This is a genomic window from Kitasatospora sp. NPDC093550 (assembly GCF_044764985.1).
GTDB lineage: Bacteria > Actinomycetota > Actinomycetes > Streptomycetales > Streptomycetaceae > Kitasatospora.
In genome coordinates, this window is record NZ_JBIWJF010000003.1 from 1 (window position 1) to 225,172 (window position 225,172).

General features: G+C 74.5%; 202 protein-coding genes, 4 pseudogenes and 1 riboswitch (1 of these 207 cut by a window edge). Of the genes and pseudogenes, 96 read left to right on the forward strand and 110 right to left on the reverse strand.

The features are described 5' to 3' along the window. Together ACIRD3_RS05415 and ACIRD3_RS05420 are read right to left on the reverse strand one after the other, a co-directional pair. Positions 1–963: pseudogene (locus ACIRD3_RS05415) on the reverse strand (hypothetical protein); the annotation flags it as partial. Between the two features lie 424 nt (positions 964–1,387). Further along, positions 1,388–1,735, reverse strand: a complete 348-nt coding sequence (locus ACIRD3_RS05420) for a hypothetical protein (protein ID WP_402211969.1) — start codon at positions 1,733–1,735, stop codon at positions 1,388–1,390. Positions 1,736–2,169: 434 nt separating this feature from the next. Here ACIRD3_RS05420 and ACIRD3_RS05425 point away from each other — a divergent pair, with 434 nt between their 5' ends. Then, on the forward strand, positions 2,170–2,673 hold the full coding sequence (locus tag ACIRD3_RS05425) for a hypothetical protein (RefSeq protein WP_402211972.1): 504 nt from the start codon (positions 2,170–2,172) through the stop codon (positions 2,671–2,673). Positions 2,674–2,693: 20 nt separating this feature from the next. Here ACIRD3_RS05425 and ACIRD3_RS05430 read toward each other — a convergent pair whose 3' ends face one another. Beyond that, the gene (locus tag ACIRD3_RS05430; RefSeq protein WP_402211975.1) at positions 2,694–2,978 is read right to left on the reverse strand and encodes a hypothetical protein; all 285 of its coding nucleotides are present in this window, start codon (positions 2,976–2,978) and stop codon (positions 2,694–2,696) included. Positions 2,979–3,094: 116 nt separating this feature from the next. Then, on the reverse strand, positions 3,095–3,652 hold the full coding sequence (locus tag ACIRD3_RS05435; protein WP_402211982.1) for an SMI1/KNR4 family protein: 558 nt from the start codon (positions 3,650–3,652) through the stop codon (positions 3,095–3,097). An 83-nt stretch (positions 3,653–3,735) separates the two neighbouring features. On the opposite strand from ACIRD3_RS05435, the gene ACIRD3_RS05440 reads away from it, so the two are divergent. After that, the gene (locus ACIRD3_RS05440) at positions 3,736–3,900 is read left to right on the forward strand and encodes a hypothetical protein (RefSeq protein ID WP_402211985.1); all 165 of its coding nucleotides are present in this window, start codon (positions 3,736–3,738) and stop codon (positions 3,898–3,900) included. A 124-nt stretch (positions 3,901–4,024) separates the two neighbouring features. Here the strand turns inward: ACIRD3_RS05440 and ACIRD3_RS05445 are convergent, their stop codons facing one another. Beyond that, on the reverse strand, positions 4,025–4,549 hold the full coding sequence (locus tag ACIRD3_RS05445; RefSeq protein WP_402211988.1) for a MarR family transcriptional regulator: 525 nt from the start codon (positions 4,547–4,549) through the stop codon (positions 4,025–4,027). A 130-nt stretch (positions 4,550–4,679) separates the two neighbouring features. Here ACIRD3_RS05445 and ACIRD3_RS05450 point away from each other — a divergent pair, with 130 nt between their 5' ends. Continuing rightward, a complete protein-coding gene (locus tag ACIRD3_RS05450) occupies positions 4,680–5,549 on the forward strand; it encodes an alpha/beta fold hydrolase (RefSeq protein ID WP_402211991.1) in 870 nt (289 codons plus the stop codon). A 275-nt stretch (positions 5,550–5,824) separates the two neighbouring features. Then, positions 5,825–6,175, forward strand: coding sequence for a hypothetical protein (locus ACIRD3_RS05455; protein WP_402211993.1), 351 nt, complete (start codon positions 5,825–5,827; stop codon positions 6,173–6,175). 4 nt (positions 6,176–6,179) lie between these two features. On the opposite strand, the gene thpR is transcribed toward ACIRD3_RS05455, so the two are convergent. Continuing rightward, a complete protein-coding gene (gene thpR, locus ACIRD3_RS05460; protein WP_402211995.1) occupies positions 6,180–6,794 on the reverse strand; it encodes an RNA 2',3'-cyclic phosphodiesterase in 615 nt (204 codons plus the stop codon). Between the two features lie 249 nt (positions 6,795–7,043). On the opposite strand from thpR, the gene ACIRD3_RS05465 reads away from it, so the two are divergent. Beyond that, entirely contained in the window at positions 7,044–7,277 is a 234-nt protein-coding gene (locus ACIRD3_RS05465; protein WP_402211998.1) for a hypothetical protein, read from the forward strand. A gap of 73 nt (positions 7,278–7,350) precedes the next feature. On the opposite strand, the gene ACIRD3_RS05470 is transcribed toward ACIRD3_RS05465, so the two are convergent. From ACIRD3_RS05470 to ACIRD3_RS05480, 3 genes are all read right to left on the reverse strand, one after another. Further along, positions 7,351–8,004 carry a GPP34 family phosphoprotein gene (locus tag ACIRD3_RS05470; RefSeq protein WP_402212001.1) on the reverse strand — a complete coding sequence of 218 codons (654 nt, stop codon included), beginning with the start codon at positions 8,002–8,004 and terminating at the stop codon, positions 7,351–7,353. Between the two features lie 80 nt (positions 8,005–8,084). Next, a complete protein-coding gene (locus tag ACIRD3_RS05475) occupies positions 8,085–8,492 on the reverse strand; it encodes a tautomerase family protein (RefSeq protein WP_402212004.1) in 408 nt (135 codons plus the stop codon). A gap of 209 nt (positions 8,493–8,701) precedes the next feature. Beyond that, the gene (locus ACIRD3_RS05480; RefSeq protein ID WP_402212006.1) at positions 8,702–9,712 is read right to left on the reverse strand and encodes a LysR family transcriptional regulator; all 1,011 of its coding nucleotides are present in this window, start codon (positions 9,710–9,712) and stop codon (positions 8,702–8,704) included. A gap of 191 nt (positions 9,713–9,903) precedes the next feature. Between ACIRD3_RS05480 and ACIRD3_RS05485 the strand changes: the two genes are divergently transcribed. Continuing rightward, positions 9,904–10,935 carry a nitronate monooxygenase gene (locus ACIRD3_RS05485; RefSeq protein WP_402212009.1) on the forward strand — a complete coding sequence of 344 codons (1,032 nt, stop codon included), beginning with the start codon at positions 9,904–9,906 and terminating at the stop codon, positions 10,933–10,935. A gap of 103 nt (positions 10,936–11,038) precedes the next feature. Here ACIRD3_RS05485 and ACIRD3_RS05490 read toward each other — a convergent pair whose 3' ends face one another. From ACIRD3_RS05490 to ACIRD3_RS05500, 3 genes are all read right to left on the reverse strand, one after another. Next, positions 11,039–12,703, reverse strand: coding sequence for an alpha/beta fold hydrolase (locus ACIRD3_RS05490; protein WP_402212011.1), 1,665 nt, complete (start codon positions 12,701–12,703; stop codon positions 11,039–11,041). Then, a complete protein-coding gene (locus tag ACIRD3_RS05495; RefSeq protein ID WP_402212014.1) occupies positions 12,700–14,451 on the reverse strand; it encodes an alpha/beta fold hydrolase in 1,752 nt (583 codons plus the stop codon). The genes ACIRD3_RS05490 and ACIRD3_RS05495 overlap by 4 nt, the downstream gene beginning before the upstream one ends. Before the next feature lie 275 nt (positions 14,452–14,726). Next, positions 14,727–15,263: a hypothetical protein gene (locus ACIRD3_RS05500; RefSeq protein WP_402212017.1), complete on the reverse strand. Its 537-nt coding sequence runs from the start codon at positions 15,261–15,263 to the stop codon at positions 14,727–14,729. A 105-nt stretch (positions 15,264–15,368) separates the two neighbouring features. On the opposite strand from ACIRD3_RS05500, the gene ACIRD3_RS05505 reads away from it, so the two are divergent. After that, positions 15,369–15,806: a hypothetical protein gene (locus ACIRD3_RS05505; RefSeq protein WP_402212020.1), complete on the forward strand. Its 438-nt coding sequence runs from the start codon at positions 15,369–15,371 to the stop codon at positions 15,804–15,806. A gap of 130 nt (positions 15,807–15,936) precedes the next feature. Beyond that, complete coding sequence (locus ACIRD3_RS05510) at positions 15,937–16,710, forward strand: hypothetical protein (protein ID WP_402212023.1); 774 nt, start codon at positions 15,937–15,939, stop codon at positions 16,708–16,710. 78 nt (positions 16,711–16,788) lie between these two features. Here ACIRD3_RS05510 and ACIRD3_RS05515 read toward each other — a convergent pair whose 3' ends face one another. Further along, the gene (locus tag ACIRD3_RS05515) at positions 16,789–17,154 is read right to left on the reverse strand and encodes a hypothetical protein (RefSeq protein ID WP_402212025.1); all 366 of its coding nucleotides are present in this window, start codon (positions 17,152–17,154) and stop codon (positions 16,789–16,791) included. 153 nt (positions 17,155–17,307) lie between these two features. Beyond that, positions 17,308–17,664 carry a hypothetical protein gene (locus ACIRD3_RS05520; RefSeq protein WP_402212028.1) on the reverse strand — a complete coding sequence of 119 codons (357 nt, stop codon included), beginning with the start codon at positions 17,662–17,664 and terminating at the stop codon, positions 17,308–17,310. Between the two features lie 375 nt (positions 17,665–18,039). Between ACIRD3_RS05520 and ACIRD3_RS05525 the strand changes: the two genes are divergently transcribed. Beyond that, complete coding sequence (locus tag ACIRD3_RS05525; RefSeq protein WP_402212850.1) at positions 18,040–18,672, forward strand: hypothetical protein; 633 nt, start codon at positions 18,040–18,042, stop codon at positions 18,670–18,672. A 144-nt stretch (positions 18,673–18,816) separates the two neighbouring features. Here the strand turns inward: ACIRD3_RS05525 and ACIRD3_RS05530 are convergent, their stop codons facing one another. Further along, positions 18,817–19,773, reverse strand: coding sequence for an SDR family NAD(P)-dependent oxidoreductase (locus ACIRD3_RS05530; RefSeq protein ID WP_402212031.1), 957 nt, complete (start codon positions 19,771–19,773; stop codon positions 18,817–18,819). A gap of 374 nt (positions 19,774–20,147) precedes the next feature. Between ACIRD3_RS05530 and ACIRD3_RS05535 the strand changes: the two genes are divergently transcribed. Continuing rightward, the gene (locus ACIRD3_RS05535) at positions 20,148–20,801 is read left to right on the forward strand and encodes a hypothetical protein (protein ID WP_402212033.1); all 654 of its coding nucleotides are present in this window, start codon (positions 20,148–20,150) and stop codon (positions 20,799–20,801) included. Between the two features lie 43 nt (positions 20,802–20,844). Here ACIRD3_RS05535 and ACIRD3_RS05540 read toward each other — a convergent pair whose 3' ends face one another. Beyond that, entirely contained in the window at positions 20,845–21,477 is a 633-nt protein-coding gene (locus ACIRD3_RS05540; protein ID WP_402212035.1) for an AAA family ATPase, read from the reverse strand. Between the two features lie 81 nt (positions 21,478–21,558). Further along, positions 21,559–21,723 (reverse strand): hypothetical protein, encoded by a 165-nt coding sequence (locus tag ACIRD3_RS05545; RefSeq protein ID WP_402212038.1) that lies wholly within the window; start codon positions 21,721–21,723, stop codon positions 21,559–21,561. Here ACIRD3_RS05545 and ACIRD3_RS05550 point away from each other — a divergent pair. Next, positions 21,722–22,297, forward strand: coding sequence for a hypothetical protein (locus ACIRD3_RS05550; protein WP_402212040.1), 576 nt, complete (start codon positions 21,722–21,724; stop codon positions 22,295–22,297). The two genes, ACIRD3_RS05545 and ACIRD3_RS05550, sit on opposite strands and share 2 nt — an antisense overlap. 281 nt (positions 22,298–22,578) lie before the next feature. Here the strand turns inward: ACIRD3_RS05550 and ACIRD3_RS05555 are convergent, their stop codons facing one another. Next, the gene (locus ACIRD3_RS05555; protein WP_402212043.1) at positions 22,579–23,343 is read right to left on the reverse strand and encodes a maleylpyruvate isomerase family mycothiol-dependent enzyme; all 765 of its coding nucleotides are present in this window, start codon (positions 23,341–23,343) and stop codon (positions 22,579–22,581) included. A gap of 133 nt (positions 23,344–23,476) precedes the next feature. Here ACIRD3_RS05555 and ACIRD3_RS05560 point away from each other — a divergent pair, with 133 nt between their 5' ends. Further along, positions 23,477–24,034 (forward strand): hypothetical protein, encoded by a 558-nt coding sequence (locus ACIRD3_RS05560; protein ID WP_402212045.1) that lies wholly within the window; start codon positions 23,477–23,479, stop codon positions 24,032–24,034. Between the two features lie 64 nt (positions 24,035–24,098). On the opposite strand, the gene ACIRD3_RS05565 is transcribed toward ACIRD3_RS05560, so the two are convergent. Together ACIRD3_RS05565 and ACIRD3_RS05570 are read right to left on the reverse strand one after the other, a co-directional pair. Beyond that, on the reverse strand, positions 24,099–25,283 hold the full coding sequence (locus ACIRD3_RS05565; RefSeq protein WP_402212048.1) for a damage-control phosphatase ARMT1 family protein: 1,185 nt from the start codon (positions 25,281–25,283) through the stop codon (positions 24,099–24,101). A 260-nt stretch (positions 25,284–25,543) separates the two neighbouring features. Beyond that, positions 25,544–26,725 carry a serine hydrolase domain-containing protein gene (locus ACIRD3_RS05570; protein WP_402212050.1) on the reverse strand — a complete coding sequence of 394 codons (1,182 nt, stop codon included), beginning with the start codon at positions 26,723–26,725 and terminating at the stop codon, positions 25,544–25,546. Between the two features lie 234 nt (positions 26,726–26,959). Between ACIRD3_RS05570 and ACIRD3_RS05575 the strand changes: the two genes are divergently transcribed. Together ACIRD3_RS05575 and ACIRD3_RS05580 are read left to right on the forward strand one after the other, a co-directional pair. Next, positions 26,960–27,334 (forward strand): hypothetical protein, encoded by a 375-nt coding sequence (locus tag ACIRD3_RS05575; RefSeq protein ID WP_402212053.1) that lies wholly within the window; start codon positions 26,960–26,962, stop codon positions 27,332–27,334. Between the two features lie 91 nt (positions 27,335–27,425). Beyond that, positions 27,426–29,270, forward strand: a complete 1,845-nt coding sequence (locus ACIRD3_RS05580) for a PQQ-binding-like beta-propeller repeat protein (protein ID WP_402212056.1) — start codon at positions 27,426–27,428, stop codon at positions 29,268–29,270. Positions 29,271–29,372: 102 nt separating this feature from the next. Here the strand turns inward: ACIRD3_RS05580 and ACIRD3_RS05585 are convergent, their stop codons facing one another. From ACIRD3_RS05585 to ACIRD3_RS05595, 3 genes are all read right to left on the reverse strand, one after another. After that, entirely contained in the window at positions 29,373–30,689 is a 1,317-nt protein-coding gene (locus tag ACIRD3_RS05585) for a diaminopimelate decarboxylase (RefSeq protein ID WP_402212058.1), read from the reverse strand. Positions 30,690–30,819: 130 nt separating this feature from the next. Then, entirely contained in the window at positions 30,820–31,101 is a 282-nt protein-coding gene (locus ACIRD3_RS05590; RefSeq protein ID WP_402212061.1) for a WhiB family transcriptional regulator, read from the reverse strand. Positions 31,102–31,308: 207 nt separating this feature from the next. After that, positions 31,309–32,811, reverse strand: a complete 1,503-nt coding sequence (locus ACIRD3_RS05595) for an MFS transporter (RefSeq protein WP_402212063.1) — start codon at positions 32,809–32,811, stop codon at positions 31,309–31,311. Positions 32,812–33,147: 336 nt separating this feature from the next. On the opposite strand from ACIRD3_RS05595, the gene ACIRD3_RS05600 reads away from it, so the two are divergent. Further along, positions 33,148–33,399, forward strand: coding sequence for an amphi-Trp domain-containing protein (locus ACIRD3_RS05600; RefSeq protein WP_402212065.1), 252 nt, complete (start codon positions 33,148–33,150; stop codon positions 33,397–33,399). A 79-nt stretch (positions 33,400–33,478) separates the two neighbouring features. Here the strand turns inward: ACIRD3_RS05600 and ACIRD3_RS05605 are convergent, their stop codons facing one another. The 4 genes from ACIRD3_RS05605 to ACIRD3_RS05620 all read right to left on the reverse strand — a co-directional run bounded on the left by ACIRD3_RS05605 (position 33,479) and on the right by ACIRD3_RS05620 (position 38,477). Next, positions 33,479–34,810 (reverse strand): RNA polymerase sigma factor, encoded by a 1,332-nt coding sequence (locus tag ACIRD3_RS05605; protein ID WP_402212851.1) that lies wholly within the window; start codon positions 34,808–34,810, stop codon positions 33,479–33,481. Continuing rightward, positions 34,783–35,202 carry a YciI family protein gene (locus ACIRD3_RS05610; protein ID WP_402212068.1) on the reverse strand — a complete coding sequence of 140 codons (420 nt, stop codon included), beginning with the start codon at positions 35,200–35,202 and terminating at the stop codon, positions 34,783–34,785. Before ACIRD3_RS05610 ends, ACIRD3_RS05605 begins: the two co-directional genes overlap by 28 nt. A gap of 172 nt (positions 35,203–35,374) precedes the next feature. After that, on the reverse strand, positions 35,375–37,204 hold the full coding sequence (locus ACIRD3_RS05615) for a hypothetical protein (protein WP_402212070.1): 1,830 nt from the start codon (positions 37,202–37,204) through the stop codon (positions 35,375–35,377). Between the two features lie 697 nt (positions 37,205–37,901). After that, on the reverse strand, positions 37,902–38,477 hold the full coding sequence (locus ACIRD3_RS05620) for a TetR/AcrR family transcriptional regulator (RefSeq protein WP_402212073.1): 576 nt from the start codon (positions 38,475–38,477) through the stop codon (positions 37,902–37,904). A gap of 130 nt (positions 38,478–38,607) precedes the next feature. On the opposite strand from ACIRD3_RS05620, the gene ACIRD3_RS05625 reads away from it, so the two are divergent. Both ACIRD3_RS05625 and ACIRD3_RS05630 read left to right on the forward strand, forming a co-directional pair. Then, positions 38,608–39,345: an SDR family oxidoreductase gene (locus tag ACIRD3_RS05625; RefSeq protein WP_402212075.1), complete on the forward strand. Its 738-nt coding sequence runs from the start codon at positions 38,608–38,610 to the stop codon at positions 39,343–39,345. A 137-nt stretch (positions 39,346–39,482) separates the two neighbouring features. After that, positions 39,483–39,716, forward strand: a complete 234-nt coding sequence (locus ACIRD3_RS05630) for a hypothetical protein (RefSeq protein ID WP_402212077.1) — start codon at positions 39,483–39,485, stop codon at positions 39,714–39,716. Positions 39,717–39,800: 84 nt separating this feature from the next. Here ACIRD3_RS05630 and ACIRD3_RS05635 read toward each other — a convergent pair whose 3' ends face one another. The 9 genes from ACIRD3_RS05635 to ACIRD3_RS05675 all read right to left on the reverse strand — a co-directional run bounded on the left by ACIRD3_RS05635 (position 39,801) and on the right by ACIRD3_RS05675 (position 56,292). Further along, positions 39,801–42,662: a condensation domain-containing protein gene (locus tag ACIRD3_RS05635; protein ID WP_402212079.1), complete on the reverse strand. Its 2,862-nt coding sequence runs from the start codon at positions 42,660–42,662 to the stop codon at positions 39,801–39,803. Continuing rightward, positions 42,659–44,473 carry a non-ribosomal peptide synthetase gene (locus ACIRD3_RS05640; RefSeq protein ID WP_402212081.1) on the reverse strand — a complete coding sequence of 605 codons (1,815 nt, stop codon included), beginning with the start codon at positions 44,471–44,473 and terminating at the stop codon, positions 42,659–42,661. The genes ACIRD3_RS05635 and ACIRD3_RS05640 overlap by 4 nt, the downstream gene beginning before the upstream one ends. Before the next feature lie 65 nt (positions 44,474–44,538). After that, on the reverse strand, positions 44,539–46,398 hold the full coding sequence (locus tag ACIRD3_RS05645; protein ID WP_402212083.1) for an AMP-binding protein: 1,860 nt from the start codon (positions 46,396–46,398) through the stop codon (positions 44,539–44,541). A 35-nt stretch (positions 46,399–46,433) separates the two neighbouring features. Next, positions 46,434–47,609 (reverse strand): acyl-CoA dehydrogenase family protein, encoded by a 1,176-nt coding sequence (locus ACIRD3_RS05650; RefSeq protein ID WP_402212085.1) that lies wholly within the window; start codon positions 47,607–47,609, stop codon positions 46,434–46,436. Beyond that, positions 47,606–50,713: an amino acid adenylation domain-containing protein gene (locus ACIRD3_RS05655; RefSeq protein ID WP_402212087.1), complete on the reverse strand. Its 3,108-nt coding sequence runs from the start codon at positions 50,711–50,713 to the stop codon at positions 47,606–47,608. Before ACIRD3_RS05655 ends, ACIRD3_RS05650 begins: the two co-directional genes overlap by 4 nt. A 444-nt stretch (positions 50,714–51,157) precedes the next feature. Beyond that, entirely contained in the window at positions 51,158–52,468 is a 1,311-nt protein-coding gene (locus tag ACIRD3_RS05660) for a non-ribosomal peptide synthetase (RefSeq protein WP_402212089.1), read from the reverse strand. A 47-nt stretch (positions 52,469–52,515) separates the two neighbouring features. Beyond that, positions 52,516–53,916 carry an MFS transporter gene (locus ACIRD3_RS05665; RefSeq protein ID WP_402212092.1) on the reverse strand — a complete coding sequence of 467 codons (1,401 nt, stop codon included), beginning with the start codon at positions 53,914–53,916 and terminating at the stop codon, positions 52,516–52,518. Positions 53,917–54,314: 398 nt separating this feature from the next. After that, on the reverse strand, positions 54,315–55,496 hold the full coding sequence (locus ACIRD3_RS05670) for a PP2C family protein-serine/threonine phosphatase (RefSeq protein ID WP_402212095.1): 1,182 nt from the start codon (positions 55,494–55,496) through the stop codon (positions 54,315–54,317). A gap of 124 nt (positions 55,497–55,620) precedes the next feature. Beyond that, a complete protein-coding gene (locus ACIRD3_RS05675) occupies positions 55,621–56,292 on the reverse strand; it encodes a maleylpyruvate isomerase family mycothiol-dependent enzyme (protein ID WP_402212097.1) in 672 nt (223 codons plus the stop codon). Between the two features lie 71 nt (positions 56,293–56,363). Here ACIRD3_RS05675 and ACIRD3_RS05680 point away from each other — a divergent pair. Beyond that, positions 56,364–57,338: pseudogene (locus ACIRD3_RS05680) on the forward strand (LysR family transcriptional regulator); the annotation flags it as partial. A gap of 32 nt (positions 57,339–57,370) precedes the next feature. Here the strand turns inward: ACIRD3_RS05680 and ACIRD3_RS05685 are convergent. Beyond that, positions 57,371–58,645, reverse strand: coding sequence for an erythromycin esterase family protein (locus ACIRD3_RS05685; protein WP_402212100.1), 1,275 nt, complete (start codon positions 58,643–58,645; stop codon positions 57,371–57,373). Positions 58,646–58,752: 107 nt separating this feature from the next. Here ACIRD3_RS05685 and ACIRD3_RS05690 point away from each other — a divergent pair, with 107 nt between their 5' ends. The 3 genes from ACIRD3_RS05690 (at position 58,753) to ACIRD3_RS05700 (ending at position 61,327) form a co-directional block, all read left to right on the forward strand. Next, entirely contained in the window at positions 58,753–59,481 is a 729-nt protein-coding gene (locus tag ACIRD3_RS05690) for a TioE family transcriptional regulator (protein ID WP_402212103.1), read from the forward strand. A gap of 106 nt (positions 59,482–59,587) precedes the next feature. Further along, positions 59,588–60,025 carry an SgcJ/EcaC family oxidoreductase gene (locus ACIRD3_RS05695; protein ID WP_402212106.1) on the forward strand — a complete coding sequence of 146 codons (438 nt, stop codon included), beginning with the start codon at positions 59,588–59,590 and terminating at the stop codon, positions 60,023–60,025. Between the two features lie 195 nt (positions 60,026–60,220). Beyond that, positions 60,221–61,327 carry a hypothetical protein gene (locus ACIRD3_RS05700; RefSeq protein WP_402212109.1) on the forward strand — a complete coding sequence of 369 codons (1,107 nt, stop codon included), beginning with the start codon at positions 60,221–60,223 and terminating at the stop codon, positions 61,325–61,327. 59 nt (positions 61,328–61,386) lie between these two features. Here ACIRD3_RS05700 and ACIRD3_RS05705 read toward each other — a convergent pair whose 3' ends face one another. From ACIRD3_RS05705 to ACIRD3_RS05720, 4 genes are all read right to left on the reverse strand, one after another. Further along, complete coding sequence (locus tag ACIRD3_RS05705) at positions 61,387–61,797, reverse strand: SRPBCC domain-containing protein (protein ID WP_402212112.1); 411 nt, start codon at positions 61,795–61,797, stop codon at positions 61,387–61,389. Next, positions 61,794–62,108 (reverse strand): ArsR/SmtB family transcription factor, encoded by a 315-nt coding sequence (locus ACIRD3_RS05710; RefSeq protein WP_402212115.1) that lies wholly within the window; start codon positions 62,106–62,108, stop codon positions 61,794–61,796. The genes ACIRD3_RS05705 and ACIRD3_RS05710 overlap by 4 nt, the downstream gene beginning before the upstream one ends. Before the next feature lie 267 nt (positions 62,109–62,375). Further along, positions 62,376–63,230, reverse strand: coding sequence for a BTAD domain-containing putative transcriptional regulator (locus ACIRD3_RS05715; protein WP_402212853.1), 855 nt, complete (start codon positions 63,228–63,230; stop codon positions 62,376–62,378). A 256-nt stretch (positions 63,231–63,486) separates the two neighbouring features. Then, complete coding sequence (locus ACIRD3_RS05720; protein WP_402212118.1) at positions 63,487–64,257, reverse strand: ScbR family autoregulator-binding transcription factor; 771 nt, start codon at positions 64,255–64,257, stop codon at positions 63,487–63,489. Between the two features lie 463 nt (positions 64,258–64,720). Here ACIRD3_RS05720 and ACIRD3_RS05725 point away from each other — a divergent pair, with 463 nt between their 5' ends. After that, positions 64,721–65,719 carry a ScbA/BarX family gamma-butyrolactone biosynthesis protein gene (locus ACIRD3_RS05725; protein ID WP_402212121.1) on the forward strand — a complete coding sequence of 333 codons (999 nt, stop codon included), beginning with the start codon at positions 64,721–64,723 and terminating at the stop codon, positions 65,717–65,719. Between the two features lie 368 nt (positions 65,720–66,087). Continuing rightward, on the forward strand, positions 66,088–66,588 hold the full coding sequence (locus ACIRD3_RS05730) for a DUF5959 family protein (protein ID WP_402212124.1): 501 nt from the start codon (positions 66,088–66,090) through the stop codon (positions 66,586–66,588). Positions 66,589–66,595: 7 nt separating this feature from the next. Here ACIRD3_RS05730 and ACIRD3_RS05735 read toward each other — a convergent pair whose 3' ends face one another. Continuing rightward, on the reverse strand, positions 66,596–67,990 hold the full coding sequence (locus tag ACIRD3_RS05735; protein ID WP_402212126.1) for an MFS transporter: 1,395 nt from the start codon (positions 67,988–67,990) through the stop codon (positions 66,596–66,598). A gap of 212 nt (positions 67,991–68,202) precedes the next feature. After that, positions 68,203–68,613, reverse strand: coding sequence for a MarR family transcriptional regulator (locus ACIRD3_RS05740; RefSeq protein ID WP_402212855.1), 411 nt, complete (start codon positions 68,611–68,613; stop codon positions 68,203–68,205). Positions 68,614–68,802: 189 nt separating this feature from the next. Between ACIRD3_RS05740 and ACIRD3_RS05745 the strand changes: the two genes are divergently transcribed. Further along, a complete protein-coding gene (locus ACIRD3_RS05745; protein WP_402212129.1) occupies positions 68,803–69,471 on the forward strand; it encodes a response regulator in 669 nt (222 codons plus the stop codon). Positions 69,472–69,480: 9 nt separating this feature from the next. Here ACIRD3_RS05745 and ACIRD3_RS05750 read toward each other — a convergent pair whose 3' ends face one another. Further along, complete coding sequence (locus ACIRD3_RS05750; protein WP_402212131.1) at positions 69,481–70,197, reverse strand: SDR family NAD(P)-dependent oxidoreductase; 717 nt, start codon at positions 70,195–70,197, stop codon at positions 69,481–69,483. A gap of 75 nt (positions 70,198–70,272) precedes the next feature. On the opposite strand from ACIRD3_RS05750, the gene ACIRD3_RS05755 reads away from it, so the two are divergent. Continuing rightward, positions 70,273–70,824, forward strand: a complete 552-nt coding sequence (locus ACIRD3_RS05755; protein WP_402212134.1) for a MarR family winged helix-turn-helix transcriptional regulator — start codon at positions 70,273–70,275, stop codon at positions 70,822–70,824. A 109-nt stretch (positions 70,825–70,933) separates the two neighbouring features. Here the strand turns inward: ACIRD3_RS05755 and ACIRD3_RS05760 are convergent, their stop codons facing one another. The 3 genes from ACIRD3_RS05760 to ACIRD3_RS05770 form a co-directional block, all read right to left on the reverse strand. Continuing rightward, on the reverse strand, positions 70,934–72,157 hold the full coding sequence (locus tag ACIRD3_RS05760) for a sensor histidine kinase (protein ID WP_402212136.1): 1,224 nt from the start codon (positions 72,155–72,157) through the stop codon (positions 70,934–70,936). A gap of 248 nt (positions 72,158–72,405) precedes the next feature. Beyond that, on the reverse strand, positions 72,406–73,806 hold the full coding sequence (locus tag ACIRD3_RS05765; RefSeq protein WP_402212139.1) for an FtsX-like permease family protein: 1,401 nt from the start codon (positions 73,804–73,806) through the stop codon (positions 72,406–72,408). A gap of 50 nt (positions 73,807–73,856) precedes the next feature. Next, complete coding sequence (locus tag ACIRD3_RS05770) at positions 73,857–74,621, reverse strand: ABC transporter ATP-binding protein (protein WP_402212857.1); 765 nt, start codon at positions 74,619–74,621, stop codon at positions 73,857–73,859. Between the two features lie 285 nt (positions 74,622–74,906). Here ACIRD3_RS05770 and ACIRD3_RS05775 point away from each other — a divergent pair, with 285 nt between their 5' ends. From ACIRD3_RS05775 to ACIRD3_RS05795, 5 genes are all read left to right on the forward strand, one after another. After that, positions 74,907–75,452 (forward strand): hypothetical protein, encoded by a 546-nt coding sequence (locus ACIRD3_RS05775; protein ID WP_402212142.1) that lies wholly within the window; start codon positions 74,907–74,909, stop codon positions 75,450–75,452. Between the two features lie 425 nt (positions 75,453–75,877). Continuing rightward, positions 75,878–76,882 (forward strand): ketopantoate reductase family protein, encoded by a 1,005-nt coding sequence (locus ACIRD3_RS05780; RefSeq protein ID WP_402212145.1) that lies wholly within the window; start codon positions 75,878–75,880, stop codon positions 76,880–76,882. Positions 76,883–77,002: 120 nt separating this feature from the next. Continuing rightward, positions 77,003–77,566, forward strand: coding sequence for a DUF6817 domain-containing protein (locus ACIRD3_RS05785; RefSeq protein WP_402212147.1), 564 nt, complete (start codon positions 77,003–77,005; stop codon positions 77,564–77,566). A gap of 135 nt (positions 77,567–77,701) precedes the next feature. Further along, complete coding sequence (locus ACIRD3_RS05790) at positions 77,702–78,100, forward strand: hypothetical protein (RefSeq protein ID WP_402212150.1); 399 nt, start codon at positions 77,702–77,704, stop codon at positions 78,098–78,100. 236 nt (positions 78,101–78,336) lie between these two features. Further along, positions 78,337–79,179 (forward strand): SDR family NAD(P)-dependent oxidoreductase, encoded by an 843-nt coding sequence (locus ACIRD3_RS05795; protein WP_402212152.1) that lies wholly within the window; start codon positions 78,337–78,339, stop codon positions 79,177–79,179. A gap of 432 nt (positions 79,180–79,611) precedes the next feature. Here ACIRD3_RS05795 and ACIRD3_RS05800 read toward each other — a convergent pair whose 3' ends face one another. From ACIRD3_RS05800 to ACIRD3_RS05810, 3 genes are all read right to left on the reverse strand, one after another. Then, positions 79,612–80,940, reverse strand: coding sequence for a S28 family serine protease (locus ACIRD3_RS05800; protein WP_402212155.1), 1,329 nt, complete (start codon positions 80,938–80,940; stop codon positions 79,612–79,614). Between the two features lie 539 nt (positions 80,941–81,479). Continuing rightward, positions 81,480–82,517 carry a LuxR C-terminal-related transcriptional regulator gene (locus tag ACIRD3_RS05805; RefSeq protein ID WP_402212158.1) on the reverse strand — a complete coding sequence of 346 codons (1,038 nt, stop codon included), beginning with the start codon at positions 82,515–82,517 and terminating at the stop codon, positions 81,480–81,482. A 21-nt stretch (positions 82,518–82,538) separates the two neighbouring features. Further along, on the reverse strand, positions 82,539–82,979 hold the full coding sequence (locus ACIRD3_RS05810) for an ester cyclase (protein ID WP_402212161.1): 441 nt from the start codon (positions 82,977–82,979) through the stop codon (positions 82,539–82,541). A gap of 440 nt (positions 82,980–83,419) precedes the next feature. Here ACIRD3_RS05810 and ACIRD3_RS05815 point away from each other — a divergent pair, with 440 nt between their 5' ends. From ACIRD3_RS05815 to ACIRD3_RS05915, 21 genes are all read left to right on the forward strand, one after another. Then, positions 83,420–85,159, forward strand: a complete 1,740-nt coding sequence (locus ACIRD3_RS05815; RefSeq protein ID WP_402212164.1) for a peptidoglycan-binding protein — start codon at positions 83,420–83,422, stop codon at positions 85,157–85,159. A gap of 19 nt (positions 85,160–85,178) precedes the next feature. Further along, entirely contained in the window at positions 85,179–85,613 is a 435-nt protein-coding gene (locus tag ACIRD3_RS05820) for a hypothetical protein (RefSeq protein WP_402212167.1), read from the forward strand. Positions 85,614–85,800: 187 nt separating this feature from the next. Then, on the forward strand, positions 85,801–87,648 hold the full coding sequence (locus tag ACIRD3_RS05825; RefSeq protein WP_402212170.1) for a phage tail sheath family protein: 1,848 nt from the start codon (positions 85,801–85,803) through the stop codon (positions 87,646–87,648). A 7-nt stretch (positions 87,649–87,655) separates the two neighbouring features. Further along, positions 87,656–88,180 (forward strand): phage tail protein, encoded by a 525-nt coding sequence (locus tag ACIRD3_RS05830; protein WP_188297785.1) that lies wholly within the window; start codon positions 87,656–87,658, stop codon positions 88,178–88,180. Positions 88,181–88,191: 11 nt separating this feature from the next. After that, a complete protein-coding gene (locus ACIRD3_RS05835; protein ID WP_402212173.1) occupies positions 88,192–88,923 on the forward strand; it encodes a hypothetical protein in 732 nt (243 codons plus the stop codon). Next, the gene (locus ACIRD3_RS05840) at positions 88,916–89,614 is read left to right on the forward strand and encodes a hypothetical protein (protein WP_402212176.1); all 699 of its coding nucleotides are present in this window, start codon (positions 88,916–88,918) and stop codon (positions 89,612–89,614) included. The genes ACIRD3_RS05835 and ACIRD3_RS05840 overlap by 8 nt, the downstream gene beginning before the upstream one ends. 37 nt (positions 89,615–89,651) lie before the next feature. Further along, a complete protein-coding gene (locus ACIRD3_RS05845) occupies positions 89,652–90,920 on the forward strand; it encodes a DUF4255 domain-containing protein (RefSeq protein ID WP_402212178.1) in 1,269 nt (422 codons plus the stop codon). Positions 90,921–90,942: 22 nt separating this feature from the next. Then, positions 90,943–93,048: an ATP-binding protein gene (locus ACIRD3_RS05850; protein ID WP_402212181.1), complete on the forward strand. Its 2,106-nt coding sequence runs from the start codon at positions 90,943–90,945 to the stop codon at positions 93,046–93,048. After that, on the forward strand, positions 93,039–93,566 hold the full coding sequence (locus ACIRD3_RS05855; protein ID WP_402212184.1) for a hypothetical protein: 528 nt from the start codon (positions 93,039–93,041) through the stop codon (positions 93,564–93,566). Before ACIRD3_RS05850 ends, ACIRD3_RS05855 begins: the two co-directional genes overlap by 10 nt. Continuing rightward, a complete protein-coding gene (locus ACIRD3_RS05860; RefSeq protein ID WP_402212186.1) occupies positions 93,563–99,718 on the forward strand; it encodes a DUF4157 domain-containing protein in 6,156 nt (2,051 codons plus the stop codon). Before ACIRD3_RS05855 ends, ACIRD3_RS05860 begins: the two co-directional genes overlap by 4 nt. A 13-nt stretch (positions 99,719–99,731) precedes the next feature. After that, positions 99,732–100,304 (forward strand): HEAT repeat domain-containing protein, encoded by a 573-nt coding sequence (locus ACIRD3_RS05865; RefSeq protein ID WP_402212189.1) that lies wholly within the window; start codon positions 99,732–99,734, stop codon positions 100,302–100,304. After that, complete coding sequence (locus tag ACIRD3_RS05870; RefSeq protein ID WP_402212859.1) at positions 100,301–100,948, forward strand: hypothetical protein; 648 nt, start codon at positions 100,301–100,303, stop codon at positions 100,946–100,948. The genes ACIRD3_RS05865 and ACIRD3_RS05870 overlap by 4 nt, the downstream gene beginning before the upstream one ends. After that, positions 100,945–101,310 (forward strand): LysM peptidoglycan-binding domain-containing protein, encoded by a 366-nt coding sequence (locus ACIRD3_RS05875; RefSeq protein WP_402212192.1) that lies wholly within the window; start codon positions 100,945–100,947, stop codon positions 101,308–101,310. The genes ACIRD3_RS05870 and ACIRD3_RS05875 overlap by 4 nt, the downstream gene beginning before the upstream one ends. After that, positions 101,303–102,460 (forward strand): hypothetical protein, encoded by a 1,158-nt coding sequence (locus tag ACIRD3_RS05880; protein ID WP_402212195.1) that lies wholly within the window; start codon positions 101,303–101,305, stop codon positions 102,458–102,460. The genes ACIRD3_RS05875 and ACIRD3_RS05880 overlap by 8 nt, the downstream gene beginning before the upstream one ends. Before the next feature lie 32 nt (positions 102,461–102,492). Then, positions 102,493–103,002, forward strand: a complete 510-nt coding sequence (locus ACIRD3_RS05885) for a phage baseplate assembly protein V (protein ID WP_402212198.1) — start codon at positions 102,493–102,495, stop codon at positions 103,000–103,002. Between the two features lie 14 nt (positions 103,003–103,016). Then, a complete protein-coding gene (locus ACIRD3_RS05890) occupies positions 103,017–103,349 on the forward strand; it encodes a hypothetical protein (protein WP_402212201.1) in 333 nt (110 codons plus the stop codon). 119 nt (positions 103,350–103,468) lie between these two features. Then, positions 103,469–103,849 (forward strand): GPW/gp25 family protein, encoded by a 381-nt coding sequence (locus ACIRD3_RS05895; RefSeq protein WP_402212861.1) that lies wholly within the window; start codon positions 103,469–103,471, stop codon positions 103,847–103,849. Further along, the gene (locus ACIRD3_RS05900) at positions 103,846–107,061 is read left to right on the forward strand and encodes a putative baseplate assembly protein (protein WP_402212204.1); all 3,216 of its coding nucleotides are present in this window, start codon (positions 103,846–103,848) and stop codon (positions 107,059–107,061) included. Before ACIRD3_RS05895 ends, ACIRD3_RS05900 begins: the two co-directional genes overlap by 4 nt. Further along, positions 107,058–110,846 (forward strand): putative baseplate assembly protein, encoded by a 3,789-nt coding sequence (locus ACIRD3_RS05905; RefSeq protein WP_402212206.1) that lies wholly within the window; start codon positions 107,058–107,060, stop codon positions 110,844–110,846. The genes ACIRD3_RS05900 and ACIRD3_RS05905 overlap by 4 nt, the downstream gene beginning before the upstream one ends. After that, complete coding sequence (locus tag ACIRD3_RS05910) at positions 110,843–113,062, forward strand: hypothetical protein (RefSeq protein WP_402212209.1); 2,220 nt, start codon at positions 110,843–110,845, stop codon at positions 113,060–113,062. Before ACIRD3_RS05905 ends, ACIRD3_RS05910 begins: the two co-directional genes overlap by 4 nt. 80 nt (positions 113,063–113,142) lie before the next feature. Continuing rightward, positions 113,143–114,591, forward strand: coding sequence for a DUF6519 domain-containing protein (locus tag ACIRD3_RS05915; protein WP_402212211.1), 1,449 nt, complete (start codon positions 113,143–113,145; stop codon positions 114,589–114,591). Positions 114,592–114,637: 46 nt separating this feature from the next. On the opposite strand, the gene ACIRD3_RS05920 is transcribed toward ACIRD3_RS05915, so the two are convergent. The 4 genes from ACIRD3_RS05920 to ACIRD3_RS05935 all read right to left on the reverse strand — a co-directional run bounded on the left by ACIRD3_RS05920 (position 114,638) and on the right by ACIRD3_RS05935 (position 119,243). Continuing rightward, the gene (locus tag ACIRD3_RS05920; RefSeq protein ID WP_402212213.1) at positions 114,638–115,162 is read right to left on the reverse strand and encodes a hypothetical protein; all 525 of its coding nucleotides are present in this window, start codon (positions 115,160–115,162) and stop codon (positions 114,638–114,640) included. A gap of 206 nt (positions 115,163–115,368) precedes the next feature. Continuing rightward, positions 115,369–116,592, reverse strand: a complete 1,224-nt coding sequence (locus tag ACIRD3_RS05925) for an ROK family protein (protein WP_402212216.1) — start codon at positions 116,590–116,592, stop codon at positions 115,369–115,371. 181 nt (positions 116,593–116,773) lie between these two features. After that, positions 116,774–118,840 (reverse strand): hypothetical protein, encoded by a 2,067-nt coding sequence (locus ACIRD3_RS05930; RefSeq protein ID WP_402212219.1) that lies wholly within the window; start codon positions 118,838–118,840, stop codon positions 116,774–116,776. 172 nt (positions 118,841–119,012) lie between these two features. Then, positions 119,013–119,243, reverse strand: a complete 231-nt coding sequence (locus ACIRD3_RS05935; protein WP_402212222.1) for a hypothetical protein — start codon at positions 119,241–119,243, stop codon at positions 119,013–119,015. Between the two features lie 185 nt (positions 119,244–119,428). Between ACIRD3_RS05935 and ACIRD3_RS05940 the strand changes: the two genes are divergently transcribed. Then, positions 119,429–121,918 (forward strand): helix-turn-helix domain-containing protein, encoded by a 2,490-nt coding sequence (locus ACIRD3_RS05940; RefSeq protein WP_402212224.1) that lies wholly within the window; start codon positions 119,429–119,431, stop codon positions 121,916–121,918. A 69-nt stretch (positions 121,919–121,987) separates the two neighbouring features. On the opposite strand, the gene ACIRD3_RS05945 is transcribed toward ACIRD3_RS05940, so the two are convergent. Continuing rightward, positions 121,988–122,362: a hypothetical protein gene (locus tag ACIRD3_RS05945; protein WP_402212227.1), complete on the reverse strand. Its 375-nt coding sequence runs from the start codon at positions 122,360–122,362 to the stop codon at positions 121,988–121,990. Between the two features lie 328 nt (positions 122,363–122,690). On the opposite strand from ACIRD3_RS05945, the gene ACIRD3_RS05950 reads away from it, so the two are divergent. Next, the gene (locus tag ACIRD3_RS05950; RefSeq protein ID WP_402212230.1) at positions 122,691–124,265 is read left to right on the forward strand and encodes an LCP family protein; all 1,575 of its coding nucleotides are present in this window, start codon (positions 122,691–122,693) and stop codon (positions 124,263–124,265) included. A 157-nt stretch (positions 124,266–124,422) separates the two neighbouring features. On the opposite strand, the gene ACIRD3_RS05955 is transcribed toward ACIRD3_RS05950, so the two are convergent. From ACIRD3_RS05955 to ACIRD3_RS05975, 5 genes are all read right to left on the reverse strand, one after another. Beyond that, positions 124,423–125,082, reverse strand: a complete 660-nt coding sequence (locus tag ACIRD3_RS05955) for a zinc ribbon domain-containing protein (RefSeq protein ID WP_402212233.1) — start codon at positions 125,080–125,082, stop codon at positions 124,423–124,425. A gap of 95 nt (positions 125,083–125,177) precedes the next feature. After that, positions 125,178–125,423, reverse strand: a complete 246-nt coding sequence (locus ACIRD3_RS05960; protein WP_402212235.1) for a hypothetical protein — start codon at positions 125,421–125,423, stop codon at positions 125,178–125,180. Between the two features lie 245 nt (positions 125,424–125,668). Continuing rightward, positions 125,669–126,631: a signal peptidase I gene (lepB, locus tag ACIRD3_RS05965; RefSeq protein WP_402212238.1), complete on the reverse strand. Its 963-nt coding sequence runs from the start codon at positions 126,629–126,631 to the stop codon at positions 125,669–125,671. Between the two features lie 63 nt (positions 126,632–126,694). After that, a complete protein-coding gene (locus ACIRD3_RS05970) occupies positions 126,695–127,291 on the reverse strand; it encodes an XRE family transcriptional regulator (protein ID WP_350522648.1) in 597 nt (198 codons plus the stop codon). 69 nt (positions 127,292–127,360) lie between these two features. Then, positions 127,361–128,914, reverse strand: a complete 1,554-nt coding sequence (locus ACIRD3_RS05975; protein WP_402212241.1) for a hypothetical protein — start codon at positions 128,912–128,914, stop codon at positions 127,361–127,363. A 319-nt stretch (positions 128,915–129,233) separates the two neighbouring features. On the opposite strand from ACIRD3_RS05975, the gene ACIRD3_RS05980 reads away from it, so the two are divergent. After that, complete coding sequence (locus ACIRD3_RS05980; protein WP_402212243.1) at positions 129,234–130,568, forward strand: NAD(P)/FAD-dependent oxidoreductase; 1,335 nt, start codon at positions 129,234–129,236, stop codon at positions 130,566–130,568. A 153-nt stretch (positions 130,569–130,721) separates the two neighbouring features. Here the strand turns inward: ACIRD3_RS05980 and ACIRD3_RS05985 are convergent, their stop codons facing one another. Both ACIRD3_RS05985 and ACIRD3_RS05990 read right to left on the reverse strand, forming a co-directional pair. Then, entirely contained in the window at positions 130,722–131,468 is a 747-nt protein-coding gene (locus tag ACIRD3_RS05985) for a response regulator (RefSeq protein ID WP_402212246.1), read from the reverse strand. Continuing rightward, complete coding sequence (locus ACIRD3_RS05990) at positions 131,465–132,286, reverse strand: sensor histidine kinase (RefSeq protein ID WP_402212249.1); 822 nt, start codon at positions 132,284–132,286, stop codon at positions 131,465–131,467. Before ACIRD3_RS05990 ends, ACIRD3_RS05985 begins: the two co-directional genes overlap by 4 nt. 139 nt (positions 132,287–132,425) lie before the next feature. On the opposite strand from ACIRD3_RS05990, the gene ACIRD3_RS05995 reads away from it, so the two are divergent. The 3 genes from ACIRD3_RS05995 to ACIRD3_RS06005 all read left to right on the forward strand — a co-directional run bounded on the left by ACIRD3_RS05995 (position 132,426) and on the right by ACIRD3_RS06005 (position 135,696). Beyond that, entirely contained in the window at positions 132,426–133,160 is a 735-nt protein-coding gene (locus ACIRD3_RS05995) for an ABC transporter ATP-binding protein (protein ID WP_402212251.1), read from the forward strand. Beyond that, positions 133,157–135,469 carry an FtsX-like permease family protein gene (locus tag ACIRD3_RS06000; RefSeq protein WP_402212254.1) on the forward strand — a complete coding sequence of 771 codons (2,313 nt, stop codon included), beginning with the start codon at positions 133,157–133,159 and terminating at the stop codon, positions 135,467–135,469. The genes ACIRD3_RS05995 and ACIRD3_RS06000 overlap by 4 nt, the downstream gene beginning before the upstream one ends. Positions 135,470–135,570: 101 nt before the next feature. Continuing rightward, the gene (locus ACIRD3_RS06005; protein WP_402212257.1) at positions 135,571–135,696 is read left to right on the forward strand and encodes a hypothetical protein; all 126 of its coding nucleotides are present in this window, start codon (positions 135,571–135,573) and stop codon (positions 135,694–135,696) included. 421 nt (positions 135,697–136,117) lie between these two features. Continuing rightward, a riboswitch (M-box (ykoK) riboswitch) is annotated at positions 136,118–136,292 on the reverse strand. 50 nt (positions 136,293–136,342) lie between these two features. Here the strand turns inward: ACIRD3_RS06005 and ACIRD3_RS06010 are convergent. The 3 genes from ACIRD3_RS06010 to ACIRD3_RS06020 form a co-directional block, all read right to left on the reverse strand. Continuing rightward, positions 136,343–137,347: a magnesium and cobalt transport protein CorA gene (locus ACIRD3_RS06010; protein ID WP_402212260.1), complete on the reverse strand. Its 1,005-nt coding sequence runs from the start codon at positions 137,345–137,347 to the stop codon at positions 136,343–136,345. A gap of 96 nt (positions 137,348–137,443) precedes the next feature. Continuing rightward, a complete protein-coding gene (locus ACIRD3_RS06015; protein ID WP_402212263.1) occupies positions 137,444–138,217 on the reverse strand; it encodes a class I SAM-dependent methyltransferase in 774 nt (257 codons plus the stop codon). A gap of 7 nt (positions 138,218–138,224) precedes the next feature. Next, the gene (locus tag ACIRD3_RS06020; RefSeq protein WP_402212266.1) at positions 138,225–138,647 is read right to left on the reverse strand and encodes a hypothetical protein; all 423 of its coding nucleotides are present in this window, start codon (positions 138,645–138,647) and stop codon (positions 138,225–138,227) included. 92 nt (positions 138,648–138,739) lie between these two features. Here ACIRD3_RS06020 and ACIRD3_RS06025 point away from each other — a divergent pair, with 92 nt between their 5' ends. Then, complete coding sequence (locus ACIRD3_RS06025; RefSeq protein WP_402212269.1) at positions 138,740–139,525, forward strand: class I SAM-dependent methyltransferase; 786 nt, start codon at positions 138,740–138,742, stop codon at positions 139,523–139,525. Positions 139,526–139,730: 205 nt separating this feature from the next. Here ACIRD3_RS06025 and ACIRD3_RS06030 read toward each other — a convergent pair. The 3 genes and pseudogenes from ACIRD3_RS06030 to ACIRD3_RS06040 all read right to left on the reverse strand — a co-directional run bounded on the left by ACIRD3_RS06030 (position 139,731) and on the right by ACIRD3_RS06040 (position 142,240). Continuing rightward, positions 139,731–140,526: pseudogene (locus ACIRD3_RS06030) on the reverse strand (MerR family transcriptional regulator). 138 nt (positions 140,527–140,664) lie between these two features. Then, entirely contained in the window at positions 140,665–141,801 is a 1,137-nt protein-coding gene (locus ACIRD3_RS06035; protein ID WP_402212272.1) for a DUF6745 domain-containing protein, read from the reverse strand. A 112-nt stretch (positions 141,802–141,913) separates the two neighbouring features. Then, on the reverse strand, positions 141,914–142,240 hold the full coding sequence (locus tag ACIRD3_RS06040; RefSeq protein WP_402212274.1) for a hypothetical protein: 327 nt from the start codon (positions 142,238–142,240) through the stop codon (positions 141,914–141,916). A gap of 201 nt (positions 142,241–142,441) precedes the next feature. On the opposite strand from ACIRD3_RS06040, the gene ACIRD3_RS06045 reads away from it, so the two are divergent. From ACIRD3_RS06045 to ACIRD3_RS06080, 8 genes are all read left to right on the forward strand, one after another. Further along, positions 142,442–143,419, forward strand: a complete 978-nt coding sequence (locus ACIRD3_RS06045) for an STM4015 family protein (RefSeq protein WP_402212277.1) — start codon at positions 142,442–142,444, stop codon at positions 143,417–143,419. Positions 143,420–143,552: 133 nt separating this feature from the next. Further along, complete coding sequence (locus ACIRD3_RS06050) at positions 143,553–144,488, forward strand: STM4015 family protein (protein WP_402212280.1); 936 nt, start codon at positions 143,553–143,555, stop codon at positions 144,486–144,488. A gap of 15 nt (positions 144,489–144,503) precedes the next feature. Further along, complete coding sequence (locus ACIRD3_RS06055) at positions 144,504–145,628, forward strand: STM4014 family protein (RefSeq protein WP_402212283.1); 1,125 nt, start codon at positions 144,504–144,506, stop codon at positions 145,626–145,628. A 95-nt stretch (positions 145,629–145,723) separates the two neighbouring features. Then, the gene (locus tag ACIRD3_RS06060) at positions 145,724–146,566 is read left to right on the forward strand and encodes an STM4013/SEN3800 family hydrolase (RefSeq protein WP_402212863.1); all 843 of its coding nucleotides are present in this window, start codon (positions 145,724–145,726) and stop codon (positions 146,564–146,566) included. Then, on the forward strand, positions 146,563–147,897 hold the full coding sequence (locus tag ACIRD3_RS06065; RefSeq protein ID WP_402212286.1) for an STM4012 family radical SAM protein: 1,335 nt from the start codon (positions 146,563–146,565) through the stop codon (positions 147,895–147,897). Before ACIRD3_RS06060 ends, ACIRD3_RS06065 begins: the two co-directional genes overlap by 4 nt. A gap of 11 nt (positions 147,898–147,908) precedes the next feature. Then, positions 147,909–148,952: an STM4011 family radical SAM protein gene (locus ACIRD3_RS06070; protein WP_402212288.1), complete on the forward strand. Its 1,044-nt coding sequence runs from the start codon at positions 147,909–147,911 to the stop codon at positions 148,950–148,952. 114 nt (positions 148,953–149,066) lie between these two features. Beyond that, the gene (locus ACIRD3_RS06075) at positions 149,067–149,450 is read left to right on the forward strand and encodes a VOC family protein (protein ID WP_402212291.1); all 384 of its coding nucleotides are present in this window, start codon (positions 149,067–149,069) and stop codon (positions 149,448–149,450) included. Positions 149,451–149,555: 105 nt separating this feature from the next. Then, the gene (locus tag ACIRD3_RS06080; protein ID WP_402212293.1) at positions 149,556–150,620 is read left to right on the forward strand and encodes a YihY/virulence factor BrkB family protein; all 1,065 of its coding nucleotides are present in this window, start codon (positions 149,556–149,558) and stop codon (positions 150,618–150,620) included. A gap of 31 nt (positions 150,621–150,651) precedes the next feature. On the opposite strand, the pseudogene ACIRD3_RS06085 reads toward ACIRD3_RS06080, so the two are convergent. Both ACIRD3_RS06085 and ACIRD3_RS06090 read right to left on the reverse strand, forming a co-directional pair. After that, positions 150,652–151,363, reverse strand: a pseudogene (locus ACIRD3_RS06085) (GAF domain-containing protein); the annotation flags it as partial. A 204-nt stretch (positions 151,364–151,567) separates the two neighbouring features. Further along, positions 151,568–152,497 (reverse strand): helix-turn-helix domain-containing protein, encoded by a 930-nt coding sequence (locus ACIRD3_RS06090; protein ID WP_402212295.1) that lies wholly within the window; start codon positions 152,495–152,497, stop codon positions 151,568–151,570. A gap of 136 nt (positions 152,498–152,633) precedes the next feature. On the opposite strand from ACIRD3_RS06090, the gene ACIRD3_RS06095 reads away from it, so the two are divergent. Both ACIRD3_RS06095 and ACIRD3_RS06100 read left to right on the forward strand, forming a co-directional pair. Beyond that, positions 152,634–153,014, forward strand: coding sequence for a YybH family protein (locus ACIRD3_RS06095; protein WP_402212297.1), 381 nt, complete (start codon positions 152,634–152,636; stop codon positions 153,012–153,014). Positions 153,015–153,271: 257 nt separating this feature from the next. Further along, positions 153,272–153,697, forward strand: a complete 426-nt coding sequence (locus tag ACIRD3_RS06100) for a DUF3592 domain-containing protein (protein WP_402212299.1) — start codon at positions 153,272–153,274, stop codon at positions 153,695–153,697. On the opposite strand, the gene ACIRD3_RS06105 is transcribed toward ACIRD3_RS06100, so the two are convergent. Further along, entirely contained in the window at positions 153,677–154,684 is a 1,008-nt protein-coding gene (locus tag ACIRD3_RS06105; RefSeq protein ID WP_402212302.1) for an alpha/beta hydrolase fold domain-containing protein, read from the reverse strand. The two genes, ACIRD3_RS06100 and ACIRD3_RS06105, sit on opposite strands and share 21 nt — an antisense overlap. A gap of 129 nt (positions 154,685–154,813) precedes the next feature. Then, the gene (locus ACIRD3_RS06110) at positions 154,814–156,010 is read right to left on the reverse strand and encodes a glycoside hydrolase family 1 protein (RefSeq protein WP_402212305.1); all 1,197 of its coding nucleotides are present in this window, start codon (positions 156,008–156,010) and stop codon (positions 154,814–154,816) included. Between the two features lie 379 nt (positions 156,011–156,389). Between ACIRD3_RS06110 and ACIRD3_RS06115 the strand changes: the two genes are divergently transcribed. Together ACIRD3_RS06115 and ACIRD3_RS06120 are read left to right on the forward strand one after the other, a co-directional pair. Beyond that, positions 156,390–157,022: a TetR family transcriptional regulator gene (locus ACIRD3_RS06115; RefSeq protein ID WP_402212307.1), complete on the forward strand. Its 633-nt coding sequence runs from the start codon at positions 156,390–156,392 to the stop codon at positions 157,020–157,022. Between the two features lie 159 nt (positions 157,023–157,181). Beyond that, positions 157,182–157,967, forward strand: a complete 786-nt coding sequence (locus tag ACIRD3_RS06120) for a DeoR/GlpR family DNA-binding transcription regulator (RefSeq protein WP_402212310.1) — start codon at positions 157,182–157,184, stop codon at positions 157,965–157,967. A gap of 49 nt (positions 157,968–158,016) precedes the next feature. On the opposite strand, the gene ACIRD3_RS06125 is transcribed toward ACIRD3_RS06120, so the two are convergent. From ACIRD3_RS06125 to ACIRD3_RS06145, 5 genes are all read right to left on the reverse strand, one after another. Continuing rightward, entirely contained in the window at positions 158,017–158,880 is an 864-nt protein-coding gene (locus ACIRD3_RS06125) for a ketose-bisphosphate aldolase (RefSeq protein WP_402212313.1), read from the reverse strand. Continuing rightward, positions 158,871–159,815, reverse strand: a complete 945-nt coding sequence (locus ACIRD3_RS06130) for a 1-phosphofructokinase family hexose kinase (protein WP_402212315.1) — start codon at positions 159,813–159,815, stop codon at positions 158,871–158,873. Before ACIRD3_RS06130 ends, ACIRD3_RS06125 begins: the two co-directional genes overlap by 10 nt. Continuing rightward, positions 159,812–160,810 carry an ROK family protein gene (locus tag ACIRD3_RS06135; RefSeq protein WP_402212317.1) on the reverse strand — a complete coding sequence of 333 codons (999 nt, stop codon included), beginning with the start codon at positions 160,808–160,810 and terminating at the stop codon, positions 159,812–159,814. Before ACIRD3_RS06135 ends, ACIRD3_RS06130 begins: the two co-directional genes overlap by 4 nt. 34 nt (positions 160,811–160,844) lie before the next feature. Further along, positions 160,845–161,717, reverse strand: coding sequence for an SIS domain-containing protein (locus ACIRD3_RS06140; protein ID WP_402212320.1), 873 nt, complete (start codon positions 161,715–161,717; stop codon positions 160,845–160,847). Positions 161,718–161,997: 280 nt separating this feature from the next. After that, complete coding sequence (locus ACIRD3_RS06145) at positions 161,998–163,995, reverse strand: ricin-type beta-trefoil lectin domain protein (protein ID WP_402212323.1); 1,998 nt, start codon at positions 163,993–163,995, stop codon at positions 161,998–162,000. Positions 163,996–164,410: 415 nt separating this feature from the next. Between ACIRD3_RS06145 and ACIRD3_RS06150 the strand changes: the two genes are divergently transcribed. Genes ACIRD3_RS06150 through nagA form a run of 4 tightly spaced genes read left to right on the forward strand, consistent with a single transcriptional unit; the run spans position 164,411 to position 168,690 of the window. Then, positions 164,411–165,667, forward strand: a complete 1,257-nt coding sequence (locus tag ACIRD3_RS06150; protein ID WP_402212325.1) for an extracellular solute-binding protein — start codon at positions 164,411–164,413, stop codon at positions 165,665–165,667. Positions 165,668–165,698: 31 nt separating this feature from the next. Next, a complete protein-coding gene (locus tag ACIRD3_RS06155) occupies positions 165,699–166,628 on the forward strand; it encodes a carbohydrate ABC transporter permease (protein WP_402212328.1) in 930 nt (309 codons plus the stop codon). Then, complete coding sequence (locus tag ACIRD3_RS06160; RefSeq protein WP_402212330.1) at positions 166,628–167,458, forward strand: carbohydrate ABC transporter permease; 831 nt, start codon at positions 166,628–166,630, stop codon at positions 167,456–167,458. The genes ACIRD3_RS06155 and ACIRD3_RS06160 overlap by 1 nt, the downstream gene beginning before the upstream one ends. A 14-nt stretch (positions 167,459–167,472) precedes the next feature. Further along, a complete protein-coding gene (nagA, locus tag ACIRD3_RS06165; RefSeq protein ID WP_402212333.1) occupies positions 167,473–168,690 on the forward strand; it encodes an N-acetylglucosamine-6-phosphate deacetylase in 1,218 nt (405 codons plus the stop codon). Between the two features lie 138 nt (positions 168,691–168,828). Here nagA and ACIRD3_RS06170 read toward each other — a convergent pair whose 3' ends face one another. Both ACIRD3_RS06170 and ACIRD3_RS06175 read right to left on the reverse strand, forming a co-directional pair. Then, positions 168,829–171,549 carry a glycosyl hydrolase gene (locus tag ACIRD3_RS06170; protein ID WP_402212335.1) on the reverse strand — a complete coding sequence of 907 codons (2,721 nt, stop codon included), beginning with the start codon at positions 171,547–171,549 and terminating at the stop codon, positions 168,829–168,831. A gap of 164 nt (positions 171,550–171,713) precedes the next feature. Next, positions 171,714–172,436, reverse strand: a complete 723-nt coding sequence (locus ACIRD3_RS06175) for a rhomboid-like protein (RefSeq protein WP_402212338.1) — start codon at positions 172,434–172,436, stop codon at positions 171,714–171,716. Positions 172,437–172,639: 203 nt separating this feature from the next. On the opposite strand from ACIRD3_RS06175, the gene ACIRD3_RS06180 reads away from it, so the two are divergent. Beyond that, positions 172,640–173,299, forward strand: a complete 660-nt coding sequence (locus tag ACIRD3_RS06180; protein ID WP_402212340.1) for a rhomboid-like protein — start codon at positions 172,640–172,642, stop codon at positions 173,297–173,299. Between the two features lie 291 nt (positions 173,300–173,590). Next, the gene (gene argG, locus ACIRD3_RS06185) at positions 173,591–175,003 is read left to right on the forward strand and encodes an argininosuccinate synthase (protein WP_402212343.1); all 1,413 of its coding nucleotides are present in this window, start codon (positions 173,591–173,593) and stop codon (positions 175,001–175,003) included. A 69-nt stretch (positions 175,004–175,072) separates the two neighbouring features. Here argG and ACIRD3_RS06190 read toward each other — a convergent pair whose 3' ends face one another. From ACIRD3_RS06190 to ACIRD3_RS06200, 3 genes are all read right to left on the reverse strand, one after another. Then, entirely contained in the window at positions 175,073–175,837 is a 765-nt protein-coding gene (locus ACIRD3_RS06190) for a hypothetical protein (RefSeq protein ID WP_402212346.1), read from the reverse strand. Between the two features lie 61 nt (positions 175,838–175,898). Continuing rightward, entirely contained in the window at positions 175,899–176,471 is a 573-nt protein-coding gene (locus tag ACIRD3_RS06195; RefSeq protein ID WP_402212349.1) for an RNA polymerase sigma factor, read from the reverse strand. A 285-nt stretch (positions 176,472–176,756) separates the two neighbouring features. Then, the gene (locus ACIRD3_RS06200) at positions 176,757–177,230 is read right to left on the reverse strand and encodes a MarR family winged helix-turn-helix transcriptional regulator (RefSeq protein WP_402212352.1); all 474 of its coding nucleotides are present in this window, start codon (positions 177,228–177,230) and stop codon (positions 176,757–176,759) included. Between the two features lie 177 nt (positions 177,231–177,407). Here ACIRD3_RS06200 and ACIRD3_RS06205 point away from each other — a divergent pair, with 177 nt between their 5' ends. Continuing rightward, entirely contained in the window at positions 177,408–177,818 is a 411-nt protein-coding gene (locus ACIRD3_RS06205; protein WP_402212355.1) for an organic hydroperoxide resistance protein, read from the forward strand. Positions 177,819–177,922: 104 nt separating this feature from the next. Here the strand turns inward: ACIRD3_RS06205 and ACIRD3_RS06210 are convergent, their stop codons facing one another. Then, complete coding sequence (locus ACIRD3_RS06210) at positions 177,923–178,342, reverse strand: SHOCT domain-containing protein (protein ID WP_402212358.1); 420 nt, start codon at positions 178,340–178,342, stop codon at positions 177,923–177,925. A 166-nt stretch (positions 178,343–178,508) separates the two neighbouring features. On the opposite strand from ACIRD3_RS06210, the gene ACIRD3_RS06215 reads away from it, so the two are divergent. Then, positions 178,509–178,916, forward strand: a complete 408-nt coding sequence (locus ACIRD3_RS06215; protein ID WP_402212361.1) for a hypothetical protein — start codon at positions 178,509–178,511, stop codon at positions 178,914–178,916. A 57-nt stretch (positions 178,917–178,973) separates the two neighbouring features. Here ACIRD3_RS06215 and ACIRD3_RS06220 read toward each other — a convergent pair whose 3' ends face one another. Together ACIRD3_RS06220 and ACIRD3_RS06225 are read right to left on the reverse strand one after the other, a co-directional pair. After that, positions 178,974–179,624 (reverse strand): beta-glucanase, encoded by a 651-nt coding sequence (locus ACIRD3_RS06220; protein WP_402212364.1) that lies wholly within the window; start codon positions 179,622–179,624, stop codon positions 178,974–178,976. Positions 179,625–179,772: 148 nt separating this feature from the next. Then, complete coding sequence (locus tag ACIRD3_RS06225) at positions 179,773–180,399, reverse strand: CBS domain-containing protein (protein WP_402212865.1); 627 nt, start codon at positions 180,397–180,399, stop codon at positions 179,773–179,775. A 408-nt stretch (positions 180,400–180,807) separates the two neighbouring features. Between ACIRD3_RS06225 and ACIRD3_RS06230 the strand changes: the two genes are divergently transcribed. Beyond that, positions 180,808–182,706 (forward strand): hypothetical protein, encoded by a 1,899-nt coding sequence (locus ACIRD3_RS06230; protein WP_402212366.1) that lies wholly within the window; start codon positions 180,808–180,810, stop codon positions 182,704–182,706. A gap of 43 nt (positions 182,707–182,749) precedes the next feature. On the opposite strand, the gene ACIRD3_RS06235 is transcribed toward ACIRD3_RS06230, so the two are convergent. Continuing rightward, positions 182,750–183,949, reverse strand: a complete 1,200-nt coding sequence (locus ACIRD3_RS06235; RefSeq protein ID WP_402212369.1) for an FAD-dependent monooxygenase — start codon at positions 183,947–183,949, stop codon at positions 182,750–182,752. Between the two features lie 146 nt (positions 183,950–184,095). Between ACIRD3_RS06235 and ACIRD3_RS06240 the strand changes: the two genes are divergently transcribed. Continuing rightward, positions 184,096–184,815, forward strand: coding sequence for a TetR/AcrR family transcriptional regulator (locus tag ACIRD3_RS06240; protein WP_402212372.1), 720 nt, complete (start codon positions 184,096–184,098; stop codon positions 184,813–184,815). Positions 184,816–184,928: 113 nt separating this feature from the next. Then, on the forward strand, positions 184,929–185,729 hold the full coding sequence (locus ACIRD3_RS06245) for a HEAT repeat domain-containing protein (protein WP_402212375.1): 801 nt from the start codon (positions 184,929–184,931) through the stop codon (positions 185,727–185,729). A 54-nt stretch (positions 185,730–185,783) separates the two neighbouring features. On the opposite strand, the gene ACIRD3_RS06250 is transcribed toward ACIRD3_RS06245, so the two are convergent. Further along, on the reverse strand, positions 185,784–186,149 hold the full coding sequence (locus ACIRD3_RS06250) for a hypothetical protein (protein WP_402212377.1): 366 nt from the start codon (positions 186,147–186,149) through the stop codon (positions 185,784–185,786). A gap of 268 nt (positions 186,150–186,417) precedes the next feature. On the opposite strand from ACIRD3_RS06250, the gene ACIRD3_RS06255 reads away from it, so the two are divergent. Beyond that, complete coding sequence (locus ACIRD3_RS06255; protein WP_402212380.1) at positions 186,418–186,687, forward strand: GlsB/YeaQ/YmgE family stress response membrane protein; 270 nt, start codon at positions 186,418–186,420, stop codon at positions 186,685–186,687. Positions 186,688–186,702: 15 nt separating this feature from the next. Here ACIRD3_RS06255 and ACIRD3_RS06260 read toward each other — a convergent pair whose 3' ends face one another. Continuing rightward, positions 186,703–188,604, reverse strand: coding sequence for an amino acid transporter (locus ACIRD3_RS06260; RefSeq protein WP_402212382.1), 1,902 nt, complete (start codon positions 188,602–188,604; stop codon positions 186,703–186,705). A gap of 425 nt (positions 188,605–189,029) precedes the next feature. Here ACIRD3_RS06260 and ACIRD3_RS06265 point away from each other — a divergent pair, with 425 nt between their 5' ends. The 3 genes from ACIRD3_RS06265 (at position 189,030) to ACIRD3_RS06275 (ending at position 192,882) form a co-directional block, all read left to right on the forward strand. After that, complete coding sequence (locus ACIRD3_RS06265) at positions 189,030–190,583, forward strand: N,N-dimethylformamidase beta subunit family domain-containing protein (RefSeq protein WP_402212867.1); 1,554 nt, start codon at positions 189,030–189,032, stop codon at positions 190,581–190,583. A 192-nt stretch (positions 190,584–190,775) separates the two neighbouring features. Further along, positions 190,776–191,516, forward strand: a complete 741-nt coding sequence (locus tag ACIRD3_RS06270; protein ID WP_402212384.1) for a polyprenol monophosphomannose synthase — start codon at positions 190,776–190,778, stop codon at positions 191,514–191,516. A 103-nt stretch (positions 191,517–191,619) separates the two neighbouring features. Beyond that, the gene (locus tag ACIRD3_RS06275; RefSeq protein ID WP_402212387.1) at positions 191,620–192,882 is read left to right on the forward strand and encodes an aromatic acid exporter family protein; all 1,263 of its coding nucleotides are present in this window, start codon (positions 191,620–191,622) and stop codon (positions 192,880–192,882) included. Between the two features lie 137 nt (positions 192,883–193,019). Here ACIRD3_RS06275 and ACIRD3_RS06280 read toward each other — a convergent pair whose 3' ends face one another. From ACIRD3_RS06280 to ACIRD3_RS06305, 6 genes are all read right to left on the reverse strand, one after another. After that, positions 193,020–193,469: an SRPBCC domain-containing protein gene (locus tag ACIRD3_RS06280; protein ID WP_402212388.1), complete on the reverse strand. Its 450-nt coding sequence runs from the start codon at positions 193,467–193,469 to the stop codon at positions 193,020–193,022. 4 nt (positions 193,470–193,473) lie between these two features. Next, positions 193,474–193,947, reverse strand: a complete 474-nt coding sequence (locus ACIRD3_RS06285) for a VOC family protein (protein WP_402212391.1) — start codon at positions 193,945–193,947, stop codon at positions 193,474–193,476. Positions 193,948–194,051: 104 nt separating this feature from the next. Next, positions 194,052–196,043: a phosphocholine-specific phospholipase C gene (locus tag ACIRD3_RS06290; RefSeq protein ID WP_402212393.1), complete on the reverse strand. Its 1,992-nt coding sequence runs from the start codon at positions 196,041–196,043 to the stop codon at positions 194,052–194,054. Then, on the reverse strand, positions 196,043–197,494 hold the full coding sequence (locus ACIRD3_RS06295) for an endonuclease/exonuclease/phosphatase family protein (RefSeq protein WP_402212395.1): 1,452 nt from the start codon (positions 197,492–197,494) through the stop codon (positions 196,043–196,045). The genes ACIRD3_RS06290 and ACIRD3_RS06295 overlap by 1 nt, the downstream gene beginning before the upstream one ends. 410 nt (positions 197,495–197,904) lie before the next feature. Next, positions 197,905–198,171, reverse strand: a complete 267-nt coding sequence (locus ACIRD3_RS06300; RefSeq protein ID WP_402212398.1) for a metal-sensitive transcriptional regulator — start codon at positions 198,169–198,171, stop codon at positions 197,905–197,907. Positions 198,172–198,275: 104 nt separating this feature from the next. Next, positions 198,276–198,623 carry a PRC-barrel domain-containing protein gene (locus ACIRD3_RS06305; protein ID WP_402212401.1) on the reverse strand — a complete coding sequence of 116 codons (348 nt, stop codon included), beginning with the start codon at positions 198,621–198,623 and terminating at the stop codon, positions 198,276–198,278. Positions 198,624–198,909: 286 nt separating this feature from the next. On the opposite strand from ACIRD3_RS06305, the gene ACIRD3_RS06310 reads away from it, so the two are divergent. Both ACIRD3_RS06310 and ACIRD3_RS06315 read left to right on the forward strand, forming a co-directional pair. Continuing rightward, the gene (locus tag ACIRD3_RS06310) at positions 198,910–199,725 is read left to right on the forward strand and encodes an SAM-dependent methyltransferase (RefSeq protein ID WP_402212869.1); all 816 of its coding nucleotides are present in this window, start codon (positions 198,910–198,912) and stop codon (positions 199,723–199,725) included. A 191-nt stretch (positions 199,726–199,916) separates the two neighbouring features. Continuing rightward, complete coding sequence (locus ACIRD3_RS06315) at positions 199,917–200,087, forward strand: hypothetical protein (RefSeq protein WP_402212403.1); 171 nt, start codon at positions 199,917–199,919, stop codon at positions 200,085–200,087. A 136-nt stretch (positions 200,088–200,223) separates the two neighbouring features. On the opposite strand, the gene ACIRD3_RS06320 is transcribed toward ACIRD3_RS06315, so the two are convergent. The 5 genes from ACIRD3_RS06320 to ACIRD3_RS06340 all read right to left on the reverse strand — a co-directional run bounded on the left by ACIRD3_RS06320 (position 200,224) and on the right by ACIRD3_RS06340 (position 206,532). Beyond that, complete coding sequence (locus tag ACIRD3_RS06320) at positions 200,224–200,991, reverse strand: NUDIX hydrolase (protein ID WP_402212406.1); 768 nt, start codon at positions 200,989–200,991, stop codon at positions 200,224–200,226. 201 nt (positions 200,992–201,192) lie between these two features. Continuing rightward, positions 201,193–201,849: a hypothetical protein gene (locus ACIRD3_RS06325; RefSeq protein WP_402212408.1), complete on the reverse strand. Its 657-nt coding sequence runs from the start codon at positions 201,847–201,849 to the stop codon at positions 201,193–201,195. A 196-nt stretch (positions 201,850–202,045) separates the two neighbouring features. Then, complete coding sequence (locus tag ACIRD3_RS06330) at positions 202,046–202,723, reverse strand: response regulator (protein ID WP_402212411.1); 678 nt, start codon at positions 202,721–202,723, stop codon at positions 202,046–202,048. Continuing rightward, positions 202,720–204,096: a sensor histidine kinase gene (locus ACIRD3_RS06335; protein WP_402212414.1), complete on the reverse strand. Its 1,377-nt coding sequence runs from the start codon at positions 204,094–204,096 to the stop codon at positions 202,720–202,722. Before ACIRD3_RS06335 ends, ACIRD3_RS06330 begins: the two co-directional genes overlap by 4 nt. A 234-nt stretch (positions 204,097–204,330) precedes the next feature. Beyond that, on the reverse strand, positions 204,331–206,532 hold the full coding sequence (locus ACIRD3_RS06340) for an MMPL family transporter (protein ID WP_402212417.1): 2,202 nt from the start codon (positions 206,530–206,532) through the stop codon (positions 204,331–204,333). Between the two features lie 380 nt (positions 206,533–206,912). Here ACIRD3_RS06340 and ACIRD3_RS06345 point away from each other — a divergent pair, with 380 nt between their 5' ends. Genes ACIRD3_RS06345 through ACIRD3_RS06355 form a run of 3 tightly spaced genes read left to right on the forward strand, consistent with a single transcriptional unit; the run spans position 206,913 to position 210,114 of the window. Then, a complete protein-coding gene (locus tag ACIRD3_RS06345; RefSeq protein WP_402212420.1) occupies positions 206,913–208,037 on the forward strand; it encodes a DegT/DnrJ/EryC1/StrS family aminotransferase in 1,125 nt (374 codons plus the stop codon). A gap of 30 nt (positions 208,038–208,067) precedes the next feature. After that, positions 208,068–209,009, forward strand: coding sequence for an NAD-dependent epimerase/dehydratase family protein (locus ACIRD3_RS06350; RefSeq protein ID WP_402212422.1), 942 nt, complete (start codon positions 208,068–208,070; stop codon positions 209,007–209,009). Between the two features lie 13 nt (positions 209,010–209,022). After that, positions 209,023–210,114 carry a hypothetical protein gene (locus tag ACIRD3_RS06355; protein WP_402212425.1) on the forward strand — a complete coding sequence of 364 codons (1,092 nt, stop codon included), beginning with the start codon at positions 209,023–209,025 and terminating at the stop codon, positions 210,112–210,114. A 157-nt stretch (positions 210,115–210,271) separates the two neighbouring features. On the opposite strand, the gene ACIRD3_RS06360 is transcribed toward ACIRD3_RS06355, so the two are convergent. The 5 genes from ACIRD3_RS06360 to ACIRD3_RS06380 all read right to left on the reverse strand — a co-directional run bounded on the left by ACIRD3_RS06360 (position 210,272) and on the right by ACIRD3_RS06380 (position 214,869). Next, on the reverse strand, positions 210,272–210,997 hold the full coding sequence (locus ACIRD3_RS06360; protein ID WP_402212426.1) for a polysaccharide deacetylase family protein: 726 nt from the start codon (positions 210,995–210,997) through the stop codon (positions 210,272–210,274). Between the two features lie 7 nt (positions 210,998–211,004). Next, positions 211,005–211,805: an SDR family NAD(P)-dependent oxidoreductase gene (locus ACIRD3_RS06365; protein ID WP_402212429.1), complete on the reverse strand. Its 801-nt coding sequence runs from the start codon at positions 211,803–211,805 to the stop codon at positions 211,005–211,007. A gap of 66 nt (positions 211,806–211,871) precedes the next feature. Then, the gene (locus ACIRD3_RS06370) at positions 211,872–212,807 is read right to left on the reverse strand and encodes a DMT family transporter (protein WP_402212432.1); all 936 of its coding nucleotides are present in this window, start codon (positions 212,805–212,807) and stop codon (positions 211,872–211,874) included. A gap of 221 nt (positions 212,808–213,028) precedes the next feature. Further along, a complete protein-coding gene (bla, locus tag ACIRD3_RS06375) occupies positions 213,029–213,949 on the reverse strand; it encodes a class A beta-lactamase (RefSeq protein WP_402212435.1) in 921 nt (306 codons plus the stop codon). A gap of 116 nt (positions 213,950–214,065) precedes the next feature. Further along, positions 214,066–214,869 (reverse strand): SAM-dependent methyltransferase, encoded by an 804-nt coding sequence (locus tag ACIRD3_RS06380; RefSeq protein ID WP_402212437.1) that lies wholly within the window; start codon positions 214,867–214,869, stop codon positions 214,066–214,068. Positions 214,870–215,093: 224 nt separating this feature from the next. Between ACIRD3_RS06380 and ACIRD3_RS06385 the strand changes: the two genes are divergently transcribed. Both ACIRD3_RS06385 and ACIRD3_RS06390 read left to right on the forward strand, forming a co-directional pair. Continuing rightward, on the forward strand, positions 215,094–215,726 hold the full coding sequence (locus tag ACIRD3_RS06385) for an RNA polymerase sigma factor (protein ID WP_402212440.1): 633 nt from the start codon (positions 215,094–215,096) through the stop codon (positions 215,724–215,726). 62 nt (positions 215,727–215,788) lie between these two features. Beyond that, the gene (locus ACIRD3_RS06390) at positions 215,789–216,454 is read left to right on the forward strand and encodes a hypothetical protein (protein ID WP_402212442.1); all 666 of its coding nucleotides are present in this window, start codon (positions 215,789–215,791) and stop codon (positions 216,452–216,454) included. Between the two features lie 208 nt (positions 216,455–216,662). Here ACIRD3_RS06390 and ACIRD3_RS06395 read toward each other — a convergent pair whose 3' ends face one another. From ACIRD3_RS06395 to ACIRD3_RS06415, 5 genes are all read right to left on the reverse strand, one after another. Beyond that, positions 216,663–218,450, reverse strand: a complete 1,788-nt coding sequence (locus ACIRD3_RS06395) for a condensation domain-containing protein (RefSeq protein WP_402212444.1) — start codon at positions 218,448–218,450, stop codon at positions 216,663–216,665. A gap of 125 nt (positions 218,451–218,575) precedes the next feature. Further along, the gene (locus ACIRD3_RS06400; protein ID WP_402212447.1) at positions 218,576–219,253 is read right to left on the reverse strand and encodes a 4'-phosphopantetheinyl transferase family protein; all 678 of its coding nucleotides are present in this window, start codon (positions 219,251–219,253) and stop codon (positions 218,576–218,578) included. After that, positions 219,250–220,089 (reverse strand): hypothetical protein, encoded by an 840-nt coding sequence (locus tag ACIRD3_RS06405; RefSeq protein ID WP_402212449.1) that lies wholly within the window; start codon positions 220,087–220,089, stop codon positions 219,250–219,252. Before ACIRD3_RS06405 ends, ACIRD3_RS06400 begins: the two co-directional genes overlap by 4 nt. Positions 220,090–220,093: 4 nt before the next feature. Then, positions 220,094–220,384 carry a phosphopantetheine-binding protein gene (locus ACIRD3_RS06410; RefSeq protein WP_402212451.1) on the reverse strand — a complete coding sequence of 97 codons (291 nt, stop codon included), beginning with the start codon at positions 220,382–220,384 and terminating at the stop codon, positions 220,094–220,096. An 83-nt stretch (positions 220,385–220,467) separates the two neighbouring features. Next, complete coding sequence (locus ACIRD3_RS06415; RefSeq protein ID WP_402212454.1) at positions 220,468–221,400, reverse strand: 3-oxoacyl-[acyl-carrier-protein] synthase III C-terminal domain-containing protein; 933 nt, start codon at positions 221,398–221,400, stop codon at positions 220,468–220,470. Between the two features lie 165 nt (positions 221,401–221,565). Here ACIRD3_RS06415 and ACIRD3_RS06420 point away from each other — a divergent pair, with 165 nt between their 5' ends. From ACIRD3_RS06420 to ACIRD3_RS06435, 4 genes are all read left to right on the forward strand, one after another. After that, a complete protein-coding gene (locus ACIRD3_RS06420; RefSeq protein WP_402212456.1) occupies positions 221,566–221,865 on the forward strand; it encodes a hypothetical protein in 300 nt (99 codons plus the stop codon). After that, complete coding sequence (locus ACIRD3_RS06425; protein ID WP_402212459.1) at positions 221,862–223,037, forward strand: glycosyltransferase; 1,176 nt, start codon at positions 221,862–221,864, stop codon at positions 223,035–223,037. Before ACIRD3_RS06420 ends, ACIRD3_RS06425 begins: the two co-directional genes overlap by 4 nt. Positions 223,038–223,186: 149 nt before the next feature. Next, a complete protein-coding gene (locus tag ACIRD3_RS06430; protein WP_402212462.1) occupies positions 223,187–224,161 on the forward strand; it encodes an ATP-binding cassette domain-containing protein in 975 nt (324 codons plus the stop codon). Positions 224,162–224,219: 58 nt separating this feature from the next. Further along, a complete protein-coding gene (locus ACIRD3_RS06435; protein ID WP_402212463.1) occupies positions 224,220–224,984 on the forward strand; it encodes an ABC transporter permease in 765 nt (254 codons plus the stop codon). 69 nt (positions 224,985–225,053) lie between these two features. On the opposite strand, the gene ACIRD3_RS06440 is transcribed toward ACIRD3_RS06435, so the two are convergent. Beyond that, positions 225,054–225,172, reverse strand: partial view of a PLP-dependent aminotransferase family protein gene (locus ACIRD3_RS06440; protein WP_402212466.1) — the 3' portion only. 1,168 nt of this gene lie beyond the right edge of the window; 119 of the gene's 1,287 nt are visible here — the last part of the coding sequence; its start codon lies beyond the right edge, outside the window — the gene reads right to left on this strand; its stop codon occupies positions 225,054–225,056.

Here is a 225,172-nt window from a genome sequence, read left to right on the forward strand (position 1 = left end):
GGGGTTGTAGTTGCCGAAGGAGGTGGGGTCGCCGGGGTCGGTCAGGGCGTAGGCGGCGGGGATGAAGTCGCAGCCCAGCCCGGGCGGGCACTCGGGGGTCTGGGCCGACGTCGAGGGAGCCGGGCGCGCGGGGAGCGGAGGCGGTCCGGGGAGGGCGAGGTCCGGTACGCCGGGCAGGGTGAGCCACTGGCCCTCGGAGGTGGTGCGCGAAAGGCCCTGGCGCCAGGTGGCGTAGACACGGTCGGCGAAGGCGCGGCCGGCTTCCTCTCCGGCCTCTCCCGTCCGCCCGGCCTGGCCGAACCGGGCGACGGCGGGGTACCAGTGGGCGGGGTCGGCGGGGTCCGCGGCGGCGGGGTGGGCGGCACCGCTCTGCTGCCGGTAGCGCGCCAGCAGGGCGGCGCCGCCGCGAAGGTTCTGCGCGCTGTCGGTGCGCAGCTGGGCCGCCGGGCGGTGGATCAGGTCGGCGGCGGCCTGGAGGGTGTGCAGGGCCGGGGAGTCGACGATCCGGGGCCGGGCGGGCCGGGCCGGACGGGGTCGGTCCTCGCCGCGTCGTGCGGTGGCCGTCCCGCCGGGGGCGGCGGCGTTCTCGGCGGCGACGTCGACCTGGGTCAGCCCGAGGACGCCGTAGTTGCCGGTGGTGCTGGGCGCGCCCTGGTGGGACTCCCAGCGGCTCTCCTGGTACGCCAGCGCCAGCAGCAGGCCGGGCGGGACGCCGAACTCCTCGGCTGCCGCGGTGAACTGGCGTTGCAGGACCAGCGCGCTGGCCGGAACGACGCTCGCGGCGGTGCCGTCGTCGGATCGGGCGTGGGCTGCCGGCGCGGCGCCGACGGCGGCCAGGGCGAGCAGGCCGGCCACCAGGGGCCGTGCCCGGCGGGCCGTACGTGCCGCGCGGGGCTGCGGGGCGGGCGCGGGCGGCGGGGCCACGCGGGAGGGGGCGGGAGCGGGGGCGGGGAATCGGACCATTCCACGGTTGTAACCCGTCTGACGACGAATCACCCGGCGTGACATTCGCGCAGCCGGGGCACGTGTAGCCCGGCCGTGGCCCCGGCGCGCGGCAGGCACACGCCGTCCCACGCCAGCAGGTCGCCCGCCCGGCCGGTCCTCGGAGCCTGGGCGCGCACGACGCCCGCGTCAGGCCGGGCAGGCGGTGGCGGCGTCGATCGGCTGACACGAACCGGAGGAACGGCGCACGGGTGTGTGCACGGCGGCCGGCGCGGCTCCGGTCGCGATCGGCCCGCCGGAACTGCTGCGGCTCCTCCTGGTGGCGCCCTGGTGGCGCGACCGCCCGGCTCGCACCGGCTCCTCCGCGGTGCGGGGCCGCCGCGCGAAGCACCGGAACGGTCCTACCGGGCGTCGCGCCGCGCTCGTCCGCACGCCTCCCTGGCCCTCAACCCACGTCCTGGATCACCACGCTGCACGCCAGGCCGCACAGCACGCTCACAGCGGACGCGACGAAGCGCCACGGAGCCCACCGCGTGCGGCGCGGCAGCATCCAGGCGGCCGCGATGAGCACGACCTGTACACCCGCCAGGCCGTGGGCGGCGTCGTACTGCGGGCCCCAGTCCCGCCCGCAGGCTCCCCGCGGCACGCACTGGTCGACCGTGACCGCGCGCACGAGGGCGAAGTAGCAGTAGAGAACCTGGGAGATCGGCAGCAGAACCGTCGCGACGAGCGGGAACTTCCACGCGTCGCGGTCATGGGACCGCGACGCGGATCCGGTGGGAAGGGTGTCCATGGCCCGATTCCACCGCCCGAACCGGAGTCGCACATCGGCGCGACTACTCAGTCGGGACGCACCGAACACCCGGGTTCCCCCTACCGGGCGCAGAGTGACGCCGGCCCCCGGTCCACTGCTCCTCACCCCCTACGCCGGCCAGCGCCACCGCGTCTGCAAACTCGCCTTCCTCGCCGGGGTCCGAGCCCCCCGGTTCCGCCCCCCGGCTCGCCCCCAACGACCACCGGAGCAGGTGAGCGCCACCCGCATGCCGTCCCGAGACCCCGCCCGGGCGCAGCGTCAGGAGGCGTTCCCGAGGTTGGCGGGTAGGCGGCCGACGACGGTCAGGTCCTGCGGCCGTGCCTGCGGGGGGACGCCTGGCTGGAGTACCAGTAGCCGGAGCACGGTCAGAGCACCGGTGGAGCCGGCGCGAGGATTCTGATGAGGAGCAGGGTGTGGGGAGTCTGTTGAGGAGTGTCTCCGGGGTTCACTGGGCGGCCCTTCGTGACGCGACAGGGGCTCCGGCCGGCGGCATTCCTCCGCTCCTCTCCCGGATCGCCTACGGGGACGAGGACACGGCCCGCGCCGCGATCGGGGAACTGGGCGATGCCGTCTGTGCGCTCGGGTTCGTCGTCAGCGAGGCCACAGCCCCCGCCGTACCGTTCCTTGTAGAGCTGGCAGGAGCTCCGCACGTGGCGTGCAAGGCCGAACTGCTGGACCTGCTGGAAGCCATCTGCCAGACCGACCAGTGGCACTCCGCCGCTGCGGCGGCCGCGGGCACCAAGCGCGACACGAGCTACCGGCAGCAACCCGGCTGGGAGGCGGCCGCAAGGACAGCCGTCTTCGCGGGCCGCTCAGTCATCGAAGGCGTAGCGTCCTCCGCACGGCCGGAGGATGCCGCAGCCGCAAGAAGGTTGCTGCAGGTGATGGACCACATCCCGCCGTTTCCGGAGCTGTGACGGTCATTGCGGCGCAGCCCTTACGCCCCGGGCTTGAGGCTGAGGATCGTCAACAGGACTGCTGCCGTTGCCGCCGCCGGGACAAGCGAGATCACCACCCGCGCCTTGGGCAGAAGGTAGGCGGCGGGCCATTGCAGGACGATCAAAACCACGACCGCGCGCAGCGTGTAGTCCGCGAAGTGCAACTGCGCAAAGGTGGTGGGGCAGTCATGCGGTCCATTGCACGGGTCGGTCGCCATCTCGGCGAAGCCTCGAATACCGGTGACCAGCGGCAGAAGGAGCCCGTTCACCAGGCTGGAGATCATCGGGGCCTTCCACCAGTTCCCGCGGGCGGACCTGGTCGGGCGGTTCACGACGGCCATAGATTCGCTCATGCAGCCATGCTCCCGGCTCGGTCCCCAGCTCGGCAGCGAACGGATACTCATGTCCGCTGGGAGTAGGTACCCAAGTACGTGCCGCAAGGCCGACTGACCACCGCCGTGGAGCCGCCGCCACTGTGGCCGGGGCCGCCGCAGGTGGGCCCGGCCCGGGCAGCCCGACGTCCCGGCCGACGCCCCAGCCGGTCCGGACGCGGGCACGACGGCGGACCGGAACCTGCCAACGGCGAAGCGCCACCCCCGTGCCGTCCCGAGACCCCGCCCGGGCGCAGCGTCAGGAGGCTTTCCGTGTTCGGCGGTTCGGCGTCGAAGACCACCCGCTTCCAGCCGAGCTGCCAGCCGAACCAGGTCGGGACGCCGATGCAGTCGTCGCGCGTGGCCTGGGCCGCGTCGAGCGGCATCCAGCTGTACCGGCCGAGCACCGCCTGGCTGCCGCCGTCCCCGTCGGCCTCCAGGTAGAGCGCCCGCAGGTCCGCTGGCAGCGGCCGGCCGAGGTGGCGCTCGGCGACGGCGAGCTGCTCCTCGGTGACGGGCGCCGACATCTGCGGGTCCGCGATGCTGTGCCACTGATCCTTGACCGATTGCCATGGAAGTTGGACCACCGCACGGTTCGTGCCATCGAACCTTGTCCGCCCTGCTCAGGGCCTCACCCAACGGTGTCAGCCCGTTGCTGGATGATCGGGCCATGTTGATTGCGACCAACGAGCGCCGCCACGTGGTGAAGCGCGCCACCAAGCCCATCACCGGGACCATGCTGGCCAACCTGCGGCGTGGCAACTCCTACATGATCGTGGAGCGAGTGGACGCGGAGCGGCCGGGCAGCTGGTACATCCAGGTCTGGCTCCGCTAGAACAACACCTACCAGCTCGAATAGCGGGACGGCGTGCCCGATCAGCACTTCCAGACCTTGACGATCTCCCAGGAGAAGGTCCTCGGGGCGTTCCTCGGCTGGGCCGGCGCCAAGCCGAGTTGCTTCAGCGGGGGCGGGCGGCGGCGGGGGTGAGGTGCCGGGCCAGGGTGTCGAGGGCGGTGGCCACCTCGTGGAGCACCTGCGGGTCCGGGGCGGTCCCGTCGGCGGTGGTGAGGGCGGCGGCGAGGGCGGCGTCGATGGTGGTGGCGCGGACCTCGGCGACCCGGGCGGACGGGTTCGCGGCCGGGCGGACGAGCCGGCGACGGCGGTCGGCCGGGTCGGGCTCGGTGTCGACGGAGCCCGCCTCGACCAGGCGGGCGACGGCGGTGGAGACCTGACTCTGCGGCAGGCCGGTGCGGGCGGCGATCTCCCCCACGGTCGTCCCGGGGTGAGCGACGACGTCGCCCAGGGTGACCAGGACCGAGCGGACCGAGCCGCGCACGCCGCCCGTCTCCGGCCGGTCGGACCGGTCCGACGGGCCCGACGGGTCCGACAGGGCCGACGAGTTCGACGAGGCCGGCTGGGGCATCGCCTGTTCGCCGATCTTCATGAGGGTGCGGCCCAGGAGGAACAGCTCTACTCCGTTCATGCCCGTCAGGGTACATCGCAATAGATGCATTGAATGAGATGCATCTATCTTGATGTATCTATTCCGATGCGATACCGTCGCAGGGCCGGGAGGGAAGCGCCACCGGCAACCGACCGAGGGGGAACACGCCATGACCACCGACCCGACCACCGACCGGACCGCCGCCACCGTCCGCACGCTCGGCGTCCCGGGCGCCACGCTCCACTACCGGGTCGAGGGCCGCGGGCCCGTGCTGCTGCTCGCGCAGAGCGGCGAGGGCGACGCGGACCGCACCGTCGACCTCGTCCCGCACCTCGCCGACGCCTTCACCGTGGTCACCTACGACCGCAGGGGCCTGTCCCGCAGCGTCCTCGACGACCCGGCCGCCCCCGTCAGCATGGCCGACCACGCCGACGACGTCGCCCGGCTGCTCGCCGAGGTGAGCGGCGAACCGGCCCTGATGGCCGGGTTCAGCATGGGCGCAGCGATCGGTCTGCAGGTCGCCGCCCGCCACCCGGGCGCGTTGGACACGCTCATCGCCCACGAGCCCGTCACACCGAACCTGCTGCCCGCCGACGTACGGGCCGAGCACACCGGCGAACTGCTGGCCATCCAGCGGGCCCACGCCGAGGGCGGCATGGCGGCCGCCTTCCCGGCGATCGCCCGGCACCTCGGGATCGACCCGGCCCACGATCCGGCCGAGGACGGCCTCACCCCGCAGCCCATGACGCCCCGCCGGCTGGCCAACTTCGACTTCTTCATCGCCACCGAGTTCACCGCCGTCACCACGGACGGCTTCGGACCCGCGGAGATCGCCCGGGCCGCGAAGGCCGCCGGCGCCACCCGGATCGTCCCGGCCACCGGCGCCACCACCCGCCCGACGGTGCACACCTACCGCTGCGCGCTGGCGCTCGCGGAACTGCTCGGCACGGAGCCAGCCGTCCTCCCCGGCGGCCACAACGGGAACACCGCCTTCCCGCGCGCCACCGCCCGGGCCCTGAAGGCCGTCCTCGGGCGCTGACCGCCGCTCGGCCCGGACAGCGCGACGCTCGGCGCAACACTCGGCGCGGCGCCGCGAGTTCGACCCCCACGGCGCGGTGGTCACTGCGCGGCAGCACGTGCTCGGAGACGCCGACGACGGTCAGCCCGGACCCGTGCAGGACCTGGTCGATCCGGATCACGGCGGCGAGCGGAACGTCAACGCGCGGCGCGGTCGGGCCCGTTGACGCCGTCCGCCGGAGCGGGGCGGCGGGGGCGGCGCTCCGGCCGGGCGGGGCTGCGGTTAGGGTGCGGAGCATGCCGCTCGTCGAAGTGACCTACGCGCCCACCGTGCCCGAGCCGCTCCTGCGCGAGGTGGGCGCCGCGCTGCCGCACCTGGTGTCCCTGGCCGTGGAGTGCCCCGAGGAGCCGTACGACGGTGACCTGCGACCCGGGGACGTCGAGATCCGCTTCCGCCCGCTGGGGCCGCTGGACCGCAGCGGCCTGCCGGTGGTGATCGAGATCAGGTCGAAGTGGACCGCCAGCAGGGAGGCCGACCGCCAGGAACGGGTGGACAGGCTCCACGCGGACCTCCACGCCGCCACCGGGCTCGTCGACTTCGGCGTCTACCTGTCCCTGCCGTGCGCCGCGTGGTCCCAGGGGGACTGACCGCTCATGCGGGAGCGCCGCCGTCGTCCCCGGCCCGGACGGCCCCGCCGAGCGGCCAGGCCTCGATGTCCCGGTAGCGGATCGGCCCGGGGCCGCGGCCGATGTTGCTGCCGACCAGGTGGAGGCGTTCGGTCCGCCACGGCCGGCCCGCGAACCCGGTCAGCCCGGCCGCGGCCAGCGGCACGCTGACCGCGTCGTCGCGGCGGGACCGCGCCAGCGTCAGGTGGGGGTACAGCGGGCGCTCCCGGAACGCGATCCCGCGGGACCTGACCAGCTCCCGGACGTCGGTGGCGAGCAGGTGCAGCCCGTCCAGGTCCCCGTCGATCCCGCTCCACAACAGCCGCTCGTCGAAGTGGCCGCCGCCGCGCAGGCGCAGCCGCAGCGCGGGGCGCGACGCGGCCAGGGCGGCCAGCGCCGACCGCAGCGGCGGCACCGCCGTGACCGGCAGTTCGCCGAGGAAGGCCAGGGTGATGTGCCAGTCCTCGATCCGGTTCCACCGCAGCCGCGGGTACCCGGCGTAGGCGGGCCGCAGGGCGCGGGCCAGTTCGTCCTTGGCGTCGTCGGGCGGCGCGAGTGCCACGAAGACACGCAGGGTCGGGGGCTCGGGGGGAAGGTCCACGAGGGGGGAGGCTAGCCGAAGCGCGGAGCAGGACGTCACCGGCCACCTCCGCCACCGCGGCGGCCACGTCCTCGGCGGTGATCGGCCGGATCGGGGTGGCGGGCAGGCGAACGTGTCCGCGTCGGCGGTCCGGGCGGCGGCCGGCAGGTTGTCCGTCGAGGCGCGGACGAAGCCGGGGAAGGCTACTCAGCCGCTCGTTGAGTACCCGGGCTCATGAATCCGGGCCCGGACGCTTCCTATCGTGGCCACATGGACAAGGACCCGGCTCCCACCGACCCCCCGGCCTACGTGAACGAGCGGCTGGCCAGGGGCTGCGGAATCGCTACGGTCGTTCTGGCCGTCCTGGCGGTCCTGGCGGCCATGGCGCTGGCCGGGTTCGAGAAGAACCTCGGCGACCACGGGTACCCCGAAGGCCGCTCCGGGGGCGTGGGCGGCCCGCTCCGGCCCGGCACGGGAGCGGCCACCCCGGGGGCCGATGGCTGACCCGGGAGCGCGCACCGGCGACTCGACCTCGGCCGGGGCCCGCCCGCGACGGTGGCCGAACCGGCCGGCCCGCTCAGCCGCCGCCCAGGCCGCCCTGGGCGGCGATCATGGTCAGGTTCAGGCCGCCGACCGCCTTGGCCAGGCCGGGGGCCTGGTCGGCGAGCCGGTGGGTGAGCGCGGAGATCCGGTCGGCGTGGGCCCGGCGGTCGTCCCGGGAGAGCACCAGCCGCAGGTGCCCGTGGGCGGCCAGCGCCGCGAGGACGGCGTCGGCGAACGGCGCCCGGGTGACCGGGGTGGCGCCGCGGACCAGTTCGGCCACCCGGACCTGGAGGTCCAGGGCCTCGCGCGGGTCGACCATCGTCACCGGGCGGTGCGGCACGACCGGGCCGTAGGGGTCGCGGTCCGCCACCGTCACCACGCCGAGCACCGCGAGGCGCTCCTCGACGGCCTCCAAGGTGACGTCGCGGCCGCGCCGGATCCAGACCTTCCAGCTGCGCGCCGCCCCGCCCAGCTCGGCGAGCAGCTCGTCCAGGACCGGGTCCGCGGTGGCCGCCCCGGAGACGACCCGGACCCGGCCCGCCCCGTCCTCCTCGACGGCGCCCCGGTGGGCGAGCTCGGCCAGGGCGGCGGCGCGCACCAGGTAGCCGGCGCGGGTGCGGTCCTGCAGGGCCCCGGCCCCGGTGTCGAAGGCCAGCAGGTAGGTGTCCAGGTGCAGTCCTCGGCTCATGGCACCGACGATACGGCGCGCCCGGCCGTACGCCGTCGACCCACAGGACGGGCCGCCCTCCACCTGTGGGAGTAGCCGGGTCAGCGGCCGCCGGGGAGGGGGAGGTCGCCCTCGAGGTACTGGGCGCGGCCGTCGGCGAAGGACCAGTCCGCGGGCCCGTTCTCGGAGTAGCCGATGAAGAGGTCCTTGCCGTCGACGCCGGCCCGGGCGAGCCGCTCGGCGAGCGTCTTGTACAGCTGCTGCTTGTCCCCGGTGCTGCGGCCGCGCTGGGTGAACACGTGGACGATGACGACGCCGGCCGAGCGCCGGAAGCCGAGCCCGACGTCCTCGGCGATGATCTCCTCCGGGTCGTGCTGGGTGACGATCTGGAAGCGGTCGCGCTCGGGAAGCCTCAGGACCTCGATGACGGCCCGGTGGGCGGCGTCGGCGATGGCCCGGACCTTCTCGGGGCTGCGGCCCCGGACCAGGTCGATGCGGACGAGGGGCATGCTCGGACTCCTTCGGACGGCTTCGCGGCCCCGGTGACGGAGGCCCGGCCGGTGGCACGGGCCCGGCCGGTTCGGTGCGGCGCGGAGGCTGACGGGGCGTCGGGGCATCGGGGCGCCGGAGGCCCCGACCCACGGAGTCGACCGTACGGAGACCGCGGAGGTGGGCGGTAATGCCGTTCAGGCTGCGTCCATGCCGGACGCGCATGGCCTCAGCTCGCCGACCTCCCCCGCGCGGCGTCCGGGCCCGCCTCGCCTGCCTGGCCCGCCCGGCCCCTCGCATCGCGGGCCGCGTGACCGGCCGCGTCGAGGAAGCGGCGGAGCAGGGCGGAGGGGGCACTGGTGCCCGGGTCCGGGCGGTACGCGAGGCGGACCGGTGTGGGCGGCGCCCCGGTCAGTGGGAGGAAGCGCAGCGCGGGGTGGTGGATGCGGCGTTCGGCGACGTCGGGGACGACGCCGACGCCGCGCCCCGCGGCCACCGATTCGAGCCACTCGTCGAAGTTCGCGGTCTCCACGAACCGCCGCGGGCCGCCGCCGTGCGGCCAGGACCAGGGACCGGTGGTGCCGCTGGCGGTGTTGACGACCAGGGTCCACGCGGCGGCGTCCTGCCAGTGCAGGGCTTCGGCCTCCTCACCGGGGGCTTCCGTCCCTCGCGCGCGGACGGCGACGCGCCGCTCGTCGTACAGGTGCACGATCCGCACGGCGGCACCGACCGGCCGGTTGCCGCGAACCAGGGCGACGTCGACGCTCCGGCGGTCGAGGGCGTCCAACGGGTCGTCGCAGCGGACCAGTTCGACGCGGGCGCCGGTGTCCCGTTCGAAGCGGGCGATGGCGTGCTGGGCCCAGGGGTCGGGCAGCAGCCAGCTGAAGCCGAGCCGCACGGAGGACTCGCGGCGCGCGGCGGCGACCGCCGCCTCGAACGCGGCGAGGGTGCGCTCGGCGTGGACGAGGAACTCGGCGCCGGCGTCGGTGAGCGCGACGCCCCGGGAGGAGCGCTCGAGCAGGCGCAGCCCGAGGCCCGCCTCCAGCTGGGCCACGGTACGGCTGAGGGCGGGCTGCGTGATCAGCAGCTCGGTGGCGGCCCGGGTGAAGGAGCCGTGCCGGGCGACCGCGGCGAAGGCCCGCAGGTGCCGCAGCTCGATGCCCGACACTCCGGTCTGCTCGGACGAACCCGCGCGCTCGGACACATGCGCGCGTTCGGGCGCATCCGGGTGCTCGGGCATGCCCGCACGCTTCGAGGGGCCCGGGGGCTCGGGAGCCGTCATCGCCGCCTCGCGCCATGCCTGGTACGCATGACCGCAGCGTAACCGGCATTTCGGGGATCGGTGCCGACGGTCTAGCGTCGACGGCGAAGCCCCGCTCCGCTCCCCGCCGTCCCCCCGTCCTCGCCCGTCCGCTCCCCCGGAGTTCCGTGATGCCCCGCGATCTGACCGCCCTCCCCACCGCACTGCCCGTCTGGGCCGCCCCGATGGCGGGCGGCCCCAGCACCCCGGCGCTGGTCCGGGCCGCGGCCCTGGCCGGGGGGCTCGGCTTCCTGGCGGGCGGCTACCGGACCCCCGCCGACCTCTCGGCGCAGGTCGCCGAGGTCCGGTCCTCGGGCGTGGTGTTCGGCGTCAACCTGTTCGCCCCGAATCCCATCCCCGTCGCCCCGGACGCCTACCGTGCCTACGCCCGCGCCCTGCGGCCGGAGGCCGACCGCCACCACGTCGCCCTCGCCGCCGACACCGTGACGGAGGACGACGACGCCTGGGCGGACAAGCTCGACCTGCTCCTGCGGGATCCCGTCCCGCTGGTCTCCTTCACCTTCGGCCTGCCGCACCCCGACACCGTCCGGGCCCTCCAGGACGCGGGCAGCCTGGTCGCCCCATCCGTCACCACCCCCGCCGAGGCCCTCGCCGCCGCCGAGAATGGCGCCGACCTGCTGGTCGTTCAGGCCCCGGCGGCCGGCGGACACTCCGCGACCCTCACCCCCGCCCGGCCCCTCGCCCCGATCCCCCTGCCCGACCTGGTGAGCGACGTCCGGCACACCGTCCCGCTGCCCCTGATCGCCACCGGCGGCATCGCCACCCCCGCCGACACCGCCGACGCCCTGCGGGCCGGCGCGCACGCCGTGATGGCCGGCACCGCCTTGCTCCGCACCCACGAGAGCGGCGCCTCCGCACCCCACAAGGCCGCCCTGGCCGACCCCGCGTTCACCGGCACGGTGCTGACCCGCGCCTTCACCGGCCGCCCCGCCCGCGCCCTGCGCAACCGCTTCACCGACACCTACGAACCGCTCGCCCCGCTCGGCTACCCGGCGGTCCACCACCTCACCGGACCGCTGCGCAGGGCCGCCACCGCCGCCGGCGACACCGACCTGATCCACCTGTGGGCCGGCACCGGCCATCGCCTGGCCCGCGTCGAACCCGCCGCCGACGCCCTCACCCGCCTCGCCGCCTTCCGGTGACCGACCCGGGCGCGGTGCCGGCGCCCTGCGGGCCCCCGATCCCCTCCGACGAAGACGAGCCCACCGATCGCGGCGATCCCGCCGCGATCGGTGGGTACTTCGGCTACGGCGCGATCTCGAACACCGGCGGCTGGAGGCCCGCCAGGCAGCCCGTGTCCGGGGCGGTCGGGGTGTCGAAGAACGAGCCGGTGATCGACTGCGCGCACGCCGAGTCGGCGTACACCACGTGGGCGACGTACGGGACGGTGACCTCGGTGGAGCGGCTCAGCGTGCGGGCGGCGTACGGTCCGCTGCTGGGCGCGGTCTGGGCGTCGAAGCCGCCGGACAGGACGAGGGTCGGGATGTCACTGACCGTCACGTCACGGACGGAGGGCGGTGCCGGGGGAACGTCCCAGGCCTCGCAGTCCGCGTGCAGCCAGGGGAGCAGCGGGGCGTTGGCCAGCACCGAGTCGGGGAACGACGGGAACTCGCGCCGCCCGCCCTCGGTGATGTCCGCCTGACTCTCGTACGGTGTCCACTCGCGGCAGAAGACGCCGTAGGCGAGCCCGTGGGAGACCCGTCCGACGGCCTGCGGGCTGAGCTTGCCGCCCGCCCACTGCTCGGCGATCCGCTGCGGGTTGCCGTGGGCCAGCTCGTCGAGGGAACGGGGCACGCCGGCCGCCAGGTGGGTGGCGGAGACCAGCCAGTTCACCAGGACCCCGCCGTCCAGGACGACCTCGACCGGGCCCGGCCGGCCCGGGACGCTGACGGTGGTACGGACGGGGTTGGCTTCGAGCTCACCGACGAGGCGGTCGAAGGTGACCTTCAGGTCGGGGTAGCGGGCGTTGCAGGCGGGCTGGTCCGCGCAGGCCTTGAACAGGCCGTCGGTGCCCTCCCGGGTGGCCTTCCAGGTCACGGCCCCGCCGGCCAGGGACGGCGGTAGGACGCCGTCGATGCCGACCGACCGGATGCCCTCGGGGCGCAGGCGCATGTACAGCAGCGCCAGGTCGGTGCCGTAGGAGATGCCGAACACGTTCCACTGCTCGATGCACAGCGCCTCGCGCAGGTCGGCGTAGTCGGCGGCGCTCTCGGTGCCGTTGTAGGCGCTGAGGTCGACCCCGCGGTCCGCCAGTCCGTCGCGGCAGGCCCGTGTCGCCTGGACGTGCAGCCGCCCGGTGGACGGCGCGCCGAAGACGAGGTCGAGGGCGTCGGCGTTGAACCGGTCGATGTTCGGGCAGGTGAGCTGCGGGTCCGCGGAGTACGTCCCCCGCTGGGACATGAAGATCACGTCCCGGTTGCGGTTCAGGCCGCCGTTGAGAGCCAGCTGGATCTCGGAGACCGCGTCGTCGCCGGGCCCGCCGGCGAGCCACACGATCGGGTCGGGCTCCGGCGTGCCGTTGGCCGCGGGCACGATCTCGACGCCGAGCTTGATCCTGGGCCCGTGGGGCCGGGAGCGGTTCTCGGGCACGGTGAGCGTTCCGCAGCGGGGCCGCTCGACCGGCGGGGCCGGGTCGGCGGTCCGCGGGCAGGGGCCCGGCTCGAAGCGGGCGTGGCCCACCGTCCGGGCGACCGTGCCGAGGCGTGCCGAGGCACGGGCGTCGGCCCTCCCGGCGGCGTGCGAACCGGCGTGCGAACCGGCGCGGATGTCGGTGCGGATGTCGGTGCGGCCGGCGGCCTGGGCGGGCACGGCGGCGAGGCCGACGACGAGGACGCCGGCGGTGGCCCCGGCCAGGGCGGCCAGGAACCGTCGCGCGGTGCGCCGGTGGTGGGGCGGGCGGACGGACATCATGCGTTCTCCGGGACGGGGGTGATGGTGAAGGGCTTGGGTACGAGTCCCGCCACGCAGCCGGTGTCGGGCGCGGTCGGGTTCGCGAGGAAGGAGGCCAGGACGCTCTGCGCGCAGGGCGACTGGGGAACCACCCAGTGACCGATGCCGGGGATCCGTACGGTCGTCGAGCGGGACAGCGTGCGGGCCGTGAACGGCCCCCAGCCGGCCCCGGTCTTCGCGTCGAACGTCCCGGAGATGACGAGCGTCGGCACGTCGCTGACGGTGGCCACCCGCTGGACCGCGGTGCGGTCCGGAACGTTCCAGACCCGGCAGAGCCGGTTCTCGAAGGGCAGCTGCGGCGCCTGGGCCAGGACCGTGTCAGGCCAGCCGGGGAAGGCCCGGCGCCCGGCCGCCAGCAGGTCGGCCTCCGAGAAGCCCGGGACCCACTCGCTGCAGGCGACCGAATGCGTCAGGCCGTGGCCGAACCGGCCGATGGCGGACACCGCGTCGGCGGCCCGGGCCCGCGCGAACCGCTCCGGATTCCCGCGGGCGAGCTCGTCGAGCGCCGCGGGGACGTCCACGGCCTTGACGGTGTTGGCGACCAGCAGGTTCACCATCGCGCCGCCGTCGAGGACGACGTCCACCGGGTCTCCCCCACCCGGCGGCCGCGCCCTCAGCTCCAGGGGATGCGCCTCCAACCGCCGCACCTGCTCCGTCAGCGTGTCCGGGAGGTCCGGGTAGCGGCCGGCGCACGCGGGCTGGGCCGCGCACGCCGCGAGGATCGCGCCGATCCCCTCCCGGGCGCTGTCCCAGGTCCACGGCAGGCTCACGATCTGCGGGGGCACCACCGAGTCGATCGCCACCGAGCGGATCCCCTCGGGGTGCAGGCGCAGGTAGGTGAGGGCCAGCTCGGTGCCGTAGGAGTAGCCGTAGACGTTCCACCGGTCGATGCGCAGCGCCTTGCGCAGCTCGGCGAAGTCGGCGGCGTTCTCGGTGGTGTTGTACGCGCTGAGGTCGACGCCGTCGGCGGTCAGCCGGTCCCGGCACGCCTTCGCCGCGCCCACCAGGCGCCGTCCGGTCGACGGGGCGTCGTAGCGCAGGGCGACGGCGGCCTCGGAGAACCGGTCGATCTCCGGGCAGGTGAGGGCGGGTTGCGCGTGGAGCGTCCCGCGCTGGGCCATGACGATCAGGTCGCGGTCCCGGTTCACCCCGGCGTCGATCAGGAACGGGATGCTGTCGAAGGCGTCACCGCCCGGCCCGCCTTCCATGAACACCACGGGCTCCGGGGCCGGCGTCGCCGACGCGGCCGGGATGATCGCCACGGACAACCGGATGGTCGTGCCGTGGTGACCGTCGCGCCCGTGGCGGTGGGCACGGCTCTCGGGCACCTCCAGCACCCCGCACTCCCCGGGGACCGGCTCGGCCGTCTCCGGGCAGGGGCCGGGCTCGAAGTGCGCCGGGTGTCCTGACCAGGGCTCACCGCCGGCCTCCGGCGCGGCGCCCGTCGCCGCCGGCGCGTCAGCACTCGGTGTCGGGACCGCGCCGCCCGCCGCCGGCGCGGCGACCACGCCCAGGAAGGCCAGGCCGGCGGCGAGCAGCGCCGAGCCGGTGCGGGCGGGCCGGGAGCGGCGCCGCGCGCACCGGTGGCGCGTCCGCCTTCGTACGAACCCGCCGAACCCACTCATCCCGCCGAGCCCGTCGATGCCACCGATCCTGCCGATCCCGTGCGCGGGCGGCGGGGACCCCGGACAGGTGTCCTGTCGCGTCATGTGATCCCGTCTCCTGAGGTACCGGCCGTCCCGCCCGGGACGGCGCCGCGTGAACCGTCCGTCACCCTTGGTGACGACGGGCACTGCGTGGCCAGCCTGCGTTCGTGGGAACAGGGCCACCACTCGTCGGCGCCAGTCGGAGCAGCCCGGCATCACCCGGGTGGCCGGACGACGGATGACGCCGGCCACGTCCGAGCGGGACAGGGTGGCGGGTACGGGTCTCGCCACCCCGGTACCGCCGTACGGGCCTCCGGTCCGAGAGTCCGGGGGGACGCCTACCGCACCGGGCCGGCCAGGGTCTCGATCGGGCCCAGACTCCCCCGGACATCGGGGTCGCGGGTGAGGGCCGCCAGTTCCTCGGGCGGTTCGCTCCCGTCCCGGACGCTCTCCACGTACGCCTTCGCCTCCCGCAGGCTCATCCGCCCCGCCTCCTTGCGCAGGTGCTGCATGGCGGCGGCGGTGCCGAGGGACTCCGCGAGGTCACGGACGGCCGCGGCGAGCGGGTCGGGCGCCCGGACGCCCTTGACCTGCCAGAGGTAGAACTCCTCCCAGTCATCCGTCCAGCGGCAGCCCGGAACGAAATGGATGCTCCCGTCCTCCCGGTCCACCAGGTACGGCCCCCCGAGGAGGTTCCCGCGCCGCTCCGGGGCCCGGGCCCCCTCCCCCGAGGTCCAGTAGCAGAGCCACCCCACCGACCGCTCCTCGACGGCATGGACGACCAGCTCCGGAATCAACCGCGCCCAGGCCCAGTTCGGCCGCTCGCGCGCCAACAGGGCATCGACGAGCTCGACCGCTCGCTCCTTGGTGATCACGCCCCCATCCTTCCCTGCCGGTCAACGGGGTTTCCCGCGCGCCCGGGCGTCGTCCGGCCGGCCTCGGGGCCCGGCGTGTCAGAGGCGCCGTCTAGCATCGGGCCCATGGCAGAAGAGAGTTCGACCACGGAGGTGGGCGTGACGGAGTCCGAGGGTTTCGGGTGCGCGGCGTGCTGTGCCGAGGACGCCCGGGTGGCCCGGGCGCACCACCAGAGCCACACGGGAGTCCGGGTCGAGAAGACGATCCGGGACGACTCGCACTTCATCGTCACCGTCCAGCGCTGCGGCCTCTGTTCACAGGCCTTCGTGAGCGTCTTCACCGAGTACGTCGACTGGATCGCCTCCCGGGACGCGCAGTACCGGACCGTCCTGCCGATCACGGACGCGGAGGCGGACGACCTGATGGCGGGGCGGTTGAGTCCGCACCGGGCCGGGGCCCTCGGGCACGGTCGCCGCCACTTGCAGAGCGACTGGCCGAGCGAGGCCGACGAGCCGTCCGTCTACTGGGCCAGCGGTGCGTTCGAGGTGCGCGAGGGGCACTGACCCGGCCGACCACGACGGCGGCCGACGGGGCGAGCAGGAACCGATCACCGGTCCCACCCGTCATCCTCACGGGAGTTGACACCGGTTCGACGCCCGTATCGCGCTGCACCGCCGAGGTCCGAGGAGATCCATGGTCGACACCGTCAACTCGCTGGTCGCCCGACTGCACGACGTACTCGTGGAGATGCTGACCAAGGGAGCCGCCGCCGCGGGGACCATCGGGAGCCTCCACGACGTCGTCGCGCGTGCCGCCGCGCTCGGCCCCGACGGTGCGTGGCTCGCCGCCGCGGGCCACGTGGGCCTCGGCGACCTCGCCTACGCGCACGGGCAGACGGACCAGGCCGTCCTGCACCTCGAAGCCGCGGTGGCGGCCGGCTACAACGACTGCGTGGCCCTCCACGTCGCCCCGATGCGCCCGCTGCACCAACACCCGCGCTTCCGGGCCGCGTACCAGCGGATGCGCATCACCCAGGCCGACCTGGACGAGCTCCACTGGCTGCACCGGGAGATGCAGATCACGATGAGGGAGGCGCAGCAGGCGACCGTCGACAACCTCGGCCGCCTCGACACCGGGGTGTCGCAGCTCCCGCAGGCCCCCCTGCCCACCCGCGAACCGCACACCGCCGGCGTCCTGATCACCCGCGTCGATCTCGCCGCGGCCCAGAGCGCCGTCCAACAGGCCTTCCTCAAGGCCGAGTTCCAGCGCAGCGCCGGCAACGTCAGCCTGGACCTGGTCTCCGACACGTGGGACTACCCGCGCGCCAGGCACGACGCCTGGCGCGCCGACGACCTCGACACCCAGCGCCTGCGGGCCGCCGAGGCCCGGGCCTTCGTCGAACGCCCCGGCCTCGGCAGCATGCTCATCCCCTGCCCGCCGCTGGGCTCGATCACCTACCCGGCCTGAGGCGCCCCGCGGGCCGCCGTGCCCCGCCCGAGAGGCGGCGGCACGGCGGGCGCACGGCGGGGGCACGGCGGCGGGTGTTCAGGCCGAGGCCAGCCGGGCCTCCTCGAGGCCGCCGAGCACGAACCCGTTCTCGAAGCGCACCTTGTACGTGAACCGTGTGCCGACTCCGGTGCCGGCCCCGACCGCCCCGATGAGCTTCTGGCGGAGGTCCTCGACGAGGCTCGCCGCGAAGGCGTCCAGGTGGCCGCCGCGGACCTGCTGGTCGAAGCTCGCGAGGTGGTCCTGGGCCGGACCGCCGGCCTCCTGCGCCACGCCCGTGACGATGCCCCCCAGTCCCTCCGACAGGAACAGCGGACCGGGAAGGCCGGACCGGCCCGCCGGGTCGTCCGGGGTGACCTGCACGTCCCCGGTGAGCTTCACCTTCGCGCCGATCTCGTACGGCATGGGTGTACCCCCTCGTTCGATCTTGGCTCTACCCAGGGCGAGCGTAGTCGAACTGCCGTGCACGGAACCGGCATCCGGCGAGACCAGGGGCCTGCCGGGCCCGGCCGGGAGACCGCCGGGGCAGAGCGACCGAGGCGACCGCGTCGGGCGGAGTCAGCCGGCGAGGTCGTGCAGTTCGTCGTCGCACGACCCTGTCCGGCAGCACACGGGCAACCAGTCGGCCGCGATCTCCCGGACACCCTGCAGCCGAGCCCGGTCGGGCTCCACCACCGTGAGAACCTCGAACGCGGTGCCCGCCCGGAGGGACCGGTTGGAGAGCACCTCCTCGTAGAGCAGCCAGAGTCCCTGCCCGACGACCTGCCGGCACAGCTCCGGGAGGTCGAGTCCCCGTCGGGCGGACTCGTGGTCTGTGCCCTCGCCCGCCACCGTGCACTGGAGGAGATCGAGGAACCACCCGCGCGCCGTCGGCGCGATGTCGTCCGCGAGCGCCGCCAGCGCGACGGACGTCACGGCAGGGGCCGGCTCCCACAGGACCGGCGGGGACCAGACATGTCCGTCGAGGCTGACATGACTCGGCGCCGGAAGGGGCCCCCGGCCGGCGAGTTGCAGCAGGTACCCGGCCAGGTGCGCTGCCGAGCCCCCGCACCCGCACAGCATGCTCCCCCAGTCCTGCCGGGCTATCTCCCTCTCGACCAGTCGCACAGCCCATACCCTAGACGCCGCGCGAACGGGGAGCTCAACGCCATCAAGCCGGGCGCACCCGCGCGCGGGGGTTCGATCCCTCGACGCCGACGTGTGAACCGGTGGTGCTCGGGGACCGGGGGCGGGCGGAAATCGGGAGGCGAGCGGGGAGGGGGATGCGCGACACTCTGTCAGGTGATCGTGATGCAGCCCGTGGTGGAGGTGCGCGCCTCCGACGGCTTCGACCTCTGGCCCGTCGCCCAGGTCGAGCGCTTCGACTTCCTGCCCCTCAGTGGTGACCTGTCCCCCGCCGAGGTGGGGACGGCGGTGATGGGCATCGTCGCCTGGAACGACGCCGACCCCGGCGAGGACCGCCCGCCGCGGCCGGCCGACCCGCTCGGCTCCTTCCTGCACGGACTGCTGACCCTCGACCCCCTCCTCGCCTCCGGCGGCCTGCGGGTCATCGACGAATCCACCGGCGTCACCTTTCTGCCCGGCTGCTGCGACGGCCTGGAGGACTGGCGCGACTGGCTGCGCTTCCTCGACGAGGGCAACGCCCTCTGGTTCGGCCACGATCCCGTGTCGCCGGTTGCCGAGCGCTTCGGAGAAACGGTCAGGCTCACCGTCGACGCGTGCCGGAGCGACAGCCCCACGATCGAGCTGCCCGTGACGGAGCTCCGCCGTCTGCTCGCCGACGCCGAACGCGATCTCACCGACTTCCTCGCGCTGGCGGCCGACTGGTCCGCCACGCGGCTGCCCGACCACGCCGCCGCCGTCACCGCCGCCCTCGCCCGCCTCTTCGGCTTGCCGCTGCCCGCCGTACCGTCGACGTCGTAGCACGACGCCCGGCTTCGGCTGCGCCCCGTAGCGCCCGTTCGGCCTGCGGCCTCGGCACGCGACGGCGACCCGGCCCGTTCGCTCCGGGTCGCCGGTGGGGCCCCGTCCACCGTATGCGGCAGCGTCGAGCCGTCGGCGCGGCCCCTACCGGAAGCCGAGGTGGGCGTCGGCGCCGGTCAGTTCAGCGCTGGCGGCCCACAGGCGGGCGGCGACGGCCGGGTCGGTCATGTGAGGGAGTGCGGGCTCAGGCCGTGGGGCGCCGCGCAGCCCGAAGATCCTCGGGCCCCACAGCTGTCCTCCCCGTACCCCGGGGTCGAGGACGGCACGGACGATCGGCCATGCCCCGGCGTCCTTGCCCTGCACCAGGATCCCCGCGGGCAGCGCCCGCAGCCGCTCGCCGGGGGTCGTCCTGGGCAGCGTCGGGCGGGACGGGGTGAGGGAGTCCAGTGCGCCGCCGGGGTGGGCCACCACGCTGAGGACCGTGCTGCCACCGGCGCGCAGACGGCGATCGAGTTCGAAGCCGAAGCTCATCTGCGCCAGCTTCGACCGGCCGTAGGTGCGTTTGGGCCGGTAGTCCCGGGTGGACTGCAGATCGTCCAGGTCCAGTCGCTCGGAGCGTGCCGCGAAGCTCCCCACCGTGACGACCCGGCCGCTCGGCGCCGCGGACAGGAGCGGGGCCAGCCACCGGGTGAGCGCGAAGTGGCCCAGGTGGTTGGTGCCGAACATCAGCTCGTGGCCGTCCGCGGTCTCCCGACGCGGCGGGTCGTCGAGCGCGACCCCCGCGTTGTGCACCACCGCGTCGAGATGACCGAGGTTCAGCCCGTCCACGGCGGACTCCAGGGACGACAGGTCCGCGAGGTCCAGCCGGAGGTGCCGCACCCGTGCCCCGGGGACGCGCGCGCGGATCGACGCGCCGGCGGCCTCGGCCTTGGCGGAGTCCCGGCTGCCGAGCAGGACGACGGCGCCGGTGGCGGCGAGTTGCTCCGCGACGAAGTAGCCGATCCCGGCGTTGCCGCCGGTGACCAGGACGGTCCTGTCCTCGGCGGACGGTAGCCGGTGGACGTCCCAGGGACGGCTCCGGGAGGGCGGGGTGGAGGACACGATGACCGGCTCCTTGCGCTCGGGGGCGGTGTGCTCACGGGGAGCACTGACCCGCCCAAGCTCGCAGCCCCTACCGGCATCTCACCGACAGATCACGGTCGCGCACCCGCCGACCGCCGTCAGCGCGCCCGCACCTCAGGGGTCCGACGACAGCGGCGACAGGGGCGACGGGGGCCGACCTTCCCCGCGGTGGTGACGATCACTAAGGTGTTGAGGCTGTGAGCATGCGTGAATCCGGTGAAGAGCTGTGGCAAGAGTTCGTCAGGGAGTTTGAGAAGAACAACGCGGTGGAAAAGCCGGGTTCCGCCGAGGGTGCGCGCCGGCCGGAGGGACAGCCGGAGCGGCCGTCGCCGTGGCGTCGGCTGCTCCCCGCGGTGACCGCTGTTCTGGTGGTGGCCGCGGGCGCGGGGGCGTACCTGCTCCAGACGTCGGACCCGGACCCGGCACCGGTCGCCGCGCCTCCCGTGCCGGTCACCCCCGCGCCGACCGCGCCCTCGCCGCGCACGGTTCCGCCCCCGCTCGACACTCCGGCGGCGGCACCGAACGATCCGGCCTCGCCGATCCCGCTGTCCGTCTTCCCGGCGCAGGTCCAGGGGTACTCACTGGTGTCGAACGTGGCGTTCCCGGCCTGCACCGGCGCGAACACCGTGGCGCCGTCCCTCGCCGGGATGATCACGCAGGGCCACGGCTGTCTCGGCGCCGGCCTGGCGCTGTACCGGGACGCCGAGGGCAACCAGTACAACCTGGCGCTGTTCACCATGAAGGACCAGGGCGACATCCCGCACCTGATCACCTTCCTGGCCTCCAACCCCGAGTCCTTCCAGGTCGCCGTCCAACTCCCGTCCAAGGACTCGGGCCTGTCCCGGCTGGCCGCCGCCGGCAACCGCGTGCAGGCGTTCTCGGGGCTGGGGCGCGCGCTGCTGGTCGGCCAGGCCCAGTGGTCCGACGGTCGGGTCGCGGACTTCGACGAACTGTCCGCACAGCTCTCGCCGCTGACGGACGCGATCATCCGCAACGTCCCCGCCTGACGGTGTGACGTCCCGCCCCCGGTCCCGCGCGGTGGCCGGGGGCTCAGTCGAAGCGGATGTGCCGGGCCCCCGTCCAGGCCCGGCGCAGGCGTCCCCGGATCGCGCTGTCGGTGTTCGGGGCGAGGCTCAGTCCGGACGTCGTGGCGATGTGGTCGGCGACCTGCGGGACGGTGAGCCGGTCGGTCCACAGCTGCCGGGCGAACTCCTCCCCGCGCAGGCGCTCCAGGCACAGGTCGAGCTTCGACAGGGCGAAGCTCTCGCGGCGCAGCGGGGCGTCCTTCCCGGCCACCCAGCGCACCGCGTGCCCGAAGCCGCGCTCGCTCAACCGCCGCACCACCGTCGCGCGTTCGGCCAGCAGCGCGAAGTGCCGGACGTCGTGGCCGCGTTCGCGCAGCCGGCCGACGGTCTCGCGGAAGTACGCCGGTTCGACGACCGTCATCGGCACGATCACCACGCCGTCGTGATCGGTGAGCGCACGGTCCAGTACCTCGAACACGCCGTGCCGCCAGGCGGGCAGGTCCTGGAAGTCCCCGCGCAGTGCCGGCGGCAGCATCCGGTGCAGACCGAAGCCCACGTGCTCGGGGTCGCAGATGACGCTGCCGGCGAGGCGTCGCCGGATCTCGTGCGCGGTCTGCGTCTTGCCACCGCCGAACGGGCCGTTGATCCACAGGAGCATGCACCAGACCCTACGCGGGGCGGGTACGGCGCGGCACCCGGGCCGCCGGCCTTCAGGTGGTGGCCGACCGCCCGTCGGCGGTCAGACGTCGACAGGCCAGACGGCGGCGCGGCCGCGCTCGACACGGACCTCGACCCACGACCCGTCGACCCCGTCCGGCAGGGGTGGCAGCGGAGGCCCGGCGAGGTCGAGGAGGATCAGCGGGCGGGCCGGGGTGTCGGAGGGCGTGGCTACGATCCGGCGCATGGGGTACACCACGGAATTCACCGGGCGGGTCGCCGTCGAGCCGCCGCTCAACGGGCGGGAGATCGCCTACCTTCGGAAGTTCGCCGGCACCAGGCGCATGGACCGTGACAACGGCCCCTACTTCGTCGACGGCACCGGCTGGGCGGGGCAGGGCCGCGACGCGGACATCCGCGCGTACAACGCGCCACCGGCGGGCCAACCCGGTCTGTGGTGCCACTGGGAGCCCACGGACGACGGGGCCGCGATCGTCTGGAACCAGCACGAGAAGTTCTACCACTCGCCCGAGTGGATGGCCTACCTGATCGACCACTTCCTCAAGGCCGGCGCACATGCCCAAGGTGAGCCCGGGTTCGAGGACTTCTCCTTCGACCACGTCCTCGACGGCGTGATCGACGCGCAGGGCGAGGAGTCCTGGGACTCCTGGCAGTTGATGGTGCGTGACAACGAGGTGTCCGTGTCCGGACCCGAGGAGCCCGAGACGGCATGGCTCTGCGGCGGCTGCTTCACGGTGGTCGCCGATGAGCACACCGTCTGCTGCCCGGGGGCGGGGCTGATGACCACGTACGTCGAGTAGACCGGCGGGCCGGCCGCCTTCCACAACGAGATGCACGAGCGCCGCACCGATGTCGGGCGTCCGGCTCTGCTCCGCGGATAGATCGAGTATCCCAACCACCGGACGTGCTTGTCACCGTCCTCCGGGAGGAGATTGTGCCGTGATTCGCACCCTTAAGGTTGCGGATGACCAGCGAGGACTTCGATCGGCTCCACCGCCGCTACGAACGCGAGGCCGACCCCGTCGCCGGCCTCGCCGCAGCCATCATCCGACCCCGCGGACTCTCCGAAACGAGTGTCCTCTCAGCCCCAGTCCTGCAGCTGCCGGAGCAGGTCGGCATCGCCCTCCGTCCGCAGGGAGTCGGCCGGGATGCGCATGTACATGAGCAGGGCGATCTCGCTCGCCGTGCCGTAGACGGCGGCAGTGGGCTTGCTCTCGGCGGCCTCCGCCGCGGTGAGGCGGGTGAAGCGGGAACCGGCGGCGTCCACCGTCTGGCGCCAGGAGCCGGCCTCGGCTGCGTGGTAGTCCATGGTGGCGGGCTCGCCCGGCCACGGGACCGTGACGGTGCAGACGGTGGCGAGGAACTCCTCGATGGCGTCGACCGCCTCGGTCGTCGGCAGCTCCTGCGGGGCACCGGCGGCCAGCTGGGCGTCGTAGGTGTGGATCAACGACTCCGGGACGCGGCGGCGGGCCGCGGCGGCCACGGTGTGCGGCGAGGCCAGCGGCTCCCACCAGGCCCAGCAGCCCCGGTCCGGGCCGGCCTCGCGCAGAGCGGTCAGCAGCTGCTCCGTCGAGTCGGCCAGCCAGGTGATGAGGGCCTCACGCTCCTTGGGCGCCGCCAGCCCGTCCTTGCTCGGCCGCTCGTCGCCCGGCGCGGTGTTCCGCACGATGTGGGCCCAGAAGCGGTCACCCTCACTGAGGTGGTTCGCCAGGTCGTACAGCGTCCAGCCCGGGCAGGACGGGACGTCGGCGTCGAGGCTGGGGGCCGTGGCGACGGCGGCGCGGAACGCGGCCGACCGCTCGTCAATCATCTGCAGCAGGGTGGGGAAGGAGAGAGGTTCAGTCACGCAGACCTTGTATCACCGGGACCGGAACGCTCGCACTCGATTTAGCCCCCGCGGCGGTCCCTACCGCGGTCCGGACCGCGGAGGGGACCGGGCGTAGGCTCTCGCCTGATCACCGCCGCCATGAGAGGTAGAGATGGGCCAGAAGATCATCCGGTTCTCGGACCTGACCGGTACGCACGTGGAGAACGACGACGACCTGGTGCGCATCGTCGTCCGCCAGCACCCCGACCTGGAGGACGGGCCGGTCGAGATCGAGGCGCTCGGCAGCGAGCTGACGGCGGTGGAGGAGCTGGCGCTCGACCTGGTGACGGTCGAGCTGCACTACCCCGACGCCGACGGGCCGGAGACGGTCGTGATGGAGGCCGAGGCGTTCGACCGGCTGGCTTCGGCCACCCCGATGGCCGAGGTCCTGCGCACGGCCAAGCGGGTCACCCCGGCGATCCCCGGCCAGGCCGCGGCGCCGGCCGGCGCCAAGGAGCGGGTCAACTACGCGAGCCTCGAACACGCCGGGAAGCCGCACAAGGGCCGCACCACCGACGCCGAGAAGCAGCTCGTCCAGCAGCACCTCGACGAGATCAACGAACGGCTGGCCGCCGCGGGCATCCGCACGATCGACCTCGACAGCCCGGAGCACGTGGCCCGGTACGGCCTGGAAGCCCTGGCCCGCGAGCGCGGCACCCTGCTCGGCTGACCGGCCGGGTCCCCGGACCACGGGGCCGGCGCCGCGTTGACGGGCGCCGGCCCTCGGGGCGCGGCTACGACCGTGCGTCGACCTGGACGACCGCGTGGCGGCCGCTGGTGCGCCACGGGGCACCGGTGCCGTCGAGCCGGGCGAGGGTGGCGGCGTCGGCGCCGACGACCACGTCCGACTTCAGTGTCCGCAGCGCGGCGACGGCCGTCGGGAAATGCCCCGTCACCTCGGTGAACGGGGTGGTCGGCGGCCAGAGTCGATCGCCGACCAGGCGGCGGTAGTTGAGGTCGCCCTTGACGACCGTCAGGGCCGCGCCCGCGAACTCGGCCCGGAGGTCGGCGGGCAGCTCGTGGAACGGCAGCGGCGCGCAGAAGAACGGGTGGGTGCGGACCACCAGCGCGCCGTCGCCCATGGCTCGCCACAGCCGCTCGCCGACCGCTGCCGCGGCGGGCGAGGGCGCGCTGCGGAGGCGTACGAGCGCGGCGAGGACGTCGGCCATCGTCGCGTCCGAGACGAAGTACGGCTGCGGTTTCACGTACAGGACGACCTGCGCCGCCAGGCCACGGGCGAGCAGGTGGTCGATCAGCACCAGGTCCGGCAGCAGCTCCCGGCCGGCGTTGTCCGCGACGACGCACACCCGCCCGCCCGCCGCCCGCTCCAGCACGGCCCACAGCAGCGCCCTGTCGTCGGCGACCAGGTCGGACGCGGCCGGCCCGCCCGGCTCGGCCGTCATCCCGAAGCTGAGGTCCGCGCGGTTGCCCCACAGCGCGGAGGACAGCAGCGCGTCCGCCTGCCGGGCCGGCGGCAGCCCGTCGAGTTCGCCCAGCACCGCCAGTTCCTCGTCCACCGCCGCCCCCGCCAGCTCGGCCGCCTTGAACGGCGCGAACGGGTCGACACCCTGCCAGGCGCCGGGCCGGAAGTACCCGGTGGCCTCCAGCAGCCGGCGGTAGAAGTAGCTCTCCGCCCAGAGGAACGGTGCCTCGCCCCACGGCCTGCCCCACAGGCCCTCGCCCCAGGCCAGCCACTGCTCCGCGTCCTGCGCGGCCTGCTCGTTCCGCGCGTCCGCGCCCAGCGGTTCCAGCACGCCGACGGTGCTCTCGACGAGCAGCCGCTCGACCGCGTCCCGCTCGGCGGGACCGTACGGCAGGGCGGCGAGGACCCGCCGGACCAGCTCGGGGTGGCGTTCGTGGAAGACCCCCCAGGCGAAGGACCCGGGGACGTCGCTGCGGATCACGGGCGCGTTCGGCACGGTGGGGGCTCGGCTCTCTCTCGTCGTCCTCGGGCACGGCCCGCGGGCGGCGGCGGGCCGCCGCCGAGCCGACCCTACGCGGGAGCGTGCGGACGGAGGGCACCGCCGACCCCGGAGTCCCCCGCCCGTGGGATCCGGCACGTACCGCTCGACCAGGCGGCCGCACGGACGCACGGCTTCGCCGTGGGCGGGCTGTCGACCACCGCCGCGCCCTGACTCGCCTGACACCCGTCGGGGGACCACCGGGAAGGCGCCGGGCCTCACCCGGCTCCGGGTCGCTCCGCGGGGTCCGGCGCGACCGGGCCCGGTGCCGGGAGGCCCAGAGCCGTGCGGATCCCGGCGACCAGTCGGGCGTCCAGGCCGGGCAGGGTCATCCGGGTCTTGACCAGGGCGAAGGAGAACCGGGTCGCCGGGTCCGCGAAGGCCGTGCTGCCGCCCGACCCGCTGTGGCCGAAGCCGCCCGGCGGGCGCACCGGGGGTGACGAGCTGTCACCGACCACGAACCCGCGGCCCATCGTCCAGGGGATGCCCAGCGATCGGTCCGTTCCGCTCGCACAGCCGGTGGTCGCCGCCCGCAGCGTGGCCGCCGAGAGCAGCCGGACGCCGTCCAGCTCTCCGCCGCGGGCCAGTGCCGCGTACAGCCGGGCGGCGGCGCGGGCGGTCATCGTCCCGTTGGCGGGGAGCGGTGTGCGCCGGACGTCGGCGCGGGCGGCCAGCTCGGCCACGGGCAGGACCCCGCGCGGGACGCAGTCGAAGAACGGCGAACCGGCGGGCATCCGCCGCAGCCGCGCCGCCCAGCCGCCGTCCTGGCAGGTGGCCAGGCGCGGCAGCAGGTGCTCGGGGGTGTGGAAGAGCAGGTCGTCGGCGATGCCGAGCGGGCCGGCCAGTTCGTCGCGCAGGAGTCGGTCGCAGGTGCGCCCGGTGGCGCGGCGCAGGATCTCGGCCAGCAGCAGGCCGTACGTCCAGGCGTGGTAGCCGATGGCGCTGCCGGGCTCCCAGCGCGGGCGCTGACCGGCGAGCCAGTCGGCCATGGCGGGCAGGTCGAGCAGCCGCTCGGGGGTGGTGTCCGCCGGGAGGTGCGGGAGCCCGGCCGTGTGGGTGAGCACGTGCCCGAGCGTGACCCCTTCCTTCCCCGCCGCGCCGAACTCCGGCCAGTACCGCGCCACCGGCGCCTCGTACGCCAGCACCCCCCGGTCCACCAGCACGGCGACCAGGGCCGCCGCCACGCCCTTGCCGGTCGACCAGGCCGGCACCAGGGTGTCCGGCCCCATCGGCCTCCCGTCGGCCGGGTCGGCCGTCCCCGCCCAGGCGTCCACGACCAGCTCGCCGTCCAGCCGGGCGGCCACCTGCACGCCGGTCTCCGCGCCGGAGGCGGTCAGTTCGGCCAGGACCGCCTCGACGCGCCGCTGCGCCGGGTTGTCCGGTGCTGTACCGGTCTCCATCGGACGCCCCCACTTCGCTTCCCGGCGCGCGACTGCGGCCGCCACGGGGTTCAACTCGACGACCGGTCCCCATGGTTCCCGGCCCGGGACGGAACCGTACCGAGGGGTGGGGTGGGCCATCGGGCGCGCGGGTGGTGGCGGCGCCCGCTCGACCGGGAGGGGCCCGGCGGATAATGGCCGGGACCGCGGGCCGAGGGCGCCGGCGGTGTCGATCGACGGAGAGGCAGCGGACGGATGACCCTGGAGGAAGGCCGACGAGTCAGGTTGGCCGAGGACCTCGGGATCGGCGAGGCGGTCGCCGGGGAGCACCGGGCCGTCGTCGGGCTCCTCTCGCTCGGCGCCGGGATCGAGGGCACCGTCGAGCGGGTGGACGGGGAACTGCCGGAGAGCCACGAGGTCCGCGAGTACCAGCGGCTCAAGGCGCTCTTCGAGGACTACGGGCACACCATGCCGACGGCCAGCCGGGAACGCCTGGAGGCGGAGATCGCCGCGCTGGAACCGGCGTGGGCGGCGTACCGGGAGCGCGGGAAGCGGGTGACGGTCCGGGTCCGCTGGGACAACGGCTTCGTCCTGGACGAGGTGCACCAGGACGTCCTCGCCCCGCTGTGAGGGAGGCCGTCCCGGCGTGACGACCCTCCGGGGCCACCGGGGTGTCCGCCGCGCGCGGTACGGTTCGTAGCCTCACAACTGGAGGCAGTGCATGAGTCGTTGGGGATTCGGGGCGGGACGGACCGGGCTGCGGCGGCGCCGTACGGAACGGCAGCGCCTGGCGGCCGACCAGGGCTGGGACTTCTCCGAGGAGAGCCCGGAACTGGCCGAGCGCTGGCGCGACGCGGTGCCCTCCGGCGACCGGGACGCCGGGGCCCGGGGCCGGTTCGCGGCCACCGGGATGCTCGACGGACACCGGGTCACCGTGTTCGACTGGGTCGGCGGCCGACCGGACGGCGAGATACGCACCGTCCACCTGGTCGAGCTGCCCGGCCCGCTCCCGCTGGTGGCCGTCTCCCGGCACACGCTGGCCGTCGACACGCTGTTACCGCTGCTGCGGCGCCAGGTCGAGCGGACACCCGGCCGCCACCTGTACGAGAGCGGCGAGGCCGAGTACGACGCCGTCCACCTGGTGGAGACCACCGACCCGGGCGCGGCCGCACGCCTGCTGACCCCCGCCGTCCGGGAGTACGCCGACGACCGGCGCTGGCTGGAGTGGCGCGTGGACGACCGCTGGCTCTGCCACGTCGGCGATCCGGAACCGGCGGCGACGCGCGAACAGGCGTTGCCCGTCCTGCGTTCCCTGGTCCGGCTCGTCGAGCTGGCCGACCCGGCCCTGTGGGGCGAGCGGCTCCCCGCGCCGACGGACACGGCCGCCGCTGCCGGGGCGCCGGGCCGGGACGAGCCCGGCGAGGAGCCCGGCGAGGAGCCCGGCGCCGACGAGCCCGTGGTGAGCGGCCCGAGCGCCATGTACCGCGGTGGGCCCGCCCACACCGGCGTCTACCCGGAGGCCCCCGCACCCGCCGGCTTCCTGCCGTGGAGCGTCCGGCTGCCCGTCCTCCCGCGCTCGGCCCCCACCGTCTGCGGCGGCACCGTCTACCAGACCGCCGGTCAGCGCTGCTACGCCCTGGACGCGCGGACCGGAGAACCGCGCTGGATCCACGAGGCCCAGGCCGAGCTGACGCTCACCCCCGCCGTCGAGGGCGACACCGTCGTCGTGATGGGCAAGGACGGCGTCCTGCGCGCGCTCGGCGCCGCCGACGGCGTCGAGCGCTGGAACACCCGCGTGGGCACCTCCTCCGCCCCGACCGTCGCCGACGGCGTGGTCTACACGGTGACCACGTCGATGTTCACGCTGCGCCACACCCCCTCCAGCACCCTGATCGCGACCGACGCCCGCACCGGCCGGCGGCGATGGCAGGAGCACCTCCGGGACGGCTCCTGCTCCGCGGCCACGGTGGCCGGGGACCTGGTCTACGTGACCGGCGTCAAGGGGCAGTTGGGCGCCTACCGGACCGAGGACGGCCGGCGGGTCTGGTACGACGACAACGCCGAGCGCTACCTCGCCCTCTGCTCACCGAGCGTCGCCGACGGCACCGTCTACCTCGGCACCGGCGGCGGCCTGGCCCACGCCTTCGACGCGGCCACCGGCCGGCAGCACTGGGGCGCCGAGGTCGGTGGCACCGCGATCGACCACAGCCCGGCCATCGCCGACGACCTGCTCCTCATCGGCGACTTCCAGACCGGCGTCCACGCCCTCGACCGGGCCACCGGAGCCCGGCGCTGGTACCTGCGCGGCCCGAACGGGGCCACGGCCCTCACGGTCAGCGGCAGCAACGCCTGGGTGGCCACCGGCGCCCGCAACCGCGTGCTGCTGCGGATCGCCCCCGCCACCGGCCGGGTGCACTGGCGGCGGGTCCTGGACGCCCCGGCCGCCATCCCGGTCTACGCGGACGGCGTGGTGTACGTGACCACCTCCCGGGGCACGGTGCTGGCGGTCGACGCCCTGACCGGCCGCCGCCCCGCCCGGCGGCAGCGCGGGCAGCGGATCGCCTGACGGCTGACGACTGACGACGGAGTGGCGGTCGCCGACGGTTCGGTCTTCCTGATGCCGCATCAGTCGACGTGGGCGGAGGGGGCGTCGGCACGGCGGACGGGCTCAGCCGCCGGTGCGGCGCAGCAGGTCCTCGACGGTCTGCGCGCGGCGCAGCGTCTCGAAGCGCACCCGCCCGTCGCCCGTGACGGTGGCCCCGTGCACGGCGGGCTCCAGCAGGCTGTTGTAGGAGAACGGGGTCGAGGTGTAGTAGGCCCCGGTGTCCAGCAGCGCGACCAGGTCCCCCGGTGCCAGTGGCGGCAGCGGCCGGGCCTCGGCGACCAGGTCCCCGGCGAAGCAGGCCGGGCCGGCCACGTCCTGCTCGACCGGGTCCCCGTGCTTGGCCGCTCCGGCGGCGTCGTGCGCGGTGATCCGCAGCGGCCAGGAGTAGGGCGCGAAGACCGTCCGGGTGGCCACCTGCACCCCGGCGGAGGTGATCGCGATCGCCCGCCCGCCGGCGGTCTTGGTGTACTCCACGTACGCGGCGGTGAAGCCGCTCTTGGCCAGCACGGAGCGGCCGAACTCGGTCACCAGCCCGAACTCGCCGGAGAACAGGGCCGGCGCGTGCGCCCGCAGCCGCTCGACGTACTCCCGGTAGTCCGGGGTCATCCGGTCGCCGGTGAAGTCGACCGGCAGGCCGCCGCCGATGTCCAGGCCCACCACCTGGCGGCGGCCCAGCTCCCGGTTGATCCTCCGGGCGAGCGCGACGGTCGCGGCGACCCCCTCCGCCATCAGGTCCACCGAGCAGCCCTGACTGCCGACGTGGCAGTGCAGCCGGCCGAGCCAGGGCCGGTCCCGGAAGGCGGCGACCAGTCGCCCGGCGTTGTCGTCGTCGGACAGCGCGATGCCGAACTTGGAGGTCGCGGTGGCCGTGCTCATCGGCCCGATGGCGCCGACGCCGATCTGCGGGTTGACCCGCACCCCGATCGTGGCGCCGGTCCGCCTCGCCGTCACCAGCTCGTCGACCCGGGCCAGCTCCTGCCAGTTGTCGACGTTGACCGCCACCCCGAGCTCCAGCGCCCGGGCCAGTTCGCGGCGGGTCCTGGCCGGGGAGTCGAAGACGATCCGACCCGGCTCGAACCCCGCCGCGAGCGCCTGGGCGAGCTCCCCCGGGCTCGCCACCTCGCAGCCCATGCCCAGGGCGCGCAGCCGCGCCAGCACCGGGACCAGGCAGTTGGCCTTGGCCGCGAAGGCGTGCAGCACCGCGGCCGGGCCGGCGAACGCGCGGTGCAGCGAGTCGACGGTCGCCGCCACGGCGTCCAGGTCGAGGAAGCCCGCGAGCCGCGCCTCCTCCGGGTCCAGCAGCCCCTCGCGGACCGCCGCGCGGAGGATCAGCTCACGGCGCTCGGGGCCGTACAGGGCGGTCGGCTGGGGGTTCGCCATGGTGACACGCTCCGTGTGGTCGTCCCGGTGGTGCTCGTCTCGGCCGTACCTCCAGACTGCCCGTCCGCCGGTGGGCCCGCCTTCCTCCCGCACGCGGATGTCCGAGGGGCGCCCCCGGGTCAGGCGGCCGTCACGGAGTGGCGGCGGCGATCAGGCGGCGGCGTTCGTCCTCCGTGAGGCCGCCCCACACGCCGTACGGCTCGCCGACGTCGAGGGCGTACTGGCGGCAGCGGGCGAGGACCGGGCAACGGGCGCACACCTCCTTCGCCAGCCGCTCCCGCTGCTGGGCCGCGGCACCGCGCTCATTGGCCGGGTGGAAGAAGACGCTGCTGTCGACGGTGCGGCAGGCACCCTCGAACTGCCAGGACCAGCGGTGCTCGAAGGCTCCGGGGAGGCGGGTCGGGTCGGACACGATGTGCTCCTTCCGAGTGAGCGGTCGATTCCGCCCGCTCGTCTATCCCGAATCGCCGGACGCATGCGGCTCCACCCCCAGCGGTTCCACCCCGACCGGTTCCACCCCGACCGGTGTCAACCTCCGCCGACAGCACGGGACATGGCGAACGCACGGTCCGGCGGGGCACGCCCGTTCCGTGCCCGGGGGCCGGGCCTGCGGAGCCCGCTACCCCTTCGACGGTGCCGCCGGGACGGCGCTGAGCGGTGCGGCCAGCGACTCCAGGCTGCGCCGCTCCGCCTTGACCCCGAGGACGGCCTCCACCAGCCCGGCCAGGGTCATCAGCGCCGCGCCGATGCAGAAGGCGAGCGTGGTGTCCGAGACCTCCCCGCTGCTCACCAGCCCGTTGAACAGCAGCGGCCCGGTGATGCCGCCGACGGCCGTGCCCACCGCGTAGAAGAAGGCGATCGACAGGCCCCGGGTCTCCAGCGGGAAGATCTCACTCACCGTGAGGTACGCCGAACTGGCCCCGGCCGAGGCCAGGAAGAGCACACCGGTCCAGCAGGCCGTCATCGTGGTGGCGGAGAGGTCGCCGTGCTGGAAGAGGGCGGCGGTGGCGAACAGCAGCACGCCGGAGCCGATGTAGGTGCCCGCGATCATCGGTTTGCGGCCGACGGAGTCGAAGAAGTGGCCGAGCAGCAGCGGACCGAGGAAGTTGCCGACCGCGATCACCGCGAAGTAGAAGCCGGTGTCGCCCTCCGCCACACCGAAGAAGGTGGTCAGGATGACGGCGTAGCCGAAGGTGATCGCGTTGTAGAGGAACGCCTGGCCGATGAAGAGCGCCAGGCCGAGCACGGTGCGCCGCGGATAGCGGACGACGACGGTACGCGCGATGGTGACGAAGCCGAGGGCCGCACGCTCGCGGATCCGGATCGGCTCACCGGTGACCGGCGGCAGGGGCTCCCCGGTCGAGTCCTCCACGGCCCGCTCGGCCTCGGCCACCACCTCCTCGGCCTCCCGCGCCCGGCCGTGGGTGAACAGCCAGCGCGGACTCTCGGGGACGTGCCGGCGCACCAGCAGGATCACCAGGCCCAGCACCACCCCGATCCCGAAGGCGAGCCGCCAGCCGACGTCCGTGGCGAACAGCGAGGTGTTCAGCAGCGCGATGGAGGCGAAGGCGCCGATCGCGGCGCCGACCCAGAAGCTGCCGTTGACGACCAGGTCGATCCGTCCGCGCACCCGAGCCGGGATCAGCTCGTCGATCGCCGAGTTGATGGCCGCGTACTCGCCGCCGATGCCGAAGCCGGTGAAGAAGCGGCAGAGGAAGAAGAACCACGCCGTCCAGGACAGCGCCGTCAGCGCGGTCGCGGCGAGGTAGACGGCGAGGGTGATCATGAAGAGCTTCTTGCGCCCCAGCCGGTCGGTCAGCCAGCCGAAGAACAGGGCTCCGGAGCAGGCTCCCGCCACGTAGACGGCGGCCGCGACGGTGGTCACCTGGCTGGTGGAGACGGCGATGCCGCTGCCGTGCTCGGCCAGGCGGGCCGCCATGTTGCCGACGATCGTCACCTCCAGGCCGTCCAGGATCCAGACGGTGCCCAGACCGATCACGATCCGCCAGTGCCACGAGGACCAGGGCAGCCGGTCGAGCCTGGCGGGCACGTCGGTCTCGACCACCCCCGGTTCCGGCCGGTGCTCGTGCCGGTGCGCGGATGCCTTCGCCGGATCGCCCATGACATCGTCTCCTCCCGTTCGTCCTGTCCCGCCCTCGGTCGGGCCGGGACCGGTCGTCCGCCTCCTGTCCGTGACGTTCGGCGACGGGCCGCTCCGGTGTGTCATCGCCGTCGCGCGCCCGTCGACCGTCCGCGGAGCGGGACCGCGCGGCGTCCGGACCCCGCCCGGCCTGCCGTCTGCCCGGACCCGGCGCGTCCATTCCCCGCGGCCGCGGACCCGCGATGACGGCAGTCGGAACGGGGCCGCGGCGGCCGTCGCTCCGCGTCACCGGGACGGCGGCCGGAAGCGGCGCGACAATGGGAGGCGGCCCTCGTTCCCACCGGCTCTGGAGGCGTCGTGAAGGACCTTGAGTTCGAGCAGAAGCGCACGCTGTCGCGCGCCGAGGCCGCCGACCAGCTCGAAGCCCTGGCAGCCGCCCTCAGGCGTGGCGGCCAGGCCGAACTGGACCTCGGACCGGGGAAGTTGACCCTGCGGATCCCGGACGAACTGCACACCGAGATCGAGGTGGAGCTGGAGGACGGGAAGTTGGAGCTGGAGGTCGAACTGTCCTGGCACACGGGGCAGTCGGACCGGACCGCGGACGACTGACGGCCGACGGCTCACGGCTCACGGCTCACGGCTGACGGCTGACGGCTCACGGCGGTGACCGGAGTCCCGGCCACCGCCGTCACCCCAGGGCCGCCGCCTTGCGCAGCAGCACCGACCGCTCGCGGGTGTTGCGGCACAGGCGGGCGGCGAGTTCCAGTTCGGCCCGGGCCTCGGTGGTACGGCCGAGGCGGGTCAGGAGTTCGCCGCGCACCGTCGGGAGCAGGTGTGAGCCCGACAGGCGGCCCGAGGCGACCAGGTCGTCGACCAGGGACAGCGCCTCCTGCGGGCCGTTCGCCATCGCGACGGCCACGGCCCGGTTGAGTTCGACGACGGGCGACGGGGCCACCCGGCCGAGCGCCTCGTAGAGGAGCACGATGCGCTCCCAGTCGGTCTCCCCCACCGAGGGCGCGGTGGCGTGGCAGGCGGCGATCGAGGCCTGCAGACCGTACGGGCCGAGACCCCGCCCGAGGGTCGCCGAGCGGCCGAGCGCGGCCAGGCCGCGACGGATCGCCGAGCGGTCCCAGCGGCGGCGGTCCTGGTCCTCCAGGAGCACCGTCTCGCCGTCGGGCCCGGTGCGGGCCGGGAAGCGCGCCGCGGTGAGCTCGAACAGCGCGAGCTGGCCGTGCACCTCCGGCTCGGCGGGCAGCAGGGCGGCGAGCGTCCGGGCCAGCCGGACGGCCTCGTAGGCGAGGTCGGGGCGCAGCAGGTCGTCACCGGCCGTCGCCGTCGAACCCTCCGTGAAGATCACGTACAGCACGCTCAGGACGGCGCCGAGCCGTTCGCGACGCTGCTCGGGCGGCGGCAGCTCGAAGGGCACGTGGGCGGCCGCGATCGTCTTCTTCGCCCGGGTGATCCGGGCCTGGACGGTCGGGGTGGGCACGAGGAAGGCGCGGGCGATCTCCTCGCTGGACAGGCCGCCGACGACGCGCAGCGTGAGTGCGACCCGCGCCTCGGGCGGGAGCACGGGGTGGCAGGCGGTGAACATCAGCGCGAGGACGTCGTCGTCGACCCGGTCCGGGTCCCAGGGCAGGTCGTCGGTCCGTTCCGGCACGGCCGACGCGCCCGAGCTGAGCTCGCCGTCGGCGAGGGGGCCCGCGAGCACGGCGTACCGCTCGTCCAGCGCCGACCTGCGGCGGAAGGCGTCGATGGCCCGCCGCCGGGCGGTGGCCAGCAGCCAGCCCACCGGGCTGGCCGGCTCCCCGTCGCGCGACCAGGCCACGAGGGCCTCCGCCAGGGCCTCCTGCGCGACGTCCTCGGCGAGCGCGAAGTCCCCGGTGTAGCGGGCCAGCGCACCGACGATCCGGGCCGACTCGATCCGCCAGACGGCCTCGACGGCCCGCCGCGCCGATTCGGCGATCGGCGGGCCGTCGGCGGCTCCGGCTGTCACAGCTGGCCGGTCCGCTCGCGCCAGGCGCGCTCCTTGACGATCCACTCGTTGTCCTGCGGGAACTCCTCGATGCCCGGCACCCGGCGGACCTCGCACTTCGAGCCCGGGAACGCCGGGAGCCGCTTGGCCCACTCGACCGCCTCCTCCTTGGAGGCGACGTCGATCAGGTAGAAGCCGCCGAACAGCTCCTTCGTCTCCCCGTACGGCCCGTCGGTGACCACCGGGGTCTCCCCGGCGAAGTCGACCACCACGCCCTGGGACGGGTCGTCCAGGCCCTCGGCGGCGACGAGCACGCCCGCCCGGATCAGCTCCTCGTTGAAGCGGCCCACCGTTTCGAGCATCTCCTCGAAGGGCGTCTCCATCATCTTCGCGACGGACTCGTCCGTGCCCCGCATGATCAGCATGTACTTCGCCATCGTCTGTCTCCTTGTTCGGGGAGGTCGTCTTCCGACCCTCTCAGTCCCAGGTCGAACGGCGCGGCCGCGGATCGACACGGGGGACGGATTCCGGGCCATTTTCTTTCCGATTTCTTCCGGCGTCCTTCCGGCGCACCGCATCGGGGCAGGTCAACGGCGGGCAGGACTCTTCCTAGCCCTGGACGCGTCCCTGCAGCTGCCGGGACAGCTCCGCGACACAGGCCGCGAGCTGCCCGGTGGTCAGTCGGCCGGGGTCCCCGCCGCAGTCGGCCGCCGGAGCGGGCGGCGGCGCGGAGGACGGCTGGCCGGACGGCGGAGCGGACGGCTGGCCGGTCGGTGCCGGTGTGCCGGGCGCGGGGGCCGGCTGGCCGCCGCCCGGTGCGGTGATGTTGCCGTTCAGCGACACCAGGTTGGGCGTCACCGTGGCATCGCCCGACAGGTCGATGTAGTCCTGGGTCTGCCCGTTGAAGTCCACGAAGCCGCGCCACATGTCCCGGCCGAACGGGACGATCTCCTGCAGCGCGCCGCCCTGCCCGGCGCTGATGGTGATCGAGGTCTGCTGCGCCATGTACGACACCATCCGGCTGGCCAGCACGTCCAGGTTCACCGACGGGCCGTCGTCGCCGCGCACGTACACGTGCAGGTCGTTGAGGCCGCCGCCGGCCCGGTCGGCCTGCACGACGGCGAACGCCACCACCAGCTGCGAGGAGCTCTCCCGCGGCACCAGCGGCGTCACGTAGTACAGGTGGCCGTCCGCCTTCGAGCGCAGCAGGAACTCGCCCGGGTTGCCGGCGTTGGTGGACGCCGAGGTGTGGGAGTAGCCGAAGCCGCGGTCGTCCTTGGCACCGCGCCCGCCGAGCCACTGCACCTCGTGGATCTGGTCCCGGACGACCGAGGCCGGGTACACCCCGCCGGGGAGGTCACCCGGTGCCACCTCGGCCCGGTAGGTCGCGTTCGGGCGGCCGTCCGGCGAGCCGCGCAGGACCAGCACCCCGGCGGGCTCCGACACCGTGCGCTGCCGCCAGCCGATCTGCCGCGCCACCGAGATCACCACCACCGGCTGGGCGGTCCGGGGGTCGTCGCCGTCGCAGTAGCCCCAGATGTCCTGGTCGCTGTAGACGAGGCCCGGGAACCGCTCGGCGAGCAGGTTGCGCAGGCTCACCGCCCCCGTGCCGGCGAAGGCCCGGTCGAACGCGTGGTCGCCGCGGAACGCGCAGGTGGCCACGGAGTTGGAGCGGCCGTCCCAGACGGCGATGCCCTCCATCGGCTGCTCGCCCGAGCCGTCCAGGACGGCCGTCCACACCCCGCCGCCCTGGGAGGCGTCGGGCAGGTAGTGCAGGCTGTGCCCCATCAGGTGGACCCCTGAGGTCAGGCCGGCACTGTCGGTGAGCGCCTTGGTCGCCGCCGCGTAGGAGGCGGTGCGCGCCTCGAAGTCGAAGGCCGGCATCGGCGCGGTCTTCACACAGGCCGGCACGTCCGCGCCGCCCACCAGGTCGCAGCGGTCGCCGTCGCCCGGGCGGGCGTGCTCGGTCACCGGCAGCACCGAACGCGGCGTAGCCGCCCCGCCGGCCGGGACGTCCAGCACGGTCGCCGCCGCGTAGAAGCGGCCCGCGTCCTTGTCGTCGTCCCAGAGCCCGGTGCCCACCCGCACCAGCGAGCCGACCACCGCCAGCACCGTCACCACCAGCGCCAGGCGCACCCGCCACCCACGGAACCCCGCGTCGGACTCCTCGGCGACGTAGGCGACCGCGCCCACCGTGCCGCACAGCCCGATCGCGACCCAGATCCAGAACAGCGGCGTCGCGTCGAACGGACCGCCGTGCGGGAACAACTCCTGCCGGACCAGCAGCACGTAGGTCTGCGCCTGCTGCCCGAACCCGCCGAACGCGACGTCGGACACCAGCCACCCCAGCACTCCGACCAGTGGCATCCACAGCCACCACACGGCCAGCGCCACCACCCCGCGCCGCACCGCACCCCGCCGGACATCACGCTCCGTCACACGCCCCCCTCTCCACTCCCCCGCCCCGGCCCGAAGCCGGGCTCCGATGCTACGCGCCACCCCACCCCGCCCGCTGGGGAAGACGCACCAACCCCCCGCGCCCGGCGGGCGGTTGGTGTACCGCTGCCGCCGGTCCCGGAGCGGCAGCACCAGGGCCAGGGGCGGGAGCACCGGGGCACGAACCGATGCGGGCAGTGGCCTGGTGCCGCCGCCGGAACGACGGGCCGCCCCGCGGACGGGCTGAGGACACCGCCAGCTTCGGGCCCGTCTGCCTCCTCCCGGTCGCCGCCGGCGCCCTGTGGGCCGCCGTCCCCGCCCCGGACGGCCCCCCGCCGACCACCTGGCCCGGCCGCCTCTCCGCCGCCCGTACCACCCTCCTCGTCGCCGGAGCGGTGCTCGGTCGGTGAGCGTGCCGGTTCCGGTGCCCGCCGCGGCGAGGGCGAGTGCCGTGCCGGTGCCGCGCAGGGCGGCGCGTTCGAGGCGGGCGGACCGGTCGGTGCGGCGGGCCGGACGGGAGCCGTCCGCCGTACGGGCCGGGCGGGCCGGTTCGGCGCCGGGCCTTCCCCCCGCCCGTGAGGGCGCGTGAGCTGCAGGGTCGCACACCGACCGTCGCGGTGTCACCTCGTGTCCCGGACGGCCCCGGTGCCCCGGGCGTCAGGGTCGTCCCGGGGCTTCCGGGAGCGGTCCCGGGCGGGGGTCACGAACGTGCCGTCAGGCCGTCCAGGGTGAGGTCCAGCAGGCGTTCGGCCCGTTCCCGCTGGTCGGGTCGGGCCGAGGTGACGGCGATGCCTTCGAGGGCGGCCAGCATGTCGGCGGGGCTGATGTCGGTGCGGATCGCGCCGGCGGCCGCGCAGGCGTCCATCAGTTCGGTGAGGGCCTGTCCGATCATGTCCCGGCTCCGGCCGTGCGGATTGGCGCCGGTCGCGGCGATGGCGCGCAGCGCGTCGGCCATCCCGGACTTGGCGGCGACGTAGTCGAGGAAGAGCCGCGTCCAGGCGAACAGGGCCTGGTAGGGCGGCTGGGCGGCGAGCAGGCCGGGGACGGCGTCGCACAGCTGCGCCACCTCCTGGCGGTAGACCGCCTCGATCAGGGCCTCCCGGGTGGGGAAGTTGCGGTAGAGCGTGGCGCTGCCGACGCCCGCCGCCTTCGCGATGTGCTCCATCCGGGCGTCGAGCCCGTCCTCGGCGTACACCCGCACCGCGGCCGCGAGGATCTTGTCCCTGTTGCGGCGCGCGTCGGCCCGCAGCGGGCGCTCTGAGCTGCCGTCGGTCACCTGTCGTCCCTTTCCCGTTCCGCTGTCCGGTTGCCAAACGGGGAGTTCCCCACTTAGCGTAAGCGGAGAGTTCCCCACTTGCATCGTAGGTCAGCGTTCGACCTGCGCACCCACCGAGAGGACGCCTACCGTGCCAGGAATCGAGGGCAAGGTCGTGGCCATCACCGGCGCCAGCAGCGGCATCGGAGCCGAGACGGCGCTCCATCTCGCCGGGAAGGGCGCCCGGCTCGTGCTCGGGGCGCGCCGCCGGGAGCGGCTGGACGAGGTGGTGGCGCGGATCACCGCCCAGGGCGGCAGCGCCGTCGGGACCACCGTCGACGTGACGCGCCGCGAGGACCTGCGGCACCTCACCGCGACCGCGCTCGACCGGTTCGGCCGCCTGGACGTGCTGGTCTCCAACGCCGGCACCATGGCGGTCTCGCCCTTCGACGAGCTGCGCCAGGACGACTGGGACGCCATGGTCGCCACCCACATCACCGGCCTGCTCAACGGCATCGCCGCGGCCCTGCCCGTCTTCCGGCAGCAGCGCTCCGGCCACTTCGTCAACGTCGCCTCCACCGCCGCCTACGTCGTGAAGTCCCCCCAGGCCGTCTACGCGGCGACCAAGACGGCGGTCAAGGTGCTCACCGAGGGACTGCGCCAGGAGTCGGGGCCCGACCTGCGCGTCACCCTCGTCTCCCCGGGCTTCACCGACACCGAGGGCGTGGGCAAGGGGGCGAGCCCCGAGGTGGCGGCCGCGCTCAGCCGGCAGCGCGAGGAGATCGCCATGCCGCCCTCCGCCGTCGCCGCCGCGATCGGCTACGCCATCGACCAACCCGAGGGTGTCGACGTCAGCGAGATCGTCGTCCGCCCCACCGCCCAGGCCTGACGGCCGGAGCCGGTCACGGACGCGCAGGCTCAAGATTCGCTCAGAGGACGACCGGGAGCGTGCGGTTCGTGCCAGGATCTGCGCATCCGCGGTCGGGAGGTACGGCGGCGGGCGGGTTCCGGAGAAGGAGGGGCGCGATGGTCGAGATCGTCGTGCTGCTGGCAGGGCTGGTGAGCGCCGTCGTGTGCGCCGTCGTCTTCCTGGTCCGCCGGGACGGGGCGCGCAGCTCCGACGTGAGCGACCCGGCCGGAGCCCTGATCGAGCGGCGGCGCACCACCCAGACCTCCCACCTGCGCGGGACCTACTCCAGCGCGGCGGTCCACCACGGGACCGGAATGGCCTCCGACGACCTGCACAGGTACTACTCGTAGCGGGCGGTGCGTGTGACCGGCCGGCAGCCGGGCGGAGGAGTCCGCTGCCCGGGGACTCCTCCGCCCGTGGTGGGACGGGCCGGCTCAGCCGACCATGGCGGCCAGGACGGTGCGCCAGTCCTCGCCCGGCTCGGGGGTGAGCGCGGCGGCCAGGATGTCGGCCCGGTAGTGCCAGGGGCGGCGCAGCTCGTCGTCCGCGTCGGGGCCGACGAGCAGCGGGCTGTCGGAGCCGAGGAGGCGGACCAGCTCGGCCGTGAAGTCCGCCCAGGAGACGTGTCCGGTGACCGCGTTGACGACCCGCCCGGCGGCCGGGTGGTCGGGCACCGCGCAGGCGGTGAGCGCGCGGGCCAGGGCGGCGGCGTGCACCCAGGACGCGCCGTACCAGCCGTTCGCGGCGTCGGCCGTTTCCGGCAGGCGGATCGGACGGCCGGCCAGGGCGGCCTGGTAGAGGTCGCCGGTGGAGCCCCAGCGGAGCTGGTCGCGCAGGCGGTGGTGCGGGCCCCAGACGATCGGGGCGCGCACGGCGGTGACCGGGCCCCGGCCGTCGGCGGCGGCCTCGAAGAGGATCCGCTCGCAGTCCAGCTTGGCCTGCCCGTACGCGGTGACGGCCGCGCCGCTCGGCGCCCCCTCGGGGACCTCGGTGCCCTCCGGGCGGCCGTAGGCGTCGATGCTGCTGACGAAGACGAACGGGCCGCCGCGCCAGCCGTCCACCAGCGCGCGCATGGCGGCGACGTCGGTGGCGTGGTCGGTGAACGTGCAGGCGGAGTGGATCACCGCGTCCGCGCCCTCGACCGCGCGCCGCAGGCCGTCCGGGTCCGCGAGGTCGCCCTCCACCACCTCGGCGCCGTTCAGGGCGGGCAGGTGCGCGGATTCGGGGCGGACCAGCACCCGGACCGGCCGGCCCTGGGCCATCAGCTCCTGCAGGACGGCGGCGCCGACCCCGCCGGTGGCGCCGGTGAGCAGGACGGTGCCGGTGCGGGGGCGGGTGTGCGGGCGGGCGCCGGTACGGGCCAGGGCGGCGCGGCGCTCGTCCTCGCGGGTGGCCAGCAGTGCGGCGAGGGCGCGCGGGGTGCGCTGCTCCAGGATGTCGAGGCCGGTGAGCGGCAACCCGGTGCGGGTGCGCAGCCGTTCGGCGAGTTGGACGGCGACCAGGGAGTGGCCGCCGAGGGCGAAGAAGTCGCCGTCGACGGGCGGGGTGGTGCCGAGCAGCTCTCCGAAGGCCGTCCGGACGGCGTCCAGCGGGCCGTCCGCCGACGGGCCGTCCTGCTGCGGGCCGTCCTGCTGCGGGCCGTCCGCCAGGGGGGCGTGGACGCCGGGCAGCCGGCCGTGGTCGACCGTGCCGTCCGGGTGCCGGGGGATGCGGTCCACCAGCGTGACGGCGAGCGGGAGTCCGGCCGACCCGAGGCGTCCGCGCAGGGCGGCGCGCAGCTGGGAGCCGGACGGGGCGACCGGTCCGCGGACCACCGCGAAGGCGAGCGGCGGGCCGTCGGCGCGCTCGGCCACGGCGGCCTCGACCACCCCCGGATCGGCCAACAGGCCTGCCACCACAGGGTGTTCGGGGGCGGTCAGCAGCTTGCCGGGAAGCTCGGACAGCCGCGGGTCCGCCTCCCCCGCCACGGCGGCGAGCACGGCGGCGAAGGCGTCGAGCAGGTGCCCGGCGGTGGCCTCGTCCATCGCGTCCCGGTCGTGCTGGACCAGGCAGCGCGGCGACGGGCCGTCCTCGACCAGCATGGCCAGCCCGAACTTGGCCAGCCCGAGGTCGAGTTCCACGTTCTCGGAGTCGAGGCCGGGCAGCGTCAGCGGTGCGACCGGCTGGACGAGGTCGCAGGTGACCGAGAGCAGCGGAGTGCCGTCCGCGCTGCGGGCCGCCGCGCCGAGCCGCTCGACCACGAGGTCGAAGGGCACGTCGTGGTGCCGCTGGGCGTCGAGGAGTGCGCCGCGCACCGCGGTCAGCAGCTCGGCGAAGGACTCCCCGCCGGACGGATCGACCCGCACCGCAAGGGTGTTGACCGCCAGGCCGACGGTGTTCCGCAGCTCGGGCCGGGCCCGGTGGCCGCTCGCGCAGCCGAGGACGAGGGCGCCCTGCCCGGTGGCCGTCCGCAAGGTGGCGAACGCGGCTGCCAGCACGACGGTGAACAGCGTGGCGCCGTGCCGGGCGCCGAGCCTGCGCAGGCCGTCCACGACGGCCGGGTCCAGCGGCGCGGCGTGCAGCGCGGCGCGGCGCTCGCGGGCGCCGGGCGGGACGGGCCGCAGCAGCGCCGGCGGGCGTGCCCCGGCCAGCCGGAGCGCGAGGGCGTCGGCGGCGGCCGTGAGCTCGGCGTCCCGGGCCCGCTCCTGGCGGGCGTACTCGGCGTACGAGGGTCCGGGCGGCGGGAGTTGCGGCGCCACGCCGTCGCGCGCGGCGGCGTAGAGCGCGGCGAGGTCGGCGGCCAGAACGGGCAGCGAGCCGCCGTCCACCGCGATGTGGTGGATCGTCAGGGCGAGCGTGTGGTCCTCCGGGCCGTGCCGCAGCAGCAGGGCGCGCAGCACCGGGCCGGCGCCGAGCTCGAAGGGGCGGGCGGCCTCGGCGGCGAGCTGTTCCGCGGCGGCCCGCTCGGTCTTGGTGTCGACCACCGGCAGCGGCACCGGGACGACCGGGTCGACCTGCTGGTACGGCTGTCCGGCCCGGCGCGGGTAGCGGGTGCGCAGGACGGCGTGCCGCTCGGTGAGGCCGGTGATCGCGGTGGCGAGGGCGACCCGGTCGAGCGGGCCGCGCAGCCGGGCGGCGATCGGGACGTTGTAGAGGGCGCCGCCCTGGCCGAGGTGGTCCATCAGCCACATCCGCTGCTGGGCGTGCGAGAGCGGGGCGGGGCCGTCGGCCGCTGCGGGGGGCTGGGGTGCGGGGGCGGTGACGCTCCGGCGGCTGCGGGCCCGGCGCAGCAGTTCGGCCTGGTCCACGGCGCTCATCGGGCCGCTCCCCGGGTCGCTTCGGCGCCGCTCGCCCCGTCGGCGGCCAGCAGCGCCCGTTCGAGCAGCTCCGCCTGACCGGCGATGGTGGGGTGGTCGAGGAAGTCGGCGAGCGAGAGCTCGACCCCGAGGTCCTCGCGCAGGTCGTCGACGACCCACATGGCGAGCAGCGAGTGGCCGCCCTCGGCGAGGAAGTCGGCGGCCGGATCGGTGATCGGGCGCTCCAGGGCCCGGCTCCAGGCCTCGGCGACCACCTGCTGGATCGGGGTGAGCTCGCCGCCCCCGGAGGGGCGCTTCCCGACCGCGTCGTCGGCGGCCAGGGCGCGCCGGTCGACCTTGCCGGAGCCGGTCAGCGGCAGCGCGTCGAGCACCGTCCAGACGGTGGGCACCAGGTGGGCGGGCAGCCGCTCGGCGAGGCGGGCGCGCAGCGGCTCGACGGCCTGGCCGGCGCCCTCGGCGAGGACCAGGCAGGCGGTGAGGGCGGCGTCGTGCTGCCCGGCCCGCCGGACCACGACCGCGGCCTCGGCGACCTCGGGGAGCTGCAGCAGCGCGTGCTCGATCTCGCCCGGTTCGATCCGGAAGCCGCGCAGCTTGACCTGCTCGTCCGTCCGGCCGTGGAACTCCAGGGTGCCGTCCGGCCGTTGGCGCACCAGGTCGCCGCTGCGGTAGGCCCGCCCGACCTCGGGCAGCTCGCGGAAGCGCTCGGCGGTCAGCTCGGGCCGGTTGAGGTAGCCGTGGGCGAGGCGGTCGCCGGCGATCCAGAGTTCGCCGACGGTGCCGGTCGGCACCGGGGCGAGCCGCTCGTCCAGGACCAGGGCGCGGGCGCCGCCGAAGGGCCGGCCGATCGGGACGGCTCCGGCGCAGTCGGCCGGGGTCACCCGGTGCAGGGTGGTGAAGGTGGTGGCCTCGGTCGGCCCGTACACGTTGACCAGTTCGAGCCAGGGGAAGGCGCGCAGCACGGCGCCGGCGTGCTCGGGCGAGAGCACCTCGCCGCCGACCGCCAGGGTGCGCAGGACCCCGAAGATCCGGGACTGGCGGGCGGCCAGGTGGTGGAAGAGGGCGCTGGTGAGCAGCAGGGTGGTGACGCCGAACCGCTCGACGTCACGGCCGAGTTCCTCGGCGGTGGGCCGGTCGGCCGGGGAGACCGCGACGGCGGCGCCCCGGGCCAGCGGGGCCCACAGCTCGAAGGTGGAGGCGTCGAAGGTGACGGCGGAGTGGAACAGCACCCGGTCGCGCGGGCCGACGGCGATCGCGTCCGGGGCGGTGACCAGGTCGGCGACGGCCCGGTGCGGGACGAGCACGCCCTTGGCCCGGCCGGTGGAGCCGGAGGTGTAGAAGACCAGGGCGGGGGCGGCCGGTTCGGCGGCGTCGGGCGCCTGCGGACCGGCGGCGCCGGGCGCGTCGGACGCGTCGGGCGCGTCGGTGCCGTGCTCGGTCAGGACGAGGGTCCGTTCCTCGGCCAGTCCGGCCTCGGCGAGCATCGCCTTGTCGCCGAGGACGAGCTCGGCTCCGGCGTCGGCGGTCATCTCGGCGATGCGCGGGCGCGGATAGGCCGGGTCCAGCGGGAGGACGTGGCCGCCGGCGCGCCAGATCGCGAGCTGGGCGACGACCAGGCGGGTGGAGCGGGCGCAGAGCAGGCCGACGGCGCTGCCGGGTCCGATCCCGCGCGCGGTCAGCACGGCGGCCAGGCGGCCTGCGGCGTCGAGGAGTTCGCGGTAGGTGAGGACGGTGGAGCCGTCGGTCACGGCGAGCGCGTCGGGCTGCCGTTCGGCCTGCCGGGCGATCAGCGCGGGCAGGGTCGCGGTGGTCATGGTGGTCCCTTCCGGGCGCCCCGGCGGTACGGGCCGGGGCACCCTGCTGAGATGGTTCGGGAGGGTCAGGCGGTCGCGGCCGGGGCGGCCAGCCGCTCCTCGACCAGTCGGGCGACGGCCCGCAGGTCCGGCTGGCGCAGCACCAGGGGCGCGCGCAGCCGTATCCCGTACTCGCTGTCCAGGGCCTCCAGGAGCCGGGCGGCGGCGAGTGAATTGCCGCCCGAGGCCAGGAAGTTGTCGGTGGGCCCGAGGTCGGCGCGGCCGATCAGCTCGCGGCAGAGCTTGAGCACGGTGCGCTCGACCGGGGTGTCGCCGTCCTCGGCGGCGGGCTCCGGCGGCACCCCGGCCAGCAGGGCCTGGCGGTCGACCTTGCCGTTGGCGTCCAGCGGGTAGCGCTCGACCAGGCGGACGGCCGAGGGCACCGCCTGCTCGGGCAGCCAGGGCCGGACGGCGTCGAGCAGCCGCGCCGCGGTGTCGCCGGCCGCGGTCCGGTCCGTGACGCCGTCCGCGAGCCCGCCCGTGACGCCGTTCGCGACACCGTCCGCGGGGCCGTCCGTGACGCCGTCCGCGAGCTGGACGAAGGCGAGCAGCCGGACGCCGCCGGTCGGCGCCTGCTCGGCCGCGACCACCGCCCGGCGCACCGCCGGGTCGCGTTCGAACGCGGCCTCGACCTCGGCGGGTTCGATCCGGACGCCGCTGACCTTGACCTGGTCGTCCAGCCGGCCGTGGAACTCCAGCACCCCGTCCGTCCGCATGACCACCCGGTCGCCGGTGCGGTAGACCCGGTCGGTGCCGTCCACGCCCTCGGGCGCGGCGACGAAGCGGCGGGCGGTCAGCTCGGGGTCGAGGTACCCGGCGGCCAGGACCCGGCCGCCGATCCGCAGTTCACCGGCGGTGCCGCGTGGTACCGGCCGGCCGTCCTCGTCGGTGACCAGCACGACCGCGCCCGGGATCGGCAGCCCGATCGGCGGGGCGCCGGCGCCGTGGTCGCCGCCGGCGGCCATGGTGTGCACGGTGGTGGTGACGGTGGCCTCGGCGGGGCCGTAGGCGTTGTGGACGCTCGCCGTGACGTCCGGCCCGGGGGCGCGGCGCAGCCGGTCGCCGCCGATCGTGAGGTGGCGCAGCGCCAGCCCGGCGGGCCACGGGCGGCCGAGGACGGGCTCGGCGAGCGGGGTGGGCAGGATGGTCGCGGTGATGCCGGCCTCGTGCCACCAGTCGGTGAGCGCGCCGGAGTCCCAGCGGACGGCCTCGGGGGCGACGACCAGGGCGGCGCCGGAGGTGAGACCGGCCCACAGCTCCATCACGTGCGGGTCGAAGGCGACGCCGATCAGCAGGCTGTGCCGGGCGCCGGGGCCGAGTCCGGCCAGCTCGCGGTACCACTGCAGCAGCGCGCCGAGTGCGGGCTCGGTGACCGCGACGGCCTTCGGGGTGCCGGTGGAGCCGGAGGTGAGCACCGCGTACTGGGTGCCGACCGGGACGGGCACCTGCTCGCCGGGGGTCAGCGCGGCCACCACGCCGCCGGTGGGCAGGTCCAGCGGCAGCCGTTCGCCGCCGGGCGGCAGCAGGGCCGGCTCGCCGACCAGGCAGGCCGGACGCAGCTGCTCGGCGACGGCGCGCAGCCGGCGCTCGCCCGGGCGGGGGCCGAGCGGCAGGTGCACGGCGCCGAGCTTGGCGGCGGCCAGGGTGACGGCCACCAGTGACACCGAGTGGCCGAGGCAGACGCCGAGCAGGTCGCCCGGGCCGACCTTGCCGCGCAGGGCCTCGGCCGTTCTGTCGGCGAGGCGGTCGAGTTCGGCGTAGCTGTACGTCCGCTCGCCGTCGATCAGGGCCGGGGCGTCCGGGGTGCGGTGCGCCCAGGTGGTGAACAGGTCGAGGACCGCGCCGTCCTGGTGCGGACGGCCGTACCCGATGCTCAGGGGTTCCATCGGGGTCTCCTTCGCTCTAGATGTGTGACGGACCGTCAGTTCAGGCCCATGGAACGGGCGATGATCACCTTCTGCACCTCGGAGGTGCCCTCGATGATCGTCGTCATCCGCACGTAGCGGTACAGGAACTCCAGCGGGTGGCCGCGCACCCAGCCGGTGGCGCCGTGCACCTGGAGCGAGCGGTCGACCGCGCGCACGGCGGTCTCGGAGGCGGTGAGCTTGGCGAGCGCCGCGTTCTCGGGCGACTCGGTGCCCTCGTCGACCAGCCGGGCGCAGGCGAGGGTGAGCAGCTTGGAGGCCTCGACCTCGGCCCGGGTGGCGACCAGGTGCTCCTGGACGTGCTGGTACTCGCCGATCACCCGGCCGAAGGCGCGCCGGTCCTTGGCGTAGTCGACGCCGATGCGCAGGGCGTACTCGGCGATACCGTTGCACATCGCGGCGACCACCAGGCGGCCGCGGGAGAGGCTGTCGATGGCGAGGGCGGTGGCCGCGCCGACGCCCTCCTCGCCGCCGATCACGGCCTCCGGGCCGACGGTGACGCCGTCGAGCAGCAGCTCGAACAGCGGCTCGCCGGACATGCCCTCGTAGCGCTGGCCGATCCGCAGCCCGGGCTGGTCCATCGGCAGCACGAACGCGGTGGCGCCGCCGGTGGGACCGGCGCCGTCACCGAGGTCGGTGGCGGCGACGACCAGGGCGATCCCGGCGTGCTCGGCGTTGCTGACGAAGGTCTTGCGCCCGTTGATCACCCAGCGCTCGCCCTCGCGGACGGCGGTGGTGGTGAGCCGGAAGGCGTCGGAGCCGGCGTGCGGCTCGGTGAGGGCGAGGCAGCGGGTCTGCTCGCCGCGCACCAGCGGGACCAGATGGCGCTCGACCTGCTCGGGGGTGCCGTTGCGCAGCAGCGGGCTGGGACCGTCGGAGCCGGCCAGCGCGTACGGCGCGAGGACGCAGCCGCTGCGCCCGGCGGCGTGGTGCAGCAGGACGACGGCGGTGAAGGGCATGTCGGAGCCGCCGAGCTCCTCGGGGTAGTCGCCCGCGTAGAAGCCGAGCGCGGCGGAGCGCTTGCGGACGTAGCGGCGCAGGTCGCCCGGCACCTGGTCGGCGGTCTCGGGCAACTCGGCGGCCAGCGGGACGAGTTCGCGGCGGATGAAGCTCTCGAAGGCGTCCACGAGTTCGTGGTGGCCGTCTTCCAGGACGGCGGAGGGGGCGCTCACTTGACGTCTCCGGTGAGGGCGCGGGCCTGGTCGGCCAGCACGGCGTGGCGGAACAGGGTGCGCAGCGGCGGGCGGCTGCCGAGGTGGGGTTCCAGGTAGGCGGCGAGCTGGGCGGCGAGCAGCGAGTGGCCGCCGACCTCGAAGAAGTGCGAGTCCGCGGAGAAGCGGTCGTGGCCGAGCACCTCGCGCCAGGCGGCGGCGATCAGCTCCTGGCCGGGGTCGGCGAAGGCGCTCGGCGGGCCCTGCTCCTCGGCGGGCTCGGCCGCGGACTCGTCCACCAGGCGGGCGAGGGCTGCGCGGTCGGGCTTGCCGCCGGGCAGGGTCGGCATCTTCGGCACGGCGGTCCAGCTCGCCGGCACGAGACCGGCGGGCAGCCGGCGGGCGAGCGCCTCGTGCATGGCGGCCTGGTCGACGCGGCCGCCGCCCTCCAGGAAGCCGAGCAGGCGGGGGCCGGCCTGCGGATCGGTGTGCAGTACCACCGCGCAGGGGCGACCGCCGAGTTCGGCGGAGGCCGCGGCCTCGATCTCCTCCAGCTCGATCCGGTGGCCGCGCAGCTTGACCTGGTTGTCGGCGCGGCCGAGGAACCACAGCCGGCCGTCCAGGTCGCGGTAGCCGCGGTCGCCGGTGCGGTAGACCCGGGCGCCGCCGAGCGCGGGGACGGTGACGAAGCGGGCGGCGGTCGGTTCGGGCAGGCCGACGTAACCGTCGGCCAGCATCGGTCCGGCGACGACGAGTTCGCCGACGCAGCCGGCCGGCAGCGGGCGCAGCGTGTCGTCCAGGACGTGCATCCGCACGCCGTCCAGTTCGGTGCCGAGCGGGATCTCGCCGTCCTCGGCGACGTCGGCGGCGGTCACCCGGTGCACGGTGGAGGTGACGGTGGCCTCGGTGACGCCGTAGGCGTTCAGCACGGTGGTGGCGTCGGTGAGGTCGGCGAGGGCCCGGGCGGGCAGGCGCTCACCGCCGAGCACGAGCAGCCGGGGCGTCCACCGGCCGTCGCGCAGCGCCTCGCGCAGGTCCTCGCGGACGGCGAGCAGGTAGCTGGTCGGCAGGTTGGCGACGGTGACGCCGCGGGCGGCCAGCACGGCGACCAGCTCCGGCCCGGTGGGCACCTCCCGCTGCGGCACGACCAGGGCGGCGCCGACCGCGAGGGCGGGCAGCACCTCCTCCAGGGCCACGTCGAAGGAGGGCCGGGCGAACAGCAGCACCCGGTCCGCGGAGGTGAGTTCGTAGCGGGCGGTGATCGCGGCGACGTACCCGGCGAGCGCCTCCCGGCCGACCTGCACGGGCTTGGGCACGCCGGTGGATCCGGAGGTGTGGATCAGGTAGGCGGCGCCGTCCAGCACGGCGGCGGGCTCGGCCTTCGGGAAGGCCGGGCCGTCCAGCAGCGCCGGGGTGACGCCCTCGGCGGGCAGCGCGAGCGCGCTCTGCCGGGTGGCCAGCACCAGCGCCGGGCTCAGCCGCTCCAGCAGCAGGCCGAGCCGGGCCGCCGGGTCCTCGGTGGACAGCGGCGCGTAGACGGCGCCGTGGCGCAGACAGGCGAGCAGGGCGACGACGCTGTCGGCGCCGCGCGGCAGCACGGTGGCCACCGGCTGGCCCGGGGCGACCCCGGCGGCGCGCAGCCGCTCGACCAACTCGGTGACCCGGCGGTCGAGTTCGCCGTAGCTGATCCGCTCGGTGCCGGCCAGCAGGGCGAGCGCGGTGGGGTCGTGGGCGGCGGCCGGGTCGAGCGCGTCCAGGGTCGCGCCGGCGGCCACGGCAGTCGGCTCGGCGTCGGCCTCGGGGGCCGGGGCCAGCTCGGCGATCGGCGCCTGCGGGTGGTCGAGGTAGCAGCGCAGCAGCTCCAGCAGCCGCTCGGACAGCAGCACCGCGTCGGACTCGCGGAACAGGTCCGCGTCGTAGTCCCAGACCAGGGTCATCCCGGCGGCGCCGTGCTTCTCGCCGACCACCCGGCGGTCGTCCGGCAGCAGCACCAGGTCGAGGTCGAAGCGGGTGGTGCCGGTGTTGAAGCCCTCGTACAGCGAGACCTCGAGCCCGGGCGCCTGGACGTCCGGCAGCGCCGCGTCGTGCGCGCTGAACATCACGTTCCACAGCGGGTTGTCGGCGCCACTGGTGTGCAGGCCGAGCCGGCGGGTCAGCTCCTGGACCGGCAGGTCCTGGTACGGCAGCGCGCGCATCAGCACGTCGGTGGCCTCGTCCACGGCGTCGGTGCCGGTCGCGTCGGGGTCGAGCCGCAGGCGCAGCGGCACGGTGTTCACGAACATGCCGACGGTGCCCTCGAAGCCCTCCGGCCGGTTGCCGACGGCGGTGCCGATCACCATCTCGCGGTGCCCGCTGTGCCGGCGCAGCAGCTCGGCGAGCAGGGCCAGCAGGGTGCTGAACGGGGTGTGGCCGTCCGCCGTGCTGCGCTCGCGCAGCCGCTCGGCCAGGTCGGCGCCGATCGCCTGGCGCAGCTGGCCGCCGCGGTGGCGCCGCTCGGCGCCCGGCCGGGCCAGTCCGGGCAGCGTGACCTCGCGCGGGGCGCCGGTCAGCTCCTTGGTCCAGAAGTCGAGTCCGCGGTCGCGGGGGAGGTCGGCGGCGGCGCGCGCGTGCTCCTCGTACGAGGGCGCGGCGGGCAGCTCGTACGGCTCGCCGAGGACCTGGGCGCGGTAGACGGTGAACAGGTCGCGCAGCAGGATCGCGAAGGAGTGGCCGTCGTGCACGAGGTGGTGCTCGACGTGGATCAGCCGGTGGTGGTCCTCGGCGATCCGGACCAGGTGCCAGCGCAGCACCGGCGCGCGCTCGGTGTCCACCGGTTCCTCGGCCTCGGCGGCGAGCAGCCGCCGGAACGCGGCCTCCGGGTCGGCCTCGGCGGCGAAGTCGCTGTGGCGCAGCTCCGGGCGGCACCCCTCGGCGACCCGCTGGCCGGGCAGGCCCTCCGCCCGCGGCACCAACTCCAGCCGCAGGCCGGGGTGGTGGTCCAGGACGGCGGCCAGACCGGTGTGCAGCGCGTCCCGGTCGAGGGTGCCCCACAGGTCGAGGACGGCGGTGAAGTTGTAGGCGCGGCTTCCCGGCAGCATCTGCTCGTGCAGCCAGACGATCTCCTGGGACGGAGAGAGTGCGAACATGGGCGGCTCCCTTGTGTGGTGGGCTTGTCGGCACTGCGGTGGCCGGGGGCGGGTGTGGGGTGGTCCCGCTCCGGCCGGTGGGCCGGGTCGCGCCGGGGTGGGAGCGCGGCCCGGGATCGGTGGTCCGGGCGTCCGCACGGGCGGGCCCGTCGGGGCACGCGTGCGCGGGCACGGTGGATCCGGCGAGGCGGATCCGGTGTGGGGGTGGGGAGTTCGGGCCCGCCGGAGGGGGTGCGGGTGATCCGGCCCGCGCTACCGGGAGAGGGCGCGGGAGGTCTGGGCCGCGCCACGGGGGCGCGCTGGTCGGGCCCGCGGCGAGCTGCGGGGCTGTGGCGCTGAGGTGCTCGGGCCCCGGTCGGGGCGGGGGTGTTCAGGCCCCGGTCGGGGCTGTGGCGCCGAGGTGTTCAGGCCCCGGTCGGGGCGGGGGTGCTGAGGTGTTCGAGCTCAGGCGTGGGAGGCCAGGCGGGCCCGGCCGTGCAGGTGCTGCCGCAGGACGGCGAGCAGGTCGTCGAAGGCGGCCCGGGCGTCGGCCTCGGGGAAGCGGTCGCTGTCCCAGGCGAGCCGGATCAGCAGGTCGTCTCCGTGCGAGGCGGAGACGGCCATCGGGGCGGCGAGCGGCCGGCCGGCCAGGTGGGTCTCCCGGCCGGGCGTGCCGCCGAGCACCAGCGGCGGGCGGCGGTGCAGGTCCTCCAGGGTGAGCATGGCGTCCAGGGCTCCCGACCAGGGCGCCCCGGCGGTCCGGGCGGCGCGGACCACCTCGTCGAACGGGGTGCCGGCGTGGTCGAGGTCGTCCCACCAGGCGTCGGCGAGCTCGTCCGGCTCGCCCGTGGCGGCCGGACCGGCCGGGTGCACCAGGGTGTTGAGGAAGCAGCCGAGCGCGGCGGGTGCGCCGGGCGGGCGGCCGCCCCACGGGTAGCCGAGCGCGAGCAGCCCTCCCCCGCCCCCGGGGAGCGGCCCCGACGCCCGGTGCAGCCGGTGCGCGGCGACTCCGACCGCGTCCAGCAGGGCCGGGAAGACGACGGTGCGGGCGGCCCCCTCGGCGGCGGGCAGCCGCTCGACGAGCATGCCGGTGGCGGCGGCCGCGCCGCCGCCCGCGCCGGTCAGACCGCCGAGCCGGCGGCCCCAGTGGGCCTGCGCGGCGGGACCGCCGGCGGCGTCCTCGGCCGCGAGCTGGAGTTCGACGGCCCGCCGGTAGTCGGCGAGGGTCTGCGGGGCGGGACCGTCCGCCGACGCTTCGTCCTGCTCGTACGCCCGGCTCAGCTCGGCGGTGAGCACCCCGAGCGACTGCTCGTCGCAGGCGGCGTGGTCCAGCGCGAGGGCGAGCAACTCCTCTTCGCCGTCCGGCTCCCGGGCGATCAGCAGGCGTAGCGCGGGCCCGTCGACGGGCCAGTCCAGCAGGGCGCGGCGCAGCGCCTCGCGGGCCGTGCCGCCGGCGGTGACGGCGATCCGGGCGGCCTCGACCGACGGACCCCCGACCCGCAGGACGGGAGTGCCGCGTACGGTCGCGAAGCCGCCGCACAGGGCGGGGTGACGGGCGGCGACCGCGGCGGCGGCGCGGCCCAGCCGGTCCGGGTCGAGGGTGCCCCCCGGGTAGGCGAAGAACAGCGGGACGACGTCGGAACGGGTCTCCGGCGCGAGGCGGCGGGTGATCAGGAAGCGCCGCTGGGCGCCGGTCAGCGGGAGCAGCTCCACCGGGGATTCGGCGGCGGCGGCGCGGTACCGGGCGAGGTAGGCGGCGGTGATGCTGGCGTGCACGGAACGGTCTCCGGTTTCCGGTCGCGGCTCGGCAGGTCTGGGGTGGGTCAGGGGGTGCTGGGGCTCATGGCGGGCTCCTCGGTGGCGGTCGCGTCGGCGGCCGCTTCCCGGGCGGATCCGGCCGTTTCGGTCCCGGGCTGGTCGCCGGCCGGCTCGTCGCCGCTCGGCTCGTCACCGGCCGGCTCGTCACCGCCCGGCAGGTCGCCGCTCGGCAGGTCGCGCATCCGTCGCAGCGGCGACAGCAGCAGCGGCAGCGGGACGAGCAGGAAGCCGGCCGCGCAGAGCCAGAGCGCGGTGCGCGGCCCGGCCGTGTCGGCGACGATCCCGCCGCCCAGCGCGCCGAGCGGCAGCGTGCCCCACACCAGGAAGCGCATGGTGGCGTTCATCCGGCCGAGCAGCGCGGGCGGGCAGACGCTCTGCCGGAAGCTGACCTGGGCGACGTTGTAGGCGACCGCGCCGAACAGCACCACCCCGGAGGCGATGCCGAACAGCACCACGCCCGCACCGCCGCCGGACAGCGGCCAGAGCACCGCGAACGGCGCCGTCACCAGCGTCGACAGCCAGATCAGCCGGGCCTGCCCGACCCACCGCGCCAGGTGGCCGGCGCACAGCGCGCCCGCCAGCCCGCCGACGGCGGAGGTCGACAGCAGGACGCCGATGACGCCCGGCGACAGGTCGAGCACCCGTACCCAGAAGACCGTCTGCACGGCCATCAGCACGGCGGCGAACAGGTTGGACACCGCGGTGGCGGTCGCGATCGCCCGCAGCAGCGGGTGTCCGAGCACGAACCGGACGCCCTCCCCCACCTCGGCGCGCAGCGAGCGCCCGGGCTCCGGCTCCGGCCGCGGCTCCTCGACCCGGATCCGGGCGAGCAGCAGCGCGGAGGCCAGGTACCCGCAGGCGTCGGCCACGATGGCGAGCGGCGCGCCGAGCAGCTGGACCAGTCCGCCGCCGAGGCCCGGCCCGGCGATCTGCGCCGAGGAGCGGACCGTCTCCAGTGCCCCGTTGCCGCCGACCAGTTGCTCGCGCGGCAGGACGGCGGGCAGGAAGGACTGGTGGGCGACGTCGAAGAACACCGTGGCCACCCCGGTGACCAGGGCAACCAGGTAGAGCTGCGGCATGGTCAGCACCCCGAGCGCCGCGGCCGGCGGGATCGACCCCACGGCCAGGCAGCGCACGAGGTCGGCGCGGATCAGCACCGGGAGCTTGCGCATCCGGTCCAGCCAGGCGCCGGCCGGCAGCCCGACCAGCAGGAAGGCGGCGGTCTCGGCGGCGGTCAGCAGACCGACCTCGAACGGGGTGGCGTCCAGCACCATCACCGCCACCAAGGGCAGGGCGACCAGGGTGACCTGACTGCCCGTCTGGGCCGCCGCGGCTCCGGTCAGCAGGAGCCGGAAGTCGCGGTGGCCGAGCAGACGGGCCTGACGGGGCTGAGGCTTCTCGTTCATCGGTTCGACTCTCGGTCACCACTTCGACACGGGGCAAGCACCGGGTCCGTTTCCGGACGAACCGCAGCTCGCCCGGAACCCGCCACTCCCTCAGCCGCGCCTTGCGGGCCTCTTAGGTCCCCTTATGGACCGGCCGGGACCGGCCTCGACCGCCGCGCCGCCGGTCGGCCAAGGCGCCGTGGTCCGGGCGCCACCCGGGGCACCGTCCGGTCGTCCGTCCATTTCGGCGTCCGGTATGCGGACGTCGTCTTTCCGGCCAGCGGACGGTGTCACTCAACTTGGCCGGATTCCGTGTAGTGCCGCACGCCCTTCACCTCATCGTGATATCCGCGTGACCCTCGGCAACCGTCGAACCGGCCACCATCCACCGCCACGGTCGGGCCAGGGACCCGCCTTTCTCAGCCGTCCGCCCGGTGGGTGATCGCCAGCACCGCCATGTCGTCGTCCCGCGGCCCGCCGACCCACCGCTCCACGTCCGCCACCAGCGCGTCCAGCACCCCGTCCGGCCCGGCGAACGGCCCCAGCGGGCCCAGCCCGCGCACCGGGTCGTAGAACTCCCCCGTCGCGTCCCGGGCCTCGGTCACCCCGTCGGTCACCAGCAGTAGCGTGCACCCGGACGGGAACGGCCGACACTCCGGTGCGGACCGCCCGGCCCCCAGCGCACCCATCCCCAGCGGCAGCCCGGGGTCGGCCGCGTCCCACCGGTGCACCTCCGGCCCGCCGGCCCGCGCGACCGTGGAGGCGGGGGCGGGCGGGTAGGGGCCGGGGGCGGGCGCGGAGGGGTAGGGGCCGGGGGCGGGCGGGTACGGCCCGGGGCTCAGCAGGTACGGGCCGGGGTGCCCGCAGTCCAGGGTGCGCACCGCGGCCTCCCCCGGCGGGAACTCCACCAGCAGCGCGGTGATGAACCCCTCCATCCGCTGCTCCTCGCTCAGCTGCTCGGGCTCCCGGAGCAGCGAGTCCTCCAGCGCGTCCGCGAGCGCCACCAGGTCCGGCACCCGGTGCGAGGCCTCCCGGAAGGCCCCCAGCAGCACCGAGACCGCCCCCACCGCGTGCAGCCCCTTGCCCCGCACGTCCGCGATCAGCGCCCGCACGCCGTAGGGGGTGACCTGCAGCGCGTACGCGTCACCGCCGATCAGCGCCTCGTCGGCCGCGGCCCGGTAACAGGCCGCGACCGACAACGCGCCCACCCGCCCCGGCGGCTCCGGCAACACCGCCCGCTGCGCCGCCTCCGCCACCGACCGCACCCGTTCCAGCCGCCGCCCGTGCCGGGCCACCACCCGGTTCACCCCGATGCCGAGCAGCGCGGCGAACGCCGTGTTCGCCAGTTCCAGGTAGCCGTCCCCGGTCCCGATGGACCCGTCCTGGGTGGACAGCACCAGGATCCCGGTCAGATTGGCCGCCCCCACCGCGAGGGTGTCCCGCAGCCCCAGCAGCGCGCCCGCCAGCACGGCGGCCGCCGCCAGCATCGGATCGCCCCAGTAGTCGGCCGGATCCTGCGAGTTCCACACCAGCCCGCCGATGATCAGCAACCACGGCGCGACCCGCACGTACGGCGGCCACTGCACGGACCTCGGGGGCATCGGTGACCTGGCTTCCGTCTCACCACCATCCGGAAGGACTTCTTCCGATCGTAGGCACCGGCCTCCGGAACGCGCATGACGGCCGCCGGCGGCCGCCGGGGCGGCCCTTCCCGCCCGCCGCGGGTCACCCGCCCCGGACGTAGCGCCCGGCGCCCGGTCCCGACAGCAGCCCCTCCGGCACCCGGCGCCCGTACGCCACCAGCAGCAGGTGCTCGGCCCGGCCGGCCACGACCAGCGGGCCGTCCCCGTACGACCAGTCGGCGTCCGCCGCCTCCAGCCGGACGCCGTCGAGCCGCGCCCCGAAGAAACGCAGGGAGAAGGGGGAGACGCCGGCCAGCAGGGCCGTCGCCCGCGCCACCGGCAGTCGCGCGGGCAGTCCGAGCGCCACGGTGATGTCGAGGCCGTGGACGGCGTCGTGCGCCAGGGCGGCGATCGGGCCGCCGACGGGCGGGCGCCAGGGGTGGTCGGCGTGCTCGGCCATGGCGGCGGCGAGTTCGCGGTCGGTCATGGTGGCGGCGTCGCGGCGAGCGATCCGGTCGGCCATGCGGTGGACGTTGCCGCCGGAGCGGGCGAGTTCCAGGAGGGTGCGCGCGGTCGAGTGCCGGAAGCCGGTGCTCATGTGCGCAGCCACCTCGCGGGCCCGCCAACCCCCGCACAGCGAGGGCGCGTTCCACTGCTCGGGGGTGAGGTCGGCGAACAACGCGGCGAGTTCACGGCGCTCGGCCGCGATCTCCTCACGGATGCCCGGGGTCCGGTGGGACTGCCCGGTGTCCTGGTCCTGCGGCGCGGTTTCCATGCGTCCAGCCTGCGGCCGGATCCGTACGCCCGTCCAAGACCGGGACGTTCTGCCGCCTATGATCAGCGGTTATGGAACTGCGGCAGCTCCAGTACTTCGTCACCGTCGCCCAGCACGGCAGCTTCACCCGGGCCGCGCAGCTGCTGCACCTGAGCCAACCCGGGGTCAGTGCCCAGATCCGGCAGCTGGAACGCGAGCTCGGCCACCCGCTGCTCGACCGCTCGGGCCGCACCGTGCGCCTCACCCCGGCCGGCGAGGCGGTGCTGCCGCACGCCCGGGCCGCGCTCGCCTCCGCCGCGGCGGCCCGGCGGACGGCGCAGGAGTTCGGCGGTCTGCAGCGCGGACACGTACGGCTGGGCATGATCTCCGGAGCGGCGCTGGCCCCACCGGCCGAGCTTGGCACCTTCCCGGGGCTGGCCACCACCCTCGCCGCGTTCCGCCAGGAGCACCCCGGCATCGACTTCTCGCTGGCCGAGGACACCACCGCGGGCATGCTCGCCGCACTGCGCGACGGACGGCTGGACCTCGCTCTGATCGCCCTGCCCGCCGCCGCGAGCGGGAGCGAGGACGACGACGGCTGGACGACACTGGCCGGGCTCGCCCTGCACACCGTGCTGGAGGTCCCGCTGGTCGCGGCCTGCCCCGAGCACCACCCGCTCGCGACCGCCCGGGCCGGCGCCGCGCACCCGGGTGCCCCGGAGGGCCCCGCGCTGCGCGAGGCCGGCCCGGACGACCGGCTCCCGGTCGCCGCGCTGGCCGGACACCCCCTGGTGAGCACCCCGCGCGGCACCGGCATGCGCACCGCGCTGGAACGCGCCCTGGCCGAGGTCGGGGCGTGCCCGACCGTCGGCGTCGAGGCCGCCGCACCACCGCAGTTGGCGGAACTCGCGGCGCACGGGCTGGGCGTCGCCGTCCTGCCGGACCCGGGCCCCGTCCCCGGACTGCGGATCCGCCCGCTGGCCGGCCCCGTCCCGCGCGTGCGGCTCGCCCTGGCCTGGCCGGGCGGACGGCCCGCCGCGCCGCCGACCGCCGCCCTGGTGTCCCACCTGCGGGCGGCCTACCCGGGGCCGGACGCTGCTCAGCCCTCGGGTTCTGCCGCAGGTGCCTCCAGCAGCTCCGCGGCTGCCGCCAGTGCCTCCGCAGGTGCCTCCGGCGCTTCGGCGGCTGCCGCCACCGCCGCGCCGTCCGCGACGTGCAGGAGCGCGGCCGCGCCGTCGAGCACCTCCCGGTCGAGCGGGAAGTAGCCTTGTCGCGGCGTGGTGTCGGTGCGCGCACGGCCTCCGGCGGACAGCTTGGCCTCCGTCAACTCCCAGTGGCTGACGCGCTGTTGTAGCTGCGCCTCGTAGGTGCCCGGGGCCGGTTCGCCCAGCCCGATGGCCTCGCTGCGACCCAGGCTCGCGGCGATGAAGGCGTACCGTTCGCCCAGCAGCGCGCCGACGATGCGACCCGCGCCGTTCCAGCCGCAGTCCAGTTCGCCCAGCGCCCAGGTGCTCGGGTTCCGCCGCAGGTGCTGGTTGTGCGAGAAGACCAGGGTCGGCCCGCGCCGCGCCTCGAGCTCGCGGATGTCGAGGAGGTTCTGCGCCATGAGCGCGTCCCGCACACCGAGCAGGCCGCTCAGGCGGTCGCTGGGGGTGAGACCCCGGATCGCCGACTGCGCGTGGTAGCGCAGCAGGTCGATGCCCGCGGTCAGCTGCGTCCTGGCCCTGGACCACCGCGCCGGGGAGGTCGCGGCGATCAACTCCGGCGCCCGCGCGTGGAGTCGGACGAGCAGGTCGTCGGCCAGGCAGCGCAGCCGCCCGGCCTCGGCGGTGGCACCGGGCGACTGCGCCGGGTCCAGCACCGCCTCGGCTCGGCTCCAGCGCTCGTCCTCGCCGGCCGGACCGGCGATGTCGACGTCGGCGCCGGGGCCTGCGCCCGGGCCTACGGCCACGCCTGCGCCGAGTCGCAGGTAGTCGCGGGCGTGTTCGAGGTAGCGGCGCGGGCTGGGGGCGCTGTAGTTCTCGGTCGGGAGGTCGAAGCCGTGGAAGGACAGCCGGTCCGCCGGCCGCCGGTTCCGGTTGAACTCCCGCATCCAGGCGACGAGTCGGCGGTTGGCGGCGTGCTCGCCGAAGCCGTGCGAGAAGCCCTCGCGCATCACCGCGTCGAGGGTGCCCACCCCCTCGCGGACGAAGTCGTCCACGGTGAACGCGGCCACCCGGTCGGTTTCCAGGGCGATCGACCGGAAGCCCCGGTCGACCAGCCGGGCGAACAGTTCGTTGCGGATCCACCCGAAGGCCGGCTCCTGGTGCGTCGGCTCACCGAGCCCCAGCAGCTCGCACGACGGGATGACGGAGTCGTGAATGTCCTGGCTCATGAACCTCAAGCGTATCCTTGAAGGAACGGTTGAGACTTTTCCGGTGTCAGCCCGAGGAATCCCGAGAAAAGTCTCAAACCACCGCGTACTGAGGACGACCGACGACCATGCGCCCCTGCGACCTCGCCCGCGAGCACGGCATCTCCACCCAGGCGGTCCGCAACTACGAGCGCGACGGCTGTCTCCCGCCCGCCGACCGCACCCCCACCGGTTACCGGATCTACACCGAGCTGCACGCGGCCGCGTTGCGCGCCTTCCTCGCCCTCGTCACCGCGTACGGGCACGCGACCGCCGGGCCGGTCATGACCGCCGTCCACGCCGACCGGCTCGACGAGGCCCTCACCGCCCTCGACCGCGGCCACGCCCAACTACTGCGCGACCGGGAGACCTTGGCCGCCGTCCGGGAGGCGGTGGGCCATCTCACCTCCGCGCCCGCGAGCGGGCCGTCCGCCCCCGTCGACCGGCCCGACCGGCCGCTGCCCCCCGGCCCGCTCAGCATCGGCGAGGTCGCGCACCGGCTCGGTGTCACCCCCGCGACCCTGCGCGCCTGGGAGGCCGCCGGCATCCTGACCCCGGTCCGCGAGCACGGAACCGGCCACCGCGGCTACCTCCCCGCCGACGTCCGGGACGCCGAACTCGCCCACCTGCTCCGACGCGGCGGCTACTTGCTGGGCCACATCGCCACCGTGGTCCGGCAGATCCGCTCGGCGGGCGGCACCGACGAACTGGCTTCCGCCCTGGACGGCTGGCAGCGGCGCCTCACCGCCCGCGGCCTCGCCATGCTCACCGCGGGGGCCCGCCTCGACGACTACCTGACGCTGCGGTCCGCGCCCTGACCGACCTGAGGGGCGTTTCCCGCCTGACGGGCGTGACCGTCCCGACGGGACCTCACCCGCCTGACGGGCTTGACCTCAAGTGGACTTGAGAGGCGAGGGTGGTCCCATGGACACCGAAACCACGGACCCCACCGCCGCCGTCGCCGTCCGCACCGCGGACCTCGAAGCGATCGAGCAGGTGGTCGCCACCGTCGAGCGCACCCAGCGCGCCAAGGACGCCGAGGGCTTCCTCGCCCTGTTCCACCCCGAGGCCCTCTGGACCACCGCCCACGGCAAGGTCCTCCTCGGCCTCGACGCGATCGCCGAGTTCACCCGCGCCGTCCTGCCCGCCGCCGACTGGGACGGCCAGGTCACCTACCGGGTGGCGCACGTCGGGTTCCTGCGACCCGACGTGGCGGCGGTCAAGGTGCGGCAGGTGTACCACTCCGCCGCGGGCGACTCCGAAGGCGCCCCGCTGTACGTCATGACCAGGCAGGACGACGGACGGTGGCTGCTGCACGCCGGCCAGAACACCGAGGTGAGGGCCGATCGGCCCGCCCGATGAGCGGATCCGGCCGGACCGCGAGAGGGCTTCCGCGAGAGCGGGCGGGTGGCGGCGAACCCGCGGAGTCCACCAATTGTCCTCACTCGGCACACATCGCCTCCACAATGTGCCTGATTGTCGCCCCAGGCGCCGGCATCTCGGGCTAGCGTTTCCTCCGACGCCGTACCGGGCGGCGCCAGGGAGGGGAGCGTGGACATGAAGTCTCTTGCCGCAATGGCCCGTTGGGGGATATCGGCGGTTGCCGCAGGAGCCCTGCTCGCACTGGCGAGCGGGGCCGCCGAGGCCGCCGGGCCGATGGCCGGCAGCGAAGCGACCATCGCCGTGGGACAAGCGCGGGCCGTGCCGATCGTCAGCCCGGACGGCACCAGGGCCTACGTCGCGACCGCCGACGGACAGAAGCGCCTCTACGTCAAGGCGGTCGACACCCGGACGGACGAGATCGTCGGACAGGTCGCGGTGGGCTACGACGACTGGCTCAAGGGCCTGGCGCTCAGCCCGGACGGCTCACAGCTCTACCTGCTGAACGCGTCCACCCTGACCGTGGTCGACACCGCCTCGCTCACCGTGCTCCACACGACCACCGTGCCCGACCAGCCGAGGCCGGACTCCTGGACCGCGGGCGAGACCGAGCGCCTCGCGCTGAGCCCCGACGGGGCGACCCTCTACATCTCCCAGGACGGACCGCACGGCTTCCGTGCCGTGGGGAACGGCCGGATCCTGACCTTCGCCACCGCGCAACGGGGGTTCACCGGCTCGGTCGAGGTCCCGACCGTCTGGGCGCGAGGGCTGGCCGTCCGACCGGACGGCCGCGGCCTCTACGTCGGCGGCAGCTCGGGCGTGGTGCGCCTGGACACCGCCGGCGCCGTCCCGACCGTCGTCCGGACCATCCCCGACACGGCGACGGCGCTGGGGACGGGTCACGATCTGGCGCTCACGCCGGACGGCCGTCGGCTGCTCGCGGTGAACGCGACCGGCAGCGGCCAGGGCGAGCTCATCGACACCGCCACCGACACCCCCACCGCGCACCTCACCCTGACCGGCAGCTGGGCCGGTCTCGGCAACCCGCGGCCCGGCGTGGACGGTACCCGCTTCTACGTCACCACCGGCGACACCGACAGCGGCGCCTCCGTCCTGGCCCTCGACGCCGCGACGGGTGCGGTCGTCCCCGCCGAGACGGTGACCGGGCTGGACGAGGTGTGGGTGAACGGCCTGGCCGTCGGCCCGGACGGCCACACCTTCTACGCCGGCGGGTACGTCAAGGACGTCGACAGCGTCGCCAACCTGCAGATCATCCCCTTCTGAGCGGCGCGGTCCAGACCCTCGAACACCACCCACGAACCAACGGTGGCCCGGGGCCGGCCTCAGACGGTTTCGGCCAGGGTGGAGTCGAGCCGGTCCAGGACGAGGGGCCAGCCCTCGGCCATGCCGTCGTACGCCTGCCGACCCATCGGTGAGTCGAGGTCGAAGCCCGCATGGGTGAGGACGAGGCGGGTGCCCTCGCCCTCCGGGTGCAGCGTCCAGGTGATGGTGGTGTCGAGCGAGCCCTCGGCGAACCGATAGGCCAGCAGCCGCTGGTCGTCCACCTCGGTGACCTCACAGGGCTGGCTGCCGAAGGCGCCCATGTCGAGGGTGAAGCGGTGTCCGGCGACGGGCTTGATGTCGCCGGCGGCCCACCAGCGGGCGTGGAGGTCAGGGTCGGTCAGGGCCCTCCACACCGCGGCCGGCGGGTGGGGCAGGAACTTCTCGCAGGTGATCGTGTTGTTCTCGGTCATGCCTCGTCGTCCTCGTCCAGGAGATCGGACAGCGCGTCCAGGCGCTGCTTCCAGTAGTGCTCGAACGGATGCAGCCAGTCGCTCACCTCGGCCAGTCGCGCCGGTTCGAGGTGGTGGAAGCGGTACCGGCCGCGCGGCTCCTCACGCACCAGTCCGGCGGCGCGGAGCACCGCCAGGTGCTCGGAGACCGCGGGCCTGCCGAGCTCGAACATCCCGGCCAGCTCCCCTGTGGAGCGGGGGCCGTCCCGCAGGCTTTCGAGCAGTCTGCGGCGGACTGGATTGGCCAGCGCGCCGAACACGTCGGTGGGCATGGCGCCATTATGCGTCGGATAATTCCGACGCGTCAACAATCTCCGACGCATCCACGGGCGGCCCGGTCACTCCCCGAGCAGATCGGCGACCTCCGAGCCCGGGCCGGCGAGGACCCGAGACCACTGAGCCGATGGCGCCACGCCCGGGCCGACCGCTCCCGCAGGGACGCGCCCCGTGAGCGCCGTTCGGCAGGACCCCGGCGAGGCGGCTCGCCGGGGTCAGGCTTCGCGGTACCGGGACCTGGAACCCGGTCTCCGCCCTCCGGGTCAGCCGACCCGGGTGAGGCGCGCGGGGCGGGCGGCGGGGCCGTCGGCGAGGGCGGACGGCTGGTCCTGCTCGGGCCGTTCGGGGCCGGCGAGCAGGATGGAGCGCTGCAGCCGGCGCAGCGCGCCGGACGGCTCCATGCCCAACTCCCGTACCAGGGTGTTCCGCAGGCGCTGGTAGGCCTCCAGGGCCTCGCCGCGACGACCGGAGCGGTGCAGGGCGATCATGTACTGGCCGTGCAGGCTCTCATGGGTGCGGTAGCGGTCGACCAGGACGGTCAGTTCGGCGAGCAGCACCCGGTGGCGCCCGAGCCGCAGGTCCGCCTCGATCCGCTGGTCCAGCGCGCAGAGCCGGGTCTCCTCCAAGCGCTTGGCCTCGACGGCGAGTTGGCCGCCGACCGGGACGTCCGCGAAGGCCGGTCCGCGCCACAGCGCCAGCGCCTCGCCCAACTGGCGGGCGGCGAGCGGAAAGTCACCGGCGTCCATGGCGCGGTAGCCGTGCCCGGCGAGGCGGTCGAACTCCTGGAGGTCGACGAGTCCGCCGCCGCTGTTCAGCATGTAGCCGCCGGCCGAGGTGACCAGGACGTCCTTGGCGCAGGACGCTCCCGGACCGCCCTCCCCCTGGGCGAGCGCACGGTCGATGAGGTCGCGCAGCTGCAGGACGTAGGTCTGCACGGTGGTGCGCGCGCTGCGCGGCGGGCGGCCGCACCAGAGTTCCTCGGCGAGGCCGCCGGCCGGGACGACCTGGTCGGCCCGTAACGCGAGCAGGGCGAGCACCTGCCGAGGCTTCGGGGCCGTCGGCACCACCGACACCCCGCACAGTTGGACCCCCAAGGCCCCCAGCACCCGGATTTCCACGACGACCACCCCAAATCCAGACGGATCGGCGACCCCGACGGCCACCGGCCGGGCGGGCGCTCCTCTGCTCGACGCTTCCGCGAGGCTCCGCGGAGGATCGTTTGAGCACCCGACGCCTATCCAAAAACAGGACGGACGGTTTGTCAATACAAAACCGAACGCGCTGTTTGTTTCTGGGCGGAGGAATCGCCCCTGGAACGGGACAGCGGGTGGAGCGGTGCTCCCCGCAGGACTCGGGGAGGGTCTCGGACGGGCCTCAGCGCGACGCGGCCCCGCCCAGGCGGGCCCCCTCGGCGGCCTCCCCCTCACCGACGCGCCCCTCACCGACGCGACCTTCGCCCTCGCCGCCCCCGCCGCCCCCTCCGCCCTCGCCGCCCCCGGCCGCGGCCCGGGCCGCCTGCAGTTCCGCCACCACCCGGCCGCCCCGGTCCACGCCGAGGTCGAGCGTGGCGAGCACCCCGGGCACGGCGATGCTCGGCATCAGATGCTGGTAGAGCACGGCGACCCGGCGCTCCAGGTCCGCCCGGCCGGACATCTTCTGGGACTGGATCTGCACGCCCGTCCAGGCACCGGTGACCAGCCACGCGGTTTCGGCGGGCACCACCTGCGGAAGCAGTTCGCCGCGTTCGCCGGCCGCCGTCAGCACGCTCTCGGCCCGCTGGATCCACCCGGGCGCGGCGCCGCCGCTGAACTCGCCGAAGACGTCCTGGCCGAGGGAGAGCCGCGCACCCGCGCTCAACAGCGGGTCCCTCGGCATGAGGTGGGCGACCACCATGCCGAGGTCCACGAACTCCTGGAGCTTGCAGTGCCGTTCGGGGATCTCGTCGCGGCCGAACTGCTCCTCGACGACCCCCTGGGCGAGCTCCCGCTTCGAGGCGAAGTGGAAGTACACCGCGCCGCGGGTCACTCCCGCGCGGGCGACGACCTCGCCGATCGTCGCGCCCTCGTACCCGTACTCGTCGAAGACCGATGCCGCCGCCTCAAGGATCTGCCGACGCGTCCGGACCGCCCGTTCCTGCCGCACCACCGCAACCACCCCACCCGAAACGCTCGGCAAACAAAACCAAACACCCCGTATCTTACCCGGCGCGCGTTCGGCCGATCCCTGAGCGCCAGGTCACCTAGGGCCGTCTTTGAGTGAGCGAAAACCGCATGGACGGTATCGGTCGCGCAGGTGTCCGAACCCCCGACCGGAGCCCCTGGAACCGGAGGAACCCCTGCTACTTGCAGCGGCCCCTCGCCCACCGGAGCACCCGCGTGATAATGAACCCGTCAAGTCAGGGTCATGAAATCACCGCAGGTCAATCAAGCTTGACCCATCCAGCACCGTCCGCCGAGGGGCCCCGATACCCACGGGGAGTACCCGAACGATCGCGCTCGGCCGCCGACGAACCTTCGCCCAGGCGCCTTGAAAAGCAAACCGGTAGGTACGTATCTTACGAGCCCTGAGCAGCCCACCCCGCCCGTCACGGCCTTTCGGAGCGCTCCCCATGACTCTGCTTGCCTTCCGCACGCCTGCCTCCGCCCCCGCCACCGCCGAGGACCCCGGGGCCTTCCCCGGGCCGGCCCTGGCAGCCGGCCCGGAACCTCGCCTGACCAGCACCGTCGCCAAGGAGTACGTCCACCGGGCCTGCCACGCCGAGGTCTTCCTCACCGGCAGCGAGCAGCTGAACGAGACCACTTTCGCGGTCTCCGCGCAATGGCCCCGGGCGCACACGTTCTTCAGCACCCCGGACGGCACCCGGCACGACCCGATCCAAGCTGCTGAAACGATCCGCCAGGCCGGGCTCTACCTCGCCCACACCCGGTTCGGCGTCCCGCTCGACCACAAGTTCATGATGTGGAACCTCGACTACACCACCCGCCCGCGCCAGCTCCTGATCGGCGCGACGCCCACCGACCTCACGATCGAGGCCAAGCTCGTCGCCCAGCCGCGCCGCACCCGCACCACGGTCGACTTCACGCTCAGCACGATCGTCCGACGCGGGACGCAGCTGGCCGCCACCGGGCACGCCCGCTTCACCACCGTGCCGAACGCGACCTACCAGCGGCTCCGCCGGGGCCGCCACGAGGTCGACGCGCTCCCGGCACCCGGCGTGACCGCCGAGCCGCTGCCGCCGGCCCGGGTCGGCCGGCTCCGCCCCTGCGACGTCGTCCTCAGCCCCGCCGACGCGCCGGGCACCTGGCACCTCACCCCCGACTTCTGGCACCCGATCCTCTTCGACCACGCCAACGACCACATCCCCGGCATGGTCCTGCTGGAGGCCGCCCGCCAGGCCACCAACGCGCTGACCAGCCCGGTCGCCGTCACGCCGACCTCCGCGGCCACCACCTTCCACCGCTACGCCGAGTACGACGCGGCCACCACCATCACCGCCCGGCACACCCCCGGCGAGGACGAGGACACCCTGACCACCACCGTCACCGGCCATCAGCACGGCGAGCCGATCTTCACCACCGTCCTCACCGGCCACCCGGACCACCGCTGACCCGCGGGCCCGTCTGACCCGCAGGCCCGTCACCGCACCGAGCGGGCAGCCGGTGCGGCAGGACCATCGACACGGCGGAGCACCCGCCCCGCCCCGACCCGCCCGAGCGGCCCGCCCGACCTCCCCGGTCCGGCGGGCCGTCGGCCTTCCCGCCCCCTGCGTCCCCCGGCGAGCCACCCGGCGCCCGCCATGCGGCCCGCCGTTCGTCGCCGCCCGGCCCGCCACGGCGGCCCGGGGACGAATCCTGGGAGGAACCCACGACCCCCCGGTCTGGCCCCGGAACGAACACCTGCGCGAGGATGTCAGCCCTTGGATCCGCTGCCGACGGGGAGTACGCAGTGAGTGAAGTCGCTTCGCACCCATATGAGTTGATCAGACTGACGGACCGTCCGGGAACGGACGACGCACCCGGTCGCGATGGACGGACCGGTGGCCGCAACGTCCGGGTCCGGGTCCTGGGGCGGCACGCTCCGGGGTCCCCGCTCGGGCACGACTGGCTGGACTGCGAGATCACCGTCACCGCCGACTCGGTGCGCGGGCAGTTCGTCACCCTGGTCACCGATCGCCAGCTGCGGCAGTGGGACGCCGCCCTGGACCGCCTCGGCCAGGGTTGCGCGGTCCGCTGGCTGGACGAGGAGCACGGCCCCGAGCTGCGGATCGAGCCCGGACGTCCGGGCGGGCTCTGGGTGACGGTGTCGGACGCGGAGGACTCGGGCGTCACCCTCCGGGTCGTCCTCTCCCCCGCCCCCGGCTGGCTGGACGAGCAGCGGGCCCTGCTCAAGCTCGTCCGGGACGCCTATCCGCCCGGGACGCTCGCGGTCGAGCCGGGTGCCCACGACTGGCCCGGCACTACGACCGAGGAGCACTGACGGACCGTCAATGTCCTGATGCCCCAGCACTTCCCCATCGGCCGAGCGAGCGGTCGGGCAGGGCGAGGAGGAACAGCAGGGCCGCGCCGCCGAGCATGAACAGCGCGAGGTGGTGCAGCCCTCCCGTGGTGGCGCCCCGCGGGAAGAAGGCGGCGTTCGCGGCGGAGGCGGCCATCGCGCCCAGATACATGAAGGTGCGCAGCAGCCCCGCCGCGGACGCGATGGCGGCCGGGTCGGCCTGGTGGTAGAGGGCGGTCTGATTGCCGAGCCCGATCAGGCCCTGCGGCACGCCGGCCACCACGCCGACCGCGATCAGCAGCACCACCGGACTGTCCGCGCGCACCAGCGACAGGCCGGCGCAGGCGGCCATCTGGCAGACCGCCCCGATCAGCAGCTTTCCGCGCACCGCCGAACTGCGGCCGGTGAGGCCGGAGACCGCGAGGGCGGTGAGCGACAGCGGCAGGAAGATCAGCCCGGCGGTGGCGGCGGACAGGCCCCGCCCCTCCTCCAGCCACTGGGTGTAGCCGTAGAGGAAGGCGTAGACCGTGGTGTAGCCGAGGAGTTGGCGCAGGTACGTGGCGACCAGCGGACGGTTTCCGGCGAGCGCCCGCAGGTCGATGAACGGGGTACGGGCCCGGGCCTCGCGCACCGCGAAACCGACGGCCGCCAGCAGGGACAGCACCGGCAGGTACCAGAGCGCGGCGCCGGGCTTCATCAGGAACAGCATCAAGGAGAGCAGCAGGACGGCGAACAGCGCGATCCCGGCGTGGTCGAGGCGCTCGGGCCGGTGCGGCCGCCCGTGGTGCAGCTGCTCGTGGTGCAGCCGCTCGCGTTTCGGCCGCCCGTGGTGCAGCTGCTCGCGGTGCGCGGCGGCGATCGGCAGTCGGGCCGCCCCGAGCAGCAGACAGGCCAGTGAGAGCGGGACGTTGACGGCGAGGACCGTCCGCCAGCCGCCCACCCCGATCAGCAGTCCGCCGAGGGTCGGGCCGACCACGGCGACGGTCTGGTTGGCGACGGCGAGCACGGTCAACACCCCGGTGGGGCTGGACTCCCCGGTCCGCTCGGCCTCACTGCGGGTGAGGTGCATCGCGGCCGGATACGCCGCCGAGGTGCCCAGCCCGAGCAGCACCCGGGCGACGATCAGCAGCCCGAGCGACGGGGCGAGCGCACCGAGCAGGCCGGCCACGCCGACCAGGGCCGTCCCGGCGAGGTACAGGCGCCGCGGCCCGTAGGTGTCCACCAGGCGCCCGATCACCGGCTGGCCGACGGCGGTGGCGAGGTAGAGCCCGGTGACCAGCCAGGCGGTCTCGCCGGGCGGTGCACCGAAGGCGGCGCCCACCGGCACCAGGGCCACCGCGATCATCGAGGAGTTGATCGGGTTGAGCACCGAGCCCAGCACCATCGGGGCGATCAGCCGTCGGTCGAACCCGCCTCCGCCCGGGGCGAGTTGACACCGGTCCGGCCGGAGACGATGGGACCACGGACGACCGGACCACGCATGACCTGACGGCGGACGACCGGCCCACGGACGACCGGACCACGCACGACCTGACGGCGGACGACCGGCCCGGAAGCGGTCGCCCCGGAGCCGGGGAGACCGGCCTGCCGAGCCGGTCATCGCCGGTTCAACCGGTCGAGCAGGGCCAGCGCGGCCAGCACGGTGCCGCGTTCGGCCTCGGTGTACCGCTCCTCCATCGCCCGGGCCAGCCACTCCTCGCGCGCCCGGCGACTGTCCGCGATCAGCTCCACGCCGGCCCCGGTGAGGCTGATCAGCTGCCGACGGCCGTCCTCCGGGTCGGGTCGGCGCTCGATCAGGCCGCGCTGTTCCAGCGCGGCGAGGGTGGCCGCCATGGACTGCGGCCGGACCCGTTCGGCGACGGCCAGCTCACTGGCGGAGCTCAGGCCGTCATTGATCAGCCGACTGAGCACGGCGGCCTGCGAGGGGGTGAGGTCACTGGTCCCGCTCGCCTCCCGGAGGGTGCGGCGCAGCCGGCTGAAGACGGCGCGCAGCTCGCGGGCCGCCAGGGCCGCGGAGTCAGCGGGCGCGGCATCGGCGGGCGCGGCATCGGCGGAGGAGGCGCCAGCGGCGGTTCGCTTCTCGGTCACGCTTCCACGGTAATTTCATCAGTCTGGACTGTCCAGTCTGGACTGAAGATCTTCCCGGGGCGCCGAGGTCCGGCGACCGCCACCCCGAGCGCCCGGGATAATGACGGCATGACCGACAAGCAGCTCCGTGTCGTCCTCGCCGAGGACTCGGTGATCCTCCGCGACGGGATGGTCGAACTCCTCACCGCGCGCGGCTGCGCGGTGGTCGCCACCGCCGGCACGGGGCCCGAGCTGGTCGCCGCCGTCACCGAACACCGGCCCGACGTGGCCGTGGTGGACATCCGGATGCCACCGACCCACACCGACGAGGGCATCCGGGCGGCCGTCGAGATCCGCGCCGCGCTGCCCGAGGTCGGCATCCTCGTCTTCTCCCAGCACGTCGAAACCGCCTGGGCGGCCCGCCTGTTGGACGGCGGGGCCGCCGGCATCGGCTATCTGCTCAAGGAGCGGGTGGCCCGTACCTCCCAGTTCGTGGACGCCCTGCAGCGGGTCGCCGCGGGCGGCACGGCGCTCGACCCGGAGATCGTCAACGGGCTGATCCGCGGCCGACGCCGCAGCCTGGTGGACACGCTCACCCCGCGCGAGCGGGAGGTGCTGGAGCTGATGGCCCAGGGCCACTCCAACCGCTCGATCGCCACCCGGCTCGTGGTGTCCGAGCGGGCCGTCGAGAAGCACGTGGCCGCCGTGTTCGCCAAGTTCGACCTGCCCGCGACCGACGCCGACAACCGCCGCGTCAAGGCCGTGCTCGCCTACCTCGCGGAGCACGGCGCTTCCTGAACCGCCGTGCTACCGCGTGGTGAAGGCGCCCCCGTTGACGTGGATGGTCTGTCCGGTGATGTGCCGGGCCCCCGGGGAGGCGAGGAAGCACGCGGTCTGGGCGATGTCGTCGGCCGTTCCCGGCCGCTTGTCGTGCGTCTCCTCCACCAGCGCACGGTGGCGTTCGTCGCTCAGCCCGCCGGCGAAGAAGTTGGTGCCCTCGACGTAGCCCGCGGATATGACGTTGCAGGTCACGCCACCGGGGGCGAGTTCCGCAGACAACCCGGCGTTCCACGCGGCCAGAGCCGCCTTGGCCGCGCCGTAAGAGCCACCGCGACGTTCGGCGCCGATCGACCCGATGCTGATGACGGAGCCGCCGCGGACGAATCGGTCCTGCAGCGCGGCCGTGGTCAGCACCGCGGTGAGCAGGTTCTGCGCCAGGTTGGCCTGCCACTGGGCGAGCAGCGCCTCCAGCGGTGCGGCGCCCCCCGGCACCGCCGGGGCCAGGCCGCCGGCGGCGTTGACCAGGACGTCCAGCTGCCCGACGCGATCGGCCAGCGAGGCCACCTGGTCCGGGTCGGTCGCGTCGCAGACGACCCCGTGCACCCCCGACTCCTCGGCCGCCGACCCGACGGTGTCGGCGTGACGTCCGGTGATGAAGACCTTCGCCCGCTCGGCGGCGAACATCCGGGCGATCGCCCGGCCGATGCCGCTGGTTCCTCCGGTGACGAGCACGGTGCGGGTCATGGGCTCCCCCTGTCCATTGATACGTTTAGACCTAAACATAACCCGAACCGCATCGGACTGACAGGGGATCACACCGTGGACGACCTGGCCCAAGCTGAGGAACCACCGCCGCCCGCCCACTCCGCCGCGGAGATCGCCGCGGCCTGGCAACGGGAGCGACCGGGCACCCCGACCGGGTCGATCGAGATCGTCACCCCCCTCTGGTGGCTGGCCAAGCTCTTCACCGACGACCGCGCCCGGGCCCTGCGAGCAGCGGGGATCGACGCGGCCACCCTCGACCTGCTCTCCGTCATCCGCCGGTCCGGTCCGCCCTACCGCCTCAGCACCCGCGAGATCGCCCGCCGGACCATGGTCACCGCCGGAGCCGTCTCCCAGCGCATCGCACGAGCCGAGCGGGACGGCCTCGTCGAGCGGACAGCCGCGAGCACGGGCCGCCGGACCGTCCTGGTGGAACTCACCGCCAGGGGCCACACGCTGATCGAGCGGTCCGTCGACACCGTCCTCGGTCGGGAAGCCTCGCTCGTCAGCGGGCTGACCGACGAGGAGCGCACCGCGCTCATCGCACTCCTGGGCAAACTGATGGCCGACGTCCGACGGCGCACCACCTCCAGCGACGAACCCGCTTGACGGCTGCTCATGAGCGACTCTCGTGAGAGGGGAGAGGTCATGAGACCTCCTCATGCCCCCGGGCCCATGAGCTCCTCCCATGGGCGCGCCGCCGCCCTCCCCTCGCCCGTCACAGCCTGACGGGCAGCTCGGCGCTGATCAGGGTCGGGCCGCCCGGCGGGCTGTCCACCCGCAGCGCGCCGTCCACCGCCGCGAGGCGCTCGGCCAGGCCGGCGAGTCCGGTGCCCGCGCCGATCGCGGCGCCGCCGCGTCCGTCGTCGCGGACGGTCAGCCGGACCCTCCCGTCGGCGGCGGTCGCGGTCAGCTCGGCCGAGCGCGCGTCGCTGTGCTTGGCCATGTTGGTGAGCAGTTCGGCCGCGCAGAAGTAGACGGCCTGCTCGATCACCTCCTCCGGCCGCTCCCGCAGGTCCAGCCGGACCGTGACCGGCACCGGCGAGGTGGCGGTCAGCGAGGGCAGCGCTTCGGCCAACCCGCCGTCCAGGGCCACCGGGTGGATACCCCTGGTCAGCCGGCGCAGGCCGGTGATGGTGTCGTCGGTCTGCCCGCGGGCCCGGTCGACCAGCGTGCGCAGCCGCCCGAGGTCGGGCTCGGCCGGATCGGCGAGGGCGTCGTCGGCCAGCGAGAGGGTGATGGCGATCGCGACCAGCTGGGCCTGGGTGCCGTCGTGCAGGTCGCGCTCCAGGCGCCGTAGTCGGCCGCTGTTCTCGGCCAGCAGGGTGGCCCGGGCGCTCTCCAGCTCGCGCACCCGCTGCTGCGAGCGCACCGGGCCGAGCAGCATTCGGGCGAGAGCCCGGTTCGCCCGGCTCAGCGCCCGCAGCACCGCCGGGACGACGGCCAGCAGGGCGAGGCCGAACGGGATCGCGCCCACGTCCGCCCAGCCGAACGGCCTCGGGCCCGGCTCCAGCAGCCGTACCCAGAGCGGGAAGCCGGGCAGCCAGAGGGCGCCGAGCGGCAGCCCGACCGCGGCCACGAAGCCGACCACCCCCAGCGGCAGCCGCAGGACGAGGTAGAGCAGCACCCGCCAGGCCACCGGGTCGGTGAGCACCGCCCGGCCCCGGGCGAACACCCCGGGCGGACGCGGCAGCGCCGCCGGTTCCGGCACCGTCTCGTCGAGCAGCCACCCCACCAGCCACCGGTGCAGCCGGCCGATCCGCCGGGCCCCGAGCAACGCGGCCACCACGAACGGCAGGCCCAGGACGGTGAGGGAGAGCAGCGCCCCGGCGTAGAGGACGGCGACGGCGTAGACGCCGCCGAGCACCCCCAGCGGCAGCCCGAGGACGGCGAACGCCACCTCGTCCCCGCGCACCGCCAGGAACCGCCGCCGCTCGGCCATCGCTCGCCGCACCTCCGTCCGCCGCACCGACGCCCACCTCACCGTGCCCACCTCACCGCCGCCCGCCGCACCGCCGACCACCTCACCGCTCACCCGCCGACCGGCCCCCAGCATCCACCAGGCGCCGCCGGAACACCGCATCCACCCGCCCGTCCCCGTTCCTCCACCGCGTGCCTCCGCCTCGAGCCGCCGTCCGGAACAGCCGCCCGAAGCAGCCGCCCCGCGCCCGTCACCTCACGCCCTTCACCTCACCCCCGGTCCGCGCCCACCGACCGCACCGCCGACCCGCCGCCGGCCCACAGCCCGGTGCCGACGATCCCCGGCACGGTCAGGACCACCGCGCCCAGCACCACCCAGGCACACCCGGCGCCCGGCACCACCGGTACGACCGTCCCGCGCACCGCCCAGCTGAAGGCCCCCGTGGCCGCGACCGCCACCGCCGCGCCCAGCAGCACGCCGAGCGCCGTGGTCAGGACCGCCTCGACGGTGAGCATCCGCAGCAGCTGCCGACGGGTCGCCCCGATCAGGCGCAGCAGTGCGAACTCGCGGCGCCGGTCGGCGGTCAGCGCGACCAGGGTGTTGACGGTGGAGACCGCCGCGAAGCAGACCAGCAGACCGAGTTCCGCCTGGCGCAGCCAGATGTCGCTCGCCTTGGTGACGCTGGTCGCGACGCCGCTCGCCCGGGCGACGCGCTCGGCGGTGCTGGTCATGATCAACATCGTGCCGGAGAGCCCGACCAGCAGCGCCACCGGGACCACCGCGGAGGAGAGCCGGGCCGCGTAGCCGCGCAGATTGGCGTCGGCCAGCCACCCGGCCCGCGGAGCGACCAGCCGGACCGGCGCGCCGAGCACGGCGGCCAGCACCCGCGCCGCCACGGGCCCGAGCAGCGCGACCGCGATCAGCAGCACCAGCGAACCCAGCAGGGAGGCCTGCCCGGCCTTGTCCAGCTCACCGGCCGGCCTGGTCGCGGCCAGCCGCAGCAGCAGCCCGCCGCCCACCAGCACGGCCACCCCGGCCAGCAGCCGCGGGAGGCCCGTCGTTCGCGGCCCGCCCGTCCCCTCGGCCAGGGCGACGGCCGGCGCGGGCCGGGTGATCCGCCACGCCGCGGCGGCGGTGGCCGCCAGGCCGACCAGCAGCGCGCCCCCGAGCGCGACCAGGGCCGGCACCGGTGTCCCGGGTATCCGCAGACCGGGAGGGGCCATCCCGCGCTCCCGCAGGGCGGTGAGGAAGGCACGGGCGGCGACCTCACCCACCGCGCACCCGGGCACCGCCGCCAGCAGGACCGTCGCCACGACCTGGGCGCGCACCACTCGCCGCACCTGACGGGGCGTCGCCGCGACGGTGCGCAGCAGAGCGAGGTCACGGTGCTGCTGACGCAGCGTGAAGCCCAGTGCGTTGACCACGACGAACAGCGCGACCAGCACGGCGATCTCACCGAAGGCCGCGGCGATCACCAGCACGCCCGGCCCGGACACCGGCGCCTTCGCCACCGCCCGGGGGGCGGTGGCCTGCGCGGCGACCAGCGAGCCGAACAGCGTCACCGCCGCCATCGCGAGGACCAGCGCCGCCGCCAGGCCGGCGAAGGCCGCCGGCCGGCGCCGGATCTGCCCGACGGACAGCGCCAGGACGGGGCTGCTCGGCAGGCTCATCCGGCTCCTCCCACGCGCCGCACTCCTCCCCCGCATCGCGCTCATCGTCCTCACCCGCCCAGCCGGCTCAGCCGCTCGCCGACCTGCGCGGCGGTCGGCCTGACCAACTCGTCCACCAGCAGCCCGTCCGCCAGCAGCAGCACCCGGTCCGCGTACCCGGCCGCCACCGGGTCGTGGGTGACCATCACACAGGTCTGCCCGTCGGTGTCGACGCCCGCGCGCAGCAGGTCGAGGATGTCGTGCCCGGTCGCCCGGTCGAGGGCGCCGGTCGGCTCGTCGGCGAACAGCACCTCCGGCCGGGAGACCAGCGCCCTGGCGATCGCCACCCGCTGCTGCTGACCGCCGGACAGCTGCCCCGGCCGGTGCCGCTCGCGCCCGGCCAGCCCGACCCGGGCCAGCGCCTCCCGCACCTCGGCCCGCCCCGGCGGCCGCCCCGCCAGCCGACCGGGCAGTTCGACGTTCTGGGCGACGGTCATCGCCGGCATCAGGTTGAAGGCCTGGAACACGAAGCCCATCCGGGTGCGGCGCAGCTCCGCCAGCCGCCGCTCGGGCAGCCCCGACACCACCGTGTCGCCCCAGCGCACGGTGCCCCGGCTCGGCCGGTCCATCCCGGCCAGGCAGTGCAGCAGGGTCGTCTTGCCCGAACCCGAGGGCCCCATCACCGCCGTGAACGTGCCCGGCGCGAAGGCCACGGACACGCCTTGCAGGGCCCGGACGGCCGCCCCGCCGCGCCCGTACTCCCGGTGCAGCCCGTCCCCGCTCAGGGCCGCACCCCTCACCCCGTCATGCGCCGCCGGAGTCGCGGCCGTCGTCATCCCGTTCATGCCCTCCATCGTGGGCGCCCGGGGCCGGGAGATCGATTGTGCTGGCCCCCGAATCCGGGGTTCGGAAAACCGAACCCCGCAGGTGGTGCTACACCCCCCGGGGGCTCGTCCGACGCCGCCGGAACCGGTCCGGCCGAGACCTCGCCCCGATCGGAGACGACCGCATCCGGTCGCAAGCCGACTGGCTATCATGCGAGCTGTGACCATTCACGGGGAGCGGGCAGCCGAGCCGCCGCACGCGTTCGGCGCCACGACGTCGACGACGCCGCAGACCGGGTGACCGTCGACCTGCTGCCCGGCCACGGCGTCCGGCTGCCCGCTCCGCTGCCCGAACTCCGCTTCGGCCTCGGCGAAGCGGAGGTGCGCGCCCTGCTGGCCCCGCACGGCGAGCTGCTGCCCGAGGGCCTGCGGAGCACCTTCGTCTGCGGGTGCCGCTGGGCGCTGTCCTTCCCCCTCCCCGGCGTGACCGTCACGCTGTGCTCGGACGAGCTGGACCGCCTGCGGAGCGTCGCGGTCTGCCGCAACCCGAGCGACGGCCGGCCCGCCTGCCCGGTCGGCTACCTCGGGATCGACCTGCTCGGCTGGCCGGCGCACGAACTCGTCGCGGCGCTGCGCGCCGAGGGTCTGCCGGTGCCCGATCCCGTCCGCGGCACCCTCCACCACGACCCGCTCCACCTCTACCGCCACCCCGCCCCGCGCCGCCCCACGGCGCCGGGCCGGAAGCCGCGCCGGGAGGGGCCGTTCAGCTTCGACGCCGTCTCCTTCCACGAGGGCGCCGACCCCGCCACCGGGGCCATCGACCCCGCCGGAGGCGCCGCATGACCCCCTCGACGCACGCCGCCACCGCCACCACCGCCACGGGCCCGCACGACGCGCCGGCCCGACCCGCCGCCGCTGCCGGGCGAGCTCGACCGTTCGACGGACGAACGGGCGCCCTTCCAGGTGTACTTGCGCGGAAAGGGCCTCGACGTCCGGCTCCCGGACGGGGCGGCCACGCGTACGACCACGTCGGCGGTCTCCCGTCCTCCCCGACCGGCCGGGCCGAAGTGGCCGCGCCGCGGCGGTTCCTGTTCACCCTCGCGGACGCTCCACCGGAGGACCCGTACGTCCTCGACGTCGGTCACGGCGAAGACGTCGGCTTCCTCAGCCCCGGACGGCCTGGCCACCCCGGAGGGCCCGAAGTGCCGCTTCTCCGGGGGACGACCCGTGACCGCCGCGCCAACCCCTTCTCACCACCGGGAGCCAGCATGACCACCACCCCCCTGACCGTCGCGATCCTCGGGCCGGGCGGCGTCGGCGGGCTGATCGGCGGGCTGATCGCCCGCGACGGCCACCGCGTCATCTGCCTGGCCGGCGAGGAGACCGCCGCCGCCATCGGCCGGGACGGACTGCACGTCCGCAGCGCGCAGTTCGGCGAGTTCAGCGCCCACGTCGAGGCCGCGACCGAGCTGCGCGAGCCGGTCGACGCCGTGTTCGTGACCGTCAAGGAGACCGCCCTCGGGGCCGCGCTCGACCGGCTGCCACCGCACCTGCTCGGCACCGCCGTCGTGGTGCCGCTGCTCAACGGCCTGGACCACATGGCGGTGCTGCGCGAGCGCTACCCCGCCGCCCGGGTCGTGGCCGGCACGATCCGGGTCGAGGCCACCCGGACGGCGCCCGGGCGGATCGAGCACGGCAGCCCGTTCACCACGGTCGAACTCGCCTCCCCCGCCCGGCCCTCCGAGCCCGCCGGAGCTGCGGAACCCGTCGGGCCCGCCGAGCCCGTCGGGGCCACCGAACCCGTCGGGCCCACCGAACCCACCGTGCCCGTGGAATCCGCCACCGATGTCGCGGAGTTCGCCGAGCGGCTGCGGCACGCCGGCCTGAGCGTGACGCTGCGCGAGGACGAGACCGCGATGCTGTGGAGCAAGTTCTCCTTCCTCGCCCCGCTGGCCCTGCTCACCACCCGCCACGCGAGCGACGTCGGCACCGTGCGCACCGCGCACCGGCCCGAACTCCTCGCCACGCTGGACGAGATCGCCGCCGTCGCCCGGGCGGTCGGCGCGCCCGGCGACGCGCGGGACCTGCTCGCACTGGTCGACCGCGTCCCCGGGACGATGAAGTCCTCGATGCAGCGCGACGTGGAGGCCGGCCGCCCGACCGAGCTCGACGCCATCGGAGGCGCCGTCCTGCGGGCGGCCGACGCCCACGGGGTCACCGTCCCGACCCTCACCCGCCTCGTGGCCGAGCTGACGGAGTCCGCGGAGCGCTGACGGCGGCGGCCCGGGTCACAGCGGCCGGGCGGCCCGGGTCGCGGCGCCCGGGCGGCCGGCCCACGAGCCGAAGCGGCCCGGAGCGGGCTGAAGCGTGCGGAAGCGGGTAGGACCGGCGACGTGACACCTTCCGACCACCGAAGCGTTCCCGCGCAGGACCGTATCGAGGACTTCCTCCGCGCCCGCGGGGCCGACCGGATCCCCCACCCGGGCGGCACCCTGCTCGCCCATCTGGTCCGGGTGGCGGGCCTGTTGGCCGACTGGGGCTGCGACCCGGCCGTCCGCACCGCCGGGCTCTGCCACGCCGCGTACGGGACCGACGGGTTCGACCACGCCCTGCTGGGGCTCGACCAGCGCGCGGCCCTGGTCGAACTCGTCGGTCATCGCGCCGAAGCGCTCGTCCACCTCTACGCGAGCTGCGACCGGGCCGCCGTCTACCCGCGCCTGGGCGTGGTCGAACAGCCGCTGTTCCGCGACCGGTTCACCGGGCGGGAGCACACCCCGCCGGAGGACGACCTGCGCGCCTTCCTCGCCCTCACGGCCGCCAACGAGCTCGACGTCCTGGCCCACAACGCCGACCTGGCCGCCCGCTACGGCCCCGGCCTGCGCCTGCTCTTCACCCGCACCCGCCCCCTGCTGCCACCCGCCGCCCGGCAGGCCTGCGCCGACCTGCTCGGAGCATGAACCTCTAGCCGAGACAAGCACATTGACGATCCGTCATGTACCTCGAACGAGGCATGAGCTTTGCCGACCGTTCACCCACTCCTCCGGAACTGCCGTACGGCACAGCGGCGTTGTCATGGCGGGAGGGATACTGACATGACAAGGAAGCCGTACCGCCTGGCCGCCGCCGCACTCGCGGTGCTCCTCGCGGCCCCGCTGGTCACCGCGTGCAACAACGCCGACCAGGCCATCGACTGCGGAAAGCGCGCGATCACTCTCGCCGGCGACGTCCAGGACCTCACGGACTCGGCGAGCAACGTCGGCCAGATCGCCGACGAGAGCCGCCGCAAGAACACCGCCGACGCGCTGAAGAAGATCGTCGACGACACCAAGAAGCTCCGACAGGACGGCGGGGGCAAACTCGACGCGGCCGCCGACAAACTCTCCAAGACCGTCGGCGACGCCATCGACCGGGTCTCCAAGAACAAGGAGCCCGACTTCGGCGCGATCGCCAGCGCCGCCGGCGACGTGACCAAGGCCTGCGCCGGGGCCTGACCGACCCGCGCTCCGCCGCCACCCCCAAGCACCGACCGCTCCCGGCCCGACCCGGCCACCAGCACCGACACCGACTGGGCCGGGCCGGGCCTGGCCTGGCCTGGCCTGGCCGAGTGCGATCCCGTCGCTGGACGGCGTGACTTGTTCAGGGGCCCCTGATGACCAATGATAATGATCAACCTTTGCCGTACCCGGTCCTATCGCATGTGCCTCGGACCCGACACCGGAGTTGCGCTATGAAGAGTCTGCACCGCAAGGTCGCCGTCGTCACCGGGGCGACAAGCGGCATCGGAGCCCGCATTGCGGAGGTGTTCGCCGCCGAGGGCGCCCACGTCGTCCTCGCCGGCCGCCGCGAGCAGGAAGGACACCAGCGGGCCGCGGCACTGGGCGAGTCAGCGACTTTCGTGCGCTGCGACGTGTCGGTCGAGGCGGACGTCGAGGCGCTGGTCGGCCACGCCGTCGAGCGCTACGGCCGACTCGACATCATGGTCAACAACGCGGGCGGGCCAGGGAACATGGCGTCGGTGACCGACTTCGACTCGGCCGTGTTCACACGGACCCTGGCGGTCCACGTCGCGGGCGTCATGCACGGCATCAAGCACGCCGGACGGCAGATGGTGGCCCAGCGCTCGGGAAGCATCATCAACGTGGCGAGCCTGGCGGGAAAGATCGCCGGCTGGTCCGGCCTGGACTATTCGACCGCCAAGGCCGCGGCACTCCACCTCACCCGGTGCGCGGCAGTGGACCTGGCTGAGCACGAGGTCCGCGTGAACAGCGTGTCCCCCGGCTTCGTGCCGACGGGCATCTTCGCCAAGGGTTCCGGAGCCGACGCATCGGCTGCTGACGCCACGGCCTCGTCAGTGGCCGAAGCGTTCAAGCCGCTGCTGGACTCCAGCCAACCGCTCCCCGGCACCGTCCGGACCGACGACATCGCCGCCGCAGTACTGTGGCTCGCCGGCGACGCCAGCCGCCTGGTGACCGGGCAGGACCTCGCAGTCGACGGTGGTATGACGGCCGGACGCCCCGCCGCGGCTTCCCGGGCCGAACGGACCCGCATGCGCGAGCTCCTCTCCCCCTGACCTTGAGGGAGCGCGTCCGACCAACCCCGGCCTTCCGTCGCACGCCACCGGCATTGGCACCACGATCTGCCTCGGCCGGGTTGCCGATACCCGCTCGGCGTCGCCCAGGAGCAGGAGGCGGAGGTCCACCCTGGCGCCGAGGTCGATCAGGCCGCCGACGCCGGGCGGTGGCCGGTCCTCGGCCGGGGAGTCCGCGAGACCCTGGTGGCCGAGGCGGTCCGGGGCGGCCGGGTTGAAGCCCGTCAGCGCCGAGAAGCGCTTGAACAATCGGCAGTCAGTATCGAGGAGTTGGCGCTACGTGTGGGAGTAGTACTGGTCGCGCGGGCCGCCGGGGCTGCTGACCAGCCTGCTGGAGTCTTACGGCGACACCTCGCCACCGGCACGAGCCGGCACGTCGCTTCCCGGACCGAGCACACCGCCCGCGGCCGCCGGTCACGCCCGCGCCCAGCGGCGCAGGGTGGCGGTGGCCGCTGCGGCGTCGGCGGTGGACAGTTGGGCGATGCGGGTGGAGTGCGTGCCGTCCGGTGCCTGGTAGAGGTACGAGTCCCGGGAGCCGGGGCCCAGGCGGAACGGTTCGGCGACGGAGGGGTCGGCGGCGCCGTTGACGAACATCAGGTGCTCGCCGCGGGTGCGGACCCAGCGGTCGACGTCCCGCATGGCTTGCGGCCGGTAGCGCATCGGGATGTCGCGGGGGACGAAGGTGCGGGGCTCGGCGGCACCGGGGTAGCGGGTCAGGTCGGCCAGGTGGTCGGTCTCGACCGGGAAGTAGCCGAGCTGGGTGCCGAGTTGGTAGAAGTACGGGATGAACTGGTTCGCCACCGAGTCGGCGTAGACGGGCAACTGTGCGACGTCGGAGAGCCACTCGTACAGCGCGTCGTCGGAGGCGTCGGCGGCCGGCACCGCCGGGCATGCGGCCTGGCCCCGGCCCTGCCAGAACATGAACGGCGCGCGCAGGACGGCGATCTCGAACGCCTTGTCGGCGCTGCCGACGAGGGCGAAGCCGTCGCCGCGCGCGTCCGCCCAGGCCTGGTAGCGGTCGACCAGGGCCGTGCGACGCTCCAGCAGGGCGCGCTGGACGGCCGCCAGGGCGCTGCGGCATTCGGGGGTGCCGACCGTGCGCAGGAAGTCGAGGTAGGCGGAGTCGTCGCGGTCGTCCACGTTGTTCGGTGCCGAGTAGGCGACCGAGCCGGCCACGTCCTGTGGGTAGAACCGGCGGTGGTAGACGGTGGTCATGCCGCCCTTGCTGCCGCCGGTGGAGATCCAGGGCGCCCGGTAGACCGCCTTCAGGGCCTCGATGACGTGGTGGTGGTCGGCGGCGGCCTGCTCGATGTCGAGGTCGTTCCACTCGGCGGGCTCGGGGCGGGAGGCGCCGAAGAACCGCTGCTCGGTACTCACCTGGTTGGCGTCCAGCAGCTCGGCGGGCTCCGAGCGGTACTGACTGGTGGAGACGGCGTAGCCGCTGGTGTAGAGCACGGTGGGGCGGTCGGCGCCGCGGTGCAGGAGGGTGAGCCGTTGCTCGAACCCGCCGCGCTCGGGGTGGTGGTGGTCGGCGGGCTGGCGCAGCGTCAGGACGAAGAAGCGGAACCCGGGCGCGGCCGGCTTCTCCTCCACGATCCGCAGGCCCGGCACCGCCTCGATGGCCGTACGGATGTCGGCCGGTGCGGTCTCGGCGGCCGCTGCGGGCACCGCCCCCGCGCCGGCGAGCAGCACCACCACCGCCGCGGCCCGGGCCACCAGCCGTCCGATTCGCCTGCGCCCCATGGGTCTTCCTCCCGGTCGTCGTCGATCACCAGTCAACCCTGGCCGACACGTGCGCGGATCCCGCTGATAGGGGGCGCGCTCCTCCCTCCCGGGAGGGAGGAGCGCGCCCCTCCTCGGGGCGCCGGTTCACCCTCCCGACGCCTTCGTCCTCGCTCACCAGCACCGACACCGAGGTCCTGCCCGGCATCACCTCGACCAGCACGGCATCACGCCCCTACGTTCCTGGCGATCCATCAGAAGACGCGACACGAACAAGATCCCCGACACGGGACGCCCACCGGGCCTGTACGTCTGGAATCCTGGCGGTGAACCGTCTGCCGGGCCCGGCGCTCCGCGCGGCCCGCGAGGACGCTCCCGACTTCGGCCGACGGATCAAGGCCGCGTTCGAACGGTCCTGACCGCGCGCACTGGGCACCCGGCCCCGCTTTCCTACGGAGCCCGGCGTCCGGCCGGTGCGGCAGATCGCCGCCGTCGAGGTGTGGTCGGCCCTGGGGGTCCGCCCGGCCAGGGGCGCCGCGGAGGGCTCCGGCGCCTCCTCGCTACGCGGACCCTGACAGGTCCGCGAGCACGACGGCGACGAGTTCGCGGCGGCTTCGGACACCGAACTTGTCGAAGACGGCGCTCAGGTGCTCCTGCACGGTGTTGGCGGAGATGTGGAGCTCGTCGACCAGTTGGCGGGTGGAGAGCCCGCGGATGACCAGGGCGGCGACCCGGGTTTGGGCGTCGGTGAGTCCGTGGGCGCTGAGCAGGACCGCGCCGAGTTCGGCCGGTCGGGCCGGTTCCACCACCACGCCGATCTGCGGGCCCAGGCGGCTGGTGTGCAGGGCGAGCCACCGGCCCGAGCGACCGCGGACGCGCACGGTGGAGGGCACCGGGCCGGAAGCGGCCGCGAGCACGCTGACCGGGAGCCGGCCCGCGTCCTGCCGGTCGCCGTCGGGGAAGTCGGTCAGCCACTGCTCGGCCTCGGGGCTCATGGAGACGGTCCGGAGACCGGAGTCCAGCAGGATCACACCCACTCCGTCCGGGCCGCCCGTGGTGGCTCCGGGAGGGGGTGCTGCGGTGACCGCCGTGCGCAGACCGGTGGCCAGGACCGGGGCGATGCGCCGGACCAGGGCGAGCTCCTCGCCGGTGAAGCCCGAGGAGGACGCTTCCCGGTGCAGGCAGAGCACGCCCCAGCAGCGGTGCCCGGTGACCAGTGCGGCACGCATTTCGTCGCCGAGCCCGAGGGGGGCCATGATCTCGCGGTAGCGGGCGCTGTACCCCCGGTTGCCGCCGGTGGCCCGGTCCAGGGAACCGACCGGATCCGTGGACCGGGCGAGGCCGGCGAACTTGTTGACGTCCGTCCGCCCGAACTCGTTGTCCAGGAACAGCGCCGTCGCGGGGCCCAGCGGGTCCTCGGCGATGGCGGAGGTGAACAGCAGCGTCACCGGGTCGACGGTCGCGGAGAAGGCCGCCTCCGCCGGGACGACCCGGCGCAGCCGGCCGAGGATCTCCGTGCTCAGCGCGGTGGTGTCCAGCCCGCCGCGGCACCGTCGTTCGATGTCGGCGAGTCGGCGTTCCACGGCCGCACCTGCCACGCCCACCAGGCTACTCCCGGGCTATCCCGGGCCCTGGACGAGCCCGAGCTGGCGCAGCAGGCCCAGCTCGTCGAGCCGGCCCCAGCGCTCGACGATGCGGCCCTCACGGAGCCGGAAGATGTTGATGCCGCGCAGCGTGACGGTGCGGCCGGTGGCCGGCGCGCCGAAGATCTCGCCGCGCTGGGTGCCGGTGGCGCTGAAGTGTTCCACGACCAGGTCGTCCTCGGCGACGAGGAGGTCGGGCGTGGACTGCCAGTCCGGGAAGGCGCCGCGGAACAGGGCGCCGGCCCTGCGCATGCCCTCCCGGCTGGTGTCGGAGTCGACGGTCGGGTCGTGGTCGAGGAAGTCCTCGGCGAGGTATTCGTCGACGGCCGCGAGGTCGCCCCTGGTGAACAGCGCGTCGATGAAGGCGCGCACGGTCTCTCGGTTCTCTGCGGTTCGGGTCTGCTCGATGGTGTCCATGGCCACAGTCTTGGACGGCACCCCGGCCGCCGGTACCCCAGAAAGCTGGGGTTTCCTCCGGCCCGCACCCGAGGTCGTCCTTCCGTCCGGCCTCCTCCGGCAGACGCGCGGAGCGGGAAGTCGCTCTGCCTGACTTCCCACTCCGCGCGTGCCGAGCCACTTCTGCCGTTCTGCCGACGCGCACGCCCCCGACCACCGGACCGCCCCTCGTGCACCCCCGCACGGCGTGTCGTCGGGTGGATGTGCCACTGGCACAGGTCTGCGGAACGGGGCCGCCGCAGGGGACTCGCGGAACTCACAGAACCCCTGCAAAACAAGGGAGTTGATGTTGCATCAGCTGTACTGTGGAGTGAGCATGACGCCTTGGCCGACGTCGCGCGCCCCGGGGGATGGGGCCGGTTCGGCCGTGGCTGCCATCGGCGCGAAGGGGGAGCATCCTGATGGCATACGCGAAGGGTTATGACGTGTCCGACTTCCAGTCGGGCATTCCGGGGGACGCGGAGTTCGTGTTCATCAAGGCCACCGAAGGGGGCCACACCGGCCAGTCGGGGTACACCGACAAGCTCGCGGACGCCCGGGGGCGCGGGCTGGTGGTCGGGCACTACCACTTCCTGCACGCGGAGAACCCGGTCGAGGGCGAGGTCGAGCACTTCTGCCGGGTGGTGGGGCAGGTACCCGCGGGCGAGCTGCTGGTGCTGGACTTCGAGCCGTACGGGCAGTCGGTCGGCGACGGCGACGCGACCGCGGCGAAGAACCGGTGGCTGGCGGCCGTCAAGCAGCGCTACCCGGACCGCCTGGTCGGGCTCTACACCAACCGGGACTACTGGTTCCGGACGGACGACAACGCCGGTGACTTCCTGTGGATCGCGGACTACGTGTCCGCGGGTTCGCCGCGCATCCAGGCGTCCTGGCGCTTCCACCAGTACAGCGACGACCCGCTCGACGCGGACGTGTTCAACGGCTCGCTGGACGAGCTGCGGGCGTGGGCCGGCGCCGGCCGGGCCCCGGACCCCGGGCCGCCCACGCCGGCCCCGGGGCCGCAGTCGCCCGACTGGCCGGGGCTGCAGCTGGTGAACCGGGACCAGTGGGGCGCGCGGCCCTGGCGCGAGCCCAACGGTTCGATCCCGTACGCCGGTCCGCGCGCCGGAGTGAAGGTGCACTACCTCGGCACGGCGTACACCTTCGACACCCACGACACCTGCCCGGCCTACGTACGCCGCCTCCAGGCCTCGCACATGGACGACGACGGCTGGTCGGACATCGGCTACAGCTTCGTGGTCTGCGAGCACGGCCACGTGTTCGAGGGCCGCGGACTGAACCGGCGCAACAGCGCCAACGGCGACGTCCCGCTCAACGAGGCGCACTACGCGGTGTGCGGGCTGGTCGGCTCCTCCGGCTCGACCGTGCCCACCCCGGAACAGCTCAACGGCCTGCGGGACGCGATCGAGTACTGCGAGCAGCAGGGCCCGGCCGGCCCGGAGATCAAGGGGCACCAGGACGGCTACTCGACCGACTGCCCCGGCCCGGCGCTGTACGCCTGGGTCACGTCGGGCGCCCCGCGCCCCTCCGGCACGGTGGTCACCCCGCCCCAACAGCCCGCGCCCCAGCCGGACCCGGCTCCGGACCCCGCCCCGGCCCGGTACCAGGCGGAGGTCGGCGGCCTGTCGTACGGCTACGGCGCACACGGTCCGCAGGTCACCATCGTCGGCGAGGCGCTGGTGGCGGCGGGCTTCGGCTCGCACTACGCCCAGGGCCCGGGACCGGACTGGACCGACGCCGACACCCTCAACTACGCCGACTACCAGCGCAGTCTGGGCTACTCCGGCGGGGACGCGGACGGCGTACCCGGCGAGTCCTCGCTGCGCCGGCTGCTCGGCGGGCCGATCCCGCTGGCCGTCGTGTCGAAGTCGCGGGTGGTCGCGGCGGCCCGCCAGGACCCGGACGCACCCCAGGGCGCCACCACGCACGCCGACGACGTGTACACGGTGGAACGCGCCCTCGTCGCCGAGGGGCTGCTCGAACAGCAGTGGGCCGACGGCTCGTTCGGCACCCGGACCATCGACGCCTACTCCGAGCTGCAGCGCCGGTACGGGTACAGCGGGCAGCAGGCGGACGGCATACCCGGCATCAACTCGCTGACCCGGCTCGGCCAGGCGCACGGCTTCACCGTCGTCGGCTGACGTCGGCCGAGGAGGACAGATGTACCAACTCGCCCTGTCCCTGTGGCGCACGTGCGTGCCCTACATCGTCGCGTTCCTCGTGGTGCAGGCCGCCCGGCTCGGCATCCACCTGGACAACGCCTCCGTCACCGCCGCCCTGGTCACCGGCTTCGGCACGGTCTACTACGCCGCGTTCCGGTTCCTGGAGCACCGGCTGGACGCGGGCTGGGGCTGGTTCCTGGGGGCCGCCCGGCCGCCGTCCTACCAGCCGCCGACCCCCGCGCCCACCCCCACGCCCACGCCGGCCGCCCCCGCACCCACGCCGACCGAGCCCACGCCGACCGAGCCCGCACCCACGCCCACCCCCACGCCGGCACCGGCCCCCGACCCCGCACCCGCACCCGCACCCGCACCGACGCCGACGGACCCCACGCCGGCCCGACCCGACTACCGGAACCTGCCCGAAGGCGGCTGACCGGCACCGGCACAGGGGTTTCGGAATCCCACGTTCCGAAACCCCCAGAAAAAGGCGAAGTAATACAATTAGCCTTTCCCATTCAGGCCTTGACGAATTGGGACCTGAATCCGAGACTGAGCCTGCCACCAATGCATCCGGACCCCATTCACCGGTCCCTTGATGCACGAAGTGAACGGAGGGGGAATTGCCGACGACACCGACCTACCCGGGCGTCTACATCGAGGAGCTTCCCAGCGGCGTCCGCACCATCACCGCGGTGAGCACCTCGGTGACCGCCTTCGTCGGGGCCACCCGGCGCGGTCCGCTCAACCAGCCGGTCACCATCACCAGTTTCGCGGACTTCGAACGCCGCTTCGGCGGACTCGCGAGTCAGAGCCCGGTCAGCTACGCCGTCCAGCAGTTCTTCCTCAACGGGGGTTCGGTCGGGATCGTGGTCCGGGTCGCGGCGGCCGGCACCGGCGCCGCCGCGGGCGTCACGCTCAACTCGACGCAGACCTCCACCGCCACCCCCGCCCTGCAGGTCACGGCCGTCGAACCGGGGCTCTGGGGCGGGGGGCTGCGGGTCGCCGTGGACTACCGGACGACGACCCCGGCCGAGACCTTCAACCTCCAGGTCTTCGACACCTCCGGCGCCGTCCGGGAGTCCTTCACGGACCTGTCGGCGCAGGCCACCAGCCCCCGGTTCGCCGAGACGGCGGTGAACAGCGGCTCGGGCGTCGTCCGGGTCAAGGTGCTGGCGGAGAGCCGGCCGGACCCGGTCGGCACCGTCTCCAAGCCCTTCGCCGCCGCCCTGCCGGACCTCACCCACGAGATCCAGGTGAAGATCGCCGACGTCTCGCGGACCGTCAAGATCTACGACCCGGCCGCGGACGGCACCGCGCCGACCACCGTCCCCGAACTCGCCCTGCTGCTGGAGCGCAAGCTGCGGGCCCTGCCCGACGCCCCCGGCAAGCGCGCCTTCGCGGGCACCCGCGTGAGCGTGTTCGGTCGGCAGCTCCAGGTCGTCGCCGGTTCCACCGACCCGGCCGACGTGGTGCGCTTCCTCGGGGAGGCCGCCAACAACCTCGGACTGGAGGGCTCGGTCAACCCGCCGGTCCTCGCCCTGGCCGGCGGCCAGGACGGCGGAGCCCCCGGCATGACGGACCTGATCGGCAGCGAGGCCGCCAAGACCGGCATCCAGGCCCTGCGCGACGTGCCGGACGTCAACCTGCTGGTGCTGCCGGAACTGGCCGGCTACGCCAGCGTGGACGACGCCGTCACGGTCGTCTCGGCCGCCCAGGCGCTCTGCGTGGAGCAGCGGATGTTCCTGATCGTCGACGCGCCGCAGGCGTGGACGACGCTGGACGCCGCCCGGGCGGGCCTGTCCGCCTTCGACTCGGTGCGCAGCGACCACGCCGCGCTCTACTTCCCGCACCTGGAGCTGGTCGACCCGCTCACGGGCCGGCTGCGCAGCTTCCCGCCGTCGGGCACCATCGCCGGCGTGATGGCGCGCACCGACGGCCAGCGGGGCGTGTGGAAGGCGCCCGCGGGCACCGAGGCCGGGCTGCCAGGGGTGCGCGCGCTGACCGTCCCGCTGACGGACCGGGAGAACGGCCTGCTGAACCCGCTGGCGGTGAACTGCCTGCGGACCTTCCCGGTGGTGGGCCCCGTGGCGTGGGGCGCGCGGACCATGGCGGGCGCCGACGCGCTCAGCTCGCAGTGGAAGTACGTCCCGGTGCGGCGCCTGGCGCTGATGCTGGAGGAGAGTCTCTACCGCGGCACCAAGTGGGTCGTGTTCGAGCCCAACGACGAGCGGTTGTGGGCGCAGATCCGGCTGAACGTGGGCGCGTTCCTGCACTCGCTGTTCCAGCAGGGCGCGTTCCAGGGCACGTCGGCGCGCTCGGCCTATTTCGTCAAGTGCGACAAGGACACCACCACGCAGGACGACGTCAATCGCGGTGTGGTGAACGTCGTGGTCGGATTCGCGCCCCTCAAACCCGCGGAATTCGTGATCGTCAAGATCGAGCAGCTCGCCGGACAGTTCGAGGTTTAGGATCTCCATGGTCGAGTTCACCGTCAATCCGCACCGGTTCGATCCGTACAAGAACTTCAAGTTCCTGGTCGTCTGGGACGGTCGGGTCGTCGCCGGAATCAGCAAGATCAGCCCGCTCAAGCGCACCACCGAGGTGGTGAAGCACCGCAGCGGGGGCGATCCGAGCGCGCCGCGCAAGTCGCCGGGGCGCACCGACTTCGAGGCGGTCACCCTGGAGCGCGGGGTCACCCACGACCCGGAGTTCGACCGCTGGGCCAACAAGGTCTGGATGGTCGGCGCGGGCCGCGGGGCGGAGGTCTCCCTGCGGGACTTCCGCAAGGACCTGGTGATCCAGGTGCTCAACGAGTCCGGTCAGGTGGCGGTCGCCCACAAGCTGTACCGCGCCTGGCCGAGTGAGTACCAGGTGCTCGGCGAACTGGACGCCAACGCCAACGCGGTGGCGATCCAGAGCCTCAAGCTGGAGGTGGAGGGCTGGGAGCGGGACGAGGAGACGCCCGAGCCCGAAGAGCCCTCGTTCCAGCAGCCGGCCTGAGCGGCCGTCCGGTGGAACTCGCGGGGGAGGCCGCCCTGTTGGCCGCGTGGGAGGCCGGGCTGGCGGCCGGTCGCACCGGGCGGGCCCTGCTGCTGCACACCGTCGCCCGCCCGGGCGCCGGGGCGGAGGAGCTGCTGGCCGTGCCGCTCGGCCGACGGGACGCCGAACTGTTCGGCCTGCGCGCCGAGTTGTTCGGCGAACGGCTCAACGTGCGGGTCGGTTGCCCGAGTTGCTCGGAGGAGATGGAGTTCGCCTTCGACTCCGGGCAGGTGGTCGGCGCCGCACGGCCGGCGGACGGCCCGCTGCGGGTGGAGCTGGACGGCTGGCAGGTCGGCTTCCGGCTGCCCACCGCCGGCGATCTGGCCGCCGCCGAACAGGCCCCCGCGGGCCAGGCCAGGGCCGTCGTGCTGGAGCGGTGCGTGCTGACCGCCGAGCACGGCGGGGAGCCGGTCGCCGCCCGGCAGCTCCCCGACACGGTCCAGCGGCGCGTGGCCGAGGCCGCCGCCGAGGCCGACCCCTGCGCGGACGTCCGGCTGAACCTCAGCTGCCCCGCGTGCGGCGAACAGGCCCTCGCCGAGCTGGACATCGCCTCCTACCTCTGGGAGGAGCTGGACGACTGGGCCCGGGCGACCCTGCTCGACGTCCACCTCCTGGCCACCGCCTACGGCTGGAGCGAGGCGGAGATCCTGGCGCTCAGCCCGCTGCGGCGCCGCTACTACCTGGAGCTGTGTGCAGATGCCTGACCACTTCGACCGCCTGGTCGCCAAGGGCGGCCCGGGCGGGGACCGGGCCGGGGTACGGGTGCGCCCGCGCCTGCCGGGGCCGTTCGAACGGCTCGACGCGCTCGCTCCGGCGCTGCCGGTCGTGGGCGAGGAGTCGTTCGGGCCCGGCCGCCCGGTCGGGCGCCCCGCCCCCGTACCACTCCCCCGGCCACCGGCGGCACCGCCCGCACGGGTCGAGAGGGCGCTGCGGGCGGCGGAGGACGGGGAGCGGACGACCGTCGCGCCCGTCCTCCCGCTGCCGCGCACGCCGCTGCTGATCGCGCCGCCGGCCACCCCCGTGGTCGCGCCGGCCGTCGAACCGGCGGTGCGGAGGGAGGCCGCCCGCCCGGCAGCCGCACCCGCGCCCGTCACCGCACCGCACCGGGCGGCCGCCCGCGAGCTGCCGAACGCGGCACCGCCCGCACCGGCGCGGCCGGCCGTCGCCGCACGGGCCGCCGGACGCCGGGCCGCCGGGGCGGTCGCCCCGGGCCAGGCGCACCCGGCCGGAGCCCGACGCCAGCAGCGGCCGGTCGAGCGGGTGGTGCGGGTCCAGATCGGGCGGGTCGAGGTCAGGGCCGCCGAGCGCGCCGCGGCCGGGGAGCGCAAGCCCGCCGCCGCCCGCCCGGGCCCGGCCCTCGACCTGGACACGTACCTCAACCGGGGGACCGCATGAGCGAGCGGGTGGGGCACGTGACCGAGGGGGTGGGCCCATGAGCAACCACCTGGCGATCGCCACCGTGAGCGAGGCGCTGCGGCTGCTCATCACCCGGGCGCTCTCGCCCGACATCCCGTTCGCGGTGGAGGTCAGCACCCGCAGGCCGCCGACCGAGCCGCCCACCGACCCGACCATCACCGTCTTCCTCTACCAGGTCACGCCCAACGCCTCGCTGCGCAACCGCGACGCGCCCACCCGCGCGACCGACGGCACCGTGCTGACCCGGCCGGCCGCCGCCCTGGACCTGCACTACCTGATCAGCTGCTACGGCGAGGAGACCCAGCTGGTCGGCCAGCGGCTGCTCGGCTGCGTGGTCCGGGAGCTGACCGAACAGCCCCTGCTGTCACGCCAGTTGATCGAGGAGGCGGCCGGCCAGCCGTACCTGGTGGGGACGGATCTGGCCGCCTCGCCGCAGCGGGTGCGCTTCACGCCCACGCCGATGGACCTGGACGAGCTGTCCAAGCTGTGGATGACACTGCTCCAGACGCCGTACACGCTGTCCGTGGCCTACCAGGCCACCGCCGTCTTCGTGGAGGGCAAGGCCGATCCGGTGGCCGGCAAGCCGGTGCTGCGCCGTTCCGTACGGGCCGTGCCGTCCCGCGGACCGGTCGTGGAGCGGGTGCTCTCCCGGCCCGCCGGGTCCCGGGGCGCCCCCGCGGAAGGGCCGGTGACCAAGGACCGGGAGCTGGTGGTGGACGGCTCCGGCCTGCGCGCGGACCTGGTGGTCGCCCAGCTGGGCGAGCGCCGGGTGACGGTCGACCCGGGCGCCGTCCGGGACGACCGGCTGGTGGTCGCCGTACCGGAGGACCTGCCGCCCGGTGTGTTCCGGGTGCAGGTGCTGCACGGGCTGGCACTCGACGGCCGACCTGCCGCCGAGCACCTCGCCGTGGAGTCCAACGTGCAGACCTTCGCCCGGCAGCCGCGGATCGTCGCGCCGATCGGCACCGCGGACCGCAGCGACGGACCGGCCGGCGTCTCGGCCCGGCTGGACGTCCGGGTGGACCTGCCGCTCCGGGACGACCAGCAGGTCCTGCTGCTCCTGGACGAGTTGCACCCGCCCGCCGGGCGGCCCGGGGCGAGCCACCAGTTCCGCGCACCCGCGCCGCCGGTGCCGCGCACCGATCCGTTCGAGGTCCGGGTGCCGGTCGTCGGCGTCCGCCCGACGGCGTACCTGGCCCGGATCCAGGTGGACGGCGTGCCGAGCGAGTTGACGGTGTCCGGCGAGGGGGCCTTCACCGGCCCCGTCGTGGACCTGACGCACTGACCGCAGGACGGGGGGTTCGGAGATGAGCACGCGCCGCAGGCAGGGCCGCGACGGCTCGGCGGACGACTCGCACCGGGAGTCGCTGTCCGCCGCGGTCGCCGCCGTGCTCGACCGGGTCGACGCGCACGCGGCCGGCCGCACCGCCGGGCCCGCCGCACCGTCGGCATCGTCGGCACCCGGCGCCCGGCGCGGCGGGCGCCGGCAGCCCGCCACCGCCCTGGACGCGCTCACCGCCTCCTTCGGCCTCACCCCCTTCGAGCGCGACGTCCTGGTGCTGGCCGCCGCCCCCGCGATCGACCCCACCGCCGCCGCCCGGTGCGCCGCGGCGGGCGGCGACCCGGCGCGCGGGTACCCGACCTTCTCCCTCGCCCTCGCCGCCCTGGACCAGCCGCACTGGAGCGCGCTCACCCCGGTGGGCCCGCTGCGCCGCTTCCGGCTGGTCGAACTCGACGACGAGACGGCGCTCACCGCCTCCCGGCTGCGGATCGACGAGCGGGTGCTGCACTTCCTGGTCGGCGTGCCGTACCTGGACGTGCGGCTGCACGGCCTGCTCACCCGGGTGGGACCGCCCGGCGAGCTGCCCGGCCCGCACGAGCGGTGCGCCGCCGAGCTGGCACGGGCGTGGACCTCGGCCGGGCTGTCCGGCCCGCCGCACACCGAGCTGACCGGCGCCGACCGCCGCACCCGCTGGGAGATCGCGGCGGAGGCGGCCCACCGCGCCGGACTCGGCCTCTACGCCGCCCACCGCGAGGACCTGCCCACCGAACCCGCCGAGCGCGAGCAACTCGCCCGGCTGTGGCAGCGCGAGGCGATCCTGATCCCGGCCGCGCTGCTGGTGGAGAGCGGGGAACCGGGCCGGGAGCGTCCGCACGCCCCGAACGGCGCGGAGTCCTTCCTGGCCCGCCTCGCGGTGCCGCTGGTCGTGTCCGGCGACGAGCCCCCGCCCGCCGGGACCTCGGACCGCACCAGGCTGACCGTGCCCCCGCTCGGCCCCGAGGAGCAGCTGGGGATCTGGGCCGAGGCGCTGGACGGCGCGCCGGGGGTCACCGAGGGCGGACTCCGCGCGCTGGCCGCCCAGTTCTCGCTGCCCGGCCATGTGATCCGCTCGGCCGCGGCGACCGCCCGGCGGGCCGCCGAGGCCGGCGGCAAGGGCGGCGGCAAGGGCGGCGACAGCCACGTCGGTGCGGACGGCGTGAGGGGTGCGGACGGCGGGAACGGCGGGGACGGCGCGGAGGGCGGGGCGGGCGGGGAGGGCGGACACGGTGCGGACGTCAGCCGACTGGCCTGGCTCGCCGGACTGGTGGAAGCCCGGATGTCCCTGGACGAGCTGGGCCGGCGGGTCGAGCCGCGCGCCGGCTGGGACGACCTGGTCCTGGAGGAGCGCCAGCTCGCGACGCTGCGCGAGATCGTCGCCCACGTCCGCCGGCGCGGCACCGTCTACCAGGAGTGGGGCTTCGAGTCGGTGCTGCGCCGAGGCCTCGGCGTGACCGCGCTGTTCGCCGGCGGCTCGGGCACCGGGAAGACGCTGGCGGCCGAGGTCGTCGCCGGACAGCTCGGCGTGGACCTGTTCGTCATCGACCTCTCCCAGGTCGTCAGCAAGTACATCGGGGAGACCGAGAAGAACCTCCGACGGGTCTTCGACGCGGCCGAACGCGGCGGCGCGCTGCTGCTGTTCGACGAGGCCGACGCGCTGTTCGGCAAGCGCAGCGAGATCAAGGACAGCCACGACCGCTACGCCAACCTGGAGGTCAGCTACCTGCTGATGCGGATGGAGGCCTACCGGGGCCTGGCCGTGCTCACCACCAACATGAAGAAGGCGCTGGACCCGGCGTTCATGCGGCGGATCAGGTTCGTGGCCGACTTCCCGTTCCCCGGAGTACCGGAGCGCGCCGAGATCTGGCGCCGGGTCATCCCCGCGCAGACCCCCAGCCAGGGTGTCGATCCGGAGCGGCTCGCCCAGCTGACCGTGGCGGGCGGCTCCATCCGCAACATCGCGCTGTCCGCCGCCTTCCTGGCCGCCGACGAGGACTGCCCGATGCAGATGCGGCACCTGCTGGCCGCCGCGCGCACCGAGTACCTCAAGCTGGAGCGCTCGCTGACGCCTTCGGAGGTCTCCGGATGGATCTGACCGAGACCGAGGGGCCCGGGACCGCACCCGGGCCGGGCAGCGCGGCAGCGGGCCGTGCGGGAACGGGAAGGGCGGGAACGGGAAGCGCGGGAACGGGAAGCGCGGGGACCGGCGGTGCGACAGCGGGCCCGGCGGGAACGGGCAGCCTGGGAACGGGCAGCGCGGGGACCGGCGGTGCGACAGCGGGCCCGGCGGGAACGGGCAGCCTGGGAACGGGCAGCGCGGGGACCGGCGGTGCCGGGCGGATCGAGGTCGAGATCGGCGAGCTGGTCCTCGACGGCTTCCCGCGGATCGACCACGACCGGCTGACGGCGGCGTTCCGGAGCGAGCTGACCCGCCTGGTCGCGGAACGCGGGGTACCGCTCGCGGCCGACGGCGACCGCGCGCTGGACCTGCTCGCCGGACTGCCGCCCCTGCCCGCGGGCGCCTCGGCGCAGCGGCTCGGCCAGGCACTCGCCCGCGCCGTGCACACCGGGCTGTCCGGCGGTGGCCGGGCGCCGGAACGGGGGCGGACATGAGCCGGCTCAACGCGCCCGCCCGGGATTCCGGGCCGGACGCCCAGCAAGGCGCGGCCCGGCGCAAGCCACGGGCGCCGAAGGCCCGTACGCCCGAGCCGAAGGAGATCGTCTCCGGCGCGGGCCAGCCGCTGGACCCGGGCGTGCGGCGGGAGCTGGAGGCGCGGCTCGGGCACGACCTCAGCCGGGTCCGGGTGCACACCGACCGGGACTCCGCCGCGCTGACCGAGCTGATCGGCGCGGACGCCGTCGCCGTCGGTCCGGACCTCTTCTTCGGCGAGGGCAAGTACCGCCCGGCCGGCGAGGACGGCCGGCGGCTGCTCGCCCACGAGCTGCTGCACACCGTCCAGGCCCCGAACCCGCTCGGCGCGCTGCGGGCCGGCCGCGATCTGGGCGCGGTCAGCCTGCCGCAGGACGCGATCGAACGGGAGGCGGAACACGGGGCGCGCGAGGACCGGCCGGCGGCGGCGACGCCGGGTGCCACGCCGGGCTGGCTCCGCTACGCGACCGTCGACGCCGACCGGTTCCGCACCGAGCGGCTCGACCCGGCCACGCTGGTCGACCGGCTGGCCGCCGGCATCCTGCGCTCGCTGCGCGGGGACCCGACCGACTCCTCCGGCCGGGTTCGTCTGCAACTCGCCCGCTTCGCACCGGAGTTGCAGGCCTCCGTGCTCGCCCGGCTGGCGGACCGGCTGCCTTCGTCGGACTACACCCGGGTGCTGGAACTGGTCGAGGCCGCCGAGCACCGCCCGGCCGACGTGGACGGCGCGCAGACACCCGAGCCCGTCACCGACCGGGCCACCGAGCAGGCCGCCGAGCGGGCCACCGACGGGAACAAGCCGACGGACGAGCTCGGGCAGACGGAGGAGCAGAACCGGAACCGTCGACTCGACGAAGAGGCCCGGCAGTCAGACGATCCGAAGCATCGGCGCAAGCGCCGCAAGGCGAACGGCGACAAGGCGGACGCGGCGGACGAGGACGGCAAGAACGAGGAGCAGGACGGCCGGCAGGCCCAGCCCTCGGAGGGCGAGGCCGCGCAGACTCCGCCGGACGCGCAGCCGGCTCCGCAGCCGGAGACCGGTCAGGCCCAGGACCAGGCTCAGGCCCAAACCCAGCCCGCCGCCGACGCACAGCCGACCACCGTCGAGGAGGCGCCCGCCCCGGCCCCCGGCACGGGGCCCGAGCAGGCCGCCGCGACGGAGGGGGGCGCCCAGCCGGCAGCCGTCTCCGTACCCGGCTCGCCCGGAGCCGAACGGGCGAACGCCGCCACCCAGCCCTCGGCCGGCACCAAGCCCCAGGAGCCCGCCGCCGCGCCGCTGCCGCAGTCGGCCCCCGTCAAGCCCGAGCGCCTGGACGCCATCGCGCAGGCCGAGGACAGCCCGCTCGCCCGGCACGGGATGCTGGAGGGAGACCACCGGCAGCGTGAAACGCCGGACGAGGAAAGGCCGTTGGGCCTGGAGCCGGGCGCGGACGCGGAGGTCCACGACGCGCCCGCCCCGGGCGAGGACAGGCAGCCGCAGTCGGCCGCCCCCGGGCCGGAGCTCAATCCGGGGGACTTCCTGCCCTCCTCCGACCTCGACGTGTCCGCCGTCCCGACGGCCGATCAGATCACGCCGTCGGCGGACGGCGCGCCCGCCGCCAACGCCGGGGCACCGGAGTTCCCCGAGCCGCCGGCGACCAAGGCCGACCGGGTGCAGGCCGAGCGGGAGAGCCGGCCGGAGGACGAGGCGGAGCCGCCGGCGGCGCCCGAGCAGGCCCAGCCCGGGGGGGCTGCCACCGAGCCGGCCCCCGCCACCGCCGAGCCCGAGGACGGGAGCGCCCGCGACCTCCAGCCGGAGCAGCCGGTCGAGCAGGAGATCGGCCCCGACCCGACCACGAACCCGGCCGCGCACCCGGCGCCGGCTGCTGCCGCCGGGCCCGACCCGACGGAGCCGCGGCAGTCGGAAGCCCCCGCCGAGGAGGCCCGCGCGACCGGGCCCGCAGCTGCACCCGAGCCGAGCGCCGCGGGCCCGGAGCACACCGCCGCCGGACCCGCCGCGGCAGGTCCGGTCGGCGGGGACGGCCCGGGCGGTCCTGGCGCGGCTCCCGAAACCGACCCCGACGCCGGTCCCGACGCCGGTCCCGGCCCGGCCGCCGAACAGGCCGACGTACCCGCCGGGCTCGCCACCCGGCCCGCCCCCGACGCCTCCCTGGAGTCCGGCGGCGGTGCCTGCGCGGGCCCGCAGCAGCCCACCACCGAGGCGGAGCCGGACGGCGCCGGTGGCAACGCCGGCAACGGCGCAGGCACGGGCGGCGGCTGCGCGGCGGGCGGCGCGGCCGAGAGCGCCCCGTCCAAGCAGCGCAAGCAGGCCCCGCCCGACGTCTCCGCCCAGGACCCGCAGGGCGCCCTCGCGACGGCCGCGAGCCTCCCGCCCGACCAGATGGCCACCGCCCTGGACGGCGTGGACGGCTCGGTGGACCGTACGGTCGGCGAGCAGCACGCCCGGCTGCAGGCCGCCCCGCCGGCCGTCCAGCGCCCGTCCGGTGCCCCGCAGACCCAGTCCGGCCCGCCCGAGGCCGCGCCGCCCGCCGAGGCGGTGACGGAGCGGCTGGAGCGGGTCGGTCCGCAGGGCGCGGACGGCCGGCAGAAGGACGGCCAGCAGCAGGCCGAGCAGAAGAAGGTCGAGGGCCGGAACCCCGGCGACCGGGTCGCCGCGCCCCACGTCGCCGACGACGCGAGCAACCAGGTCTCGCCGCAGGAAGTACAGCAGCTGCAGGGCGCGGTCGGCGACGTGCCCACGACCGATCCGGCGTTGAACACCACCGTCGGCGTCGCGCCGACGGTCGAACTGACCGGGGAGAGCGACCCGGCCCGCACCGACCAGCAGGCGGCGAAGCTCAAGGAGAGTTCCACCAGGATCCTCGGCGTCGGCCGGGAGGACGCCGCCAAGCCGATGGGCGAGGACCGGATCTACCCGGACGTGCCGAAGGAGACCCTCACCGCCTCCGTCCCGGGCGGCGGCCGGACCGGGGGTGCCCGGGCGGGCGGCGCCGTCGACACCGAGCCGGGCATCGGCGTGGTCACCCAGCAGGAGCGCGGCCCGCAGATCCAGGCCGCGGTCGGCCAGGGGCAGAGCCGGATGGGCTCCGAACGGGCGCAGCAGAAGCAGGGCGAGGCCGAGGCGCGCCGGCGGAACCAGGCCGAGGTCGACCAGGCGGTGGCGGACAACGCCCAGGCCCAGGCCGGGGAGCGGGGCGAGGCCGCCGAGAAGGTCAAGGCCGAGCGCGAGCAGTGGCGCACCGAGCAGGACCGGAAGGTCACCACCGCGGACCAGGACTCCGACGCGGAGCACCGGGACAAGACGGGGCAGATCGGCAAGAAGCGCACCGACGCCGACAAGGACGTCCAGGACCGTCAGCAGCAGGACAACCAGAAGATCCAGGACAAGCGGAAGGAGGCCGAGGAGAAGGCGCAGAAGGAGAAGGACCGCAAGAAGGAGGAGTCCGAGGGCTGGTGGGGCTGGGTCAAGTCCAAGGTCAAGGCCGCCTTCGACGCGTTGGTCGAGGCGGTCACCAAGGTCTTCGACTACTTCCGCGGTCTGGTCAACGACATCATCGACGGCTTCCGGAAGTTCGCGAACTGGGCGATCGACCAGGCGCGGAAGTTCGCCGTCGAGCTGATCGACAAGCTCGCCGACGCGCTGATCAAGATCTGCGACGTGCTGCTGGCGGCCTTCCCCGAACTGCGGGACAAGTTCCGCAAGAAGATCGAGGAGTGGCGGGACAAGGCCGTCGCCAAGGTCAACGAGTGGGCGGACAGGCTCAAGAACGCCGTCAACAAACTGCTCGACCTGCTGGCGGCCGGGCTGAACGCGCTGCTGAACGTGCTGGAGGCCGGGCTCAAGGCCGCGGTCGAGGCGGTCCGCAAGGCCGTCATGGACGCGATCGACTTCGTCCAGAAGGCGATCGCGGTCTTCGGCGAGTTCGCGGTCCTGATCGGCGACATCGCCTCCGACCCGGGCGGGTGGCTGAAGAAGCTCGGCACCGCCGCGATCGACGGCATCCGGCACTACCTGTGGGGTGCGATCAAGAGCGCCGTCAAGCAGTGGTTCAACGAGAAGGTCGAGTCGGTGGTCGGCCTGACCTCCACCATCGTCAACGTCCTGGTCAAGGGCTGCATCTCGATGGCGCAGATCGGACGGATGGCCTGGCAGGCGATCGTCGCCGCACTGCCGGGGATGATCGTCTCGATCGTCGTCGAGAAGCTGGTGTCGCTGATCGTGCCGGCGGCGGGCGCCATCATGGCGATCATCGAGGGCCTGGTGGCGGCGTGGAACACCATCAGCAAGATCGTCGCCGCGATCGGGAAGTTCGTCACCTTCCTCAAGGCGGTCAAGTCCGGTTCGGCCGCCTGCCTGTTCGCCGACGTGGTCGCGGCGGGCGTGGTCGCGCTGCTCGACTTCATCTCCAACTTCCTGCTCAGCAAGCTCAAGGGCGCCGGGAAGGCGGTCGGCAGCAAACTCAAGGCGATCGCCCAGAAGATCCTCAAGGGGCTGGCCAAGGCCGGCAAGGGCGCCCGCAAGGCCGCCGGGAACGCCGTCAACAAGGCCCGCGCGGGGCTGCGCCGGGCCACCCGGTCGCTGCGCAAGCCGCCCTCCCCCGGCCGCGCCCGCCCCGCCCGGCCGGCCCGCACCGGCCCCGCCCGGCACACCGTCCGGCACGCGGAGCGCCACCCCTCGGCCACCCCCGGACGCCCGCGCCGCGAGGTCACCCGCCCCAAGTCCACCGCACCCCGCCGACCCGCCTCCCCCGTCGGCCGCGCCCTCAACGCCTCCCGCCAGACCGTCAAGTCCGCCCTCAACCGCGTCCGCGTCGCCGCCCGCACCCTCGGCCGCAAACTCCTCGACAGCAAGCTCGGCCGCGCCCTCACCAACGGCGCCCACAAGCTCCGCGACGCCTACCGCACACAACGCGACCGCCTGCGCGCCTGGCACCAGAAACGCCAACAGCAACGCGCCCAACGCCGCGCCCACGAGAACTCCCCGGACGCCAAGAAGCAGCGCCTGGAGCTGATCGTCGCCCGCATCCGCCCGCGGATCGAACGCCTGCTGGCCCGCGGGGTACGGCAGGTGGTGCTCCGGCCGCTCCTGGCCGGGCTGCGGGCCTGGTACCGGCTCACCGGGCTCACGGAGGTCGGCAGTCCGGCCTTCACCATCGAGGCCCAGCTCAACCCGACGGCCAGGGCCGCAGGCGGCTTCGAGCTGACGGCCGAGGAGATCCGCGTGATCATCCGCAAGCAGGCGGAGGGCCTCTTGGACCGGGCCGACGTCATCGCGGTCGCGAGGCACATGCGGCTGCTCAAGCACCGGGCCGGTGCCGACGCCGTGAACCAGCCCCTCCGGGTGGAAGGGGGAAAGGACATACCCGGCTCCGTCCTGTACCTGAGGGAGCGTGGCACGGACCTCGACGTCTCGACCGCGCAGGGCAGCCCGCTCATCGTCCCGCCCTACAAGGTCGGTTGGGGGAAGATGGAGCACTACACGGTCGGCCCGGAGGGTGGAGCGGTCAAGGAGCAGAACCGGGGCGGCCTCACCAATGCCCTCACCAAGGGGGTCGGCACGTACCCGGAGATCGCAGCCGACCTGTCCCGGGTCGGGCTGACCGACATGAACTTCGCCATGGCGCTGAGGGCCTACAGCACGAACAGCCACCTGCCCCCGTCGTTCACGCCGGAGCAGCAGCAGCTGGTGCGCAACGCGCACTGGCTGATGTTCGTCCGGGAGTCCGTCCGGAGCCCCGCGAACCTCGGCTACGCGGCCATGACGACCGATCTGTTGGCCCGCGGATCGCAGGCCCGCGGGCTGGACCGGAACCACGCGTTCGCCCAGTACGAGAACAACCGCCGGGGTGACCGGGGGCAGTTCCCGATGTCGATGAGGGGCGCCGCGGCGGCGGCCCGCGGTCTCAAGCAGGAGGAGGCGGGCCTGCTCACCAACCTGGAGGGCACCGCGGCCGACCGCAACGAGCTGAAGTTCCGCGAGCTGCAGCTCGGCGAAACCTGGGCACTCGCCAGGACCGGTGGCGTGGGGATCGTCGCCACGACGGCGGCTGACACCGTCAAGAAGGGCGAGAACCTCGTCCAACAGTTCCTACTGCACTTCTACGGCCTGACATAAGAGGAAGACTCGCATGACCCGATCGTTCACCCGCCTGGTCCTCAAGCCCGAGTTCAGCGAGCACGACTTCAAGCTGGTCGTCTGGGACCTCTTCTGGGACGTCGTCGACCTCGGACGGAAGGAGGACGGCGCCGTCGTCGACAGCTGGCTCACCCCGGGCGGCGAAGCCGAGGTGCACTACGTCGACGACCGGAACATCGGCGTGCGGTACGTCACGATCCGGGGCGACGGCGCGGCCGACGCCGAGGCGGAACTCCGGCCGCGCTGCCGGGTGTGGGCCCTGGACGAGGCCTTGGCCGCCCTGCACCGGGCCGCTGACCGGAACGACAAGCTCATCGCCCTCTACGCCACCGCGCTGACCGCCGACGACCCCGAGGACCGGTCGGTGGTCGAGGCCCTTGCCGACGCCGCCCGGGACGACGATCCGGCGGTCCGACAGGCGGTCGTACTCGCCACCGGTTACCTGCCCTGGCCCGGCTTGGTGGCCGTGGTGGAGGAGCTGAGCCGGACGGACCCGGTGGAGCACGTCCGGCACAACGCCCGGGTCCTGCTGGAGGGTATGGCCCGAACGGAAGGCGATTCCTGATGCCCTACGCAGACATCCCCAGGCCCATAAGGGCCGGGCTGGTGATCGTGGATCCGCAGCGGGGAACGCCGCAGCGGGTGATCGTGCTGCAGTTCAATCCGGACAGTCTGGAGCGGTCGTTGGCGCCGCAGACGGCGGGGGCGGAGGGGAGTGGGGACCGGACGGAGGCGTTGCGGCTGAAGGGGCCGGCCGTGGAGACGTGGAAGTTCACCGCGGAGCTGGACGCGACGGACCAGCTGGACGTGCCGTCGCCGAACGGGATCCATCCGCAGCTGGCGACGCTGGAGCTGCTGGTGCAGCCGGCCAGCGCGCAGCTGAGGACCAATCAGGCGCTCGCCGCGGCGGGGACCCTGGAGATCACGCCGGTCGAGGCGCCGCTGACGCTGTTCACCTGGGGCGGCAAGCGGATCCTGCCGGTGCGGCTGACCGAACTCACCATCACCGAAGAGGCGTTCGACATCGATCTGAATCCGATCAGGGCCGCCGTCGCGATCGGCCTGCGCGTGCTGACCGTGACCGATCTGCCGACCGGCCACCGCGGGGCCGAGCTGTACCTGGCGCACCTGGCGCAGAAGGAACGGCTGGTCGGCGCCGCGGCCGACGGCCGGTTGAGCGTGCTGGGCCTGGGAGGGGGACTCCGATGACCGTCGACCACACGTCCGGCGCGCTGCCCGCGCCCTCGCCGTACCCGCTGACCAGCCGGTACCACGGCGTCCCGGTGGCCCTGCACACGACGCCGGACGGGCGGCAGGTGCCGTACCTGCGGCGGAGGCTGCTGCCGAGCACGGACGGGCTGACCCCGCTCGCCGAGCACACCGTGAGCGCCGGGGACCGCCTCGACCTGCTCGCGAACCGCTACCTCGGCAGCGCCGACCAGTGGTGGCGGATCGCGGACGCCAACCCCGTGGTCGATCCGCGGGAGTTGACCGCGACGCCGGGCCGGCGGATCACCGTCGCGCTGCCGGGTGCGGTGCCGGGTGCGGTGCCGGGGGTGCGCAATGCCTGACCTCTCGGCCGTCACGGGGGGCGGGCCGGTCGGGGCGATCCACCTCAGCCTGCTGATGGGTCCGCAGATCCCGGTGCCGGTGCCGCAGCCGGTGACGGACGCCCTGCTGTCGGCGCAGGTCACGGTGGCGTCCGGGCAGCGCAGCGGGTTCCAGCTCGCCTTCGACCTGTCGAAGCGGGGTCTGATCGACACCGCGCTGCTGCCGGGCGGCTTCTTCGACCCGAAGATCAGGGTCGTGCTGATGGTGACCGTCACGGGCACCCCGACCGTGCTGATGGACGGTGTGATCATCCGCCAGGAGGTGGGCATCAGCAACCAGCCCGGCCAGTCCACGCTCACCGTCACCGGCGAGGACCTGACGGTGCTGATGGACCTGGAGGAGCAGGCCGGGGTGCCCTTCCCGGCGATGTCCCCGGCGGCCCGGGTCGCCGCGATCATCGGCAAGTACGGGCAGTACGGCATCCTGCCGCTGGTCGTCCCGGAGCTGGTGCCGCAGACGCCGATGCCCACCCGGCGGATCGACTTCCAGAAGGGCACCGACCTCGGGTACGTCAGCGAGCTGGCGAAGGCCAACGGCTACGTGTTCTACCTCGACCCGGGCCCGGTCCCCGGGATGAGCCGCGCCTACTGGGGGCCGGAGAACCGGCTCGGCGTCCCGCAGCACGCACTGAACGTGAACATGGACGCGCTGTCCAACGTCGACCAGCTGACCTTCGCGTTCGACGGCACGGCCCGCGAGGAGCCGGAGGCCCGCATCCAGCTCCCGGCGACCAAGGTGTCCTCCGTCCTGCCGGTGCCGGAGGTCAGCATCCTGCGCCCGCCGCTGGCGCTCAGGCCCGCGCCGGCGCTGAAGAAGAAGGTCATCGCCGACACCGCCAAGAAGGACACCACCCAGGCCGTCGCCGAGACCATCGCCAAGGCGATGCAGTCGGCGGACGCCGTCTCCGGCTCCGGCCAGCTCGACGTCGTCCGGTACGGGCACGTGCTGCGGCCGCGCGAGCTGGTCGGCGTCCGCGGCGCCGGGCTCACCTACGACGGCCTCTACTTCGTCAAGAGCGTCACCCACAACCTCAAGCGCGGCTCGTACACCCAGAACTTCACGCTGACCCGCGAGGGCCTGATCGCCCTCCAGCCGGCCGTCGTCCCGTAACCGCCCAGCACCGAGCAGCAGGAGTTGCCCGCATGGCCGAACCGACCCGCTACCTCGGCAAGTTCCGGGGGACGGTGGTGAACAACGCCGACCCGCTCGGGATCGGCCGCATCCAGACCCAGGTGCCCGACGTGCTGGGCGAGGCCGTGTCGACCTGGGCGATGCCCTGCTTCCCGGTGGCCGGTCCGGGCATGGGGCACTACGCGGTCCCGCCGGTCGGGGCGGGCGTGTGGGTGGAGTTCGAGCAGGGCGACCAGAGCTACCCGATCTGGACGGGCTGCTGGTACGGCTCCGCCTCGGAGGTCCCGGTGGAGGCGACGACCGGCCCGCCGGGGGCGCCGAACGCCGTGCTGGAGACCACCGGGCGGCGGGTGATCGTGCTGTCCGACGACCCGACCACGGGGATCACGCTCCGCACCCCGAGCGGGGCCTCGATCGTGATCAACGACTCGGGCATCCGGATCAGCAACGGCCAGGGCGCCGAGATCTCGCTCGTCGGCGCCACCGTTTCCATCAACCAGGACGCCCTGAGCGTGACCTGACGGGGGAGAACCACATGACCGGAAATCTGCTGCACGTCAATGCGACGGTGACCTGCCCGCACGGCGGCCAGGCGACGGCCCGGCCCGCCCAGGCGCGGGTGCTGGTCGCCGGCCAGGCCGTCACCAGTACGGCCGACCCGTACACCGTGACCGGCTGCCCGTTCAACGTGGCGGGCAAGCCGCAGCCCTGTGTGACGGTCCGCTGGGTGGTGCCGTCCGCCCGGATCCGGGTGAACGGCTCCCCCGCACTGCCCCAGTCCGCCGTCGGGCTGTGCCAGAGCGCCGAGCAGGTCCCGCAGGGGCCGCCGATCGTGACCGTCGTCCAGCAGCGGGCGGAGGGCGTATGAACACCGGGCCCGTGATCATCGGGGGTGCGCTCGCCGGGGGTGCGCACACCGGGGGCATCCACACCGGGGGTGCGTACGCCGCACCGCAGGCCGGGCCCGGCGCCGGGCCGACGGCCCCGCTGCCCGGGCCGGCCCGGACGGACCTCGCGTTCCCGTTCCGGATCGACAGCCGCGGGCGCACCGCCGAGGCGGCGTACGACGACCACGTGCGCGACCTGATCGAACAGTTGCTGTTCACCAGCCCCGGCGAGCGGGTCATGCACCCGGACTTCGGCTGCGGGCTGCTGGACCTGGTGTTCGCGCCGAACAGTCCGGAGCTGGCGGCCACCCTGCAGCTGTCCGTCCAGGCGGCGCTGCAGCGGTGGCTCGGCGACGTCATCGAGGTCGCCGCGCTCGACGTGGAGAGCGAGGAGAACGTGGTGCGGGTCGAGCTGGCCTACGTCGTCCGCCGGACCGGCACCCAGCGGCAGGACGTTTTCGAGGGCGGGGTGGCGGCATGACCGGGCGATCCGAAACCGGAACTCCGGCGGCCCGGTGCGGGACGGAACTGCGGCGCACCGACGTGCGCGCGGCGCACCTGCTGGGGCTGGACGGCGCAGAGCCGGAGGGCGACGGGCGCACGCTCACCGTGACCTTCCTCGGCCGGGCGCCGGACGAGCTCGGCCCGGAGAACATCCGCGTCGACGGCGGCCGCCGGATCACCGGGCTGCGCGCCCTCGCGGTCGAGATCGAGCGCGCGGACGACCCGGAGCTGGACGACCGGATGCACGTCACCCTCGACCGGGTCGGCGACACCTCCCGCTACCGGCTGACCGTGGTCGAGGCGGACGCCTACGGCCGACCGGGCACCCGGCCGTACCCGGGCTTCGACCCGAGGTACGCGAGCGCCGGGTTCTCCTTCGGCGCCGACTGCCCCTCCCCCTACGACTGCCGCACCGAGGAGAGCTGCCCGCCCTCCGCCCCGGCGTCCGCGGTCATCGACTACACCGCCCGCGACTACGAGAGCCTGCGCCGGCTGGTGCTGGACCGGATGAGCCTGACCGCCCCCGGCTGGACCGAGCGGCACCTGCCCGACCTCGGCATCACCCTGGTCGAGCTGCTCGCCTACACCGCCGACCGACTCTCCTACCAGCAGGACGCGGTGGCCACCGAGGCGTACCTCGACACCGCCCGCCGCCGGGTGTCGGTGCGCCGACACGTCCGGCTGATCGACTACGCCGTGCACGAGGGCTGCAACGCCCGGGCGTTCGTCACCCTGACGACGGACCGCCCGCTCACCCTCCGCCCCGGCGGCTTCCGCTTCGCCGCCGTCGACGTCAGCCGGCTCGGCCCGCAGGAACGCCCGGAGCTGTCCACGGTGATCCCCGACGAGCAGCTGGACGCCCTCACCCGGACCGCGGCGGTCGAGGTGTTCGAGCCGCTCGGCGGGACGGACCTGGTGCTGCACCCCGAGCACAACACCATCCGGTTCTGGACCTGGGGCGACCAGGACTGCGTCCTGCCGAAGGGCGCGACCTCCGCCACCCTGCGCGACGACTGGCACCACGCCGACCGGCCCGAGGACCGCTCCCGGCACCTGGCGCTGCGCCCCGGCGACCTGCTGGTCGTCGAGGAGGTGCTCGGTCCGCGCACCGGCGCCGCCGCCGACGCCGACCCGGCGCACCGCCAGGCCGTCCGGCTCACCTCGGTCACCCACCTGGTCGACGAGCTGTACCGGCAGCCCGTGGTCGAGGTCGAGTGGGCGCCGGAGGACGCGCTCTCCTTCCCGCTCTGCCTGTCCGCGCGCGGCGGGAGCGACTGCGGCCCGATCCCCGACGTGAGCGTCGCCCGCGGCAACGTCGTCCTGGTCGACCACGGCCGCTCGCTCACCTTCTGCGGCGCAGCCCCGGAGACCTTCGCGGTGCCGCCGGAGCCGGTCCGGGTGGCGCCCTGCGAGCCGGACGGATGCGGCTGCGCGGACCGCACCGGGGGCAGCCCCGCGGCGGAGGCGATCCACGAACTGCTCGACCGGACCAGGACCGGCCGCCAGCTCGGCCCCCACCAGGTCCGCGAACTGGACGCGCTGCTCGGCGAGGCGGCGGTCCGCCGGGCCGGGCTGAGCATCCAGCTCGCCCCGGGCGCGAACGCGGAAGGCCAGGACGGCCAGGGGGCCGTGGTCGAGCCGCCCACCGCCGACGCCCAGGCGGCGGCCCTGGAGACGCTGCTCGACCAGACCCGCTACCCCGTCCTGCCGCAGCCCTTCCGCCCGGTGCTGCGCTACGCGCCGGTCACCCAGGCGGCCGCCTACCCGGACCGGGCCCACGTCAGCGCCCGGCAGGCCGTCCTGCTCGCCGGCATCCCCGAACGGGTCCGGCAGCGGCTGGAGGAGCTGTGGCACCGGGCGGACCGCGGCCACCCCCTCTCCCGCGCCGAACTCGCCGAACTGACCCTGCTGTTCGGGGCCCGGGTGGTGCAGGAGCTGCGCCTCGCGGACCGGCCCGCCGCCGGACTGCGCGACCTGCTGGCCCGCCGCACCCGCCTGCTCGCCGCCAAGCTTCGCCGCCTCGAGGTGCTCACCGCCAGGGCCCGCTCCGGCGGGGTGCTCCGGCGCCCCGGCGTCTGGGAGGTGGCGCAGAACTGGGGCGGGCGGTACGCCGCCGGGCTCGACCCGGACTCCCCCGCGCTGGCCGGCCCGGCCTCCGGGATCGCCGTCCAGGACCCCCGGGCCGCCCTGCCCGCCGTCCGGGCCACCGCCGGGGACCAGGAGTGGACACCCCGCCGGGACCTGCTCTCCGACGGCCCCCGCGACCGGCACTTCGTCGGCGAGCCGGCGGACGACGGCCGCCTCGCGCTGCGCTTCGGCGACGGGCGGCACGGTCAACCGCCGCGGCCCGGCGCGGAGTTGCGGGTCGCCTACCGGATCGGCAACGGCACGGCCGGCAACGTCGGCGCGGAGGCCATCAACCACCTGGTGGTCTGCCGGGACCAGCCGCCCCACCCCGGGGGGCGCAGCACGGTCACCCCGCCGCAGGACGCGCTGCTCCGGGTCCGCAACCCGATGCCCGCGACCGGCGGCACCGATCCCGAACCGCTCGACCAGGTACGGCAGGCGGCCCCGCTCGCGCTGAGCCGCACCCGGCTGCGCGCCGTGACCGCCGCCGACTACGCGGAGCTGGCCGCGGCCCTGCCGGGCGTCCGGCGGGCCGCCGCCGAACTCCGCTGGACCGGCAGCGTCCAGGAGGTCCACGTCGCCGTCGAGCCGTACGGGCACGCCACCGCGGACACCACCCTGCTCGAGGCGGTCGGACACGGCCTGGAGGCGTACCGCCGGATCGGCCACGACCTGGTCGTCCGCCCCGCCCTGGTGGTGCCGATCGACCTCGAACTGCAGGTCTGCGCCGCCCCCGGCCACCAACGCGGCCACGTGCTCGCCGAGTTGCGGCGGGTCCTGGGCAACCGCGCGCTGCCGGACGGCCGCCTCGGCTTCTTCCACCCGGACGCGCTGGGCTTCGGCGAGCCGGTACGGGTCTCCCGGCTGGTGGCCGCGGCCGCCGCCGTCCCGGGCGTGGTCAGTGCCCGGGTCACCCGGCTGCGGCGGCAGTTCGGGCGGGACGACGGCGAGTCGGCCGACGGGCTGCTGCGGCTCGGCGCGCTGGAGATCGCCGGCTGTGACAACGACCCCGACTGGCCGGAGAACGGCCGGCTCTCGATCGTGATCGGAGGTGGCCGATGAGCGGCCAGTGCACCTGCGGCTGCGCGGGCACCGCCACCGCGACGCCGGTCCCGCTGTTCAACCCGCCCGGGCTGGACGCCATCGGCTACCGGGTCGGGAGCTACGGGGAGTTCCTCGACAGCCTGCTCGCCCGGCTGTCCGGACCCGCCTACCCGGCGCTGCGCGACCTGACCGTCCGCACCCCGGACGACCCGGCGATCGCGCTGCTGGACTCCTGGGCCGTGCTCGCCGACGTGCTCACCTTCTACTCGGAGCGGATCGCCAACGAGGGCTACCTGCGCACCGCCGTCGAGGAGGGCTCGCTCACCCTGCTCGGCCGGCTGGTCGGGCACCGGCCCCGGCCCGGCGTCGCCGCCGACACCTACCTCGCCTACACGCTCGACCACGACCCGCGGGCCGTCGAGGACCCGACCGTGACCATCCCGCGCGGCGCCCGCAGCCAGAGCGTCCCCGGCCCCGGCGAGGACCCGCAGTCCTTCGAGACCGCCGAGGACCTCGCCGCCCGCTCCGCCTGGAACGAACTGGCGGTGCTGCGCCGCCGCCCGTACCAGCTGACGCCCGGACAGCTGAACCCCGGCGGCCGGGCCGAGCTGTTCGCCGCCGGCACCGCCAACAACATCAAGCCCGGCGACCGGCTGCTGTTCGTGTTCAGCGCCGACAAGGCCGCCGACCCGGTCCACCGGGTGCTGCGGCTGGTGCCCGAGGTACGGCTCGACCGCGAGAACGACGTCACGGTGATCGGGCTGCCCCGGGACCTGCGCACCCTCAAGGACCTGCGCGCCGAGCTGGCGGACTGGATCACCGTCTCCGAGAACGCGCCCAACCCCCGTCCCGGGCACAGCCGGGTCCTGTGGGACTTCGACGACCAGGTGCTGGCCCCGCTGCGCGCCGACCTCGACCTGCCGTCCGGCCCGCTGGGCACCCCCGCGGACTTCGCCGACCGGCTCGCCCCGGTGCTCGCCCGCGCTGCCGAGGCCGCCGAACTGGCGCGCTCCCGGAAGCCGGTGGCCGACTGGTTCACCGCCCTCGGGGAGAAGCTGTCCGGCCTGCGCGACCGCGCCCACCAGCTGGAGCCGAAGCAGGCCCCCGACAAGCCCGGGCCGATCCCGCCCGGCACCGGGAGCGGCACCGCCGACCCGGCCGTCCGCGGACTCGGCTCGGTGCTGGCGGCCCTGCGCACCGCCCCCACCCGGCCCCCGCTGAGCGCCCGGGACCTCGCCCGCGACCCGCAGCGCCTGTTCGCGCCCGGCTCGGACCTCGGCGTGCAGCTGCTGTCCGCACTCGACCCCCGGCTGCGCGACGGCCTCTACCCCGCCTGGCAGCGGGTCGACCTGACGGCGCCGCTCGCCGTCCACGAGATCCAGGCGATGCGGGTGGTCGCCACCCCGTTCGGCGCCACCGCGCCGCTCAAGCCCGTCTTCGGCAACGACGGCCGGATCGACCGCTACGTGGACTGGCCGCTCTCCGGCAGCACGCTGATCGGCGTCCGGATCAACTTCGACACCGCCGGCACCGTCCCGAAGACCGCCGACTTCACGTACGTCGAGGCCGGCAGCCTGACGCACAACGGCTTCTCACTGCCGTGGGACCACACCTTCACCCTCGGCCCCGGGCAGGTCAAGGTGGTCACCACCGAGCCGCCCACCCCGACGCCGAACCCGCACGCCGCCGCGGTGCGCGCCGCCGTGCCCGCGCCCGACCAGGAGGCCGGCGTCAGCGCCAAGCTCCTGGCCAAGCTGCCCGAGCGCACCGTCTTCGTGTCCCGCCCGCAGGCCGACGGGCACGTCCACGTGAGGGTCGAGGGCGGGCCCGGCGGCGCCGTGCTCGACTACCAGCTCGAACCGGGCCAGGAGAAGACCGCCGACTCCGGTGAGCTGAACGTCCGGATCAACCGCTACACCGCCACCGAACAGTCGCCGCCCGCGGTCGAGGTGGTGTTCACCACCAAGCGGCAGCCGGTCTCCGGCACGGTCCTCACCCTCGACGCGGTGTACGACCAGATCGCGCCCGGCAGCTGGGTGGTCATCCAGCGCCCGCGCAAGGGCATCGACGGCGGCATCCCGGGCAGCCGCGACCTCGCCGAGGTCATCACCCGGGTGACCGACGTCCGGGTGATCTCCCGCGCCGACTTCGGCATCACCGGCAAGGTGACCGAACTGTCCCTGCAGCAGCCGTGGTTGGACGACAAGGACAGCCAGCTCTCGGACATCCGGGACGCCACCGTCTACGCCCGCGGCGAGGCCCTGCGGCTCGCCGACGAGCCCGTCACCGAGGAGGTCCGCGGCAACCGGATCGAACTCGCCCGGCTCTACGACGGGCTGACCCCCGGCCGGTGGATCGCGGTCAGCGGCGAGCGGACCGACATCCCGAACACCACCGGGGTCCGGGGCACCGAACTCGCCATGATCGCCGGCGTCGAGCAGAGCGTCGACCCGCGCCTGCCCGGGGACACCGTCCGCACCGCCCTCACGCTCAGCGCCGACCTCGCCTTCCGCTACCGCCGCGACACCGTCCAGGTGCTCGGCAACGTGGTCCGCGCCACCCAGGGCGCCAGCCGCGACGAGGCCATCGGCAGCGGCGACGCCGGCGTCCCCGGCCAGCGCTTCACGCTGTGGCAGTCGCCACTCACCTGGCTCGCCGCCGACACCCCCCGGGGCGCGAGCAGCACCCTGGAGGTCCGGGTCGACGGGGTGCGCTGGCACGAGGTCGACAGCCTCGCCGGACGCGGCCCGGACGAACAGGTCTACGTCACCGCGACCACGACCGACGGCCGCACCACCGTCACCTTCGGCGACGGCGTGCACGGTTCACGCCTGCCCACCGGCCGGGAGAACGTCCGCGCCCGCTACCGGATCGGCATCGGCGAGAGCGGCAACGTCGGCGCCGGACGGATCACCCAGCTCACCACCCGCCCGCTCGGCGTCTCCGCCGTCGTCAACCCGCTGCCCGCCACCGGCGGCGCCGGACCGGACGGCCCGAGCCTGGCCCGGCGCACCATCCCGCTCGCCGTCACCGCCCTGGACCGGCTGGTCTCGGTGCCCGACTACGAGGACTTCACCCGCTCCCGGGCCGGCATCGGACGTGCGAGCGCCACCCGGCTCTCGGACGGCAGGCGGGAGCTGGTCCACGTCACGGTGGCCGGGGTGGACGACATCCCGCTCACCACCGACTCCGACCTGATCCGCACCCTGCGCTCCTCGCTCACCGCCTACGGCGACCCCAAGCTGCCGGTCGAGGTCGCGCTGCGCGAACTCGTCCTGCTGGTCCTCGCCCTGAGCGTCAAGGTCGACCCGGACCACTCCTGGGACCTGGTCGAACCGGCCCTGCGCCGCGCCCTGCTCGACCGGCTCGGCTACGCCGGGCGCCAACTCGGCCAGAGCGCCCACCTGTCCGAGGTCCTCGCCGCCGCCCAAGCCGTCCCCGGCGTGGACTGGGTCGAGGCCGACGCCTTCACCGGCGTGCCCGGCAGCCTCACCCCGGAGGGCCTGGAGCACCTGTCCGAGCAGCTCGCCCGGCCGCAGCCGAGCGTCCCGGCCCGGCTCGCCCGCTTCGACGAACAGCGGTACCGGGTGCGGGGCCCCGACCCGGAGACCCTCACCGAGGTCGCCGCCCGCAACGGCATCTCGGTCGCCGAGCTGCTGCGCCTCAACCCGTCCGTCACCGACACCCGCCCGCTGCCGCCCGGCCGCGTGGTGACGGTGTTCCGCGGCATCCGCCCGGCCCAACTCGTCCTGCTGTCACCGAACCTGCCCGACACGTTGATCCTCAAGGAGGTGCTCCGATGACCCGTGAACCGGACGGGCTGGTGGAGCTGCTGCCGCAGTGGCACCGGCTGCGGGACGCCGAGGCGGGCGAGCCGCTGCGCGCCCTGCTGGCCGTCATCGCCGAACAGGTCGACGTCGTCCGCTGCGGCATCGAACAGGGCTACCAGGACTGGTTCGTGGAGACCGCCGCCGACTGGGCCGTCGCCTACCTCGGCGACCTGGTCGGCTACCGGATCCTGCCCGGCTACGAGGAGGTGCTCGCCACCGGCCTGCACGGCGGAGTCTCCCCGGAGCGGGCCGCGGCCCGCGACCGGCTCGCCGCCCGGCTGGCGCCGCGGCACGACGTCGCGAACACCGTCGCCAACCGCCGGCGCAAGGGCACGCTCGCCCTGCTGGAGGAGCTGTCCGCCTCGGTCGCCGACTGGCCGGCCCGGGCGGTGGAGCTCTCCCGGCTGCTCGGCGGCACCCAGCCGGTGCGGCTGCTGCGACCGGACGAGGAGCCCGCCGACCGGCAGCGGCTGAGCCGGGGCCGGCTGCTCGACGTACGGCGCGGCGCCGAACTCGACCTGCTCGGCGGGCCCTTCGACGGGCAGGCGCACACCGTCGACGTCCGCCGGGCCGCCTCCGCCCGCCGCCAGGGCGGCTACACGCCGGCCGGGGTCGCCCTGTACGTGTGGCGGCTGAAGCCGTACCCGGTCACCCGGGCGCCGGCGTACTGCATCGACCGGGCCAGGAACCTCTTCACCTTCTCGGTCCTCGGCAACGACGCCCAGCTGGTCACCAAACCCGAGCCGGAGCCGTCGACCACCCACCTCGCGACGATCGACGACGTGCCCGCCCCGATCCGGCGCCGACAGCTCGCCGAGCGCCTGGCCGACTACTACGGGCCGGGCAAGAGCTTCGCCGTCTGGCGCGACGGCGCCCAGGAGCCCGTCCCGCCCGCCGAGATCACGGTGGCCGACCTGAGCGACTGGACGTACCGGCCCAAGCGCGGCCAGGTCGCCGTCGACCCGCTGCTCGGCCGGATCGCCTTCGGCGCCCGCTCCGCCCCGCGCCGCGGCGTCTGGGTCGACTACCACTACGCCTTCGGCGACGACACCGGCGGCGGGGAGTACCCGCGCGAGCGCCCGGAGGCCCGGCACCGGTCGGTCTACCGGGTCGGCCCCGGCGAGCCGTACGAGCGGATCAACGACGCCTACCGGCAGTGGCGCGCCGACCAGGAGTCGGGCAGCGCGGGCGGCGCCGCCGTCATCGAGATCACCCACAGCGGCGCCTACCAGGAGCAGCTGGACTTCGACCTGGACGCCGACGACCGCCTCGAACTGCGCGCCGCCGAGGGCACCCGGCCGGTGATCCGACTGCTCGACTGGTACAGCAACCGGCCGGACGCGCTCAACGTCCGGGGCGTCCGCCCGGGCGGACGGCTGGTCCTGGACGGGCTGCTGATCACCGGTCGCGGGGTCAACGTCACCGGACCGCTGGCCTCCGTCGCCCTGCGGCACTGCACCCTGGTGCCGGGCTGGTCGCTGGAGCCGCACTGCGAACCGCACTCGCCGCAGGAGCCCAGCCTGGTGCTGGACCACACCACCGCCTGCGTGACGATCGAGCGCAGCATCCTGGGCACGATCCAGGTCGTCGGCGACGAGGTGGACACCGACCCGCTGGAGATCCACCTCGCCGACAGCATCCTGGACGCCACCGGGTCCGACCGCCCGGCGCTCTCCGGGCCCGACTGCGAGCACGCCCACGCGCTGCTGCACGCCCACCGCTCCACGGTGGTCGGCGAGGTGCACACCCACGCGGTGCCGATCGCCGAGGACTGCGTGTTCACCGGGCGGCTGCGGGTGGCCCGCCGCTCGCTCGGCTGCCTGCGGTTCTGCTACGTCCCGCCGTGCTCGCGCACCCCGCGCCGGTACGAGTGCCAGCCGGACCGGGTGCGCTCGGCGGTGACCGAGCTGGTCGAGCGCGGCGAACTGGACCCGGCGCAGGCCGCCCGGCTGCGCGAGCTGGAGGCGGAGCGGGTCCGCCCGCTGTTCACCAGCCTGCGGTACGGCACGCCCGACTACGGACGGCTGGCCGCCGGGTGCGCGCCGGAGATCACCCGCGGCGCCGAGGACCGCTCCGAACTCGGCGCCTTCCACGACCTGTTCCAGCCCCAGCGCGAGGACAACCTGCGGGCGCGGCTGGCCGAGTACACCCCGGCCGGCACCGACGCCGGAATCTTCCACGCCTCCTGACCCGCGCCTCGACCCAGGCCTCCTGACCCGCGCCCCATGACCCGCTCCGGGTGAATCCGGGCGAATCCGAAAGGGAAACCGTGCACGCAGACTTCTCGCGCCTGACCTTCCGGCCCGGCAAGCACTACTCCGCGGTGCTGACCCAGCAGGGCCGGGTCCAGCTCGACGCCGACGCCAACGAGCAGGCCGCGATCGAGCGGTACCAGCTGCGCACGCTCGCCGCCGACCTGATCGGCCGCCGCGGCGGACCGGCCGGGGCGGCCGGATTCGCGATCGGCTACGTACCGGGCAACCACGACGTGGACGACCTCACCATCGGCGGCGGCCGCTACTACGTGGACGGCATCCTGTGCGAGGCCGACCGGCCCGAGCCCGGCATCGCCGCGCCCGACGACCCCGGCCAGGGCGGCGACGTCCGGGCCGACGGCGGCGACGCCCGGGAGGCGCCCGCCGGCTGGACGTACTGGGACCAGCCGGACGCCTACCGGGACCAGGAACGCGAGAGCGACCGGCTGCCCGGCGCATTCCCGTTCCTGGTCTACCTGAAGGTGTGGGAGCGCAGCGTCACCGCCGTCGAGGACCCGGAGATCCGCGAGGTCGCGCTCGGTGCGGCGATGCCCGACACGGCGGCCCGGGCCAAGCTCGTCTGGCAGGTGCTGGCCCTGCCCGCTTCGGAGTTGAGCGTTCCGGACGGCGGGGTGTCCCGGGTGCGGGAGGCCTTCGACGCGTGGGCCGAGGCGCACGAGCGGCCGGGCGGGCTGCTGGCCGCGCGCGCCCGCCGGCCGGAACGGGCGAGCGAGGACCCGTGCCTGGCCCACCCGGAGGCCGGCTACCGGGGGCCGGAGAACCAGCTGTACCGGGTGGAGGTCCACCACGGCGGCTCGGCGGACGGCTGCGCCACGTTCAAGTGGTCCCGGGAGAACGGCTCGGTCGTCCTGCCGATCGCCTCGATCGAGGGCGTCTGGGTCGACCTCACCTCGCTGGGCGACGACGACAAGCTCAGCCTCTCGGTCGGCGACTGGGTCGAGGTCGCGGACAGCGCGTCCGTCAGCCGGGGCGAGCCGGCGGACCTGCTCCAGGTGGAGGAGACCGACCTGCCGGGGCGCCGGGTGCGGCTGTCCGCCGAACCGGTGCCGGAGGTCGGGCGGCTGGCCGAGCGGCACCCGTTCCTGCGCCGCTGGGACCACCGGGCGCCCCGCGGCCGGGACGCCCTGCCGCTGGCCGGCGGCGCCCTCCAGCTCCAGGAGGGCGCCTGGCTCGACCTGGAGGACGGCGTCCAGGTGTACTTCAGGCCGTGCGGCGAGTACACCCGGGGCGACTACTGGCTGATCCCGGCGCGGACCGCCACCGGCTCGGTGGAGTGGCCGCAGAACGCGGCCGGCGAGGCGCTGCTCCGGGAACCGGCCGGGGTGCGGGTGCACCACGCCCCGCTCGCCTGGGTCAAGGGCCCGACCACGGTCGTCGACCTCCGGCAGACCTTCCCCCCGCTGACCGCCCCCGCCCCGCAGGAGGGCGCGCGCCACTCCTGACCGCCGACGGCCGACCGGCGGGACGGGGCACGGCCGCACCGCCGGATCAGGCCTGCCAGTGCGGCTTGCCGCTGACCACCCGACAGGTGATCACCCGGCCGCTCGCGTCGTGCGTGCTCTTCCCGAGGTCGGCGTTGCGGCAGAACTGCCCGGCCTCGTAGCAGTTGCCGGCGGCCGAGCGGAGCTCGCACCCGCCGCCCGCGGCCGCCGCGGTGTGCTGCGGTTCCGGGTCGGCCGGCGGCTGCGCGGTGGTCACCTTCGGCTGCGGCGCCTGCGGCGCCTTGGACGGCGTCGCCGCCGCGGGCGAGGGGGCTACCGGCTGCGCCGGGGGCGTGACGGCCGGGGCCACCGGCAGCGTGGTGGGCGTCGCCGCCGGCGCTGCGGGGGTGGTCGGCGGTGCGACCGGCGCGGGCGGCGCCGTGGTGACGGCGGCGCTCGGCGTGGCCGAGGCCGTGGCACCGCCGTCGGCGGCCGACGGGTCGCAACCGGTCAGCGCCAGACCGACGGTGAGGACGAGTCCGGCGAATCCGGCCAGACCGGCCCGGCGACGCCCGGATATCCGTGAAGGCATGGGAGGAGAACGCTCCGTTCCGTGTGGATGGGTCGGGCGATTCAAGCAGCCGTCCCACACGGCCTGCGCACCGTTTCCCCACTCGTTGGCAGATCGAGACCTGCCGACCACCGAGCGTGTCCGCCCTCCCGGTCGCCATCACACTGAGCGGCCACTGCCTGCCGATCGGCTGTCCGCCCGGCCCCACCCGCCCGCCGCACCGGCCGTCAGCGCAGCCCCGCCGTACGGCGTTCGAAGACCTCCGGCCGGGCCGTCTCCAGGGCCGTGGAGACCGCGCCCAGGAGCACCGCCTCCTCCCCCAGGAGACTGGGCGCGAGCGTCGGGCGCATCGGGGCGATCCGGTGCAGGGCCCGCTCCAGCGGTTCCAGGAGCAGGTCCGCGCTGCTGCCGATCCCGCCGCCGAGCACCACCAGGTCCGGGTCCAGCACGGCGGACAACACCGCGACGGTGTAGGCGAGTTGCTCGGCCTCCCGCTCGACCGCCCGGACCGCCGCGGCCTCCCCGGCCCGAGCCCGTTCGAACACCTGCTTCGCCGTCACCTGCCGCGCGGCGCCCTCCCCGTCCAGCCCGAAGTCCCGGGCGGTGCGCACCACCGCGTCCGCGGACGTCAGCTGCTCGATGGTCGCCACCGGCTCCTCCGGGCGGCCGGGCAGCGGCACCATGCCGATCTCGCCCAGCGCGCCGTGCGCGCCGACCAGCAGCTCTCCGTCCTTCACCACGCCCAGCCCGAGGCCGGTGCCGACCAGCAGGTAGGCGAACATCCGGCTGCCCCGCCCGGACCCGAGGGTGTACTCGCCGAGCGCCGCCAGGTTGGCGTCGTTGGCCACCGACACGGCCGTCCCCAGGCCCTCCCCGATCCGGTCGAACAGCCCCGGCCGGCCCCAGCCGGGCAGGCTGGAGGCGTAGCGCACCCCGCGGCGGGCCTCGTCCCACACGCCCGGGGTGCCGATCACCGCGTGCACGATGTCCCCGGCGGCCAGTCCCGCCTCGGCGATCGTCCCGTGCGCGGCGGCGACCACGGCGTCCGCGACGGCGTTCGCCGTACGGCCGCGGTTGGCCACGTCCCGGCGGGCCACGACCGTCCCGGCCAGGTCCGCGACGGCCACCCGCAGCCGGGCCCGGCCGATGTCCACGCCCAGCACGTGCCCGGCCGTCGGGTCGACCTCGTACAGCACGGCGGTGCGGCCGCGCTCGGGGGCGAGCCGCCCGGCCTCCCGGACCAGCCCGGCCTGCTCCAGGGCGGCCAGCGCGGCCGAGACGGTCGGCTTGGACAGGCCGGTGTCCCGGGCCAGCTGGGCGCGCGAGGAGCCGCCACCGGTGCGCAGCAGCTCCAGCAGCAGCCACTCGTTGTTGCTGCGCAGCCGCTGCCGGTTCCACGGCACCGCGGGGGCCCCGGCCGCCGGGCGACTGGTCGGCTGGTGGGGGCTCATCGGTTCCTCCGGTCTGGGGCTCACGGCGTCTCGGGTCCGGCCTGCGGCTCCCGCTGTGGTGCGCCGCCGCCCAAGTATGACCGGTGATCATCCGGCGTTCGTCCGCCGGACCCGGGCCGCTCGCCGCTCCGTCGCCCGGAGGACCACCGCACGTCACCCGGGGCCCGGACGGCGGCGGCCCCTACCGCCAGCGCCAGCACACCGTGTACGCGAAGTCGGGGTAGTCGGTGGACCTCCAACTGGTCGCGCCGTCCCTGCCGCAGAACGCCCAGTCGTTCGCGGTGCCGGTGCGTCCGGTGACGTAGACGTTCGAGGCGCCGCAGCTGCCGACGTTGGTGAAGGTCGAACCCGCTTTGGAGAGGCACTCGTCGAGGGTGGCGTAGCCGGCGTCGTCGGGGTAGTTCATGGACAGGCAGAGCAGGACGTCCAGCTTCGGGTCGCCGGAGACCGGCATGTGGCGCCAGTAGTTGTAGTGCGGCCAGGAGGTGCACTTCGCGTGGTCGGACGTGCCGCGGTAGACCGCGAGGACCTTGAAGTTGCCGCTCTGGCAGGCCTGTTTGCCCCAGGCGGTGGCGCCGGGGGCGCCGTAGACGCAGTCGCCCTGGTGGGCGTGGAACGCCGTTCCGCCGGAGCTCTGGTAACTCAGGCACAGCACCAGGTGGTTGCGGCTGGAGGACACCGCCTCGGTGTTGTCGGGGACGTCGTCGCAGCTGGTCAGATCGGTCGTGTTCGCGTTGATCCGGACGACCTTGAACGTCCCCGCTCCGCAGGCGGTGGCCGACAGGTCGGCCCGGTCGCCGCTGCCCCGGTCGTAGAAGCAGTCGCCGACCTCGGCGAGGGCGATCGGATCGGTCGGCGTCGGGGCCGGCGGCGGGGTGGGACGCGGGGGCGGCGGCGTCGGCAACGGCCGGGGTGTGGCCGAGGTGTGCACCGGCGCCGGCACCGGCTGCCGGGCGGCCGGTGCCGCGGTGTCGTCGTGGTCCCGGACGGCGGCCGGCACGACGACGGCGGCCACCAGCACGAGCACACCCACCACGGCGCCGATCCAGCCGGCCCGGGCGGGCGGCGGGGTGACGGTTCCGGAGGTCCCGTCGTCCCCGGATGACGCGGACCCCGGCGGGGACTCCGACGAGGAGGCTCCGGGGGCGACCGGAGCCGACGCGGGACGGCCCGTCCCGGGAGGCCGCACCCGGATCGTCCCGTGCGGCCTGAAGGTCCCGGCCGGCCGGGCGGCCGCGGCCGGGATCAGTGCCTCGGCCCAGGCCGCCGGGGTCGGCCGCCGGGCCGGATCGGGGTCGAGGGACGCGCGGGCCAGTGCCACGACGGCGGGGCCTGCCGCCGCGAGGACGGCGGGGTCGGTCGCCGTCCGGTCACGGGCGAAGAGCCGTACGGCGAGCAGGCCGAGCCGGTGGACGTCGCTCGCCGGGGTCGCCTTCTCCTCCCCCGCCGGGGTCCGCCAGTCGGGCGCCTCCGGCTGCGGCAGCGCCGTGACGCCGCGCACGCGCATGGCGTCGCAGTCGATGAGGAAGCACTCGGGCCGCGGGGAGAGGCTGAAGAGGAGGTTCCGCGGGGACAGGTCCCCGACCGCGATGCCGAGCCCGTGGAGCCGGCCCAACGCGGTGGCGAGGTCGGCCAGCAGGAGCAGCCGCTCCCGGTCGCCGACACCCGGGCCGGTTCCGGCGGGGCGGGTGTCGTCCTCGAGCAGGTGATCCAGGACGGCGAGCCGCCGCTCGCCCCGGCCGCCCGGGTCCACCGTCCGACCGGTGGAGCGGAAGCGGTCCGGCACGTCGCGCATCAGGAACCCGCAGGTCCGGCCGTGCCGTCGGACGAGGGCGGTCGGCCACGCGGTCTTCTCCCGCAGCCAGTCGCCCTCGGCGGCGCCGACCTCACCGAGCAGGGCCACCTGGGCCGCCAGGGCGTCGGCGTCCAGCTGCGGCAGGACGGAGTCGTCGTACTCCTGGAAGACGACCTCCCCTCCGCTCCCGGAGTCCCGCGCGTCGATCCGCCGGTGCGGAAGCTCGTGGACGGCTCCCCGCCCGCCCTCGCCGAGCCGGCGGCCGAGGATGAGCGAGCCGTACTCGACGGCGGGCGGCGGTGCGGGCCGCCGGCCGGAGACCGGGTTCCCGTCGGGAACGGGCCGCTTGTCGAGGACCGGCCGCCGGTCGGGGACCGGGTGCTCGTCGGCTCGGGGCGCCTGGTCGGCCACCGGCTCCCGCTCGGGGTCCGGCCGCTCGTCGAGGGGCTTCACCGCGCACCCGCCTCTCCCCGGGCAGCCGGCCGTTCCGGCCGTACGGGCACCCCGGGCCACGGCGGCCTTCCGGTCTCGGGCATGAGGACCCTCCCCTTTCCTTGCGTCGTGCGTCGGGCTCGTCCGGTGGATCCGTCCGTACCGCCCGACCCCCGTGCGGGCGGTACGGCGCTCAGCGGTGGCAGGAGGCCGCGGCGAGCAGCAGCAGCACTCCGAGGGCCAGCAGGGCGAGGCAGCCCCCGCCGCCCCCGCCGGCGGTTCTTCCGTTGACCTCCACCTGCCCTCCCGGCGGAATCCCGGGGTGCCGCCGCTCGTAGTGCTCGATCTGCCGCTTCGCGCCGTCGGATTCGGTGAGCCAGAGGGTCTTGTACCCGCACTCACCGCACCAGTAGCGGTAGGCCATGTGTCGGCTCCTCACCGGGATCGTCGCGTTCCGTCGCTGCCGCCCGGCCCTCCCGGGTCGGCGGGGCCCGGCTCCGATCCTGGGGTCAGCGCAGGTCGGGGCCCAGGTCACGGCACCGGTCAGATATGACCGGTCGTCACGCTAGGCTCGGTCGCGGCCGTACCCGGGGGTGGAGGAGTGCTGCGGTGACGGAGAAGCTCGGCCCGCTGTTACGCGGGTTCCGGAAGCAGGCCGGTCTGACGCAGGAGCAGTTGGCGGAACGGTCCGGAGTCAGTGTCAGCACCATCCGCCGGCTGGAGAACGACCGGGCCTTCGACCACCGGGTCGGCACGGTCCACCTGCTGGCGGACGCCCTGGCGTTGGGCCCGGAGGACCACCGGCGGCTGGCGGCAGCGCTCGGCAGGACGGAGGAGGCCCCAGCACCGGGCCCACCGCCACCGGGCCCACCGCCACCGGACACCCCGCCGGCGGGGCGCGCGACGCCCCCGGCCCGTCCTCGTCCCGGCGCGGCCGGGCGGAACGGCGGACTCACCGACGCCGCCGACGAACTGGCCCGCGAGATCCGGCGCCGGTGGCGGCGCGAGGAGGAGCAGCGCCGGGTCCTGGACCCGTTCCCGCTGCCGGTCCGCTGGCAGGACGCGCCGCCCGGGCTGACGGACCACGAGGCGAACGTCCAGCGGCTCGAACCGGGCGCCGTGCCGGGGGTGGTGGACCTGAGCGGCGACCTGCGCAACGCCGCCGAGGTGTACCGCAGGATCTCCTCCGGGCGCCTGGTGGTGCTCGGCCGGGCGGGATCGGGCAAGTCGGTCCTGGCCATCAGGTTCGTCCTGGACCTCCTGTCGGAGCGCGGGGACCTCGACCCGGTTCCGGTGATCTTCACCCTCGGCGAGTGGGACCCGACGGCCGCCTCACTGCGGGACTGGCTGACCTCCCGGCTGCTGCGCGACCACCCGCACCTGGCCCGCCGGGTACCCAGCGGGGGGACGCTGGCCGCCGCGCTCGTGGACGCGGACCTCGTCCTGCCGGTCCTGGACGGCTTCGACGAGATCGCGGAGGGGTTGCGGTGCGCGGCGCTCGACGCGCTCAACGCCGCCTCGCTGCCGCTCGTCCTGACCAGTCGCCGCCCCGAGTTCGCCGAGGCCGTCGACGCGGCGGGCACGCCGCTGGTGTGGGCCGCCGCCATCGAGCTCACCGACCTCACCGTCGAGGACCTCGCGGACTACCTGCCCCGCACCGTCCGCACCCACGGCCGCGCGACGGGCGGCACGGACGCGGGGCCGGGCGGTGCGTCGGCCGGCGCGGACGGACCCACGGGGGTCTGGGACGCCGTCCTCGCGGAACTCCGGAGTGCCCGGACGGCGGCGGGCGCGCACCTGGCCAAGGTGCTGAGCACCCCTCTGATGGTCATCCTGGCGCGCACGATGTACAGCGACAGCAGGGACGCCGCCCCCGGCGAACTGCTCGACGACCGGCGGTTCCCGACCGAGCACGCCCTGGAGGAGCACCTGCTGGCCGGCTTCGTCCCGACGCTCTACCGCCGTCGGGCGCCCGAGCGGGCGGTCGGCGGCGGCCCGGCCGGCGGCGCCGACCGGGACCCGGAGCACGCCCGCCGCTGGCTCGGATTCCTGGCCCACCACCTGGTGCGGCTCGACCGGGACCGGCACGACCTCGCCTGGTGGCGGCTCGCCGACTCGCTGCGCCTGTCCACCCGCACCGCGCTGGTCGTCCTGGTCTCCGCGCTGTGCGTCGCCGGCGCGGAGTGGTCGGCCGGTCTGTTCCTCGCCGAGTTCGGCATGGCCGAGACGCTGCTGCAGGGGGCGTTGATGGGGGTGGTCGCCGGGGTGGCCTTCGGGTCGGTGTACGCGTTCATGGCGGGGGTGGGCGGCATGGTGTTCGAGCCGACCCGGGTCCGGCTGCGCTGGCCCCGCGCGAACGGCACGGCGGGCCGCAGATCGATCCGTACCTTCGTCGACCGGTTCGTCACCGTGCTGCTGGGCGGGGTGATCCTGGGTACGGGCTGCGCGAGCGCGCTCACCCTGGAGCGCGCGGTCTTCTTCGGCGCCCCGCTCGCGGACTGGAGCGCTGTCCGGGTCACGCTCGTCAACATGCCGGTGTTCGGGCTGGTCTTCGGTCTCGCGGGCGGACTGGTCTTCGCGTTCCTGGCGGTGTTCGAATCGCCGCTGGACGTCGCCTCCGCCGCCACCCCGACGAGCCTGCTGGCGCTGAACCGGGCGACGGTGACCCGGCAGGTGGTGCTCCTGGTCCCGTTGCTCAGCCTCGCCGTCGCCTTCGGCGGCCGACTGGTCGTCATCGTGCTCCAGCCGCTGCTCGGGCCCTTGGGCTGGAGCTCGGCCGACGCGGTGTTCATCGGTGTCACCGGAGGCGTGGGCGGCACGCTCTCCTACGCGCTCGGCTTCACCGCCTGGGGGCAGTGGCTCGTCTTCTCACGGTTCTGGCTCCCCCTGACCGGCAGGCTGCCCTGGGACGTCACCGCCTTCCTGGACGACGCCTACCGACGCGGTGTGCTGCGCCGGACCGGCGCGGTCTACCAGTTCCGCCACGTCCGGCTGCAGCACCACCTCGGCGACGCCTTCCGCCGGCAGCAGCCCGGCTACGCCCCGGCCCGCTTCGCCGCCCCGCCGCCGGTCCCGACGGACCGCCCCGGCGAGGGGTGACGGCGAGGCGGAAGGGCCGGGCGTAGCGGCCGGGGGTAGCGCCCAGGGACAGCGGCGGCTGCCGTTCGGCTACTTGCGGCGGCTGAAGATCCGCTTGGCGGCGTAGATGATCCCGACGATCAGCAGCACGATGAACAGGATGATCAGGATGACGACGACCAGCAGGAACTTGCCCAGCTTCGCGAAGAAGCCCTTTTTCTTCTTCTTGTCGTCCTTCGCCGCGAGGTGCGCCGGGTCGTCGCTGGACCGGGCCGCGGACGCCGCGACGGCCGGGGCGGCGGGCGCCGCGGCGGCCGCCAGGGGGGCGTCCGTGCCTGCGGCGGCGGTCGCGACGGTCCGGGGTGCGGCCACCGCCGTCGCGCTCGACGCCACGGCGGTGAGGCCGACGGCGGCCAGCAGTGCCACCAGGGCGCCGGCTATCGAACGTGCGATCCGGTGAGTCATCGTGCTCCTCGTACGGGGTTCGGGTCGGTGCGGAGGAAGCCGTCCAAGCCAATTCTCATGCTCTGACCAGCTGGTTTTCTCATCCGCGCCTAGTATGCTCCACTGACGTTCTACAGCGGTGTAAAACTTTACCGGCGGGCCTCGCCCGGATCGGCTCCGGCCCAGGGCCACGCGAGCCCACCGCTCCGACGAGGACTCCGTGGCAACTGTGGAGGATGACGACGTGTCTGGCCGCAAGGGTTCCCCCGACCCCGAGATTTCGCCGCACCGGGCCGGCGGACGCCGGGCGGCGGGCCGGCGGACCGTCCCGAGCCAGGGCAAAGGGCCGATGGACGACAAGAAGGACACCGGGGACACCACGGGCACGGCGGACGGTCCACCGGCCGCCCGTCCGACCAGCCGGGCGAGGAGGAAGCCCAGGCGCAGCACCAAGCAGAAGGTGCTCTGGGCGACGGCCGGTTGCACGGCACTCGTGGTCCTCGCCGGCGGCGCCCTCTACTACCGCCTGAACAGCAACCTCTCCACCTTCGACGGCGACGCCGTCAGCAAGGACCGCCCCGAGGCCGCCGCGCCGGACGCCCAGGGCCGCACCCCGGTCAACGTCCTGCTGATCGGCTCGGACAGCCGCGGCAACGGCAACAACGACCTGGGCGGCGGCGGGGACGGCGGCGCCCGCTCGGACACCGCGATCCTGCTGCACGTCTACGCCGACCACAAGCACGCCGTCGGCATCTCCATCCCCCGCGACTCCCTGGTCACCATCCCGCCGTGCAAGCTCCCCGGCGGCAAGTGGACCAAGGAGCAGACCAATGTGATGTTCAACAGCGCCTTCTCGGTGGGTGACACCGACCAGGGCAACCCGGCCTGCACCCAGAACGCCGTCGAGAAGCTGACCAACCTGCGGGTCGACCACACCATCGTGGTGGACTTCAACGGCTTCGCCGCGATGACCAAGGCGGTGGGCGGCGTCGAGGTCTGCCTGCCGAACGACATCCACGAGGGCGACCTCAACCCGAATCTGGGCCGCAAGGGCAAACTGCTGTTCGCCAAGGGCAAGCAGAAGGTGGAGGGCCAGGCCGCGCTCGACTACGTCCGGGTCCGGCACGGCATCGGCGACGGCTCCGACATCGGCCGCACAAAACGCCAACAGGCCTTCCTCTCCTCCCTCATCAAGGAGATCAAGTCCCGCGGCATGGACCCGACCACGCTCCTGCCGCTCGCCGACGCGGCCACCAAGTCGCTCACCGTGGACCCCGGCCTCGGCTCGGCGGCCAAGCTGCTCGACTTCGCCACGTCCCTCAAGGACGTGGACCTGCACGACGTCAAGTTCCTGACCGTGCCCTGGCGCTACGAGGGCCCCCGGGTCGCCGTAGTCCACCCGGACGCGGACCAGCTCTGGGCCGCGCTCAAGGCCGACCGCACCCTCGACGGCCAGGACGCCGGCGCCCCCACCCCCGGCGCCCCCACCACCCCGGCCGCCGAGGCCACCCCCGCCCCCACCCCCACGCCGGACCCCAGGGCCGCCGAAGTCAAGGTCTCCGTCCTCAACGGCACCGGGCAGACCGGCCTCGGCGGCAAGGCCGCGGAGGCCGTCAAGGGCGCCGGCTACACCGTCACCACCGTCGGCAACGCGGCCGGAAAGCCCCGCAGCACCACGGTCGTCGAGTACGGCACGGGCGAGCGCGGTTCCGCCGAGGCGGTCGCCAGACTGTTCCCGGGCGCCACCGTCCAGCCCGGCGGCCGGGGCGTCAGCGTCGTCCTCGGCCACGACTTCGCGGCCGCCAACCCGGCGACCGCCGCCACCCCGGCCCCCGGCGCCGCCCCGGCCCCGCTGCCCACCAGCGTCAGCGGCGCCGCCCGCTCGGCCGACGACGACCCCTGCGCCAACCTCTCGTACGGCTGACCGGCCGGTGGCCGTCGACCCCCTCGGGCGACGGCCCGCACCGCCCGCCACGCCGGCCCGCGCAGGGCGCCCCGGACCGCCGTCCCGGAGACGCCCCGCCGTCCGCCGTCTCCGCCAGGAGTCTCCTCCGCGCCTCCTCCGCCTCGTCAGCGCCTCGTCAGCGCCTCGTCCCGCAGGACGGGCAGAACGCCGACCCGTCCGGAACGTCGTTGTGGCAGCTCGTGCACTGGACGGTCTGGGCCAGCCGGTGACCGCAGCCCGGACAGAACGGCGTGCCGTGCGTCTCGGCCTGGCACTGCGGACAGACCAGTTGGCGCGGGGTGTTGACGTCGAACGCCGCTCCCGACTGCTGCCCGGCCTTGTACGCGCGCTCGCTGACCGCGTCGTTCAGGCCGCGATGCTGCGCCGCCATCGCCTCGGCCGCGGTGTCCGGGGCACAGGTGAAGCACAGGCCCTGGGCGGGGTTGAAGCAGCGGCCGCAGACGTAGTGGGTGCAGCGGGCGCAGCGGTTGAAGTGGTCCTGGGCGTTGGTGATCGCGCGCTGGAAGGCCGCGTCCCGGGAGGTGCCCCAGGTGTGTCCGGCCAGGCCGTCCGCGGCGTTGCTGATGGTGTTGGCGCTGCCCCCGATGAGGTTCCAGGCCGCGCTGACGCCCTTGCCGATCCAGCCGGCCATCTGACCGGTCCGGAACGCCTCGAACGGCGAACGCCAGGTGTCCGAGCAGCGGTAGCAGTAGAACTCGAACTGGAAGCCCGCGCCGGTGCCGTGCTGCTCGCACAGGTCGCGGTGGTTGTTGCTGAAGTAGATCTCCGAAGTCACGTCGTCCCCGGTTGCTGAAGTGCCATGTCGGCGGTCGCTCCCAGGGACGATAGGGCTCACCGTACGGTTCCGCCAAGGAGTTGCGACCGCGCTGTTCAGAGCCCGGAGACCGGAAGCAGCAGGACCCGCGCCGGATCGAAGCGCTCCCAGCACGCGGGCCGCCCGCTGCGGCCGACCCGCAGCCGGCACCAGTGCCGGCCGGCCGCGTCCTGCCACCAGCCGGTGATCCGGCCCACCGCCCAGGTGCCGTCGCCGAGGTCCACCTCGACCGGCTGGTAGACCCATCGGACGTCGCGCTCCGCCGGCTCTCCGGTGCCCCGGGGAACGTCCTGACTCTCCATCACGGCTCCGCCTCCCGACCCGACCCGACCCGGGCGCGGCGGTCACCCCCGTCGGGGTGCTGCTGCGGCCGGGGTGCAGCTCAGCACCCTCGGAACTCTACAGGCGTGTAGAGGAAGACGGGGGGAGTTCCGCCGAACCCGCCCGCCCGGGCCGGGCGGAGCGGGCCGGCCTGCGCGGTCGCGCGGGTCGGGGCGGGCCGGTCTGCGCGGTCGCGCGGGCCGGGGCGGGGCGGGGCGGGGCGGGCTCAGCGCCCCTTGCGCGCCGAACGCCTGCGCCGCCACAGCGCCACCGGCACCACCCCGGCCAGCGCGAGCGCCCCGGGCGCCTCGGGCGCGTTCCAGATCGGGGCTCCGGCCGCCCCGGCCGGCACCTTGTCGAAGGTGTCCGGCACGGGCAGCGTGGACCAGTCCGACAGCGGCCACGCCACCACGAAGGCCCGGCCGACGACGTTGTCCACCGGCACGAAGCCGTCACCGGTCTCGTTGTGGTGCCAGCGGGAGTCCCGCGAGTTGTTGCGGTGGTCGCCCATCACCCAGAGCTTGCCCTTGGGCACGGTGACGCTGCCGACCGGGTCGTTGTCGCAGGGCGTCGAGCCGGGGAACAGGTACGGCTCGTCCAGCGCGACGCCGTTCACCTTCACCGGGCCGCCCGCCTCGCACTGGACGGTGTCCCCGCCGACCGCGATCACCCGCTTGATCAGGTCCTTCTCGTCCGCCGAGGGCATCAGGCCGACGGTGCTCAGCACCTTCTGGACGGTGCCCATGACGTCGTCGCCGGACGTCGTCGGCGTGCCCTCCAGCCAGCCGCCGGGATCCCGGAAGACCACCACCTCCCCGCGCTCGGGCTCCGCGCCGAACCACGGGGTGAGCTTGTCGACCAGCACCCGGTCCCCGATCGCCAGGGTCCGCTCCATCGAGCCCGAGGGGATGGAGAAGGCCTGCACGAAGAAGGTCTTGATGCCGAGCGAGAGCAGCAGGGCGATCACCAGCAGGATCGGCAGCTCCTGCCAGAACGGGCGCTTCTTGCGCGGGCGCTTCGCCTGCGACTCCTCCGCCGGGCCTGCGGACGTGCCCGAGGCCGTACCCGCAGCCGAACGCGCCGCCTCCGTGCCCGCCGTCGCGGTCGCGCCCGCGCGGCCGTCCTCGGCCCCGCCGCGCTCCGCGGCTCCGCCGCTCTCGCCGGACTCCGCGCTCTGCTGCACACTCATGTCCTCGGCCCCTCCCGACGGCCCGACGGGAGCCCCAACGAAGACCCCCTGTCAGGAACGAACCTACCGAACGGAGGTTCCCGGGCGTGCACGGACGTGCATCCGCTCGCCCTGCGGGCCGAACAGGCTCAGGAACTCCACCGGCTGCGGGCCCGCGTTGCCGAAGGCGTGCGGGGTGCGGGTGTCGAACTCGGCGGCCTCACCGGCCGTCAGCACCAGGTCGCGCGAGCCGAGCACCAGCCGCAGCCGGCCGGACAGCACGTACAGCCACTCGTAGCCCTCGTGCACCTTCAACTCCGGTTCGGGCTCGGTGTTCCGGCCCGGCGGCACGATGTGCTTGAAGGCGTGCATCCCGCCCAGGTGGCGGGTGAGCGGGATGATCGTCTGGCCGTTCCTGGTGACCGGGCGCGGGTGGATCCGCGGGTCGCCGGTGGCCGGGGCGCCGACCAGTTCGTCCAGCGGCACCCGGTACTCCCGGGCCAGCGGCAGCAGTAGCTCCAGGGTCGGCTTGCGCTGCCCGGACTCCAGCCGGGACAGCGTGCTGAGCGAGATGCCGGTCGCCGCCGCCAGTTTGGCGAGCGTGGTGCCGCGCTCCCGGCGCAGGGCGCGCAGCCGGGGGCCCACCGTGGTGAGGACGTTCTCGAACTCTTCGTCGGCCATGCCTGCCATGTGCCGGTATGGCAAGGGCTCTTGTCAATCCGGCAGCTGGGTGAGGCCGACGGCCACCCGCTACCGGTACTCGCGCAGTCGGGGCCGCACGCCGGCCGCGGTGAGGCCGAGCGCCGCCACCAGCGCGGCCGCGGCCAGGGCCGCCGTGCCGCCGTCCAGGTCGTCGTCGGTCGCGGCGATCGCCCGGTCCATCGCCCCGGAGTTGATCGTGATGGTGTCGCCGATCGCGTCGGCCAGCTGCTGGAAGTCGTAGTTGGACTGCCCCTTGGACAGGCCGGTGTTGAGGGTGACCGCCTCCTTGAGCCTGCCCGCGTCGTGCAGGTCGCGGATCCTGCGGTCGGTCAGCTGGTACTGCTGGAAGGTGTCCAGCACGCGCTCGGCGGCGTCCCGTTCGCCCGGGAACGTGATGTTGCGCAGCTCGCCGCCGAGGTAGCCGCCGAACGGGACGACCGTGCGGTCCGCGCGGTGCCGCCGCGCGGCGTCGGCCAGCAGGGAGTTGTAGCCCGCGACGGTGGCACCGTCGAAGCGGGCGATCGCCTGGGTCTGTTCGAGGAAGGTCTGCTCGTACCCGACGGCGCGGCTCGGGTCGATCAGGTAGCGGCTCTCGTCCGCGTTCATGTCGTACGCGACGGCGCGGGCCCGACTGAGGGCGATCACCGAGTCGTAGGCGTTGCTCTTGGCGGTCACCAGGTGGTCCTCGGCGCGGCCCACCAGGTTGAGCCCGGTCACCAGCAGCACGCCGGTCAGCAGCGTGACGGCGGCCAACGCCGGGTTGAGCACCCGGCGGTAGCGCACCGCGAGGACGCGCTGGAGCCCGAGCAGCGCGGCGAGGGTGAGCAGCCCCACCGCGAGCAGCCACCACCAGCCGCTGCCCAGGTCGTCGCGCTGCTGCCGGTAGACCCGTTCGACGGCGGAGTCGTTGGCGACGGTGACCTGGTCGGCGGCGGGCAGCAGCTGCCGGCGCAGCAGGTCGGTGGCCTGCCGGTAGGTCTCCAGCGCGGCCGGCGCCGGCTGCCCGGCCGGTGCGGCGGCCTGCTCCTCCAGCAGCTGCGCCCGGGCCACCAGCGCCTCGTAGCTGCCGAGCCGGCCGAGCACCAGCTGGACGGCGCGCTGCCCGGCCGGGTCGTCGGCCGCCGCTTGGGCGGCCTGCTGCAGGTCGTCGTCGGCCTGGGCCCGGCGCTGCTCGTAGGTGTCCAGGGTCTGCTTGCGCAGCGTCGGGTAGTCGGGGTCGGCGCCGATCAGCAGCAGGTTGGCGGCCTGGGCGTCCATGTCGCTGAGCGCGAAGTACAGGTCGGCGGCGCGGGTGGCCTGCGGAGCGGCCCGGTGGCCGATGGTGTCGGCACCGTCGCGGGCCCCGGTGAGCACGGCGGTGGCGGTGGCGCCGAGGCCGAGCAGGGCGGCGAGGCTCAGCGCGGTGAGGCCGCGCACCAGGCGCGGGGTGGTCCGGTGGGCCCGGCCGCCGAGCGTACGGACCGCACGGCCGAACCGCTCCCGGGCGCCGGACCGCGCCCCGGCGCCTGACCGGCCCGCCGCATCCGAAGAGGCCGGCCCGGCCTTCCCGGGTCGGCCCTCCGCCCCGGACGTGGTCGCCCTGCGCTCTGTGGAGGTCGTCATGACCACTCGTCCCTTTCCCCCGTGGCACGGCCCGCCGGGGTTCCGGACGCACCGGAGAACCCCGCCCCGCAGAACCGTTTCTGCGCGCCGCTCTGCCTTCCGCCGCGCGACGCTAGTCCCGCGCCCCGGGCAGCACGGTGTTCCCTGACGGCTCCTTGACGCCACCGGGCCCCGATCTTGACGCTTCCTTAGCGCCGCTCCCGCACGCGACGGAGACGCGCCGCGCCGCATGCCCCGGCGTCAACGACCGCCCCGTACAGGGACGTTCATCCAGGTGAAGCGGTTACGGAGGCCGGTCCACGCCACTACGCTACGTGTCATGACTTCTTCGGACAGGGCCCCGGGGCGGGGCACGGCGGTGGTGATCGGCGGCGGACTGGCCGGACTGGCGGCGGCATGGGCGCTGCGCGGCCACGCCGAACGGATCGTCGTGGTGGAACGGGACCACTACCCGGCGGAGGCGGCGTTCCGGGCCGGGGTGCCGCAGGGCCGGCACGCGCACCTGGTGCTGGAGGCCGGGCACCGGCTGCTGGAGGAGATGATGCCCGGCATCAAGCAGGAGCTGCTCGCCGCGGGCGCGACCCGGGTGACGGCCTCCGAGGTCAGGTGGCTCAGCTCCGCCGGCTGGATGGCCGAGTACCCGGCCCGGATGGCCTTCCTCTCCTGCACCCGGCCGGTGCTCGACCAGCTCGTCCTGGACCGGGTCCGCGCCGACGCCTCGATCGAGTTCCTGGAGGGCACCGACGCGGTCGGCCTGCTCGGGTCCGCCGGAGCGGTGACCGGCGTCAAGGTCCGCGCACGCGGCCCGGAGCGCGGCGAAGTGCGCGACGTCCCGGCCGAGTTGGTGGTGGACGCGGCCGGCCGCTCGACCTCGGTGCCGAAGTGGCTGGCGGAGCTCGGCTGCCGTCCGGTGCCCGAGGAGCGGGTGGACGCGGGCGTCGCCTACTCCTCCCGGCTGTTCCACCGCCCCGCCGGGGTCGACCTCGGCGGCCAGGCCGTCTACCTGCAGACCAAGGCCCCGGACGCGCCGCGGATGGGCGTCCTGCTGCCGGTCGAGGGCGACCGCTGGATCGTCAGCCTCGCCGGGATGCGCGGCGCCGAACCCGGGCCCGGCGAGGAGGGGTTCACCGAGCACCTGGCCGGACTGCGCGACCCGCTGCTCCGCGACGTCCTGCGCGAGGCCGAACCGGCGGGCGAGGTGCGCGGCTTCCTCCCCGGCCCCGGCATCCGGCGGCACTACGAACGCAGCTGCCCGGACGGCCTGGTGGCCGTCGGCGACGCCGCGAGCACCTTCAACCCGGTGTACGGCCAGGGGGTCACCGTCGCGCTGTTCTGCGCCCGGGAGCTGCGCCGCACCGTGCGGCGGCACGGCGGCATCGGCCACGCCACGGCCCGGGACGCCCGGCGCGCCATCGCGTCGGCCTCCAAGGACCCGTGGGTGATGTCCTCCTCCGAGGACGCCCGCTTCGAGTCGACCACCGGCGCGCCGACCGGCGCCCTGGTCAAGCTGCAGCACCGCTTCCTGGACAAGGTGCTGACCGGAGCCACCCGCGACCCGGTCGTCACCTCGGCCTTCCACGAGGTGATGTCGCTGGTGCAGCCGCCCTCCCTGCTGTTCCGCCCCGCCGTGCTCACCGCCGTCCTGCGGAACTGAGCCCGGGCCGCGCCCGGCGGCGGCCCGGCCCGGGCCTCGCGAACGCGAAGAACGGGAAAACACCCGTCCCGGACGGGTGTTGACCCCGTGCCCGCACGCGGACAGGTTGCACCGGCCGCGAGCGCGAAGCCGCTCGCCCCGGTCGTTTCCCATTCAAGGGAGCCGGGGGCGCCGGTTCCGCGGCTCCTCAGTGCCTCGCCCCGGTCCGCCCGGCGTGACCAGCCCGGTCTCGTACGCGAGGACGACGGCCTGCGCCCGGTCCCGGAGGTTCAACTTGGCGAAAATCCGGGTCACATGGGTCTTCACCGTCGACTCGCTGAGCGTCAGCTCGTCCGCCAGCTCGGCGTTGGACAGCCCGCGCCCCACCAGGGTGAGCACCTCCGCCTCGCGCGGTGTCAGCGGGGCCAGGTCGCGGTGCGGCGCCGGGCTGTCGGCGGAGGACGGCCGCGGGGCGCCGGCCGCGAAACGCTCTACCAGGCGGCGTGTGATCGACGGTGCGAGCAGCGCGTCGCCGGTGTCGACCAGCCGTACCGCGGCGGCGAGGTGGGCCGACGTGACGTCCTTGAGAAGGAAGCCGCTGGCGCCGGCAGCGAGCGCCGCGTACACGTAGTGGTCCAGGTCGAAGGTGGTCAGCATGATCACCCGGCAGCGCGGGACCTGGGTGAGGATGCGACGGGCCGCCTCCAGGCCGTCCATGCCCGGCATCCGGATGTCCAGCAGCGCGACGTCGGGCCGGTGCGTGACCGCCGCCGCGACCGCCTCGGCCCCGTCGACGGCCTCGGCGACCACATCGATCCCGCGCGCGGTGAGGATCATACGGAAGCCGGTGCGCACCAGCTCCTGGTCGTCGGCGATCACCACCCGGGGCCCGCGCCGGCCGTCCGGCGGCGCGCCCGTCACAGCCGGTCCAGCGGGATGCGGGCGCGGACCCGAAAGCCACCGCCGAGCCGGCGCCGGGCGTCGAGGTCACCGCCGTACACCGCGACCCGCTCGCGCAGCCCGACCAGCCCGCGCCCGGCCCCGTCGGCGCGCCGCGGGGCGCCCGCCGGATCGCCGGACAGCACGCTCGGCCCGCTGTTCAGCACCTCCACCCGCAGGTAGCGGTCCGCGTAGCGGATCGTCAGCTCCGCCTTCACCCCGTCCCCGTGCTTGAGCGCGTTGGTCAGCGCCTCCTGGATGATCCGATACGCCGTCACGTCGATGCCGCCGGGCAGCGGCTGTGGTTCGCCGGAGATCCGCACCTCCACCGGCAGGCCGGCGAAGGCGAACCGGTCGATGAGCGGGCTGAGCCGGCTCAGGGTCGGCTGCGGCGCGAAGCCGGCTTCCTCCGTCTCGTCACGGCCGTCTGCCGCCGGGGCCAGCAGGCCGAGCAAGTGCCGCAGTTCGGTCATCGCGTCCCGGCCGGCGGACTCGACGGCGCCCATCGCGGCAGCCGCCTCCTCCGGCATGGTGGCGAGCACCTCGCGGGCCGCCCCGGCCTGCACCACCATCAGGCTCACGTTGTGGCTGACGATGTCGTGCAGTTCGGCCGCGATCCTCGCCCGCTCGGCGTCCACGGCTGTGCGCGCCGCGCTCTCCCGCTCCCGTTCCAGGAGCCAGCCGCGCGCGCCGATGGCCTCCCGGTAGGCCCGCCGCGCCCGTCCGAGCGCGACCCTCAGCCAGCCGGCCGTTCCCGCCGCCGCCAGGGCGGCGATCCATCCTGTCTCCGATCCCCACACGCCGTCAGCTTCCCAGCTCGCGTCGTGATCCACATCATCCGGGGGTGCCGCTCGCGTACATCCCCGGTACTACGGTCCCGGACGGTTACACCAGGGGTGGGATGTCCCGCCCGGGCCACCTCTCCTACCGTCGGGTGCCATGAGCAATGATCACGACGAAAGCACCCGGCAGGACGGCGCGCAGGTCGTCGTCGAACTGTCCGGGGTCCACAAGGAGTTCGGGGACGCCAAGGCCCTGGACGGAATCGACCTGCGGATCCGGGCGGGCGAGGCTGTCGCAGTCATGGGCCCCTCGGGCTGCGGCAAGTCCACCCTGCTGAACATGGTCGCCGGCCTGGACCGGCCCACCTCCGGCACGGTCCGCGTACACGGCCAGGACCTCGGGCAGCTGAACGAGAGCGGGCTGGCCCTGTTCCGCCGCCGGCACATCGGCATGATCTTCCAGTTCTTCAACCTCATCGACGACCTGCCCGCCCTGGACAACGTGGCGCTGGCCGCCCAGCTGACCGGCACCTCCGCCCGCCAGGCACGCCGCCGGGCGCTGGAGCTGCTCGACGAACTCGGAGTCGCCCCCCGCAAGGACACCTACCCGGCCGCGCTGAGCGGTGGCGAGCGCCAGCGCGTGGCCGTTGCCCGGGCGCTGATGAACCGTCCGGCGCTGTTGCTCGCGGACGAGCCGACCGGGGCCCTGGACAGCCGCTCCGGCGAGCAGGTGATGGACCTGCTGATCGACCTCAACCAGATCGGGCAGACCCTGCTGATCGTCACCCATGACCGGCACCTGGCCACCCGCTGTGCCAGTCGGCTGGTCGAGGTCGCGGACGGCCGGGTGGCCCGCGAGCGGTCCGTGGAGTCCTTGGAGCACACGGCATGACCGGGGCGGTGTGGCTGGCCTCGCGCGCTGCCGTCAAGCGGCGCAAAGTCCAGACGATCGTGATCGGACTGGTCGTTCTCTGCTCGACCACCACCATCCTGCTCGCGCTCGCCGTGATGAGCGCCGCCCGGGCGCCGTTCGACGCGGCCTTCGACGCGCAGCGCGGTGCCCACGTGGTTGCGACCTTCGACGCCGCCAAGGCCCCGGCGGAGCAACTGGCCGCCGAGGCCCGCCGCCCGGGCGTCGAGGCGGCCGCCGGGCCGTTCGCCCAGATCACTCTGAACATCCCGGCCGACTGGTTGGGCCACGCGCCCGGCTCGATCACCCTGGTGGGGCGGGCCGCCCCGGCAGGCCCGGTGGACCGCGTGGAGCTGACAGCCGGCCGCTGGGCCACCAGGCCGGGCGAGGTCGTCGTCCACATGGGCTTCCGGGGCACCTTCGACAACCTGCTGGGCCAGACCATCGCGCCCACCGGCGCTCCGCCGCTCTCCGTGGTCGGCATCGCCGACAGCATGAGCAACTCGGCGGGCGGCTGGGTCACCCCCGAGCAGATGGCCGCCCTGCATCCCACCGCCGAGCAGATGCTCTACCGTTTCACCGACGCCTCCAGCGACGACGTGTTGAGGGCGGGCTTGGCAGAGGTCACCGAGGGCCTGCCCGGGGACGCGCTGACCAGCGCGCAGTCCTACCTCTCCCTCAAACAGGCGTTCTCCGCCTCGGCCGACGCCTACCTGCCGTTCATGTCGGTCTTCGGCGCGCTCGGCCTGGTGGTCGCGGTGCTGATCGTCGGAAACGTGGTCAGCGGTGCGGTGGTGTCGGGCTACCGCCACATCGGCGTGCTCAAGGCGCTCGGCTTCACCCCGCGCCAGGTGGTCGCGGTCTACATCGCCATGGTCTCGGTGCCCGCGATCGCCGGCGCCGTCCTCGGCACGCTCGCCGGCTGGGCGCTGGCCCGCCCGATCGTCGACACGGCCTTCACCGGGATCGAGACCGGCACCGCCGCGCTCGCGCCCCCGGCCTGGCTGCCGGTCGTCTGCCTGGTCGCCGTACCCCTGCTGGTCTCCCTCGCCGCGTTCCTGCCGGCCTCGCGCGCCCATCGGATCTCCGCGGCCGAGGCGATCACCGCCGGCAGCGCGCCGCGCGCCGGGCGCGGCCTGCGAGTCCAGCGCTGGCTCGGTGGCACGCGGCTGCCGCGCTCGGTCAGCCTCGGCCTCGGCCAGCCCTTCGCCCGCCCGGCCCGGACGGCACTCACCATGGCGTCCATCGTGCTGGGGGTGGTCACGGTGACCTTCGCCACCGGCCTGACCGACACGCTGCTCGCCTCCATGCAGCCACCGGGCGGGGACAACGGCCGCACCTTCGTCCACGTGCAGATCGGCGCCGCCGACGCCCACCAGAGCGTGCCGAAGCTGACCGACGCCCAGATCGAGGCCGTGCTGCGCGCCACGCCCGGATCCGACCAGGTGACCTCGCGCGCGTTCGAACGGGTCGGCCTGGTCGGCTACACCCAGCCGGTGTTCGCCGACTTCTACGGCGGCGACGCCCTCGAGCGGCCACTGCACGTGGTCAAGGGCCGCCCGGCGACCGGGCTGGACGAGGCGATCGCCGGACCGGCGTTCCTGAACCAGCACGGACTCAAGCTCGGCGACCGGATCACCCTGGACGTCAGTGGCCGGCTCCTGACCGTGACCATCGTCGGTGAGCCCATCGAGGGCAACGCCCGGGCGGTGGCGTCCAACGCGGCGACGCTGGCCGGGACCGGAGTGGAACTGCACGTGGTCGAGTACGTCGTGCGGCTCGCCCCCGGCGCGAACGCCGACGCCTACGTCAAGGCGATCAAGGACGCCGACCCCGGCCTCTACCCGAACGTGGTGACGAACGACGTGAACGGCCCGACCGCCTCGGTGATCACCTTCTCGACGATCTTCACCGTGCTGCTGTGCGCGGCCGCCGCCCTCGGCGTCTTCAACACCGTGCTGCTGAACATCCGCGAGCGCCGCCGGGACCTCGGCATGCTCAAGTCGATCGGCATGACCCCGCGCCAGGTCGTCGCGATGACGGTGACCTCGGTCACCGGGCCGGGTCTGGTCAGCGGGATCATCGGCGTCCCGCTCGGGATGGCCGCGCACCGGCTGATCGTCGAGAACATCACCCTCCTGGCGTTCACGGACTCGATGATCAACGTGTGGCACGCCCCGCTACTGATCGCCGTCGCGCTGGCGGGCGTCCTCATCGCCGTCCTCGGCGCTCTGCTCCCCTCGCGCACGGCGGCCCGGCTGCCGATCGCCGAGGTACTCCACAACGAGTGACTCCTCGGGGTGGGCGGCTGCCAGGGGCCGAGTGGCGGACGGGGGTCGCCACCCGGCCCCGCCGGCGTGTGCAACGGCTGCCGGCGGATCTGTTGCCGGGGGTGACGATCCACGGGCTGGACGTCGGACGGCGGCTGGACCGGCAGCGCCAGCACATCGTGTGGCAGGCGCTGACGGACGGGCGGCGCACGGCGGACGGGCCCACCGGCCTGCCGATGACCTACTGACCGTGCTCGATCCAGACGGTGATGAACGCGACCCAGGCGAACATCGCCGAGAACACAACCACAGAACCGTAACGGCGCATGGCGCCTCCCTCCCTCGACACAACGGCACAGCCGGTTGCGGCACTTGAAGACCAGAACAGGCGCCCGGAACCACGTCCGGCGCACGCCGACCGGCCCCGGGAACGGCCCCGCGGCTCAGCGGCGAGCCGTGCGGGAGGACCGGAGAGGCGTGCGAACGGAGGGACAGCGGGCGTCAGGAGTGGACGAGAACATCCCGGAGCGGGGCCGACTTCGGCCCGGACTACTGCACTCCACGGCTCTCACCTCCTCACCGCCTGGACGCGCTGCGGCGTCGACCCGGAAACGGCCACCAGGAGGATCCACCGCACCACCCCGGGACCGAACCGTCCCCCGGCGCGGGAGAGCACCCCTGATCTCGTCAGAGCTTTGGCACGCCACGGCGTAGCACCTTGAAGGCGCAGCCACTTGGGGTCACCCCTTAGGCCGGGGAGACCTGTCCTGAACCTGGGCGTCTCTCGACGTCGTGGGGTCAGTGGCCTGTGTCCGTGGCGACGCCTCACCGAACGAGGTGCCTTCACAACCGCGCCAAGTCTAAACCCGTCGCGGCGGTGCGGTGACCACCGGGTCAGAGCCAGTCGTTGCGGCGGAACGCCCGGAAGATGAACACGCACACCGTGACGATGAACAGCAGCACCGCCGGGTAGCCCAGCGTCCAGCGCAGCTCCGGCATGGTGTCGAAGTTCATCCCGTAGATGCCGGCGACCAGGGTCGGCACGGCCGCCAGCGCCGCCCACGCACTGATCCGGCGCATGTCGGTGTTCTGCTGCAACGACAGGCGCCCGATGCTCGCCGCCAGGATGCTGTCCACCAGCTCGCCCAACGCGATGATCCGCTCCTTCGCCTGGGCGTGGTGGTCGGCGACGTCCCGCAGGTACGCCGCGATGCCGCCCGGCACCTGCGGCACCGACCCCTCCGACAGCCGCTGCAGCGGCGTACCCAGCGGCAGCACGGCCCGCTTGAACTCCAGGAGCTCACGCTTGAGTTGGTAGATCCGGCCGGAGTCGTCGGTGCGCTCCTGCGAGAACACCGCGGACTCCAGCTCCTCGACGTCCCGCTCGAAGGCCTCCGCGACCTCCAGGTACTGGTCCACCACGTGGTCGGCCACCGCGTGCAGGACGGCCGCGGGCCCGAGCGCCAGCAACTCCGGTGCGGCCTCCAGGTCCTTGCGCACCCCGACCAGCGACTTCGCGCTGCCGTGCCGGACCACGATCGCGAAGCCCGGGCCCGCGAACACCATGATCTCGCCGGTGTCCACGATCTCGCTGGTCGCCGTCACCCTGTCGTGCTCGACGTAGGTGATCGTCTTCAGCACCAGGAACAGCGTGTCCCCGTACCGCTCCAGCTTCGGCCGCTGGTGCGCGCCCACCGCGTCCTCCACGGCCAGCGGGTGCAGCTCGAAGGCCGCCGCGATCTGCGCGAACTGCTCCGCGGACGGCTCGTACAGACCGATCCAGACGAACCGGCCCGGCGCCTCCCCTATCCGCCGCAGCACCTGTGACAACTCGACGTCGCCCGGCAACCGTCGCCCGTCCTCGTACAGCGCACAGTCCACCACCGCCCGCGCGACCATCACCCATCACCTTCCGACCCCGGAGCCACCGACGGCCAGCCAACCTACCCGCTCCGGCACCGGGCACGTCACCGCGGGAGGCGGCCGCCGATACCGCTACGGCTTCCGCGCCTCGATCAGGAACCGCGCCGAGTGGGCGACGAACGGTCCCTCGGCGCGGATCCGCGCGTCCAGTTCACGCAGCCGGTCGAGATGGGCGGCCACCGTGAAGCCCGGGACCATCCAGATCACCTTCCGCAGGAAGTACACCACCGCGCCGATGTCGTGGAACTCCATGCGCAGCCGCTCGGAGCGCAGGTCCACCACCTCCAGTCCGGCGTCCCGGGCCTCCGCGCTCTCCACCTCGGGGCGGCGGCCCTCGCGGGCCTCCGGCTGCGGCCCGAGGAAGTACTCGACCAGCTCGAAGACGGACGCCGGTCCCACGTGCTGGGCGAAGTACCTGCCGCCGGGGCGCAGCACCCGGGCGATCTCCGACCACCAGGCCCGCACCGGGTGCCGGCTGCTGACCAGGTCGAAGGCCTCGTCGCCGAACGGCAGCGGCGGCTCGTCCTGGTCCGCGACGACCACCGCGCCGAGCGGGTGCAGCAGCCGCGTCGCACGGGCGACGTTCGGCGGCCAGGACTCTGTGGCCGCCACGACGGGCGGGAGCCAGCCGCGCGGCTCGGCGAGCCGCAGGGCTCCGGCCAGCACCTCGCCACCGCCGGTCTGGACGTCCAGCACCGCCGTGGCCGTGCCCAGCCGCTCGGACAGCAGCCGCTGGTAGCCCCAGGAGGGGCGCTCCTCGCTGGCCCGGCCCTCCAGCCAGGAGAAGTCCCAGCCGTCCACGGACACGGTCTCGGCCTCGGCGATCAGCTCTTCGAAGGTGCGCATGGCCGCATCATCCCGGCGGCGGCGCCGTACGGCCACCGGATTCCGTGCCCGCGTCGTACCGCAGGACCAGCCCGAGCCGCACCTCCAGGCTCCCGGCGGCGATCAGCCCGGTCACCGGCTCCGCTCCGCCGCCGTCCGCCTCGAAGGCCACCAGCACGCCCGGCGGCTCGCCGCACTGCCGCTCGACGCGCTGCCGTTCCCCGGGCGTGGCCGCGCGGAAGACCGGGTCCTGGAAGGACGCCGGGCACTGGACGTGGAGCGGGTCGGCGAAGACCAGCTCCAGGCCGTGGCGGTAGCAGAGGTCATGGCCGGCGGCCAGGCGCAGCTCACCGGGGCACCAGGAGAAGACGTCCCAGTCCCACCAGGAACCCTCGGGCAGCTCGACCGGCGCCGCATCCGGGCGGGGCGGCCGGTCCCGCGCGTGCTCCACCCGACGCCCCTCCTCGAACCGGTCGGGCCGGGCGGCGGCCCGGACCGTCGGAAACCGCTCGGCGCACCGACGCGCCCGGCGAGAATAGCGCCATGAGCAGCTCCCCCGTCGCTCGCTTCTACGACGACTTCGCGGCCGGCTACCACCTCCTCTACCCCGACTGGGAATCCTCCGTCGCCCGCCAGGGCGCCGCGCTGGACGCCCTGGTCCGCGACCGTCTCGCTGACCGCCTCGGCAGCCGTGCCGCCGAGGTGCTGGACTGCTCCTGCGGCATCGGTACCCAGGCGATCGGACTCGCCGCGCTCGGGCACCGGGTCACCGGCACCGACCTCAGCCCGGTGGCCGTCGGCCGGGCCGCCACCGAGGCCGCCCGGCGCGGCCTCCCGCTCCGCACGGCGGCCGCCGACTTTCGCCGACTCCCCTTCCACGACGCCCGGTTCGACGTCGTCGTCTGCGCCGACAACGCGCTGCCCCACCTGCTCACGGCCGAGGACGTGCTGGCCGCGCTCGGCGAGATGCGGCGTGTGCTGCGACCGGGCGGTCTGCTGCTGCTCACCACCCGCCCGTACGACGAACTGCGCCGCACCCGGCCGACCTCCACTCCGCCCCAGACCACCGAGCGGGACGGGCAGCGGTCCGTCGTCTTCCAGCTCTGGCAGTGGCACGAGGACGGCGAACGGTACGACCTGGAGCTGTTCCAGCTGCTGTCCGACGAGGCCGGACAGTGGCGGGTCGACGTCCATCGGTCCACCTACTGGGCCCTCACCCGTGCGCAGGTGACCGCCTTCGCCGAGGAGGCGGGTTTCACCGCGCCCGACTGGAGGTCGCCCGCCGACACCGGGTTCTTCCAACCGGTCCTGACCGCCCGGACGGCGTGAGTCCCGCCGCGCCCCGAACCGGGCAAGCCCCGCGCCGTCCTCCTCCGCCATCGCGCGGGCGGCCGCCTCCGCCCGCACCCGCAGGGAACGGTCCCCGGTGGCCTGCCGGACGGCCGCCGCCAGCCCGCGCGCGGTCAGGTCGGCGAACCGGGTGGGCGCGGTGGCAGCGCCGATCCGGGCGAGCCGGCCGGCCCAGAAGGGATCCTCATCGCATCGCCCCCCGGTCGCCCGCGCCGTGCCGTTCGGCGTTGCGGCCGATGACCGTGCGGAGGTAGCCGGCCAGACCGGGGCGCTGCTCGGTTCCCGGTACGACGAGGGCGAACGCGCGGGCGTCCGCCTCGTAGTCGTCGGCGATCCGGCCGTGCATCTCGGGCGGGCAGGGCGTGAACCACCGGGTGATGTGCTGCCGGTGCTCCTCGGCGAGGTCGAGCACCGCTGCGTCGTCGGCGGGCAGCCCGCCGTCGAAGGCGGCCAGCAGCCGCCCGCGCCACTCGGCGGCCTCCGCCATCAACTGCCGCCAGTCCTCCTTGGAGTGGGTGGCCGCGCGGGCCAGGGCCTCCCCGATGGCTCTCCCCCTCGCCCCACTTGAGGTGGGCGTCGGCGGCATGACTCAGGTCGAAGACGACGTCGCCGAAGACCTCGAAGCGCTCCTCCGGTCCGAGTTCGACCCCCGTGCGCTGGACCTCGATGGCCCGCTCGGCGACGTCGACGAGCTTCTGCAGCCGGGTGACCTGCTCGGTGAGGGCCTGTCGCCGGGCCAGCAGGTGGTCCAGGGCGTTGGCCTGCGGGTCGGCCAGGATCCCGGCGATCTCGTCGAGCGGGAAGCCGAGTTCCCGGTAGAAGAGGATCTGCTGCAGCCTGGCGACGTCCGCCCCGTTGTAGAGCCGGTAGCCGGCCGTGCTGCGTTCGCTGGGCGACAGCAGCCCCGACCGGTCGTAGTGGTGCAGCGTCCGAATGGTGACCCCGGCGAATCCGGAGACCTGTCCGACCGACCAGCTCATCAGTCCCTCCCGCGTGTCCGTGCTTCCGTGCGTCCGTGCCTTCGGTGCGCCCCACCGTGCGGCCTGACGTGGGGTAAGGGTCAACCCGCGCGGCTCGGTGACCTGCTCCGGACGTCGGGAGCCGGGCCCCCGGCCCGGTCAGGTCTCGCGCTGCGGGCGGTAGGCGCTCTCGGATATGCCGAAGGTCCAGGCGACCCCGGCCCGGGCGGTGCGGGTGCTCGGCGGCACGCGCAGCCAGTAGGTGCGGTACGTGCCGTCCGGCTCGGGAGTGGAGTTCACCACCTCGACCATCACCACCGGCTCGTCGTCGGGCAGCACGATCCGCCAGAGCACGCCCGTCTCGTCGCGGTGGACGGGCTCGGCGCCGGAGTCGGCCAGGTAGCGCTCGTAGCCGTAGTGCTCCAGCAGGACGCGGCGCAGCTCGGCGTTCTCCTCGGTGCGGATCCGCTCCGCCGTCACCCCGGCCAGGCCCGCCAGGAACTCCGGCGGGACGGGCATGCCGCGCCAGGCGTGCAGGGCGAAGCCGTCGGCGTACTCCAGGGCGGGGCCGTCCGCGCGGTCGAGCCGGCCCGCCTCGTCGCGGTGCAGCGCGGTCGGGCGCTCGCTGAGCAGGGCCACCTCCCGGTACGGCCACCACCAGCCCACCTGCCCGGCCAGCTCGGCGAGCGGGCCGACGGCGTCGATACTCGCCCCGGCGGCCTCGAAGGCGGCGAACCACGGGGCGTCGTGCTGGCCGCGGACGGCGTCCAGCAGCGCGAGCCGGACGGTGGTGCGGCGGGCCCGGGCGTCCGCGGCCACGGCGGTGTCGGCCTCGCCGTCGGCCTCGGGCGCCAGCCGGTCGAGCAGGGCGTTGCGCACACGGTCGGCGAGCGGGGTGGTGACCGGGCCGAGCTCACCGCCGGTCAGGGCCCAGTGCCGCGCCCACCCGGCCGGGCCTACCAGGTCGACGGCCCGGCGCCGGGCCTCCTCCCAGGGCCGGGTGCGCACGGCCTCGCGCACGCTCTCCGCCCCGGCGGCCCGCAGCTCCAGCGCCGCTTCGGCCGCGGCGAGCGGCGAGCCGAACCAGCGGACCGCCGCGGGCTCGGCCAGCCCGGCCGCGCGGTACGCGGCCCGGACGGCGCGCTCGGCCGCCGCCCGGTCCCCCGCCCCGGTGGCCGCGGCGGCCGCGCGCCAGCGGGCCGTCACCTCGGCCGGCCCGGCCGTCGTCCCCGCGTCCGTCGTCCCCGTGTCCCTCGTGCGCGCGTCCGTCAGGTCGTCGTGGGTCACCGTCTCCATCGCCTGCTCCGTTCCCGGCCGGGCGCCCCACCCGGCCGCATCCGCTCTCGTTCCGTCTGCCGCGGCCCTGCCCGCGCCCTGCCCGCGCCGCGGCGGGCGCCGGCAGGGGAGGTCAGTCCGCGACGACCCGCACCGCACCGGGGACGTACTCGCGTTGACGGACCACCCGGTACCAGCCCTTGGGCAGCGGTATCGCCGCGTGCTCCTCGTGCACCACCCGGCCACCCTCGGGCAGGTGCAGCCAGCCCGCGCCGAACGGCCCCGCCTCCCGGCGCAGCCCGCCCGGCCCGACCACGGCGTGCGCGTGCCCGGTGACCTCGCCGAGGGCCAGCACCATCCGGCCCCGCGCGTCCCGGGGCTGCACGGCCAGCTCCGCCACCCGCGGCGGCACCGCGTCCTCCTCGACCGGCACGATCAGCACATCGCCCTGGCGGTACATCAGTCCTCCCTCGCCGTACGTCCGGACCCCGGCGGACACCGGAACCCACGGCTCCGCGGCGCCTCCCGCGGTCACTCTCCGGAGCCATGACCGGAACATAGGGCAAGGGTCTGACAATCCGTCCCGTCGCCGACCCGGCCGCCGGACTGTCAGTCCCTGCTGGTAGACAGATGTCCGGCTCAGACCCCGGAGGAGCAGCGCATGACCGTCCACGAGCACATCGAGCAGTTCCACGGTCTTCCCGTCTTCGACGTCGTCGACGCCCCGGCGGAGGCCGCGGCGCAGGGCCGGGCCGGCGCCGTCCGGCTGCCGGAGGCGGACGCCGTCGCCTGGCGGATCAACCTCGACTACGAGGCGGAGGAGACGTTCACCGAGTCGTGGCAGCGGTTCCTGGACGCGGTCGACACCGAACGGGTCACCGCCGTCGTGATCGGCCAGTGGTGGTCGGATGACCCGGAGAGCTTCCGGGAGCCCATGGAGGCGGTCGTCGCCGCCGCCGGGCGCCTGCCCGCCCTGCGCGCGCTTTTCGTCGGTGACATCACGGGCGAGCAGTTCGAGATCTCCTGGATCCAGCAGTGCGACATCACGCCGCTGCTGACGGCGTTCCCGCGGCTGGCCGAGCTGGTGGTGCGCGGCGCCTCGGGGGACTGGGACGGTAAGGAGGGCCTGGTGCTGGAGCCGCTGCGGCACGAGGCGCTGAAGGCGCTGCGCTTCGAGGCGGGCGGACTGCCGGGCTCGGTGGTGCGCTCGGTGGCCGGCTGCGACTTCCCCGCGCTGGAGCGGCTGGAGCTCTGGCTGGGGGTCGAGAACTACGGCGGCGACGCCACGATGGACGACCTCGCCCCCTTCCTGGACGGCACCCGCCTGCCCGCGCTGCGCCACCTCGGCCTGCAGAACAGCGAGCTCCAGGACGACATCGCGGCCGACGTGGCACACGCGCCGGTGGTCGCCCGGCTGGAATCGCTCAGCCTCTCCATGGGCGTGCTGACGGACCAGGGCGCCACCGCGCTGCTGGAGGGCCAGCCGCTCACCCACCTGCGCGCGCTCGACCTGCACCACAACTTCCTCAGCGACGCGATGCACCAGCGTCTCCGGGAGGCCCTGCCCGGGGTGGAGCTCGACCTCTCCGAGCGCAACGCGCCCGACGCCCGGTGGCGCTACGTCGCCGTGGCCGAGTAGCCGTCAGCGCCCGCGCGGCACAACGGACCGCCCCTGCCGGCCCTGTCCGACCGACCGAACGACCCGACCGACCCGACCCGACCGACCCGACCCGACCGACCCGACCGACCCGACCCGACCGCCAGGACCCCACATGACCATCAGCCACCACATCGAACGCTTCCACGAGCTGCCGATCCACGAGTTCGACGCCGAGGACACCCGGCCCCGGCCCGCCGCCGGCTCCGTCGCCTGGCGGCTCTCCCTCGAGTACGGCTCCAAGGAGGACTTCGGCCGGCTGTGGCAGTCCTTCCTCCGGAGCGTCGACCCGGCCGGGGTCCGCGCCGTGGTGATCGGCGCCTGGTGGCAGGAGGGCTACTCCTCGGTGGACGCCGCGGTCGAGGCCATCACGGCCGAGGCGGACCGTCTGCCCGCCCTGGAGGCACTCTTCCTCGGCGAGGTGACCTTCGACGAGTGCGAGATCTCCTGGCTGGAGATGGGCGACGTCACCCCGCTGCTGACGGCCTTCCCGGGGCTGCGCTCACTGACCGTCCGCGGCGGCATGGACCTCGTGCTGGAGCCGGTCCGGCACGACCGGCTGACCAGCCTGAGCTTCGAGTCCGGCGGCCTGCCGTCCGCCGTCGTGCGCGCGGTGGCCGGCTCCGAACTGCCCGCGCTGGAGAGCCTGGAGCTCTGGCTCGGCGTGGACGAGTACGGCGGCGACACCACGATGGACGACCTCGCCCCCTTCCTGGACGGCACCCGCCTGCCCGCGCTGCGCCACCTCGGCCTGCAGAACAGCGAGCTCCAGGACGACATCGCGGCCGCCGTGGCACACGCGCCGGTGGTCGCCCGGCTGGAATCGCTCAGCCTCTCCATGGGCGTGCTCTCCGACGAGGGCGTCGCCGCCCTGCTGGAGGGCCAGCCGCTCACCCACCTGCGCGCGCTCGACCTGCACCACCACTACGTCGGCGAGGAGCTGCAGCAGCGCCTGCGCCAGGCCCTGCCCGGCGTCGAGATCGACCTCAGCGAGGCCGAGGGCGCCGACCAGGACGACGATGACGACCGCTACGTCTCGGTCGCCGAGTAGGCGGGTGGCACCACGATGACGCCGCAGTTGACCGTCCTCGGCAACCCGGGCCACCGGCGGGTGACGCTGTTCGCCGCCGCCGCCCGGGCCGCCGGGCTGCCCGAACCGGCCGTCCTGCCCTGGCTGGACGTGCTGCGCGGCCGGTACCGGCTGCCCGAGGGCGGTCTGCTGCGCGTCGAATCTCCCGGCGAGGAGCCCGAGGTCGACCGGCTGCTGCGCGGCCCGGCGCTCGGCCCCGGCTACGCGCCGACCAGGGTCGAGGGCACCGCCGCCTGGTACGCGGGCGTGATGGCCGCGCTGCGCGGCCTGGCCGCCCGGCCGGGCGTCCGCCTGCTCGGCGATCCGGAGGAGATCGCCGTGATGTTCGACAAGCGCCGGGCGCACGCTCTGCTCGCCGCGGCCGGTGTCCCGGTGCCGAGGGCGCTCGGCGGCGAGGTGACCGGCTGGGAGCAGTTGCGCGAGCGCCTCACCGAGGCCGGTCTGCGCCGGGTCTTCGTCAAGCCCGCGCACGGTTCCTCCGCCTCCGGGGTGATGGCCCTGGAATTCGGTCCCCGTGGGCAACTGCTGGCCACCACCTCGGTCGAGTCGGCCGACGGTGAGCTGCACAACTCGCTGCGGGTACGCCGCTACCGCGCGGAGCGGGAGGTCGCCGCCATCGTCGACCGCCTGGCGCCGGACGGGCTGCACGTCGAGCAGTGGATCCCGAAGGCCTCGCAGTCCGGCCGCTCGGCGGACCTGCGGGTCGTGGTGGTCGCGGGGCGGGCCACCCACGCCGTGGTGCGCACCAGCACCCAGCCGATGACCAACCTGCACCTCGGCGGGGCCCGGGGCAGCCTCGACGGGGCCCGGGAGGCCGCCGGACCCGCCTGGCCGGCCCTGCTGGAGACGGCCGAGCGCGCCGCGGCCTGCTTCCCCGGCTCGCCGATGGTGGGCGTCGACGTCCTGCCCACCGCCGGCTGGCGGCGCGCCCTGGTCGGCGAGGTGAACGCCTTCGGCGACCTGCTCCCCCGGCTCACCGGCCTGCCGGGCGGCCCCGCCGAGGGCCTGGACACCTACGGCGCCCAGCTCGCCGCCCTCACCTCACCCTCCCGATCGCCGCTCCGGGCGACGGACCACCAGATCACGGAACCCGCTCGATGAACCACCAGACCGCCACCGCCACCGCACCCGTCGCCACCGGACCCACCACCTCACTCGCCGCCGCACCCGCACCCGCACCCGCACCCGCACCCGACATGAACGCGGTCGTGGGCACCCACGACCTGCTGCTCGTCACCCTCGACACGCTGCGCTACGACGTCGCCGAGGAGCTGGCCGCCGCGGGCCGGATCCCGCACCTCGCCGGCTGCCTCCCCGGCGGCCGCTGGGAGCGCCGGCACGCGCCCGGCAGCTTCACCTACGCCTCCCACCAGGCGATCCTGGCCGGCTTCCTGCCCACCCCGGCCTCCCCCGGCGGCCCGCACCCGCGACTCTTCGCGGCCCGCTTCGCCGGCTCCGAGAGCACCGCCCCGCGCACCTGGGTCTTCGACGCCCCCGACCTGCCGACCGCCCTGGCCGCAGCCGGTTACCGCACGGTGTGCATCGGCGGTGTCGGCTTCTTCAACAAGCAGGGCCCGCTCGGTTCGGTGCTGCCCGGCCTGTTCCAGGAGAGCCACTGGGCGCCCGAGCTGGGTGTGGCCTCCCCGACGTCCTTCGAGGAGCAGGTCGCCCGCGCCGAGCGGGTCGCCGCCGAACAGCCCGCCGACCAGCCGCTGTTCCTCTTCCTCAACGTCTCCGCGCTGCACCAGCCCAACTGGTTCCACCTGCCCGGGGCCACCCGCGAGCACGGCGACTCCCGGGCCAGCCACGCCGCCGCCCTGGAGTACGTGGACGCCCACATCGGCCGGCTGTTCGCGGCGATGAGCGCCCGCCGCCCCTGCTTCGCGATCGTCTGCTCCGACCACGGCACCGCCTACGGCGAGGACGGCTACACCGGCCACCGGATCGGCCACGAGGTCGTGTGGACGGTCCCGTACGCCCACTTCACCCTCCCCGCCCGTACGGCGGGCGCCACCGCCACCCCCGAGGAGCGCGCATGACCACCGCACCCCCGCGCCCCGACTCCCCCTACCAGTCGTACGTCTACGCCTACCCGCACAAGACGGCCTACCTCCCGCTGCCCGAGCGCCCGCCGCTGCGCGAGCTGTGGGCCGGGGAGGCGCAGCACGCGCTCTCGCTCTACCTGCACATCCCGTTCTGCGAGGTCCGCTGCGGCTTCTGCAACCTGTTCACCCGGATCGGCAGCCCGGAGGGCCTGACCACGGCCTACCTCGACGCGCTGGAGCGCCAGGCCCGCGCCGTCCGCGAGGCACTGGACGAGGGCGCCCGGTTCGCGCTGGCCGCGTTCGGCGGCGGCACCCCGACCTATCTGACGGCCGGTGAGCTGGAGCGCCTGTGCGACATCGCCGAGCGGCGGATGGGCGCCGACCTGCGGGCGATACCGCTCTCGGTGGAAGCCTCGCCCGCCACCGCGACCGCCGACCGGCTGGAGGTGCTGGCCGCGCGGGGCACCACCCGGCTGAGCCTGGGTGTCCAGTCCTTCGACGACGCCGAGGCCCGCTCCGCCGTCCGTCCGCAGAAGCGGGCCGAGGTGGAGGCCGCCCTCGGCCGGATCCGCGCCGCCGGGTTCCCGGTGCTCAACATCGACCTCATCTACGGCATCGACGGCCAGACGGAGGCGAGTTGGCTCCGCTCGCTGGACGCCGCCCTCGCCTGGCAGCCCGAGGAGCTGTACCTCTACCCGCTCTACGTCCGCCCGCTGACCGGCCTGGCCCGGCGCGGCGAGCAGGAGGGACCCGCCGCCTGGGACGCCCGCCGGCTCGCCCTCTACCGCGCCGGCCGCGACCACCTGCTCGCCCACGGCTACCAGCAGGTGTCGATGCGGATGTTCCGCCGCGCCGCCTCCCCGCAGGCCGGGGCGAGCGAGTACGCCTGCCAGACCGACGGCATGGTCGGCCTTGGCTGCGGCGCCCGCTCCTACACCTCGCGGCTGCACTACTCCTTCGACTACGCGGTGAACGCCACCGAGGTGCGCGGCATCATCGACGACTACGTCGCCACCGAGGACTTCCACCACGCCGAGGTGGGCCACTGGATGGGCGGGGAGGAGCCGCGACGGCGCCATCTGGTGCAGTCGCTGCTGCAGGCCGAGGGCATGCCGCTGGCCGACTACCGCGCCCGGTTCGGCAGTTCGCCCGCCGAGGACTTCCCGGCCGAGCTCGCCGACTTCGCCGAACGCGGCTGGCTGGCGGCGGACGACCCGGAGCGGCTGCGGCTCTCCCCGGAGGGGCTGGCGCACTCGGACGCGGCCGGCCCGATGCTGTTCTCGCCCGAGGTCCGGGCCCTGATGGCGGCGTACGAGGCGAAATGACCTTCCTCGGCATGCCGACGGCCGCACCCGACACCGCACCGGGCGTCACACCCGTTCCCGCATCCGGCACCGCACCGGGCGTCGCACCCGTCCCCGCACCCGTCGCCGAGGACGGTGCGCGGGACCTCACCCTGCTCTACCGCGGCCCGCTCGCCTCCTGCGACTACGACTGCCCCTACTGCCCGTTCGCCAAGCGCCGGGACACGCCCGAGCAACTGCGCGCCGACCGGGCCGCGTTGGACCGCTTCACCGGCTGGGCGGCCGACCGCGCGGACACCGGTGACACGCTGTCGCTGCTGTTCACCCCCTGGGGCGAGGGCCTGGTCCGGTCCTGGTACCGCCGCGCGCTGGTCGAGCTGAGCCGCCTCCCGCACGTGCGCCGGGTCGCGATCCAGACCAACCTCAGCTGCCGCACCGGCTGGCTGGCCGAGGCCGACCTCGACACCATCGCCCTCTGGGTCACCTACCACCCCGGCCAGGTCACCCGCGACCGTTTCCTCGCCAAGTGCCGCGAACTGGACGCGCTCGGCGTGCGGTACAGCGTCGGCGTGGTCGGTCAGCCCGAGCACCTCGACGAGGCCCGCCGCCTGCGCGCCGAACTCTCCGAGCACGTCTACCTGTGGGTCAACGCCGCCGAGGGCCTCAGCTACACCGACGCCGAGGCCGCCCGCTGGTCCGCGCTCGACCCGCACTTCGGGTACAGCCGGCACGCCCACCCCAGCGCCGGGCTGCCCTGCCGCACCGGCGAATCCGTCCTGTCGGTGGACGGCGACGGCACGGTGCGCCGCTGCCACTTCGTCCGGGACGTCCTCGGCAACCTCTACGACGGCAGCTACCGAGGCCGGCTCCGCCCGCGCCCCTGCCCCTTGCCGGTCTGCGACTGCCACATCGGGTACGTCCACCTGGAGACCCTTCCGCTGTACGAACTGTTCGGCGCCGGCGTCCTGGAGCGCATACCGCACGACCGCACGGCCGACCCGACCCACCACCCGACACACGGCCGGACGGCCGACCCGACGCCCGGCCGGACGGCTGTCCCGACGCACGACCGGTGACAGCCCGCGTCACACCCCGCCACCCACCCGGCACACCGCGAAGTCGGCCGGTCCCACCCGTGGGCACACCCGCCGCGAGGTACCTAGCCTGGAAGCAGGAGGAGGCGAATCACCATGCTGGGAGACGCACCTGTGCTGGCCATGATCCCCGTCGCCGATCTTGCGCGGGCCAAGGCCTTCTACACCGACACCCTGGGCGTGAAGCTCGTCGAGGAGAGCCCTGAGGACCTCACCTTCGAGAGCGGAGGCACCCGTTTCGGGATGTACGAGACACCGAGCGCCGGCCAGGCCGCACACACCCTGGCCAGCTTCAAAGTCGCCGACCTCGACGGCGAGATGTCGGCGCTGCGCGCCCGCGGCATCACGTTCGAGGAGTACGACTTCCCGGGCCTGAAGACCGTCAACGGCATCGCCGAGGGCAGCGACGGTCTGCGTGCGGCCTGGTTCAAGGACTCCGAAGGGAACATCCTCTGCGTGGCCGAGCGGCCCACCACGTAACGCCCGCCCGGCGCCCGGGGCGGGGCAGCTCGCGGCCGCCCGGCCCCGTTCGGCCGGCCCCGGCCCGAGGGGTGTCGACCGCCACTACCGGGGCAGACGCTGCGCGTGAATCCGATCGAACGGGCCCTGCGGGCCGTGGACCGCTTCCAGCAGCGTCACCGGGCCACCGGCGTGGTGGTCGGTGTGGTGCGCAAGTACGGGGACGACCGCGGCGGCCTGCTGTCCGCCCTGATCACCTACTACGGTTTCGTCGCGCTGATCCCGCTCCTGCTCCTGCTGAGCACCGTCCTCGGCTTCGTCCTGCACGGCCACCCCGGCGCGCAGCGCTCGGTGGTGGACTCCGCGCTCGCCGACTTCCCGATCATCGGCGACCAACTGCGGCAGAACGTCCACTCCCTGCAGGGCAGCGGCCTGGCCCTGGTCATCGGCGCACTGGGGATGTTGTACGGCGCGCTCGGCATCGCTCAGGTGCTCCAGCACGCGATGGCCGAGGTGTGGAACGTCCCCGGGGTGAAGCGGCCCGGCTACTGGCCGCGGCTGGCGCGCAGCCTGCTGCTGTTCGCCGTCCTGGGCACCGGACTGGTGCTGGGCACGGCCGCCGCCTCGCTGGTCGGCAGCACGCTCGGCGGGGTGCCCGCCCGGGTCGGGGGGCTGATCGTCTCGGCCTTGCTGAACACCGCCCTGTGCCTGGCCTGCTTCCAGGTGCTCACCCCGCGTGAGATCCCCACCCGGGCGCTGTGGCCCGGCTGTGCGATCGCCGGGCCGTTGTTCACCGCTCTCCAGGCCGTCGGCTCGGTCCTGGTCGCCCACGAGCTGCGGCACGCGAGCCAGGTCTACGGCTTCTTCGCGACCGTGATCGGCCTGCTCTTCTGGCTCTACCTGGCCGCGCAGATCACCGTGTACGCGGCCGAGACCAACGTCGTGCTCGCCCGCCGGCTGTGGCCGCGCAGCCTGCTGCAGCCACCGCTCACGGACGCCGACGAGGCCGTCCTCTCCTCCGTCGCCCGGCAGGAGGAGCGCCGCCCCGAACAACGCGTCGACGTGTCGTTCGCGGACGAGGAACAACCCACCGACGAGGCCCGACGCGACGAGACCACCGGCAAGAACACCGAAAGCGACACCGAAACCGACGCCCACACCGACACCCACGCCGACACCCACGAACACTGACGAAGGCCCGCCGCGGACGGGTCCTCGCAGGTCAGCCGCGGCCGCGGTCGAGGCGGGGCACGCGCAGGGCGAGGAGGGCGACGTCGTCGTCGTTGTCCGGGGGGCGGACGCGTTCGAGGAGTCGGTCGCAGAGGCCTTCGAGGCCGTGGTGCGCGAGAGCCGCGGCGTGGCGGCGGAGCCGGGCGAGCCCGGGGTCGATGCCGTCGGCGCGGGATTCCGACGACATCCCCGATGACCAGGGCGGTGGCGCCGTCGGACAGGGTGAAGGCGTCGTACCAGTCGCCCCCGACCTGGGAGGCGTCCGGTGCGGACAGGTAGTCGGCGTGCAGTTCGACCCCGGGCACGGTGGGCAGGCGGGGCAGCAGGTGGTGCTGCATGGTCTCGGCGACCCGGCGCTGGCGCTGGTACAGCCGCGAGTTGGAGATCGCCAGTCCGGCGCGGCGCGTGATGTCCTCCAGCAGCGAGAGGTCCCGGGTCGCGAAACGCACCCGGTGGTCGCCCCGCCCCAGGGTGAGGGCGCCGAGGACCTCACGGGCGCCGCGGATGGGAGCGATCGCCGCCGAGTGCATGCCGGTGGCGGCGAACAGTTCGCGCTGCACGACGGCGATGCCGGAGTCGGGCTCGCCCTGGTAGACCTCGGGGCCGGCCAGGGAGGCGGCGCTGCCGCGCAGGGCACGCGACAGCGGCATCGGGGACTGCTCCGTGACGGCGGGCATCGGCCCCTCCAGCTCGGTGTGCCGGATCCCCGGTGCGTCGTCGCCGGGACGGCCAGGGGGCGCCGGGGGCCCGCCCCGCTGGTGGCACGGGCCCCGGCGGCACGCTCCGGGGAAAGGAAGGCGAGCCACCGAGGCCCGCAGCGCGCTCCGGTCGAGCAGGTCGGTCCGCGAGGGTCTCCGGGCGGCTCGGGGTCGGGGTGCTCGACCGGGGAGGACGCGCGAAGGACGCCGTCACCAGGTCGAGCGCTCGGCCCGACGGAAGTCGCCCGGGGTTCGGCCGGTCTCGCGGGTGAAGAACTTGCCGAAGTTGGTGGCCTCGGTGAAGCCGAGCGCGCGGCCGATCGCAGCCACCGGCAGGTCGGTGTGGGCGAGCAGCCGCTGCGCCTGCAGGGCGACCCGGGCGTCGGCGAGTTGCTTGGCGCTGCGACCGGTGGCGGCCAGACAGGCACGGGTGAGGGTTCGCGGGGAGTAGCCGAGCAGCGCGGCGTAGTCCTCGACGGAACGGGTCACCGCGAAGGAGCGCTCCAGCTCCCGCCGGAAGGCGAGGTGGAGCGCGGAGCCGGGCGTGGCCCGGCCGGGGTGGCCGGCCGGGTCCGGGAGGCGCGCCAGGCGGATCAGCAGTGCACCGAGGAGCTGGCGCAGCAGTGCCGTGGTGAGCTCCTCGTCGACGGGCGGCGGGGCCGGCCCGGTGCCCCGTCCGTCGCACAGTGCCCGGTACTCCGTCTCCAGGTCCGTCAGCGCGCGGTCGAAGGTGTCGAACTCCTCGGGTGGCAGTCGCCGTACGACGGGGCCGAAGGCGTCGAGCACGTCACGGGTGACGGGCAGGGGCGGAGGGAAGTGCCCGGTGAACAGGAGCAGGACGGCGTCGAGCTCGGCGGGGTGGCCGTTCGCGCCGGTCGGCACCCGCTGCACCTGGCCCGGCCGCAGGTGCAGCAGCGTGCCGCGCGCGCACGGGTGCGCGACGAAATCGACCATCGCGGTGCCCTCGCCGCCGCGCACCAGCATGAGCTGGTGGAAGTCCAGGCGGCTCGGCCGGCGGGCGACCGAGCTCTTCAGGCGCCGCTTCAGCGCACTGAAGGTCAGCACCTCGATCCCGGCGTGGGGCCGGTCGGGGTTGTCGTAGGAGATGTCGACGACATCCCGCTGTCCATTTTCGACCATGTCGGGTCCGGACCCTACCTCGTCCGGAGGACGGCCGCCGGGCCATCGTGGAGTCACGGCCGCACGGTGCGGCCCGCACCGGGCACCGCACCGGAAGGCCCGTCACCCACCGTCTCGTGAAATGAGGACCCCTCACATGTCTCCTGTGGTCACCGATCCCGCCCAGCTGCCGGTCCGGTTCCAGGACGCCCTGAACGCCGGGGACGTCGACGGCGTACTGGCCCTGTTCGCCCCCGGCGCGGGCATGCGTACGGTCACCGGCGAGCACATCACCGGCACGGCGGCGCTGCGCGCGGAGATCGGCGGAACCGTCGCCGCCCGCGGCAGGCTGACGAACGTCTCGCGGCACGCACTGGTCGGCGCGGACACCGCCCTGCTGGTCACCGCCTGGACCCTGGAGGTCGACGGTCCCGACGGCAAACGGCTCGCCCCGACCGGCACCACCGCCAACATCGCCCGCCGGGACGCCGACGGCGGCTGGCGCTTCACCCTGCTCAACCCGCTCGGCACCGCCTGAGCCCCTGCGAGCCCGCAGTGAACCCGCTGCGGGCCCGAGCGTCGAGCCCGCAGCGAACCCGCAGGCGGCGGACGGTGGGCGGTGGGCGGTGGGCGGTGGGCGGTGGGCGGTGGGCGGCCGCGGTCACCCCGGGCGCCTGCCGTACCATGACGCGGCCGCGCATGCCTGAGCGCACGAGCCCACGAGCGCATGAGCGGACGAGTGCATCAGCGGATGAGCGGATGAGCGGGTGACCAGATGAAGGGTCGGGGACGGCGATGACCGGGAACGGCGGACTGTGGCTGCTGATGGTCGCGGGCCTCGGCGTGCTGGTCGTCGCGGCCCGCAGCACCGTCCGGCACGTGCGTGCCCGCGGCGGGACGAGGGTCCTCGGCCGGGTGCTCAGCTGCTCCCGGGAGCCCGCGGGCCGGGGCCGGTCCGCCTGGCGGGGCACCGTCCGGTTCCCCGACCCGGAGGGCGGGAACGGGCGCGAGGCGCGGGTGTTCCTCGCCCGGCGCTGCTCGCCGGGCAGCGAGGTGCTGCTCTGCTACCCGCCGGACCGTCCGGACCTGGTCCGGGTGTTCGACGGGGTGGTGAACTGGAAGACGCCGATCCTGGGGTGCCTCGTCGGCACGGTCTTCGTCCTCGTCCCCCTGCTCATCATGACCGGGGCGATCCCGACCTCACCGGTCCCCCCACGCTGACGGGCCGGCGGTGCCGCGCGGCGGGCTGCCTTCCAACGGGCCTCGACTCGCCAGGCGGTCGACGAGGAACGCGACGCTGCGGGCGACCAGCGGTTCGATGTCGGCGCCGACGAAGATGTGGTCCGCACCGGGAACGGTGACCAGTTCGACGCCGGTGTGGGGCCGGAGCCGGTCGGCGAGGAGTTCGCTCTGCCGGTACGGGACGACCTGGTCCGCGGTGCCGTGGATGATCAGGAAGGGCGGGCCGGCGTGGTCCGCGTAGCTGGCGGGGCTGGCGGCGCGGACCAGGTCGGGCCGTTCGTCGGGTTCCGCGCCGATCAGGGCGGTCATCGGGTTGCCCACCGGAGGCAGGGCCAGGGCGGCGGGGAAGGCGGCGGCAGCCGACACGAGCTCGGCGGGGCCGTACCAGTCGACGACGGCGCGGACGGCGCCGCTGTCGGTGGCGGTGACTCCCTCCTCGCCGTCGAGGTCGAGGCCGTCCGGGGTGACGGGCGGGGCGAGGGCGGCGAGGGCGGCGAGGTGGGCGCCGGCCGACTCTCCCCACAGGGCGAGGCGCGCCGGGTCGAGGCCGAGCTCGTCGGCGAAGTGCCGCAGGTAGCGGATCGCGGCGCGGACGTCGTGGAGCTGCGCGGGGAAGGCGGCTTCGAGGCTGTGCCGGTAGTCGATGGTGGCCACGGCGAGGCCGGCGCCGGTGAGGGAGCCGAAGAGGAGTTCGGCGGGCAGGGTGGGCGGTGGGTAGCGGCGGTCGCCGTCGGCCCAGCCGCCGCCGTGGATCCAGACCACGACGGGCCACGGCCCCCCGGTGGCGGGCAGGTGGAGGTCGAGCAGGCGGGGGCGGTAGCCGAGGGTCCTGGCGTAGGTGACGCCGTCGTACCGGCGGGCACCGTTCGCGGCGACCGAAGGCGCGGGCGGTGGCAGGAAGGGCGGTGGCAGGGAGGGCGACGGCAGGAGCGGGGCTCCGGCCTGGACCGCGGATTCGTCGGGCATCGGGCCTCTCCTCATCTGACGTGGGGCCGCTGGGATGGTTCCGGGATCATCGCTCCGCCGATCGGAGGGGAGCGGTAGCCGGGGCAGGTGTGTCGTGGGCTCCCGGACGCCCGTCCGGGACGGCTCCGCTCAAGGGGCGGACCACGGCAGGACGCCGCGGCGCGCGATGCGGCCGAGCCAGCGGGCGGAGGGCTTGGGGACGCGGAGGAAGCTCGTGGGGTCGACGGCGATCAGGCCGAAGGTGGGGCGGTAGGAGCCCCATTCGTAGGTGTCGAGGGCGCTCCAGTGCAGGTAGCCACGGACGTCGAGGCCGTCGGCGAGCGCCTGCGCCAGGTCCTCCAGCGCGTGGCGGGTGTAGGCGACGCGGCGCTCGTCGTCGCGGGTGGCGATGCCGTTCTCGGTGACGATGATCGGGACCTCGCCGACCACGTCGGCGGTGTGACGCAGGGCCTCGCCCAGGGCTCCCGGGTAGAACTCCCAACCGGTGAGGGTGCGTTCGGCGCCCTCGGGTACGGGGAGCGGGCCGTGGTGGCCGATGCGGGTACGGGTGCAGGCCTGGACGCCGATCCAGTCGTCGGCCCGGGCCGCCTCCAGGAAGACGTCCTCGCGCGGCCGGCGGTAGGCGGCCGCGACGGCCTCCGCCCCCGGGACGGCCTGGTAGACCTGGTTGGCCACCGACCAGCCGACCTGGATCTCCGGTGAGATCGCCTTCACCGCGAGGACGGCGGCCCGATGGGCCTCGATGAGCGCGGCGGCCAGGTCTGGATCGGGCAACGGCAGCCCGGGCGGCGGATGTTCACCACCGGTGCCGGTGGGCGCTCCGAGGGCGGCAGGCGCTCCGAGGGCGGCGAGGATGTTGGGTTCGTTGATGGTGCACACGTGCCGCACGCCCTCCCCGATGACCGGCGCGGTCGCGGCCACGTAGCGGGCGAAGCGCTCGGCGGCGTCCGGGGCCAGCCAGCCGCCGCGTTCGGCGAACCAGCGCGGCACGGTGAAGTGGTGCAGGGTGATCATCGGGCGCAGCCCCCGGTCCAGCGCCCCCTCGACCATCCGGCGGTAGTGGGCGAGGGCGGCACGGGAGAAGTGGCCCGGCGCGGGCTCGATGCGCGCCCACTCGATGCTGAACCGGTAGTCGGTGAAACCGAGTTCGGCGAGCAGGTCCATGTCGACGGGCCAGCGGTGGTAGCTGTCGGCGGCGTCACCGCTGGGCTCGGCGGCCGAACCGTCGCGGTGTTCCAGCTGCCACCAGTCGCTGTTGGTGTTGCCGCCCTCGGTCTGGTGGGCGGAGGTGGAGGCCCCGAAGAGGAACTCGTCCGGGAAGGGCATGCCTACGGCGTTGGCGAACACGAGCGGGCCTTTCGGGAAGGACGGGAGTCAGCGGTCGGGAGTCGCGCGCCGGAAGTCGGGCGCCGGACATCGGGCATCGGGCATCGGGCCGCGGAGAGCCGACGAGAGTCGACAGCCGGGAGTCGGAGTCGGTCAGCGCACCCGGCGGATCGGCCCGATGCGCAGGGCGCCGACCACACCGCCGAGGCTCTGCGCGAGGAGTCGGCCGGCGCCAACGTGCGAGGACGCCGCGCCCGGGTCGGCCCAGGTCGGCCCCGGCCGACCCGGTGGGCACCGCCCGGTCCTGCCACCGTACGACCCAAAACTTAGCGAGGCAAGGTTTTCGCGGAGTCGATCAGGGCCCGGCTAGAGTGAGCGGGTGACGACACGCGGCCGGCGCGGCCCCTACGCGAAGAGCGCGGCGAAACGACAGCTGATCCTCGATGCCGCGCTGGCGGCCTACGCGGACGCCGGCACCCGAGGCGTGTCGGTGAAGGACATCGCCGAGCGGGCGGGCCTGACGGACGCGGGCGTGCTGCACCACTTCGGCAGCCGCGAGGCCCTGCTCACCGCCGTCCTCGAAGCCCGGGACGCCGCCGCCGCCGAACGCTACGGCGAGCGGGAGGCGCTGTGGCGCCCGGAGATGCTGACGGACAACGCCGGTACACCGGGCCTGGTCAAGCTCTTCGTGGACCTGTCGGCGGCCGCGGCCGAGCCCGAGCACCCGGCGCACGAGTACTTCACCGAGCGTTACCGGATCCTGCGGCAGCGGCTGTCCGAGGCGCTCACGGCGGACCGATCCGGGACCGAACCCGCGCCGGCCGGACAGCGGGCCCGTGCCGACTGGGCGGCCCGCGTCCTGCTCGCCGCCACGGACGGCCTGCAACTCCAGTGGCTCCTCGATCCCTCGATCGACATGGCCGCCGACATCGCCCGGCTCCGCGACACACTGCTGGCAGCCCTCGACGATCCGACCCCACCCGGCGAGGGCGAACCCCCCGCGCAGGCCTGACGGCTGTCCACCGGCGGCCGTCCGTGACCGCCGATGCTCGAAAGGCACCGATCCGATCCCGAGCGCGCAGCCGGTCCGGGCGCGATCGCCGGATCCGGGCGTGATCACCGATGCCCGACCGCGATACGCTCGCCCTCGGCACGATACGGAGGAATGGCGATGGGCACGCACGAGCGGTGGACGCGGCTGCTGGAGATCCTGGGCGAGCAGGGCCGGATCGAGGTCGCGGAGGCCGCCGAGCTGCTGGGCGTGTCCCTGGCCACCGTCCGCCGCGACATGGAGGAGCTGGCCCGCCAGCAGCTGCTCACGCGCACCCGGGGCGGCGCGGTGCTGAGCGGAGTTGCGTACGATCTTCCGCTGCGCTACAAGACCGCGCGCCAGGCGGACGAGAAGCACCGGATCGCCCGCGCCGCCGCCGGGCTGGTCCGGCCCGGGGCCGTGGTCGGCCTGAACGGCGGCACGACGACCTCGGAGGTCGCCCGCGAGCTCGCCACCCGGGCCGACCTCGCCGAGCACCCGCACGGGACCGCGCTGACCGTGGTCACCAACGCCATCAACATCGCCCACGAGCTGGCCGTCCGGCCCTACGTGAAGACCGTGGTCACCGGCGGCGTGGCCCGGCCCAGTTCCTACGAACTGACCGGGCCGCTGGCCACCACGCTGCTCCAGGGGCTCTCACTGGACTACGCGATCCTCGGGGTGAACGCGTTCGACCCGAAGTACGGCGCCACCGCCCACGACGAGGGCGAGGCCAGCGCCAACCGGGCGATGGCCGAGCGGGCGGAGAAGGTGATCGTGGTCGCCGACTCCACCAAGCTCGGCCACCGGGCCTTCGCCCAGGTGTGCGCCACCGGCGAGATCGCGGTCCTGGTCACCGACAAGGCCGCCCCGGACGAGCTGGTCGAGCAGCTCGGCAGCCAGGGCGTCGAAGTCCTGCGCGCCTGAGACGGGTCCTCGGGAGTGTCCGGGCGCACCGGCTGCCGGTCACGGCGTCTCAGAACGTGTGCACGGATCCGCCCCGGCGGGGCGCCCTGAGCACGTCGAGCAGCCGGGTGACCTCGGCGGCCACGGCCGAGCGTCCGGCTCCGAGGTAGCGGCGGGTGTCGACGAGGTGCGGGTCGCCGGTGAGCGCCTCGCGCACCGCGATGGTGAGGACCCGGTTGAGGTGGGTGGCGATGTTGACCTTGGTCACGCCGTGTTCCACGGCGGCGGTGAGGTCCGCGTCGGCGACGCCGGAGGAGCCGTGCAGGACCAGGGGCACCGGCACGGCGGCCCGCAGGGCGCCGATCAGCTCGAAGTCGAGCGCCGCGTCGCGGGTGAGCATGGCGTGCGAGGTGCCGACGGCGACGGCCAGGGCGTCCACACCGGTCGCGGCGGTGAAGGCGGCGGCCTCGGCCGGGTCGGTGCGCGCGCCGGGGGCGTGCACGCCGTCCTTGCCGCCGACTTCGCCGAGTTCGGCCTCCACCCACACCCCGGCGTCGTGGCAGTGGGCGACCACCTCGGCGGTGGTCCGCACGTTCTCCCCGTAGGGCAGCACGGAGGCGTCGAACATGACCGAGGGGAAGCCCAGTTCGACGGCCTGGTGGACCAGCTCGGCGGAGGTGGCGTGGTCGAGGTGGACGGCGACCGGCACCCGGGCGGATTCCGCGACGGCGAGGACCGCCGCCCCGATCGCGCCGAGTCCGCCGTGGTAGCGCACGGCGTTCTCGCTGAGCTGGAGGACCACCGGCGCCCCGGCGGCCTCGGCGCCCGCGACGATGGCCTGGGCGTGTTCGAGCTGGATGACGTTGAACGCGCCGACGCCGCGCCCGTCCTTGCTGGCGGCGGTGACGATCCGGCCGGTACCGGTCAGGGGCATGGGGTCTCTCCAGTGCGTGCGGGGAGTCGCTCGGCGGCCACGCGGCCGAGCAGCCGGCGGTGGACGGCGGGGTCGAAGTCGCCGGCCAGGGGCGCGGCGACGGCGGCGGCGGACAGCGCCACCGCCCGGATGAGGCGCTCGGGCCAGGGCGTTCCGGCGACCAGCCCCAGGGCGAGGGCGGCGACCGCCGCGTCACCCGCGCCGGTGGGGTTGCCGGCGATCGCCTCGGGCGGCCGGGCGGCCCAACTGCCCTGCGGCGTGCAGGCGATGAGTCCGGCCGGACCGAGGGAGGCGACCACGGCCCGGGCACCCGCCGCGCGCAGCGCCTCGGCACCGGCACGGGGATCGTCGGTGCCGCTGGCCGCGGCGAGCTCGTGGGCGTTGGGCTTGACGACGGCGGGCGCCTCGGCGAGGCCGGCGCGCAGGGCCTCGCCGTCGGCGTCGAGGACGGCGGGCACGAGACGGGCCCGGGCCAGACGGATCAGGACGGCGTAGGCGTCGACGGGCAGACCACCGGGGAGGCTGCCGGAGAGCACCACGGCCCCGGCGCGGGCGAGCAGGTCGTCGTACCGGTCGAGGAACCGCGCCCACTCGGCCGCGGTGACGACGGGCCCGGGTTCCAGCAGGACGGTGGTGTCGCCCTGCTCCTCGTCCACCACGGCCACCGTCCGGCGGGTCTCGCCCGCGATCGGGAGCAGCCGCTCGGCGATCCCGGCCGCGGCGAGTTCCGCGCGCACCGTCTCGCCGGTCGTTCCGCCGGACAGGCCGGTGACGACGGTGTCGTGGCCGAGGGCGTGCAGGACCCGGGAGACGTTGACGCCCTTGCCGCCGGCCCGCGCGTCCGTCTCGCGCACGCGGTTGCTCGCGTGGGGGCGGAGCCGGGGGAGCCGGTAGGTGACGTCGAGCGCGGCGTTGAGCGTGACGGTGAGGATCATTCGTCGACCTCGCCACCGGTCTGACGCGGTAGCAGGTGGAGCCGCCGGGCCCGCGTCGCGGGCTTCCCGGCCCGGTCGGGGCTCCCGGCGAGGCCCCGGTCCAGCCCCCTGGCGAGGTCCTGGGCGAGCAGGGCGGCTCCCAGGCATCCGGCCTGGTGCCCGAGCTCCGCCGGGACGACCGGAGGCGCCGTCCGGAAGGTCGATCGTTCGGCCAGGGCGGCCCGCAGCGGGTCGAAGTACGGGGCTCCGGCCCTGGCCAGGCCGCCGCCGATGACGATCCGCTCGGGGTCGAGGAGGGCGGTGGCGGCGCTCAGGCCGTCGGCGAGGGCGTCGACGGCCTCGCGCCACACCGCGGCCGCGACCGCGTCACCGGATTCGGCGCGCTGCCGGACGTCCTCGGCGCTGCCCCCGGCGACCCCGGTGGCGGCGCCGTAGCGGCGGGCGATGGCCGAGGCCGACGCGACGGTCTCCAGGCAGCCGCGGCCACCGCAGGGGCAGGGCTCCCCTCCGGGTCGCACCGGGAGGTGACCGAGCTCTCCGGCGCCGCCCCGGCCGGTCAGGGCCTTTCCGTCGATCATGATCGCCGAGGCGATGCCGGTGCCGACCGGGACGAACAGGAAGGAGCGACAGCCCCGGCCCGCTCCGAGCCGGGCTTCGGCCAGCCCGCCGGCCCGGACGTCGTGGCCGAAGGCGACCGGGATTTCCAGCGCCTCCTCCAGCCACTCGCGCACGGGGACCCGTCGCCAGCCGAGGTTGGCGGAGAACACGGACGTTCCTGCCGCCTCGTCGACGATGCCGGGTACCGCGATGCCCGCCGCCGTCGGCGCGAACTCCCGGGCGAGATCGACGGCGCAGGCCAGGACGGTGTCCAGGACCGCGTCCGGACCGCACTCGGCTCGGGTGAACCGACGCTCGCCGTGGATCAGGGAGCCGTCCTCGGCCAGCACGCCCGCCTTGATCTGGGTGCCGCCGACGTCGAGCGCGATGACCGTCATGTCACACCACCGTTCGTACCGCCTCGTCGCCCGGTCATGAGGTGGTCAGGATGATCGAGCGGGTCAGGTTGCGCGGCCGGTCGGGGTCCAGGCCGCGGGCGGTGGCGAGTTCCACCGCGAGGCGCTGGGCGCGGACCAGGTCGGCCAGCGGGTCCAGCGGCGAGACCGAGGCGGCGGCTCCGGTCGCGAGGACCTGGTCCAGCAGGCCCGTCGGCGGCTCGCCGAAGAACCACACGACGCTGTCGGGGCCGCTGACGCTGATCGGGCCGTGCCGGTACTCCATGGCCGGGTAGGACTCGGTCCAGGAGCCGGAGGCCTCACGGAGCTTGAGCGCGGCCTCGTTGGCGAGGCCGACCGTCCAGCCGGTGCCGAGGAAGGTGAACTGGCGTGCTCCGGCGGCCTCTTCGGGCAGTGGGGCGAGCAGGGCGCGCTCGGCCTGTTCGGGCAGATCGGCCGGGACGGCCCCGAGGTGGGCCCGCAGCAGGACCAGGGCCGTGGTGGCGAACCTGGTCTGCACGACGGACGTCTCGTCGGCGAACCCCAGGTCGATCACCGCGCCGGCGACGGCGCTGATCGGAGTGGCCGGGACGCCGGTGAGGGCCGTCGTCGGGGTGCCGGCGGCCCGGGCGAGCGCGGCGAGCACCTCGGTCGTGGTGCCGGAGCGGCTGATGGCCAGGATCCGGTCGTAGGCGCGGTCGGCGGGGAACTCGGAGGCGGCGAAGGCGTCGGTCTCCCCCAGACCCGCGCCCTCGCGCAGCGCGGCGTAGGCCTGGGCGATGTACAGCGACGTTCCGCACCCCACCACGGCCACCCGCTCACCGGGCTCGGGCAGTCCGGACGGAGTCAGTTCCAGCGCGCGGCGCCAGCACTGCGGCTGGCTGGCGATCTCGTCGGCGACGTGGGTCACGGTGTCCTCCTGCAGGGACTCGAAGAAGCACGAAGGGTTCGAAGGGTTCGGAAGGGGGGCGAAGGGGTTCGCGCGCCGACGCAGCGTTCACAGCGCACGAATGATTGAAGGTGACTCGTTTATAGCCCTAGCGCTCAATATTGCGCAAGAACGCGCAGACGCCCGTCCGCCGCGACCGCGACCGCGACCGCGACCGCGACCGCCCGGATCGGACGGTCGCGAGGACAGGCCGACCCGCCCGGGGCCGCCGCCCCGGGCGGGTTCAGGCCCCGCCCGGCCCTCAGGCCCCCGGCGGCGCGCTGTAGGGAGCGGCCCAGGTCTGGTTGGTCTGGATCCCGTCCGGCGCGGCACCGCAGCCGTAGAGGTCGACCGGGGTCCCGCCGGTCGTCGTCGTCCCGGTGTAGACGTCGAGGCACTGGTTGGTGCCGGCGAGCTTCAGGTTGCCGTCCCGGTTGTACGTCCAGGTCTGGTAGCCGGGCGCCGAGCCGCAGGGGGCGACCCCCACCCACTGGCCGGTCCGGCCGTTGATCACGCCGGTCGAGGCGGAACTCCGCGCGGTCAGGCAGAGGTTGGCGGTGCCGGCCTGGAGGAGCCGGATCGAACCGTCGGCGTTCCGCTGCCACTGCTGGTTGGAGGCGCCGGAGCAGGGGTAGACGTCGACGGCGGTGTCGGCCGTCCGGGACTGGTAGTTGTCCAGGCAGAGCGAGGCCTTGCCCCAGCTGTTGCGCGAGACGGTGATCTGGCCGCGCGGGGTGAAGCCGCCGCCGCTCGGCGGGGTGATCCTGAGCATCGCGCTGTCGTGCGGGCCGACGGTCAGCGGGACGGTGCCGGCCGAGCTGGCGGTGCTGTGCGCCCACAGGTCACGGACGGTGTAGCCGCCGGCCGCCGGGTCGAAGCCGACGGCGTTCAGGTCGAGCGTGTAGTTCGCCGTGGTGGCGCCCTTGTTGAGCACCACCACCGCCCGACTGCCGTCCGCGAGCGGCTTGACCACCACGTCGATGCCGCTGCTCGCCGCGGGCGTGCCGTCGGCGTTGGCGCCACCGCCCGAGACCCGGTGGCCGCCGGCGCCGAGCGGGTCCTGGTCGACGGCGATGACCTCGCTGTTGCCGAGGATCGCGACGGAGGCGTTGAGGTGGTCCGCCTCGGCCGGGTGCGCGGCGATGTAGGCGGGTTCGAACTTGCGGGCGTCGGTGGAGATCACCAGCGGCGCGGCCAGCGCCGAGAACAGCGACATCTGGCTGCGCTCCTCGGCGGTGGTCATGCCGTTGTCGCCGATCAGCAGCATGTCGGCGTCGTTCCAGTTGCCCGGACCCTGGTAGCGGCTGAGCTCCAGGGTGGAGTCGAAGCTCTGGTAGGCGCCGAAGTTGTACGAGGACTGGACGCCCAGCGGCTGGTTCCACGGATCGGTGGCGCCGTTGTCCCGGTCGTTGAAGATGTCCGGGCCGACCCGCCACAGCTGGCCGAGCGGACGCACCCAGTTCATCGCGGCGAACTTGCCCGGGCCGTTGGTCAGTCCGGCCGGGGCGGAGATGTTGAAGGTGACGTTCGGCGTCGGAGTGCCACCGTTGACGGCGTTGGTGACGGCGGTGTTCAGCGCGTTCGACATCCGGGTGTCGAGGGTCTGGACGGGCTCCGCGGTACCGCAGTTGTCGTACTTGAGCGTGTCGACGCCCCAGCTGACGAAGGAGTCGGCGTCGGCCTGCTCGTGGTACTCGCTGCCGTTGGCGAGGTTGGGCGAGGTCGGGGCGACGGTCGAGCAGGTGTGGGTGCCGGAGGTCTCGTAGATGCCGAACCTGGCCCCCAGGCTGTGCAGGTAGGCGCCGTAGGCGGTCAGCTCGTAGTCGAAGCCGGGCTGCTTGGTGGCGTCGCGGACGTCGGTCCGGGAGCCCCAGTTGAGCCCGCCGTGCAGGTAGCCCGCGCTGTTGCGGTACATCCAGCAGTCGTCGACGGTGACGGTCTTGTAGCCGGCCGCGATCAGCCCGGCGTCCGACAGGGCCTTGGCGTTGTCCTCCATGTACTGCTGGAAGGAGTAGCCGCTCTGCGGGAAGCCGTCGAGCGGGGCCTGCGGCCGACACTCGGTCCGGGCCCAGTTGTTGAAGCCCATCGGCGGGGTGGCGGCGATCGGCCCGTTCGGCGAGGCGGCGGACGAGTGGTTGGCGGCCGTCTGGCTGACGCCGTCGTTCGCCCGGGCCACGGGAGCCGTGAGGGCGGAGCCGGTGACGGCCAGGGCGACGCTGAGCAGCAGGGGCGCGGCCCGGTTCAGGATGCGTGGGGTCATGGTGGGTCCCTTCAGGCCTGATCGAATTTGACCTGATCACCGATTGATCAAGCAGCTTCAATCAGGTGCGGCACAGCTTCGTGCGCGGCGACGGCGGCCGTCAAGAGGAAGTGCCGCCCGCGCGGCACTCCGACATCTCGACCGCAACGCTTCGATAACGCCGACTGGTCCCCCGGGGCCCGAGCATGCACACTTCCACCAAGCCGACGTTCAAACATGCGCGAAACGATCGGTATCAATCATCACCGCGCATCCGAGATCACCTGCGCTACGCCCCGCCCGGCTGCGCCTCGCCTCCCCGCGCCTCGCCGCCCTGCACCCCACCCCCTGCACCCCCCTGCGCCCCACCACCCTGAGCCCCACCCGGCGCCGCGCCCCACCGCGCCGTGGCTCCCGAGAAACGGCGGTACCCCTGATGAACCCGCGCTTCCTCCTCCTGTCGGCCGTCGGCGTCGCCGGCGCGCTGGCCCTGTCAGCCTGCGGCAGCGGCTCCGGATCCGGCTCCTCGGCCGACGGCACCACGACGATCAGGTTCGTCGCCGCGGACTACGGATCCAACGGCCAGAACCCGACCCAGGCGTACTGGCAGGGCGTGATCTCGGCGTTCGAGCAGCAGAACCCGAAGATCAAGGTCGCCCTGCAGGTGATCAACTGGAACGACCTGGACACCCAGGTCAAGACGATGGTGCAGAACGGCAACCAGCCGGACGTCCTGCAGACCGGCGGCTACGCCGACTTCGCCAGGAACGGCTTGCTCTACGCCGCCCAGGACGTCCTGTCCGGCCCGACCGCGATCGACTTCATCCCGGCCATGGCCAGAACCGGTGAGCAGGACGGCACCCAGTACGGGATCCCGTTCGTCTCCAGCGCCCGGATGTTCCTGATCAACAACACGCTGTTCAAGAAGGCCGGTCTCGACCCGGCCAAGCCCCCCAGGACCTGGGCCGACGTCACCGCCGCCGCCACCGCGCTCAAGAAGGCCGGGGTGGAGATCCCGCTCGGCGTCCCCCTGGGCAAGGAGGAGGCCCAGGGCGAGTCCTTCATCTGGATGCTGGAGAACCACGGCGGCTACCAGGACGCCAACGGCCACTACACCATCAACTCGCAGGCCAACATCGACACCTTCGCCCAGCTCAAGAGCTGGGCCGATGCGGGCCTGACCGAACAGAGCCCGGCCTCCGTCAACCGCACCGACCTCACCAAGGACTTCGCCTCCGGCAAGGTCGGCATGCTCAACGGGTTCCCCGGTCAGCTCGCCGACCTGAAGGGCATGGACGTCAGCTGGAGCTCGATGCCCGGCAAGGACGGCCCCGCCACGACCACCCTCGGTGTCGGTGACTGGGTGATGGCCTTCAAGAAGGGCGGCCACAAGGACCAGATCAGGGCCTTCCTCGACTTCGCCTACGACAAGGACAACACCGTCAGGTTCGCCAAGGAGTACAACCTGCTCCCGGTCACCCAGTCCGCGCTGACCGCGCTCCAGGCCGACCCGGACGAGAAGGCCCTCCAGCCGTTCCTCCAGGTCCTGCCCACCGCCCGCTTCTACCCGCTCAGCGACCCCACCTGGCCCGCCGTCTCCGCGCAGATCAAGACCCAGATCGGCAGCGCCCTCACCGACCCCAGGAAGACCCTCGACGCCCTGCAGCAGGCCGCCCAGCAGGCCGGTCAGTAGCCGGCGCCCGTCCGACAGGAAGCGTCACACCGTGTCCAACCGCACCACCACCGTCCGGGCGGGCCGCCGGGCCCGCCCGGTCCGCCGCCGACCCCTGTGGCAACGGCTCGGCCCGCTGCCCTGGCTGGCCCCGGCCGTCCTGCTGATCCTCACCGTGGTCGTCTGGCCCGCCGCCGAGATGGTCCGCACCTCGCTGCGCCGGATCGACACCTCCGGCACCGACCACGGCCCCGCCGGTCTGGTCAAGTACCACAAGCTGTTCGACGACCCCCGGCTCCCGGCCGTGCTCGGCTGGACCGTCGTCTGGACGGTCGCCGTGGTCGGGCTGACCATGCTGGTCTCCCTCGCCCTGGCCCAGCTGTTCCACCAGAACTTCCCCGGGCGCAGGATCACCCGCTGGGCGCTCATCGCGCCCTGGGCCGCGTCCGTGCTGATGACGGCGATCGGCTTCCGCTGGATGCTCGACCAGGTCGCCGGCGTGCTCAACCGGCTGCTCCTCGACCTCGGCCTGATCGACCACGCCCGGGCCTGGCTCGGCGACGCCGGACACGCCAAGCCCTGGCTGGTCCTCGTCGCCGTCTTCGTCTCGCTGCCCTTCACCACCTACACCCTGCTCGCCGGCCTGCAGACCGTCCCCGGCGAGGTGTACGAGGCGGCGCACGTGGACGGCGCGTCCCGGTGGCAGACCTACCGCAAGGTCACCCTGCCGCTGCTGCGCCCGGCCTTCCTGGTGGCCCTGGTGGTCAATCTGATCAACGTCTTCAACTCCTTCCCGGTGATCTGGGGCATGACCCAGGGCGGCCCCAACGCCGACACCGCCACCACCACCGTGTTCATGTACATGCTGCGCGGCTACGACGTCGCCGAGTCCGCCGCCATGTCCGTCGTCAACTTCGCCGTCGTCATCGTCATGGTGCTGCTCTTCCTCAAGGTCAGCCGCTGGAACGAGGAGGAGAACTGATGGCCGCGGCCCGCCGCTCCCCCGCCCGCACCGTCCTGCTCACCGCCACCGCCTGGGCGCTCGCCGCGCTCTTCCTGCTCCCGTACCTGGAGATGGTGGTCACCGCCGGACGCCCCGCCGACCAGCTGCGCGACAGCGGTTACCTGCCCACGCACTTCGACTGGTCCTCCTTCACCAAGGTCTGGACCGACACCACCCTCGGGCAGAACCTCCAGGTCACCCTGCTCGTCGCCGGCGGGTCCACCCTGCTGGTCCTGCTGGTCGCGCTGCCCGCCGCGTACTACACCGCCCGGGTCCGCTTCCGCGGCCGCAAGGCCTTCCTGCTGCTGGTGCTCGTCACCCAGATGTTCCAGCCCACCGCCCTCCAGGTCGGCCTCTACCGGGAGTTCTACACGCTCGGCCTGCTGAACACGGTCTGGGTGCTCGTGCTCGCCAACGCCGCGTTCAACCTGGCCTTCGCGATCTGGATCCTCAGCGCCTACATCGGCTCCATCCCGGTCGAGTTGGAGGAGGCCGCGCAGATCGACGGCAACGGCCGGATCGGCGCCCTGTTCCGGGTCACCCTGCCGCTCGCCCTGCCCGGCGTGGTCACCGCGGTGATCTTCACCTTCATCGCGGCCTGGAACGAGTTCATCATGGGCCTGACCCTGACCGACTCCCCCGACCGCCAGCCCCTCACCGTCGGCATCGACAACATGATCGGCGCCTACAGCGTGCAGTGGAACCACGTGTTCGCGGCCTCGATCGTCGCGATCGTGCCCGTCGTGGTGCTCTTCGCCGTCATCGAACGGCACGTGGTCTCCGGCCTCACCGCCGGGTCGGTGAAGTAGGACGAGGTGACCGCATGACCGTCACGACCCGATCCGGCCTCGCCGGAGCCCGCTTGGTGCTGCCCGGTGAGGTCCTGGTGGCCGGCCGGATCGTGGTCGAGGGCGACCGCATCGCGGCCGTCACCCACGGGCCGGCCGAACCCGGTGACCTCGACCTCACCGGCCACACCGTCGTCCCCGGCTTCGTGGACCTGCACGTCCACGGCGGCGGCGGCGCCTCCTACACCTCCGGCATCGCCGAGGAGGCCCTGCACGCCGCCCGCACCCACCTCGAACACGGCACCACCACCACCGTCGCCTCCACCGTCACCGGCGAGATCGACGACCTCGCCCGCCAGGCCGCCGTCCTCTCCGAACTCGCCGAGGACGGCATCCTGGCCGGCATCCACTTCGAAGGCCCCTTCATCTCCCCGGGCCGCTGCGGCGCCCACCGCCCCGACCTGCTCCGCGACCCCGACCCCGCCCTCGTGCGCACACTCCTCGACGCCGCCCGCGGCCACGCCAGGATGCTCACCCTCGCCCCCGAACTCCCCGGCGGCCTCCACTCGATACGCATGCTCACCGACCTCGGCGTGATCGCCGCCATCGGCCACACCGACTCCGACTACCCCACCACCCTGGAGGCGATCGACGCCGGAGCCACCGTCGCCACCCACCTGTTCAACGCCATGCCCGGCATCGCCCACCGCACCCCCGGCCCGATCATCGCCCTGCTGGAGGACGAACGCGTCACCGTCGAGCTGATCAACGACGGCGTGCACCTGCACCCCTCCGTCCTCGACCTCGCCCACCGCACCGCAGGCCCCTCCCGCGTCGCCCTGATCACCGACGCCATGGCCGCCGCCGCCATGGGCGACGGCCGCTACCCCCTCGGCCCCCTCCACGTCCACGTCACCAACGGCATCGCCATGCTCCCCGACGGCAGCTCCATCGCCGGCTCCACCCTCACCCTCGACACCGCGTTCAAACGCTCGGTCACCGTCAACGGCCTCACCCTCCACCAGACCGTCGAAGCCCTCTCCACCACCCCCGCCCGCCTCCTCGGCCTCGCCGACTCCATCGGCACCCTCGAAACCGGCAAACTCGCCGACCTCGCCGTCCTCGACTCCACCACCCACGACCTGGTCGCCGTCATGCGCCGCGGCCACTGGATCACCGGCGCCGAACACTTCCCCGCAGTCCGTTCCGACGACCATCGCCCCCCCGCGGCACGGATGAAGCCCTCCCGGTGAGCCGTGCCACGCGCACCGGCCCGCCGTCATGTCGCGAAGCCCCTGTCAGGCGATCTCCTCCCGACAGACCGGCGCCCGGCCCGCTCGTGGTGAGCGGGCCGGGCGCCGGTGGACGGAAAGGGGTCAACGGGAGAGGGGTCAGTCGTCCGTCTCGTCGTAGCGCCCGTGCCCGAGGCGGCGCAGGTCGAAGGACCAGATGCCGCGGCCGAAGGTGGCGGCGTAGAGCTTGCCGTCCGGGCCGGTCTTCAGCTGCTGCACCGCCGTGGTGGGCAGGTTGCGCCCGAGGACCCGCCAGTCGGCGGTGCCCGGAGCGCGGTAGAAGGCGGCGAGGTCGGTGCCGAGGGCGAGGCCGCCGTTGGGCAGGATCCTCACCGACGTGGCCGGGACGTCGGGCAGGTTGGCCGAGACGTCGGTCCAGGTGGCGCCGCCGTCGTGGGTCTCGAAGAGGTGGCCGACGCCCGCGCCGGGGCCCTCGGTCCAGGTGCGGGAGAAGCCGTTGAAGGCGACGAAGACGTGCTGGGCGTCGTGCTCGTCGACCGCGAAGGAGGAGATGTAGCGGTTGGGCAGGGTGCCGTCGACGGGCAGGTTGAGCTGGTGCCAGCCGGTGCCGTCCGTCTTGCCGACCGCGATGCCGCGGCTGAAGCCGACGTTGTTGCACGGGCCGCACCAGCCCGCGTACACCGTGCCGTCGACCGTCGCGACCGCCGTGGCGACATGGCCCGCGCCCAGGTCGTAGGCCGACGTCCATTCGCTGCCGCTGCGGATCGCGTAGCCCTTGTGCTGCACCCAGACGTGGCGACCGCCGGCGATCCAGGTGTTGCCGTCCTTGGGGTCGCTGGTGATCGGCGCGATGAAGCGGGCGCCGGCGCCGCCGAGGTCCTTGTCGGGCGGGGCGACCTCGTACGAGGTGGCCTTGCTCGGGTCCTTCGTCCAGCTCCCGTCGTTGACGGCGCAGTTCTGGGTGACCCACATGTCGAGGTAGACGTACTCCTCGGCGATGTTGCAGCCGTTGTTCGGGTCGACCAGGGTGTCGGCGCCGTCGCCGCCGAAGTCGGAGCCCATCACCTTGTCGTGGGCGCGCAGCACGGACTCGCCGTTGTCCTGGAGGCCGCCGCTGACGATCACGCCCCGCCCGGAGCGGTCCGCCGGGTCCTTGCCGACGCCGACCGAGTAGTACTGCAGGGTGTCGATGGTGCCGTCGTTGAGCGGGGTCCAGTCCTTGGCGTGGCCGTAGGCGTCCAACTGCCCCTGGGAGGGCCGCCGGTAGATGCCGCCGTCGTTGCCGACGTAGACGGTGGCCTTGCCCTGGTAGCCGCCGAAGGCGACGGCGTGCTGGTCGGGGTGGGTGGTCTGCGAGCAGTCGCCGGTCTGCTTGGCCGGGTCGATGCTCCAGCAAGGGAAGCCGTTGTTCCAGTACGGCCCGACGGTGGCCCACTTGGCCCCGCCGTCGGTGGTCTCGAAGACCTCCTCGAGGCCGGCGTAGACGTGGTCCGGGTTCGCCGGGTCGACCTGGAGGAACTGGTTGTACCAGGCCTGGATGCCGGGCTGGTAGCCGTCGTCCTGCAGCGCGGAGCCGGAGTTCTTCAGCTTCTCCTTGTCCGCCACCAAGGTCCACGGGCCGGACGGCGAGCCGGACTTGGAGACGTAGATGCCCTTGAGGCCGGTGTCCGGGTCGGTCGCCATGACCTGCGGGGACTGGTCGATCGCGTAGTAGCGCGAGCCGTCCGCCGAGCGTGCGAAGGTCACGTTGCCCACGTTGGCGGCGTCCGTCGGCAGTTCGCCGAGCGAGCCGACGCGCTGCCAACTGCCGTCCGCGGCCTTGCTGTAGAAGCCGTTGTAGGTGTCGCCGCCGCGCCAGCCCACCGCCAGGATCACCTTGGTCGGGTCCTTGGGGTCGATCGCGATGTCATTGGCGATGTTCTTGTACGGCGCCGCCGGATCCCCGGCCTTCGAACCACCGGGCAGGTACTCCGGGTTGGGTGCGAACTCCAGCGTCCACGGGCCCGACAGCGTGGTGGCCGAGTGGCTCCAGACGCCCCGGCTGGTCGCCGCCCAGACCTTGCCGCCACCGAAGCGCAGCGCGTGGATGATGGTGGACTCCAACTCGGCGCCGCCCACCCGGTCGCCCGGCTGGAACTCACCGTGCTTGGGGTCGGAGAGCACGTACACGCCGGTGCCGACGTACGAGGTCGCGCCGGTGTTGGACTCGCCGGTGGCGTACCAGAGCCGGCCGCCCCCGTCGAGGTTCAGGGTGCCGGTGGACAGCGTGGGCAGCCGGTCGGCGATCGGCTCCCAGTGCCCGCCCCCGGTGCGGGAGCGGAACACCCCGCCGTTGGCACCGCCCGCGTAGACGTAGCCCTCGCTGTCGGCGGCGAGACCGGTGATCCGGCCGGTCACCAGACCGGCGCCGCCGCTGGAGTTGGAGTTGACGTCCCGGTAGCGCGGGTCGTCCGCGTCGTACGGCTTGTCCGTGACGTGGTCCCAGTTGCCGCCGGTGCGCGGCATGGACTGCAACCGCGCCCAGGCCGCACCGTAGGCTCCGGGCGCGACCACGCCCGGGGCGGTGCGGGCCTCGGTGTACTGGGCGGTGCCCTCGGCGGAGTTCTCCGCCTCGTCGCCCTCGTCGTCCCCGCCCTCCGCCGCGGCTTTCGGGCTGAGGCCCGGAGCGGCTGTCGTCGCGCCGGCCGCGTGCCGCACCTTCTGGGCGTGCTTCTTCCCGATGTCCGCCTGGTGCCGCACCTGCCACGGCTGCGGTTCCACGGGTACGGGCGGCGCGGCGAGCGCCTGGGTGGTGGTCAAGCCGATCACGGTGAGCGTGACGGCGCTCAGCAGCAGCCGTCGTCGTTGCCTGGTGGGCACGGTGGCAGTCCTCCCCTGCGGCCGGCCGCGCGGTCGCGCGGACTCGGCGGAACAGGAGGACAGCCTGCTGAGCCGATCGGGCCGGGGGAAGGCCCGGGCGGTAAGAAGCGGGTAAGAGCCTTACGCTTGCCAACAGTTGGCATTCACGGAATACCGACGCACCGTCACCGACGGGGCCTGCGCGCCCGCACCCGCCGCCGGACCGCCCGCGCCGCGGCGACCGGGTCGAAGGAGCCCGGCCGCTCCCGGGTCAGCGGGTAGCAGGCGAACCCGATCAGCGCCGCACTGAAGTGGCCGATGCTGGTGTAGTCCCGGCTCTGCTGGACGCCCAGGCCGTAGACGACCAGCACCCCGGCCGCGTACAGGTACCGCCAGGGCCGCACGATCAGATAGGTGAGCACCGCGACGACCCCGGCGAGCGCGTAGCTGACGCCGTAGTCGAGGGTGTAGACGGCCCTCGGCGGGGCGAGTCCGCGGTGGATCGCCCAGCCGAGCACGCCCTCGCTGAGGTAGGTCGCGCCGACGTGCGCGAGCATCGCCACCGAGATCCACCGCAGCGTGCCGAGCCAGCGCTCGGCCGGTACGTGGAACAGGTTGTAGAGCAGGAAGTAGGACAGCCAGCCGCCGCCCGCGATCCACAGCGCGCTGGTCACCAGGACGCGGACCGGCGACACCTGCAGGTGGTGCAGGTTGGTGGAGCGCCGCTCCAGGATGCGGTCGGCGGTCACCGGGTCGACGTGCCGGATCACCTGGGTGGTGACCAGCAGGATCGCCAGCCAGAGGTAGGTGCCCGGGGCGCGCCGGACGTAGGCCCACGCCGTACGGGCGGCGCGTGCCCACCAGGGCCGCCGGCGCTCCTCGGAGCCACTGGCGGTGCTGTCGGCCATCGACGCCTCCTCGACCCTCGTCCCCTCACCCTCACCCCGCCCCGCCGTCGGCCGCCGCCGTACCGGCCCGTACGGGTGATCGGCCGGCCCCGCCGGCCGATCACCGCTGGCGTACGCTGGCGCTTCGACCTCCCGGCCACGACCGCTCGGCCACGCACCGGGCGTGCCGGCCCCGGGACCGCAGAGCAAGGGCACCAGGCACGATGAGCGATCGTCTCAGGACGAGGCCACCGACCGACACCGCCACTCCCCCGCACCCCGCGCCGAGTACGGTCGCCCGGCTGCGGCTCACCACGGCGTACGTCCTGCTGCTGACCCTCACCGCCTCCTGGCTGGCCGGCCAGGGCCACGCCGAGCGGGCCCGGTTCGTCCGGCACAACAGCAGCAACGTGCACCACATGGAGGTCGGCAAGTGGTGGACGCTGTTCACCAGCGGCCTGGTGGTCGACGGGGTGCCCGCCTGGGCGGGCATCGCGGCGGTCGCCGTCGTGCTGGGCCTGGCCGAGTGGCGCTGGGGCGCGGCCCGGGCCGCCGCCGTCTTCGTCTTCGGGCACGTGGGCGCCACGCTGCTCACCGAGGGCGCGATGTGGGTGATGCTGACCGCCCGCATCCCCGGCGCGCTCTCGCACGCCCGCGACGTGGGCATCAGCTACGGACTGGTCGCCACCGGCGCCTGTCTGCTCGCCCTGGGCCCGGTCCCGCTGCGCCGTTACGGCCTTCCGGCGCTCGCCCTGGCCCTGGCCGTGGCCTGGGCCCTGGACCAGCAACTGGCCGACGCCGGCCACCTGGTCGCCCTCGGCCTCGGCACCCTCGCCGCCCGGACCGCCTGGCTGCGCGCGCGGGCGGCACCCGCCGCGCGCTGACGCGAGGGCACCGAGGACGGGCCGGATTCCTTCGGGAACCCGGCCCGTCGCGGTCCCGGAACGGGTCCGACCCTCCGTTCCGCCCCAACCCGGCTTCTCGCCAGGTGATTCGGCCCGTCCCTCCGGACCCGGACGGCACCGTCGCACGCGGCCGGCCCGAGCTCCGCGACCGCATGCCCTTGCGTAACTCTGCAAATCTATGCCAGAGTGCGGGCATCGGATCGAATACGCCGAATCCCGTCACACAACGCTGAATCAGGGGCCCGCCCAGGCGGGTCATAGGGTGCATCCATGTCGAAGGTCTTGAGCAAGCTGCCGGTCGGTGAACGGATCGGCATCGCATTCTCCGGTGGGTTGGACACCTCCGTCGCCGTCGCGTGGATGCGCGAGCACGGTGCCTTCCCCTACGCCTACACGGCCGACATCGGCCAGTACGACGAGCCCAACCTCGCCGACGTCCCGGCCCGGGGCCGCGCGTACGGCGCCGAGCAGGCCCGGCTGGTCGACTGCCGGGCCGCCCTGGTCGAGGAGGGCCTGGCCGCCCTGGCCTGCGGCGCCTTCCACATCCGCTCCGCCGGGCAGACGTACTTCAACACCACCCCGCTCGGCCGGGCCGTGACCGGCACCCTGCTGGTCCGCGCCATGCAGGAGGACGGGGTCTCCATCTGGGGCGACGGCTCCACCTACAAGGGCAACGACATCGAGCGGTTCTACCGCTACGGCCTGCTCGCCAACCCCAGCCTGCGGATCTACAAGCCGTGGCTGGACCAGGCGTTCGTCGACCAGCTCGGCGGCCGCAAGGAGATGTCCGAGTGGCTCGCCGAGCGCGACCTCCCCTACCGGGACTCCGCCGAGAAGGCCTACTCCACCGACGCCAACATCTGGGGCGCCACCCACGAGGCCAAGCGGCTGGAGTTCCTGGACGCCTCGATGGAGATCGTCAGCCCGATCATGGGCGTGGCCTTCTGGGACCCGGCGGTCGAGATCCAGACCGAGGACGTCACCGTCGAGTTCGAGTTCGGCCGCCCGGTCCGGATCAACGGCCAGGAGTTCGCCAGCGCCGTCGACCTGGTCCACGAGGCCAACAGCATCGGCGGTCGCCACGGTCTCGGCATGTCCGACCAGATCGAGAACCGGATCATCGAGGCCAAGAGCCGCGGCATCTACGAGGCCCCCGGCATGGCGCTGCTGCACATCGCCTACGAGCGGCTGCTCAACGCCATCCACAACGAGGACACCCTCGCCACCTACCACACCCAGGGCCGCCGCCTCGGCCGGCTGCTCTACGAGGGCCGCTGGTTCGACCCGCAGTCGCTGATGCTCCGGGACAGCATGCAGCGCTGGATCGGCCACCCGGTGACCGGCAGCGTCACCCTGCGGCTGCGGCGCGGCCAGGACTACTCGGTCATCGACACCCAGGGCCCCCACTTCAGCTACCACCCCGAGAAGCTGTCGATGGAGCGCAGCGTCGACGCCGCGTTCGTGCCGGACGACCGGATCGGCCAGCTGACCATGCGCAACCTCGACATCGCCGACTCGCGCAGCAAGCTGGAGCAGTACGCGGTGCACGGCCAGCTGGCGCCGTGGAGCGGCCTGATCGGTGAGCTCGCCCCGGGCGGGGCCGCCCCGATCGCGGCGGGCACCGGCGACGCGGAGGAGTCCACCGCGCTCGACCAAGCCGCGATCGAGTCCGGCACCGACTGACCGGTCGGGCTCACGCCCGAGAGGCCGCCGCACCGGTGCGGCGGCCTCTCCCGTTCCCGCCCGCCCGCCTCACCGGATCCGCGTCACGCCCCGCCCCCGCACCGCGCGGACACCGAGCCGCGCCGGATCCCTCCTGGGGCGCGTCGTCACCGCCTCCCGCAGGGTCAGCAGGATCTCCCCGTCGTAGCGCTCCGCCAGGAGCCGGGCCAGCTCGGCGGCGCCGCTCGGCCGCGGGTCCGGCGCCACGTCCGGCAGCCGGCCCGGGGCGCTGAGGTCCTGGGCCTGGGCGGCCCAGCGCGCCGCGTCGCGCCGCTCGCCCTCGGCGCTGTAGTGCACGGCCAGGCAGTGCACGGCCAGCTGGTCCCCGTACTGGGCCGCTATCCGCCACCAGAAGACGCCGTCCGCCGTGCGGCCCATCCCGTACAGCAGGCAGCCGAGGGTGCGGAAGGCGGTCTTCTCGGCGAGTTCGAGGTCCAGGGCCAGCTCCCCCGGCGTCACGGCCCCGGCCACGCCGGCGCACAGGTGCCGGAGGTCCCGTCGCAACTCCGCCCGTCCGCCCGCTCCGGGGTGCTGCCCCGCCGCCCCCGACGGCGGGGCCGGGCCGAGGCCGGCGCCCGCTCCCGGTCCCACGCCCGGGCTCGCCCCCGGCGCCGGGGCGTGCGGCGGTCGGGCGCCCGCCGGCGGCCGGGCCGGGCGCTCCCGCGCGGCCGGTACGGGCCGACGGGCGGCGGCGAGCCGCTCGGCCAGCCGCCGGGTGAAAGCCACCGGGTCGTGGTCGTCGAACTCCCGCTCCAGCTCGGCGGAGTGCGCCCGCAGCAGGTCCCCCACCTTCATGTCCCCGCCCTCACGTCACGGCCTCCACGTCCCCGGCTTCACGTCACGGCCCTCCCCGTCCTCACGTCTCCGCTCCGCCCTCGTCCGGGTGCTCCAGCAGGTACTCCAGGTGGCGCCGCCCGAGGCTGTAGTAGGTGCGTGCGGTGGTGTGCGCGATGCCGAGCGACCGGCCGATGTCGTGGTACGACAGGCCCGCCTGGCGCAGGCGGACCACGTCCGCCTGCACCGGTGCGGCGCGCGCGAGCTCGTCCATCGCCCAGTCCAGGGCGTCCAGTTCGGCGAGCTCCTCCAGCTCGTCCTGGCTGGTGTCTGGCCGGCGCTGGGCTATCACCCGCAGCCGTTTGCGTTCGGCGCGGCGGCGTTCGCGCAGGACGTCCACCACGGCGTCCTTCACGACCTTGAAGGCGAAGGCCTGCGGATCGGCGCTGGCCAGGGCGCGGCGCCAGTTCTTGTAGAGCGTGGTGCCGGCGTTCTGGACCGCGTCCTGGGCGTCCTCGCGGTGCCGCAGGCGCTGCTGGGCGTAGCGGAGGTAGCCGGAGTTCTCGCGGGTGAAGAAGGCCTCGAAGTCGTTCGGCAGGTCGCCGAGCGGGTCCGCCCGCAGGCTCCGCTCCTCGCCCGGCCCGGGAGTGTTCACGCACGCCCCCCTCTTTCGTGGGTCAGCTGGCCGGCCCACCGGGTGGCACGCCGACGGCCCCTCAGGGGGCTCGTGGTGTAACCGTCCGGGAGGCGCGGGATGTTGACCGGATCGGGCGGACAATTGGCGAACGTTTACGTTCAGTTTCGAACAGTGCCACTGACCTGCCGAATCGGGCCGGACGACCCCGCCGCACCCCCCGCCACGTGACCCAGATCACACCGGGCGCGCCCGCGGCTTGACAAGCTCCACCCGCGACCCCCGCGACCCCCGCGGCGAGCGGCGCTACGGCGCCGGCTCCACCGCCGCCGAGTCCAGCGCGGCGGTCACCCGCTCCAGCAGTCCGCGCAGCGACGCCAGGTCCTCGACCGGCAGCCCGGTCGCGGCGAGCAGCCGACGCGGGACCTGCCCGGCCCGCTCGCGCAGCGCCGACCCCTCGGGCGTGAGCGTGACGGTGACCGACCGCTCGTCCTGCGGGCTGCGCTCGCGGCGCACCAGACCCGCCGCCTCCAGCCGCTTGAGCAGCGGGGAGAGCGTGCCGGAGTCGAGCCGCAGGCGCTCGCCGATCCGCTTGACCGGCAGTTCACCGTCCTCCCAGAGCACCAGCATCACCAGGTACTGCGGGTAGGTCAGCCCGAGCTCCCGGAGCAGCACCCGGTAGACGCCGCCGAAGGCGCGCGAGGCCGAGTTGAGCGAGAAGCAGATCTGCTGGTCGAGACGGAGCAGGTCCTCGTCCGCCAGGTCGGGGAGCGTGGTCATGACTCCATGGTACCGACCACCTTCGCGCGATTTAGTTGTGCGCAATTGAATTGCGTGCTCTAATGGTGTCACGGCAGGGCGCCGGAAGGCCCGCCGCCGCAGCGACGGCGGCACCCCGAACCCCTCCGCACCCGAGCAACCGCAGAACCCCGAGCAGCACCACGAAGGGAACCGACCATGGACGCGCTCTACACCGCAGCCGCCACCGCCAACGGCCGGGAGGGCCGCGCCGTCAGCTCCGACGGACAGCTGGACCTCGCGCTGGCGATGCCGCAGGCGCTGGGCGGCAACGGCCAGGGCACCAACCCCGAGCAGCTGTTCGCGGCCGGCTACGCCGCCTGCTTCGCGAGCGCCCTCGGCCTGGTCGGCCGGCAGTCCCGGGTGGACACCAGCGAGGTCTCGGTGACCGCCGAGGTGTCCATCGGCAAGGACGGCGCCGGCTTCGGCCTCGCGGTCGTCCTGCGCGTCGAGCTGCCCGAGTCCCTCGCGGGCGAGACCGGCGAGCTGCTGGTCAAGCAGGCGCACGAGGTCTGCCCCTACTCCCGCGCCACCCGGGGCAACATCCCGGTCGAGCTGGTCGTCGAGTAATCACGCGGTTCGCGCGCCGGCACACAGCGCCCTCCGGCGCACACCGGGCCCGCCGTACGGTTTCGTACGGCGGGCCCGTCCCCGTGCCAGAACCCCTGCGCGTCCTACGCCCCCGGCCCTCCACCGGGCTCAGTGCCACCGGGCCCACTGCGACCAGGCCCACCGCCGCCGGACCAGCCGCCCCCGGGCCCACCGCCGCCCGGCCCGTTCGCGGAACGCAACGTGTCCAGCCGGTGCCGGTACTCCTCCGCGTCGATCTCGCCCCGCGCGAACCGCTCCGCGAGCACCTGCTCCGGACCCGGCCCCCAGCCCCGGGTGCCACCCGGCCCGGCCCATGGCCCGCCACCGCCCGCCGCGGCCGCCGGACCGTGCGGGACGGGCTGCCGCGAGCGCGAGACGTACCGGAACAGGGCGACCGCGAGGAGCACGATCAGCACCAGGAGCAGCAGCGACCCGAGCGCCATCAGGCCGATGCCCCAGCCACCCATGCCGTGGCCGTGCCCGTACCCATGCCAGTGCCTCATCAGGACCTCCTCCTCCGGCCCCGACCACCGGGGCCCGCCGAGGTGATCGGCGCCTTACCACCATCGTGCGCCCGGCACCGGTGAAAGCGCTGTGAGGAAAGTCTGAGAAAACGTTCCGGCACCCATGCCGCACCCGCACGAGCCCGCGCGGGGTAGCGTGCCGCTCGTGACCCCTCACCCGCGCATGACGCACCACCCGCCCGGCGACGGCGCCCCGCCCGACGACGCCCGCTCGCCGGAGCGGCTCGTCGCCACCGGAATGCTGCGCCGCCACGCGGACCCGAGCCGGCACCCGTCGCTCGGGCACTCGCCGATCGCCTACGTGTCCACCGCGCTCTGGGCCGAACTCACCGCCCTCGCCATCGCGCCGTCCGCCGCCGAGGCCACCGCCACCGCCCTGCTGCACGCGATCGCCGCCCAGGCCGTGGACGCCGCGCTGGCCCCGGGCAACGAGCGGGCCCCGCGCGACGACCTCTACGTGACCGACCCGGCCCACATCGGCGCGCACCGCCGCGCGGTCTGGTTCCAGCGCTCCGGCCCGCACGGCCCGATCACCGCCGCCTTCGCACCCTGAGCGTTCGCCGGGCTCACCACCGGGCTCATCGCCGGGCCCGCGGGCCGGAGCCGCGCGTCAGCGCTCCACCCGCAGGCTGTGGCAGGTCCAGCTGAGCCGGTCCGGCCCCCCGATCGGCGGCCGGTCGTGGTACGTCCCGTCCGCCACCGAGAGGTTGACGATCAGGTACGCGTGCCAGCCGGACCCCACGCCGTGCAGGTCCGCGTAGACCAGCGCGTCGTCGACGTACCAGTCCACCGAGTTCGCGCCGAGCACCACCCGCAGGTCGAAGGTCGCCCCCGGGCCGATCCCGGCGCCGCCGCCGTGCCAGTACCGGAAGCCGCCCCGGACGTGGTTGGAGATCTCCAGCAGGTCCGGGTTGTCGGGGTGGTACTCGAAGAGGTCCACCTCGTTGCCGCCGTCCCGCCAGGTCCAGATCGCCGGCCAGGCGCCCAGCTCCACGGGCAGCGTCACGCGCGCCGACAGCACGTCCCCGGTACGGACCTGGAAACCGTCCGAACTGCCCTCGGTGGTCAGCAGGTTGCAGCTCCACAGGCCGCCGCTGTGCCGCCGGGTGGCGGTGAACACCCCGCCGGGGCAGTAGCCGCGGACGAGGTAGTCGAGCTTGTGGTCGCTCCGATTGGTCGGCCCCATCCGGGGATAGGCGCTGCTGCGCCCGCTGATCCACTGCCTGGTCGAAGTGAAGTCCGCGTCGAACACGACTGTCACGGCCGCCTCCCCGGTGCTCCGGTGCCTCGGCGATCCGATCAGCCGGGCACACAGAGTGAGTTACCCGATACGCTCCGCTGTATGCGAACCGGGCCGTCCGGGTCCGCGACGCACCGGTCGGGCCACGACGCACCGGCCGGCCGGGGGCTCACCCCACGGCGGCCGCGCCCCCGGCCCGGAGCCGGTCGGTCACCGAGACCACGCCGTCGACCGAGCGGCACAGGTTCAGCACGATCGGCACCAGGTGCGGCTCGGGCACGGTGCCGCTGAGCACCACCCGCCCCTGGTTGACCTCCACCCCGATCTCCGCCGGGCTGACCCCCTCGATCCGGCCGAGCACCTCCTCGACGATCTCCCGACGGATCACCACGTCCTCGCGCAGGAACACCCGCAGCAGGTCGCCCCGGCTGACCACGCCGATGACCCGCCCCTCCTCGTCCAGCACCGGCAGCCGCTTCAGCCCGTGCCGGCTCATCGTGCGGGCGGCCGCGACCACGCTGGTACCGGGCGTGGTGCAGACCGGCTGGGTCGTCATCAGGTCGGCGGCCGTGACCTCGCCGCCCGGGCCCGCCTGCGCGGACTCGGGTGCCGGGAGCAGACTGCCCGGGTCCTCCTGGGCGGCCAGGGTGCGCAGCAGGTCGGCCTCCGAGACCACGCCGAGCGGCCGCCCCTCCGGGTCCACCACGGGCACCCCGGTGATGTCGTACTCGCTCAGCAACGCCACGATCTCCCGGAACCCGGTCTCGGGCGAGACCAGGACCACGGGGCTGGTCATCACGGATTCGACGGTGGCATGCCGCACGCCGGTTCACCTCGTCCAACGCTGCTGGTCCGACCGGGCGCGGATCGTCCCGGCCGGTTACCGGCAGCATGGCGCGCGGCGGCGCCGACCGCCAGGGGCCAAGGGGCCGAACGGGTGGGACCTTGGACCCCGGGCCACGAACGCGGCCCCGACCTCCCGGCTCCCCGACCCCCGCTTCACGGAACGGCGAACAGGAGACCCCGGCGCGACGCCCCCGCCGCGCGCCCCCGATCGTCCGCCGGTCACCCCGGACGGCGCAACCATCACATGATCGACTCGTTGGACCGTCCACCACGACAGCACCACGGTTCCCGGGAGGCCCCTTTGCCAGGACGGACGGCGGGCACGGCTCCGTCGGCCCGCGGGGTCGCGGCGCGTCCGGTGGCGCAGGCCGAGGCCGCGCTGGTGCGCCACTACCGCAGGCTGGTCCGGCTCGCCTACCTCGCCCTGCCGGCCGACCGGGACCGGCACAGCAGGGTGCTCGCCGCCCACGCCGCCGTCCAGCGCGCCCTGCCCTTCCGCTGGACCCGCCGGGACGAACCGCCGGCCGCCGGCCGCCCGAACGCCGCGGACCCGAACACCACCGAGCCGGAGCAGGTGTACGCCGCCCTGCGCCTGCGGGTCCTGCGCGCCGCACTCCGCCCGCGCCCGGCCGCCCGCCTGCTGGCGCCCCGCGTCTGGGGGCTGCGGCTGTTCATCCCGCACGGCGGCGAGCAGGACGCGGAGCTCGACCACGCGCTCGCGGCGCTCGACGCCCCGGCCCGCGCCGCCTTCGCCCTGCGCGCGGTCGAGGAGCTGAGCGCCGACCGGGCCGCCGAGGTGTTGCGCCGGGCCGGAGTCACGCAGCCGGAGGAGGCGGTCGCCGCGGCCGCCGGGATCCGGCCGGGCCCCGATCCCGCGCTGCCCGCCTTCGACCCGTGCGCGGTCCGGGTGCAGCCCACGGATCTGCTGCGCCGCCGCAGGACGCTGACGGCCGCGCTGGCGGTCGGTCTGCTCGGGCTCACCACCACGGCCGCGGTGCTGGGCGGCTCCGGCCCCGCGACGCCCGCCGGTCCGGCGTCCGCGCCTCCCCCGGGCGCCGCCGACCCGTCCCGGCTGGTCCGGGTGGCACCCGACGCGTGGCAGCACACCGCGCGGGTGGACTTCTCCGCCTGGCCCGCCCGGGGCGACCGGCGGGAGGACGGCGCGCTGCTCGGCCGCGCCCTGACCGCCTGGGCCCGGCCCGGCCCGCGGACCCGCGCCGAGCCGGGCACGGACACCACCCCGCCCGCCGCAGCGCCGCAGCTGCTGTTCGCCGGGACGGTGGAGGGCGCCGGCGTGGTGGTGCTGTACGACGGCCGGCGCATCGCCCGCTTCACGGACGGCCGCGACGGGGGCCTGGACCTCGCCCGGGCCGACGACTCCGACCTGACCACGGCGGGCGCGCTGGCCCTGCGCCGCCAGGGGGCGGCGGTCCGCTACCTGCTGGCGCCCTGGGTGGACTCCGCCGAGACCCGCCGGATCGACCGACCCGACGCCCCCGCACGCCCGTTGCCGCACCCGGACGGCATCACCGACCCGGCTCCCGCCGGCGGGCTGGCCGACTGCCAGGGCGCCGCCCTGCTCCAGTTGCGCTCCTCCCCCGTGGTGGCCGAGAAGCACGCCTTCCTGCTGGCCGACCTGGGCGGCCTCGTCCCCGCGCACCTCACCTACGTGCCGCCCCCGGACCGCACCCAGCCGGACCGCGCCCAAGCCGACCGCACCCAGCCCACCGCGCCGCCCGCCCGCGAGGCCAGGGAACCCCGGGAGCCCCACGAGGCGACCGCCCAGGACGCGCTGCAGGCCTGGGCCCGCGCGGGCTGCGCCGTCCCGGACGGCAAGCCGGGCGTCAAGCAGCTGAACCTGTGGACCTTCGCCGTCCAACCGCTGCCGCAGGGTGCGGGCTCGGCCGCGTGGGTCTGCCTGCGCGCCGACCGCTGGAACGGCGAGGGCAGTGCGGCCACCGCGGTCGTCCTGCCGGCCGCCCGGGGCCCGCAGCGCACCGGCGGCGGGTCGGGCCGGGCGTGCAGCCGGTTCGAGCCGGACGCGCTGGCCTGGGCGTGGTGGCACTCCCCGCAGGGCACCGAGTACCTGCTCGCGGCGGGCAGCCGCCGGGTCACCCGGCTCACCGTCAAGGGCCAGGACTGGTCCGCCGACCGGCCCGCCCCGGACCACACCCTCGCCGTGGAGCGCCCGGCCCGCTCGGCCGTCCAGGTGGAGGGGCTGCTCGACAACGGCAACCACCTCGGCCCGCCGCGTTGAGCACCGCCCCCGCTCAGCCCGCCCCCGCTCAGCCGGCCCCCGCTCATCCCGCCGCCCGGACCCGGCCGGACGACTCCGCCTCGTAGTCCGGCAGTTCGACGCTGCTGACCTGCTTGCCCAGCTCCAGCATCCGGTCCAGCGCCCAGCGCCGGTTCAGCACCGCGTTGCGCAGCCGCAGCCCGGTCGCCGTGCGCGGCGCCAGGAACGGCCCGGTCCGGTCGCCGCCCTTCTGGCAGCCCTGGGCGTAGCCGCGCAGCAGCCGCTCGTACCGCTCGAAGGCGCTCCGGTGGTCGCCGCCCGCCCGGGCCAGCTCCCCGGCCAGGACGTACGCGGCCACCACCGCCGTGCCGGTGCCCATGCCGCCGATGGTCGCGCCGCAGGCGGCGTCGCCGATCAGGGCGATCCGGCCGCTCGACCACGCGGGCACGTCGGACCGGCTGATGGAGTCGAAGTACAGCTCGGGCGCGGTGTCCAGGCTCTCCAGCAGCCGCGGCACCCACCACCCGAGGCCCGCGAAGGCCGACCGGATCAACGCCTTCTGCTGCGCCGGGTCGTGGCGGTCGTAGCGCAGCTCGGGGGAGGCGAAGAGGCAGAAGGCACCCGCCCGGCCCGGGTCCCGGTGGGCGGCGCCGACGGACATCAGCCGGCCGGGGACGTTCAGCCCGACCGACCCGACGGGCAGCCCGAAGTCGTTCGGCAGCTGCCAGGTGGCCGCGTAGTAGCCGAGGTGGCGGACGTAGCGCTGCTCCGGGCCGAAGGCGAGCCGGCGGACGTTGGAGTGCAGCCCGTCGGCGCCGATCACCAGGTCGAACTCGCGCGGCGCGGCGTTCCGGAAGGTCACCCGGACACCGCTCGACGTCGGCGCCAGCGCGGTGATCGAGTCACCGAAGAGGTACTCGGCGCGGGCGCGGCTGTGCCGGTGCAGCAGTCGGGCGAGTTCCCCGCGCGGGACCTCCACGTCGCCGCCCGCGAACTCGGCGGGCAGGTGGAGCAGTCGGCGCCCGTCGGGGCCCACGAAGGTCATCGGGGTGCCGCCGGTGCCGAGGGCGCGCAGTTCGTCCAGCACGCCCATGCGCTGCAGCACGGTGAGGTGGGTGCGGCCGCGGAAGTCGACGGCCTGGCCGCCGTCGCGCAGCGCCGGGGCCAGTTCGACCACGGTGACCTCGAAGCCGTACCGGCCCAGCCAGTGGGCCAGGGCGGGGCCGGCGATGCTCGCGCCCGAGATCAGGATCTTGGTGCTCATGGGACCACTCCGTCCGAGGATCGAGAAACTGTGTCTGGCAGACACTGTTTGCTGCTGTGTACGGTAGACACAGTTGGAGCGGGGGGCAACCCCGAGGCAGGGCCGGAATGCGGCACCAGGACGGGACCCCGGGACGGGAGCGGACGATGAGCGAGGCGGCGAACGACACGGTGCGGCTGCTCTGGGGCCCGCCGGCCAAGCCGAGCCGGGGGCCGAAGCCGGCGCTCAGCCTGGAGCGGATCGCCGCGGCCGGGGTCGAGGTCGCCGACGCCGAGGGCCTGGGCGCGGTCTCGATGCAGAAGGTGGCCGGGCTGCTCGACTTCACCAAGATGTCGCTCTACCGGTACGTCCCCGGCAAGGCCGAACTGATCGCCCTGATGGTCGAGTCGGCGATCGACGAGCCCCCCGCGCCCGCGACCGACGCCGACTGGCGGGAGCAACTCTCCGCCTGGGCCGCCCACTTGGCCGAGTCCTTCGCGCGACACCCGTGGCTGCTGGACGCCACCGTCGGCCCCCGGATCATGGGTCCGAAGGAACTCTCCTGGCTGGAGCGGGTGGTGGCCGCGCTCGACGGCCACGGGCTGACCGGCCCCGAGCGGATGGACGCCGCCGTCCTGCTCGCCGGGCACGTGCGCGGCATCGCCGAGCACTCCCGCGCGGCCGGACCGGCCGGCTCCCCCGAGGCCGAATTCCTCGTCGCCCTCGGCACGGTGGTGCAGCGGCACGTCGACCGCTTCCCCGGCGTCGCGGCCGCGATGGCCGAACCCGGCGGGGGCGACCAGGCCCTCGACTTCGGCCTGGAGCGCATCCTGGACGGCCTGGCCGCCCTGATCGAGCGCCGCACCCGGCGGGACGGACCGCGCTGATCGAGCGCGGCACGCACCCGGACGGACCAGGCGGAACGAGCGCCGCGCGCCGGGGAAGCCGACGAGGAAAAACCACTCGGAGCACCCGGCCCCGCTCGCTACCATCGCCCTCCATGGCGATGTTCGTGCACCTGACTGCCGCGGCCAACGCGCCGCGCATCCGCCGCGCCGGGATCCGGGCCGACAGCCGCGGCCAGGGCGGGGCGCGCGGGCTCTACTGCTTCCCGGTCCTGCCCTCGTACACACTGACCCACCAATGGCTGCGCGAGCTGGCCAGGTTCGGACCCAAGGGCTCGCTGGTCGCGGTGCACGTCCGGCTGGACGACGAGCAGGAGGTGCTGGCGGGGCACTACCGCGACCGCGCCACCGGCGGCCAGCGACGGGTCTCCGCCGCCGAGGCGGTGCGACGGATCGGCGCGCTGCCCGACCCGCGCGGCTGGGAGGTCTTCCTGCCGCGCCCGGCCGCCGCCCGCGAGGTGCACCGGATCCGCGCGGTGCCGCAGGTCGCCGGCTGGCGCTACCTCCCGAACGCCCACGGCACCCGGCCGTGCACCTGCTTCGGCTGCCGGATCCGCGGCGAGTACGGAAGCCGCCGACTGCGCGAGCGCCTTCCGCACCCGCTGGACGGCCCGCCGCCGCCCGTCCCGGTCCTGCTCGCCCGGCTCGGGGCGGCGGGCGATCCCGGCGATCCGGACGAGCTGCGGTCCGTCCTGCACTGGTTCGGGATGCGCCGCCGCGGCCCGGTGGACGCCCTGGCACCACTGGCCGCCCACCCGGACCCGAAGGTGCGGGCGGAGCTGGTCTGGGCCGTCGGCGGCTGGTCCACCCCGGGCACCGCGGAACTGCTGGACGGCCTCGCCGACGACCCGCACCGGGATGTCCGCGAGGCCGTCGAGGCGGTGCGGGACCGCTGAGGCGGTGCGGGAGCGCCGAGGCCCCGCACCGCCGTCAGGAACCGCCGGCCGTCGTCAGGAGACGCGCTTCAGCTGCCAGGAGTTCTTGTCGAAGCTCGGCACCGCGGAGTACTGACAGCCCGCGCTGTAGAAGCTGCTGACGATGGTCCAGCCGGCCGGCGGCCAGGTGGAGGCGCAGGCGTTGACCACGGTGCCGACCGGGTAGCCGGTGAGCTGCATGATCTTCTTGGTGTTCGGGTTGAACCCGGAGCCGCAGCCGCCGCTGTTCCACCACTGGACGTCGACGTAGCCGCCCGGGGTCAGCGAGGAGGAGCACATGGTGCTGGTGTCGCCGGGAGCGGCCTGAGCCGTTCCCATGGTCAGGGTCAGCGCGGCGGCGACAGAGCCGACGGTCAGGGCGGCGGCACGGAGGCGTATCACGGGGTGGGCTCCTCTCGGTGACGCGGGACCTCCGCGTCACCGCCCATTCCTATCGGCGCCACCGGTGTGTCCGACAGCGGCTTTCCGGCCCGTCCGGCGGCGCGATCTCGCCCCTCCGTACCCGATGCGATCCGCCGTTGCGGCTCTGACCTGCGGGGTCGTCCGCCGACATGCCCGTTCGGCCGATCCGGGTGATCATGGGACGAACGGCGTCTCCGGCAATGGGGCGCGCCGGCCGTTCCCGGTGCCGCCCGGAAGGTGGACTGCGATGTTCCAGATCCTGTGGATTCTGCTCATCGGCTTCGTGCTGGGCGTGCTCGCCAAGCTGATCCTGCGCGGACCGCAGTCGATCCCCTGGTGGCTGACCATGCTGCTCGGTGCCGCCGGGGCCTGGCTCGGCAACGCCGTCTCCGGCTGGATCGGCGTGCGCCACACCTCGGGCATCGACTGGATCCGCCACATCCTGCAACTCGCCTTCGCGGTCGGCCTGGTGGCCTTCGTCGCCCCCGCCTGGAGCCGGTCCCACCGGCCCCGGTGACCGGGCACCCGGCGCTCAGCCCACGTGCACGGCCGGGCGGCGCGCCCGGTCCGGCTCGGCCTCGCGCAGCACCTCGCGGGTGACCGGCGCGATCTCGCCCTGCCCGAACAGGAAGAACCGCAGGAACTGGGCGAAGGGGTTGCCCTCGGTCCACTCGAAGTAGATGTGCGGCTGCTGCCCGGTCAGGTCCCGCACCTGCAGCAAGAGGGCGGCCAGCGCGTTCGGCACGCTGGAGCTCTGCAGCGACAGCACCCGGTAGCGCTCGTGCAGCACCTCGCCGTGCACGGTCAGCTCGGCCTCGAAGTCGGACGGGTCGAGCACGGTGACCTCGACGAAGACCAGGTCGTCCTCGGCCGGGATGTCGTTGTCCCGGCGGATCTGGTGGATCTTGTCCCGGTACTCGGCGAGGTCGCGGCTGTTCGGCTCGTTGGCGATCAGCCGCAGCGGGCGGTGCATGTAGTCCCGGACGAACCGCTCCGCGACGTCGTCCAGCACCACGTCGGTGACGCGCAGTTCGAAGGCGCGCTTGAGCCGGGAGAGGAAGGAGACCAGCATGATGCCCGCGATGAAGCAGGCACCGATCTTCACGCCGTCCGGCCGCTCGGCGATGTTGACCGCCGTGGTGTAGAGGAACACCGCGGCGATCACCGCGAACCCGGCCCGCCAGCCCGGTTGGCCGGCCTTGTGGGCCGCGATGGTGACGGCGATGGCCGCCGAGCTGATCAGCACCAGCACGCCCGTGGCGTACGCGCCGCCCTGGGCGTCGACGTTGGCGTCGAAGATCCAGGTGACCAGGAAGGCGATCAGGGTGAGCACGATGACGGTCGGCCGCACCGCCCGGGCCCAGTGCGGCGCCATGCCGTAGCGCGGCAGGTAGCGCGGCATCAGGTTGAGCAGCCCGGCCATCGCCGAGGCGCCGGCGAACCAGAGGATGGCGATCGTGGACAGGTCGTAGACGCTGCCGAACGCGCTGCCGAGGTTCTCGTGGGCGAGGAAGGCCAGCGCCCGCCCGTTGGCCTCGCCGCCCTTCTCGAAGGCCGCCGGCGGGATGAGCAGCGTGGTGATGAAGCTGGTGGCGATCAGGAAGCAGCTCATGATCACGGCGGCGGTGGTGAGCAGCTTGCGGGTGCCCCGGATCCGGCCGGTGGGCTTCTCCTCGGTGTCCTCCGGGTCGCCCTCGATGTGCGGCATCACGGCGACGCCGGTCTCGAATCCGGAGAGGCCGAGCGCCAGCTTGGGGAAGACGACCAGCGCGACGCCGATCATGGCGATCGCGTTGCCGTGCTCCGCCGTGAGCGCGTCGGTCCAGTCGCTGAACACGTGCGGGGCCTTGAGCACGTGCCAGAAGCCGTTGACCACCACCACGACGTTGAGCGCGAGGTAGACCGCGACCAGCACCACGGCCAGGCCGATCGCCTCGCCGAAGCCCTTGAGGAAGACCGCGCCGAGCAGCGCGATCATGATCAGGGTCAGCAGGACCTGCTTGCCGCCGAGCACGCTGGTCAGGTGCGGGTTCTCCACCAGGTGCGCGCTGGCGTCGGCGGCGGACAGCGTGATGGTGATCATGAAGTCGGTGGCCGCGAAGCCGAGCAGGGTCAGCACGAAGAGCTTGCCCTGCCAGAACGACAGCAGCCGCTCCAGCATCGCGATCGAGCCCTGTCCGTGCGGACTCTCCTGGGCGACCCGCCGGTAGACCGGCAGCGCGCCCAGCAGCGTGACGATCACCAGCACGATGGTGGCGATCGGCGAGACCAGGCCGGCGGCGAGGGCGGCGATGCCGGGCTGGTAGCCGAGCGTCGAGAAGTAGTCCAGGCCGGTCAGGCACATCACCCGCCACCAGCGCTGGCCCTTCTCGGCCGGTGCCTCCGCGTGCGGGCCGGGGTGCTGCTTGGCCATGTCCGCCAGGCCTTCCAGCATCCACTCCCGGAACCGCCCGCCCCTGGTCGGACGGGCAACCCCCGGTTCTGCCGAACCCGACGAGACCACGTACACCCCTGTCCACGACTCGGCCGGCCGCCTACGGGTCCGGGCCCCCTGCAGCCGCCGGACGGCGGGCCTGGTCAGGCTAGGTGACCGGATCGCGCCCACCGGGCAACCCGGCGGGCCGACACGCCACGGTGCGCCCGTACGGCCCTCCCGGATGGCGGACGGAGTCCGGCCGTGCTCGGCGTCCCCGGCGCGTTGGAACGCACACCGCCCTCGCGAGAGGGAAGGATGTCCACTCGTGTTGACGCGTTGGGTTGACGCGTCGGACCGGCGCGAACCGGTCGGCACCAGCTGCGAACCACAGGGAGGCCGCGGTGGCGGAACCGAGTCGGCGGAGGATCCTGGGCCTGGGCCTGATGGCGGCCGCCGCCACCTCCTGCGGCCCCCGGCCCCCGGCGGCGGCCGCCGCCGCGCACCCCGCCGACGGCCGACCGACCGACCCCGGCACGGGCGACCCCGCCGCCGCCGGGCACAGCGGGGCGACGGCCCCGCCCACGACCGACCCGAGCAGCGAGCGGGACCTCCCCGGCACGCCCGGCTGGGAGATCACCGACCCCGGCCCGGACTCCGCCATCGAGGGCTTCGCCGACCGGGTCAGCGTCCTGCCCGGCGAGCCCTTCGGCCTGCACGTCTCCACCCCCGCCGCCGCCTTCACCGTCTCCGCCTACCGGATGGGCTGGTACGGCGGCGCCCGCGCCCGCCTGGTCTGGCGCCGCGAGCACGTCCCCGGCGGCCAGCAGGCCGCACCGCACGTGGACCAGGCGACCCGCACCGTGCTGACCGGCTGGCAGCGCACCCTCGCCGTGGACACCGCCGGCTGGCCGGAGGGCGCCTACCTGCTGCGCCTGGACGCCGAGGACGGCTCCGGCCGCCGCTACGTCCCGCTCACCGTCCGCTCGGCCGTCACCGTCGGCAGGACCGTGGTCATGAGCGCCCCGGCGACCTGGCAGGCCTACAACGAGTGGGGCGGGTACAGCCTCTACAACGGCCCGACCGGCGGCCTGGCCACCCGTTCGCTGAAGGTCGTCTTCGACCGGCCGTACGCCTACGACCACGGCGCCGGGCTGTTCCTGGTCTACGAGGCGCCGCTGGTCGCCCTCGCCGAGCGGCTGGGCCTGCCGCTCGCGTACACCACCGGCATCGACGTCGCCCGCGAACCCGGCCTGCTGACCGGCGCGACCACCGTGGTGTCACTGGGCCACGACGAGTACTGGTCCCCCGAGCAGCGCGCCCACGTGGTCGCGGCCCGCGACGCGGGGACCAATCTGGCGATCCTGGGGGCCAACTGCTGCTTCCGCCGGGTCCGCTTCGAGCCGACCGGGCTCGGCCCGGACCGCACCGTGGTCTGCTACAAGGACGCCTGGGCGCAGGACCCGGGGTACCGGGCCGGTGCGCCGGCCACCACCGACTTCCGGGTCGGCCCGGGCGCCGACCCGGAGAGCTCGATGCTCGGAGTCATCTACGACGGCTACCCGGTCGACGCCCCGTACGTGGTCACCTCCCCCGGGCACTGGGCCTTCGAGGGGACGGGCGTCACGGCCGGGGCGTCCTTCCCGCACCTGGTCGGCGTGGAGTACGACCGGGTGGACACCGCCTTCCCCACCCCGCGGCCGATCGAGGTGATCGCCCACTCCCCCGTGGTCTGCGAGGGCCGCCCCTCCCACGCCGACACCGCCTACCACACCGTGCCCGGCGGCGCCGGGGTCTTCGCCTCCGGCACGATGCGCTGGGTCGAGACCCTGGACGCCCAGGGCCCCGGGGGCGGCAAGGCCGACCACGGCATCGACTCCCGGGCCGGGGACATGGTCCGCAAGGTCACCGAGAACGTCCTGCGCGCCTTCGCGGCCGGCCCGGCCGCCCGCACCCACCCGGCCCGGGACAACCTCGGCACCGTCTACGGCACGGCGTAGCGGCCCGCTCGGCCGGCGGCCGGCGGCGGTGGTTCGAGGCGGCCCCCAGGGACCCCCGGGGGGACGCCCCCGGGCCGGAGGGGCCCCGCGCCCCCCGATACACTCGCACGGTCCAACCAGCGCAGGTCGTCCAGGCAAACCGACCGGTGCGGCACGGCTGCCGACCGGCGAGGGTCACGAGGGATACAGAACATGGTCGAGGGCTCCCCCAAGGTCGTTGTGGTCGTCCCCACCTACAACGAGCGGGAGAACCTCCCCGTCCTCGCGGGCCTGCTCGCCGAGCTCCCGGTGCCCAACCTCCACCTGCTGGTGGTCGACGACAACTCGCCCGACGGCACCGGCGAGATCGCCGACAAGCTCGCCGCGGACTCCGGCGGCACCGTGGGCGTGCTGCACCGCACCGAGAAGGACGGCCTCGGCCGCGCCTACCTGGCCGGGATGACCCGGGCCCTGGACGAGGACGCCGACGTCGTGGTCCAGATGGACGCCGACCTCTCGCACCCGTCCTCGGCGATACCCGAGATGGTGCGGACCCTGCTCGCCGACGACACCGCCGTGGTGCTCGGCTCCCGCTACGTCGCCGGCGGTTCCACCGCCGCCGAGTGGCCCTGGCACCGCAAGGCCCTCTCCGCCTGGGCCAACCTCTACGTCAACACCATCCTCGGCCTGGGCGTCCGGGACGCCACGGCCGGCTTCAAGGCCTGGCGCGCGAGCACCCTGCGCGCCATCGACCTGCCGACCGTGCAGAGCAACGGCTACTCGTTCCAGGTCGAGATGAACTACCGGGTCGTCAAGCGGGGCATGACGATCCGCGAGGTGCCGATCCGCTTCGAGGAGCGGATCGAGGGCGCCTCGAAGATGAGCGTGGCGGTGCAGGTCGAGTCCGCCCTGGCCCCCTGGAAGCTGCGCTTCCACCGCGACCCCCGGTCCTGAGCCCCGGGGCCGCGGCGGCAACCGGCCGCCCCGGCGGGCTCGTACGGGTGCCGGACGGGCCCGGGCGCGGTGTGCGGAGCGGATCCGGGGAAAGAAGGCCGACATGGCCCTTCTCCCGGAGTCACTCACGGCCCTGATCCGCCGCAGCGCCCGAGACCCCTTCGTGGTCCAGACCGTACGGGCCACCGTCGCCGCCACCCTCTCCTACGCGGTGGCGACCCAGCTCAGCAGCGAGCCCGCCCCGCTGACGGCGCCGCTGACCGCGCTGCTCGTCGTCCAGGTCACCGTCTACTCGACGCTCAAGACCAGCGTCCGCCGGGTCAACTCGGTGGTCGTCGGCGTGCTGATCGCGATCGGCTTCAGCGCCGTGGTCGGGCTCTCCTGGTGGAGCCTCGGGCTGATCATCCTGGCCTCGCTGGTGGTCGGCCGCTTCGTCCGGGTGGAGGAGTTCGTCCAGGAGGTCGCGATCAGCGCGATGCTGATCCTGGGCGTCACCAAGCTGGCCTCCCAGGCCTGGGACCGGGTGCTGGAGACCCTCATCGGCGCCGCCGTCGGCCTGCTGTTCAACCTGCTGTTCGCACCCCCGGTCTGGGTGGACACCGCCGGGGAGTCGATCGAGGACCTCGCCCGGCGGGCCCGCCACCTGCTGCTCGACATCGCCGAGGAACTGGGCCGCCCCACCCCGGTCGCCCGGGCCGCCGAACGGCTGCACGAGGCCCGCCGACTGGACCAGGCGATCGCCGATGTGGACGGGGCGCTGCGGCAGGCCGAGGACAGCCTGCGGTTCAACCCGCGGATCAGCGAGGGGCTGCTGTCCCGGCTGGTGCTGCGGACCGGGCTCGACACCCTGGAGATCTGCGTCGTCGTGGTCCGGGTGCTGGCCCGCTCGCTGACCGACCTGGCCAAGCGGCGCGCGCCCGGCGAACGGCTCTTCCCGCCGGAGGTCGCGGTGGGACTGGAGGAACTCCTGGACCACATCGGCGGGGCGCTGGTGAGCTTCGCGGTGCTGGTGACCACCCAGGTGAGCCGCAACGCCGAGGAGGCGGAGGACCGCCTCACCGCCGAGCTGGCGGCGGCCTGGGCCTCCCGGGAGAACGTCGCCCAGGTACTGCTGCGCAGGGTGCAGGAGCACCCGGAGGCCTGGCAGCTGCACGGTTCGATGCTGGCCGAGGTGGACCGGATCCTGGACGAGCTGGACCTGGAGCACCGCAGCCGCCGGCTGATGGAGGAGCTGGACCGGGCCTCGGTGGCGAACCGGGAGCGCTTCGCGCGCTTCGCCCGGGTGCGCCGGTTCCTGCGCGGCGAGCGGTGGCGGGGACGGGGGCGGGCGAGGAAGCGGCGCCCGGCGGCGGAGGCCGGGCGCTGATGCGGTGCCCCGCCGCACGGGGCACCGGGGCATCACGGCACGGGGGCAGCGGGGCATGAGGGCACCGGGGCCAGCGGGGCACCGGGGCATCACGGCACCGGAGCAGCGGGGCAGCGGGGCATGAGGGCGCCGGGGCGTCAGGGCATCAGCCAGGGCTGCTGCGGGAGCGGGTGGCCGGTCTCCAGGTAGGTCTTGAGGTTGGAGAGCACCGCCGACCAGCCCTGCTCGGCGTCCGCCCGCTCGGCCTCGTCGGCGAGGTTCTCGTGGGTGACGGTGAGCCGGGTGAGGTCCCGCCAGTCGCGGATGTCGAAGGTGACCCAGGTGGGCCCGCCCGGGCGCCGCTCCTCCGGACCGGCCCAGGTGGTGACCAGCCGGTGCGGGCGGTCGGCCGTCTCGACGGTGCCGACGACGTCGGCGACCCCGGAGTCGTCGGTGCGCCGGTGCTCCCAGGGCTCGCCGGGCAGCCAGGTCGAGACGTTGCGGTGGCCCCAGTAGAGGCCGGACTCGTCGGCGTTGGTGAGCGCGTGCCAGACCCGTTCGGGGGTGGCCCGCAGGTAGACGATGCTGCGGTGGGTGTGGGTGGTCACGGCATCAGCCCTCGGCCGCGTCGAGCAGGGCCCGGATGTCCAGCTTCTGCATCCGCAGCATGGCCGCCATCACGCGGTCGGCCTTGGCCCGGTCCTCGCCTCCGACCAGGTCGAGCAGGACCTTCGGCGTGATCTGCCAGGAGAGGCCGAAGCGGTCCTTGAGCCAGCCGCAGGGGCCCTCCTGGCCGCCGTCGGCGGTGAGCTTGGCCCAGAGCTCGTCGACCTCGCGCTGGTCGTCGCACTCCACCTGCAGCGAGACGGCCTCGGTGAAGCTGAACTCGGGCCCGCCGTTGAGGGCCACGTACTCCCGGCCGGCGAGTTCGAAGTCGACGGTCATGACCGTGCCGGGCACACCGGGGCCGGCCTCGCCGAAGCGGGTGACGCGGGTGATGCGGGAGTCGGGGAGCAGTGAGGTGTAGAAGGCGGCGGCCTCTTCGGCCTGGTCGTCGAACCAGAGGAAGGTGCTGATTTTCTGCATGCGCCCGACGGTATCGGCGGGCTCCGACAGGCGGGCCGAGCCACGGCCGGGGGTCACCGGTTCGGCGCCCCCGGCCGTGGCCCGCACCACGGCCCGCGAGGTGACTAGTGCACCCGGCCCGCGTAGCGCCGGACGAAGCGCTGACCGGTGTGGGCGGTCACGATGACGTCGTAGCGGCCCTGTTCGTCCAGCGGCCAGGCCAGGTCGACCTGCTTGCCCGGCTCGACCCGGACGGTCCGCGCGCTGCCCGCGAAGTCGTGGGGCGCGGCGGTGAAGGCCACGTCGGTCATGCCGTCGTTGACCAGCTGGAGGATGAGCTTGCCGTTGCCGCGCAGGTCGGCCGTGACGATCGGGACACCGATGTCGTTCTGGCCGTCCTGGCCGTCCTGGCCGTCCCGGACGACCGTCCCGGCGAAGCGGCGGACGAAGCCGTCCGGGCCGTGCACGGTGAAGTCGTAGCGGCCGTTGGTGCCGGCGGCCTCCCAGACGTACCGGGCGGTGGCGCCGGGGGCGACGGTGTACGGGGTGCCCGCGAAGGGGAGCACGATGTTCGGGTAGACGGTGTACGGGAAGGCCACCGAACCGTCGTTGCTCATCGTGCAGGTGACCCTGCCGGTCGTGCGGTCCACCTCGACGTCGGCCCACGGCTGGTACGGCAGCGGGCGGTGCGGGCGGTCGCCGCGCTCCTGGACGGGCATCGACTGGGCCCCGACGGCCGGCAGCGCCACGCCGGGCAGCTTGGTGCCCGCGTCGGCCTTGGCCATCAGGGCCTTGGTGTCGGGCAGCTCGGGGATCGAGTACTCGGGGGCGGCGAAGTCGAAGCAGCTGGTGAGGTCGCCGCAGACGGCACGGCGCCAGGCCGAGATGTTGGGCTCGGCCACGCCGGTGACCTGCTCCATGAAGCGCAGCACCGAGGTGTGGTCGAACACCTGCGAGTTGACCCAACCACCGCGTGACCAGGGCGAGATGACCCAGAGCGGGACGCGGTTGCCGAGGCCGATGGCCCGTCCGTGGGTGAACTCCTCGGGGGTGCCGGGCTCCGGGGTGGGCGGGACCATGTGGTCGAAGTAGCCGTCGTTCTCGTCGTACATGACCAGGAAGACGGTGTGCTTCCAGACGTCCGGGTTGGACGTCAGCGACCGCAGCGCCTGGTCGACCCAGTGCGCACCGTAGGCCGGGCCGGCCTCCGGGTGCTCGGAGAACAGGTAGGGCGCGACCAGCCAGGAGACGGTCGGCAGGGTGCCGTCCTTGCAGTGGCGGTCGAAGTCGGCCGGGTCGAACCTGGTCATCGCGTTGACGTACCGCGGGTCGTCCGGCGGGAAGGCGTGGAACTGCTTGAAGTAGGAGAGCGCGTTGTCGTCGTAGTCGCCGGTGCGTTCGTCCTTGCTGGGGTTGTGGTAGACGCGCCAGGTGACGCCGGCCGCCTGCAGGCGCTCGGCGTAAGTGGTCCAGTCGGCCACCGGGTTGTCGGTGACCGGGGTGTTGTCGATCCACGGACCGGTGGTGCCGTCGCGGCCGGGGCCGGCGGTGCCGGTCCACAGGTAGAGGCGGTTGGGGTCGGTCGGGCCCGCCAGCGAGGTGAAGTAGGCGTCGCAGACGGTGAACGCGTCGGCCAGGGCGTACTGGTAGGGGATGTCGTCCCGGGTGAAGTAGCCCATGGTGCGCTCGCCCTTGGCGGCGATCCACTTGTTCATCGCGCCGTTGTTGATGGCCTGGTGGCCGGTCGCCCAGTCGTGGGCGAGGCCGCCGGCGTTCTGCGCGTTGTACTTGGCGGTGTCCATCCGGTACGGCAGCATCACGCCGCCGTCGCTGCGCCGGCTGTCGGGCTGGCGGAACACGTCGGTGCCGTCGGGGAACTGGAGCGCCTGCTTGTCGCCGAAGCCGCGGACCCCGGCCAGGGTGCCGAAGTAGTGGTCGAAGGAACGGTTCTCCTGCATCAGGACGACGACGTGCTTGACGTCCTTGACGGTCCCGGTGAGCCGGTCCCCGGCGGGGGCGGGCGCGGCCTCGGCCGGGGCGGCGCCCAGACCGGTCAGGGCGGCGGCGCCGACCGCCGCGGTGGCGCCGACGAAGGTACGGCGGGAGAGCTCGGGCATCACGAACCGGCCTCTCGGAGCTGGAAGGTGGCGACGGCGGCGGCGGTGTCGGAGGGCCACTCGTTGGCGGCGGCGTTCGGCTCGGGCTGCGGCCAGTCGGCGACCAGGGTGTGCGCCTCGACCAGCTTCAGCGGGCCGGCGTACTGGACGTAGTCGGTCCGGTCCTGCGGCTCGGGCCGGTCGCCGCGCTTCTTGCGGGTGGGCGACCAGGTGGCGCCCGGCGCCTTGGCCGGGTCGCGGTTCTCCTCGCGGAAGGCGTCGGTCAGTCCGGCGGCCTGCAGTGCCACGGTGACCGGCCACTCCAGCGGGCCGACCCCGCCGTGCGCGGCGGCGGTGGCGGCCGTCCAGTCCCGGTGGGAGGGCGAGGAGAGCGCCCCGCCCACCACGACCGGGAGCTGCCGGGCGAGGTCCGCGCGCACGGCGTCGGCCAGCGCCCTGGCCTGCTTCAGCCGCAGCGAACCGTTCTCGGCCGCCAGGACCTGGGCGGCGGTACCGCCGTCCTGGAGGGCGTACGGGCCGTAGCCCGTCTCGTCCAGGTGCGCGGCCCAGAAGCGGACGGCACGGCCGCCGGGCAGCCGGACGGTGGCCGCGACGGCGGGCAGGTCGGCGGTCGGCGCGGTGACGTCGGCGAGCGGGTGGCGGCTGAGGATGCCGACGCTGCCCGGGCTCTGGTGGGCGTACCAGCCGAGGGCGTCGGCCAGGGTCCTGGCCCGCTCCCCCGCGGTCTCCTGCAGGGCGAGCACGTCCAGGCCCTGGGCGAGCACCACCCGCAGCTGCTTCTCCAGCGCGTCGGTGTGGGCGGCGCCGGCGTCGTGCAGGTTCCAGCTCGCGACCTTGAGGCGCGGCGGCGCGGCCGGATCGACGACGGGCACCAGCACCGTGACGGTGTCGGTGGCACCCGTGCTGTCCTTGACGCCGACCACGACCACCTCGGGTCCCTCGCCGGGGGCGGTCGGGGCGGTGCCGCCGAGCGTGCCGTCCGCGCTGACGGAGGCCCAGGCCGGGCCGCTGACCTTGCGGTACGTGGCCGAGCCCGGCGCGTTGCCGGCCGGCCGGGACCAGAGGCCGCCGAGCCTGACCGACACCACGGCCCCCGGGAGGACGGGCGTGGCGGTGAAGGAGTCCACGGCGGCGTGCGGACGGACGACGGCCGGCTTGGGACGGAAGGCGAACGGGGCGCTCCGGGCGAGGATGCCGTAGCCGTCCTTGGCGAGCAGGTAGGCGGTGTACGGGCCGCCGGTCAGCGCGGAGGTGTCCAGCTGGACGTCACCGGAGGTGCCCGGGGTGTACTTCCAGAGCAGCGAGGAGCCGGTGCCGGGCTGCCGGCTGCCGTCGTAGAGGCCGACCCAGTTCTTGGCGTCGGGCGCGTCGGTGCTCCAGTGGAAGGTGAGCCGGTCACCTTCGGCGGGGTCGGCGGATGAGGTGAGGGTCAGGGCGCTGCCAGCGGCCACGGTGGTCCTGTCCGCCGCACCCGGGGGCCCGGTCCGCCGGAGGACGGCGCACGGGGTCGGGTGCGGCTGGTCACGGAGTCAGGGAGGGAGGGTTCGCCGCGGTCGGCTGTACGGGCAGGTGCGGACTGCTCCGCACAGTTGGCTGTACAACTGCGGGCGGCCTCATTCATCCGAAGGTCAGCGACCGGGACGTGAACGACGCGTGACGGGTCGTCGGGCGGTACGGGAACTTCAGCGGGCACACGAAGAGGGCCGCGACGGGTGAACCGTCGCGGCCCTCCGGTACGCATCACCGGACTCGGTCCTGCCCTTGGGTGGCGCATCAGGCCGGGTGTCGGGCCGGGGCGTCTGGCCGGGTGTCCGGCCGGCGCGCCAGGCGGACACGTCAGGCCGGGGCTCCGGCCAGGGGATCAGGCCAGGGCGAGGAACAGCTTCTCCAGCTCGGCCTCGCTCATCGGCGCGCCGTCCTCGTCGGCAGCGGCCATGCACTGCCGCATGCCGCTGGCGACGATCTTGAATCCGGCCCGGTCGAGGGCGCGCGAGACGGCGGCGAGCTGGGTGACCACGTCCTTGCAGTCCCGGCCCGCCTCGATCATCGCGATCACTCCGGCCAACTGGCCCTGCGCGCGACGCAGCCGGTTCAGGACCGCGCCGACCGACTCCTCGTCCACCTGCATGCCGGGGCCGCCTTTCCGATCGACTGTCGAGGGACAAGTGTACCCCGAGGGGTATTGTTCCCCGGCGGGCGGAGCCCGCACCGACCGTCGCCCTCGGGCAGCCCTCAGCGACGCGCCAGCCGCCGCTCGCCACCGGCGCCGGTCGCGTACGGAAGCTCGTAGTGCGCGAACACGGCCGGTTCGTCCTCGGCGGGCAGGATGTCGTCGGGCCCGATCGCGGGGGCCTGCTTGACCTGGTTCTTCGGGTGCGCCACCCGGACGTAGTCCGGCCCGACCACGGCACCCTCCAGCGGGACGAACACCAGACGGCGGTTCCCGGCCCAGCCGACCGTGACGGTGGCGAAGAACGGCTCGTCGCTGGCCGTCTCGACGTAGACCGACTCCAGCGAGCCGATGCGGTGGCTCTTCTCGTCGACCACGGCGTGTCCGCGCCACTCACGGATGTCTGCCATTGCGATTCCCACGGCCCGGACCTCCCGTCGCCGGATGCTCGATCGCCCCGATCCCCCATCCTGCGCCGGGACGGCCGGGAGTGCACGGCGGGCCGTCGGCACGCGCACGGCCGTTCCTCGGTCCGCACGGGCTACGAAAGGGACATACGGGGGCGACCCGGCCAACCGGCACCCGGGCCGTGACCTGGGCTTTAGGCTGTCCGCCAGCAAGGCCGTATGTAGATCATCAGACTTTTACCGGTGAAGTTCTCCGGGCGAAGGGGTGGCAGCCGTGGAATACGAGTCCATGTGGGAGCCCGGCGGGGCCGTGACCGCGGCCGACCTGCGGCCCGACATCCCCCACCCGGCCCGGATGTACGACTACTACCTCGGCGGGAAGGACAACTTCCCCGCCGACCGGGCCGCCGCCGAGAAGGCGCTCGCCGCCAACCCCGAGTTCCGCTCCACCGCCCGGGCCAACCGGGGCTTCCTCACCCGTGCGGTGCGCCGGGTCGCCGGCCTCGGCATCGACCAGTTCCTCGACATCGGCACCGGCATCCCCACCGCCGGCAACACCCACGAGATCGCCCGGGCCGCCGACCCGGGCGCCCGGGTCGTCTACGTCGACAACGACCCGATCGTGCTCAGCCACGCCCGCGCCCTGATGGCCGGCGCGGGCCGCGGCCACACCACCGTCATCCAGGCCGACCTGCGCCGACCCTCGGAACTGCTGGACGCCGTCCGCGCCGCGGACCTGCTCGACCTCTCCCGCCCGGTCGGGCTGGTCCTCGCGGCCGTCCTGCACTTCCTGCGCGACGAGGACCAGCCGTACCGGGTGGTCGCCACCCTGCTGGACGCCCTGCCCGCCGGCAGTCACCTGGTCCTCTCGCACGGCACCGCCGACTTCATCCCGGCCGAGGTCCGCGACCGGGTCACCGGCGTCTACGACAAGGCCACCGCCCCGCTCGTCGGCCGCAGCCGGGCCGAGGTGCGCGCCTTCTTCGACGGCCTGGACCTCCTCGACCCCGGCGTGGTCACCGTCCCCCTCTGGCAGCCCGACACCGACCCCGCCCCGGGCGCCGACCGCGTGAGCATGTACGGCGCGGTGGCCCGCAAGCCCTGACCCCGGACGCGAACCGGGCCACCGGGCGCGGATGCCGTCGAACCCCCTGCGACCGCGTGCGCGCGGACGGTGCGGGGCCGACATCGCCGAGCACGACCTCCGGCAGGCGCCCTGCTGCTGTGACGGCTCCCGCGATCCCGCATTGATACGATCTTGGAATCCGCACGTTCATCAGACCCCGAGGAGAAGCGATGAAGCGCACTGTGATCGGCCGTCTCGTCGCCATGGCGGTCGCGACCGCGGCCCTGGCCGCCGCGGGTGTGGCGGTCGCGGCGGCCGGCGCGGCCCAGGGCACCGCTCCGTCCTCCGCGCAGGTCGTGGCCGGCGACCACTTCATTCTCTCCGTCGCGAACGCCGAGTGAGGCGGGTCGGCCGCACGGGCCGACCCTAGGCCCCGCCCGCACCGAGGAGGCCTCGGGGCGCACTCCCGCCGGCGGGGATCGGCGCACCCGCGTTGTCCGCCGTCGTCTCCGTCGGGAGCAGGGTGGGTCCGAGGGCCTACGGGGAGGGGGCGAGGAGGCGGCGCAGGACCGGGGCGAGGTGGTCCGCCTGGGGGCCGGGGAGGGCGGCGGCTTCGGCCGGGGAGCCGACCAGGGCGATCCGGTCCAGCTCCGGCCGGGTGCCGAGTGACCGGTGGGCGGCGCTCAACTCCTCGTAGCAGTCGGACAGTTCGGCGGACGGGCGGGCCGGGGCGAGGTGCAGCACGCCGACGTTGCCGTGTTCGCCGCGGACGAGGTGCCAGCGGGTCAGTTCCTCCGGGGCCGTGAACACGCCGGTCTCCTCGGCGAGCTCCCGGGCGGCGTGGCGGCGCAGCGCGGGCGGGTCGAGGGGTTCGCCGGGCGGGGGCGGTTCGGCTGAGCCGCCGGGCAGGCACCAGCGACCGGGGTGGGCGGTCGGGGAGGCCGAGCGGCCGACCAGGATCCGGCCGTCGTCGGAGGGTTGGACGACGGCGACGTACAGGGAGCTGACCCGGGTGGTGGCGCCCGGGACGAGGCGCAGGGCGAAGCGGCGGTAGTCGATCCGCGCCCAGTGCAGGACGAGCGCGTCGGGGCCGTCGGGGGCGAGACCGGTGCAGGCGACGGCCGGGCCGTCGTGGAGACCGGGGTTCGCCCGGGTGGCGCGCTCCCAGGCGCGCTCCGCCGCGGCCCGCTCCGCCGCCGGGAGGGGCGGCGCGGGGGTCTCGACCAGGCGGATGCCGGCGGGTTCGAGGAGTTCGACGGTGACGGACGCGGCCGTCGTCGCCGAGGCCCGCATGTCTTCGGTCATCTCGTCATGGTGGCAGGGCCCCGGGTTCCGCGGCGGCCGTTCCGAATTGACATGATCGGACGACAAGCCCATGAATCATCGGGCACGGAAAGCCAGTTGGCGCGCGATGCGCCGGATCGTGGGCGAATTCAAGGGCCGGAGGGAGAAATCCGCTCCGGGTACGCACAGGGTGCGCGCACCCGGAGCGGAGCCGTCCGGAGGTCAGAGGTCGACCTGGATCTCGGCGCGGTGCCGGATGTACTCGTCGGGGTGGGAGCGGGCGATCGCGACCGCCGCCTCGACCAGACCGTGCAGCTCCGCCGGGTAGGCGCGCGGCACCAGCGGGAGACCGGGGAGGATGCAGCGCCGGACGTCGAGGTCGTCGTTGGCGACGAACTCGCGCAGCGCGGTCTCGTACCAGGTGTCCCGGACGCTCGCGCCCTCGTCGGCGGCCGCGCCGTTGAGGCCGTCGCCGACCGAGAGCGCCGTCCAGTACCAGGCCCGCGCGGCACCGGCCCGCTCCGGGTTGGTGCCGGTGCGCAGGTAGCCGAGCAGGGCGAGGCGGACCCGGCGCTGCCCGAAGGCGAGCAGGGCGGGCTCGACGAACCGCCGGTTGAAGCTCGGGTTGGGGTCGTGGACCGCAGCCTCCAGCAGCGCCTCGAAGTACTCCTCGGGCAGCTCGGACCGCCCGGCGACCGCCTTGTGGACCTCCCATCGAGCCGCACTCTGGTAGTCGGGACCGGGTGCGACCTCGGCCCCGATCAGGCGGAGCAGACGCGCGAGCCTGAGGTCGAACGCCTGTGATTCGTCCGCCGTACGCCCGGGCAACGGCTGGAGAATCCGCACCTCGCCGGCCGTGTCCTTGGTTTCCACGAACATCCTCCTCATTCTGAGTCACCGGCAGACTACTCGCCGATACACCAGTTCGGAGGTCGTTTTCGGCCAGGGCCGGAACGTGATCCGTTTCCGCTGCGGAATTTTGACGGACCCTCAGTCCGCAACCGGCTCAAATGCCGCGAGTGGCCAGGTCCGTGGCCCGTCCCTGGCCGCCCGGTGGGGCACGGGTCGACCGCGGTCAGGACGGACGGCCGGGCGGGACGAGACCGGACTGATAGGCGATCGCGACGAGTTGGGCGCGGTCCCGGGCGTCGAGCTTGGCCATCGCCCGGTGCACATGGGTGCGGACGGTGAAGGGACTGACGACCATCCGCTCGGCGATCTCCTCGTTGGTGAGGCCGGTCGCGGCCATCGACATCACCTCGCGCTCGCGGGCGGTGAGGACGGCGAGCCGCTCGCTCGGCGGGCCCGCGGCGCCCGGGTCGGGTTGGGCCAGGAGCTGGTCGATCACGGCCCTGGTGGCGGCCGGTGAGAGCAGGGCGTCGCCGGCCGCCACGGTGCGGACGGCGGCGAGCAGTTCCTTGGGGTCGGCGCCCTTGCCGAGGAAGCCGCCGGCGCCCGCGCGCAGTGCCTGGGCGACGTACTCGTCGATCTCGAAGGTGGTGAGGATGAGCACCCGGGTGCCGGCCAGCTCCTCGTCGCCGCAGATCTCGGCGGTGGCACCGAGGCCGTCGGCGCCGGGCATCCGGATGTCCATCAGCACGATGTCGGGCTTGGTGGCGCGGGCCAGTTCGACGGCCTCCCGGCCGTCGGCGGCCTCGCCGACCACCTCCATGTCCTCCTCCGCGTCGATCAGCAGGCGGAAGGCGCCGCGCAGCAGGGCCTGGTCGTCGGCGAGCAGCACCCGGATGGTCATGCGTGGTCCCTGTCCTCTCGAACGGCGTGATCTTGTCGGCGGACCGCCGGAATTCCGCCCGTTTGTCCACGCCCGGTCCGGCCCTGGGCGCTGCGGCCCTGGGCGACGTGGTCCTGGCCGACGTGCTCCCGGCCGACCCGGACCCGGCCGACGTGGTCCTGCCCGTCGTCGCGGGCGCCGGTGCGCAGGGGCAGCTCGGCGGTGACCAGGTACCCGCCGTCGGCCTGCCGGTCGGCGCTGAGGCGGCCGCCGACCGCGCCCGCCCGTTCGCGCATGCCGATCAGCCCGAAGCCGCTCTCCCCGGGTACGGGTGCGGGCAGCAGCGCGGCGCGTGGGCGCCCGGTCGCCGCCGGACGGCCGTTGGCGACGGTGACCGCGACCCGGCTGCCGCTGTAGGCGAGGGTGATCTCGGCGTCGGCGCCGTGGGCGTGCTTGGCGACGTTGGTCAGCGACTCCTGGACGATCCGGAAGGCGGTGAGGTCGACGCCGGGCGACAGCGGGCGGGGTTCGCCCCGCACGGTGAGCCGGACCGGCAGTCCGGCCCGCTCGAAGGAGCCGATCAGCTCGGGCAGCCGGTCGAGGCCCGGGGTGGGTTCGAGCGGGGCGGGCTCCTCGGCCCGGCGCAGCAGGCCGACGGTGGCCCGCAGCTCCTGGAGGGCCGCGCCGGTGGCGTCGGTGATGTGGCTGAGCACCTCGCGGGCCTGGACGGGGTGGCGGTCCATGAGGTGCACGGCGATGCCCGCCTGGGCGTTGGCCAGGGCGATGTGGTGGGCCACCACGTCGTGCAGGTCGCGGGCGATCCGGATCCGCTCGTCGGCGACCCGGCGGCGGGCCTCCTCCTCGCGGGTGCGTTCGGCGCGTTCGGCGCGCTCCTCGATGGCCGCGAGGTGGGCGCGGCGGTTGCGGATGGAGTCGCCGAGGGCGCCGGGCAGCAGGGCCCAGGCCAGCACGCCGATCCGTTCGCCGATCGGGCCGCCGGGGCCGAACAGCAGCGAGATGCCGGTGAGCAGGACGGCGGTGGTGATCGAGGCGCGCAGCGCCGTGGCGCGGTCGGTGCGGACGGCGAGGAAGTAGAGCGCGAGCAGCAGCGGGGCGGCAAGCATCGGCGTGAGCCGGGGGCTCGACCAGGCGAGCAGCATGGTGCAGAGCAGGGTCACGACGGTCACCGCCCGCGGGAAGCGGCGGTGCGCGAACACGGCGACGGCGGAGACCAGCGCGATCACGCCGGTGGTCGGGTCGGGCAGGACGAAGCGGCCGCTGCCCTGGTCGACGGTGGCGCCGAGGCCGGTGACCGCGAACAGGGCCGCTCCGCCGGCGGCGTCGAGCAGCCGGGGGTGGTCGCGGCGCAGGCGGTGCCGCCAGGTGTCGGTCATGGTCGTGCTCTCCGGGTCGGGGTGCCCCGGCCGCGCCCCCGCCGGGCTCCGCCGGTGGGGTGCCGCGCCGCGTCCGGGTGGGGTGCCGGGGGCTGGTCGGGGGCCTGCGCGCGAGCGACGGCCCCCGACAGCAACGGTAACGGTAGGGACTCGAACCGGTGTCCGAGCCGACCGGGACGGACCGGGGCGGGCCGGGGCCGCCCACGGCGTGCGTCAGGGCTTCTCTGACGCGCCCTAAACGCTGACCGTCTCCCGGGCCGGGGCCGGTTCGGCGGCGGGCGTCTGCAGCTTGCTGCCCTCGACGTCCACGTCCGGTATCAGCCGGTCGAGCCGGCGCGGCAGCCACCAGGCGCGGCGGCCGAGCAGGGCGAGGACGGCCGGGACGATGGTCATCCGCACCACGAAGGCGTCGAAGGCGACGGCCGCGGCGAGGCCCAGGCCCATCATCTTGATCATCGGCTCGCTCATCCCGATGAAGCCCGCGAAGACCGCGATCATGATGAACGCCGCGGCGGTGACCACGCGGGCGTTGTGCCGGAAGCCGGTGACGATCGCCTCACGGGGCTGCTCGCCGTGGACGAAGCCCTCGCGGATCCGGGTCACCAGGAACACCTCGTAGTCCATGGCCAGGCCGAAGACCACGCCGATCATGAAGATCGGCATCATGCTCATCACCGGACCGGTCTGCTCCACGCCGATCAGGTCGGCCAGCCAGCCCCACTGGAAGACCGCGACCACGGCGCCGAGCGCGGCGGCCACCGAGAGCAGGAAGCCGAGCGCCGCCTTCAGCGGGACGAGCACCGAGCGGAAGACCACCAGCAACAACAGGACGGCGAGGCCGACCACCACCGCGAGGTAGGGCAGCAGGGCGTCCGTGAGCTTCTGCGAGACATCGATGTTCATCGCCGTGGTGCCGCTGACCAGGACCGTCGCCCCGGTCGCCGACTTCAGGCCGGCGGCGTCGCCGCGGATGGTGTGCACGAGGTCCTTGGTCTCGGCCTCGCTCGGGCCGGTCGCCGGTATGGCGTTGAGCAGGGCCGTGTCGCCCGCCTTGTTGAACATCGGCGGCGCCACGGTGACCACGCCGGGCAGGGCGGCGACCTTCTGGGACACCGCGTCGGCGGCGGCCTTGGGGTCGGCGACGCCCTTGGCGTCCACCAGGACGGTCAGCGGGCCGTTGAAGCCGGGGCCGAAGCCCTCGGAGAGCAGGTCGTAGGCGCGGCGCTGGGTGGTGGAGGTGGGCTTGGCCTCGTCGCCCGGCAGACCGAGCCGCAGGTCCAGCGCGGGGGCCGCGAGCACGCCGAGGCCGATCACGCCGCCGAGCAGCACCGCGAGCGGGCGGCGCAGCACGAAGCGGGCCCAGCGGGCGCCGCCGTTCTCCCCGGCCGCCGCCGGCGCGGCGTCGCCGCGGGCCTTGCGGACCTTGCGCGGCAGCACCTTGCGGCCGAGGAAGCCGAGCAGCGCGGGGACCAGGGTGAGGGCGACCAGCACGGCGATGACGACCGTCCCGGCGGCGGCCATGCCCATCTTGGCCAGGATCGGGATGCCGACCACGGACAGCCCGGCCAGGGCGATCACCACGGTGAGGCCGGCGAAGACCACCGCGGACCCGGCGGTGCCGACGGCCCGGCCGGCCGCCTCCTGCGGTGTCCGGCCCTCGGTGAGCTCGGCCCGGTAGCGGGAGACGATGAACACGGCGTAGTCGATGCCGACCGCGAGGCCGAGCATCATGGCGAGCGTGCCGGTGGTGCCGGACAGGCCCAGTGCGCTGCCGAGCGCGGTGATCAGCGCCATGCCGAGGCCGACGCCGACGACCGCCGTGAGCAACGGCAGGCCGGCCGCGACCAGCGAGCCGAAGGTGATCACCAGGACGACGGCGGACAGCGCCATGCCGATCGCCTCGCCGCTGCCCCCGGCGCCGGGCTTGGCCATCAGCGCATTGCCGCCGACCTCGACCTTGAGCCCGGTGTCCCGGCCGTGCCGGGCGGCCTGCTCCAGCGCGGCGGTGGCGCCCTCGGACAGCTCGCCGGCCTTCACCGAGTAGCTGACCGTCGCGTACGCCGTGGTGCCGTCCTTGGAGACGGCGCCCGCCGTGAACGGGCTGACCGCGCCGGTGACCTGCTCGGCGTGGGCGAGCTCGTCGACCGTCCGCTGGACCGCCTGCCGGTGGGGCTCGGCGGTGATCTTCTGCCCGGAGGGCGCGACGAACACCAGCCGGGCCGCGGCACCGTCGGCGTGACCGCCGGGGAACCGCTCGTTCATCAGGTCGAAGGCCTTCTGCGCTTCCGTGCCGGGCATCGCGAAGCCGTCGTCGGGTGCGGCGGGCGCCTTGGCGGCGAGGACTCCGCCGACCGCCAGCACGGCGACCCAGAGCAAGGTCACCAGCCGGCGCCGGACGAAGGCCCATCGGCCCAGGCGGTAGAGGAACGTGGCCACGGGAGAGCGGACTCCTTCGGATGCGGATTCTCGGCGGGGGCGCGCCACGGGCGGGCCTTACGCCCCCTCGGGCGCGGTCCGCCGCAGCGTGACCCATCCTTGATCGCCGCCCCCTGCTCCGTCGTCATCCAGGCGCAGGCCGTTTGTGTACTGCGGACGCAGTACGGCCCTCCCCCGTACGGAGGAGCGCACGCCGGGTGTCCGGAGTAGCCCTCCTACCTGCGGCGGAAGCAGTCGGGTCACCCGTGCGGGCGGCGACGACGGGCAGTGACCCCGCCGGTCGAAGTAGCGTGATGTGCCTGACCCGACCGTTTCCATACGGTTCGGGAGGATCCGACCCGATCGGTGCTGCTCGCGCAGCCCGCCGCCGGAGGTGCCCCATGGGCGTTCCAGCCGCCCGCATCGTGTTCGACGAGAGCGACCGCGCGGCCGTCGCCGAGGCGGTGGCCGAGATGCTCACCACCGGCGCCCTCACCCTCGGTCCGTGGACCGAGCGCTTCGAGCAGGCCTTCGCCACCGAGCACGGCGCCTCGCACGCCGTCGCGGTGAGCAGCGGCACGGCCGCGCTGGAGATGATCCTGCGCACCGTGGACGTCCGGGGCCGCGACGTGGTCGTGCCCGCCGTCACTTTCTACGCGACCGCCGGCGCGGTGGTCCACGCGGGCGGGCGGCCGGTCTTCGCCGACGTCGACCCGGCCACGCTGGCGCTCTCCCCCGAGACCCTGGAGGCGGTCCTCACCCCGGAGACCGCCGCCGTCGTCCTGGTGCACATCGGCGGACTGGTCACCCCGCGGGTCGACGAGCTGCGGGCGCTGTGCGACCGGCGCGGCATCCCGCTGATCGAGGACGCCGCGCACGCCCACGGCAGCAGCGTCGGCGGACGCGCCGCCGGGACCTTCGGGCTGGCCGGGGCCTTCTCCTTCTACCCGACCAAGGTCACCACCAGCGGCGAGGGCGGCATGATCCTCACCGAGTCGCCGGAACTGCGCGACGAGGCCCGGATCTACCGCGACCAGGGCAAGGGCTCCTTCACCACCAACCACCACGTGCTGCTCGGCTACTCCTGGCGGATGAGCGAACTCCACGCGGCGGTCGGCGCGGTGCACCTGCGCCGGCTCAAGGAGTTCATCGAGACCCGCCGGGCCGTGGCCCGCCGCTACGACGCGGCGCTGGCCGGACTGGACGGCCTGGAGCCGGTGCTCGAACCGCCCGGCTGCCGGAGCAACTACTACAAGTACGTGGCGCTGCTGCCGCCCGGCACCGATCGCGCGGCGTTCAAGCGGGCGGTGGCCGAGGAGTACGGCGTGCGGCTGTCCGGCGAGGTCTACGACCTGCCGCTGCACCTGCAGCCGGTGCTCGCACCGTACCGGCGCGGGCCGCTGCCGGTGGCCGAGGACGTCTGCGCGCGGCAGGTCTGCCTGCCCGTGCACTCCGACATGACGGTGGACGAGACGGAGCAGGTCATCGAGGCCGTCTCCGCGGTGCACCGGCGGCTGGCCGGCTGACCGACCGGCCGGAGCGAAGGGAGCAAGAACGTGCGGATAGCCGTCACCGGAGGCTGCGGATTCATCGGCTCACACGTCGTGGACCACCTGATCGCGGCCGGCCACGACGTCCTCGCGGTGGACACCACCGACAAGTACCTCAACCCCGACGCCGAGCACGCGCGGATCGACGTCCTCGACCTCAAGGCCCTCACCTCCGCCCTGGCGGGCAGCGAGGTGGTCTACCACCTCGCCGCGATGGCCGACGTCGAGCAGGTCTCCGCCGACCCGGTCCGCGCCGTGCGGGCCAACATCGACGGCACCGAGGCCGTCCTGGAGGCCGCCCGGCGCAGCGGACTCAGCCGGACCGTCCTGGCGAGCACCGTCTGGGTCTACGGCGCCGCCCTCGCCGGCGAACAACTCGGCGGCGAAGAACAGGAGTTGGACGAGCACGTACCGATCGAGCTGGAGCACAGCGGCCACCTGTACGTGGCCACCAAGCTCGCCGCCGAGATGCTGGTGCACAGTTACCGGGAGCTGTACGGGCAGCACTTCACCATCCTGCGCTACGGCATCCCGTACGGGCCCCGGATGCGCGACGAACTGGTCGTCGCCCGGTTCGTCCAGGCCGCGCTGGCCGGCCGGCCCATCACCATCGCCGGCGACGGGCGGCAGAGCCGCAACTTCGTCTACGTCGAGGACCTCGCCGACGCCCACGTCCGGGCGCTCTCCCCCGCCGCCGAGGACCAGACCTTCGCCCTGGAGGGCTCCACCGCCGTCTCGGTGCGCGACATCGCCGACACCGTCGACGACCTGCTCGGGCCCGTCAGCATCGAGCACATCGGCGGCCGGAAGGCCGACTACGCGGGGCGGCGGATCTCCTCCGCGCAGGCCAAGCGGCTGCTGGGCTGGTCGCCGCGGACCAACTTCGCGGACGGCGTACGGCGTTACGCCGACTGGTACCGGGCCGCCACCACCTCCACCACCGCCTGACCGGGGCCGCCCGATGCCGCACGCCCTGCTGATCTCCGGCTCGCTCGGCCAGGGCCACGACGTCATGGCCCAGGCCTGCGCGGACAGTCTGCGGGAACACGGCTGGACCACCGACACCGTCGACGCGATGGCCCTGCTCGGCCGGCGCTCGGGCGCGGCCGGGGAGGCGGTGTTCCGCCGGTTGCTCGACCTGCCCGGGGTGTACGACGCCTTCCACTTCTCGGCACTGCGGCCGGGCGCCCGGCTCGCCCTGCTCGCCGACGCGGCGGCCCGCTCCCGGCTGGTCCCGGCGCTGCGGCGGCTGGTCGAGGCACAGCGGCCGCAGCTGGTGGTCTCGGTGTTCGCCACCGCGACCTCGGCGGTCAACCGGCTGCAGGAGTGGGGGCGGGGGCGGGAGTTCCGGCACTTCGTCTTCTGCACCGACGTGACGCCGCACCGGCTCTGGGTGCAGGAGGGCACCGACCTGTTCCTGGTCACCTCGGAGGTCGCCGCCTGCGCGGTGCGGCGGTACCGGCCGGAGGCCGACATCGCCGTGCTGCCCGCGCCGCTGCGGCAGCCCTTCTACCGGCCGCCCGAACGCGCCGCGGCACGCGGGGAACTGGGCGTGCCCGTGGACGCCCCGTGCGTGCTGCTGATGTCCGGCTCCTGGGGGCTCGGGCCGCTCGCCCGGACCGCCGCCTCGCTCGCCGCCGCCGGACCGCACGTGCTCGCCGTGGCCGGGCGCAACCGCGAACTCGCGCGCCGCCTGCAGGCCGCCGCGCGCCGACAGCCCCGGCTCCACCCGTTCGGCTACACCGACCGCGTCCCCGCCCTGATGACCGCCGCCGACCTCGTCGTCACCAGCTCCGGTGACACCTGCAGCGAGGCCCGGGCGCTCGGCCGGCGGCTCCTGCTCCTCGACGTCGTCCAGGGGCACGGGCGCGACAACCTCCAGCACGAACTCGAACTCGGCCACGCCGACGTCACCTCCGCCCGCCCGGCCGAGGTCGTCCGCAACGCCCTCGCGGCGCTGCGCCGGCCGTCGCCCCGCCCGTCCGCCGGCGCCACGCCGGACGCCTGGCGGGAGGGGTTCGGGGCGGCGCTGCACCGGGTCGGGCTCGGGTAGCTCCACCGGCGGGGCCTGCGGACGGGGCTCAGGAGAGCGGGAGCGCGTGGTCGCGGAGGGGGCTGGTGGCGAGGCGGCGGGCGCCGTCGAGTCGTACGGCGGGAGCCGCGCGCCGCAACGGGGCTGCGGGCGGACGACGGGGGAATGCGGACGGGGCTCAGGAGAGCGGGAGCGCGTGGTCGCAGAGGGGGCCGAGGGTGAGGCGGCGGGTGCGGCAGTGGGCGGCGATCAGGGGCAGGGCGGCGAGGGTGGCGCGCCAGGAGCCGGGCGCGGAGGTGCAGTCGGAGTCGTGCAGCAGGAGCGTCGCGCCGCCGGTGAGGCCGGGGCGGGCGGTCGCGTAGACCGAGGCGCCGGTGGCCTCCGCCGTCCAGTCTCGGCCCCAGGCCGTCCACAGCACGCTGCGCAGGCCGAGCCGGCGGGCCGCCAGGGCCGGACCGGCGGTCAGCACGCCGTACGGCGGGCGGTACCAGAGCGGGCGGGCGCCGCAGAGCTCGGTGACCGCCTCGCTGGCGCGGCGCAGTTCGCGCAGGTCGCGGGCCGGGGCCGGGTACCACTGCTGCCGGTGGTGCCAGCCGTGCACGGCGACCTCGTGGCCGCGCCGCACCAGCTCCCGGCCCAGTGCGGGAGCGCGCTCCAGCATCGCGCCGAGCAGGAAGAAGGTGGCACGGGCGCCGAGTTCGTCCAGCGCGTCGAGCACGTACGGGGTGCTGCGCGGATCGGGGCCGTCGTCGAAGGTCAGCGCGATGTGGCCGGCCGCGGCGCCGTGGCCGGCCGTGCGGCGGGCCAGGGTGCGGCGCAGCGGGGGCAGGCGGACGGCGGCCGGGGCGAGGTGCAGGAACTCCACGGCGGCCGCGGCGGCGAGGGCCCTGCTCGCGGTCTTCACCCGGGGCTCACCCGAAGCGCGAGGCCATCCGGCGGAACACCCCCGGCGCGACGCCGTGGACGCGGGCCGGGAAGCCGAGCCAGTGCGGGACGTAGAGGCGGTCGCGTTCGGTGCTGATGGTCGCGATCACGGTGTCCGCGACCCGCTCCGCCGAGACGGCGCGCGGCCGTTCGCGGTGGTAGGGCGTGCCGCGCCGGTCGAAGAACGGGGTGTCCACCGCTCCCGGGAGCACCAGGCGCACTCCCACGCCCGTACCGCGCAGCTCGTACCAGAGGCTCTCGGCGAACATGCTCAGCCCGCCTTTGGTGGCCGCGTAGCCCGACTCGTCGCGCACGCCGACCTGACCGGCCATCGAGCCCAGCAGCACGATCCGGCCGTGCCGACGCTCCAGCATGCCGGGCAGGAGGAGGCGGACCAGGCGCAGCGGGGCGGCGAGGTTGACCTCGATCATCCGGTCCAGGGTGTCGGAGGGGGTTTCCGCGAACGGACCGCGCCAGCCGAGACCGGCGCTGGCGACCAGGGCGTCCACCCGGCTGGCCTCGGCCAGGGCCGCGTCGGCGAGCCGGCGCGGGCCGTCCGGTTTGCCGAGGTCCTCGGGCAGCGCCAGGCCGCCGGTGCGCTCGGCGGCCTCGTCGAGGCGGGCCCGGTCGGTGCCGGAGAGCAGGGTCTGCCAGCCCGCCTCGGCCAGCCGGACCGCGGTGGCGAGTCCGATGCCGGAGGAGGCGCCGGTGATCAGCGCGACCGGGCGCTCGGTCGGCGCCGACCGCCGGGATCGGGGGTGGGGTTCCGACCGGGGTTCCTCCGTCATCGCGCACCTGCCGCTCTGGGGCCGTCTCGCCGTCGTTCCGTCACGCCGTCCGTTTTGTCCGGCAAGTCACCTTCGCACGGCGGAGCCGTCCGGGCTACCGGGGCGGGACGGCGGCGGCTCCGCGCCGCGGCCGGGCTCGGCCCCGGCGCCCGGCCGCGCGGCCGACGGTCCGGCCGAGCCGCCCTCCAGTTCGCCGAAGCGGGACAGCAGGAAGGTGCCGCCCACCGCCACCGCGAAGCCGGTCAGCGCGCACCACTCGAAGCCGGGCCGCGCGGCGTCGCCGAGGGCCGCCACCCCGACCAGGGCCGGGCCGAAGGTCTCGGCCACCGTCCCGGCGGCGGTCGCGGCCGTCACCGTGCCGCGCTGCAGGGCCAGCGCGTACGCGAGGTAGCCGCCCAGGCCGCCGACGGCCAGGGCGTAGGCGGCGGGGTCGGTGAGCACCGCCGACGGGCCGGAGGCGTCCATGACCCGCACGGCAAGGCTGGTCACCCCGAAGCCGATCCCGGCCAGCAGGCCCAGCCCGGCGGCGGCCGCGGTGCCGTTGCGGCGCACCAGGACCAGGGTGGCGAGCAGCATGACGGCGGTGGTGGCGAGCAGCGCCCAGTGGAAGGCGGCCGGGGCGTGGTTGCGGCCCTCCTCCCCGGAGCCGAGCGCCAGCAGGGTCAGGCCGACCACGACGGCGACGATGCCCGCGAGGTCCGCCCGGTGCAGCCGAGCGCCCAGCAGCCAGACGGCGGCCAGCGCGGTGACGGCCAGGCTGGCGTTGGTGACAGCCTGCACCAGGAAGAGGGGGAGGGTGCGCAGGGCGACGATGCTCAGCACGAAGCCCACGATGTCCAGCAGCGTCCCGGCCAGGAACTGCCAGGAACGCACCAGCGCGGCCAGCAGGCCGGCCCGCACCCGGTCGGCCCGCGGGGCCGAGCGGGCGCCGCGCGCCTGGAAGACCGCCCCGAACCCGAAGCAGACGGTCGCGACCAGCGCGGTGGTGAGTCCCAGCAGCATGCGTCTCCCAACGTCGTGGGGCAGCATCGGTCCACCACCAGTCTGGGCCCGGCGGGACGGGGGCGCACGGGTGACGGGCCACGCCGGAAGCGGGGCCGGGCCCGGCGGTCGACAGCGCGGCGGAGGGAGCGGCCGGCCGGCGGAGCGGCCCGCCCGGCGGGGGGGTGCCCCCGCCGGGCGGGCGGTGCCCCGGCAGGGGGTGCTCCCCTGCCGGGCGGGCGTCAGCCCAGGACGGAGGCGAGCAGGGTTGCGGTCGTGGCGACGAGGGCTTCGTCCTTGACGGCGGCCTCGTCGGGCCTGGTGGTCAGGACGGCGAGGACGACCGGCGCGCCGGCCGGGGTCCACGCGATGCCGACGTCGTTGGCCGTTCCGTACCGGCCGCTGCCGGTCTTGTCCGCGAGGGCCCAGTCCGCCGGGAGGCCCTTGCGGAAGCGGTTCTTGCTGGTCGTGTTGCCGCGCAGCCAGGTGGTGAGCTGCTCGCGCTTGGCGGGCGGCAGGGCGTGGCCGAGGGTGAGGCGGCGGTAGGTGCGGGCGATGGCGCGCGGGGTGGTGGTGTCGGTGACCCGGTCCGGTTCGGCCGAGTTGAGTTCGGTCTCCCAGCGGTCGAGGCGGGTGATGCGGTCGCCGGTCGAGCGGCAGAAGTCGGTGACGGCCGTCGGTCCGCCGAGTTCGCGCAGCAGCAGGTTGCCGGCGGTGTTGTCGCTGTGGTCGATGGCCGCCTGGCAGAGCTCGGCGACCGTCATCCCGTCCGCCAGGTGCTGCCAGGCGGTGTCCGAGGTCTCCTTGCCGCCGGCCCTCGTGATGTCGTCCGCCGTGTAGTGGATCCGCTTGGCGAGGAACTCGCCGTCCCGGTCCAGGTCGCGCAGGACGGCGGCGGCCGCGAGGGTCTTGAAGACCGAGCACATCGGGAACAGTTCGTCGGCGCGGTAGCGGACCGTCCGCCCGGTCGACACGTTCTGGGCGAACACGCCGAGGCGGGCGCCGTGTTCCCGCTCCAGGGCGGCGAGCCGGCGGTGGGCGTCGGATCCGCCCTCCGCGTACGCCGGCCCGCCGGTCGAGGCCGTGACGGCGACGGCCGCTCCGAGGCCGAGCCCCAGGACGGCGCGGCGGCTGGGTCGGGCTTCCGAAGACTGCGTGGACATGGTCCCCCCTCTATCCGAATGTCGCGGCCGGTAGCCGCTTCCGGAGTCACAGGACGCCACCCGCGCCCCGATGGTTCGTCGACGGCGGAAATCGGAGGGGAAATGATCCGGACGGGTCACGGTTTGAGAGCGACCGCCGCGTACAGCGAAGCCTCCGCGGCCTGGATGGCGGGCTCGTCGGCCGACGGGCGCCAGTGCGGTGTCGGGACGGGCCCCGGGGGGAGGAAGGTCCAGCCCACGAAGAAGCGGACGAACTCGGGGAGGGTGCGGGCCTGCCCCACCGTACCGGCGGATTCGTAGATGCGGGTCAGGTCGGCGATGTCCTGCGGGGCGAAGTCGGGGGTGACGTGGGAGATCACCAGTGCGCTGCCCCGGGCGAGCACGGACTTGAGGTGCTCGACGAGCGCGTGCGCGCCCAGGTCGTCGGGGACGAAGTGGAGCAGGGCGTTGAGGGAGAGGGCGACGGGGCGGTCGAGGTCGATGGTGTCGCGCAGGCCGGGTGCGGCGAGCAGCCGGTCGACGTCCCTGACGTCGGCCTCGACGTAGGCGGTGCGGCCCTCCGGGGTGCCGGTGAGCAGGGCCTGCGCGTGCGAGAGGACGATCGGGTCGTTGTCGACGTAGACGACCCGGGCGGCGGGGTGGACCCGCTGGGCGACCTCGTGGAGGTTGGGCGAGGTGGGGATCCCCGTGCCGATGTCGAGGAACTGGTCGAAGCCGGCCTCGGCGAGGGCGCGGGTGGACCGGTGCATGAAGGAGCGGTTGGCGCGGGCGGCGGTGCGCAGCCAGGGTGCGACGGCGAGGGCGTGGCCGGCGGCCTCGCGGTCGGCGGCGAAGTTGGTGAATCCGCCGAGGAAGTAGTCGTACATCCGGGCCGAGTGCGGCACGTTCAGCCGCAGGTCCACTCCGTCGAACAGACCCATCGCGTCTCCCCCTTGCTGCGGCACTGGATCGCATGACTGCCCACGGTATCCGGGAGCCAACCGCGGGCCGCACCGGCGTCAACCAGTCACCAGATCCCATGAGATGACGATCTGTATTCACTGCGCAGCCTGGAGTGACAAGCCTGATGGAATGAGGATGGTCACGGACAGCCCGACCCTCGGGTGGCCCGGCGAGCAGTCGACGGCCACGGAAAGCAGGCTCGATGACGATCGACAGGGGTGCCCCCGTGCGCGGGTACCGGGCCGGCACGGCAGTGGAGTCCACCGGTGGGCCGGAGCCGGAGAACACGGTCGGCACGGACCTCGGTCTCCGCCTGGACCTCACCTACGCGGCCTTCTGCGAGACGCATGAACCCGCCTGGCACGCCCTGGCGTTGACCAGGATAGGAAGCCAGGCCGACGCCGCCCTGGTGGTCGAGGCGGTCAAGTCCGACCTGGCGCGCTGCTGGCCCCAGGTGCTGCGGTTCGAGGAACCGGCCGCGTACGCCTGGCGGTTGGCCAACCGGCACGTCTCGGACTGGGTGTCCGCCGAGGAGCCGGTGGAGGTCGAGGCGGTCACCTTCGCGGCGGTGATCGGCGCGTTCAAGCAGGTGGCGAACGGCCTGCTGCACAGCGAGGCGGACGAGGTGCGGCTGTACGCGGCGATCCTCGACCTCCCGGACCGCCAAAGGGACGTGGTGATCCTGCGCTACCTGCTGGGCCTGCACGTCAAGGTGATCGCGGCGTACCTCGGCCGACCGGTGGCGACGGTGCACTCCAACCTCCGGCACGCCCGCGAGCGCCTGGCGCGCCGGCTCGGGGTCGGCGAACTCCCGGACCGCGGAGGTGACCTGTGACGGACGGGCGGCCGGTCGAGCCCTCGCCGAGCGGGGCGTGCACGACGGGCGGGGGGCGCGCGGTGTTCCACGTGCCCCGGGCCGAACGCGCCCACGCCGAGCGGATCGCCGAGGTCCGCCAGGCCCGGCTGACGGCCGCCCCGGCCCACCTGCCTTCGGAGCACGAGCAGGCGGCCTTCGAGCTGGGCCTGGTGGTGGCCCTCGTCCTGGGCGCGCCGGACGCCTCCCGCGGCCTCGACCTGCTGGTCAACGCGCGCCGGATCGAGCCGGAGGGGGCGGAGGTGTTCGGGGCACTGCTGTACGCCACCGGCAAGGAGGAGGGCGCCGAGTTCTGGTGGCGCTTCGCGGCCGGTTCGGGCAGCGGGACGGCCGCCTACTGCCTGCACCTGCACCACCTGATGCTCGGCGAGACCGAGGACGCCGACTACTGGCGGGCCTGGTCGGACCAGCTGGCCACCGCCGAACGCCCGACCGGGCCACGCCCCTTGCGGATGACCAGACCGCTGCTGCCGGAGGACGTCCGGCGCGACATCCTGTCCCGGGTGCACCGCGGGCTGGCGCCGCAGCTGCCGCCCGCACTGGTCGCGGTGATCGACCGGCTGCCGCTGCAGGGCGACGACGCCGAGGAGGTCCCGAGCCCGTGGGGGCTCACCTCGGGGGCGACCTCCTCCTGTTCGTGGGACCTCGCGCGGGGGCTCGCCGCCGACGGGGCGGACGCGCCGGAGTGAGGGGGGACGGTCCGTCGGGGTGGGCGGCGAGGACCCGTCGGGGTGAGCGGACCGCGGCGACCGCTGGTCATCCCTTCAGGTGAGTCGGGCGCATCGGGCGAGTCGGGAAAGCCGGTCAGTCCGCACACGTCGGTCGGGGTGGGCGGTTCAGGTGGGTGTCGGGGCGCCTTCAGGTCAGGACGAGCGCTTCAGGTGAGGGGCGGGCGCTTCAGGTGAGGGCGGAGAGCCGGGCGACGATCTCCGGGTCGCGGCCGTGGCCGGACTCGACCTCCTCGCCGTCCGGCGTCGCGCGCCGGACCACGTAACGGTGCGGCGCCATCGCGGTGTCGCGCCCCGGCAGAGCGGCGACGACGGCACGGTGGGCGGCGGCCGGGTCGAGTGCGGGATCGGCGGTGGTGATCTCGGCTACCAACTCGTTGTCCCTGAAGGCGAGTCGATGGCTCCCCACGGCGGCGTCCAGCAGGTCGCGGACCGCCGCGAGGTCGATCCAGTTGCCGTCGACCAACCGCCACTCGTCATCGCGCGCGTCGGCCGACGGGCCGAGCACGGCGGGCAGGTCGGCGAGCAGCACCGGGCCCTCCGCGGCGGCCGCGAGCACCGCGAGCAGGGCCCGGGCGAAGCCCTCCGCCTCCTCGGGGTCGAGCACCTGGGGGCAGGCGACGAGGACGAAGTCCAGGCTGCCGGTGATCCGCAGGATGGCGAGCATCAGCCGGACCGGCAGCACCGGGCTGGGCAGCGGGGTCAGTTCGGGATCCGCGGACGGGAGCGGTTGCGCCTGCGCCACGGCGGGCGGGACGGTGAGGCTCAGGTCGTTGACGACCACCTGGCGGGCGAACCGGGAGCCGCGCCGGTGGGCGACGTCCTCGACCAGCTGCCAGACCTGCTCGGCGTCCAGGATGCTGTGCCAATAGGCTTTCAGCGAAGCCGACTTGGCGCGCCCGATCAGCTGGTCGAGGTCCGCAGCATCGGCGTCCAGCAGGATCAGCGCGTCCTGCGCGAGGGTGCCGACGTGGTCGATCAGCTCGGCCTGGTGGCGGTTGGCCGAGAGCGCCGACATCACCAGCTCGCCCCGGCGGCCCGCCCGGTGGGCGACCAGCGCGGCGAACGCGGCGAGCAGGACCACGGACGGGCTGGCGCCGACCCGCCGGCAGACGGCGGCGAGGTGGTCGGCCCCCGCCTGCGAACGCACCATCAGGGCGGCGTGGTCGCGCGGCGGGCCGGTGACGCGCGCGTCGGCGAAGACGGTGTGCGGGCCCGTGCCCAGCACCCGGGCCCAGTGCCGCAGGCTCGCCGCCGCCTTCCGCCGGCCCTGCTTGCTCTGCTCCGCAGCCGCGAGCCGCAGCGGGGTGGGGGCGGCGACCGCGGGCAGCTGCTTCCCGGCGGCCAGGGCGTACCAGTCCTGGATGAGGACGGCGGTGGCGGCGCCGTCGGCACCCGCGTGGCAGACCACGGCGGCCAGGCGCAGCAGCCGCTCGCCCCGGGCGACCAGGGTGAACCGGATCCGGGGCGCCGCCGTGAGGTCGAACCGGACGGGGAGGTCCTCCCGACCCAACCGGGCTGCCAGCGCGTCCAGTCGTCCGTCGTCCTCGGTGCCGCCGTCCACCACGGCCACGGTGAACCGGCCGCTCGGGTGCACCACCTGGCGATCCGGGAAGCCGTCCGGGCCGGAGCCCACCGGGAAGGAGGTCCGCAACGACTCGTGCCGCTCGACCAGCAGGCGAAGGGCGACCAGGCCCGAGGAGAGCGAGGTGCCGGGCGGCACCGGCCAGACGGAGTCCTTGTTGATCTGCTCCGGGGCGGAGCTGCGGATGCAGCGGATCATGTTGTCCTGGCCGCGGGTGAGCGGGCCGGAGCCGCTGCTCGCGGCCGCGAACCGGACGGCGATCCGCCGGTCGGCCGGCCGGCCGCCGCTCGGAGCCGCGGCGTGCGGGGCCGCCTCGCGGGGAGGCGTCTCGCCGGGGGCCGTCTCGCGGGGGATCAGGTCGTGCGGAGTCACGTCGTTCGCGCCTTTCGGCTCGCCGGGAGGGGGCTGGGGCCTGCCCTGGGCCGGGATGCGATCGGGACGCTACCAGTGGCCTCGAAGGTTGGTCCAGACCACAGTCGACCGCATTCGATGGATCGTCAATTTCCCTGCCATACAGATGAGTTGACATGTAACGGCAGTTCTCCGAGCGTGGCCACCGCGGCCCGGAACGGCCCCGGGACCGGGACGTCGCAGAGCCTGACCGGACCGGGACCGAGGGCGCCCGGGTCCCCCACCAGCACCGGGGACGGACCCGCCACCGACACCCCGAAGGACTGCGTCAGCCGCCCGCCGTACGCCTTCACGCAGGCCTCGCGGCGGCACCAGAGCGCGGTGAACCGAGCCGCCCGCTCGGAGGGCTCGGCCGGCTCGGCGACCGAGCGCGCCTCCTCGAACGGGAACCAGCGGGCCGCCATCCGCTCGGCCGTCCGGGCGTCGTGGAGCCGCTCGACGTCGACACCGACCGCGCGCCCCTCGGCGAGGGCCAGCACCCCGAGCGCACCCGAGGCGGACCAGCTCACCCCCAGGCCCTCGGCACCCTCGACCTCGGGCTTCCCGTTCGGACCGCGCCGCCAGACCAGCCCGGCCGGGCGCACCCCGAGCCGGGCCCCGACCAGCTGCCGGACGGCGCCGCGCACCACGGTGAAGCGGCTGCGCAGCTCCGGACTCGCGCCGGCCGTCCGGGCGCGCTCCCGCGGATCGAGCAGCTGCCACAACTCCTCGACGAAGCTCGCGGGTTGCTCCGCATCGATGCACCAGAACCCGATCCCGGTCACGGGAGCGTCAGCATGCTGAGCACCCCGAGCCGCCGGTCGTACCCGGCGAGCAGGACCGGCCGCTCCCGCGCCCGCCAGCGTGGCAGGTGCTCGGCCAGCCGCTCCCAGAGGCCGGTGAACGGCTGGGCCGGTGGGGCCTGTTCCGGGTCGAAGCCGCCGTCGAGCACGACGTCCACCCCGGGCCCCAGCTCCTCGGCCCGGGCCCGTACGGCCTGCTCCGGCAGGGACGGCGCCGGTGCGGCCTGCTCCGGTGCGGCCTGCTCCGGTGCGGACGGCGCCGGGGCGCCCGGGAACTGCCGAACGGCCAGGCCGGGGCCGGGGGCCTCCTCGCAGACCAGCACCACCGCCGCGTGCCGCTGCGGCAGTGCGACCGGCTCCGACGGTTCGTAGTGCAGGGCGGTCTGCTCGGCGAGCACCACCACGGCCCGCCGGCAGGCGCCGGTGCGCTGGTGCTCGGCGGCCAGCCGCAGGGCGGTGAACGCGGCGGCGGTGCCCTGGTCGCAGATCGCGAAGGCGAGCGGACCGCCGGGTACGGAGCGGCTGAGCGCGAGCGAGGACGGCGCGCCGGGGCGGACGTCCGGGGTGTCGAAGGCGAGGATCAGCAGGTCCACCGGCTGGTCCTCGGCGAGTGCCTCGCGCAGCAGTCCGGCGGCGAGCTCCTCGTAGGAGTGGCCGGCGCCCTCGCGCAGCAGGTCCTCGCGCAGGGGCAGGCCGTAGGGGCGGACCAGGTCGGAGACGAATGCCCGCAGGTCCGGGTCGAGCGCGGTCTCCGAGCGGCCGTCGGAGCACCGGGCGAGCGCCCGGGTGATCCGCAGGCCGGAGGGGCCGGGGGCCACCCGGTCAGTCCTCGGGGATGACGTGTCCGGCGACGTACTCGGCGAGCCTGGTGACCGAGCGCAGGTCGTCCTCGGTGATCTGCTCGACGTCCACCTGGATGTCCAGGGACTCCTCCAGTTCCAGGATGAGTTCGATGGTGCCGGCGGAGGTGAGGCCGAGGTCGTCGAAGAGGCAGGCGTCCTGCGGGATCTCGGGCAGTTCGCGCTTGAGGACGCGCGGCAGGAGTTCGCCGATGCCGTGCAGGATGCGCTCCCGCAGCTCGGGGTCAGTGGTCTGGACCACGGGTTCTGACATGGGGGTACCGTCCCGTCGTACGTGGGAAGTGCGCCCTGAGGGCTTCGGGATGTGGCCGACGATCCCCGGTCACTGACCGGTCGTCAGCACTGCAGGGCCATCGCGGAGAAGGTGGCTCCGACGCCGGCGGCGGCGATCAGGTAGGGGTCGCCGCGGCGGAGTAGCCCCCGCGTGGAGGCGGTGTGAAGATTGATGAGGCCGTCTGCAGCGAAACTGTGCCCGACCGACCGCACGTTGTCCAGCACGACTTTCTCGATCGGGTAGCCGATGCGGCGCGCGATCATCCGCCAGGAGGCCTGGTTGACGTTGTGCGGGAGGATCGCGGCCAGGTCGGAGAGGTCCAGACCGGCCTGGTCGAGGGCGGCCTCGATCGCCTCGACCATCACGTTCGGGTACTCGCGCTGGTAGCGGGCGAGCAGGTCCGGGTCCCCGGCCAGCCGGCCGTCGAACTCCGGGCGCTGGCGCACCGCGAAGGAGAGCACCCGGTGGCGCTCGCCACCGGCACTGACCAGGCAGGCGGCCGCGCCCTCGGCGAAGATGCCGGTCTCGGGCACCACTTGGGCGTCCTTGGTGAAGGTCTTCTCCCCCGCCAGGACCAGCGCGAGCGCCGCCGGATCGGGATCGGAGGCCAGCAGCCGCCCGGCCAGGTCGATGGCCAGCAGGCCCACCGCGCAGGCGTGGTGGGTCACCGTGAAGGCGTTGGCGTGCGCGAGGCCGCGGGCGGCGAGCAGCTCGTGCAGGGGGTTCAGCGGGTGGGGCACCGCCACCGGCATGCTGCGGGCGTGGATCACGAAGCGGATGTCGCGTTCGCGTCCGCGCAGCTCCGGCAGGCCGCCCAGGGCGGCGTCGAGCAGGTCGGGCAGCGTCCCGGCCGGATCCAGACGCAGCTGGTCCAGGCCGTGGAAGCGGCGGAAGAGACGGAGTTGACGTGGGGTCAGGCCGATGCGCTCGCCCACCGCCTCGATGGGCACGGCGTGTGGGGGGAGGTGAACGGCCACTGCCTCCAGTGCGGTCACGCGGGCTAGTATTCCGACGCCCGCCGGGTCGCACAAGTGATCTCGAACCCCGAGACGCGCCCGCGGGCCCCCGCCGCCGAGGCGGCCACCCTCCCGAATCCGTCGACCGCTCGCCGGTGCGGCCGCCCTTCGCCGCCGCGCCGCCGGGCAGGTGGGAGCTCTGTCATGGCACACCCCGAACCCCCTTCCCCCGCGGCCCGGTTGGATCCGGAGCTGGTCGCGCTGCTGGTCGAGGCCGCCGGCGGGCCGCCCGGTTGGGCGGGCCGCGTCACTCCGGACGCCCGCCTGGACGGCGACCTGCTGCTGGACGAGACCGAACTCGCCGTGCTGGCCGAGCGCCTGCGCGAGCGCTTCGGCCCCGCCGCCGACCTGGCCGCGCTGCGCTCCGCGCTCGACCTGGCCGCACTGGAGGCACTGACGGTCGCCGACCTGCAAGGACTGCTCCCCGAGGAGGGTGCCCGATGACCCGGTTCCTGCTGGTGATGCCCCCGTTGACCGGACACGTCAACCCGGCCGCGGGCATCGCCGCCGAGCTCACCGCGCGCGGCCACGACGTCGCCTGGACGGGGACGGAGTCGGTGCTGCGGCCGCTCCTCGGCGCCGACGCCCGGGTGCTCGGCACCGGCACCCGGGCGTTCCGGGCGCAGGGCGGGCACGGACTGGCCGCGCTGCGCTCGCTCTGGGAGGGCTTCATCCTCCCCTACGCGCGGTTCACCGCGAAGCCGCTGGACGCCGCCGTCCGGGAGTACCGGCCGGACGTGCTGCTGGTCGACCAGCACACCCCGGCGGGTGCGCTGGTCGCGCACCGCCACGGGCTGCCGTGGGCGAGCTTCGCGCCCGGGGCGATGGAACTGGGCCGCCCGTACCGGGCGTTGCCGCGGGTCGAGGCATGGATGACCGGGCTGCTGCGCGGGCTGTGGGAGCGCGCGCGGCTGCCGGCAGAGAAGTACGTGGACCCGCGGTTCTCCCCCGCCCTGGTGGTGGCGACCAGCGGTCCGGCGCTGACCGGCTCCACCGTGCCGCCCTCGCCGGCCCTCGCGGCGGTCGGGCCGGTGATCGCGGACCGTCCGCACGATCCCGGATTCCCGTGGGAGCGGCTGCTGCCGGGCCGCCGCCGGGTACTGGTGACCATGGGGACGCTGGCCGGCGAGCTGGGCGCGGACTTCCTGGCCCGGGCCGTCCGGGCGCTGGAGCTGTGCGGCGGGTCCGTGCAGCCGGTGTTCGCGGCGCCGCGCGCCCTGCTGCCCGAACTCCCGCCGCACGCGCTCGCGGTGGACCGGGCACCGGTGCTGGAGCTGATGGCCCGCGGCGAACTGGACGCGGTGCTGTGCCACGGCGGGATGAACACCGTGGGCGAGGCACTGGCGCATGGACTGCCGCTGGTCACCGCGCCGATCCGGCACGACCAGCCGTTCGTCGCCGCCCGGGTGGCGGCGGTCGGGGCCGGGCCGCGGGTGCCGTTCGCCCGGGTCACCCCGGAGCGGCTGGCAGCGGCGCTGCTGGCCGTCCTCGGGACGACGGCGTACCGGGACAACGCGGTTCGGGTCGGGAAGGACCTGCTGGCCGGCGGCGGCGCGGTGGCGGCCGCGGACCGCTTGGAGGCGCTCGGCCGAGCCGACTGCCCCGGAACCCTTTAGCAGACCGGGAGATCACACGTCCATTGGTCTAGGCCATTGTCTCCGGGTCGGAGTTCGCCCTAGGGTGTCGCAGCAGCACCGCCCTCCGCAGGTGCCGAGCACCGCCTTCCCAGGTGCCGTGGCAGCCCTTCCCCGTACGGGAGTTCCGGTTGATCGAGACCACGGGACTGCGCAAGTCCTACCGCAAGAAGACCTCCCGCCGCGGCGACGGGAACCAGACCGTCGACGCCGTCCGCGGCATCGACCTCTCGGTCGCCGCCGGCGAGATCTTCGGCTTCCTCGGCCCCAACGGCGCCGGGAAGACCACCACCCTGCGCATGCTGGCCACCCTCATCCGCCCCGACGGCGGGCAGGCCGCCGTCGCCGGCGCCGACCTGTTCACCGACCCGGCCGGGGTCCGCCGCCGGATCGGCTACGTCGCCCAGGGCGGCGGCACCACCGACAACGTCAGCGCCCGCGAGGAGCTGGTGCTGCAGGCCCGGATGTACGGCGCGCCCAAGGCGCGGGCCGTGCAGGCCGCCGAGGACGCGCTCAAGGCCTTCGACCTGGGCGAGTTCGGCGACCGGCCGTGCGCCACCTACTCCGGCGGCCAGCGCCGCCGGGTGGACATCGCGCTCGGGGTGATCCACCAGCCCCGGGTGCTGTTCCTGGACGAGCCGACGGTCGGACTGGACCCGGCCAGCCGGGCGCACGTCTGGGAGGAGATCCGCCGGCTGCGCACCGAGGGCATGACCGTCGTCGTCACCACCCACTACCTGGACGAGGCCGACGCGCTCTGCGACCGGGTCGCCATCGTCGACCACGGCCGGGTCGTCGCCGAGGGCACCCCCGAGGCGCTCAAGCGCGAGATCTCCGGCGACGTCGTGCTGGTCGGCCTGGACGGCGGCGAAGGCGTCGCCGAACGGGCGGCCCAGGTGCTGCGCCCGCAGCCGTACCTGCACCGGCTGGAGGCCGACGGGGACGAGGGGCTGCGGCTGTACCTGGAGGACGGCGCCGCCGCCATCCCGCAGCTGCTGCGCGCCCTGGAGGCGACGGGTGTCACGCCCGGCACCGTCCAGCTCCAACGGCCCAGCCTGGACGACGTGTTCCTGGCCCGCACCGGCCGCTCGCTGCGGCAGTCCTGACCCGCTCGCCCTGCGGGGCCCCGCAGGGCGAGGACCCGTACGACCTCCTGGGGAGACCGTGAAGCTCGCCCGCGACACCTGGCTGGTCTTCCAGCGCCAGCTGCTGCTCATGATCCGCACCCCGGTGTGGATCGCCGTCGGCATCATCCAACCGCTGTTCTACCTGCTGCTGTTCGCACCGCTGCTGAAGAAGGTGCTCGCCCCCGAGGGCGCGAACAGCTACGCCGACGCCTACCAGGTGTACGTACCGGGCCTGTTGGCGGTGCTGTGCATCTTCGGCGGGCTGTTCACCGGTTTCAGCCTGCTCGGCGAGCTCAAGGCCGGGATCATCGAGCGCTCCCGGGTGACCCCGGTGAGCCGGCTGGCGCTGCTGCTCGGACGGGCGCTGCGGGAGATGGTGGCGCTGCTGGTGCAGGCCGTCCTGATCACCCTGATCGCGCTGCCGTTCGGCCTGCGGGTGAGCCCGCTGAACCTGCTGCTCGCCTATCTGCTGCTGGGGCTGCTGGCGCTGATGACCTCGGCGATCTCCTTCGGCATCGCGCTGATGGTGCCCGCCGACGCGGCGATGGCACCGGTGGTGAACACCCTGGCGCAGCCGATCGCGCTGCTGTCCGGGGTGCTGCTGCCGCTCACCCTGGCGCCGGAGTGGCTGCAGCGGCTCGCCCGGTGGAATCCCTTCTACTGGGCGGTGGAGGGCATGCGCGCGCTGTTCTCCGGGCACGCCGGGGACAGCGTGGTCTGGCAGGGGCTGCTGGTGGTCGTGGTGATGACCGTCGTGGCGGTGTACTGGTCGGCGCGGCTGTTCTCCACCCGGGTGCGCTGAGACGCCGACGTCGAAGGGGCCCGGCTCACCCTCTGGGCCGGGCCCCTTCGGCGGATCCGCGCGCGGCCGTCACGAGCCGATGAAAGCCGCCAACTTCGCCACGCCGTCGATGATCTGCGCCTGCGTCAGGGAGCTGATCGAGAGCCGCAGCCGGTGCTCACCGCCGCCCGCCGGGTAGAACGGCGCCA

Coding starts and splice junctions, on each gene's coding strand:
- ACIRD3_RS05420 (WP_402211969.1), bottom strand. CDS start 1,735: ATGGACACCCTTCCCACCGGATCCGCGTCGCGGTCCCATGACCGCGAC.
- ACIRD3_RS05430 (WP_402211975.1), bottom strand. CDS start 2,978: ATGATCTCCAGCCTGGTGAACGGGCTCCTTCTGCCGCTGGTCACCGGT.
- ACIRD3_RS05440 (WP_402211985.1), top strand. CDS start 3,736: ATGTTGATTGCGACCAACGAGCGCCGCCACGTGGTGAAGCGCGCCACC.
- ACIRD3_RS05445 (WP_402211988.1), bottom strand. CDS start 4,549: ATGAACGGAGTAGAGCTGTTCCTCCTGGGCCGCACCCTCATGAAGATC.
- ACIRD3_RS05450 (WP_402211991.1), top strand. CDS start 4,680: ATGACCACCGACCCGACCACCGACCGGACCGCCGCCACCGTCCGCACG.
- ACIRD3_RS05455 (WP_402211993.1), top strand. CDS start 5,825: ATGCCGCTCGTCGAAGTGACCTACGCGCCCACCGTGCCCGAGCCGCTC.
- ACIRD3_RS05465 (WP_402211998.1), top strand. CDS start 7,044: ATGGACAAGGACCCGGCTCCCACCGACCCCCCGGCCTACGTGAACGAG.
- ACIRD3_RS05470 (WP_402212001.1), bottom strand. CDS start 8,004: ATGAGCCGAGGACTGCACCTGGACACCTACCTGCTGGCCTTCGACACC.
- ACIRD3_RS05475 (WP_402212004.1), bottom strand. CDS start 8,492: ATGCCCCTCGTCCGCATCGACCTGGTCCGGGGCCGCAGCCCCGAGAAG.
- ACIRD3_RS05480 (WP_402212006.1), bottom strand. CDS start 9,712: ATGCCCGAGCACCCGGATGCGCCCGAACGCGCGCATGTGTCCGAGCGC.
- ACIRD3_RS05485 (WP_402212009.1), top strand. CDS start 9,904: ATGCCCCGCGATCTGACCGCCCTCCCCACCGCACTGCCCGTCTGGGCC.
- ACIRD3_RS05490 (WP_402212011.1), bottom strand. CDS start 12,703: ATGATGTCCGTCCGCCCGCCCCACCACCGGCGCACCGCGCGACGGTTC.
- ACIRD3_RS05495 (WP_402212014.1), bottom strand. CDS start 14,451: ATGACGCGACAGGACACCTGTCCGGGGTCCCCGCCGCCCGCGCACGGG.
- ACIRD3_RS05505 (WP_402212020.1), top strand. CDS start 15,369: ATGGCAGAAGAGAGTTCGACCACGGAGGTGGGCGTGACGGAGTCCGAG.
- ACIRD3_RS05510 (WP_402212023.1), top strand. CDS start 15,937: ATGGTCGACACCGTCAACTCGCTGGTCGCCCGACTGCACGACGTACTC.
- ACIRD3_RS05515 (WP_402212025.1), bottom strand. CDS start 17,154: ATGCCGTACGAGATCGGCGCGAAGGTGAAGCTCACCGGGGACGTGCAG.
- ACIRD3_RS05525 (WP_402212850.1), top strand. CDS start 18,040: ATGCAGCCCGTGGTGGAGGTGCGCGCCTCCGACGGCTTCGACCTCTGG.
- ACIRD3_RS05540 (WP_402212035.1), bottom strand. CDS start 21,477: ATGCTCCTGTGGATCAACGGCCCGTTCGGCGGTGGCAAGACGCAGACC.
- ACIRD3_RS05550 (WP_402212040.1), top strand. CDS start 21,722: ATGGGGTACACCACGGAATTCACCGGGCGGGTCGCCGTCGAGCCGCCG.
- ACIRD3_RS05545 (WP_402212038.1), bottom strand. CDS start 21,723: ATGCGCCGGATCGTAGCCACGCCCTCCGACACCCCGGCCCGCCCGCTG.
- ACIRD3_RS05560 (WP_402212045.1), top strand. CDS start 23,477: ATGGGCCAGAAGATCATCCGGTTCTCGGACCTGACCGGTACGCACGTG.
- ACIRD3_RS05570 (WP_402212050.1), bottom strand. CDS start 26,725: ATGGAGACCGGTACAGCACCGGACAACCCGGCGCAGCGGCGCGTCGAG.
- ACIRD3_RS05575 (WP_402212053.1), top strand. CDS start 26,960: ATGACCCTGGAGGAAGGCCGACGAGTCAGGTTGGCCGAGGACCTCGGG.
- ACIRD3_RS05580 (WP_402212056.1), top strand. CDS start 27,426: ATGAGTCGTTGGGGATTCGGGGCGGGACGGACCGGGCTGCGGCGGCGC.
- ACIRD3_RS05585 (WP_402212058.1), bottom strand. CDS start 30,689: ATGGCGAACCCCCAGCCGACCGCCCTGTACGGCCCCGAGCGCCGTGAG.
- ACIRD3_RS05595 (WP_402212063.1), bottom strand. CDS start 32,811: ATGGGCGATCCGGCGAAGGCATCCGCGCACCGGCACGAGCACCGGCCG.
- ACIRD3_RS05610 (WP_402212068.1), bottom strand. CDS start 35,202: ATGGCGAAGTACATGCTGATCATGCGGGGCACGGACGAGTCCGTCGCG.
- ACIRD3_RS05630 (WP_402212077.1), top strand. CDS start 39,483: ATGGTCGAGATCGTCGTGCTGCTGGCAGGGCTGGTGAGCGCCGTCGTG.
- ACIRD3_RS05635 (WP_402212079.1), bottom strand. CDS start 42,662: ATGAGCGCCGTGGACCAGGCCGAACTGCTGCGCCGGGCCCGCAGCCGC.
- ACIRD3_RS05640 (WP_402212081.1), bottom strand. CDS start 44,473: ATGACCACCGCGACCCTGCCCGCGCTGATCGCCCGGCAGGCCGAACGG.
- ACIRD3_RS05645 (WP_402212083.1), bottom strand. CDS start 46,398: ATGGAACCCCTGAGCATCGGGTACGGCCGTCCGCACCAGGACGGCGCG.
- ACIRD3_RS05655 (WP_402212087.1), bottom strand. CDS start 50,713: ATGTTCGCACTCTCTCCGTCCCAGGAGATCGTCTGGCTGCACGAGCAG.
- ACIRD3_RS05665 (WP_402212092.1), bottom strand. CDS start 53,916: ATGAACGAGAAGCCTCAGCCCCGTCAGGCCCGTCTGCTCGGCCACCGC.
- ACIRD3_RS05670 (WP_402212095.1), bottom strand. CDS start 55,496: ATGCCCCCGAGGTCCGTGCAGTGGCCGCCGTACGTGCGGGTCGCGCCG.
- ACIRD3_RS05675 (WP_402212097.1), bottom strand. CDS start 56,292: ATGGAAACCGCGCCGCAGGACCAGGACACCGGGCAGTCCCACCGGACC.
- ACIRD3_RS05685 (WP_402212100.1), bottom strand. CDS start 58,645: ATGAGCCAGGACATTCACGACTCCGTCATCCCGTCGTGCGAGCTGCTG.
- ACIRD3_RS05690 (WP_402212103.1), top strand. CDS start 58,753: ATGCGCCCCTGCGACCTCGCCCGCGAGCACGGCATCTCCACCCAGGCG.
- ACIRD3_RS05695 (WP_402212106.1), top strand. CDS start 59,588: ATGGACACCGAAACCACGGACCCCACCGCCGCCGTCGCCGTCCGCACC.
- ACIRD3_RS05700 (WP_402212109.1), top strand. CDS start 60,221: ATGAAGTCTCTTGCCGCAATGGCCCGTTGGGGGATATCGGCGGTTGCC.
- ACIRD3_RS05705 (WP_402212112.1), bottom strand. CDS start 61,797: ATGACCGAGAACAACACGATCACCTGCGAGAAGTTCCTGCCCCACCCG.
- ACIRD3_RS05710 (WP_402212115.1), bottom strand. CDS start 62,108: ATGCCCACCGACGTGTTCGGCGCGCTGGCCAATCCAGTCCGCCGCAGA.
- ACIRD3_RS05725 (WP_402212121.1), top strand. CDS start 64,721: ATGACTCTGCTTGCCTTCCGCACGCCTGCCTCCGCCCCCGCCACCGCC.
- ACIRD3_RS05735 (WP_402212126.1), bottom strand. CDS start 67,990: ATGGTGCTGGGCTCGGTGCTCAACCCGATCAACTCCTCGATGATCGCG.
- ACIRD3_RS05745 (WP_402212129.1), top strand. CDS start 68,803: ATGACCGACAAGCAGCTCCGTGTCGTCCTCGCCGAGGACTCGGTGATC.
- ACIRD3_RS05750 (WP_402212131.1), bottom strand. CDS start 70,197: ATGACCCGCACCGTGCTCGTCACCGGAGGAACCAGCGGCATCGGCCGG.
- ACIRD3_RS05760 (WP_402212136.1), bottom strand. CDS start 72,157: ATGGCCGAGCGGCGGCGGTTCCTGGCGGTGCGCGGGGACGAGGTGGCG.
- ACIRD3_RS05765 (WP_402212139.1), bottom strand. CDS start 73,806: ATGAGCCTGCCGAGCAGCCCCGTCCTGGCGCTGTCCGTCGGGCAGATC.
- ACIRD3_RS05770 (WP_402212857.1), bottom strand. CDS start 74,621: ATGACGACGGCCGCGACTCCGGCGGCGCATGACGGGGTGAGGGGTGCG.
- ACIRD3_RS05780 (WP_402212145.1), top strand. CDS start 75,878: ATGACCACCACCCCCCTGACCGTCGCGATCCTCGGGCCGGGCGGCGTC.
- ACIRD3_RS05790 (WP_402212150.1), top strand. CDS start 77,702: ATGACAAGGAAGCCGTACCGCCTGGCCGCCGCCGCACTCGCGGTGCTC.
- ACIRD3_RS05795 (WP_402212152.1), top strand. CDS start 78,337: ATGAAGAGTCTGCACCGCAAGGTCGCCGTCGTCACCGGGGCGACAAGC.
- ACIRD3_RS05800 (WP_402212155.1), bottom strand. CDS start 80,940: ATGGGGCGCAGGCGAATCGGACGGCTGGTGGCCCGGGCCGCGGCGGTG.
- ACIRD3_RS05810 (WP_402212161.1), bottom strand. CDS start 82,979: ATGGACACCATCGAGCAGACCCGAACCGCAGAGAACCGAGAGACCGTG.
- ACIRD3_RS05815 (WP_402212164.1), top strand. CDS start 83,420: ATGGCATACGCGAAGGGTTATGACGTGTCCGACTTCCAGTCGGGCATT.
- ACIRD3_RS05820 (WP_402212167.1), top strand. CDS start 85,179: ATGTACCAACTCGCCCTGTCCCTGTGGCGCACGTGCGTGCCCTACATC.
- ACIRD3_RS05830 (WP_188297785.1), top strand. CDS start 87,656: ATGGTCGAGTTCACCGTCAATCCGCACCGGTTCGATCCGTACAAGAAC.
- ACIRD3_RS05840 (WP_402212176.1), top strand. CDS start 88,916: ATGCCTGACCACTTCGACCGCCTGGTCGCCAAGGGCGGCCCGGGCGGG.
- ACIRD3_RS05845 (WP_402212178.1), top strand. CDS start 89,652: ATGAGCAACCACCTGGCGATCGCCACCGTGAGCGAGGCGCTGCGGCTG.
- ACIRD3_RS05850 (WP_402212181.1), top strand. CDS start 90,943: ATGAGCACGCGCCGCAGGCAGGGCCGCGACGGCTCGGCGGACGACTCG.
- ACIRD3_RS05855 (WP_402212184.1), top strand. CDS start 93,039: ATGGATCTGACCGAGACCGAGGGGCCCGGGACCGCACCCGGGCCGGGC.
- ACIRD3_RS05860 (WP_402212186.1), top strand. CDS start 93,563: ATGAGCCGGCTCAACGCGCCCGCCCGGGATTCCGGGCCGGACGCCCAG.
- ACIRD3_RS05865 (WP_402212189.1), top strand. CDS start 99,732: ATGACCCGATCGTTCACCCGCCTGGTCCTCAAGCCCGAGTTCAGCGAG.
- ACIRD3_RS05875 (WP_402212192.1), top strand. CDS start 100,945: ATGACCGTCGACCACACGTCCGGCGCGCTGCCCGCGCCCTCGCCGTAC.
- ACIRD3_RS05880 (WP_402212195.1), top strand. CDS start 101,303: ATGCCTGACCTCTCGGCCGTCACGGGGGGCGGGCCGGTCGGGGCGATC.
- ACIRD3_RS05885 (WP_402212198.1), top strand. CDS start 102,493: ATGGCCGAACCGACCCGCTACCTCGGCAAGTTCCGGGGGACGGTGGTG.
- ACIRD3_RS05890 (WP_402212201.1), top strand. CDS start 103,017: ATGACCGGAAATCTGCTGCACGTCAATGCGACGGTGACCTGCCCGCAC.
- ACIRD3_RS05900 (WP_402212204.1), top strand. CDS start 103,846: ATGACCGGGCGATCCGAAACCGGAACTCCGGCGGCCCGGTGCGGGACG.
- ACIRD3_RS05905 (WP_402212206.1), top strand. CDS start 107,058: ATGAGCGGCCAGTGCACCTGCGGCTGCGCGGGCACCGCCACCGCGACG.
- ACIRD3_RS05910 (WP_402212209.1), top strand. CDS start 110,843: ATGACCCGTGAACCGGACGGGCTGGTGGAGCTGCTGCCGCAGTGGCAC.
- ACIRD3_RS05920 (WP_402212213.1), bottom strand. CDS start 115,162: ATGCCTTCACGGATATCCGGGCGTCGCCGGGCCGGTCTGGCCGGATTC.
- ACIRD3_RS05925 (WP_402212216.1), bottom strand. CDS start 116,592: ATGAGCCCCCACCAGCCGACCAGTCGCCCGGCGGCCGGGGCCCCCGCG.
- ACIRD3_RS05935 (WP_402212222.1), bottom strand. CDS start 119,243: ATGGCCTACCGCTACTGGTGCGGTGAGTGCGGGTACAAGACCCTCTGG.
- ACIRD3_RS05945 (WP_402212227.1), bottom strand. CDS start 122,362: ATGACTCACCGGATCGCACGTTCGATAGCCGGCGCCCTGGTGGCACTG.
- ACIRD3_RS05950 (WP_402212230.1), top strand. CDS start 122,691: ATGGACGACAAGAAGGACACCGGGGACACCACGGGCACGGCGGACGGT.
- ACIRD3_RS05960 (WP_402212235.1), bottom strand. CDS start 125,423: ATGGAGAGTCAGGACGTTCCCCGGGGCACCGGAGAGCCGGCGGAGCGC.
- lepB (WP_402212238.1), bottom strand. CDS start 126,631: ATGAGTGTGCAGCAGAGCGCGGAGTCCGGCGAGAGCGGCGGAGCCGCG.
- ACIRD3_RS05970 (WP_350522648.1), bottom strand. CDS start 127,291: ATGGCCGACGAAGAGTTCGAGAACGTCCTCACCACGGTGGGCCCCCGG.
- ACIRD3_RS05975 (WP_402212241.1), bottom strand. CDS start 128,914: ATGACGACCTCCACAGAGCGCAGGGCGACCACGTCCGGGGCGGAGGGC.
- ACIRD3_RS05980 (WP_402212243.1), top strand. CDS start 129,234: ATGACTTCTTCGGACAGGGCCCCGGGGCGGGGCACGGCGGTGGTGATC.
- ACIRD3_RS05995 (WP_402212251.1), top strand. CDS start 132,426: ATGAGCAATGATCACGACGAAAGCACCCGGCAGGACGGCGCGCAGGTC.
- ACIRD3_RS06000 (WP_402212254.1), top strand. CDS start 133,157: ATGACCGGGGCGGTGTGGCTGGCCTCGCGCGCTGCCGTCAAGCGGCGC.
- ACIRD3_RS06010 (WP_402212260.1), bottom strand. CDS start 137,347: ATGGTCGCGCGGGCGGTGGTGGACTGTGCGCTGTACGAGGACGGGCGA.
- ACIRD3_RS06015 (WP_402212263.1), bottom strand. CDS start 138,217: ATGCGCACCTTCGAAGAGCTGATCGCCGAGGCCGAGACCGTGTCCGTG.
- ACIRD3_RS06025 (WP_402212269.1), top strand. CDS start 138,740: ATGAGCAGCTCCCCCGTCGCTCGCTTCTACGACGACTTCGCGGCCGGC.
- ACIRD3_RS06035 (WP_402212272.1), bottom strand. CDS start 141,801: ATGGAGACGGTGACCCACGACGACCTGACGGACGCGCGCACGAGGGAC.
- ACIRD3_RS06040 (WP_402212274.1), bottom strand. CDS start 142,240: ATGTACCGCCAGGGCGATGTGCTGATCGTGCCGGTCGAGGAGGACGCG.
- ACIRD3_RS06045 (WP_402212277.1), top strand. CDS start 142,442: ATGACCGTCCACGAGCACATCGAGCAGTTCCACGGTCTTCCCGTCTTC.
- ACIRD3_RS06050 (WP_402212280.1), top strand. CDS start 143,553: ATGACCATCAGCCACCACATCGAACGCTTCCACGAGCTGCCGATCCAC.
- ACIRD3_RS06055 (WP_402212283.1), top strand. CDS start 144,504: ATGACGCCGCAGTTGACCGTCCTCGGCAACCCGGGCCACCGGCGGGTG.
- ACIRD3_RS06060 (WP_402212863.1), top strand. CDS start 145,724: ATGAACGCGGTCGTGGGCACCCACGACCTGCTGCTCGTCACCCTCGAC.
- ACIRD3_RS06065 (WP_402212286.1), top strand. CDS start 146,563: ATGACCACCGCACCCCCGCGCCCCGACTCCCCCTACCAGTCGTACGTC.
- ACIRD3_RS06070 (WP_402212288.1), top strand. CDS start 147,909: ATGCCGACGGCCGCACCCGACACCGCACCGGGCGTCACACCCGTTCCC.
- ACIRD3_RS06075 (WP_402212291.1), top strand. CDS start 149,067: ATGCTGGGAGACGCACCTGTGCTGGCCATGATCCCCGTCGCCGATCTT.
- ACIRD3_RS06090 (WP_402212295.1), bottom strand. CDS start 152,497: ATGGTCGAAAATGGACAGCGGGATGTCGTCGACATCTCCTACGACAAC.
- ACIRD3_RS06095 (WP_402212297.1), top strand. CDS start 152,634: ATGTCTCCTGTGGTCACCGATCCCGCCCAGCTGCCGGTCCGGTTCCAG.
- ACIRD3_RS06100 (WP_402212299.1), top strand. CDS start 153,272: ATGACCGGGAACGGCGGACTGTGGCTGCTGATGGTCGCGGGCCTCGGC.
- ACIRD3_RS06105 (WP_402212302.1), bottom strand. CDS start 154,684: ATGCCCGACGAATCCGCGGTCCAGGCCGGAGCCCCGCTCCTGCCGTCG.
- ACIRD3_RS06110 (WP_402212305.1), bottom strand. CDS start 156,010: ATGCCCTTCCCGGACGAGTTCCTCTTCGGGGCCTCCACCTCCGCCCAC.
- ACIRD3_RS06120 (WP_402212310.1), top strand. CDS start 157,182: ATGGGCACGCACGAGCGGTGGACGCGGCTGCTGGAGATCCTGGGCGAG.
- ACIRD3_RS06125 (WP_402212313.1), bottom strand. CDS start 158,880: ATGCCCCTGACCGGTACCGGCCGGATCGTCACCGCCGCCAGCAAGGAC.
- ACIRD3_RS06130 (WP_402212315.1), bottom strand. CDS start 159,815: ATGATCCTCACCGTCACGCTCAACGCCGCGCTCGACGTCACCTACCGG.
- ACIRD3_RS06135 (WP_402212317.1), bottom strand. CDS start 160,810: ATGACGGTCATCGCGCTCGACGTCGGCGGCACCCAGATCAAGGCGGGC.
- ACIRD3_RS06145 (WP_402212323.1), bottom strand. CDS start 163,995: ATGACCCCACGCATCCTGAACCGGGCCGCGCCCCTGCTGCTCAGCGTC.
- ACIRD3_RS06150 (WP_402212325.1), top strand. CDS start 164,411: ATGAACCCGCGCTTCCTCCTCCTGTCGGCCGTCGGCGTCGCCGGCGCG.
- ACIRD3_RS06160 (WP_402212330.1), top strand. CDS start 166,628: ATGGCCGCGGCCCGCCGCTCCCCCGCCCGCACCGTCCTGCTCACCGCC.
- nagA (WP_402212333.1), top strand. CDS start 167,473: ATGACCGTCACGACCCGATCCGGCCTCGCCGGAGCCCGCTTGGTGCTG.
- ACIRD3_RS06175 (WP_402212338.1), bottom strand. CDS start 172,436: ATGGCCGACAGCACCGCCAGTGGCTCCGAGGAGCGCCGGCGGCCCTGG.
- ACIRD3_RS06180 (WP_402212340.1), top strand. CDS start 172,640: ATGAGCGATCGTCTCAGGACGAGGCCACCGACCGACACCGCCACTCCC.
- argG (WP_402212343.1), top strand. CDS start 173,591: ATGTCGAAGGTCTTGAGCAAGCTGCCGGTCGGTGAACGGATCGGCATC.
- ACIRD3_RS06190 (WP_402212346.1), bottom strand. CDS start 175,837: ATGAAGGTGGGGGACCTGCTGCGGGCGCACTCCGCCGAGCTGGAGCGG.
- ACIRD3_RS06200 (WP_402212352.1), bottom strand. CDS start 177,230: ATGACCACGCTCCCCGACCTGGCGGACGAGGACCTGCTCCGTCTCGAC.
- ACIRD3_RS06205 (WP_402212355.1), top strand. CDS start 177,408: ATGGACGCGCTCTACACCGCAGCCGCCACCGCCAACGGCCGGGAGGGC.
- ACIRD3_RS06210 (WP_402212358.1), bottom strand. CDS start 178,342: ATGAGGCACTGGCATGGGTACGGGCACGGCCACGGCATGGGTGGCTGG.
- ACIRD3_RS06225 (WP_402212865.1), bottom strand. CDS start 180,399: ATGACCAGCCCCGTGGTCCTGGTCTCGCCCGAGACCGGGTTCCGGGAG.
- ACIRD3_RS06235 (WP_402212369.1), bottom strand. CDS start 183,949: ATGAGCACCAAGATCCTGATCTCGGGCGCGAGCATCGCCGGCCCCGCC.
- ACIRD3_RS06240 (WP_402212372.1), top strand. CDS start 184,096: ATGAGCGAGGCGGCGAACGACACGGTGCGGCTGCTCTGGGGCCCGCCG.
- ACIRD3_RS06245 (WP_402212375.1), top strand. CDS start 184,929: ATGGCGATGTTCGTGCACCTGACTGCCGCGGCCAACGCGCCGCGCATC.
- ACIRD3_RS06255 (WP_402212380.1), top strand. CDS start 186,418: ATGTTCCAGATCCTGTGGATTCTGCTCATCGGCTTCGTGCTGGGCGTG.
- ACIRD3_RS06260 (WP_402212382.1), bottom strand. CDS start 188,604: ATGCTGGAAGGCCTGGCGGACATGGCCAAGCAGCACCCCGGCCCGCAC.
- ACIRD3_RS06265 (WP_402212867.1), top strand. CDS start 189,030: ATGGCGGCCGCCGCCACCTCCTGCGGCCCCCGGCCCCCGGCGGCGGCC.
- ACIRD3_RS06270 (WP_402212384.1), top strand. CDS start 190,776: ATGGTCGAGGGCTCCCCCAAGGTCGTTGTGGTCGTCCCCACCTACAAC.
- ACIRD3_RS06275 (WP_402212387.1), top strand. CDS start 191,620: ATGGCCCTTCTCCCGGAGTCACTCACGGCCCTGATCCGCCGCAGCGCC.
- ACIRD3_RS06285 (WP_402212391.1), bottom strand. CDS start 193,947: ATGCAGAAAATCAGCACCTTCCTCTGGTTCGACGACCAGGCCGAAGAG.
- ACIRD3_RS06290 (WP_402212393.1), bottom strand. CDS start 196,043: ATGCCCGAGCTCTCCCGCCGTACCTTCGTCGGCGCCACCGCGGCGGTC.
- ACIRD3_RS06300 (WP_402212398.1), bottom strand. CDS start 198,171: ATGCAGGTGGACGAGGAGTCGGTCGGCGCGGTCCTGAACCGGCTGCGT.
- ACIRD3_RS06305 (WP_402212401.1), bottom strand. CDS start 198,623: ATGGCAGACATCCGTGAGTGGCGCGGACACGCCGTGGTCGACGAGAAG.
- ACIRD3_RS06310 (WP_402212869.1), top strand. CDS start 198,910: ATGTGGGAGCCCGGCGGGGCCGTGACCGCGGCCGACCTGCGGCCCGAC.
- ACIRD3_RS06315 (WP_402212403.1), top strand. CDS start 199,917: ATGAAGCGCACTGTGATCGGCCGTCTCGTCGCCATGGCGGTCGCGACC.
- ACIRD3_RS06320 (WP_402212406.1), bottom strand. CDS start 200,991: ATGACCGAAGACATGCGGGCCTCGGCGACGACGGCCGCGTCCGTCACC.
- ACIRD3_RS06325 (WP_402212408.1), bottom strand. CDS start 201,849: ATGTTCGTGGAAACCAAGGACACGGCCGGCGAGGTGCGGATTCTCCAG.
- ACIRD3_RS06330 (WP_402212411.1), bottom strand. CDS start 202,723: ATGACCATCCGGGTGCTGCTCGCCGACGACCAGGCCCTGCTGCGCGGC.
- ACIRD3_RS06335 (WP_402212414.1), bottom strand. CDS start 204,096: ATGACCGACACCTGGCGGCACCGCCTGCGCCGCGACCACCCCCGGCTG.
- ACIRD3_RS06345 (WP_402212420.1), top strand. CDS start 206,913: ATGGGCGTTCCAGCCGCCCGCATCGTGTTCGACGAGAGCGACCGCGCG.
- ACIRD3_RS06355 (WP_402212425.1), top strand. CDS start 209,023: ATGCCGCACGCCCTGCTGATCTCCGGCTCGCTCGGCCAGGGCCACGAC.
- ACIRD3_RS06365 (WP_402212429.1), bottom strand. CDS start 211,805: ATGACGGAGGAACCCCGGTCGGAACCCCACCCCCGATCCCGGCGGTCG.
- ACIRD3_RS06370 (WP_402212432.1), bottom strand. CDS start 212,807: ATGCTGCTGGGACTCACCACCGCGCTGGTCGCGACCGTCTGCTTCGGG.
- bla (WP_402212435.1), bottom strand. CDS start 213,949: ATGTCCACGCAGTCTTCGGAAGCCCGACCCAGCCGCCGCGCCGTCCTG.
- ACIRD3_RS06380 (WP_402212437.1), bottom strand. CDS start 214,869: ATGGGTCTGTTCGACGGAGTGGACCTGCGGCTGAACGTGCCGCACTCG.
- ACIRD3_RS06385 (WP_402212440.1), top strand. CDS start 215,094: ATGACGATCGACAGGGGTGCCCCCGTGCGCGGGTACCGGGCCGGCACG.
- ACIRD3_RS06410 (WP_402212451.1), bottom strand. CDS start 220,384: ATGTCAGAACCCGTGGTCCAGACCACTGACCCCGAGCTGCGGGAGCGC.
- ACIRD3_RS06420 (WP_402212456.1), top strand. CDS start 221,566: ATGGCACACCCCGAACCCCCTTCCCCCGCGGCCCGGTTGGATCCGGAG.
- ACIRD3_RS06425 (WP_402212459.1), top strand. CDS start 221,862: ATGACCCGGTTCCTGCTGGTGATGCCCCCGTTGACCGGACACGTCAAC.